This is a genomic window from Pasteurella multocida (genome assembly GCF_900187275.1).
GTDB classification, from domain to species: domain Bacteria; phylum Pseudomonadota; class Gammaproteobacteria; order Enterobacterales; family Pasteurellaceae; genus Pasteurella; species Pasteurella multocida.
Window position 1 is genome coordinate 749,731 of the sequence record NZ_LT906458.1, and the last position, 230,686, is coordinate 980,416.

The window sequence follows — 230,686 nt, forward strand, 5'->3', positions numbered from 1 at the left end:
AAATTTCAGCAAAAACTCACCGCACTTGGTTTCAATATTGAAGAAGCGTCTTGGCTCAATCCTGTACCGAATGTATGGTCAGTACATATTCGTGATAAAGATTGCCCACAATGTTTTACTAATGGTAAAGGTGCGACGAAAAAAGCGGCGCTTGCCTCTGCATTAGGGGAATATTTTGAACGCCTTTCCACCAACTATTTCTTCGCTGATTTTTATTTAGGACAGGATATCGCTAACAGTGATTTCGTGCATTATCCCAATGAAAAATGGTTTCCTATCGAAGATGAGAACTTATTGCCTAATGGGCTTTTAAATCAAGAATTGCTTGATTATTACGATCCACAACAAGAATTAACACCGCAATTATTAGTGGATTTGCAATCCAGTCATTACGATCGCGGCATTGTCGCCATGCCTTATGTACGTCAATCGGATCAAACAACAGTTTACATTCCACAAAGTATCATTGCTAACCTATACGTTTCCAATGGTATGTCTGCTGGAAACAGTAAATTTGAAGCACGAGTCCAAGGCTTATCGGAAGTTTTTGAACGCCATATTAAAAATAAAATTATTGCTGAAGCAATCAGCCTGCCATTAATTCCTGCCGAAGTGATGGCTCGTTTCCCAACGATCCAAGCTGCTATTGCGAAATTAGAACAAGAAGGTTTCCCTATTTTAGCTTATGACGCGTCATTAGGCGGAAAATACCCCGTGATTTGTGTGATTTTACTCAATCCTAATAATGGTACCTGCTTTGCCTCTTTTGGTGCTCATCCTCGTTTTCAAGTAGCACTCGAAAGAACCGTTACCGAATTATTACAAGGGCGTAGCTTAAAAGATCTTGATGTGTTTACGCCACCTTCTTTCAATCATGAGGATGTAGCAGAACACGCCAATCTTGAAACACATTTTATTGATTCCAGTGGTCTTATTTCTTGGGATCTCTTTAAATCTGACGCAGATTATCCATTTGTTGACTGGGATTTTTCGGGGAGCACGGCTCAAGAATATGACAACTTGATGGCGATTTTCCAAGCAGAACAAAAAGAAGTTTATATCATGGATTATAATCATTTAGATGTGTATGCCTGTCGAATTATTGTACCCGGCATGTCCGACATTTACCCTGTGGACGACTTAATTTATGCCAATAACAATATGGGCATGGATTGGCGAGAAATTTTGCTTGATTTACCGCACTTTCACCATGATCAACACACTTATCAAGAATTGTTAAGTGAGTTAGATGAACAAGGCATTGATGATGCGACTCGTGTGCGTGAATTTATTGGGATTGTCGCCCCCCCTAAATCGGGTTGGTCAACGTTGCGGATTGGTGAGTTAAAATCGATGTTGCATTTAGCCCTTGGTGAATTAGACGCTGCACTGGACTGGGCAAATTGGACATTAAATATGAACAGCTCTGTCTTCACTGCTGAGCGCGCTAACTATTATCGTTGCTTGATCAACAGTATTGAGCTATTCCTCGATAAATCTCGCCAACCTGAACAATACCGCATGGTATTTGAAAAAATGTACGGACAACGTGCAGTCGAAATAGCTTGGCAAGCCGTACAAGGCGGGAATCCGTTTTATGATCTCCTTGCTGATGATGAACATTTACACCAATTCCAAGCACACCAGAAACTGCTTCAGGCGTATGAAAAATTACAAAAAGCCAAGCGTGAAAATTGGAAATAAGATGAAAACGAAGGATGTCAGACCTGACATCCTTTTTCATTTGTGATCTAGTGCAAAGAAATCTTTTTCATTTCATGTTATTTTGATAACGATACTTTATCTGATAATAGGAGTTTTCTTATGCAAAATTGGACAACTGAAATGTGGCAAGCAGCGGGTATTGGCTTAGTTATTGGGTTGATCCTAGGTTACTTATTCTTACGTCTTACTAAAGGTTCGGTGAAAAAACAACTTCAAACGGAAACTGAATTACAGAAAGTCAAAAATCAATTAGATAACCAAAAACAACAGCTTGAAAAACACTTTTCAGAAAGTGCCGAACTTTTGAAAAACATTGCCCAAGATTATCAAAAGCTGTATAAGCATTTAGCAACCTCCTCAACGACATTATTGCCAGAATTAACCAATAATCCGTTATTCTCATCACATTTAATTACGACTGAACATGTGGATAAACATGACCAGCAAAATAAAGATGAACAACCTAGAGATTATTCTGAAGGTTCATCTGGTTTACTAAAAAACGATAAATAGTCTATAAAATCTACCAAGTCGCCTACTTGGTAGATTTTTTCTTTTATCAACGCACCATTTCATACATAATAATCCCCCTAACACTTCGTTTTATTAACCATTTATTCATTCTCTAAAAGGCAGTTACGAAAATGAACAATTCACTTCTCAATTAATCTCTTCTTTCTTATAGAGCAAGTGTTCTAACACTTTGCTTAGCATGTTGTACAATAATTTAACGGAGTAAATGATGAAAAATCAGCTTACCAAATTAAAATGGTTTGATATTGCTATCTTAACCCTCATTCTGTTTTCCTATGCCATTTATGCTTCCTTTCTTCATTATGCTATGCCATTGGAAGGGAATAATTATGCCGATATCACGACTTTTTCAGCAGAAGATAATGTAGGAGCCTTTATTCAACAAAGTCTCTTATTATTCTTGGCATTTTTATATTTAAAATGGCGAAATTTTCATTTCGGCGTATGGAATATTGGGTTTTCTTTTCAAGCAATCGGAAAAGGGATTGTATTGTTTATCATTGTCGCCCTGTGTATGGATCTTTATTTCATCCTGTTAAATGCTTTTCTAGATTTTTCCTATGTTGAAGAGACATTAAACACAGAAAGCATAGCGCACTTTGCTTGGATTAATTTCCCGCTGATCCCTTATGCTATGTTGAATGGGGTCTATGAAGAACTCTTTTTCTTAGGTGTCTGCTTAAGCGTTGATCGTAAATATCTCCCTATCGCCTTTATTTATTCGCTGATTATTCGTGTGAGTTTCCATACTTACCAAGGCATGGAAACTGCGATTGGCATCGGTTTAATACTGGGTAGCCTCTTTTTTCTGCTATACCAAAAATCAAAAAAGAAGGATCTCTTTCCTTTCTTTGTTGCCCATGCCATTGCCGATGTTTTTGGCGCTGGCATCATCAGTTATTTTTATTAAGGCAAAAAATAACGCAAGTCAGATGACTTGCGTTATTTGCGATTCGATTAGATAAAAACAATAAAACCTATTAATTGAGTTGCTCTTGAGTCTTAATAGCGTCGCATTCCCAGCCTGCATATTCACCTGAAAATTGATTCGCGATATCTTCAAACTGTTCCACATAGTTAAAAATCTGACTGTTATCTAAGCTCAACTCCTGCTCTAATCTCACCAAATAAACCGGTTCATCCTCTTCGAGCATAACAGGCAACTGACTATATTGCATGGAAACCAGTGTAATAGACTGCGAGTGAAGATAATCCATAAACGCAAACATATTTGCTTCTTCTTCAAAACGAAAGCTATGCTCAATCGTATAAAGCGCTGCAAGATCACGACCATTTTTTGTTAACAGTTCCAGCACTTCTTCGGTGGCATGAATTTTCATTTCCAAAGGTGAAGGTAATAAGAAGTCAAAATAAATGTCCCAATGTGGATCATATTGAATCTCAATAGCAGAAATTTCCTCAAATTGTTTAAGTACTTCTAAAAAGGGCTCCGTGTTATCACAATAAAAATAAAGCTGTGCATGACCTGCCGATAGCACATGTCCTGCATATAACGTGTCAGGTAATGCACTTAATTGTGTCCATAATTTCACAATCTGACGCATTAATGTTTGATAAAAACTCGGATCTGGCAATTCATTCTCATCCAACATCGCATACGGAAATTTAAACTGTATGATGTTATGGCTTTTCGGCGAGGGGAATTGATGTAATACCTCAAGATTCACTGAAAAAATCGCCAGTTTCTCATTCAGTACAGAACGATAATTTTGCCAGCTTTGTCCTTTATCCATGCGAGTACCTTATTTAAATACTGCCCAAACCGGTGCATGATCAGAAGGTTTTTCCATTGCACGGATATCCAACGCAATCCCTGTTTCAACACAGCGTGCTGCTAGAGCATGGTTTGCAATAATATGATCAATACGTAAACCACGATTATCATCAAACCCTTTTGAGCGATAATCAAACCATGAAAATTGATCGTTCACATCCGGATTTAAATGACGGAAAGTGTCCACTAAACCGTAGCCATATAAACGGTTCATCCATTCTCTTTCTTCCGGTAAAAACGAACATTTGCCCGTGCGTAACCAACGTTTACGATTTTCATCACCAATCCCAATATCCAGATCTGTCGGACTAATATTCATATCGCCCATAATAATAATCGGATTATTGGCATTGTGATCCTGTTCTAAATACTGTTGTAAATCCGCATAAAATTTCTCTTTAGCGGGGAATTTAGTTTCATGAGCGCGACTTTCGCCTTGTGGAAAATAACCATTAATCACTGTTAATAAGCCAAAATCTGTTTCTAAATCCGCCATAATAATGCGTTTTTGAGCTTCTTCACTGTCTGTTGGAAACCCTTTACGTACCGCTTTAGGCGCTTGCTTGGTTAACAACGCAACACCGTAGTGTCCCTTTTGACCATGATGAAAAACATGGTAGCCCAAATGTTCAACCAGTTCATAAGGGAACATTTCATCTGCCACCTTAATCTCTTGCAATCCCAACACATCGGGTTGGTATTTCTCAATCACCGCCTCTAGTTGATGCGGTCTTGCTCTCAATCCATTAATATTAAAAGAAATGACTTTCATGCCTAAATTTCCTAATTCATCATTAGATAAAGTCAGCATTATACTGTGATCTCGTGTATTGCCAAAGCAATAAAAACATTCTGTCATTACCCCTTAGCTTTTCACTGTCCCCCCTATCAGCATTTTTTGCAAAAATGTGATCTGTGTCTAGTAACATCTCATTAACAATGATTGATCATTTTTAAAACATCTTTTACAGTGAAAAATGTGCCAAAAGAATCCTTTACTCACCCAAACGGAGGAACTATGCCGCATAATTCAATGTTAAAAGAAAATCGTCTTTTCAAACCAACAGATGAATTTCGTCGCCAAGCCAATATTTCGGGCTTAGAAACCTATCAAGCGCTTTGGGAATTTGCTGACAAAGATTATCTCACCTATTGGAGTGATCTGGCGCGTGAATTAATCACTTGGAAAAAGCCTTTTATGCACATCTTCGATGATTCAGAAGCACCTTTCTATAAATGGTTTTCTGATGGCACTTTAAATGTGTCCTATAACTGTTTAGATCGCCACTTACCAGATAAAGCAGATAAAACCGCGCTAATTTTTGAATCAGATTTTGGTCAAGTCCAACTCTATACTTACGTCAAATTACATAATCGCGTTTGCCGTTTTGCTAATGCATTGCGTGAATTAGGGATCAAAAAAGGGGATCGGGTCATTATTTATTTACCCATGCTAGTGGAAGCCGTGATTGCGATGCAAGCTTGTGCCCGTATCGGTGCGGTTCATTCAGTGGTATTTGGTGGTTTTTCTGCCAGCGCACTACGTGATCGGATTGAAGATGCTGAAGCCAAATTAGTGATTACCGCGAATGCTGGATTACGTGGTGGTAAAATTATTCCACTTAAAGAGACCGTGGATGAAGCTTTAGAAATGGGCTGTAAAACAATTGAAAATGTTATCGTCTTTCACCGAGTGAATATTGATACCCCGTGGAAAAAAGGGCGTGATCTCTGGTGGAATGAACTTACTGCAAACCAACCCGCTTTCTGTGAGCCAGAATGGATGAATGCGGAAGACCCGCTATTTATTTTATACACCTCGGGATCAACGGGTAAACCGAAAGGCATTGTACACAGTACTGGTGGTTATTTATTAGGTGCATTAAATTCGTTTCGCAATGTGTTTGATAATAAGCCAAATGATATTTTCTGGTGTACGGCAGATGTTGGCTGGATCACGGGACATTCTTATGTCTGCTATGGTCCGCTCGCCAATGGCGCAACACAGGTAATTTTTGAAGGCGTACCGACTTATCCAGATCCGGGACGGATTTGGCGAATGATACAACGTCACAAAATTAATGTATTTTACACCTCACCGACTTTAATTCGTTCATTGACACGCTTAGGCGACCATATCCCCAATAAGTATGATTTATCTTCACTACGCTTACTTGGCAGCGTGGGCGAACCAATTAACCCATCGGCTTGGATGTGGTTTTATGAAGTGGTTGGTAAAAGTCGCTGTCCAATTGTTGATACTTGGTGGCAGACAGAAACCGGCTCGATTATGCTCGCACCGATACCCGGCGTAACCGCAACCAAACCAGGTTCTTGTACCCTGCCATTACCGGGTATTATGGCAGAGGTGTTAGATGAAAATGGTCAAAAATGTGCGGTAGAACAAGGCGGTGCGCTCGCTATTAAACGTCCATTCCCATCGATGTTACGCACGATTTGGAATGATCCTGAACGTTATAAATCTACCTATTTCCCTGCGGAATATGGCGGCAAATACTACATCGCAGGCGATAATGCCCATCGCGATAAAGACGGGTATTTTTGGATTCTTGGACGCACAGATGATGTGCTTAATGTCTCAGGACATCGACTTGGTACCATGGAAATTGAATCTGCGCTCGTCGCCAGTCCAAAAGTGGCTGAAGCGGCAGTGGTCGGTAAGCCAGATGAGATCAAAGGGGAAGCAATTGTTGCTTTTGTGGTGCTGAATGATTTCCGTCCAGAAGGTGAAGAAGCACGTCAGCTGGCAGAAGAACTCAAAGCCTGGGTATCCAATGAAATTGGTAAAATTGCCCGTCCTGAAGATATCCGCTTTGCCGATAACTTACCAAAAACACGCTCAGGCAAGATTATGCGTCGTTTATTGCGATCTATCGCCAAAAACGAAATGATCACTCAAGATATTTCCACCTTAGAAAATCCACAGATCATCGGTCAATTACAACAACAATGGCTTTAAGCCGAACAAACAAAAAGCACCTTGTTCTGACTCAAGGTGCTTTAGTTATATTGACGCCCAAAGTGCGGTCGGTTTCTAGAAAGTTTTAACGCACTTATTTATTAATTAAGGTTAAAAACTCTTTACGCGTTTCACGGTCATCTAAAAAGACACCACCAAATGCAGATGTCACTGTATAACTGTTGGTATCTTTAATGCCACGGCATTTCACGCAGAAATGAGTAGCCTTCACATACACCGCCACATCGTCCGTTTCTAAAATCGTTTGGAATGCCAACAAAATTTGTTCAGTCAAACGCTCTTGTACTTGTGGACGTTGCGCAAAAAACGCCACGATACGATTAATTTTAGACAACCCAATAACCCATTTTTTCGGGTAATACGCCACCGAAACCATCCCATCAATGGTCACAAAATGGTGTTCACAAGTACTGGTTAACGTCACGTCATTCACCAACACCATTTCACTGACTTTCATACGATTTTCAATGTTAGTAATTTTCGGGAAATTCGCATAGTCTAACCCACTGAAAATTTCATCAACAAACATTTTCGCCAAACGTACGGGGGTTTCTTCTAAACTATCATCACGTAAATCTAACCCAATCAGCTTCATCACTTCACGCATATGTTGTTCAATCCCCGCTCGACGCGTATCTCTGTCTTGTTCTGGGGTAATCATTGGGGTTTCAATCCCCTTACTTAATAATGCGTTGCGGACTTTTTCTGCTTCTGGTGAAATCTTGTTCATGTAAAACTCCCGATAAATAATCCGCACATTCTAGCAAACTCTCGCCAAAGTACAAATGAGAATAATTGGTAGAGAGGATGAAAAGTTTTAGAAATATGGTGCTCTGGGCGAGACTTGAGCCTGAAAAAAGGAATACATTAAACTCACGCTCACATAAAATGTAAACAAAGTATGAGAAAAAGAGATCATCCTGCGTTTTTGGTATAAAATATTGCCCGTTAAACTCAACTAAGGATTCAATTATGTTGCCTCTTGAACAAGTACTGACTCAAATGCTCGCTATGTTGCCAACACCAGATTGTGCGCAAGCCGAACAACTCCCCCTTCAACACGCGGTGAATCGCATTTGTGCTGAGGATATCATTTCCCCGCTTAACGTGCCCTCATTTGATAACTCGGCGATGGACGGCTATGCGGTGCGGCTGGCAGATTTAGCACAAAATTTAACTCTCGCGGTCGCAGGAAAGTCCTTTGCGGGCGCACCTTTTGACGGGGAATGGCAAACACAAAGCATGGTCAGAATTATGACAGGAGCAATGTTGCCGGCGGGTGCGGATGCGGTGGTGATGCAAGAAGACGTGATCGTCAATGAGGATGGTACAGTCACTTTCCCTGAAAAGATTAAAGCCGGTCAAAATATTCGCTACATTGGCGAAGATGTCAAACAAGGTGAAGTGGTATTGAATAAAGGAAGCGTGTTAAATGCAGTTTCCTTACCCTTACTCGCCTCATTAGGCATAGATAACGTCAAGGTCTTTCCACGTTTGAAAGTAGCTGTGCTTTCGACTGGTGACGAACTTGTGCCGGTAGGACAACCGCTGAAAGAAGGTCAAATTTACGACACTAACCGTTTTACGATTCAATTGTTACTGGAAAAGCTCAATTGTGAGATTCTGGATTTCGGTTTATTACCGGATAACGAGCAAGAATTTGAAAAAGCCTTTATTGAGGCTCAACAGCAAGCGGATTTGGTGATCACAAGCGGTGGCGTTTCTGTGGGTGAAGCAGATTTTACCAAAAAAGTGCTTGAAAAAGTCGGTCAAGTGAATTTCTGGAAAATTGCGATGAAGCCGGGTAAGCCTTTTGCCTTTGGTCGATTAAAAAACGCCTGGTTCTGTGGTTTACCGGGTAATCCTGTGTCGGCATTGGCAACTTTTTATCAATTAGTACAACCGGTGATTGCCAAATTAAGTGGTTATAGCCAGTGGAAAGCGCCGCAACACTTGACAGCCATTGCAGTAACCAAGATGAAAAAAGCACCGGGGCGTTTAGATTTCCAACGTGGTTTCTATCAAGTGAATGCCCAAGGGCAAATTGAGGTGCAACCCGTTGGTTTTCAAGGTTCACATCTTTTTAGCTCTTTTGTGAAAAGTAACTGCTTTATTGTGCTAGAGCGTGAACGTGGCAATGTGGAAGCGGGCGAAACGGTCACAATCGAGCCATTTAACCATCTAATGAGTTAATATGACCGAATTAAGTTATCAAGAAGAATTACGTTATAACCGCCAAATTATGCTCAAGGCGATAGATTTTGAGGGGCAAGAAACCCTCAAACAAAGCAAAATGCTGATTGTTGGCTTAGGCGGTTTAGGTTGTGCCGCCAGCCAATATTTAGCGACAGCTGGTGTGGGACATCTCACTTTGTTGGATTTTGATACGGTGTCGCTGTCGAACCTACAACGCCAGGTGTTGCACGATAACAGCCGTTTAGCGATGCCGAAAGTCGATTCGGCAAAACTGTCGTTGCAACGCTTAAATCCACATATTCAGATTGACACTATCAATGCCAAACTCTCAACAGAAAAACTGGCTGAAATCATACCGCACTTTGATGTGATTTTAGATTGCACCGACAATGTAGAAATTCGTAATCAGCTTGATCAGGTCTGCCAACAAGCGAAAGTGCCGTTAGTCTCTGGAGCGGCGATCCGCCTGGAAGGGCAAGTAACGGTATTTACTTATCAAGAAAATACGCCAACCTATCGTACATTAAGTCAATTATTTGGCGAGAATACGCTAAGTTGCGTCGAGGCGGGTGTATTAGCGCCTATTGTGGGCATTGTTGGTTCTATTCAAGCGCTAGAGGCGATTAAAGTGCGGTTAAATATCGGTAAGAATTTATGTGGCAGATTACTGATGATTGATGGTATGACCATGTCTATTCGAGAAATCAAATTGCCTGTTTAACACAGGCATTTTTTATTTACTGCGCTCCCCACCCCAACGCTGAAACAAATCCTGTGCTAATTGAATTTCGAATTGATCGCATAAGCGGTTGACACTTTGATCCACAATGTCTTGCACTGTTTTCGGGTGATGATAAAACGCCGGCATCAATGGCGTGATTTGTGCGCCAATTTCAGCGGCTTGAGTCATTAAACGAAGATGCCCTAAATGTAATGGCGTTTCACGTACACATAACACCAAGGGTTTACGTTCTTTTAAACACACATCAGCGGCACGTGTGATCAAATCATCGGTATAACTATGCGCAATGCCTGATAAGGTTTTGATGGAACAAGGCAGGATAATCATACCTAAGGTGCGGTAAGAGCCAGACGAAATTGCTGCACCAATATCACGCACATCATAATTTACATCCGCCAATGCCTTGACCGCTTGAATGCTGTAATCCGTTTCTGCTGCAATGGTTTGTTTAGCGGCATTGCTGATAATTAAATGGGTTTCAATGTGATCAAGCGGTTTAAGCACTTCCAATAAGCGAATCGCATAAATCGCACCTGATGCACCAGAAATACCAATAATGAGGCGTTTTTTGTCGTTTTTCATAGGCAAATGATAAGAAAATGATGTGTGGCTATTCTAGCACAAATGATACGTTATCCAGAATGTGTTCCTCACAATTTGAGTGAAAGAAAAACAGAAAATGGAAAAATAAAAATGGAGAGTCAAATTAATTCAACTCTCCATTTTTGTTATCAATTGTTATTGTTCGTGCTTATTTTTCATTGTGCATTTCAAGATTGGTAGCATCTTTTTCACGCTTTTTCTTGGCGATATCATTACGCTGTTCTGCAATATTATCCAGATATTCAGGTGTAATATCGCCCGTCACATAAACCCCTGTAAACACCGAACAATCAAAGTCTTGAATACTTGGATTTTCTTGTTGCACAGAACCAGTTAACGCATCCAAATCTTGGAAAATCAATTTATCCACACCAATTAAGTTAGCAATTTCATCTACATCACGACCATAAGCGATCAATTCATTTTTGGTTGGCATATCAATACCATACACATTTGGATAACGAATTTCTGGTGCAGCAGAGGCAAAATAAATTTTCTTCGCACCTGCCGCTCTCGCCATTTCGACAATTTGTTCAGACGTGGTACCACGTACAATCGAGTCGTCAACTAATAACACATTCTTATCTTTAAATTCTGAAGCAATGGTATTGAGTTTACGTCTAACAGAACTGACTCGCAATGCCTGCCCCGGCATAATAAACGTACGTCCTACATAGCGATTTTTCACAAAACCTTGACGATACGGTTTATTTAACACGCGCGCAATACGTAAAGCAATATCGTTAGAGGTTTCAGGCACAGGAATGACCACATCAATATCATCCACATCCGCCCATTCCCGTGCAATTTTTTCACCTAAACGTTGTCCCATATGAACACGGGCAGCATAAACAGAAACCCCATCGATGCAAGAGTCTGGACGTGCAAAATAGACGTATTCAAAAATACAAGGTGTTAATGTTGGTTTGTCTGCGCATTGCTGAGCATACATTTCCCCTTCAAACGTGACATAAATCGCTTCGCCGGGTTGTACATCTCGTACAAACTCAAAACCCACTGTATCTAATGCGATACTTTCGGAGGCAAACATATACTCTGTTTTGCCATTTTCCTCGCGTTTCCCTAACACTAACGGACGGATACCGTTCGGATCACGAAACGCGACCATACCATGACCAATAATCATGGCGATACAAGCATAAGCACCACGAATATCCTGATGCGTTTGTTTGACAGCACTGAATACATCTTGCGGATCTAATTGGTATTTTTCGAAGTGATCAAGGTGATTGGCTAAGATATTGAGTAATAATTCAGAATCTGAATTGGTATTTACATGGCGACGTGCGAGACGAAATAACTTTTCTTTTAATTCACTTGAATTGGTCAAGTTACCATTATGCACTAAGGTTAAGCCATAAGGCGAATTTACATAAAAAGGTTGCGCTTCAGAGACACTTGAGCTCCCAGCCGTAGGATAACGAACATGTCCAATGCCAGCATTGCCTTGTAAACGTAACATATGAACTTGTTCAAATACATCGCTGACTAACCCGTTCGCTTTACGCAAGCGGAATCGGTTTTCATCATCTACGGTTACAATCCCGGCGGCGTCTTGCCCGCGGTGTTGCAATAAGGTTAACGCATCATAAATTGATTGGTTAACGGGGCTTTGGCTAACAATACCAACAATACCACACATTCGTGTTTATCCTCTATTTATTTAATGTTGAATTTATAAAACTGGATGTTGCTTGTAACTGTTGAAAAAACCACTCAACAATAAAGCCGAAATGTGGAATGAGTTTTGATTCTTTCCACCAAACAGTTTGGCTAAAATTCGTAAAGGTATCCATAAAGAATAACAATGCTGCCACAATCAATACGCCTCGAATAAGTCCAAAACAGGCACCTAGTACGCGATCAGTCCCAGTTAACCCTGTCTTATCCACTAACTCACCCAAAATATGATTCACAATCCCACCCACAATTAATGTAGCAACAAACAAGATCGCAATTGCCGTGCCATTGCGCAAGTAAAGGGATTCGATTTGGGTTAAATAATTAGCGAGATAAGGATAAAAATGATTAGCCACAAAAAAAGCAACGACCCAGCTTGCGACTGACATCACTTCTCGAATAAATCCACGTAATAGACTGATAATAATCGAAAATGCAATGATGGCGATGATAATATAATCAATCATTGGAATATCTCTAAAAAAACACTCGAATTTCCGCCCGCGCTATTTTACAAAAAAAGAAAACGTTTGCGTAGTGAAAAATTCAAGAAAAGTTGAATAAATATGAAAAAAGAAAAGTCTTTATCACACAAGCAAGAAAAGCGCCATTCATAGCGGATTTATAATTCTTGCCAAAAAGCTTTATCTAATTTTCGCTGTGCTTTTTTCAGGACATCAGCTAAATTTTGATAATTCGGCTGCTCTGTTAAGATAGGTAAAGTTTCGTTTACTTGCTTTAAGCGCTCACAAATTTCATAAAACCAGACCGCACTTTGTGGGGATAAGGGCGTGATAGAACGTTTACCTAACCAATACAAACCTTGCAACGGAATTAACAGCGCAACAATCGCGCTAAATACAGCAATGGCTAATGCACTGATATCGGATTTGGCGTAAACTTGTTGCCAAGTGATGGCAAAAACAGCTAAAAAAGGCATAAACTTTTGCGCGAAAAGCGTTGCTTTAATCACGCGGTTTTCGGGAAAAATCATACCTAGCTTACTTTCCAATGGCCAACTTTTTAAATAATGCTGACCTTTTTTTAAAAAAATAAAAAAATACATTTTGCTATTGTACACAACCTCTTAAATACGATAACGAAATAAAGATAGCATATTCAGGTTAAATATTCAGCTTATTTTAAACTAGCTCTTTGCCTATTTTTTGTATTTTGTTAAAAATGTTTAAAGTTTAATAATTTTTTTGATAAATGTCGCATTTTTAGTAGGTTGTGAATTTATTTTATTGTACGAAAGGTGTATCCTATGCCTATCAGATTTTCATCTGCCTATTTGTTCAACATTTGAGCAAATAACTTTTTTTAACTTAAAATCAAATAATAGGTCTCTTATGTCTCAAAAATTAGTCCTAATCTTAAACTGTGGTAGTTCTTCATTAAAATTCTCTATTTTGGACCCGCAAACTGGTGAAGAAAAATTGTCTGGTTTAGCCGAAGCATTTCATTTAGATGATGCGCGTATTAAATGGAAACTCCATGGTGAAAAAGGTAACGCTGATTTAGGTGCAGGTGCTGCACATAGTGAAGCACTTAACTTTATTGTAAATAGTATTTTCCCATTAGATCCATCTTTAAAAGAAGACATTGTTGCGATCGGTCACCGTATCGTTCATGGCGGTGAAAAATTCACGTCTTCTGTTGTCATTACGGATGAAGTGGTTCAAGGCATTAAAGACGCTGTTCAATTCGCCCCATTACACAACCCAGCACATTTAATCGGTATTGAAGAAGCCTTCAAAATGTTCCCTCATTTAAAAGATAAAAATGTGGCTGTCTTTGATACCGCTTTCCATCAAACCATGCCTGAGGAAGCTTATTTATATGCGCTACCTTATTCTTTATATAGAGAACATGGTGTACGTCGTTATGGCGCACATGGTACAAGTCATTTCTTTGTTAGCCAGCAAGCCGCTGAACGTTTAAATGTTCCGGCAGAACAAGTAAATGTCATTACCTGTCATTTAGGTAATGGTGCCTCTATCGCAGCAGTACGTCATGGACAATGTATTGACACCTCTATGGGCTTAACGCCATTAGAAGGTTTAGTCATGGGAACACGTTCTGGTGATATTGATCCAGCAATCGTCTTTTATTTACACGACAACCTTGGTTTATCTGTTGAAGAGATCAATACATTATTAACCAAAAAATCAGGCTTACTCGGTTTAACCGAAGTCACAAGCGACTGTCGTTATGCAGAAGATAACTATGACAAAGAAGCGCCAGCAAAACGTGCATTAGACGTATTTAGCTATCGTTTAGCAAAATATATTGGTTCTTACATGGCGGTTATCGGTGAACGTTTAGATGCTATCGTCTTCACGGGTGGTATTGGTGAAAACTCATCTTTAGTACGCGAGTTAACCTTAAACCATTTAAAACTGTTCGGTTATCAAGTGGATTCAGATAAAAACAAAGCGGCTCGCTTTGGTCATGAAGGGGTGATTACAGCAGACAATACGCCTGTTGCCATGGTGATCCCAACGAATGAAGAACTTGTTATTGCACAAGATACCGCGCGCCTTTGCATCGCGTAAAGATCAATTAACTGCCGATTCATCGGCAGTTTCTTTTTGTATAAATTATCAACAAATTAGGGTTTATTATGTCACGTACAATTATCCTTATCCCGATTAGTGCTGGTGTAGGCTTAACCAGTGTCAGCTTAGGTTTAACACATGCACTGGAGCAAAAAGGGGCGAAAGTCGGCTTTATGAAACCAATTTCTCAGCCGAACTCAGGTGAAGATATGATTGATCGCACAACATCAATTATTCGCACCAGTACCACCATTGAAACCAGTGAACCATTTATGTTAAGTGTAGCTGAATCACTCATCGGTCAAAATCAATCTGATGTGGTACTAGAAAAAATTGTTGAAAATCATCAACAACTCGCCAAAAACAATGAAATTGTCGTGGTGGAAGGTTTAATCCCTACGCGTAAGCATTCTTATGCCAATAGCATTAACTATGAAATTGCTCAAGCACTTGATGCGGAAATCATTCTTGTTGCAGCACCGGCGACGGAAACACCGGCAGAACTCAAAGAACGCATCAAAGCCGCAGCCTCATTATTTGGCAGCAAAAATAACCCTAATTTACTTGGTGTTGTGATCAATAAATTTAATGCGCCGATTGATGAATCTGGTCGTACTCGCCCTGACTTGGCAGAAATTTTTGATTCTTTCCAACACACACAAAATCAAGTATCTGAGATTTATCATTTATTTGAGAAAAGCCCAATTAAAATCTTGGCATGTATTCCTTGGAGCGCAGAATTAATTGCGACTCGTGCCATTGATTTAGCCAAACATTTAGGTGCTGCCATTATTCATGAAGGCGCGATCAATGAACGTCGCATTCGTGGCATCACTTTCTGTGCACGTAATTTGACCAATATGGTGGAACATTTCCGCGTTGGAAGTTTACTTGTCACTTCCGCGGATCGTCCTGATGTGATCGTCGCAGCGGCATTATCTGCCATGAATGGCGTTGAAATTGCTGGTGTTTTATTAACCGGTGGTTACAAAATTGATGCACAAATCAAGAAACTCTGTCAACACGCGATCGAAAGTACAGGTTTACCAGTCTTCCGTGTCGAAGGCAACACTTGGCAAACTGCACTGGCACTACAAAGTTTTAACCTCGAAGTGCCTGTTGATGATAAAGAACGTATCGAAAAAATTAAACATTATATTAGCGACCTACTCGACAGCAATTTTATCGATTCATTAGCGGCAGCTTCTTCTCGTTTACGTCGTTTATCGCCGCCTGCTTTCCGTTTCCAATTAACCGAATTAGCACGTCAAGCGCAAAAACGCATTGTATTGCCTGAAGGGGATGAACCACGTACAGTAAAAGCTGCTGCCTTATGTGCAGAGCGTGGTATCGCTGAATGTGTGTTATTAGCTACACCAGAATCCGTCATGCGCGTTGCCGAAGCACAAGGCATACAATTAGGCAAAGGGATTACGATTATTGATCCTGCTACAGTGCGTGAAAACTATGTTGCACGTTTAGTGGAATTGCGTAAAAACAAAGGCATGACCGAAGATTCTGCACGTGAACAATTAGAAGACAATGTGGTACTTGGTACGATGATGTTAGAAGCGAACGAAGTAGATGGTTTAGTCTCTGGTGCCGTACATACGACAGCCAATACTATTCGTCCGCCGATGCAAATCATCAAAACTGCACCGGGTAATTCGATTGTGTCTTCAATCTTCTTCATGTTATTACCTGATCAAGTCTTGGTTTATGGTGACTGCGCAGTCAACCCAGATCCAACAGCAGAACAATTAGCAGAAATCGCGATTCAATCCGCAGACTCAGCCAAAGCCTTTGGTATTGATCCAAAAGTGGCGATGATCTCTTACTCAACTGGTACTTCTGGTAGTGGTGCAGATGTAGAGAAAGTGAAAGAAGCCACTCGTCTGGCACAAGAAAAACGTCCAGATTTAATCATCGACGGTCCATTACAATATGATGCAGCAGTGATGGAAGATGTGGCGCGTTCTAAAGCACCAAATTCACCAGTAGCAGGTAAAGCGACGGTCTTTATTTTCCCTGATTTGAATACCGGTAATACCACTTATAAAGCGGTACAACGCTCTGCTGACCTTGTGTCTATTGGACCGATGTTACAAGGGATGCGTAAACCAGTGAATGATTTATCACGTGGTGCGTTAGTGGACGATATCGTGTACACAATTGCCTTAACTGCAATTCAAGCAACACAATAATCCTCACACAACAATTCACAAAAAAACCGCACTTTATTCACTTAAGTGCGGTTTTATTTTGTCTTCTATCTAGCTATCCATTTGCGAGTGTATTTAACAATACTAAGCCAAATTCACGTCGCCAACCGACCAATAGCTCTGGTAACTGAGTTGGATCTTGATTGTCTAACCAACACCATTTCATTAAGTTTTCTAAACCACGCTTACTGGCAATCACTTCTGCAGCTAAATCAGGAGGCGCAATGCTTTTCAGCTTTTGTTGTAAGCCTTTGAGTGCTTTTTTATAACGTGGATCATCCGCAATACGTACGATCGGCATCGGATAATCCACATCATCAAAGCGTTTAAGTTGTCCTATCAAATGCAATATTTTTTTGCCATGAATGCGCACTTCATGATGACTTAATCCTAACGCGAGCAATTCTGACGTATGTTTTGGATTATGTTTAGCCACTTGCCATAAGTGCTCTGCCCTTACTACAAAATTTAAGGCTAAATCCCGTTTCATCGCTTCCTCTTGACGCCATTTCGCCAACAGTTTTAAACGCATTAATTCACTCGGTGTTAAGCGCCATGCATTAGGAATGCCCAAATACGCAAGCTCCGGATCTTTATGTTGTTCACGCTTTAACAACAACGCTTCACAATCTTGTTGCGCTGCCTCTTGCCATCGTGTTTGTGCTAATGCCTCCTGCATGCGTTGATAAAGCGGTAATAAGTACCACACGTCAGCTGCGGCATAAATTAACTGGTTGTCCGATAAAGGACGGGCTAACCAATCCGTGCGCGAGGCACCTTTATCAATTTCAAGTTGAAAATAATGCTGAACTAACGTCGCTAGACCAGTAGAATTTGGAAAACCTAGAAAGTTTGCCATGACTTGTGTATCTAGCATCGGCGTAGGAAGCTGGTTAAAACTATGTTGGAACACCTCTAAATCTTCACTACACGCATGAAGCACTTTCAACACAGCCGTATTCGCCAGTAACGCAATAAATGGTGAAAAATCTTGAATGGTAGTAGGATCAATTAAACTGACTCGTTCCCCATCATAGAGTTGAATAAGCCCTAATTGTGGATAGAGTGTTTTGATACGAACAAATTCGGTATCGAGTGCAATTACGGCTTTTTGTTGGGCAGAATAACAAATTTCTGCCAGCGCCAAATCAGAAGTAATGACTTGAAAGTGCGGTTTATTTTTTATTTCTTTTTGTTGACTGTTCATCTTAATACGACAAATTAGGGGCAAATGTCGCCCCTAATAAAATGAAATGAATACTTATTCAGCTGGACGTTTTGCCAGCTCCTCATCACGTAAAACACGGCGTAAAATTTTTCCCACATTACTTTTCGGCAATTCCTCACGAAATTCAATTTCTTTTGGAATTTTATAGCCGGTTAAATGGACACGACAGTGTTTACGTAATTCATCACGGGTCAGGCTTTCGTCTTTTTTCACGACAAAAATCTTAATCGTTTCACCTGATACTTCATTTGGCACACCAATGGCGACCACTTCAGCGACTTTGTCATTTAACATGACCACATCTTCGATCTCATTTGGATAGACATTAAACCCTGACACTAAGATCATATCTTTTTTACGATCGACTATCCGTAAATAATGATCTTTATCCATGATAACCACATCACCTGTTGCCATCCAACCATCCATCAGGACCTCTGCCGTAGCCTCTGGACGTTGCCAATAGCCTTGCATGACTTGCTCACCTTTAACCCAAAGCTCGCCCGGTTCACCCAATTCGGCTTCGTGACCATCTTCTTTGATAATACGCACATCGGTATTAGGTACCGGCACACCAATGCTTCCATTATGTTTCACCATATTAATTGGACAAGCTGCAATCAATGGGGAACATTCGGTCATGCCATAACCCTCGATAATATTACAGCCAGTGGTGTCATGCCAGCGTGTTGCTACCGATTGTTGAATCGACATCCCACCGCCTACGGTAAGTTTTAAAGCAGTAAAATCCACCTCTTTAAAATTCTCATTATTTAACAAAGCATTGAATAAAGTATTGACGCCTGTAATAGCAACAAAGCGGTGTTTTTTCAGCTCTTTTACAAAGCCCTCAATGTCACGTGGATTGGTAATTAATACCCCTGTAATCCCCAGTTCAACAAACAGTAAACAGTTTACAGTTAAGGCAAACACATGATAAAGCGGTAAAGCAATGATGGCTTTACGCTCTTTTGTACGATCACCGACAAACGGTTCGGCAATCCAGTTGGCTTGGAATAAATTGACAATGATATTGCCGTGTGACAACATCGCCCCTTTTGCGACACCGGTTGTCCCACCAGTATATTGTAAAAAGGCTAAATCTTTACGCTCCATTTGTGGGCGAACATATTGACGATATTTTCCAATACTCAACACTTCACGAAAAGTCACTGCATTCGGTAATTTATATTTAGGCACCAATTTTTTGATGTATTTCACTACAAAATTGACTAATGTGCGTTTCCCAAAGGAAAGTTGATCGCCCATACGAGTTAAAATCACATGTTTGACATCCGTATTAAACACCACTTTTTCGAGCGTAGATGCGAAATTGGAAACCACAACAATCGCCGTAGCGCCACTGTCTTTTAATTGGTGTTCTAATTCACGTGGGGTATAAAGCGGATTGACATTCACTACCACCATACCTGCGCGTAAAATACCGAAGAGCGCAATCGGATATTGCAATAGATTTGGCATCATCAACGCGACACGATCACCACGTTTAAGCTTTAATTCATTTTGTAAATACGCGGCGAAAGCCCGACTACGTTCTTCTAATTTTCGAAAGGTTAAAATTTGCCCCATATTGACATAAGCTGCACGGTCAGGATGTGTCTGTACAGCATTATCGAACATATCCAACAAGGAATCGTATTTTGATGTATCTAATTCTCGTGGTAAGTGTTCAGGGTAATTTTTAAACCAAGGTTTTTCCATGTGTTATCCTTATTTTTTTAACAAAATTTAGCCAAAATTATAACGTAATCATTACCATTAGGCTAATAACAAATTCATCAATTCCGTTGTCTGTCCAGCAAGAAATGGCTTAACTCATGACTTATTGCAACACATAGCGTAAGCGTGGTTCAGGACGCCAAAATGGTCCCCACCCCATACGGCGACTTTCGCGCCAATCGGCAAGATCCTCTGGCTCATAATAATAGTCTGGCACGAGTTGCCATAATTTATAATGTGTGACCTGAATAACGGGATAATGATAATCGACCTGATCAATTTTGCCAGTTTCTGGTTTTTTCAAAGTTCCTTTCACTGTAATGAACTGCTCTTTTAAGCGTTCTGGATCAATAAATCCCTCTAGATAGGCAATAAAACGTCCATTGGTTTCTGCTGATAAACTCGGTTTAGCCGACAGGGAAATCAGCGGTAAACTCAAAATTTCTAACTTCATTTGCCCCTGTAATGCGGTGGCAGATAAGATTTTCCCACCCAAACGTGCTTGTTTACATTGGCAAGCATAATCTTCTACCACTAATTTATCGAGAGAGAGCAAACTAACGCCCTCACGCTCAAGCCCTTTTGGAGCAGTAATACACCCCGTTAAAAACAATGTGATCAAAAGTGCGGTCAGTTTTCTCATACTTTCCTCCTTAAACAGGTTGGAAAACGGTAGATTTATTCGCGTCCTGGGAGTTTCTTCCACGTGACTTCATTACGTAAATAAACAGGTTCAATCGCTAACGCATTAATAGTTTGCTGTTGTTGCCATTTGAGTAATGCGGGTGCAAGCATATATTGAGCAGAAGGAAGCAGAATGTCTGTTGTTTGCCCTGCGAATAACGTGGCAAGCTGAGGATACGCTGACCAGCCCGTCCCCACCGTCGTCCAATCTCCAGTTAACCCAGCAAGTTCAGTTATCAAACATTCAGGGTTCACCACCTTTTCTTGCCCAATAACTTGCCAATCAATCAACGTGTCTGTCCCCACTTGCTTCGCTTGTGCGATCAATTGTGAAAAATAGACTTCATTCATCCGTGCATCAATGGCAGCTAGCACGTGTTCAGCGCCGACTTGTTCATAAGCTGCTTGTGCCATCATGGTGAGATTCGAGATAGGAATCACCGGTAAATCCGCTCCTAACGCTAAGCCTTGAGCAATGCCGGCACCCACTCGCACGCCAGTAAAACTGCCGGGGCCCCGTCCAAAAGCCAGCGCATCCACTTGCTTTAATGAAAGACCTGACTGGCATAAAATTTCATCGATCATCGGTAAAATACGTTGTGTATGAGTACGTTGTGCCAGTTCATCTAAATAGGTTCTTTCACCTTTATACAGTAACGCTACAGAACAAGCTTCTGTCGAGGTATCTAAAGCTAATAAAGTTAAATTATGCATTCTTGTTATCCATTTTCGCTCTTTGTTAGAAATTGTATCACTTTGTTCATATCTCGGGTACGTTTAGCATTAGGTAAGCTTTTCAGAAAAGTCGCACCATAACTCCGCATGACTAAACGACTATCACAAATAATCACCACACCGCGATCCGTCACATCACGAATTAAACGCCCTACCCCTTGCTTTAAAGTAATCACAGCTTCTGGGATCTGGATATCCTGAAAAGGATCACCACCTTGTAAACGACAATCTTCGATACGGGCTTTGAGGAGAGGTTCGTCTGGTGCAGTAAACGGCAATTTATCAATAATTACTAAAGAAAGTGCGTCGCCTCGCACATCAATCCCTTCCCAGAAGCTTGAAGTAGCAACCAACACCGCTTCTTGTAAAGCAATAAATTGATCTAATAATTTGGTTTTTGAAGTTTCCCCTTGTAATAAAATTCGTAATTCACTCTGTTCACGAAAATACGCTGCTAAGCCACGCATCATGACATACGAGGTACAAAGCACAAAACAACGCCCTTTATTCGCTTCAATTACGGGCAACAGCATCGCACCTAATTGCGTGAGGGTATGTTGTTGATTACTGTTCGGTAAATAGCGGGGGACGCATAACAGCGCTTGTTCAGGATAGTTAAAAGGACTTGGTAGAATTTTCTGCATCGCATTTGTAATACCTAAACGTTGGCAAAAATGGGCAAAATCACCACCGACTTCTAATGTAGCGGAAGTAAAAATCCACGTACTTTCACGCTTTTGCATTTCTTCGCCAAATTTATCTGCCACCGTCAAAGGCGTAATATGTAAACCAAATTGGCGTCCCATGGCTTCATACCAATAACAATAGCCTGTAATGTTGGTCTCTGCTAAGCGGGCAAGCTGAATTTTTATGGCTTCTAAACGCTCAAAAATGCTGTCTAAGGTTTGTGAACGCCCTAGCGCTAACTTCACCACCTGCGACATAAAGGCGATCTTTTCTTGCAAATTTTCAAAGCCTTTTCTCACTGCATTTTGAGCCAACCGTTCACGCCAATTACCTCGTGTATTTCCTTCACCTAGCAATAAACGAAAATCTTGGATCGTTTTCAGTAAATTATCAGACGCGGTGCCAAGTTGTGCCATATCTTTGATTTCGGTGCGATACACAATATGAATATCTTTACACAAATCAAACAGCTGACGTGCTGTTAAGGATTGACCAAAATATTGGCTCGCAATATCTGGTAATTGATGTGCTTCATCAAAAATAATCACATCGGCTTGCGGAATAAGTTCTCCAAACCCGGTTTCTTTCACGGCGATATCGGCAAAGAACAAATGGTGATTAACAACCACTAAATCTGCATTTAACGCCCGTTTACGTGCGGATGCCACATAGCAATCATTATAATGCGGACAATCCGTGCCTAAACAACTGTCGGCTGTACTGGTTAATTGCGCTAAAATCGGGCTGTCTTCTGCCAATTCCACGCATTCACTTAAATCCCCTGTTTTAGTCGCATTATTCCATTTACGTACTTTTGATAAATCCACAAGCACGGAACGATCGCCTAATACCCCCTGCGCAATCACTTGATCCAATCGCTCTAGGCATAAATAATTTGCACGTCCTTTTAATAACGCAATTTTTCCGCTGTAATTAAGGGCTTTTTTTATCGCCGGCAAATCACGTTTAAACAATTGATCCTGTAAATTCTTAGACCCCGTTGACACAATGGTTTTCTTTTTCGCTAATAAAGCAGGCGCTAGATAGGCAAAGGTTTTTCCCGTTCCTGTCCCTGCTTCGACAACCAGTGCTTGTTTATCCTGAATCGCGCTGGCTACCGCTGTCGCCATCTCTCGCTGCTCTGCGCGAGGACGAAAACCTGCAATACTTTGACTTAACGCGCCTTGTTCGGAAAAGACCTTGATTATTTGTTCAATATTCGCCATTATTTTCAGAATCAATTACAAAATTGTGGCATAGTGTACCAGATTTTCCCTTGCCACTAAATAACACACTGAATAAAAAAACAGTATAAAGAGGGCTTATGTATCACGCTATTCAACCGATAATTTTGCAACAGATTTGTCCTGAACTCCGTTTAGTGAAATACAATGCAATTCCAGCCATTAGCTTGCAACATGACATTGGTAGCGCGGTGATTGCCTTACAAGGTGCTCAGCTTCTCAGTTGGCAACCGAAAGGCAGTGCACACGATGTGCTATGGCTAAGCGAAATTGAACCTTTCCAATTAGGCAAGGCCATTCGTGGCGGGATTCCACTTTGCTACCCATGGTTTGGACCAGTGAAAACACCTTCTCATGGCACCGCACGTATCCGTTTATGGCACTTAATCGACTATGCTATTTCAACTGATAAAGTGCGGTTAGTTTTTGGTTTATTTACTGAAGATCATCTCATTGAAGCCAAAGTCAGCATGGATTTTGCTCAAGATTGCCAAGTAAGGTTGACCCATTATGGGCAAGAAGACGCGCAAGTGGCATTACACAGCTATTTTCACATCGGCGATATTGAACAAATAGAAATACAAGGCTTACCGACTGACTGTGTCAGTAATCTGACGAAACAGCATGAAAATGTGCCTTCTCCCCGCCAAATTCAGCAAAATGTGGACTGTACCTATCACATCACAAATGCGAAAACGAGCATCGTTGACCCCGTTTTACAACGCGAGATTTCTCTTGAACATCAACAGGCTAGCGAAGTCGTGCTATGGAATCCATGGCACAAAGAAACCAGTGGCATGAGTGAGTTCGGCTATCAAACTATGGTATGCGTAGAAACAGCACGTATTACACAGCAACTCAAACAGGGCGAAGAAATAGCCGTTCGTATCACGTTAAAATAGCACAGGACAAAAGTGCGGTGCGTTTTTAAGAAATTTGCTAGAGGCGAATCAATCGCCTCTTTATTTATGTTTAGATCCAGCCTAGTTGCGTCAACACTAATAGACCTAAGGAAGAAATCAGGATCGCGCCTAACGTAGTAAGTGCAATAATGTTCGCTGCACTCACACCATTACCGCCCATTCCTCGTACCATCGCATAAGCAATCGTCGCCATTGGTGTCGCCGCCATTAAAAATAAAATCCCCATATTCATGCCAGATAAACCAAACAGTTTGCCCACAAACACCATCACAACAGGCGCAATCAGTACACGCCCTATACTGCCCCAAATCACCACGCGCGAATCTTTTCTCATGCCTTTAAATTGTATGCTCGCGCCGGTACAAATAAGAGCAAGCGGTAACGTCATACTAGCCAGATAATTGCCTGTAGTTTGCAATGTTTTTGGAAAAGTCAATTCAAGATGATTCACTACATAGCCCAATACAATGGCAATGATCAATGGATTTCTCAGTACATTGTTTAACACACGCCACAAACTGACACTGCCTTGTGCAAAAGCGCGACTTAAAGTAATCACTCCGAGGACATTAAATAAAAAAATGGTCGCGGCAGCATAAATCGACGCGGGGGCTAAACCGGCTTCACCATAGGCATTAATACATAACGCCAAGCCTAAGATCCCATTATTACCGCGATAAACAGCTTGCACAAAAGTACCACGCTCTGTCTTTTCCGCAATATATTTGCCGGCGACTAACTCTGCCCCCAGAAATAAAAGCAAGGTACCGACTACACTTGCCATAATGGGCAACATTTGGCTACGAAAATCCACCGGATTACTGGTAATATTCAGAAATAGCAGAATCGGTAAGGTGATATTAAAAATAATTCGGGTTGCTTGTCCGGTGAATTTGTCATCTACCATCCGTTGTCTTTTCAAGATGACCCCAAGTAATAGCATCAAAACAGTGGGTAACGTGACACTCATCGAGAACAAAAAAGAAGACAACAAATTCGTATTCTGCATACTTGTTCTACCTCTATTTCATCAAATAACTTTCGCTAATGCGTATTTACGGTTAAAATTGGGCAATTCATTTTGGTCGTTTTTTAAATTTCAGAAAAACCGACCGCACTTTCTCAAATTAGGATGCATTATGTCGATTACATTATCTACCAAACAAAAACAATTCCTGAAAGGACTTGCACACCATTTAAACCCTGTTGTCATGATTGGCAACAATGGGTTAACAGAAGGCGTATTAGCAGAAATTGACAACGCATTGGCACACCATGAATTAATTAAAGTCAAAATCGCTGGCGCAGATCGTGAAGTAAAACAATTAATTATTGATGCGATTGTGCGTGAAACAAACGCCAGTGCGGTACAAACCATTGGACACATTCTCGTGCTATATCGTCCAAGTCAAGAACCCCAAATCCAACTACCACGTAAATAATACCACTAAATATACTACAACATGCTATGACGTCTATGTTGTGGCAAAAATTAAAGGGGATAAGCTCGCTTCATCCCCTTTTTCAGGTCCTTATCAGATATATTTGAATTTCAGCATAAACGAAAAAGGGTATTGTTTAACCAATACCCTTTGTTTACGATTTAAGGCTCAATTACCATTGATAACCGATACTACCACCGAAGTTCACATCACCACGGCTGTTCATACCACCACCAAGTTTGATTGAGATCTTATTGTTATCTGAGTTTCTTGCATAACCAACTGCAATAGCAGATTCACTACGATAAGAACCTACACCAAGAGAAACGATGCTCTTACCAGCTTCATTTGGACGCTGTAAGAACGCAACCGCTGTGGCACCCGCGATACCGGCACGGAGATCTTTATCCACTTTATTGATATGATCACCTAGCTTATTAATCGCAGTGGCTTGGTTATTCACTTGTTGTTGAACTTTATGTAACTGGCTACCATTCACAGCTTGTTTACTGGTTGCACTCACTTCACCATCAGCCACACCGTCAATCACGTTGTTACCCATGTTGATTTTCGCGCCTTCTTTCACTGTCAAGTTCTCCGTCACATTGATACCTTTCACATCAATATTGTCTTTCAATCTGACACGAATTGTATCCCCTGCAACTTCAGTTTCGATGTTCTTATCGTCACCTTTCACTTTCACAGTGGTACCAAGCTTCGCTTTGTGTTCAGTACCTTTATCCGCACCAAACACTAAACCGTCGTTCATGGTGGCAACTTGCTCTTCAGTGCCATCAGGTTTGGTATAAACGATACGTGTTTTACTATTACCGTCTTTACCATCATTGCCATCTAAGCCTTTCACGCTATCTTTCACGCCAATGATCGCATTTGCATTTTTGCCATCAGCGCCCGCAGGACCTGTTAAGCCAATCGTACCAACACCATCTTTCCCGCTGATAGCCACCGCATCTTTGCCATCTTTGCCGGCGATACTGATACTACCTTTACCGTCAGCGCCTTCTTTACCACTGATAACCACTGCACCCTCTTGAGGTTGGTTTGTGCCATCTTTAGGTCCAATTACAACTTTATTGGCTAAATCAAAGGTGACATTATGCTTATCATTGTCAACCGTTTTGCTGATCACGATATTGCCATCGGTATTGTTCAAATCAACAGTATGTTTTGGTTTCACGTTAGATACATTGTTATTTGCATTTTCATTGACCGAAATATTCCAGCCCGAAGCAGCAAGCTCTGCGGTTTCTTTCACAGCATGAAGCTGACTACCGTTTACAGCATCTTTGCTCGTTGGTGAAATATCACCCTCTGCCACACCTGTAATCTTAACGAATTTATCCGCGGTTGGATTAACAAGACTCAAGGTTGCATTACCGTCTTTATCTTTAGTCGTGGTCATGGATAATGACTCATTACCGTCCTTATCAGTAAACTTAATTGAGGCATCTTGACCATCCTTACCATTCAAGACAATACCTGAAAACTCCGGACGTTCTTTCATTACCACTTCTAAACTACCTGTTGGATTACCTTGGTCATCTTTCACCGCACGGACACCGAGGTTACCACTTGATACTTTGCTATTATCCTTAACAGTGGTCGCATCAATACCGCCTTTGATACCTAATGTTTCATTCAGTTTACGTGTAACAACAGTACCATCATTACCCTCAAACTTCATACCATCGTTTAAGGTAGCGACTTCTTCAGTGATCGGTTGATCATTCGCGTCTTTAATAGGATTACCATCTTTGTCTTTCAAGGTATAAACAATACGTGTTTTACTTGTACCGTTCGCACCGTCTGTACCATCAACACCTGCTGCACCTTCTTTCACACCAATATCAGTTGAAACTGATTTGCCGTCAGCACCACGCGGACCAGTCAGACCAATTGTACCGTCTTTACCATTTAAAACTACGCTTGCGCCGTCTTTACCCGTGACTTTAACAGAACCATCAACGCCTTCTACGCCACCTTCTGTTGGCTTACCTAACGTAATATTATCAGCTAAGCTGACTTCAAGGGCTTTTCCGCCATTCTTACCATCAACGACTTTAGTATTGATGTTGTCATCACCTGTAATTTGTGCGGCTGTACCTAAGTCTTGCTTGAATTCGTTACCTTCCTTGTCTTTCAAGCCAAAACCACCATTTGTAGCAGAAGTAATATTGGTAATCGCATCTTTCAGGTCACCAACATTGACACCGTTATTGAGTACATCACCTGTTGCATCTTTCAATGCTACCGCATCACCGTCTTTATTTTTCAGACCACTCGCTACGTTAACAATTTGGTTACCACCGTTGTCTAATCCTTTTTCGGTTAGGCTTACAACTGTATCCTTAGCATTCGGATCTTGTGCATCAGCTTTTTTCGTAATAGTTAACCCATTACCGTTGAGCACGCTACTGGTATTATTCGTACCACCTACAAAACTCGCGCTAGTTAAATCTTTTAATGCTTTAGCTAAAGCAACAGTAATCGTATTACCTTGAATCTGAGTCATAATATTCTGACCCGCGTCAAAGTCCGCCCAAGTGGTATTATTAGCATGTCCTTTTACATCCACACGGCTATTCAGTTTCGCATTATGAACTGCCCCATCATTCGCACCGAATTTTAAGCCGTCGTTCAGTGTGGCTAACTCTTCAATTGTTGCTGGATCAGTAGGTTGTGCACCAGGTATTTCATAAGTAATACGTGTTTTGTTGTTAGGTGCATTATTCGGATCATCATTCGGTGTACCAACTAAATCCGCTTTCCCTGTTGCAACTTTAATCTTCGCACTTGGTGCATCTGCTGGCGCTGTACCTGGCGCATTTCCTGTTAAAGTGAGGGAACCATCTGTACCATCAAGCTTCGCACGTTCTTTACCTTTATCATCAGTCAATGTCACTTTACCTGCTTCACCAGTAGAACCTTGTACTGTAGGATCAGCTGCTTTGCCAAGAGTCAATTGGTTAGCTAAACTCACTTCAAGCGCTTTACCTGCTTTATTAGTTGTCGGGTCAGTAAAGTCAACAACTTTTGTATTCACATTTGCATCACCAATAACTGCCGCAGTTTCACCCAAGTTTTGTTTAAAGGTATTGCCTTGTTTATCTTTTAAGCCAAAACCACCTAATGGGTTGTTATCACCATTTGGATTATTCCCAGCGGTAATATTATCAATTGCTGTTTTTAAGTCGCCAACATTTACACCATTAGTTTGAACTGCATCTTTTAAAGAAGTTGTTGCTGTACCATCATCTTTTGTTAAACCACTCGCAACATTCTTAATCTGGTTACCACCATTATCTAAAACTTTATCTGTTAACTTAACAGTTTTATCGCCGTCGGTAATAGTTAAGCCATCTTTGTTAATCACTGCACTATCTTTCGGATTACCAGCAGGATCACCAAAGGTTGCACTGGTTAAACCTGATAATGCTTTCGCCAATGCTACAGTAATGGTGTTACCATTGATTTGAGTCATAATATTTTGACCTTCATCAAAGTTACCCCAGATTGTGTTTGTTGCTTTACCTTTTACATCCACTTGCGTATTTAATTTCGCATTGTGGACTGTACCATCATTTGCACCAAATTTTAAACCATCATTGAGTGTAGCTAGCTCTTCAACGGTTGGATTAGTACCTGCACCAGGAATTTCATAGGTAATACGCGTTTTCTTCTTAGGATCATTTGCTGTCGCTGGTGAATTTTCTAAGTCTGGCGCCCCTTCAGCTACTTTAATCTTCGCGCTTGGTGCAGTTACAGAACCTGTTTGAGGTGCATTACCTGTTAAAGTGAGAGAACCATCTGTACCATCAAGCACAGCACGATCTTTACCTGTATTATCAGTTAATGTCACTTTACCTGCTTCGCCAGCTGTTGTGCCTTCAGGTGCTTTACCTAATTTTACGTTATTGGCTAAGCTAATTTCTAAACCTGTTGGATTGTTACCCTCTTTTAGGATCTTAGTGTTAACATTGTTGTCACCAGTAACTTTAATTGCCGTACCTAAAGCTTGTTTAATGGTTTGGCCATCTTCACCAATTAAACCAAAACCTTCTGCTTTAAGATCGTTTAACTGCTTGACGTTCACCGCATCAGTATCATTATCACCAGCTGCAACATTAGTAATTTTATTACCGCCGTTGTTTAAACCACCTTCGGTTAAGCTTACTGTGTTAGCACCATTGGTAATGGTCATACCATCTTTATTGATAGTTGTTTTATCTGTTCCAGTACCAAATGTTGCATCTTTCAAGTTAGAAAGTGTTTTCGCTAATCTTACTTCTAACGTGTCATCTCCGTTAGCAATGACACCGATATTTTTATCTGCGATAGTTGTAAGTTTATTTCCATCATTCTCACCACCAACAATTTTCATACCTTGGTTTGAACTACGTGAAATCACTGTGGTATCAGTATCAGGTTTGCCATTTGGATTACTTAACGTCGAGTTATCACCCGCAAAACGCAATGGACGAGTCAACGCAAATAACTGGCTACCATTGATTGCATCGGTACTCGCTTCTGTCACTAAACCTGCTGCCACATTTTGTACACGACGCTCTTTACCAACGGCACCAACAGTGACCACACCAACTGGCTGCGAACCAGCAAAGGTATAACCTGATTTATTTAACCCATTTGCCATATCAGCATAAGCATTCATACTAGAAGTCGAATTACCCGTTGTATAAGCAGAATCGGCACCTAAATACACAGAATTTTCTAATGTTGCAGTGACATTATTACCTAAAACAAAATAATTTTTCCCTTTTGTATTTAAGGTGTTATTCGCTCCAATAACCGATGAGTCAGTTAATGTAAATTCTTCTGTTGAATCAGGATCTGGTAATTGAGCTACTTTATTGTTATGTCCGTAAACAAACAAACCACTTAAATCTTTCGCTAGCTTTTTATCACTGCTGATTTTGTTGTCATAACCTGTCACATAAATGTCTTTTAGATCATTGGCTGGTGCAGCGGGTGGTGTACCAGGTACATGAGCCTTCTCTTCAATTGCACCAATAGTGTTCTTGTTACCGACAATACGCGCATTTTCCTTAGCTTTGATTTCATTACTATTACCGAAAATACCACTTGCATTAGCAGTTAATGTACTGTTGGTATTACCTAAAGAATATGTTCCCTCGCCACTAATTACTGTAGTTTCTTTGTTACCTAATGCACCAGCGTAACCGATACTACCTGAATTTGCACCAGTGACATTCTGGTGAGTACCAAACGCAATTGAGTTTTCACCAGTGGCATTTGCCTTAGTACCAATCGCATTAGAAGATACCGCGCCTGAGAAAGCTTCACTACCAAACGCATTACCCGTTAACGAGTTAGCAACCGCACGATCACCAATCGCATTGGCTTTTTCTGCGGAAGAAACTGCTCTATAACCAATCGCGATCGCACGATCTACATTGCCATTTTGAATATCTTTATTCGATGTTGCAGCTAAACTACCAATCGCAAGTGAATTATTTCCTTCTGAGTTTGCTCCCGCACCAATTGCTAAACCATATTGATAAGGTTGATTTGAAATTGCTGCATTAGTTGCACTACTTTGTGCTTTGCCATCATCTAACTCTGGACTACCTACATATAAAGTACCAATAGCAATAGAACCTACACCATGCGCACTCGCTTGATTACCTATAGCGACACTACGCTCTTTTCTTGCAATAACACTCTGTCCAATTGCCATAGATAATTTACCAACAGCTCCATCATTATCATAATTAGATGGACGATCTGTAAGGTCCTTATCATTAACGCTGAAGTAATGCGTTTTTTCTGTATTAATTGTATCTCTTAATTGATTCAAATTAACTGCATCAGTACCATTGATCGCTGGCGCTACATTAGAAAGACGCGTATTCTCTTTTAAAGTAATTTTGTGATTTGCACCACTATTTGGATCTGGTGAAACTAAGTCATATTTAACATCTGAAGTAGCAGAACTATGCGCTAAATTATTAAATTGCGCTTGTAATTTCGTCGTGACATCTTCAGAAACACGCTTCAGTTGCGCAACGGTTACTGCATCTTGCTCATCTGCACCATCCGCAACATTAGTTAGGCGACGTAAAATATGTTGATTTGCATTTCCTTCTTGACTACCAACAGACACGACTAAAGAAGAATTTTTACCCGTTAAATAACCTGATTTATTACTTGCTTTAGCAAGAGAGTTTGCCCCTAGTGCCACATTATTTGCATCTGATTTTGCGTTAGCACCAATTGCAACAGCTTGTTCACCTTCAGCATCTGCACTAAAACCAACCGCTGTAGATTTTAATCCTGTTGCTTTTGTATCATAACCTAATGCAGTTGCATCTGATGCACTTAACGATTGTGCTCCAACTGCTGTACCACGCTGAATTGGTGTGGCCGTTTTATAGTTATTTGAGGCATTACCAATCGAAACATTATCTCCAACAGTTTCTTTCGAGTTAGCTAAATTCGTCCCTGCATAAATACCCAATGCAATATTAGCTTTACCAACCACACCTTTACCAGCTTCAGTACCAATACCGATATTATATTGTCCGATGACGTTCTCACCAGCATTCTCACCAATATTGATATGAGAATGTTTTGTTCCTTCTTTATCAGATTCTTGACCTTTACCTGCGTTTAAACCAATCGAAATGGTTTTATTTGGCATTGCTTTTGCTAATTCACCGATTGCAATACTCTGTGAGCTTAAGGCTTCACTATCTTTACCAATGGCTACTGTTGATGCTGTATGTGATTTCGCATTTAAACCTAAAGCAACTGAAGCCACGCCTTTTGCTTGAGCTGTTTTACCAAGTGCTACTGCACTCTCTGCAAAGGTTTCCGCCGCATCACCAATAGCAACTGATGAATCAGAATCTTTATTCACTCGTGAAGTATTACCCAAAGCAATAGAATTATCACTTGCAATTGCTTGAGCAGAGGTTCCTAATGCAATATTATTTTTAGAAATGATCTTTTTGACATCTTTATTTGAGGTGATCGCATTTTTACCAATCGCAATACTTGCTTCACCTCGGCTAACCGCTTTATCACCAATCGCGACAGAACTTTCTCCATCTTTAGGTCCTAGAACATAAGAAGATGCGCCATCATAAACCACATCACCATCTTGTTTAGAACCTACACGAGCATGTTCACCAATCGCGATACCTTTATTTGCGGTTTTTACTGCATAAGCTTTTTTACCAATTGCAATAGATTCTGTTGCATTGGCTGTACTGTCATGACCTAAAGCAACTGAATCAGTGGCTGTTTTGCCTGTTTTCGCTTTTGGACCGATAGCTAAAGAATCTTTTCCTTCTGCAGCCGCATCTTCAAGCTCTGACTTCGCACGGAAATATTTAATCCCTGTATACGTTGTTGTGCCTTCTGGTACACCTAAAGATGTAACAAGGTTGCTGAGTTTAGTTAACTCGGATTTATCTGCTTTAGTGTTTTTTAATGTATTAACTTCTGTAGTTAATCCATCAACTACTGATTTATCTGCTTTACTAGTTTTTAATGTATTAATTTCTGATTTATCTGCTTTATTGGTTTTTAGTGTATTAACTTCTGTACTTAGTCCATCGACTACTGATTTATCTGCCTTATCTGTCTTTAATTCATTAACATCCGTTTGGTTTGCTTTTTGATTCACTGTTTCCGTTAATGTAGTCACTTTTTCATCTGTTGCAACCGTTTTACCACCAACAGTTAAAGTTGTAGTAGCAATACTCTTGAATGTAGCTGTATCGAAAGTGGCTGCACCTTTAAAATTAGAGGTCTGATTTACCGTTAAATTATCTGCAATCACATCTTCCGCAAATACCTGAGCTGGAGAAAGTGTAAGAATAGAAAGTAATGCAATCGCACTTAATTTGAATGTTGCAGGGATACTGCTATTCAATTCTGATTGTGGATTAGAAGAAATAGCGCTAAAAGACTTTACTTTACCTTTCGAGGTTGCAAGCTCTGAGACTGCAATAAAAGTATTAGTGACGTGGCTCCATATAACACGGTAAACTTTATTCATAAAATTGCCCCTTGCATAATATAAAATGAATAACTGATTCGATTTAGTTTAAGTTAAATAAAAGAAAACGAACGCATTAAAAACTGTACATTAATTAAATACATAATCTGTCCATTTACTAACAGTCTGATATTTGAGCATTAATTTTCAGATAAGTAAATTGAGTGGATATTGTACAAAGAAGGGAATTTTAATAATTAATTGATTTATAAAGAAAAAACAAAATGTAAAACTAAGTAATACTTCTTGAAATATCTTTACATAAAAACATACTGGTTTAATCAGTTTTGTTTTTATATTATATTTCAATTAGTTACGTTACTTTACAAAGACTAAGGTTATTTATTGTGGATGTAAAAAAGCCTTATTGTCAACAATAAGGCTTTTATTTTTTTATCATTTTTTACTTATTTATATTCGACGTCGAGAATTTCAAATTCCACTTTGCCGCCTGGCGTTTGAATAACAACAACGTCATCCACCTCTTTGCCAATTAACCCTCGCGCAATCGGTGAGTTAACTGAAATTAGCCCTGCTTTAATATTGGCTTCATCATCGCCTACAATTTGGTACGAGACTTCTTCTTCCGTGTCAATATTCAGTAACAAAATTGTGGCACCAAAAATCACTTTGCCATTATTTGGGATCTTTGTGACATCAATAATTTGACTATTCGCTAATTTCCCTTCAATTTCTTGGATTCGTCCTTCACAAAATCCTTGCTGTTCACGCGCAGCATGGTATTCTGCATTTTCTTTTAGATCGCCATGTTCACGAGCTTCTGCGATAGCATTAATAATTTCTGGGCGACGAGTGTTTTTCAAAAAATCGAGTTCTTGTCTTAATTGTTCCGCACCACGTATAGTCATTGGAATCTGTTTCATAATCGTTTTTTCTTCCTTTTTAGATAAAAACAAAACCACAACATTGTAAAAACAATGCCGTAGTTGAATAAAAAAATAAGTGTTTAACGAGAAAAGGATTTACTCTCGAGGGTTCAAATACTATTATTGTTCGACAATAAAAAAATAGCAACTGCTCGAGCCAATTATGTATAAAATATCTTCTTTTTTTACTGCCACGCTTTTACGCCTTTTCAAACGAACGATACTTATATGTAGTTTACTCGTCAGTCATTTCAGTTATGCTGAGATTGATCTTGCTGAAATCAACGCTCATTTACCCGAAGGGACCAGCCTAGGTTTTGTGGCTAAAAACTTAAATCGTAATGAAAAAATTGTAGCGCACCAAGCCAGTACCTTTATGTTACCCGCCAGTACACAAAAAGTGCTCACCGCCTTAACCGCCAAACTCGTACTAAGTGACCAATTTCAATTTGAAACCAGTCTATTAACCAATGGAAAAATAAAAAACAATGAAATGCATGGCGATCTTATCGTACGTTTTACAGGTGACCCCGATCTCACCAGTGGTCAACTTTATCAACTTTTCGCCCAATTAAAGAAACAGCGTATCCAAAAAATCAGTGGTGATATTATTTTAGATACCTCAGTATTTAGCAGTCATGATCGTGGTTTAGGCTGGATCTGGAATGACTTAACCATGTGTTTCAATGCACCACCTGCTGCAGTGAACATTGATAATAACTGTTTTTATGTTGAGTTAGATGCGAATTATGCACCGGGTGAGCAAGCGAAGATCCATGTTCCTGCGCAATATCCTGTACAGGTTTTTGGTCAAGTCTATATTTCAACGCCTAAAGAGGCTGGGTATTGCCAACTTGATGCCACCGTACTTGATAATAATCGTTACCAGTTAAAAGGATGCTTAGCACGCCAAAACAAACCCTTTGGTCTCAGTTTTGCGATCCAAGATCCGAATGCCTATGCTGCAACTATTATTCAGCGACACCTTAAAAAACTAGGCATTGCTTTTAATGGTAAAATCAAACAGCCTTATCAGACGCAAAAAGGACAATTATTAGCACAGCATCTCTCTAAGCCCTTACCTGATTTAATCAAAAAAATGATGAAAAAATCAGATAATCAAATTGCCGATGCCTTATTCCGTACTATCGCTTATCAATATTATCAGCGCCCCGCTTCATTTCCTTTGGCTAGCCAAGCTATGCGACAAATTTTACAAACCAAAGCAGGAATTAAATTTGGTCATGCCATTATTGCAGATGGCTCCGGCTTATCACGTCATAATTTACTCTCTGCTGACATTTTATTACAAGCATTGGAATACATTGCAAAACATGAAACACAGTTACAGCTCATGGATACCTTTCCAATTGCGGCTGTGGATGGCACATTAACCGGGCGAGGTTCTCTCATTCATGAGCCCTTAGCGAAAAATTTAATTGCCAAAACAGGCGCCCTCAAAGGGGTATATAATCTCGCCGGCTTTATGACCAATAAAAAAGGGGAAAAAGTTGCTTTTGTGCAATTTATTAATGGCTATTCTACTGGCGACTTTGAGCGTAAAACAAAACGGGCGCCTTTAGTTCAATTTGAAAGCCAAATCTACAATCGCCTTTATGAGCACTAAATTAAGGCTAAACCATACTGAGGTACTACGCCAACTCACAGCCTGTGTGTGAATCGAAAAGAGAACACATCGTCTGCGCGCCTTTCTCCTCGTTGTGTATAGTAAGGCGAAGGGGTCTGCGTTTGTGCTGAGCCCGATAAAAAATGACAAAATTTGACCGCACTTTCTGTATGCACTGAAGGCATACATGTAAAATTTGATCTACTGCACAAATTTTAATAATTCAATTTCTGACCTTCGCAAAATTTTACTTATTTATAAATAAGTTATTTTATGTCAACAACGCCAGTAAAAAATTTACTACTTGAATTTTATCTACTGGCACATTATCTTGTATCAAATTTTCAATTCTACACAATATCTTGTGTTTTCATCATCTAACAACGGGTCTATAACATGAACAAAGCATTGATGGTCACAAAACGTGACGGACACCTTGAACCAATTGATCTGGATAAAATTCACCGCGTGATTACATGGGCGGCAGAGGGCTTAGATAACGTTTCTGTTTCTCAAGTGGAATTACGTTCACATATTCAATTCTATGAAGGTATTCGTACATCTGATATCCATGAAACCATCATTAAAGCTGCTGCAGACTTGATCAGTAAAGATAGCCCAGATTATCAATATCTTGCTGCCCGTTTAGCCGTTTTCCATTTGCGTAAAAAAGCCTATGGTCATTTTGATCCACCCCGTTTATACGATCACGTAAAAAAATTAGTACGCATGGGAAAATACGATCCCGCCCTTTTAGTCGATTATACCCGTGAAGAATGGGATGAAATGGATTCTTATTTAGATCATTGGCGTGATATGACCTTTTCATACGCGGCGGTGAAGCAGTTAGAAGGGAAATACTTAGTACAAAACCGTGTCACCGGTGAGATTTATGAATCCGCACAATTTCTTTATTTACTGGTAGCGGCGAGCTTATTTTCGAAATACCCCGCTGAAACCCGTTTAAGTTATATTCGTCGTTTCTATGATGCGACCTCAACTTTTAAAATCTCGCTCCCGACCCCTATTATGGCAGGGGTACGTACACCAACCCGTCAATTTAGCTCTTGTGTTTTAATTGAATGTGGCGACAGCTTAGACTCAATTAATGCAACCGCCTCTGCTATTGTGAAATATGTTTCTCAACGCGCGGGGATTGGAGTCAATGCGGGTGCTATTCGTGCCTTAGGCAGTCCAATTCGGGGTGGCGAGGCCTTCCATACTGGTTGTATCCCGTTCTATAAATATTTCCAAACAGCCGTCAAATCTTGTTCACAAGGTGGGGTGCGTGGTGGTGCTGCCACGGTTTACTACCCGATTTGGCATTTAGAAGTTGAAAGTTTATTGGTATTAAAAAATAACCGAGGTGTTGAAGATAACCGCGTACGCCACATGGATTACGGGGTGCAACTGAATAAATTAATGTATCAACGTTTAATTAAAGGTGGTGATATTACCTTATTTAGCCCGTCTGATGTACCGGGATTGTATGAAGCATTCTTTGCTGATCAAGATAAATTTGAACAACTTTATTTGCAATATGAGCAAGATCCAACTATTCGTCAACGCAGCGTAAAAGCCGTTGAGCTGTTCTCATTATTAATGCAAGAACGCGCATCAACAGGACGAATCTATATTCAAAATGTGGACCACTGTAATACCCACTCCCCGTTTGATCCGAAAGTGGCGCCTGTCCGTCAATCTAACTTATGTTTAGAAATTGCGTTACCGACCAAGCCATTACAACATTTCCATGATGAAAAAGGTGAAATTGCGTTATGTACCCTTTCTGCGTTCAATTTGGGTACCCTTGAAAATCTTGATGAATTAGAAGGCTTAGCTGATTTAGCAGTACGTGCGTTAGATGCCCTATTAGATTACCAAGACTACCCGGTGATCGCGGCGAAGAAAAGTTCACTTGCGCGTCGCTCATTAGGCATTGGCGTAATCAACTATGCGTATTATTTAGCGAAGAATGGCGTGCGTTATTCCGACGGCAGTGCCAACGATTTAACCCACCGCACTTTTGAAGCGATCCAATACTACTTATTGAAAGCATCAATGAACTTAGCCAAAGAAATTGGTCCATGTGAATATTTCAATGAAACCACTTATTCACAAGGAATTTTACCAATCGATACCTATAAAAAAGACATTGATAACTTGACCAAAGAGCCACTGCACTACGATTGGGAGACCTTACGTAAAGAAATCCAAGAATTTGGTTTACGTAACTCTACGTTAACGGCATTAATGCCTTCTGAAACCTCATCACAAATTTCGAATGCAACAAATGGTATTGAACCACCACGTGGCCATGTCAGTGTGAAAGCCTCAAAAGACGGTATCTTAAAACAAGTGGTGCCGGAATATGAAACCTTAGGTGAAAACTATGAGTTGTTATGGGATCTCCCAAATAATGATGGTTATCTGCACTTAGTAGGGATTATGCAAAAATTCGTTGACCAAGCGATTTCGGCAAACACCAACTATGACCCACAGCGTTTTGAAGACGGCAAGGTGCCAATGAAACGCCTACTGGGTGATTTATTAACTGCCTATAAATACGGCTTAAAAACCTTGTACTACCAAAATACCCGCGATGGTGCTGAAGATGTGCAAGAAGACATTGATGATGGCTGTTCAGGCGGTGCATGTAAAATCTAATGTGAGTAATCACAACTAACGAGAATGCGTTTCATGGTAAAAAGTGAAGCGCATTTTTCGTTTTCTGACTCTTTTTTTGGGGAGTATTTTGTACTAGCACCGATTTCAAAAATAACTTGTTAAAATTGTTAAAATCATTTTTCAGATATAAAAATCTAAAAATAAGAATAGACTAAGTGTTTTGCACTATTAAATTCAACTTTAATCGCCAAAATAAAGTATATCGCCCTATTGACTGCTCTCTAAATTTCATTATATTTCTGAACTCTAACATTTTTTTAACCAAAACAAACAAAAACAAAGGTTGCTACTATGACAACATCTTCTCAAAGTCGCGAAACGTTCTCTGGACGTAAAGCGTTTATTTTTGCTGCCATTGGGTCAGCAGTTGGGTTGGGAAATATTTGGCGTTTCCCTTATGTAACTTATGAAAACGGTGGTGGCGCGTTCATCATCCCTTATTTAGTTGCATTATTGACAGCCGGGATTCCACTCTTATTTTTAGATTATGCGATCGGTCATAAATATCGTGCTTCTCCACCACTGGCATTTCGTAAGTTAAACAAAAACTTTGAAACCTTTGGTTGGTGGCAAGTGTTGATCAACGTGATTATCGGGATTTACTATGCGGTCATCATTGGTTGGGCCGCCTCTTATACGTATTTTTCATTGAATAGCGCGTGGGGGGCAGATCCCGCGAGTTTCTTCTTTAAAGAATACTTACAAATGGCAGAAGGCGTGGCAGTTAATTTTGACTTTGTTGCCAGCATAACCGGTCCATTAGTCGGTGTATGGATATTTATTTTGGTTATCTTGGCGTTAGGCGTACAAAAAGGGATCGGTAAATCCGCCACCTTCTTTATGCCACTTTTAACCGTGATGTTTGTGATCTTAGTGATTACCGCGCTTTTCTTACCAGGTTCTGTAAAAGGTTTAAATGCGTTGTTTACGCCAGACTGGTCTAAATTATTAGAACCAACTGTTTGGGTTGCCGCTTATGGACAAATTTTCTTCTCGTTGTCTATCTGTTTCGGTATCATGATCACTTATTCGTCTTACTTGAAAAAACAAAGTGATTTAACGGGTTCAGGTTTAGTCGTTGGATTTGCTAACAGTAGCTTTGAATTATTAGCCGGTATCGGTGTATTCGCGGCATTAGGCTTTATGGCAACTGCGGCGGGGAAAGAAGTGAGTGATGTCGCTACTTCAGGAATTGGCTTAGCCTTTATTGCCTTCCCTGCTATTATCGACCAAGCCCCATTTGGCAGTGTGATTGGCGTATTATTCTTCGGTTCCTTATTATTTGCTGGTATCACCTCATTGATGTCGATCTTAGAAGTGATTATCGCGGCGGTACAAGACAAATTAAGAATGCGTCGCTCTGTTGCCACTGCATTGACTTGTGTACCAATGGCAATTGTTTCCGTCTTACTTTTTGGTACCACCACTGGTTTACCTGTGTTAGACGTATTAGATAAATTTGTAAATAGCTTTGGTATTGTGGCTGTAGGCTTAATGGTGATTTATGCAGTATTAATCAACGAATCACTTTCTGGCTTAGCGGCACACTTAAACGAAACCTCTTCCTTTAAAGTTGGTGTGGTATGGCGTGTACTTATCGGCACTATCACGTCAACGGTGTTAGTGTATATGCTCTTTACTGAAATTAACAAAGTGGCAACTGAAGGTTACGGTGGCTACCCTGCCTGGTTCGTCAATACCTTTGGTTGGGGCATGGCAATTGGCTTAGGGGTGATCGCTTTCATGCTCTCGCGTTTACCTTGGAAACACTTAACCGATTCGACAAAAGGAGATAAATAATGGGTACTAGCGCAATTATTATGATGATCGTGGCATTAGTGATCATTTGGGGAGGATTAATTCTCTCGGTGTCAAGATTACCAAAAGAATAAAATCACATTTCCCTTTAAATCAGCACCTTTTGGGTGCTGATTTTTTTATCAGTAAATCTAACCAATTGATTACTAACCACTTATTTTTACTCTTATTATTCCACTTAATTCCTTCTGATTAAATTCACTGAATAAATGAGAAATATTGTCATTTCTCTAGCTTAAAATCGATGACTTAGGTAAAATGACGACGTTTATTCGTTTATTAAGCGCATCAAAAGTGCGGTGCTTTTCCCGTACTTTTCCTATGGAGAACACAACATGGCCTATACTACATTTTCACAAAACAAAAACGATCAATTAAAAGAGCCAATGTTCTTTGGTCAAAATGTGAACGTTGCTCGTTATGACCAACAAAAATATGAAACTTTTGAGAAATTGATTGAAAAACAACTTTCGTTCTTCTGGCGTCCTGAGGAAGTCGATGTATCACAAGACCGTATCGATTACCAAGCGTTACCAGAACACGAAAAACATATTTTCATCAGTAACTTAAAATACCAAACCTTATTAGATTCTATTCAAGGTCGCAGTCCAAACGTGGCGCTCTTACCACTTGTGTCTATCCCTGAATTAGAAACTTGGATCGAAACTTGGACCTTCTCTGAAACCATTCACTCTCGTTCTTATACCCATATTATCCGTAACATTGTGAACGATCCTTCCGTGATTTTTGATGATATCGTGACCAATGAAGAAATTATCAAACGCGCCAAAGATATTTCTGCTTATTATGATGATTTAATTCGTGATTCACAGCTTTATACTTTATATGGTGAAGGCACTTACAATGTAGATGGTCAAGATTGTGTGGTCACATTACGCAATTTGAAAAGACAACTTTACTTATGCTTAATGAGTGTCAATGCGCTAGAAGCGATCCGTTTCTACGTGTCTTTTGCCTGTTCTTTCGCCTTTGCTGAACGCAAATTGATGGAAGGGAATGCAAAAATCATTAAATTTATCGCACGTGATGAAGCTTTACACTTAACCGGTACACAACATATCCTCAACATTATGGCATCCGGTCAAGATGATCCAGAAATGGCAGAGATCGTGGAAGAATGTAAACAAGAAGCTTACGATTTGTTTGTTGCTGCGGCAGAGCAAGAAAAAGAATGGGCTGATTATTTGTTCAAAGATGGCTCAATGATTGGCTTGAACCGCGATATTTTAGTGCAATATGTGGAATATATTACGAATATCCGGATGCAAGCAGTCGGTCTCCCACTACCTTTCCAGGCACGCTCCAATCCAATCCCTTGGATTAATGCTTGGTTAGTGTCGGATAATGTACAAGTCGCCCCACAAGAAGTCGAAGTCAGCTCTTATTTAGTTGGTCAAATTGACTCAAAAGTCGATACTAAAGACTTTGGCGACTTTGATCTCTAAACGTTGTTAAAAAAAACCGCACTTTTCGCGTTTTCTGAAAAGTGCGGTTATTTTTTCGCTGATATTTGCTAATGAAAATTCATTTAATCCATAGCCAAATTACTCTCGACTACGATAATCAAACTTCTCTTCTTTCTCATTTAGAAAATCACGGGATTCATCACGAGTATCAATGTCGCTCGGGTTATTGTGGTTCCTGTCGTGTCAAAATTAGCAAAGGCAAGGTATCTTATAAAGAACCGCCCCTTGCCTTTGTACAACCTAATGAGATTTTACTTTGTTGCTGTCAGGTTGATGAAGATTTAGACATCGAGATGTAAGCTAAATCACTTTCTGTAATTTCGCGGGAATCCCTTGTCGAACAGCAGAACCACATACCCAATCCACCCAAGGGGAAACAATTTCTTTGGTGTTATCTAATAAACCTAAGTCATTAATGTTTATTCCGCGCTGAATTTGTGGCGCCCCTTGGATCTCTTTTCCATCAATCACATAGCTCTTAGCACCTAATTGCTTATGCCCATAACCATGTTCAATGGCAATCGTCCCCTTGATGACGCCCTCCATGACGATAATTTGTACCAACCCTTTTCCGCCCGGAGTACTGAGTTCGACCAAATCACCATGTCGTAAGCCCTGTGTCTGCGCATCTTGTTGATTCATCGCCACAATACCTTCTGGTTTAATACTCTGTAAACGGAGTAACGGTGCGGTGATACTGCTCATTAAATTAGATTTAAATGAAATCAACTTAAATGGCCATTCTTTGCTTGGATAATGGCTTTCGAGCGTTGAATTATCCGCAAATTGCGGTTCAAAATACTTCGGACAGCCGTGGTAATGTTGACCCGTTTGCGCGTGTTTCGCTTTAGCGACCGTTTCATTCCAAATTTGCAGACATTTTTTCCAACGCGCTTGCATATTATCTTCTTGCCATGCACTTTTATACGGTGCAAAACGTCCTCCCTTGCAATACACATTCGCCACTTTCAGTACTTCTTCGGCTTTTAAAGTTCGCTGTAAAGTTGGCATGAGGCGCTGTACCCCAGTTAACAGTAAATCTTCCTCTGTCGCATCATTCACTGGCGCTTTCCCGTCATACGCAATATTGGCAGCGGCACGTAAAAAATAGTCTTCAGTACAGTTTAAAGGATAGCTATTTTTTTGTTTATCACTAATCGCATTTTCACCAAATCCAGGTAAATCCATCGCTTTGGCGATAGCAATGATAAAACTTTCCATACAAATGGTTTCGCCACTCGCGGTTTTTGCATTGTGAGACTGAATAATTGGCCAACGCGCGGTACTCGTTTTGGTCGGTACGCCTGCCCATGGTGTACTGAATCCCCAACTCTCAAAATTATGGGTATCTGGCACAATATAATCCGCTAAGGCAGTGGTTTCATTCATGAAGGCATCTACGGCAATAAAGAGCGGTAAAATACTCGGATCACGTAGTTTTTCATCCGTAATGTGATGAATCCCTGTCATGCCATAAATCGGATTACTCATATGGCTAATCCAAGCTTTGAGTGGGTAAGGATAGCCTTGTAATGCGGAAGTAATCATTTCTGACATTTGTCCACCGACAAAAGGATACCATGAGGCTTTCGCAGGGTAAGGAGAAAGACCTTGTTCCACTTTACGCTTGAATTCACTTGATTTCTCATAGGCACGTTTACTGCGTGCTAAGTTTGTGCCTTTCGGGTTGACCATATTCGGAAAATTGGCTAAATCATAACGCGGTCCGGCACCAAAATCTTTAAACTTTCCGCCAGACATACTCATGCCGCCCTTTTTGTTCATATTTCCAACCATGGCATTGAGTAAGAGAATTGCCCACGCGGTATAAAACCCTGTACCATGCATGGTGCCCCCATGGGTTACCACTGCGGCACGATGTCCGTGTGAAGTGAATTTTTTTGCCAATTCAATGATCGTCGCCACAGGTACACCACAATGTGTGGAATATTGTTCGATACTGTGTTCAAAACAAGATTCTTTAAATAATTGCAAGGCGGATTTCGCTAAAACAGAGGTCCCCTCTTTGAGTGTCACCATTTCTTCCACAAAAAGGACCGCACTTTGACTGTCTTTTGCGGCAATCATTGCTCCCGTTTGTTGATCCTTCAGCAAAATATCACCATCCTCAGGTTTTTCTGGTGTTGGACTATCCATCACATCCTGCACACGTAAGGCTTGTCCATAGCGTTTATGTTGTGGATCAGCAATAAACAAATGTGTGGCATTACAAAAACTCACCGCGTTCGCGCTTTGCATCGCATTTTCACTCGGTATGGCTAAGTAGTCCGCGTTATAACGTGCATTCTCAATGATCCAACGTAACATGGCTAAAGACAAAGAGAGATCTGTACCCGGGACAATCGGTACCCAACGATGCTGATTAACCGCACGGCTTGAACTGAGCTCTAAACGCGGTGCCACCACAACATAGTCAAAATTGTCTTCTGTGCGTTGTTTTGCGAGTTGACGCGCTTGGCGTTTGAACGGGTTACCCGCTTGCGCAGGTGATGTTCCCATAAATAAAATAAATTCAGCATGATCCCAATCTGGTTTGGCATGCGCGTTGTTCGCGAGGTCATTCATAAATGCCCCCGATCCCGCGCGATAAGACAAACCACAAAATGAGCCATGTGAAGCAAAATTGATGGTACCAAAACTGTTGTTAGCAAAACGTTTCAATAAAGGTTGACGCCCTTCAGGTCCTGCAAAAGTCACCATTAATTGATTGACTTTCGCACCAAATTCAGGATTTTCTTGATCAACAGGCGTTTGTAAATCTCGAATTGTTTTCAATCCTTCTACATGTCCTTCACCAAACAGATCACCGCCATTGACCACTTCATCCACCAATTGCTCAAAACTAATGGTTTGCCATTTTCCTTCGCCTCGTTTCCCAACTCGTTTTAACGGTTGTGTCAACCGATAAGGGCTATTAATCCCTTCTAGGAAAGCAGCACCACGCGCACAAGCAGTGGAACGATTAGCTAAGCCACTTTCTCCCGCCACACTTAGCTCTGCCTGTTGGATAGGTTGGTTAAAATCAAGATATTGATCGGCGGATAATGGGTGATAAGGATTACCGTTAATGCGTAATACTTGATTTTTGGCTAAATCCACACGCGCCCGTAAACCACATAAAGTCCAGCAGCCCATACATTGGGTATTACACACAACTTGATGACTGTTACTGATTAATTTACCTTGTTGTACTTGATATTCCGGCGTTAATGCATTGCCATTGATTTTATCCTGTGTATGTTCGCCCGATGTACCTTCAAGCAAGCCTGTGGCAATTTCTTTCACTTTAGGCGAATACCCCGTGACAAACGCCGTTGCTGTACCGAGCGCTAACCCACCTTTTAATAAATTACGTCGTTGATTATTCATGGTTTCCCCCAGTCAAATGAAGTGGTGCTAATGCAGCAGAAAATACCCACCAAAGTACGATACTAATACATAGCCATAAGCTAAATACCGACAGGATGCCAATCGCACCGTCGATATGCCAAGTTAATTCATATGGGTTGATTAACGCATTGTATTTAGCAAGACGTTGTACTTCGATCAATAAGATCCAACGAACGACCCAAGTCAATAACAAGGCGAGCAATACCATCATGCCCTGTAACCATAATGATGCAGTCAGATAAGTACCTAACAGCAATCCCCCAAGCACAACTAGATCAAGCATCGGCAGATCACTCACTTGCCACAGCTGTGTCAGTTGAAGTGCGGTCTGTTCTGAAGAAAAATACACCCCCAACAATGTTCCAATAAATAACATCAGACTGATGAAGGTCAGCGTTGAAAGATATCCTGCAATTTTCCGTTGGCTAAACACCGCAATCAAAAAGCGACAAAGCAGTAATGTGCTTGGAAAAACACTAAATAAAATCAACGGCATAAGCCAAGATTGATGCCATAAAGGACGGGCCTCCACCACAAACACTTCCATAGTGGTATAAACCAAAATGGATAAAGCAGAGAGAAACGCAAACACTCGGAAGAAAGTTGTCCAACGAAGGAGATTCAACTGTCCCCAATAAAGAAAATGCAAAAACCGAGGTAAATGCTGTTGTGGAATAGCTTGACGCAATAAGCATAAAAAATACCCTACTACAGCAAGCGTAAATAAAGGTAAGAAAATCGCGCCCCATGCCATCCAAGACCAAGGAGTAAGGTGTAAATAGAAATTTACAATCCGACTAGGTTGGTGTAAATCCGCGGTTAAGGCGATCGGTGCCACAATCGCACAACTTAGCGCAACGATGATGGCAATGAATTCATGCTGGACATTTTTCTCCATTTTATGAATGAGTAAGCCAACAAATACACCAGAAAAGGCGAGACCGATAAAAAAGAAATAGCTCACCGCCCAAGGTAACCATGCAATAGCTTGCGGTTCCACCACGATTTCACGAATGATCATAATCTTCCCTCCGCACTTTGCCATAACATAGATTGCCCCTGCACTTGATTAACAAAGGCGTCATCTAATCCTAAATAGAATACATGCGGCACTGTACCCGAATTTGGTTTTAAGACTTTGAGTTCCGCTTTAAATTCTTCTACCATTTTACTGATCGTGCTATTTGGATCGCGTAAATCGCCGATAATCCGCGCGCCACCCACACAGCTTTCCACACAAGCCGGTAATAAACCGACCTCCAGTCGATGTGTGCAAAACGTGCATTTATCTGCTGTTTTTGTTTCTTCGTTAATAAAACGTGCATCATAAGGACAAGCTTGTACACAATACGCACAACCGATACAACGTTCATTATCAACTACCACGATACCATCTTTACGTTGATAGGTAGCTTGCACAGGACAAACCGGTACACAAGGCGGGTTATCACAGTGATTACATAAACGTGGTAATAACACATTATTGACCACTTGTTTTTCATCAGTGACTTCGTATTGACGCACAGTGGTTCTAAATTCGCCAATCGGCGTCGCATTCTCAATCCCACAACTTACAGTACAAGATTGACAACCGATACAACGACGTAAATCCACCAACATGGCATAACGATGTGCTTCACTTCCCTCTCGTCTAGCAGGTTGAAAAGCATTTTCTGCTTGACTCAATGGAATAAAAGCTTGCCCCACACTTAATAATGATAAATTTTTGAGAAAAATACGCTTACTCATTTTCATGGTTAGCTCCTTCTTAGTTATAATTCTTCGCGCAATTGCGTTATAATTTTTTTCTCGTATTGTTCAGGAAGGACGGTGAAAAAACTATTGTGGTTTTCCACATAAACAGTGAGTGAATTTGATTTCAATCAAGAAAAGGAAGAAAAAGTGAAAAAATGCAGTTCATTTTTAAAAATGTTTATTTTATTACTCAGCTTCATGCCAGCGCTTGTTTATGCACAGCAATGGAAAATTGGTGTTCTGGCACAACGAGGTGTGGCACATACGCACGCTACTTGGCAACCTTGGATAGATTGGCTTAACCAACACCTCTCACCTCATCAATTCACCTTAGTTACCTTAGATCTTAACGATCTAATACAAGATCAGGCGCAAGGCGTCGATTTTATTTTATCCAATCAAGCACAGTTTTTTTATTTAAACAATAATGAAGTACGTTGGCTGGTAACTTTACGTTCACCAAGGCAAATTCAATCTTCTACCATGGGCAGAATTGGTAGTGCGATTTTAGTTCGTCAAGACAGCCCATTCCACCAGCTTACTGATTTACGCCACAAAACCGTGAGTGCAGTAGGTGATAATGCCTTCGGCAGCTTTCTACTGGGCTATAACGAATTCTATCAACAAGGTTTAGTCGAAAATAAAGACTTTCAATTAAAATTTACGGGTTTCCCTGTGGATAATACCTTGCTACTGCTGCAAGAAAGAAAAGTTGACGCGGCGATTGTGCCGGTGTGTATTTTAGAAGAATTAGTCAACGAAGGTGTGGTGAAAAAAGAAGATTTTCGACTCTTAGCCGGCAAAGAAAATGTGTTAGGTTGTCTCGCTAGCACGGAATTGCTGCCAAACTGGTCTTTAGCAGCACTTTCACAAGTACCAGATAGTCTTGCATCAAAATTGGTCACACTTTTATTAAGTCAAGTGCCTGCACATTTACCACAATGGACACCGCCTTATTCTACCTCACAAGCCGATACTGTGTTACGAGGATTATACAAACACCCACAACAAAACTTATGGGACAGTACAAAATATTGGCTACAACAATATCAAGGTTGGATTATTTTTGTTCTCTTATTACTTGTCTTAAATTATCTGTGGATTAGCTTTCAAATTCATCGTAAAAGCAAAGCGTTGCAACAAGCTTATCGAGAAATGCGACACTATGAACAGCAATTAGTACAAGCTGATCGGCTAAGCATTTTAGGCGAAATGAGTACAGGCATTGCCCATGAAATTAATCAACCTTTATCCGCCATCCGTATGTATGTCGAAGGGGTGAAATACCATTTAGCACAGCTGCCTGCCGAAAAAAATACAGTTGAAATTTTAGATAAGGTATTACAACAAGTTGATCGCAGTGCAGATATTATCCGTAATTTAATGAATTGGGCAAAAGGCAAAAAAACACCAAGTTCTGAGTGTGTGGCACTCAAGCCCTTACTACAACGTGTAATCAGCTTTATGTCTTTACAAACACATCAGAAATCCCAATTAAACTTGAATTGTCCAGCCTCGTTAAAACTCAAAATTGATACGACTTTACTCGAACAAGTTTTGTGTAACTGCTTGCTTAATGCTTCACAAGCGGGAGCAAGTGAGATCGAGGTGAACGTGAAAGCCGTGGGCGAATACATGACTATTCATATTGTTGATAATGGTTCAGGCTTCAAAGCTGGCGAACTTGCTTTTCCATTTGTCCCTTTTCGCAGTAGTAAAGCGAATGGGCTAGGTTTAGGTCTGGTACTATGTCAACGATTAATGCGTTCGATTAATGGTGACATTTCTTTGCATAACCGCCTTGATCAACAAGGAGCGGAAGTGATTTTAAAATTACCAAATAAAGTGGGGGAAACATGTTAATTCATCTGGTTGATGATGACTTAACCGTTTTGGATGCAGCGCGTTTTTTATTAGAACAAGCTGGCTATCAAGTCCAAACATGGTCAAATAGCCAAGCCTTTGTGAATAAAGCACCGCTGTTTGAACCAGGTGTCGTATTACTGGATATGAAAATGTCATTACTTGACGGTCATCAAGTACATCAATTTTTATGCCAACAACAAAGTACGCTTGCAGTAGTGATTATGACAGCACATGCCGATGTGCCCATGGCGGTGCAAGAACTCAAACAAGGTGCGGTAGATTTTTTACAAAAACCTGTTCAATTTTCGCAATTACAATCTGTATTAAAAACCGCAACACAAACCACGCAATCACATTACGAACGCTATAAGATTCGACATTGTTATGCCCAGTTAAGTCGAAAAGAATTGGATATTTTGGCATTGTTAATTCAAGGCTGTATTAATCGGCAAATTGCTGAAGCCTTAAATATTTCTGTGCGTACTGTGGAAGTGCATCGCTCACATATTATGGAAAAAATGCAAGCGCAAACTATTGCTGAATTGATCTATAAAACCGCTCAACTCTAACAAAACAGCAGAGGTTTACCTCTGCTGAATTCGGTTAAAGCTGATTTAAATCGAGCACATCGGTCATATCAAATAACCCCTTTTCTTTTTGTGCAAGCCACTTCGCTGCACGTACCGCCCCTTTGGCAAAGGTCATGCGACTTGTGGCTTTATGAGCAATCTCAACACGCTCACCAATGTCCGCAAACCACACACTGTGCTCACCGACAACATCACTTGCCCGTATTGTGGCAAAGCCAATCTCATCCCGTTTACGTTCACCCGTAATACCGTCACGGGCAAATACGCCATGTGTTTTCAGATCCCGTCCTAGCGTTTTTGCAATATGTTCTCCCATCGATAACGCGGTCCCTGAAGGCGCATCCACTTTATGACGATGGTGGGCTTCAATAATTTCAATATCACAATAATCGCCCATGACTTTGGCGGCTTTTTCTAACAACTTGAACACCAAATTCACTCCTACGCTAAAATTAGATGCGAACACAATGCCAATACTGTCTGCAGCTTGCTGAATTTTCGCTTTTCCGTCATCATCAAAGCCTGTTGTACCAATTACCATATTTTTATGCTGTGCCACACAAAATGCAAGATGCGCTAAAGTTCCCTCTGGACGAGTAAAATCAATCAAGAGATCAAACTGGTCTTGTTGGCTGGCTAAATCATCGGTAATCTGTACACCAAGATGACCCACATTGGCTAATTCTCCGGCATCTGCCCCTAATAAAGATGAACCTTGACGTTCAAAGGCAGCCCCTAAGACGACCCCCTCCGTTTCACTTACCGCTTGAATCAATTGGCGTCCCATTCTGCCGCCAGCACCGACGATTGCCACACGTAATGTCATATTATTATCCCCTTTTGCTATATCGCGCTATATGAAATGACCACCACAATGGCATCATTTCGAGATAAGTGGGGTCATTTCCCCGATACCACTATACATTAAATACACACCAAACAGCAGAAAAATCACGCCTGAAAGATGATCAATATATCGACTATATTGACTATAAAACTGCTTTGCCTGTTGACGTGAAAAAACAATTGAAATGGCATAAAAATACAAGAAAGTTTCTAATACAATGATCAAAAGTGCGCTCCAGATCTGCCATGTTTGGGTTAAATTAACTAAAACCAAAGACATCACACTAGCAAAGTAAATCACCGCCTTAGCATTAGATAAATTCACTAAAAGCCCTTTGGTGATTTCTTTTTTGATGCTGGTCTGTTTATTTTGTTCTTGTTCAGAAACTGGCTCGAAAACCACATTTTGTTGACTTTTTAACATAAGGTAACCCAAGTAAGCTAAATACCCACCGCCTAAAGTCATGACTAATCCCTGTAAAACAGGAACCGTATTAAATAATATGGCTAAACCTAAAATAGAGGCTAATGCCCAAAACAACACCCCTAACGTAATACCAATCACGGCACAAAGTGCATTACGACGTGAATTACTGGCAGCTAATCGACTGACATAAAAAAAGTCGGGTCCTGGCGTGATTAAACCGAAAAAATGTACAATAATAAGATTTAACATCACTTATCCTAAAACCAGAGACGTAAAATAAAAATCACCAATACTGCATAAATTGCCGCAAGTATATCATCTAACATAATGCCAAACCCGCTTTCTAATTTATGATCAAAATAGCGTATTGGATAAGGTTTGAGAATATCAAAGAAACGAAACAGAACAAACGCAGTCAGACACCAGAAAGGCGATAAGTTGGGAAGTGAGAGCAAGACAACGAAAATCCCCACAATTTCATCCCAAACAATCGCCCCATGATCATGCACTCCCATGTCTTCTGCGGTTTTCTGGCAAAGATAACACCCTAGAGCAAAACAAAGTGCGGTGAAAAGAAAGAAAAAACTGAGGTTCAAGTACTGTAATAATCCCCACCCAAGCATTAAACCAACCATACTCCCCCATGTTCCCGGTGCAGGACGAATCAACCCGGCGCCAAAGCCGAGGGCGAGAAAATGAATGGGATTGCTTAATTTAAGCTGTTGAAGCGGGGTTTTTAGCATAAGCTCATCTTATTTGAAATGATCAAAACCCGATTGAATAGTGATATCAATCGGATTTCCATCGCGTTGAAATTTGATACGTTTTTTATTCTGTGGACTAATCGCGCGAACTTGTCCAACACAAGTATAATCCACGCCGATATAAGCTAACGCACGCTCTAATTTCGCTTTATTACTGTCGGGTACCGTAAAACAAAGCTCATAATCCTCACCACCACTTAACGCAAAGGTCTCTGCTTGTTCGACACCAAAAACATTCACTAAAGAAGAAGAAAGCGGTAATTTATCCAACTCAATCACCGCACCACATTGGCTACGTGTAAGAATATGATCTAAATCGGCCAAAAAACCATCTGAGATATCAATTGCCGCATTGGCTAAAGAAGAGACAGCTAATTCTAAACCGAGTAAAACACGCGGTGTAGGACGAAGATGACGTTGGATAAGAAATTCATGATCGGAGTTAAGTGGTGTCTGCTGACTTAACAATAACGATAAACCGGCTGCACTGTCACCTAAGGTACCAGAAACATAGATCCAATCCCCCACGCTCGCACTATGACGACATAAACCTTTTCCTTTCGGAATAATGCCATGTGCGGTTATCGTCACAGACAAGGGACCTTTCGTGGTATCTCCACCGATTAAATCCACATTATAGTGATCTAACACATCAAAAAAACTTTGACTAAAATCACTTAACCACTGAGCATCGACATCGGGTAAAGTTAACGCCAACGAAACCCAAGCCGGCTCAGCGCCCATGGCAGCAAGATCACTTAAATTCGTGACAGCGGCTTTATAAGCTAAATCTGCTGCATGCATACTCGGTAGAAAATGTGTATTTTCTACCATAGTATCGGTTGTAATGACTAAACGTTGATTTTGACGTAATTCTGTAATGGCACAATCGTCCCCAATAGACAAAATCACATCTTTACGCGCGGTGCGTTTTGACGCGGTGAAATAACGTTGAATTATGTCAAATTCGCCATGACTCATTCTTCACCTATGCTACTTATTTGCGTGATAACACCGGTGCGACTTTATCTAATACGCCATTGACATATTTATGACTGTCTTCTGCACCAAATACTTTTGCCACTTCAATTGCTTCATTAATAACAACCTTATAGGGCACGTCTAATTCAAATTTAAGCTCATAGACCGCAAGGCGTAAAATGGCTTTTTCAATCGGATCAAGTTCACTGACCTCACGATCCAAATACGGCATCATAATATTATCTACTGCATCGACATTTTCTGCGGTTTGGCGGAAAAGGCGACGGAAATAAGCTGTATCGACACCTTTTAAATCCTGTTCTGCCATAAAATTAAGCTCAATTTCCGCAGGGGAATTTTGTGACACATACCAAGAATATAACGCTTGTACTGCACATTCTCTCGCACGACGACGTGGCGAGATTTTTTTCTCATGTTTTTGTTCTGTCATCTGAATTACGCCGCGTCAATTTGCGCTAATAAATTTACCATTTCTAAAGCAACTAACGCAGCTTCCGCCCCTTTATTCCCCGCTTTGGTGCCAGCTCGCTCAATTGCTTGCTCAATGTTCTCTGTGGTTAATACACCAAACGCAACGGGAATATCTGCATTCATTGCTACTTGACCTAATCCACTGCTAGCCTCACCCGCCACATACTCAAAATGCGCGGTGCCACCACGAATAACGGTTCCTAATGCTACAATCCCATCGTATTTTTTACTTTCTGCTAAACGGCGAGCCACTAACGGTAATTCATACGCGCCCGGCACACGAACTAACGTAATATTTTCTTCTTTGACTTGTCCGAGACGTTTTAACGCATCTAATGCACCTTCAAGTAAACTTTCATTAATAAAGCTATTAAAGCGCGCAATCACGACCGCAATTTTGGCATTTGGCGCTGCCACGGCACCTTCTAATACTTTCATATTCTTTCCTAATCTAAAATTAATGGGTAAAATCGGTTGCGAATTTTAGCATAAAATTTTTCTTCGTTCAGTAGTTATCTTTCTATTGAGTGTCATCCTATTTAAACAAGCAGCTGTAAAATAATAATAACACTGTAAAAAAATGGTTACATTCAGTGTTTTTTTCCGTTAGAATGCGGTTTGCTTATTCATTTACGTTTTTTGAGAGTAATTTATGAAAAATAAAACCTTTGGAAGCGCATTATTAGTTGCGGGAACCACCATCGGTGCCGGCATGCTTGCTATGCCATTAACCTCGGCCGAAATGGGCTTTACTTACACGTTAATTCTATTATTTATCCTATGGGGACTGCTCTCTTATAGTGCGTTACTTTTTGTTGAAGTTTACCAAAAAGCAGAAACCAAAAATGCCGGAATCGCTACCCTTGCGGAACAATATTTTGGCTTACCGGGACGTATTTTAGCTACCTTGTCACTTGTCGTTTTTATGTACGCGATTTTATCAGCTTATGTCACAGGGGGCGGTTCACTTTTAGCCGGTGTCCTTCCTTTTTTAGGTGAGCATGCCACACCAATTTCTATCGTTTCTTTCACGATTGTCCTTGGGGTATTTATTGTGATCAGTACAGGCGCAGTAGATATGCTCACACGCTTCCTATTTATGATTAAGTTAGTGGCTTTTGTGTTTGTCTTATTGATGATGTTACCTTTGGTCAATGGCGATAACTTACTGGCAATGCCATTAAAAGATTTTTTAATTATTTCTGCCAGTCCCGTATTTTTTACCTCTTTTGGTTTCCATGTCATCATTCCAAGTATTAACAGCTATTTAGACGGCAATATTCGTCGTTTACGTATTGCAATTATTACGGGGACAGCGATTCCTTTAGTGGCTTACATTATTTGGCAATTAGCCACTCATGGTGTTTTCCCACAAGCCCAGTTCGTACAAATTTTAAATACTGACCCTACTTTAAATGGTTTAATCACGGCAACTTACCAAGCCACAGAAAGCGCTATTATCAGCCATGCGATGCGTTTATTCTTTACCTTAGCACTGATTACTTCTTTCTTAGGTGTCGCGTTATCTTTATTCGATTGTTTATACGATTTACTTAAACGAGTAAAAATCAAAACAAACCGTGTGTCGCTAGGTTTACTTACCTTCTTACCCCCATTAATTTTTGCGTTGTTCTACCCTGAGGGTTTTGTCATGGCATTAGGTTATGCGGGGCAAATGTTTACCTTTTACGGTTTAGTATTACCTGTTGGCATGGCATGGCGTGCTAGAAAACGTTATCCGGATCTACCATATCGTGTCATGGGAGGCAACCTTACCTTATTCGGTGCCTTAATCTTAGGTATCTTGATTATGAATGTGCCTTTCTTAATCAAAGCTGGTTATCTCCCTGCTGTTATTGGTTAATTCACATAAGCAATCACATAAGTGAAAGGCGAACCATTGAGGTTCGCCTTTTACTTTATTTCAACCAAGTTGTTATTTCCGTTAAAGGCTTACGTGATTTTGCTTTGACTTCTTTCGCTCGATAACCAAATGTTACCGCGACAGACACACCATATTCATTCGGATCAAATGCACCGGTTTGACTCAATAATTGATTCACTGCGCAATAATCAAACCCTTCGACAGGACAAGAATCAATACCTATCATTGCTGCCCCTGTCATCATGTTGGCGAGGGCAATATAGGTTTGTTTACACGCCCAATCAAATAAAGTCCGCTCATTGTCTAATACTTGAATATCATCACGCTGAAAACGTTCATAAATGGCAAGGGCTTTTTGCATCTGTGTTTCTGTTAATCCACGTTTAGCGAGAATATCGTGGAAATAAGGCGAATCATAGCGGGCATTCTTTTTCGCTAAAATAAAGACAAGGTAACTGGCGTCGTCTAATTGCGTTTGCATTCCCCAACTGACTGCTTTTAATTGCTCACGTAACTGACGATCTTGTACTACCAGAAAATGCCACGGTTCTGATCCAACGGAACTTGGCGATAAACGGCCTAATTCAAGAATATAGTGAAAATCCTCTTCGCTGACTTTTTTATTTGGATCATAACGGCGTATTGCACTACGGAAATGAAACGCACTCAGGACTTGTTGTTTCGTGTGTTGGCTCATGACATGACTCCTTAATCAATAACCAAGAAAAACGTACTCGGATAGCACGCTAACAAGAAAAATCACAACTATCATAACATGCTTCTCCTTATCCTGCCGCAATCTTGCCTAAGTTAAAATTTTTCAGTTCGTCGAACATTTCCTCATTTTCTTTGTCTTATGTGATACCTAAATCATTCGACTCGGTTTAGTGTGTTTGAAATTTATTGGAGAAAATAACAATGAAAAAAAGACGTTTTCTATTAACAAGTATTGCACTCGGATTAAGCATTTTATCGACGCCGATGATAAGTCAAGCGTCCTTACCAACTCATGTTGACGGTCAGCAAGTACCTAGCCTCGCCCCCATGTTAGAAAAAGTCTTACCTGCGGTGGTTTCCATTTCTGTGGAAGGAAAAGCCAAGAATCATGGTGGTGTACCATTTCAGGGGATTCCTGAAGAATTTCGCTTTTTCTTTGGTCCTGATGTTTTCAATGATCGTGCCCCACGTAATTTCCGTGGTATCGGTTCAGGCGTCATCATTAACGCTGAAAAAGGTTATGTGTTAACGAATAATCACGTCATTGATAGTGCAGATAAAATCACCGTGCAGTTACAAGATGGTCGAGAGTTAAGCGCAAAAGTGATTGGTACTGATGAATTATCTGATGTTGCACTGATTCAAATTGAAAAACCCAAAAATTTGACCGCACTAACGATTGCTGATTCCGATAAACTCCGCGTTGGCGATTTTACTGTAGCTATTGGTAATCCTTTTGGCTTGGGACAAACCGTGACATCTGGTATCGTCTCTGCCTTAGGTCGTTCAACGGGTTCAGATAACGGTACGTATGAAAACTATATCCAAACTGATGCCGCAGTAAACCGCGGAAATTCAGGAGGTCCTTTAATCAACCTACAAGGAGAGCTAATTGGTATTAATACTGCAATTATTTCACCAAGTGGGGGAAATGCCGGCATTGCTTTTGCAATTCCAAGTAATATGGCAAATAACTTAGTACAACAAATTTTAGAATTCGGTGAAGTACGTCGTGGCATGCTAGGCATTAAAGGCGGTGAGCTCAACGCGGATCTGGCGAAAGCTTTTGATATTGAAGCTCAACAAGGGGCATTTGTAAGTGAAGTCTTGCCTAATTCTGCAGCAGAAAAAGCCGGTTTAAAAGCAGGTGATGTCATTGTCGCGATGAATGGTCAGAAAATTTCCAGTTTTGCTGAAATGCGAGCGAAGATCGCGACATCTGGTGCTGGGAAAGAAATTGCTCTCACCTATTTACGCGACGGTAAAACACATCAAACAAAAGTCACATTACAATCAGATGATCAGACTCAAGCCGATGCAAGTCACTTATTACCGGCATTAGCTGGGGCTGAGATGAGCAATCATGATGATAAAGGCGTCAAAGGCGTACTCATCACGAGTGTGACCCCTAAATCGCTTGCAGAACAACGTGGTTTGAAAAAGGGCGATGTCATTATTGGAGTGAACCGTCAAAAAGTAGAAAATTTAGGTCAACTGCGTAAAATTTTAGATGCAAAACCTTCGGCGATTGCTCTAAATATTGTGCGTGGCAATACGAATTTCTATCTTCTTATTCAATAACTCCAGTACAAAATAAATCAGGGGATACACAATGTATCCCCTCTATTTTTAGCGTGCGAAAAAACGAAAAAAGTCACCGCACTTTTACCAATAACTAATATCCCATCCCTAAGAAAAAGAGTACCACCATCATTAAGATTTGTTCTTCTGGAATTGGTTGTCCATTTAATTTAAGTGCATCGTTTTCGAGTAACAACCCTAAATTAATCGTTTTTTCATTCTCCACAAAAACGCCTTGATTAATCGTCTCTGCAAAGGTTTCCTCCATTATTTGTGTCGCGCTTAACATGGCTTCTTCTTTGTTTTTACCTTGCGCTTCTTCTGTCATGGCTAACAGTTTGATCATAGCGTCTTTACTTAAATCGACATTCACCGCCAATTGCTTAAATAGCGATAAGACTTTACCTTGCTCTAACATGTCGACATCGCCATTTGCCATTTCCACCACAAGATTTGCTTTCAGATCGCCCCCATCCGTCGTGAGTTTGAATGGCTCAATCTGTAATAATGGCTGGTTCCTTAAAATGGTTTTGGCTAATGCTTGAATTTGATCATCTGGTAACGCTTCATGTTCTGCTGTTTTTTCCACTATATCGAAAAGGGTATTCATCGTATTCCCTTCAACATGCGCTAATTTCACCCCAGCCTGAAACTCACCCACAGACTTGCCATTGACTAACATTTCTGGGGCTTTAGTGAACACGTTATAGTCAACAAAAGCATCATTCTTTTGTGTATTAATATCTAATGACATGTTTCGGTATTCAACATTAAACTCTCTCATGTCTTGCTCAGAAAGTGAGAGACGGAAACTGTCCACTTCCATGGTTTGTTTACCTAATGGAATATGTTCCCACTCAGAATGTTTTAAATCACTTTTTGCTTTAATATTATTCAATTCAACCAATGTTTTAGCGTTATTATCATCACTCTCAAATAGGAATTTCAATCCATCAATATTCGCGTCAGATTGCCCCACACCTTCGGCAGTCAGCTTATTAAATTTAACATCAACGCCTTTCCAAACGATATCAACATCGCTGAATGCTAATTTTGCAGGTGCCATTTTAGCCTCTCCTGTAAAAGTAGAATCAAAACCGACTTTAATTTTACTTTCAAAAGGATTCTGCCCTTGTGCATAATCAAACCAAGCTTGCGTATCTTCATTTTTGACAATGCGATCATGGGTTGAAAATAAAATAGGCACTAAATCAAAATGCGTAATACGATCTAATGGGAAAGGTCCATGATATACCGTACTTTCAAAAGGAATTTTGAAGCTCATATCAGGAAAGGCTGCAACAAAATCATAAGTAACGTTTGAACTAAAAATGCCGCGTTCAATTTTTAAATTGTCGAATTTCACTTCGCTCCCTGGTTTTGCACCAACAAACTTCGCATTAATTAAATCTAAACGCTGTTGCGCACTTTCTTCCACTGATTTTCCGGTATACCATGCACTCCCCGTCCAAACAGCCCCTAACGCAACAATAACACCTAATGCAACTAATGATTTTTTCATAAATAAATTTCCTAAATTAACGATGTGATGAAAGCACTCAATTTACCACAAATCCAGATTGTATAAAATATCTTCTTTTCTATCTGCTTAGTTTATAGAAATAAATTTATCCACCCATTTCCTCAAATAAATTTTTCATTTCCTCTTGAACTTTCACTTTTTACCCTTATTTACAACACGACAAGCTGATTTAACAATGTTGTTCTTTCTCAAATTGAGTGAATAAACGCCATGATGAAATTCAAAAAATTTTATTTTGTCACTTGAAATATGAAATTTCGTCCTTACTTTGAGAAAGCAAATCGAATGATTCACTATTAACGAATTTACAAGTTTATTTTAGGAGAAACAAAATGGGAAAAATTATTGGTATTGACTTAGGTACAACTAACTCTTGTGTTGCGGTGATGGATGGCGATAAACCACGTGTGATTGAAAACGCGGAAGGTGATCGCACAACTCCATCAATTATTGCTTATACGCAAGATAACGAAACCTTAGTCGGTCAACCGGCAAAACGTCAAGCAGTCACAAACCCGAAAAATACGCTATTTGCGATCAAACGTTTAATTGGTCGTCGTTTCCAAGATGAAGAAGTGCAACGTGATGTAAGCATCATGCCATTTGAAATTGTCGCGGCAGATAACGGCGACGCATGGGTTGGTGTGAAAGGTGAAAAAATGGCACCACCACAAATCTCTGCGGAAGTATTGAAAAAAATGAAGAAAACGGCAGAAGATTTCTTAGGTGAGCCTGTTACTGAAGCGGTTATCACGGTACCTGCTTATTTCAACGATGCACAACGTCAAGCGACCAAAGATGCCGGTCGTATCGCAGGATTAGAAGTTAAACGTATTATTAACGAACCGACTGCGGCTGCCCTTGCTTATGGTTTAGATAAAGGTCAAGGTAACAAAACTATCGCAGTTTATGACTTAGGGGGCGGTACATTCGACTTATCTATCATTGAGATCGATGAAGTTGGTGGTGAAAAAACGTTCGAAGTATTATCTACCAACGGGGATACGCATTTAGGGGGTGAAGACTTCGATAACCGTGTGATCAACTACTTAGTCGATGAGTTCAAAAAAGAACAAGGTGTGGACTTACGTAACGATCCATTAGCAATGCAACGTTTGAAAGAAGCGGGTGAAAAAGCCAAAATTGAACTGTCTTCTGCACAACAAACCGATGTCAATCTTCCATACATCACCGCAGATGCGACTGGACCAAAACACTTAAACATTAAATTAACCCGTGCAAAACTAGAATCATTAGTTGAGGATTTAGTGTCTCGCTCATTAGAGCCAGTGAAAATTGCCTTAGCTGATGCTGGTTTAAGCGTATCGCAAATTGATGATGTCATCCTTGTTGGTGGTCAAACCCGTATGCCACTTGTACAACAAAAAGTGGAAGCCTTCTTTGGTAAAGCACCTCGTAAAGACGTGAACCCAGATGAAGCGGTGGCAATTGGTGCTGCAGTACAAGGCGGTGTGTTAGCCGGTGATGTCAAAGATGTCTTGTTATTAGACGTTACCCCACTTTCATTAGGTATCGAAACCATGGGTGGCGTGATGACAACCTTGATTGAGAAAAACACTACGATTCCAACGAAGAAATCACAAGTGTTCTCAACGGCAGAAGATAACCAAAGTGCGGTAACTATCCACGTACTTCAAGGTGAGCGTAAACGTGCGGCAGACAACAAATCTTTAGGTCAATTCAACCTAGAAGGGATCAACCCAGCACCACGCGGTATGCCACAAATTGAAGTGACTTTCGACATTGATGCGGACGGTATCATCCACGTTTCTGCGAAAGATAAAGGCACAAACAAAGAGCAAAAAATCACGATTAAAGCCTCTTCCGGTTTAACCGATGAAGAAATTCAACAAATGGTACGTGATGCAGAAGCGAACGCCGAAGCAGACCGTAAATTTGAAGAATTAGTGCAAGCCCGTAACCAAGCGGATCATTTAGTTCACGGCACTCGCAAACAATTAAGCGAAGTGGGCGATAAATTATCTGCTGAAGATAAAGCACCAATCGAAAAAGCGGTTGCAGAATTAGAAACTGCAGCGAAAGGTGAAGATAAAGCGGAAATCGAAGCGAAAGTACAAGCATTAATTCAAGTATCTGAAAAATTAATGCAAGCTGCACAACCACAACCAGAAGCGCAAGCACAGCAAGCGCAAAGCGGTAAGTCAAATGATGATGTGGTGGATGCAGAATTTGAAGAAGTGAAAGACAACAAATAATTTCACTCCTCACAAAAAATCGAAGGGCGTAGCGATACGCCCTTTCGGTGTATTGATTAATCCTCATTTTTCCTCACTTTATTTTTCTCAAGTGAAGTGAGGAAAAAACAATCTGGAGGAAAAAATGGCTTTAACACTCTACCCCATTGTGCAACAACGCTTGAATAACAAGATTGCCCATGAGATTATCCCTGCCCTGTGGCAAAACACGCTCAAGCAATTACCACAAGATCAGGATTGTTATGGGGTTTATTTCAATTATGCGGGCGATCACCAAGCGGATTATGATTTTGCGATTGCGAGTAGTGCTGTTTTAAAAACAGATTTTCCCACGATTGACATTGAGGATTTGAATGTTTACGAAGTTTTTCGTTGTAAAACGGATGAAATTTATCAAACGTGGCAACTGATCTGGAAAAAAGAACAACAAGGTTTACTTAAACGGGCTTATTCGGTGGATTTTGAAAAATACTACCCTGATGGTTTGGTAGAAATTTACATCGCTGTTGTACCACATTGTTAAGCCAAAAGTGTGTTCAATATTTTATAAAAAATGACCGCACTTTACTCCCCAAAACAAACTCAAGGAAAACACAATGGAATTTGCAACAAAATGTCTACATGCCGGTTATACACCGAAAAATGGTGAGCCTCGTGTTCAACCGATCGTACAAAGTACCACTTTTACTTACGATTCCGCCGAAGAAATTGGTAAGTTATTTGATTTACAAGCGGCTGGCTATTTTTACACCCGCCTTTCAAATCCTACTACCAATGCGGCAGAAGAAAAAATTACCGCACTTGAAGGCGGTGTAGCAACCATGTGTACCGCATCAGGGCAAGCCGCCGTGTTTTACGCGATGCTCAATATTTTACAAGCCGGTGATCACTTTATTTCTTCATCGTATGTTTACGGTGGTAGCTACAACTTATTTGCACATACCTTCAAAAAAATGGGAATTGAGGTCACTTTTGTGGATCAAGATTTACCTCTTGAGGAATTAAAAAAAGCCATTCGCCCAAATACGAAAGCCATTTTTGCTGAAACTATTGCCAATCCCGCATTACGCGTGTTGGATATTGAAAAGTTTGTTGCACTTGCGAAGGCAGCACAAGCCCCTTTATTAGTTGACAATACTTTTGCAACCCCGTATTTTTGTCGCCCTATCGAATTTGGTGCTAACGTGGTAATTCATAGTACGTCAAAATATTTAGATGGGCATGCGATTGCGTTGGGAGGTTCGATCACAGATGGCGGGAATTTTGATTGGAATAATGGCAAATTCCCACAATTAAGCACACCTGATCAAACTTATCACGGTTTGGTTTATACCGAAACCTTTGGTCCAGCAGCTTATATTGTCAAAGCCCGTGTGCAATTAATGCGTGATTTAGGTGCCACACCGGCACCACAAAATAGTTTCTTGCTCAATGTGGGCATGGAAACCCTTGCACTGCGTATGCAACGTCATTATGAAAATGCACAAGCGGTCGCCGAATTTTTAGAAAATCATCCACAAGTGGCAAAAGTGAGTTATCCGGGCTTGGCAAGTTCACCTGATCATGCACTAAAACAAAAATATTTACCAAACGGCTTATGTGGTGTGATTTCCTTTGAAATTAAAGGGGGAAGAGAAACTGCAGCAAAATGGCTGAATGCGCTACAACTGGCTTCTCGTGAAGTCCATGTAGCGGATATCCGCACTTGTGCTTTACATCCGGCGACGTCAACACACCGTCAATTAAGTGAGGCTGAATTAGAAAAAGTGGGGATTTCTGCGGGTTTAATTCGTCTTTCTTGCGGTATTGAAAGTATCCAAGATATTTTGGCTGATTTAGAACAAGCATTCTACGCGGCAAAATAAATGTCATTAAGGCAGGCAATCTTGCCTGCCTATTTGAATAACACAGGGGATAGCATGGCGATTGTAACAAATACCCCTATTTGGGTTTGGTGCGTTTTGCTTTGTTTACTCTACGTTGGCAGTAAACAAAGCAAAACACGTCAAATAAAACCTTATAAATTAACATTCTTGCCCTTGATATTTCTGCCTATAGTCATCATGTCTATAATGCAAAGTCATCACCCGCTTATCGCAGGTTTCGGATTCATTGTTGGCTTGGCGCTAGGTCTATTTTTAGGGTGGATAATTTGGAAGGATGCCCCTTTGTTACTAAGACAAGGGCAACAGTGGATACAAAGAGGAAGTTATCTTCCGCTTATCCTGTACTTATTCATTTTTATTTTTAGGTATGTTGTTGGCGTGGCACAACATACTCAACAAACAATAACAAAAACAGAATTCTTTAATTTTATTATTGGATTACCTACAGGGATTGGGCTTGGTGCGTTATTTGCGATTCTTTTATTTCGTCAACGACCAACCACCCACTAAAATATAATCATTGTTATTTGATATCTTAAACGGAAAACTGAAACATTATGGCAAAAAAAGATTATTACGACGTTCTTGGTGTTGAACGTGGTGCGGATGAAAAAGAAATTAAACGTGCTTATAAAAAATTGGCGATGAAATATCATCCAGACCGCACCCAAGGCAACAAAGAGCTGGAAGAAAAATTTAAAGAAATCCAAGAAGCCTACGAAGTCTTAAGCGACAAACAAAAACGGGCGAACTATGATCAATACGGTCATGCTGCCTTTGAACAAGGTGGCTTCGGTGGCGGTGGCTTTAGTGGTGCTGATTTCGGGGATATTTTTGGTGATATGTTCGGGGATATTTTTGGTGGTGGTCGTGCTCGCCAACGCGTCGTGCGTGGTGATGACTTGCGCTACGATCTTGAAATCAGCTTAGAAGAAGCGGTACGTGGCACGACGAAAGATATTCAAATCAATACCCTTGCCCATTGTGACAGCTGTGATGGTTCGGGTGCTGAGAAAGGCTCAAAAGTAGAAACTTGCTCAACCTGTCATGGTGCAGGACGTGTACGTCGTCAGCAAGGTTTCTTTGTGACTGAACAAGTCTGTCCTAGCTGTCATGGTTCGGGCAAAAAGATTGAGAAACCGTGTAAATCCTGTCATGGTGATGGACGTGTTCACAAGAAGAAAAATCTTTCAGTGAAAATTCCAGCGGGTGTCGATACAGGTAATCAATTACGCTTATCAGGCGAAGGGGCGGCAGGTGAAAATGGCGCACCAAATGGTGATCTATATGTTGTTATCCATGTACGAGATCATCATATTTTCGAACGTGATGGTAGCAATCTGTATTGTGAAGTGCCTATTAGTTTCACAATGGCAGCTTTAGGTGGTGAAATTGAAGTGCCAACCTTAGATGGTCGTGTCAAACTCAAAATCCCTGCAGAAACACAAACAGGTAAACTGTTCCGTATGCGTGGTAAAGGTGTTACTTCTGCACGTAGTGCTTACGCAGGCGATCTCATCTGCAAAATTATTGTTGAGACACCTGTTAAACTCAATGAGGAACAAAAAGCGTTATTACGTCAATTAGAAGAAAGTTTAGAAGGTTCTAGTAACAAACCGAAATCCTCTAGTTTCTTTGATGGCGTTAAGAAATTCTTTGATAACTTAGGCAAATAAGTTGAATAAAACACACTCCTCTGTTTTTCCTCCAAAAGGAGAAATACAGACAGGATAACCTCTTAAGCCCTGTATCATGCAGGGCTTAAATCATTTATCCAAATTTTCTTTGCTTAATTGTGAAAGCAAAGTATCACTATAAAGTGCCGTTATCGATTCTCTTATGTCGATAAACTCTGGCGATAACACCTAACTATTTCAGCTAGCGACATAAAAACAAAATTACTATTTTAATAAAAATCATTATCATTATTATATAACTCATGTAAACTATGAATGTATTACTTATCTATTGAGGAGTCAGCCATGAAATATCCCTTAAGCTATAAAAATATAGCAAGGTCCATTCCTTTTCTCTCATTCATTGCGTTTCCTCTGTATGCGCAAGAAACGACTGAATTAGAACAAATTACAGTACAAGAAAGCGCAACCGCTGAAGTGAACAAAACCTCACCAACAGTGATCAGCAAAAGCGCCACGACCATTCAAAACGAAATGATTCGAGACACCAGAGATTTAGTCCGCTACACAACGGATGTGGGGATTAGCGATAATGGGCGTTTTTTGAAAGGCTTTGCGATGCGAGGCGTTGAGGATAACCGTGTTGGTATCAGTATTGATGGTGTTTCTTTGCCTGATTCAGAAGAAAACTCACTGTATGCGCGTTATGGTAACTTTAATAATTCCCGCCTAAGCATTGATCCTGAATTAATTCAAACCATTGATATTGTACGCGGCTCAGATTCCTTTAATGCAGGCAGCGGTTCATTAGGTGGCGGTGTGAATTATAACACTTTAGATCCACAACATATTGTTAAAGCAGGTAATTCCGTTGGTGCTTTACTACGAGGCAGTTATGCCAGTAAAAATCGTGAATGGGTTCGTACTTTAGGGATAGGCTATGTTGGCGAAAAATTTGATGCCTTATTGATGTATTCACAACGCACGGGGCACGAGTTTAAAAGTCGTGGTTCAGGTCCTGAATTTCGGTATTCCAGTAGCCAGTATCCCGATCCTGTGACACAACGCTTCCACAATTATCTCGCTAAAATGAATTATCAAATTAATGACAATCAACGTATTGGTTTAACGCTGAATGGGCAAACAGGGGGGCGTTACATTGATGAGCGTTCTTATACGTTAATGGGCTCACAATGGCGTGAAGCCGATGATCAAAACGAACGGTTGAATGCAAACTTATATTATATTTATGCACCAAGCACGGGATGGTTAGCCTACAGTAAATTTGATTTAGATTATCAAAAGACCGATCTGGCAGCAGTTAACTATAAAGGCGGACGCCATTTCACGACAGATGCTAAAGAGCTGAACGAAATTTATGATCGCCGTATGAAAACCGTGTTTACGCGCGGCAGTGTAGAACTCAATGCACAACCTGTACATTTCTATGGTGAACATACTTTAACTATCAAAGGCTATGTTAGCCAGCGCGATTTCAAAAATATCAATCAAGATCGTATCGGTATTGGCACAAACTACGACACACAATACCACTATACGATTCAATATCCTATTAGAACCAAGCAGTACGGACTTTCTTTGAAAGATCATGTGCGCTGGAATGACACCTTCTCAAGCCATTTAGGTTTACGTTATGACCATACAAAACTAAAACCAAAGGAACTCAATGCACCTTGTAGCAAAGCCTGTTTAGAAGAAGGAAAACCTAAACCGACCCGTTTCTCTACCGTTAGCACATTTGCGGGACTTGAGGCACAACTCAGCCCCTCATGGATGTTAGGCTACAATATTAGCACCGGTTATCGTGTACCAACGGCTTCAGAAATGTTCTTCAGCTTTACCAATGCGTATGGCACGTGGAAATCTAACCCGAGCTTGAAACCCGAAAAAAGTATTAACCATACACTCTCTTTGAAAGGCAATAGTGAAAAAGGCTTGCTTGATCTCACCCTCTATCAAACAAACTATCGTCATTTCTTATTTGAACAAGAAAGTTTAATTCAACGTACCGAAATGCGCTATGGACGCCCTTATACTTACCAAAGCCAAGAACAACAAATGGTGAACTTAGATAAAGCAAAAATTTATGGTGTGGAATTGAAAACCCATGTCAATTTAGATCAGATGATCGCTGTGATACCACAAGGCTTTAAGTTCTACGCCGCGCTCGGTTATAGCAAAGGTAAACTCTCTAATAACGCCAGCCTACTTTCCATTCAACCGCTTAAAATTATTCTGGGGTTGGATTATGAAGCAACAAACGGCAAATGGGCTATTTTCAACCGCCTAACCTATTTGGGTGAAAAAAGAGCTAGTGATGCGAAAGTGTATGAAATTAAACGTCGCTGTACTGAATTTGTGACAGAAACAGATCCTTGGTCAGGTGAGCAAATTACTCGCTGTAAAAAACGGGAATTGTATCCAGATTTATCTACTTATAAACACTTAAATAAATCTGCTTTTGTATTTGATACTTTTGGTTATTACAAGATCACGGACGATATCACGTTCCGAGCTGGCATTTATAATCTGTTTAATAAAAAATACCATACTTGGGATGCCTTACGTGGTATTAATGCCAATAGTACGTTAAATTCAGTTGACCGTGAAGGGAAAGGGTTACAACGCTTCTATGCGCCCGGACGTAATTATGCGGCTTCCCTTGAAATCCGTTTCTAACCGTTCATGATAAAAAACCTACCGCACTTTTGCATTGCGCAATGTGCGGTAGGTTTTAAATACGTTTTAAAAAAGCTAAAGCGTCAGTTTAAAGTACCGAAACAGCTTTAATTTGCGCAAAGACTGGTTGCCCAAGCTGTAATGCCAAGTCTTCTAATGCCCATTTACTAATGGTCGCCCAAATTGGCTTTTCATCAATCTCAATCTGCACATCTACACGATTTTCTCGTTCAACAATACGCTTCACTTTACCGTGTAGAATATTACGAATACTGGTTTTTTCTGGTTGTGTTAAACTAAGCGATACATCGGAGCCTTTAATACAAATACGGATGTTTTCCCCTACTTCTGCTTGTTGCGCCTTAATCCAAATCTGTTGTTGCTGTAAACCAAGAGCGGTGACTTGATAGCCAGTATTGTTGTGTAAAATTGGCAAAGAAAGAACCGCACTTTGCTCATCCTCTAATTTCCAAGGTAAGAATAACGGATTTTCCCAAATCGACTCTAAACGATCAAAGGCTCGAACTTTTCCTTCATCTAGCAATACCACATATTCAGCTAAACGCAATAATTCTTCTATGCTATGTGTCACATACAAAATCGGAATATCAATCTTTTTCGATAAGGTTTCTAGATAACTCATCAACTCACGCTTACGCGGTAAGTCTAACGCTGAAAGCGGTTCATCCATCAGTAAAATTTCTGGCTGTGTTAAGAGTGCTCGACCAATCGCCACACGTTGTTTCTCACCACCAGACAAGGTAATAGGATAACGTTTGAGTAAATGCCCAATGCCTAACAACGACACAATATCATCAAATTTTGCTAGATCGATTTTCTTAATGCCGTAACATAAATTACCTTTGACGGTGTAATGCGGAAATAGTCGCGCATCTTGAAAAACATAGCCGATATGTCGTTGATAAGCGGGAATACAAATCGCTTTTGATTGATCCACAAGAACGCGATCATTTAAGGAAATATATCCCTCATCTGGATGAACTAAGCCACTTACTAAATTAATTAACGAGGTTTTACCTGAACCGGATAGTCCAAAAAGGGCGGTCACACCACGCGCAGGGATCTGTAAATTGGCTTCAAGGGCAAGCTGACCGAGTTGTTTCTTGACATTAATCTTTAGCATGACTCTGCCCCAATTTTTTCTGCATGTTTTTTGCTAACCACTCCGACAATAACAAAGATATTAAAGAGAGAATAATCGCTAAGACACATAATCTCGCGGCTTGTTCTTCTGCGCCGGGGGTTTGAATAAAGGTATACATCGCTAAAGGAATGGTTTGCGTTTCACCCGCAATATTGGAAACAAAGGCAATGGTCGCACCAAATTCACCTAAAGAGCGGGCAAATCCAAGCACCACCCCGGCTAAAATACCCGGTAAAGAAAGTGGTAAAGTAATCGTGAAAAACACACGCCAAGCGGATGCACCTAACGTTTGGGCAGCTTGTTCTAATTTCATATCAATACTTTCTAAAGACAAACGTATTGCACGTACCACTAACGGAAAAGCAACTACTGCTGCAGCCAATACAGCCCCATTCCAACTAAAAGCAAAAGAAAATCCAAACCAAGAATAAAGATATTTACCAATAAAACCATTACGCCCCATCGCGACTAATAATAAATATCCAATCACCACAGGAGGTAAAACAAGGGGAAGATGGATTAAGCCACTCACAAGGGATTTACCATAAAAATTTTTACGTGCCAGTAACCATGCCATTAAAATCGCTACGGGTAAACTCCATAAAATGGCATTTAGTGACACACTCAAGCTGAGTTTCACAGCTTGTGTTTCGATCGTGGTTAAACCAAGTGAAGTCAAAAATTCAGTAAACAAAGGTAGTCCTTGATCTGATTAATAAAAATTCTAAAAAAATGTACCGCACTTTTCGGCTGAACTCCGCCTCGTTTACGTACAGATGAACATGCGCATGATCTGAAGAAGCTGTTGCGATAACAAACTTGATACATGAAATAAAACAGTAAGGCCGAATCTTAATCCATTAAAATCACAAAAATAAAAAAGAATAAGGACGCCAAGATGACGTCCTTGCTCGTTTATATCGTGTTATTTCACTGAGAAACCGTAGCTGACAAGTACTTTTTTCGCTTCTGCTGATTCTAAATAGTTTAAGAATTCGCGGGTTTCTGCATTATCGCGATCTTTTAATAAGGCGACTGGATATTCCACCGCTTTGTAAGTATCCGCAGGGAACACACCAACAATTTTCACCCCTTTGCTCACTTTACCATCTGTGCTATACACAATACCTAATGGCGCCTCAGCACGTTCAACTAAAGCTAAAGCGGCACGCACATCTTTACCACGTGCTAATTTTGCTTCCACTTTATCCCACAATTTTAAGTTTGTTAACGCTTCTTTCGCATATTGTCCCGCTGGCACATGATCAGGATCGCCCACAGACAAGAAACTGTCTTTTAATTCGGCTACCCATTCACCTTTCGCTACATCGACTTCTTTTAATTGACTGGCTTCTGGCGCAATTAAAACCAATTCGTTACCAACTAACACTTTTTCGGTGTCTTTAATGGTTAATCCTTTATCTGAAAGGTGTTTCATCCATTTAGTGTTTGCTGAAACAAAAATATCGACGGGAGCCCCCTCTTCAATTTGTTTTGCAAGCGTTGAAGAAGACGCAAAAGAAAACACCAATTCTTGATCTGGTTTCACTTTTTTATAATCTTCTGCAATTTGGTTTAATGCATTAGTCATTGATGCAGCAGCAAATACCGTTACTTTCGCTTGCGCAGAAAGCGAAAATGCTAAACAAGCAGTTGCGAGTGAAACGGTGATCATTTTTAATTTAAGCATAGTCATTTACCTTGTTAACGAGATGGATTGATTAAGATGTAAACTTTATATAAAAAATTATACAATGTTTTAACAGAAAAAGGCTATATAAAAAATACACTTGCGCAAAAATAAACCCATCACAAAAAAGTGCGGTTTTTTGACCGCACTTTTTCATCACAATGATATTAGAATTTTACCCCAAAATTCAGCACATAATTGCGTCCCATTTGTGGCACATAAGGTAAATAAGAGGTGTGAACATAAACACGTTGGTTTAATACATTATTGACACTGAAACCGACAGAATAGTCTAAATGCCCAATTTGACGTTGATAATTTACACCTATATTTAACAAATGATGCCCTTTACTCGGATCTTCTTGAATTTTTTCTATTTTAGCAGGTAACTTTTCATTTTCTTCTCTTAAACGAATCGCTTCCAGCGCACTTTCAAAATCTTCCCTATCAGAAGCACTTAAATCTGCGATAGCTTTATCCGTACGATTATATTTGTCGCGGTCAATACCCTTTAACAATAAATTTTCACCTGTATCATCATCAATAAAATCACTCGCTTCTAACGCTCTCGGCGGTTTAATTGATAAAGAAGAGGCAGTTTTTTGTTGAGAAAAGACATAAGTGTAATCCGCAAAGAAAGATAAATGTTCCGTTACATTGCCACTCAGGCGCATACCTAAACGTGCGGGTGGCACACGAGGCGCATCACGCTCATTACGTTTAATGCCTTCAATACGGTAAGGTTGTTTTTCCCAATTTGCTTGAATCAGTCCTTCCTCATCATAAGCAATATAGCCTTGATAAAAACGTTGTCCGTATTGCTCTGGTAAATCAAACAAACGTCCTCTGACATAATCACCAAATAAGGTCACTTGATAATCTGGTGTTGGTCTAAAATTAAGTTCCGCTTCAATACCATGGAATTTAGCTCGTGCTTGCGTGTAACGACGTAAAAACGCATTACCATAGCGAGCAAGATCTTCGTTATAAATATAATTTCTAAATTTATTTTGATACAGGCTAAGCTTGTAATCCCATTTATCAGTATGATAAGCAAAGCCTAACTCAATATTATTGGAACTTTCTTTACGTAAATTTTTATTACCATGCTCAAAAGAGTTAGTCGCTAAATGTTGCCCGTGATAATACAATTCCATGGGTGTTGGCAAACGTTCATTGCGAGATAGCGTTAAACCAATACGATAATTAGGATGAAATAACCAGTCTACACTTCCCAAGTATGAAACGGCTTTCTCTTTGTGAGTGGACAAATCAGGTGGATGATCACCTTATTTTTTATGCGCATTCAACACATGTTGATCATATTTAATCGGAATGCGTTGTTTATCCACGCGCGCCCCTACTTCAAAAATAAAATCATCTACCACATAATTTTCCACTGCAAAGAAACTGGCTTGTTTCTGGGTATTTGGCACTAAATGATGTTGATGTTTTATCCCTGAGCCTAACGGTGCAAGAATGGCTGTTTTGTATTCGCTATACTGTACACCGAATACCCCACTTAAGCCTACAATCGGGGTATGATAAAACTCCAGTTTGCCATTATAGCCACTGTTTTTATAAATACCGGCGGCTTTCCCGCGGTTTTTCTCTGCTTTCTTACGCTCACGTTCAATAAAGCTATCCCGATCAAATTTATCCGTTCCAGCTTGTCCTGAATGATATTCATAATGAATATAATCGGCATAAGAAAAACTGCCTTTTACTTTATCTAACCATGCTGTTGGTGAATCCCATTGCCCACGTAAATCAAATCGTCTTGAATGTAATCTAACCCAAGGACCACCATGAGAATGGTCATGCTCATGACCAAATGGGTGATCATGGCTATGAGAAGGATCATTATCAATACCACCAATACATCCATCTAAGTGTGCAAACACAATATCTGTATCATCTGCTAAATGTGGATAAGGTGTCAGATATCCTTTACCAAGCTCAGGTCTTGCCGCTTCATCAACCACATGGCTTTTACAGCGATCATATTTATGATTATGACCAGGCAAACCATAGCGATCGCGTCGTTCACTATAAGATACCCCTAGATAAGATTGATCCTTAATCCAAGAAACACCAATGGTTCCCACTTGTGAGCGGTTATGACTGTCTGGCAAATAACGAATCGTTTCACCACCTGATTTGAAAGCTGGTACACGATAATGAGTCGAATAACGTTTTAAGCCTTCCAAACGTAAGGCAAGATGAGGATGTAATCTAAAAGTGATCCCTGCGGTTCCAGTACTTTCCTGACTTGCTGTATCAAAACGGGTGAAAATTTCACCTTCATAGCCCTTTTCAGGTACAGCTGTTGGAATACGTTTGTCCACGACATTCACCACACCGGCGGCAGAAGCACTAGAATATAACAAAGTGGAGGCACCACGTACTAATTCTACTTGTTCGGCTAATAAGCTATCGGCGGCAACAGCATGATCCGGCGAAATCGCTGACATATCCACGACATCTAAGCCATTTTGCAAAATTTTAATACGTACACCTTCTTGTCCTCGGATAATTGGCGCACTTGCCCCACCACCAAAAGGGTTGGAATGCACACCTAATTCACCTGCTAAGGCATTGCCTAAGGTGGCAGATTGTTTTTGCAGCCGTTCTTTTTTAATCACCTGATTGGAAATCGCTTGATAATGCTCTATCGCTGAACCAGCTAAGTGCGGTTGTGCACCACTGACTACAATTTCATCAAGCATTTCCGTTTGAGCATAAATCACATGAGTAAAAGCGACGGCACTCCAAGGTAATAAATAAGTTATTTGTTTAATTAATTTATTTGTAACCACTTTTGTTTCCACATCTTTTTTTACATAAAAAAATAAGGTGCTAAGATTAAGCATGAAAATGTTATTTTGCAACAAAAAAATCCATTTTTTGTATAAAAAATATAAAATACTGACCATATCTTTTTTATTAGAAAATATCTTATCCGCTTATTCCTTCTCCGTTATATCAGCTTGATATCCGCAGCTCTCTTCCTCTCATAACCAATAAACATGCCACCTCTCCCAAGCAAGACATCGCCAATACTGGTGCTTAACATAACTTCTTACTCATGCACATAATTTGGTAAAGAAAGGCTATCTAAAAAATACACTTTCACTTAGAATGTAAGCGTATTGTCAGCATTGAACTCAATATGGGAGGAAACATGACATTAACGAGTGAAATTTTGCTCACAATAAAATTGCAACAGCAATTATTTGTTGATCCAAAAAGAATTCGCTTATTAAAAGAAATTCAGAAATGTGGTTCCATTAACCAAGCTGCTAAAAATGCCAAAGTCAGCTACAAAAGTGCATGGGATCATTTAGCCGCTATGAATGAAATCAGCCCCAAACCTTTACTTGAACGTAATGTGGGGGGAAAAAATGGCGGTGGTACCGAATTAACGGTGTATGCACAACGTTTATTACAGCTGTATGATTTGCTCGAACATACTCAACAAAAAGCCTTTCATATCTTACAAGATGAAAACTTACCTTTAGATAGCGTACTGCATGCGACTGCCCGCTTTTCCTTACAAAGTAGTGCGAGAAACCAATTCTTTGGAGATATTGTTGCACTACGCCATGAAAATATCCATTGCTTTGTGGCGATTCAAATTAAAGGATTAGCACAGCCATTAACCGTTTCGATCACAGAAAAAAGTGCGCAGCGTCTGAAACTCACGTTAGGCAAAGAAGTGATGATGATGATCAAAGCACCGTGGGTCAAAGTACATCGTGAAAAACCAGAGGGAGTCAACACCTTCTTGGTCAATGTAAAAGAAATCACGGATAAAGGAGATGTGGAAGAAGTCATTTTAACCTCTATCAACAAACACGCTGATGAAGATGTGGAATTTTGTGCCACACTCAATAAAGCAGAAAATTTGAAACCAGATGAACAAATTTGGATCAGTATTGATCCCGAACAAGTGATCTTAGCAACATTGTATTAAATACAAAAATAAGGGGATATATATCCCCTTAACTGTACAAATTAAAGTGTAATTTCATCAATAGGTTTACCAAAACTGGGAATAAATACCTCAATAAAATAGCGCATTTCATCACTATGCCAGGTTTTCATTAATGTCTCTAGACGTGCCTTGGCCGCTTTAAATTCTTGATTGCCATTTTCTAATTCAAATTGCGCTTTGACATAAGCACAAATAAGATCTGCTTGCTTGACGACATGCTTTTCTTGCGCAGAAAACTGGGTTGAATCAAGGTAAGGGGCAAAATCAGCTTGTAACTCTTTGGGTAATAACGCCAATAAATGAGCTTCTGCGGCATTTTCAATTTCTTTATATGCTTGTGTAATTTTGGGGTTGAAATATTTAATGGGGGTAGGTAAATCACCAGTAAAAATTTCTGAGGTATCATGATACATCGCCATCACAGCAATACGATCAGGATTTAAATGACCTTGATAAAATTTATTTTTAATGACAGCCAAGGCATGTGCTACAAAAGCAACTTGTAGGCTATGTTCTGCCAAATTTTCCTTTTCAATATTACGCATTAAAGACCAACGTTGGATCAAACGTAAGCGATCTAAACAAGCAAAAAAATGACTTATTTTAATAACGGCTTGCACAATAACTCTCTTCTTGTTTTTAATTTAACGGATATTCTTCGATGATCACAGGAAGTTCAATAATTTTTCCTAAACGAGAAATGACCACATTCAATTGAGTATTAGGTCGCGTATTGCTGATCACTTGCATCATTTGCGCGGGTGAAATGGCATCAACATCACCCACTTTTAAAATAATATCGCCGGCTTTCACGCCTGCCTTACCTGCTGGTCCCTCTGGATTAACATTGGTAATCAAAATCCCTTTTTCCAAATGGGCGCCTTGACCATTATTAAATAAAATATCACTTTGTACACCAAAGTAACCACGAATGACTCGTCCATCACGAATAATTTTTTTCATCACATCATTCGCCAATTCAATCGGGATTGCAAAATTTAGCCCTTCGGCAATTTCACCGGCGGTTTTACCAATACTTAGGGTATTGATACCTATTAATTCTCCTACGCTATTAATTAACGCGCCACCTGAATTGCCACGGTTAATCGAAGCATCCGTTTGAATAAAGTTTTGTCGCCCAACAGAATCCCCCACCGCATTACGTCCAATTGCACTAATAATTCCTTGCGAAACGCTTTGCCCCAAGTTATAGGGATTCCCAATCGCCAACGCCACATCACCAACATGCATTTGTCGTTGCGGATTTTGTGGAATCGTCGATAAATTATCCGCACGAATTTTAAGAACAGCAAGATCCGTCAAAGTATCAGAACCAATTAAACTGGCATCGAAAAGTTGCCCATTTTGTAATGCGACCACAATTTGATCGGCGTTTTGAATAACGTGTTTATTTGTCAAAATATAACCATCTTTTGACATAATCACGCCTGATCCTAAATTGCCCACTTCTAATTGCTCGGCACTATTCGCCGAAAAAGAACGATTATAGACATTCACTACAGCTGGGGAGGCAACTCGCACAGCGTCTTTAAAGCTCATCGGTTCTGGTGCTTTGAGTAAGCTAAATTGGTTAACGTGTGAAAATACCAGAATCACTGCGGCACACACTAACCCAATCATCACTGAATGAAAAAGTTTTTTGATCATGTTGGCTCCGTAATTCGTGGGTGGTAAATCGTTTTCAGATCATCGCCGAGTTTCTCAATGGAATGCAATTGCCATAAACTTGCCTCAGCCAAGGTGCTTAAATGAGGTAATTTACATAATCCTCGTGCGGCATCACCTAATAATTTCGGTGCAATGTAAATGATCAATTCATCCACTAATTTTGCCTCAATTAATGCACCAGCCAATGTCGCACCGGCTTCAATCCAAAGCGTATTGATTTGACGTTGTCCTAATTCTGCCATTAAATCAGCTAAAGCGTTGGTAGAAGCGGAAAGCTGTATTTGTTCGCAATGTGCAGGAAACTCAAGTAACGAACGCGCAGTTTGACTCACTAACCACACTGGCGAAGACAGACTGAAAAGTCGGTGTGAGGGTTGAACTCGATGTTGAGAATCTAAAATCACTCGCACAGGTTGACGTAGCTGCGCTTGTGTATAATCGGCTTTCACCTTGTCAGGTAATTGTTGCCAGCGTACATTTAATAAGGGATCATCAGCTAACACCGTTGCACTGGTGGATAAAATCGCTGAGGCTTTGGCTCGTTCTGCTTGCACATCTGCACGAGCAAGCTCACCGGTAATCCACTTACTTTCCCCGTTTGCCATCGCGGTTCTTCCATCTAAACTCATAGCCATTTTTAGCTGTACGTAAGGTCTGCCAGTACGCATACGTTTAAGAAAACCACGATTAAGCCACTCCGCCTTTTCAGCTAATAAACCGACCGCACTTTCGATCCCCGCATCAGATAACATGCGTAATCCTCGACCTGCCACTTGCGGATTGGGATCGCACATCGCACTCACGACTTTCACTACACCAGCATCGATCAAACCTTGGGCACAAGGGGGAGTACGTCCAACATGTGAGCACGGTTCTAACGTCACATAAGCGGTTGCACCTCGTGCATTTTCTCCCGCCTCTCGCAATGCCATAACTTCAGCATGCGCCTCGCCTGCTTTAACATGAAAGCCACGTCCAACAATAATACCGTCTTTCACTAATACGCAACCCACTGAGGGGTTCGGTGTAGTAGTAAATTGCCCTTTCTCCGCTAACTCTAATGCCATTTGCATGTACACTACATCTTGTGCCGTAAATGTCATCATTAATCCCTTAATTTTTCAATTTCTTTACTAAATTGGTTAATATCATCGAAACTTAAATACACTGACGCAAAACGAATATAAGCCACTTTATCCAATTTTTTCAGCTCTTCCATGACTAACGTCCCAACTAATTTGCTTGGTACTTCACGTTCACCCGTACTGCGTAAACGATGAATAATATAGCTAATCGCCTTTTCCACATCGTTCTCACTTACCGGGCGTTTTTCTAACGCATGCTGAATGCCACGACGTAATTTTTCCTCATTAAAGGGTTCACGTGTGCCATCATTTTTAATCACTTTGGGAATAATTAACTCTGCCGTTTCAAAGGTGGTAAAGCGCTCATGGCAATTTCCACATTCACGACGACGTCTTACTTGATAGCCTTCTGACACCAAACGGCTATCGATCACTTTCGTTTCTTCCGTAGAGCAAAAAGGGCAATGCATAACGTTTCCTTATCCTTCGTAAAGTCACTCATCATAATGCATCTCATCTTAACAAAGATTCTGAATATTGACGACGAATTATTTTGTTATTTACGGCAAGATCCCGGCTAATTTAAAGAAAGTGCGGTAAAATTCCGCTTTATTTTGCAAAGACATTGGATAGGCTCGAGAGGTCGAAGGTAGCCGATATAAACTCAGCTTTCTTCCTGCATAATCAAATTGCACAAATTGATTCGTTAGCGGTGTGTTCACTTTCTCCTTTAACAAACTCAAAATGATCTCTGTTGCTTTACCGCCTGTTGTAAATAACCAACAACAATTAGGTACTTGCTGCAATGCTGCAGCCAAATCCACAGGTTCAACAACTGTCAAAAACTTATCGGAAGCATTCTCTTTTTCACGAACGGCACGTTGTACCGTAGAACATAGTGCAATACCACGTTCACGTAAAAACATCTCAATTTTTGCCGGGTCAAAACGCTTTTCATCTGGGATTTGAAAATAAGTGGCATCATCAAAAAACACTAACCCATAAATGCGCCACATATCGTTTTGAAAGTTAGGATAATGAAAATGCATACAGCGTTTATCTTCTTTCGGTGGGAATGTCCCCATCATCATGACTTTAGCATGGGCAGGAAAAATGGCTGGAAAGGGGTGTGTTTCAATCAGTAATTCAGGCATAAAGTAACTCAAAACAAGCATAAAAGCGCACACTCCACTTTTATTCAGGAAAGTGCGGTCGATTTCTAGAACGTTTTACAAACTCACATAAAGAAAGGGAATGCCGATCCATTCCCTTTTTTATGCAATTAAAGCGCTTTCAAAATATCATCAACGCGATCTTTCGCATCACCAAATAGCATTTGTGTGTTGTCTTTAAAGAACAATGGATTTTGTACCCCAGCATAACCGGTATTCATTGAGCGTTTAAACACAATCACATTTTGTGCTTTCCACACTTCTAATACTGGCATACCTGCGATCGGGCTGTTTGGATCATCCATTGCCGCTGGGTTAACGGTATCATTGGCGCCAATAACGAGAACCGTATCAGTATCCGCGAAATCATCATTAATTTCGTCCATTTCTAATACGATATCATAAGGCACTTTCGCCTCTGCCAATAACACGTTCATGTGCCCCGGTAAACGCCCTGCCACAGGGTGAATACCAAAACGAACATTGATACCGCGTTCACGTAATTTTTGCGTAATTTCCGCTACAGGGTATTGCGCTTGCGCCACCGCCATACCATATCCCGGTGTAATAATCACCGAGCTTGAGTTTTTGAGTAATTCTGCCACTTCCTCTGCCGTGGTTTCACGGTGTTCGCCTTGTTCTTCATCGCTACTTGCCACCGGATCGTTACCAAATCCACCTGCAATCACACTAATAAATGAGCGATTCATGGCTTTACACATAATGTAAGACAGAATAGCACCCGATGATCCCACTAATGCACCAGTGACGATCAACAAGTCATTGCTTAACATAAAACCTGCGGCTGCCGCTGCCCAACCTGAATAAGAGTTCAGCATCGACACTACCACTGGCATATCCGCGCCACCAATTGATGCGACGAGATGCCAACCAAAAGCAAGCGCAATGGCTGTCATCAATAGCACAGGAAAAATATTTTCTGGGCTATTTAAGAAAGACACCATTAACAAGGCTGAAACCACGATGGCGGCTAAATTTAATTTATGACGATGTGGCAAAGTGAGTGCTTTGGAATCGATAATACCACGTAATTTACCGAAGGCGACTACTGAGCCGGTAAATGTCACGGCACCAATAAAGATCCCCAAGAACACTTCTACATTATGGATATTACTCAGTACCTGTTGCTCAGCTATAAATGCCGCTTGTGCTGCTGCATCAAGATTGGCTGGCATCACGGCTTCATGGTGTAAACCGTAACTATTAAAGCCGACTAATACCGCAGCTAAACCGACAAAGCTGTGCAAAATTGCTACTAGCTCAGGCATTTCGGTCATTTCCACTTTTAAGGCACGTTTAATCCCAATCACCGCACCTACCGCCATCGCGATCAGAATCCAAAATGTACCTGCTGATTGCGGACCAAAAATGGTTGCCACCAAAGCGATCGCCATACCGACAATCCCATACCAACATCCCGCTTTTGCAGTTTCATGTTTAGACAGACCTGCTAAGCTCATAATGAAAAGTAATGCTGCGACAATATAAGCCGCTTGTACTAAACCTTCAGACATGGCTTACTCCTTAATCTTTTCTAAACATAGCAAGCATCCGTTGGGTCACTTTAAAGCCCCCAAAGATATTGATACTTGCGACTAAAATTGCAATAAATGCAAGAATACTAATAAAGAAATTGCCTTGCGCAATTTGTAACAACGCGCCGACAATAATAATGCCTGAAATAGCATTTGTGACTGACATTAACGGTGTATGCAACGCATGGCTAACGTTCCACACCACATAATAGCCGACTACACAGGCTAATACAAACACAGTGAAGTGCGATAAGAATGCAGCAGGTGCCACAGATGCCAACGCCATAAACAACAACGCTGCCACTGCCATCGCACCGTATTTTTTACGCGGATCGACCGCTTTTACTTCTTTTTTCTCTACCGGTGTGGCTTTCACTTTTTGTGGCTGGGCAGACACTTGGATAGGTGGTGCAGGCCAAGTCACCTCACCGTCACGAATCACCGTTACACCGCGTAATACTACATCATCGAAATCAATACTGATCTTGCCGTCTTTTTCTTTACATAACAATTTAAGCAAGTTCACAAGGTTGGTGCCATACAATTGAGAGGACTGTGTTGGTAAGCGGCTTGGTAAATCGGTGTAACCAATGATTTTCACTTGATTATCGGTCACTACGACTTCGCCTGCTTTTGACAACTCACAGTTACCGCCTGTCGCTGCGGCTAAATCCACAATCACCGAACCCGGTTTCATGGATGCTACCATTTCTTTGCTAATCAAACGTGGCGCGGGTTTACCCGGAATTAAAGCGGTAGTGATAATAATATCAACTTCCTTGGCTTGTTCCGCATAAAGTGCTAGCGCACGGCGATTAAATTCTTCTGACATGACTTTCGCATAGCCATCGCCACTGCCACCTTCTTCTTGGAAATCAATTTCAAGGAAACTTGCGCCCATACTTTCCACTTGTTCTTTCACTTCGGGACGCGAGTCAAAGGCACGTACGATCGCACCTAAACTGTTTGCTGCACCAATCGCTGCTAAGCCAGCTACCCCAGCACCAATCACAAGCACTTTCGCCGGTGGCACTTTACCTGCTGCGGTAATCTGCCCCGTGAAAAAACTGCCAAATTCATGCGCTGCTTCCACTACTGCACGATACCCTGCAATATTTGCCATCGAACTTAACGCATCTAACGATTGTGCTCGTGAAATACGTGGTACCGCATCCATGGCTAATACAGTAATTTTTTTCGCTGACAATTTTTCCATTAAGTCTGGATTTTGTGCCGGCCAAATAAAGCTCACCAAAGTCGCCCCTTCTTTTATCAGTGCGATTTCGCTATCCGTTGGCGCATTCACTTTAAAAATGATATCTGACTGCCAAACTTCCTGCGCTGAGCCAATTTTGGCGCCTGCTTCTGCAAATGCTTGATCTTCAAAACTCGCTTTAAAACCGGCATGATGTTCAACAATGACCTCAAAGCCCAGCTTTAAGATTTGTTGTACCGTTTTTGGCGTTGCCGCCACACGACTTTCATTATCAAGCAGTTCTCTAGGTACACCAATTAACATAATGTTTCCTTCAAATTGATTGATGATAATCTTGAGTAACCCTGTTACTCCCCTAAAAGATGACAATAAGTCAAAACCATTTCAATGTACCATTTATTGTTTTAAAGTTGCAAAAGATTTTAGTCTTTTACAGTAAGATTTAACGATCTTTATTTAAATCCTCATTAAACTAAATATTATCTAAACTTAGTCCACAATAACCTCTTAATTTATATGGCAATTTTACACGCCTCAAATGTAAGATGACCTGCTACACTGCAATAGGACGTTTTCAGCTCCAAGTGCGGTATTTTTAACAAGATTTTACTTGCCAGCGCTAACAATATTCCGCAATATAACGCCACTTTTTTTTAACCGATTTATAGGACAGACTATGCAACTTCCTCCCCTTCAATCCGCGACACTGATTCGTCGCTACAAACGTTTTCTCGCAGATGTACAACTTGATAATGGTGAGATGCTAACCATTCATTGTGCAAATACCGGTGCCATGACAGGTTGTGGTGAAGCAGGAGATATTGTTTGGTATTCACATTCCGATAGTCAAACACGTAAATACCCACATTCTTGGGAATTAACCGAGCTAAAAAATGGCAATATGGTCTGTATTAATACTCATCGCTCTAATCAACTCACTTTAGAAGCACTGCAAAATAAACAAATTAAAGCATTGGCGATGTATGAACAGATCCTACCAGAAGTGAAATATGGTGAGGAAAATAGCCGAATTGATTTTTTACTCAAAGGCGATGGATTACCCGATTGTTATGTAGAAGTGAAATCTGTCACCTTAGTAAAAAACACGATTGGCATGTTCCCTGATGCCGTCACTACACGAGGACAAAAACATTTACGCGAATTAATAGCAATGAAAAAACGAGGACATCGTGCCGTAGTCTTTTTTGCGGGCTTACACAATGGTTTTGATTGTTTTAAAGTGGCAGAATATATTGACCCAGAATACGACAAGTTGCTACAAGAGGCGATACAAGAAGGCGTAGAGGTGTATGCCTATGCAGGTAAATTTGATTTTTCTGATAAAAAACCAACCGCACTTTCTCTCACCCATTGTGTGCCTTATATCGGTAAAAAGTAACCGATTCATTTATTGAGAATTATTTTCATTAAATCTATTGACAACAATTTTGATAACGATTATCATTCATTTCATTCGAACAACAATAGATAATCACTCCAACATTTGAACGCCTCCTCCCCCACAAAGAGGCGTTTTTTTTATGCGAAATTTTTGTAAACATCTTTAATTCATTTTTCCCTCTTGCGTCAAAATAACTACTTATCAAAAACAGCTTAATCTAACAAAGCACGATGATTCTCATCAGGCTCCATGTTATGTAGTTGAAGAATCAATTTTCCTTTATATATGAGTTGTTCATAATGAGCACCACCATGCCCTTTGGCTGCGCCTAAGTTTTTGGTATACCAGTCTGTACTTACCTGTACATCACGAACAGTGATTAGTGTTTGGTTATGCATATATTTTCCTTTCTTGCTGCTCGCTTTATCACTTTCTTGTTCAAATTATAATTTATCCGTTTCATTTCCCCAAAACACCAGATAACACAAGATTCGCTTTTTCCTGCCATAATCATAAATAAAGCCATATCGAGCCTTTTCATTTAACGAATAATCACTATAATGTAGAATTTTAGCCAAAATGAAACAGGAAATTAGAATGACGGAGATAAATACGGTTCTTGCTGAACTTAAACGTGGTGTAGATGAAATTCTTTCAGAAGCGGACTTAATTGAAAAACTAAAAGAAAACCGCCCTTTACGCGTAAAATTAGGTGCTGATCCAACAGCCCCTGATATCCATTTAGGACACACCGTCGTATTAAATAAATTACGTCAATTTCAACAATTTGGTCATGAAGTCATTTTCTTAATTGGTGACTTTACCGGTATGGTTGGTGACCCATCTGGCAAGAATACTACTCGCCCACCACTCAGTCGTGACGATGTCTTACGCAATGCCGAAACCTACAAGCAACAAATCTATAAGATTTTAGATCCACAAAAAACCCGTATTGTGTTTAACTCAAGCTGGTTAGGCGAATTAGGGACAGAAGGCATGATTCGTTTAACCTCAAATTACACCGTTGCACGTATGTTAGAACGTGATGATTTCAAAAAACGTTTTAGCAACAACCAGCCTATCGCGATTCATGAATTTATCTATCCTTTATTGCAAGGTTATGACTCTGTGGCATTAGATGCCGATATCGAATTAGGTGGAACAGACCAAAAATTCAATCTTTTAGTCGGACGTGAATTACAAAAATCGGCGGGTCAAAAACCGCAAGTTGCCATCACGTTACCACTACTTGTAGGCTTAGACGGTGAGAAAAAAATGTCGAAGTCACTGGGTAATTACATTGGTGTTGCAGAAAGCCCGACAGAAATGTTTGGTAAAGTGATGTCAATTTCTGATGAGCTCATGTGGGATTGGTATGACTTACTGTCTTTCCGCCCATTAACCGAAATCGCCCAATTAAAACAAGAGGTTGAAAACGGACGTAACCCACGTGATATCAAAGTGTTACTTGCCAAAGAAATCATTGCTCGTTTCCATAGTGAAGCTGACGCAGAAGCTGCAGAACAAGAATTTATTAATCGTTTCCAAAAAGGCGCAATGCCTGAAGATATGCCTGAATTGACCTTTGAAGGAGAAATGGGCTTAGCAAACTTGTTAAAAGAAGCGGGATTAGTCGCCTCAACCTCTGAAGCAAACCGGATGGTGCAACAAGGTGGCGTGAAAATTGACGGTGAAAAAGTCGAAGATGCCAAATTAGTTATCAAAGCAAGTACCGCCGTTTATCAAGTAGGTAAACGTAAGTTTGCGCGTGTGACAGTGAAGTAAGCAAAACTGTTGCAAAATAGACCGCACTTTGTCTCAATATATTGAATGGGCAGTCAATACACTGCCCATTTTTTATTTCTCCTGCTCACAAAAAAAGCCCTATTTACACAATCGGGCTTTTAAATAAAATGACAAAACATGCTAGAATTTTGCGGTTAAACCAAATTTTACCGTACGACCTGGCGCAGGCATGGAAGACCTTGTCATCGGATCAAGATAATAACGATCTGTTAAGTTTGTTCCAGATAAGGTGAGCAACAAATGCTCATTGACTTGATAATTAATATACGCATCTACTAAGAATACTGGGGTCCAACGAGGTACATTGCTATACCCAGGGAAGCCAGCCTCAAATAAAGATTTATTGCGTGTATCTTTAACATTGGTGTGATAAACCAAGCGAGTACCTAGCTCCAATTTTTCATCCAATAAACGCATACCTAAATTTGAAGTGATGCTGTATTTCGGCAAAATGGTATTTTTTAAGTAACCATTGGCATTACCGCCATTCACACAAACAGGGTGGATATTATTTCCCCGAATAGAGAAGTCGTTATTAATAATAGCCGACTCTTTATCACAGAATTTATTGCGGATATTGTAGCTAATGCCTAAATCCGCAAAGAAGTTGCCTTGGTCATAACGCCCTTGTAATTCTAGCCCCTCTAAAATACGTTTTTCAAATTGGCGCATTTCGTAATTTGCATCACGGTCAAAAATATTTTGGTGGTATTTTTGTACCAATTTAAGCGAATATCAGCCCGTCTTAACCGTGGGAAGAAACCTCGTAAATCGTGTACATAACCAATCTCAATATTTTTACTGTGCTCAGGTTTACGCTTATACAATGGTGTCAACACTGCCACCGAATAACCAATAGTATCTTCAAATAAACTTGGCATCCGCTTGGTTTCGTCATAACGTGCATAAATACGTACATTTGGGCTTAAAAAAACGGTCGCACTAAACGAAGGCGCCCAAGCATGATCTTTACGTTCAGCTTTTTTCATGGCTTCCCATTGAGCATCCGTAAGAGGAATATGTTCGCCTTTTGCGCTTCCTTCAAGTCGATAGCGATAGATTTTATCTCCTGCTAACAAGTTACCCGCCCCCTCAAAATTGCGTGGAATAACTTCCTCATTTTTTCCCGTAATCGGATTTTCAACTAATTCTTTCAAGCTAGCGGGATCAACCTCCCCATTAAACGTTGGAAACGCCTCTCCAGAATAATTGCCATATTCATTTTTATACCAGAAAAATTCTTTAACAAGATCATACTTCATTCCTGAACCTTGCCCATTAAAATATTTTTCTTCAAATTCTTTTTCCTCTGCAGATAACTCTGGAAAATTATTCGCAAGTTTAAATTCCTCAAATCTCGCGTCCCTCTCATCACGAAAATAAGGATAACATGTACTATCTGCAAAACCTGCTTGCTGACAAATTTCCTCCGCTGTCATACCTTGACTTAATAAAGTATCATACTTGGGATCTTTTTCTGCAAATTGTTTTGTGAGTTCAATTTGGCGGTTATAGGTTTTTTTATAACGTTCGGCAATTGCTTGATCAACCTCCTCCAGTTCTCTAACTTTCAATAAACTCAATTTAATCACAGAAGGATTTTGAATTGCCTCTTTATTCATATCCTTAATTTTTTCTTGTAATCCCTTATCTTTTGATTTGTAGTGGGTATATTTCATCCCTGCCGTGAGCATTAACCAATCCGTTGGCATATATTCAAAACGGAAACCGGCATTAAACTCATTACGCGTGCCCTTTCTGGGTGCGGCTTTAGCATCGCTACTAATGCCTACTTTACAAGCATTCGGATTGGTTGGGCTACATGTTCCCGACATAGCACCTGGCAATTGATATTTTTCCCACAGTCCAAATACAGTTTCCGTTTCGAGGGTTTCACGACGATAGTTCGCCATCACATCAAGATTTAATCTCGGATGAAGCTCAAAGCGGTTACTTATTGTTAATCCCCAATGGTTATCACGCGCAAATTGGGCGTGTGCTTTTTGCGTATTAAAAATGCCGTCTGTGTTTGGAGTTGCAGTGCCTGAATTTAAATAAGCCTCTGTTTTTTCTTTCATGAGTTTAACTAACTCTTTTTCCACTTCTTTACGGAAATTAGGATCATCAAAATCGAAATTCCAATCTGGATGCATTTGCATATATTGTGGTCCTACAATGCTATAGGCTTCGTTAATTGCTTCCATACGCATATTGGTATATTGCTGATCAGAGAACAATACATCCATTGGTGAGCCACCCGCCGTATTGGTTAAGGTCTTATTCCACAATGCCCAAGCTCCTATCTTTAAATCAATCCACTTATTATCTGGTGGACTAAGTTCATAGTTAAAACTGATGGATTTTTGTTTTACATTAGCAAGAGGCCATTCTAGAACTGTACCTAATCCCCCCCAAACTTGACCTAAACGCGATGGCATAATATCGCCATATTGAATATCACTTTGTCTAAAATTCATATTTACATTGGAATAATCATTAATATAATATTTTCCTTTCAACAATAAAGATTTAGATTCATACGAGGTATTCGGTGTTTCATATTTCGGATAATAAATTTTCGCAATATAAGGCACATAAGGATCATCACTGTAAAGATTAACATTTCGCTCCATAGGTTTTCCCTCACCATAACGATGTCCCCCTTTCGAACCTGCATAATAATTTCCTTTATTGCGATAAGCATACGCAGCTAAACCCTCAAACTTATCTTGCTTAGTTGCAACGGCAAGACGAATCGCATTATCATTAAAGAACTTATTACGCCCACCGCTACGTGGTTCTTGACGATCATCTCCTTTGAAGAAAGCTGCCCATTCGCCTAATTCAGCCCCACCAAGTTGGCTGACCTTACGGTAGTCTTCACCAAAGATATACGGACCAGGTCGTTTTTTAATGGAATTATTGGCAGTCTCAACCTTTAACTCAATCCCCCATTTTTCTCCGGGTTTGACAATATCATCAACAGACAATGTGTTCATTCTCACCGTCCCTGCTGAACCTGTTCGTAAAGAGCGGTTTAAATTTGGTCCTTTTTCAACAGAAATAGAACTAATCAAAAATGGATCAAGATAGTTACGGTTTGATACTCCCGCATAACCACGCCAAATCGTAATAGATTGTTCTGTATCATCAACAAGAACTGGTATCCGACCTTGTCCCCATGCGCTACGAATAATGGGGTCAACGGCTCCACCATTGCGCGCATCACCACTATAAACCCCCGTGATCCCACTAAACAGATCAGAAACTGATTGACCATGGAAGGTTTCAATTTCTTTTTTACTTTTATATTCTGTTACCTGATCTTTGGTAAATATTTCATCTTTTCCAGCTTGTCCTTTATCGCCACTTTTTCCACCCACAACAATGGTTTCTAAGGTTGTTGCTTGAGCAACAGAAAGATTTAACAACATTAAAAGTAACCCCATCGCTAAACTGTGATGTTTTAGCTGATTTGATTTTTTCATCGCAAACATAATTACCCCATTTAAAAATAATAATCATTATTACTATCATTTAATTACAGGGAGATTTTAAGAAATGTACATTTATTATTCAATTTTTAAAATGCGATTTTGTGATCTCTCACACATTTATTTAACAAAATAATAACATTCTAAAAAATAGAAAAGACCGCACAATACGGTCTTTCGTCAAGGATGAACAAACAATAATTCAAGATGTGTATTATGTGATTAAACGTTGCGGACGAATGACATTATGTTCATCGACTAAGGCAACACCTAAAAATTGTTGTGTGTCAGAAAATAAACGCACTTGTCCAGTAAGCTGAGTTGGATTGTCAAACTTGACACGTTGACCAAAACTAATGGCTTTACTTTGTTCCTGATTTAAATGCAATGCAGGTAATGCGGAGACCGCACTGTCTGTCGGTAATAAGTGCTGATCTAATAATGCGAGGTCTTGTTGTGCAGCTAAAACTTGTAAAGTGTCCCAGTCCATCATCGCCTCCACAGGATAATTGGCAACAGCGGTTCGACGTAACACCGTTACATGTGCACCACAGCCCAAATATTCGCCTAAATCATCCACTAAAGTGCGTATATAAGTGCCTTTTGAACAATGTACTTCTAGCGTTAAATAAGGGGCATCGTACGCAATAAATTGCAAGTCAAAAATCGTGATCGGGCGAGCTTCTCGTTCCACTGTTATGCCGGCACGTGCATACTCATATAAAGGCTTACCTTGATGTTTTAACGCAGAAAACATCGTGGGAACTTGCATTAAATCGCCACGAAAATGTGGTAGTGCAGCCAAAATGTCCTGCACATCTACCTGCACATCTCGTGTTTCAACGACTTGCCCTTCCGCATCGGACGTATCGGTTCTTTCCCCAAGTTTCGCGGTCACTTGATAACGTTTATCCGCATCCAACAAAAATTGTGAAAACTTCGTGGCTTCACCTAAGCAAACTGGCAACATCCCCGTTGCCAAAGGATCTAATGCACCTGTGTGTCCTGCTTTGTTAGCTTGAAACACACGTTTGACCTTTTGCATAATATCATTGGAGCTCATCCCTTGAGGCTTATCTAGCAAAAAAACGCCGTCAATATCACGTCCACGTTTGCGCGGCTTCGCCATTACTTTTCCTCTGAAACATCGTCATCAATATGACGCGCATTATCTTCGCGAATCACATTGCTGACTAAATTAGACATTCGCATCCCTTCAATCAAAGAGCGGTCATAAATAAAGCGAATTTCAGGCACAATACGCAAACGCATTGCTTTCCCTAACAAACTACGAATATAAGGAGAGGCTTTTTCTAGACCTTTCATCCCCGCATCAATTGCAGATTCGTCGTTATCAAACAAGAATGTCACAAAGACTTTGGCATAAGCAAGATCACTCGATACTTCAACATCGGAGACCGTTACCATACCAATACGAGGATCTTTGACTTCACGTTGTAAAATCACCGCAATTTCTTTTTGAATTTCTTGTGCTACGCGATCACTACGTTTAAATTCTCTTGCCATTTGCTTTTCCTTTCCTTTTTCATTAAGGCGTGTATTTTGGCATAAATACTCGGTTTTTAACACAGATAACTGAATAATCCACACAATTTTATTCAATTTTTTGCTCTACTCTTTTAGAGTTTTCTTGTCTAGCTGATCTCATCCTATGTGATATTGCCTATGCAGATAAAAATCGGTATGGTATGGGTGATTTTACCAACACATCAGGAGGTATTATGCATTTCATCAATCGTTATTGCGTGGTTTTCTTATCAAGTTTACTGTTGATAGGTTGTCAAGACAGTTTAACTGGTGCGTTATATGATAGAGGAGAATCACCAGAAATCGTCCGCTATCATGTCGAGAAAGATCAAATTTACTTTTTTGGTTTAACACCCGATAAAAAAATTGCAGTATTAGGTGAAAAATACCATTATCTGCTGAAAGAGAAAAAGCCTAACGATCAATATCTGATTGAGAAAATCGTGAAATTACCTTTCAAGCAACATCTTTATTCTCAAATGGCAATCATCAATAGCAGTAAACAAAAACCAGATGAAATCAGCACTTCACTTTATTTAGCTTTAGATCTTCGTCAGCTAAGCCAAAAACAACGACAGACCGCCAGTATGTTAGGGTTTAAAAATCTTTCCTATAAGTCGGGTTTCTATGACATGATTAAGCAATATCAACCTAAAATTGATTTAGAAAAATTAAATCGAGAAAAGCAAATTTGGTATCGTGAAATTGATCTAGTTGGTCATCGTTATTTGCCAAAAGCGGGAGCAAACTATGTCGTGAAAAATCAGTATCCATTTTCTGAAATGGTAGAAATACATACGGATATTGAATATCTCCCCGCTCGCCAAAATGCAAACGCGGGTACCCTATTGCTCACCCCTTTTGCTGCGATTGCCGATGTCGCAACAGGTATTTTAGCCGTGCCTGCTTATATCGGTTTACAAGCAGTTTGTCTTGGTCAAAGCGATGGCTTTATTTGTAAATAGAGTGAAACATCTTACTTTCCCACGGGCTTCTATGCTTTGCACAAAAGTGCGGTGGTATTTAAAAAAGTTTTGCGAGCAATATTTGCTATTCCACCATACAAAAAAGCGGAGAACTTAACGCTCTCCGCTTGTGACATTCGTAATCAATAATTAGATCGTACGTTTAATCTCAACCACTTCGAACACCTCGATTTGGTCGCCGACTTTCACATCATTGTAGTTCTTCACACCAATACCACATTCCATACCGTTACGTACTTCTGCTACGTCATCTTTAAAGCGACGTAATGACTCAAGTTCGCCCTCAAAAATGACCACGTTATCACGTAAGACACGGATTGGGTTGTTACGTTTGACAATACCTTCTGTCACCATACAACCTGCGATTGCGCCAAATTTCGGATGACGGAAAACATCACGCACTTCAGCCAAACCGATAATTTCTTGTTTAAATTCAGGTTGTAGCATACCGCTCATCGCTGCTTTGATTTCGTTTAATAGCTCATAAATAATTGAGTAGTAACGTAAGTCAATGCTTTCTGATTCGATAATACGGCGCGCTGAGGCATCGGCACGTACGTTAAAGCCAAGTACGATCGCATTCGAGGCTGCCGCTAAAGTCGCATCCGTTTCCGTGATACCACCGACACCGGAACCCACCACTTTTACCTTCACTTCGGCAGTAGAAAGTTCGTTCAATGACTGACAGATCGCTTCCACCGATCCTTGTACGTCTGCTTTCACAATCACGTTCAACTCAGCCACATCCCCTTCTGCCATATTAGTAAACATATTTTCCAATTTGGCTTTTTGTTGACGTGCTAATTTCACTTCACGGAATTTACCTTGACGATATAACGCCACTTCACGTGCTTTTTTCTCATCACGTACAACCGTTGCTTCATCACCTGCAGCAGGTACTCCTGAAAGCCCCAATACCTCAACAGGAATTGAAGGACCTGCACTTGCTACATCTTTCCCGTTTTCGTTACGCATTGCACGCACACGACCATATTCAAAACCACAAAGTACGATATCACCACGGTGTAAAGTACCGGTTTGCACAAGAATTGTTGCAACTGGACCACGACCTTTATCAAGATAAGATTCAATCACCACACCTGTCGCCATACCGTCTTTCACGGCAGTTAATTCAAGAACTTCCGATTGTAATAAGATCGCTTCAAGCAACTCATCAACACCAGTCCCTTTCTTCGCCGAAACATATACAAACTGAGTGTCACCACCGAATTTTTCTGCGACGACTTCATGTTGTAACAATTCGGTCTCAACACGCTCTGGGTTCGCTTCTGGTTTATCAATTTTATTGACTGCAACCACAATCGGTACACCTGCAGCTTTCGCATGTTGGATCGCCTCAATGGTTTGTGGCATCACACCATCATCTGCCGCGACCACAAGTACCACGATATCCGTTGCTTTCGCACCACGCGCACGCATCGAAGTAAATGCTGCGTGTCCTGGTGTATCTAAGAAAGTGATCATTTTGCCATCAGTTTCTACATGGTATGCACCGATGTGCTGGGTGATCCCACCCGCTTCACCAGAGGCAACCTTAGCTTTACGAATGTAGTCAAGTAGTGAGGTTTTACCGTGGTCAACGTGACCCATGATGGTCACCACTGGTGCGCGCGTGACTAATTCCGCATCCACATCGCGATCGCTCATCACCGATTCTTCCAACTCATTCTCTTTACGAATGATCACTTTATGCCCCATTTCTTCTGCCACAAGCTGTGCGGTTTCTTGGTCAATCACTTGGTTAATAGTGGCCATTGCGCCCATTTTCATCATCGTTTTGATGACTTCTGTTGCTTTTACTGCCATTTTATTGGCAAGTTCAGCCACGGTAATCGTTTCACCGATGACGACATCGCGGTTCACGGCTTGAGCAGGTTTAGTAAAGGCTTGTTGTAAGGCACTGCCTTTTTTCGCATGCTTACCTTTACCCATTTTGCCATCTTTCTGATTACGACGATTAGATTCACGTTCTGTTTTTGAGCTTTCGTCTTCACGACCACCTTTTTTCGCTTTGGCAACTTTATTTTTTCCTCCACGATTACGGTTTTCTTTACGGCGCGCTTCTTCATCTTCCGCTTCACGTGCATAAGTAGACGTTAAATGATAATCCGCATAGTCTTCACTGTTCTCGTTCTCTGCGTCTTCTTCACTTAATTCTGCATAACGTTTCGCTTCTTCCGCCGCTTTACGTGCCAGCTCTTCTGCTTTTTGGCGTGCAAGTTCATCTGCTTTACGACGTAATTCGGCTTCTTCTGCACGGCGCTTTTCTTTTTCCACGTCAACCGCTTTGGTCGGTGCGCTCACAGCTTGTGCTTTCTTCGCTTCTTCGACTTTCGCTTGTTTTGCTTTTTCAGCCTCTAAACGCGCTTTTTCTTCCGCGTCTTTTTTCGCTTTTTCTGCTGCCAATCTGTCTGCTTCTTGTTTTGCTTTCAATCTTGCTTCTTCCGCTTTTTGTGCCGCATCTGTTGGCACCGTACGTTTTTTACGGACTTCGACTTGCACTTCTTTTGCCTTACCGCCCGCAGTTGTACTGACGGTGGTTTTGGTTCGACGCTGTAAACTCAGTTTTTTTGGGGCAGCCCCATCGGCTTTTTTTACATCTTCTGTCATTTTTCACTCCTCCAATTACTCACTGAACCAACAGATATTACGTGCCGCCATAATAAAATCGGCGGCTTGTTCTGCTGTCAAATCTTCAATATCCGCTAAATCATCAACACCTTGTTCTGCAAGTTCTTCCAGAGTAGTAATTTGTTTTTCTGCTAATTTCAACGCAATATGGCGATTCATTCCCTCTAATGCGAGTAAACGATCTTCAATATGCGCTTGTTTTAAGGCTTCTTCTGCTAATGCCGCAGCCGTAATCGCATTTTTGGCACGCTCTTGCAATTCTTCGACCAAATCTTCATCTTCTAAGCCATCAATTGCGGTTAATTCACTGACTGAAACATAAGCCAGTTCTTCTAATGTAGAGAAACCTTCCTCAATTAAGATATGCGCAAAATCTTCATCAATTTCTAGCGCATTCATGAATAATTTCAATACTTTATTATCTTCTGCTTGATGTTTTTGGTTCAGCTCATCAGTGGTCATCACGTTTAATGTCCAACCTGTTAGTTGGGTTGCTAAACGCACATTTTGACCATTTCGACCAATCGCTTGTGCAAGATTGGCTGGTTCGACTGCGATATCCATTGCATGTGAATCTTCATCCACCACGATAGAAGTGACATCTGCTGGCGCCATCGCATTGATCACAAATTGCGCAGGGTTATCATCCCAAAGTACGATATCCACACGTTCGCCACCTAATTCATTGGTAATGGCTTGTACACGCGCACCACGCATACCAACACAAGCACCCACTGGGTCAATACGTTTATCATTGCTTTTCACTGCAATTTTCGCTCGAGAGCCCGGATCACGCGCTGCATTTTTAATTTCGATCAGTTCTTCACCAATTTCAGGAACCTCAATACGGAATAACTCAATTAACATTTCCGGTTTAGCACGGGTAACAAATAATTGAGCACCTTTGCTTTCTGGGCTCACTTTATATAACACACCACGGACACGATCTCCCGGACGGAAATTTTCACGCGGTAACATATCTTCACGTAATATCACGGCTTCGGCTTGTTGACCTAAATCTAATACAATATTGTCGCGATTCACTTTTTTCACTGTGCCGGTCACAATCTCACCTTCTTGAGAACGGAATTGCTCAACAATTTTGTTACGCTCTGCTTCACGGATCTTCGTGCTAATCACCTGACGTGCGGTTTGCATCGTGATGCGGTCAAAGGCCACAGATTCAATTTGATCTTCTACATAATCACCTAGTTGCACATTAGGATCATCAAATTGTGCCGCTTCTAAGGTGATTTCTTTTGTCGGATTGGTTACTTCGTCCACAACCAACCAACGACGGAAGGTATCAAACTCCCCCGTTTTTGTGTTAATCACCACACGCACATCAATTTCTTGCTCATACTTCTTTTTGGTTGAAAGGGCAAGCGCACTTTCTAACGCTTCAAAAATCTTTTCACGTGGTAATAATTTTTCATTTGATACCGCTTCTGCAGCCAATAAAAGTTCTTTACTCATTGCTCTGTTTGCTCCTTTTAGAATTTAGGAATAATATTGGCCTTTTGAATATTGCCAAATACCAAAATTTGTTCTTGCCCATCGACAATCAGGGTCAACATATCATTCTCAATTTTTTCTAATTTACCTTGCCATTTACGACGATCCAAAACAGGAATACGCAAATGCACCACAATTTCTTGTCCAATATAGCGCTGATATTGATCTAATGTGAATAATGCACGATCTAAACCAGGTGAAGACACTTCAAGGTTATATTTATCCGCAATCGGATCTTCCACATCTAAAATCGCGCTCACTTGACGGCTCACATCGGCACAATCTTCCACTGTGACGCCACCTTCTTTATCTATATATAAACGTACTGTTAAATAGCGACCAGCACGCTGACATTCAATGCCCCAAAGCTCACACCCTAAATCTTCGACTGAGCTCTGTAGCAGTTCTTGTAACTTTTGTTCTAAGGTTGCCAAAATTACCTCTCTAATATGTAGGATACTTAAACACATCTGTCTTAGGATAACGTTATTGATAGGCAATATCGCCAACATCCAATAAGTCAACCGTAAATTTTAGACGTAAAAAAAGGACTCGCATGTTCAGTCCTTACATAAAAATTCCTCATTCAGATACGAAAAAACCCCATAATTTAGGGGCTTCTTTACTGAACTGTCTGTAAAGTGGTTGCGGGGGCCGGATTTGAACCGACGGCCTTCGGGTTATGAGCCCGACGAGCTACCAAGCTGCTCCACCCCGCGTCCGAAATATTGGCGTATTATAGCCTTTTAATGAAAAATATCAAGTTTTAATTCCAATCTTTTTTCTTTTCCACCCAATTTGCTTACGCCACTTATTTAAATTACCCCCATGAAGGCTTATCAAGGTATCATATTGATTGTTAGCTATTACACTTTCAACTACTCAATAACAATCATTCCTTTACGATAAACGCGTTGAGAGTGAATACAACGAACGACTGCTATAGATACCGCGTTTCTTGTTGTCATCTCGCACCTTTAAATTTATGCTAAAAGCACATTTAGCCCTTGACGTTTTAATTCTGCAATAATCTCAGCGTCCGCTTCTTTCCCTGTGATTAACAAATGAATATTGTGCAGTTCCGCAAATAACATACCGGCTTGTTTTCCAAGCTTTGAACTATCTAATAGAACAACTAATTTACCGACACGTGGCAACATTCTTTGTTCAGAGTTCGCAATTAACATATCGGTTTTATATAGCCCATCTACGGTTAATCCTTTACCACTGGTAAACATGATATTCGCTGCATAAATAGCCTCTGCATTGGTATTTAAAGACAACATAATAGCCTGATTTTTATTGTATTGCCCCCCCATAATCACTACATCATTATGATCATGCTCAATGAGATAATTCGCTAATGGCAAGAAATTTGTCATAATTTGTACATTCTTACCACAAAGACGGCTACCTAACATCAGCATTGTAGAGCCACAGGTCAGAATCACACTATCGCCATCCTGACAGAGTTTGGCTGCTAATTCAGCAATCCGTTTTTTCTCACCTGAATTATTGATGGCGAGCGGTTGAGAACGGTATGCTTTTTTCTCAATGACTTCCGCACCATTACGCACTTTTTTTAAGCGCCCTTGTTCATTTAATTTAGTAATATCCCGTCTTGCTGTTGCAGGTGAAACATCCAATAAGCGAATAATATCTTGCGTTGATAGCGCTTTCCTTTCTTCTAACAAATTCAGTAATTGTCTATGTCGATAATTTTCGTTCATTATTTTTACGTCCTTAGTTACTTAGAAACTATTCTATCAATAATGAACAAATAAGCCACGTAAAATTACGTGGCTTACATAGTTAGAATACAACTTAAAGCATTGACTTAAACTGAATATTAGGCTCATGTTCAAAACAATCATCAAATCCACGAGGATGATGATATTCAAGCAAGTCTTTATCCTGTGGATAAACATACTTCCCACCCACTTCCCAAATAAAAGGATGGAATTGATATTGCAAACGCTCCTTACGTAAACGCCAAAGATGTAAAATTTCATCGGTACTTGCCATGAAATTTGTCCAAATGTCGTAATGAACAGGAATGATCACTTTACAACGTAAACATTCTGCCATGCGTAACAAATCAATCGATGTCATTTTATCCGCAATACCGACCGGATTTTCCCCATAATTATTTAATGCTACATCAATATCAAATTCTTTTCCATGCTTGGCAAATTGAATAGAATAGTGAGAATCAGCACCATGATAAATATTTCCACCTGGAGTTTTAAAGACATAGTTTACTGTTTTACGCCCCATTTCCTCATCGGAAGGACATAACCCGAGTAACTCCCCTCCTTGCTCTTCAGCCCCTTCAACAGGTAATGTCACTAAACAAGTCCGATCAAACGAATCTAATGCGTGAATCTCGACATCTTTTAATTTTACAACATCACCAGGTTTAACAATAATGATCCGCTCCTCTGGAACCCCCCATTGTTTCCATAATTCCGCACAATGCCATGGACCCACAAATTTTACATGCGTTAGGGCTGGATTATTGACGATGGCAGCCGCAACATTCACATCAATATGATCGCTGTGATAATGTGAAGCAAGAATGAAATCTACTTCATTAATTGAAAAAGGGTCTAATACCATAGGTTGGGCGCGTAAGTTTGGCTGTAATTTACGTACTCCAGCCATATTTGCCATTTGGTGTCCACGAACCATATCTTTTACTTTTTTAGTTGATTTACCTCTTCCACACCATAAATCCATACAAATATTAGCGCCTGCTGGGGTCTTGATCCATACGCCGACACAACCTAACCACCACATAGCGACATTCCCTTCTGGCACAACTTCATTCTCAATTTCTTCATTTAGCCATGTTCCCCATTCAGGAAAAGTAGAAAGGATCCAACTTTCACGTGTGATTTCATTAATTTTACTCATTGTATTCTCCTATAAAACAACGCAAAACAAATCAAAAACAATCATATTAAATCAAAATAAAAAATACAATAAGTGTAATTAGAATTTGTGATCTAGATCTTACTATCAACTCACATCGATAAAATAAATCTAAAAGCAATTATTTTTCATATTGTTATATTAAAAATAAATTAATTAATTTAAATATTACACGCTTTGTATAAAAATGTGAAACTGCTCACAAATTATCAAATATAATCTTTTATAATCTTTTTTTGCTGTTATGCTTATACCCAGATTTCTTAGATCAGGCCTTATCCAGAAATCTTTCATGCAAATATACACAATGAAAAAATCCAGAGGTGTCACTATGGAAACACTCTATAACCTATTCTTAAGCTTTAATAATCAAGTCCTTTCTAAAGCCCCCTTTCTACTTGGTATTGTTGCTTGTATTGGGTACATTCTATTGAAAAAAGACACAACAACAGTTATCAAAGGAACAATAAAAACAATTGTTGGTTTTATGATTGTGCAGGCGGGATCTGGCTTTCTTGTCGCAAACTTCAAGCCAATAATTGAGGGGTTATCAAAATATCATAATTTGACGGGGGCAGTGATTGACCCTTACACCAGCATGCAAGCCACCATCCAAACGATGGCAGATAACTATGCGTGGGTTGGCTACGCGGTTATCCTGGCATTGTTTTTAAATATCTTATTAGTCGTATGCCGTAGAATTACAGGGATTCGAACTATCATGCTGACGGGACATATTATGTTCCAACAAGCAGGTTTAGTCGCTGTATTCTATATGATTATTGGCGCCTCAATGTGGGAAACGGTCATTTATACTGCCGTATTAATGGCGCTATATTGGGGAATCTCATCAAATATCATGTATAAACCTACCCAGGCAGTTACTGGTGGTGCAGGTTTTTCTATTGGACATCAACAACAAATCGCTTCTTGGATCGCAGTCAAACTCGCGCCAAAACTTGGCGACAAAAATGATACCGTAGATAAAATGAAATTACCGAAATGGCTACATATTTTTCATGACAGTATTTCCGCAACCGCACTTGTTATGACTGTATTTTTCGGCATCATTTTACTCTCTTTTGGCTTAGATAACTTGCAACAAATGGCAGGCAAAACCCACTGGTTTATGTACATTTTTGAAATGGGCTTAAAATTTGCTGTTGCTATCCAAATCATCGTCACTGGTGTACGGATGTTTGTTGCTGAGCTTTCAGAAGCATTCAAAGGAATATCTGAGCGCGTTATTCCAAACTCTGTACTCGCTATTGACTGTGCGGCCATTTATGCTTTTTCGCCAAATGCAATGGTCTTTGGCTTTATGTGGGGGGCGATTGGACAATTTGTAGCTGTCGGTCTGCTCCTCGGTTTTAGTTCACCTATTCTGATTATTCCAGGCTTCATTCCGATGTTTTTCTCAAATGCAACGATCGGTGTCTTTGCGAACCAATTTGGTGGCTGGAAATCCGTCATGAAAATTTGTTTCATTATGGGGATCATAGAAGTACTTGGTTCAGCTTGGGTTATTCACTTACTTGCCACCCAAGGTACAACGTTTAATGGTTGGATGGGAATGGCGGACTGGGCATTATTTTTCCCACCAATATTGCAAGGCATTGTTAGCATACCGGGTTTCTTTTTTGTTTTACTGACATTAGCCATTGTTTATATGGTGTTTGCGTCAAAGCAATTACGTTCAGAAGAGGCCGCTGCCGCTGCACTTGGTAAAACCTTGGAACAAATGGATGGTTATGACAAGACAGAACATAGCCCAATCACACCGGATGACAGCGTCCAACATGATGTTCTAAAAACAGCCGTTAACCCTATTCGAATCCTGGCAGTTTGTGGTAGCGGGCAGGGTTCATCAATGATGATGAAAATGAAGATTAAAAGTTATCTGGACAAGCATAACATACCAAATACCTTGGATTCCTGTGCAGTGACCGATTATAAAGGCAAATTAAATGAAATCGATATTATCGTTGCTTCTCGTCATCTTGCCGATGAAATTGAAGTGGGTGAAGATAAATTTGTCTTGGGTGTACAAAACATGCTAAATCCAAATTCCTTTGGTCCAGAATTAATTGCCTTAATCAAAAAATATCAGCAAACCACTTAAAGGAGACGAATCCTTATTCAATCATCAACTAAATAGGACATACCATGAATTTAAAACAGTCGCTCATAGAAAATAATTCAATCAAACTTCATCAAACTGCCAAAAATTGGGAGGAGGCAATTAAACTAGGGACCGATATGTTAATCGCTTCGGGAGCCGTCGAACCACGTTATCACGATACGATTATCAAATGTGTTAAAGAACTAGGACCATATATCATTATTGCTCCCCATTTAGCGATGCCACACGCTCGCCCAGAGGATGGTGTCAATCGCACAGCCTTTGCCCTCGTCACGCTAGATACACCCATTTATTTTGATGGTGAAGATGAACCTGTCGATGTACTCCTCACACTTGCGGGCAGTGATGCAAATCAACATATGCAAGGTCTCATGGAGATCACTCAGGTACTTGATGATCCAGACAGTGATACGGGCATTAATTTAGATAAAATTCGTCGTTGTCAAACTGCTGAAGATGTTTATGCGGTTATTGATGCAGTCTTAAACTAAATAAAAAAGGAATAATTATGCCAAAACCATTACTCCAAATTGCACTTGATTCTCTCAGTCTTGAGAAAGCACTTTCTGACGCTAAACATGCCGAATCAATGGTTGATATTATTGAAGTTGGCACCATTCTCGCCTGCGCAGAGGGTATGAAAGCAGTGAGTACATTACGTGCATTACACCCGCATCACATTTTAGTTTGCGATCTCAAAACAACAGATGGTGGTGCGATTTTAGCAAAAATGGCTTTTGAAGCGGGTGCTGATTGGTTAACCGTGTCTGCCGCGGCACATCCTGCAACCAAAGCAGCATGCAAAAAAGTCGCCGATGAGTTCAACCAGTCTCATCCCGACTTAAAAGTGAAAAAAGAAATTCAAATTGAAATCTATGGAAATTGGACATTTGAAGATGCACAGGAATGGGTAAAACTTGGTATTACACAAGCGATTTATCACCGCTCCCGTGATGCTGAATTATCAGGAGAAAGTTGGGCAAAAGAGGATATCGAAAACATGAAGCGATTAGAAGAACTCGGTTTAGCACTTTCTATTACAGGCGGGATCATTCCAGAAGATATCCATTTATTTAAAGACATTCGCAAAGCCAAAGCATTCATTGCTGGTCGCGCGTTGATAGGGGAAAAGGGAAGAACAACGGCTGATGCGATTCATACTGAAATTGCTAAATATTGGACTTAGCTTTTTTATTCGTTCAATCTTCAACTTGCACCTTTGTGATTCGAAAAGATGCAGTAATATTTAGCCCTGTACATTGGTATAGGGCTAAATACTTCAATCACCTTTACACAATAAAAATGAGAAATGTTAAAACTGAGTATATTGTTTATCAAAAGAATCATCAATTCATGCATTGAACGCTATATGTAATAACCCACTCACTATAGTTATAATGTAGCATACTAGATGTTCACTATCTTGTAGTATTCATTCACATTGACTACCTCAAAACTCCATCAAACTGTCTCCAGATATATTTTTTACTTTTTATGGTTTTAAATAATCTAAAATACCTGACGTAATTTTCTTCCATAAAAAGCCCAACATTTTCTGATGTTTTTCACTAATATGTTGTTTACTCAGATTATTTCCAGTTTTTTACTACATTAATTGCCACATTAACAATAAAACCACCTAAAAGACCTAAGGCGATGACTCCCCACCAAGATAAATTAATATCAAAATAAATAAAAGAACTCGTTAAGAGACCAAGTGGGATTAACACAATTAGAAAAATAATCAGAAAATAGCCAACACTTTTCACTACAAAATCAAATAAAAATTTAATTTCTCTCATGTATTCTCCCTCTTTTTTGTCTCCGAATACAACACAAAAAAGTCATTTTTTTCAACACAACTATTTAATTATAATCCCCTAAAATAGAAGGTTTTTTGAAGTTCATATACCTAACTTGTCTTTTTCTTGAACTTTTAGCATTTCTGCCAGTTGTTCTGGTGTATCAGACTTTATTAATGAATAAATCAAACTAATATTACTTTCGATATTCGATAACTGTATTATAACTTCATCTAGGGTCAATACTAAATTCATTTCATCATTTATATTTACAATCCCTTCAGGGTATTTTTCCAATAATAATCGCTTATAATACTCCATTATAAAATCTAAGTTATTTGTACTAAAAAAATTCCCTGTAATACGGGTAAGCCCTAATTCAGAATTTATATCCACAAAATAACTTTCAATTAAATCATTTTTAATTGGGGCAAATCTTCCCTCTATAACATATAAGTCTGTTCCGAAATTACGACTTAAATGAGTATAACTTACCCCCATATCTTCGATATGTCGTAGCGACAAACCAAATTTAAATCCCGATAAGCACGGTAAATCATTTCTGATTCTGGCGTTTTCCACTATTTTCCTAAGCTCCTGATTTTTCTTCATCATTTGTAGTTCATTTTCCTCCTTCTTACTTTTTTTTGTAAAAGAATAAGCCACAAAAACTAAAAATAATAAAATTAAGATAGGCAAAATTAATTCATCCATTGATATTCCTCAATTTGTAAAAGTATGTAAATTATAAAAAACTAGAGAATGTTTTTCTGTGATAAACTTCAAATTATCGATTTTCCAGAAATTCTACATTCTGTCATCTTGATTGATCAGTAAATTTTTGCTACTAAATTTTACTCAAATCTTTCGAATACACGTTGCCGCTTTAGGTCTAGCTTTCACTAAAGAAAGTTCGGAGTAGTTGCCAATCGTAATTTTTACACGCGTTTTTAGAGATGGTTTTAACTAGTTAAAAAACCAATTTTTGCTGTGTAGATAAATAATTAGGTTCAATCCATTTCGTTCTGAAAGATAAAATTTTTACTTTTAGGTCTAATATTATTGATTTGAGCAACTATGAATGGTCTAATTATTTTACTGTTTAGAAGTCAATTAATAAGCTTATGTGGGGATTTTTATATTCATTTTTGAAGACTCTACATCAGCATCTGACCCTGATGATACTTTTATGACACAATAAAAAAGCCAAAACCCTCTTAAATCAAGGATTTTGACCTCTTATTATACTTTTTGATATTTTTGATTGGTGGAGCTGGCGGGAGTTGAACCCGCGTCCGAAATTACTCTACCTTCAGTACTACACGTTTAGTCTCGTCTTTAATTTCATTTACCCACTGCGGACAGACACGCGATAGATAAACTAGCTTGATTCAATTTAACGCTTCGATCCTCAAGCGGAGGCGTCCACGCGATCTCGTTTGAATTTGACTCCTCTTGATCCCCGTCTTACGAGCGGAAGCTGGGGAGAGAAGGCTATGAGCAGGTTATTAAGCTGCTAAAGCGTATTGTTCGTCGTTTGCGACTATTTTTTTGCGGTTTATTTACGAGGCCTACCGCACCTCGACGTGCACCTTGGGCTTCACTAATCCCGTCGAATCCAGAATCAGCCCCAAAAAGTCATGCTAGTCTAACAAAAATCCCTTATAAATAAAAGTGTTTTCCCAGTCTTCAAAATCGAGGTCCCTATTTTTCATAGCATAATTCCTCATATACCTCTTTTATTACTGCGTTTTTTACTAACATCAGATTAACTGATCGCAGCAATCACATTCAAAATCCGTTTGTCTGAAATTGGGTATTTGGTGCCGAGTTGTTGCGCGAATAAACTGACGCGTAATTCCTCAATCATATAAGGGATTTCTTTCACCTCATCAGAGTGCGGTTTGGATTTTGGCAGTTTTGCCAGTAGCTGTTGATAGGCTTGGCTAACTTGCTCTACCCTTAACATCGCAGCACGATCACGATTCACATCTTGCAATAATTTATCAATCCGTTTATCAATGGCCTGCAAATAGCGTTGTAAATCATTTAGGCGTGTATAACCCGTTTTCTGCACAAAGCCTTGGTAAATCAAGCCATTGAGCTGTGCTTTAATATCGGATAAGGCAAATGCCATGGTGAAATCCATTTTGCCCTTTAAGCGTTTGTTTAGTTCATAAGTCAGTATGAGGATTTGTTCTACTTGTTTGGCAATTTCTACGGTAGCTTCATTTAAATTTTCACGAATAAAATCCCGTAGCTTGTCGAAATCCGCCTCGTTCCAAACCAATCCACCAAACTCCACAATCAACTTATCCACCGCACAGGCGATACAGTCATCAATAAGATCTAACACTCGCCCAAATGGCGTGAAATACAAGCCGAGTTTCGATTTATTTGGTAGCTTTTCGTGCAAATACTTGATTGGTGAAGGCACGTTGAGTAACAATAAACGGCGTAAGCCTTGTTGCATTGCGACCTGCTGTTCAAATTCTGTTTCAAAGAGCTTAATACCCACCGCTTCTTTTTCATCTACAATCGCTGGGAAAGCTTTCACAGTAAACCCGCGTTTTTTCTGCTCATAGCATTGTGGCAAGCTGTCAAAATTCCAAACGTGAATACCACTTTGCTCAATGCCATCATCCGCTACCGCAGAAATGCTTTCCTGTACTTGATCTTTTAATTGGAATTTAAGGCTGTCTAAATCCATGGATTCCGCAATTTTTTTGCCTTTATCATCAATCACTCTAAAGGTCATTTTTAAATGACTTGGTAACTGATCCAATTGCCAGTTTTCTGCTTCCACCGTCACCCCTGTCATACGACGAAGCTCGTAAATCAAACTCTCTAAAAGCGGTTTTTCAAGGGGTTTAGCTCGTCCTAAAAAGGCATCGGCATAATTCGGTGCGGGCACAAAATTACGACGTAAGGCTTTCGGTAAAGATTTAATTAAGGCAATAATTAATTCCTTACGCAATCCCGGAATTTGCCAATCAAACCCCGTCATTTCCACTTGGTTTAATAAAGGCAATGGAATATGTACTGTCACACCATCGGCATCCGTACCGGGTTCAAATTGATAAGTAAGCTTAAATTTCAAATTGCCTTGGTGCCAGAAATTTGGGAAATCCAATTCACTGACTTGTTTCGCATTTTCTTTGGTTAAAAAGGCTTTTTCAAAATTGAGTAATTCAGGATCTTGTTGGCTTATCTTTTTCCACCAACTATCAAAATGGCGCTGCGACACCACTTCCGTGCCAATGCGTTGATCATAAAAGTCAAACAATGTCCGTTCATCCACTAAAATATCGCGACGACGGCTTTTATGTTCTAGATCTTCGATCTCTTTGATCAGTTGACGATTTTGGTGGAAAAACTTATGTTTCGTGAACCAATCTCCTTCCACCAGCGCAGATTGAATAAAAATTTCACGACTAAGCAGTGGATCAATCGATCCATAATTCACTGGACGACTTGCCACAATAGGTACACCATAAAGGCTCACTTTTTCATCCGCCAGCACCGCCCCTTTAGACTTTGACCAGCGAGGCTCCGCGTAGGATTTTTTCACTAAATGCAAGGCTAGAGGCTCGATCCATTCTGGTTCAATATCCGCCACCATTCGTCCCCAAAGCCTTGAGGTTTCCACCAATTCCGCAGCCATGACCCATTTGGGCTGTTTTTTAAACAGCACAGAATTAGGAAAAATCGCAAAATGGGCATTACGCGCACCTAAATATTGGCTTTTTTCACTTTCTTTCATGCCAATATGGGAAAGTAAACCACTCAAAAGTGCGGTATGAATTTGGGCATATTCTGCAGGTTGTGAATTAATCGGCAAGCCCATTTCACGCACCGTCAAACGAATTTGATGATAAATATCCTGCCATTCTCGGATTCTTAAATAGTTTAAATAATCCTTTTGGCACAAACGGCGGAATTGATTTTTCGATAATGCTTTTTGTTGTGTTTGGATAAATTGCCATAAATTCAAAAAGGCGAGAAAATCGGATTTTTTATCGGCAAAACGGCGATGTTTATCGTCAGCAGATTGTTGTTTTTCCTGCGGACGTTCACGGGGATCTTGAATAGAAAGCGCAGACACGATAATCATCACTTCATGTAAACAATTAAATTTCACCGCAGTCAACAACATTTTGGCTAAACGTGGATCCACGGGTAGCTGCGCTAATTGTTTACCCTGTTGTGTTAATTGACGCTTTTCGCCAAATTTGGTTTTCACAAAATGAAACACTTCCAGCTCTTCGAGGAGTTTAATGCCGTCTTGGATATTGCGTTTATCCGGCGCATCCACAAAGGGAAAGGCATCAATATCATCTAAGCCCAATGCGGTCATTTGTAAAATCACCGAGGCTAAATTGGTGCGTAAAATTTCAGGATCGGTAAATTCAGGACGGCTGTTAAAATCCTCTTCTGAATATAAACGAATACAAATCCCTTCACTGACCCGTCCGCAACGTCCTTTACGTTGATTAGCGGACGCTTGTGAAATCGGCTCAATCGGTAAACGCTGCACTTTAGTGCGGTAACTATAACGGGAGATTCTGGCAGTACCCGGATCGATCACATATTTGATCCCCGGTACCGTTAAGGAGGTTTCTGCCACGTTGGTGGCAAGCACAATGCGGTTTAAGCCTGATGGATGAAAAATTTTATTCTGTTCTTGTGCTGACAAGCGAGCAAAGAGCGGTAGGATTTCTGTGTGTTTTAAATCTTGTTTTTGCAATGCTTCTGCGGTATCACGAATTTCTCGCTCGCCATTCATAAAAATCAAGATATCGCCACGCCCTTCTGCTTGCAGTTCATCCACCGCATCTAAAATGGCTTGCAATTGATCTTGCTCTTCATTTTCGACCACGGGACGATAACGCACTTCCACTGGATAAGTTCTACCTGATACTTCAATAATTGGAGCATTGTTAAAATGTTTAGAAAAACGTTCCACATCAATGGTAGCAGAAGTAATGATCACTTTCAGATCGGGACGTTTTGGCAGAAGTTGTTTTAAATAACCTAGAATAAAATCATTATTCAGGCTACGTTCGTGTGCTTCGTCAATAATCAGCGTATCATATTGATTCAAAAAACGATCGTTTTGAATTTCAGCTAACAAAATTCCATCGGTCATCAATTTGACCATAGTATTATCACTGATTTGATCGTTAAAACGTACCTTATAACCCACAAGATCGCCCAGCTCGCTTTTTAATTCTTCGGCAATACGGCTTGCCACAGAACGTGCGGCGATTCGACGAGGTTGTGTGTGCCCAATTAAACCTTTTGTTCCGCGCCCTAATTCCAAACACATCTTGGGTAATTGCGTAGTTTTACCCGAGCCCGTCTCTCCCGCAATCACCACAACTTGATGTTGTGAAATCAATTTTTGAATTTCTGCTTTGCGTTGGCTAACCGGTAAATTTTCTGGAAATTCAATTGTTTTGACCGCACTTTTACGTTGCATTAAACGTACTTGTGCGAGTTGAATCTGCTCTTCAATTTCAGTGGCAACCGTTTGTTGCGTTTGTACATTTTTAATGCTGGATAGCCCCTTAATACGTGCCAACAACTGGCGATAATCCACATTCATCACATCTTTTAATTGTGTGAAAAGTGCCTGTTGCAAGGTATTAAATGGGCTGTTCTTAGTGCTTTTTTTCATCATGACTTATTTTTATAACTTCTATAAGCTAACATCGCCCAACCAATTAGAAATAACGTGCCACCAATTGGCGTTAACCAAGCAACGGATTTTGTTGCCCCTAACGCTAAGGCGTACAAACTACCACTTAAAGAGGACAATACCTAAACTCCAGGTTGAACCAATCCAGTTTATCACTCGATCTATGTCTGCTTTTAAATATAGCTGCAAGGTACCCAATACCATCAACGCGACGGTATGAAAGAATTGATATTTTAAGCCGGTTTCAATCCAGGCAAGGGCTTTTGGCGTCAAGGTTTTTTCTAAGCCATGCGCCGCAAATGCACCGAATGCAATACAGAAAAAGCCGCTCAATGCGGCAATAAATAACCATTTATTTTTCATCTTGTCCTCTTAACAATAATTTTAAGATTTTCCTAAGAATAAAGATAAGATCCCCGCAGCGATTAACGGTCCAACTGGAATACCGCCAACAAAAGCAACACCAAGAATGGTCCCTACCAATAATCCAGTTAATAATACAGGTTGTGCGCCCATTAATCCAACACCACGCCCGCCTAACCAAGCCACTAATAATCCAACGGCAACAGCAAGCCACATTTTCCAATTTAGAAAAACCGCCAAATGCGGTAGCTGAATTTTACCTGACACAATCGGACTTAGCACGCCAATCGTCAAAATAATAATACCCAATGTGATGCCGTGTTTTTCCATAAAAGGAATATATTTGGCTAAAAAAGTTTGCTGCATCAATAACAAAATTGCAGCAGAGATGGTGACGGAACTATTATTACTGAGTACGCCCAGTAAAATTAAAACCACCAGTAATAAGGCGACGGTATTAAATTGTAAAGACATAATTTTCTCTAGTTTGAACTTAAAGGTTAAAATAGTTATTGATTATAAGGATAGCGTAAAATGACTTTGCTATAGAAACTCCCATTAATCTGTGTTTTAGATAAGTGATACTTTCGATATGCTTCAAACACTTTCGCCTCTGGCAATCCCTTATTATGCCAGAAACTGTGCAAATTACCTTGATAAGTTAATCCTTCAAAGTTGTAACTTGCTCTGCCTAAGGTCAAAACTGGCATACGGTGTAACAAGGCAGAAATTCCACTTGTACTATTTAAGGTAATCATTCCCTTCCCTTTTCTCAATAAAATGGGTGTCGGAACGTCATGAACATAAAAGATTCGCTTTTTAAACGCGGGATATTGTGTTTTATATTGTTTAATTACATGCCCATAATCGACAAATCCCCTATCCATTGGGTGATGCTTGATAATCAAATTAAGTGCGCTCGGAGCATGATAAATAAATGACTCCAAGATTTCCTTTAAAAAAGCGTCAACACTTTCATAGTCACAATGTATTCTCACTTGACTATCATCATACACTTGCAAAGGCACGAGGAAAAAATCCCCTAATTTACCTGCTGCTACTTTCTTCCCAAAAGAACGATCTTGCCAATAATAGTAAGCTCTTTTTATTCCTGAAGTTAGCCATAACTTAATATAATATTTCAAATCTAAAATACGATGATGTTGATAATCAGGATATTTATCTTGATTAAAGTAGGCTTTGGTATAGTATTTTATCGCAATAGTTGCCAATGGAATAAAGCCTTTTGCTAACTTTAACGGTTCAGGAGGAAGTGGACAATGAAGTGCCTGTTTCAAAAAAAAATTAGCATCTCTCGGGAGCGTTGAAAAATTATTAACGCCATTTTTCTCCAACGTCACATAATCCGGTCTAAAATAGCCTTCTTCAAAAACCCAAAACGAAATTTTCTGTTTATCTGCAACGATTTTAGCAATGCGATGATAAGCCCGTGTATCACCAAAACAAATGATCGCATCAATCGAATGTTGGTGACAAAAAAAACGAAGATACTGGTCAAACTGATCTAACTGTCCCTGGTAGGCAAAAGTCTGAGGAATAGAATTAGGATAAAAAGCCTCATCACCAGAATTAAAATTTATTTTAAATACTTGTTTGTGAAACGTTTTTAGCCATGCTGACAGTTCTGTAAAAAAAGGACCAATTGGACCTTGTAATAATAAATAGTTCGTTGATGATTCAAGTAATTCATCTAAATTATGCTTAAGCACATCCATATTAAGACACTACCTCAAAACAGAATAAACATTTTTTAATTTCATAAAAATATTCATAAAATAATTTGTATGTAATTTATTATTTTTTATTTTTCGACGTTTCTCGATCAGAATATCAACCGCTCGCTGCACATCGATCATTGTTTTTGTTTTTGGGTCAATATATTGTGGGTAATAAATCAGCACGCCAGCAATTAATTCTAAAAGACTTAACTTCCGACTTCTTCGGTTTAGAGAAAGATGATCCACTGTTAGCCCCCAGTTAGAATAAAAAGGCAAGCCATAACAATGTACTTTTTTCTCGCGCAGTAACGCTTCAAACCCCGCTAAAGAGGTCATCGTATGCACTTCATCCACTTGGTTAATGCAATCCAATATATTGGCTTTCTCAACCACGAAATCAGCATACTGTCGATAATCATCTAGACGATCTGTGTTTTTACGATTGCCTGCAACCACATCAGGATGAGGTTTATAAATAATATAGGCTTGGGGATTATTTTTTCTGACCGTACATAATAACTCTGCATTCGTACGAATATGCGGTGAACCATATTGAATTGAAGCATCATTTTCCACTTGTCCCACAACTAAAAGTTTATTTTGTCTGATGTGTGTTAGGCATAAGTGTGTATGTCCCACATTATATTTACCAATATGTTGCTCAATCAGTGTTTTCTTTAACGTTTCTGCGCGCTGTAAATCCTTTAGAGTAAAGGATTGATGCTGTAGAATATCCTCTAATCGGGAACGAGATTGGGCGTCAAAATAAATGCCAACGTCATCTAAAACTAATGATATCGGTGGCGTTAAATTAGACCCTAACCCAACTGAACGTAAAAAACCATCTTCCATTCTCAAAAGAGGAAGTTGCTGTTGCTTGGCATATTCAACTACTTCAATGTGTGAATGTCCCCACACCACTATTTTAGCCTGAGATTTCTCGTGAATACATCGCTTTAGCTCATGCACATTCAGCACAAAATGTAAACGACAGCGTGGAAATTGAAAAAAGGGTTGAACCACTTTACGTTTCCAAAAGCGCATACCCACACAATAAATATCACCAGCTAACTGATTGGTTACTTTTTTTGCTTGAATCAGATAATCAATGACATCAAACAATGTGCCTGATTTACCCGTATTAGGATTAATATAACGACAATATTGAAAATAAGCAGCATAGAATAACTGCAACAATGAACGCTTCGCTCTTCTCTTACTCTGTTTTAGCTGACGAATATACGCATTCCGATCATCCGTCAATCCCCAACCAGAAAACCAGGCAGCCCCAAAAGTCACGACAGTTTTTCCTAACAAAAGGGCCTCAAACCCAGTGTGAGATGTCACGCAATAAACTTTATCAACATGCTTTAGTAGTGAGATAGAATTAAAATCTTCTGATAATACTTTTACTCTTGGAAATTGCTGATATTCCGTTAAATAGCCTTGTTTTTTACCACACATTACATCAGGATGGGTTTTTAACCAGATTTCTGCTGTTGGATTTTCAATAATCGCACGTTCTAACATATGTAGAAAATCACTCTGCTCGGCATTCCCGAAAGTAACTGCCATATCGCCATATGTTTGATCAACGACTAAGACAATCGGCCTCTTCGTATTCTGTAAAGGTGTATCAATAGCGTGGTTATATTTGGAAAGGTTATGTGTACAAATTAATTCAATTGCATATTCAACTTGATCGACTTTTTCCTGAAGTAATACATCTTGAGAAAGAATTAAGTTTTCTAAACGAGAAGGCTGATTGATATCATAATAAATACCAATATCATCGTACACTAATGAGAAAGGTGGATACCCATCCACACCCAGTCCAATAGAACGTAAAAAACCATCTTCTATCGTCGCATAAGGTAAATCATGTTGTTGTGCAAAATACCTCGCTTTCTTTGATGATGCTTTATATCCCCATTCTAAAATACATGTTCTCTCCTTTTTCCATGTGACAAATGGAGAGAACATTTTCAAGCGTTGGGTAAAAAAACCGCTTAAATAAGGAATTTTTAACATCCCTTTAGAAAAAATAAGAAACTCTTGATACATATTTAATCTAATATAGTCATATAAAATTGACATATTATAAATCAAACATGACTAGTTAATCATTAAATATTAAACAACCTCAACTTAATAAAACAAATAATAAACAAACAAGGTAAAAAACAAACTAATACTGAGCAAATAAAAAACGGATTAATATAATAACGATATATCAACCTCTAAAATAGACCAAAAATAAATCACACGAGACAAAAGAACAATTATAATCCAAATATCGATTAACAAATAAACACATAGCGCAACGAATAATCAAACAAAATCACATTTAGATTTATTTAAATTAAAAATATAGATTATATTTTAAATATAATGCTAGAATTCGGCACCAAAATTTTTCTCCAGCTGTAAATTAGAGATAAAGATATGAAAAAGGTTATTATCATTGGACATAAACAGTCTAACTATCAAGATGTTGAAAAGGTTTTTCAATGTTATGGGATGAATCCCCCGCTTCCATCAAAACGTGAAAAAATGTCCCCCATCGAAATTGGCCATGTGCTTAATAAAGTATTACCAAGTCTTGAGCACACACCTAAAAATGTATCTTTACTTTCTAATAAGAAAAGCAAAATAAAAAAAGGGAATTCAGCCAAAAATAAATCTCATAAGCACGCTAAAACGAACACAATACAAACGACTTCGAGCATCTGGGATAACTTATCTCTCGATTTGATGCTCGCGAATATCGAGCAAAATTTTTGGGGATGGTCTGATCCTAATGCAATTCAAATATTAGATTATTGGGCTAACCTTGACCCAAACATTCATTTCGTCTTTGTTTATGATAAGCCAGAAAATTTATTCCAATATCATAGCTTAGAAGAGGCTCTCAAATTAGATAAACACACCGTACAAGAAAAATTTGAAGAGTGGCAAACCTACAATGAAAAAATCCTAACTTACTTTAATAAATATAAAGATCGTAGTGTATTACTGAATACACAACAACTCCAAAATACGAAAAAAACATCACTGTCTGAAATTTATAAACATATTTCTGCACCTGATGCATTAGTCAAAAAACTGAATGAACCTTCTCTAAATAAAGAGATGGAAATTATTGAAGTAAACCAAGATTTATCTCACCAAGAAGAATGTCCACTGTCTAACTTTATTGTTAGCCAAATTATAAAAAATTCTCCTACTGTTACGCAGGTATATGAAGAATTACAGTCGCATGCTGATCTGCCTTATATTTCAGAACAAAAATTAGTAAATGATGCCGATTTTGCTCTCCTTGCATGGAAAGATATGATTCAAAAACAAGTCGATGCAAATCAATATCAACATGAAAAAGAATTAGAACTTAGCACAATAAAAGAACGTCAATTAGAGGTTACAGAGAAATATCAATTGACGGAACAAAAACTGTCAGAAACACAAAAAGAAATCGAACAAATTAAAGATGAAAATAGAAAAGTCAAATCTGAAAAAGTAAAACTCACTGCATCTGTTCAATCAACGAGCAAAATACTTTCTGAGAAAGAAAAAGAGATTTCTTGCATAAAAAGTGAAAATACAAAGATTAAAGAAGAAAAAATTAAAATTGATGAAGCATACCACTTAACCAAGAAAACCTTGTCGGATAAAGAAAAAGCCCTCAAAACGCATCAAGATGAAATTGAAGCGCTCAAGATAATTTTTAATGAAAATATTTCCGTACAAGAAGATATGCAAGAAAAATTTCAGGAAACCAATAAAAGAAAACAAGAACTTGAACAAGAGCTAAAAGCCATATCGGATAAGAAAGCATTATTAGAAACAGAAAACAGCCAAAAAACCCAAGTATCTGAGTCTTTAGAAAATGAAAATAAAGTGTTATTAGCTCAACTCCAACTCATTCAAGAAGAATTAGAAAAACTTTATATTGACAATCAAGTATTAAAAGCTAAACCACGCCTTTACGGTGCAGCTGATCGCATAAAAAACCAATTAACTTATCGACTAGGTTACAAAATACAAAGACATGGAAGAAGTCTATTTGGTCTCATTTTTCTTCCCCTTATCTTATTTTGCACTTATTTGCGTTTTAAAAAAGAGATGAAAAAGTACGAATGGAATACCCTCCCACCAATTCACGAGTATGAAGACGCGCATAAAGCAAACCGCATTAAAAGCCATTTATCTTATAAATTGGGTGTCATCTTTTTACAAGAAATCAAAAATCCGTTTAAGTGGCTTACTCTCCCTTACAAACTGATTAAAGAAGGTAAACAATTCAAGCAAAGTTAATTTTTTAAGGACAGAAAATGAATACATTATCACAAGCAATAAAAGCATATAACAGCAATGACTATCAATTAGCACTCAAATTATTTGAAAAGTCGGCGGAAATCTATGGACGGAAAATTGTTGAATTTCAAATTACCAAATGCAAAGAAAAACTCTCAGCACATCCTTCTGTTAATTCAGCACATCTTTCTGTAAATAAAGAAGAAAAAGTCAATGTTTGCGATAGTCCGTTAGATATTGCAACACAACTGTTACTTTCCAACGTAAAAAAATTAGTACTTTCTGACTCGGAAAAAAACACGTTAAAAAATAAATGGAAATTGCTCACTGAGAAGAAATCTGAAAATGCGGAGGTAAGAGCGGTCGCCCTTGTACCAAAAGATTTTCCCAAAGATCTGGTTTTAGCGCCTTTACCTGATCATGTTAATGATTTTACATGGTACAAAAAGCGAAAGAAAAGACTTGGCATAAAACCTGAACATCAACATGTTGGTCTTTCTATTATCGTTACAACATTCAATCGACCAGCAATTTTATCGATTACATTAGCCTGTTTAGTAAACCAAAAAACACATTACCCGTTTGAAGTTATCGTGACAGATGATGGTAGTCAGGAAGATCTATCACCGATCATTCGCCAATATGAAAATAAATTGGATATTCGCTACGTCAGACAAAAAGATAACGGTTTTCAAGCCAGTGCCGCTCGGAATATGGGATTACGCTTAGCAAAATATGACTTTATTGGCTTACTCGACTGTGATATGGCGCCAAATCCATTATGGGTTCATTCTTATGTTGCAGAGCTATTAGAAGATGATGATTTAACAATCATTGGTCCAAGAAAATACATCGATACACAACATATTGACCCAAAAGACTTCTTAAATAACGCGAGTTTGCTTGAATCATTACCAGAAGTGAAAACCAATAATAGTGTTGCCGCAAAAGGGGAAGGAACAGTTTCTCTGGATTGGCGCTTAGAACAATTCGAAAAAACAGAAAATCTCCGCTTATCCGATTCGCCTTTCCGTTTTTTTGCGGCGGGTAATGTTGCTTTCGCTAAAAAATGGCTAAATAAATCCGGTTTCTTTGATGAGGAATTTAATCACTGGGGTGGAGAAGATGTGGAATTTGGATATCGCTTATTCCGTTACGGTAGTTTCTTTAAAACTATTGATGGCATTATGGCCTACCATCAAGAGCCACCAGGTAAAGAAAATGAAACCGATCGTGAAGCGGGAAAAAATATTACGCTCGATATTATGAGAGAAAAGGTCCCTTATATCTATAGAAAACTTTTACCAATAGAAGATTCGCATATCAATAGAGTACCTTTAGTTTCAATTTATATCCCAGCTTATAACTGTGCAAACTATATTCAACGTTGCGTAGATAGTGCACTGAATCAGACTGTTGTTGATCTCGAGGTTTGTATTTGTAACGATGGTTCAACAGATAATACCTTAGAAGTGATCAATAAGCTTTATGGTAATAATCCTAGGGTACGCATCATGTCTAAACCAAATGGCGGAATAGCCTCAGCATCAAATGCAGCCGTTTCTTTTGCTAAAGGTTATTACATTGGGCAGTTAGATTCAGATGATTATCTTGAGCCTGATGCAGTTGAACTGTGTTTAAAAGAATTTTTAAAAGATAAAACGCTAGCTTGTGTTTATACCACTAATAGAAACGTCAATCCGGATGGTAGCTTAATCGCTAATGGTTACAATTGGCCAGAATTTTCACGAGAAAAACTCACAACGGCTATGATTGCTCACCACTTTAGAATGTTCACGATTAGAGCTTGGCATTTAACTGATGGATTCAATGAAAAAATTGAAAATGCCGTAGACTATGACATGTTCCTCAAACTCAGTGAAGTTGGAAAATTTAAACATCTTAATAAAATCTGCTATAACCGTGTATTACATGGTGATAACACATCAATTAAGAAACTTGGCATTCAAAAGAAAAACCATTTTGTTGTAGTCAATCAGTCATTAAATAGACAAGGCATAACTTATTATAATTATGACGAATTTGATGATTTAGATGAAAGTAGAAAGTATATTTTCAATAAAACCGCTGAATATCAAGAAGAGATTGATATCTTAAAAGATATTAAAATCATCCAGAATAAAGATGCCAAAATCGCAGTCAGTATTTTTTATCCCAATACATTAAACGGCTTAGTGAAAAAACTAAACAATATTATTGAATATAATAAAAATATATTCGTTATTGTTCTACATGTTGATAAGAATCATCTTACACCAGATATCAAAAAAGAAATACTAGCCTTCTATCATAAACATCAAGTGAATATTTTACTAAATAATGATATCTCATATTACACGAGTAATAGATTAATAAAAACTGAGGCGCATTTAAGTAATATTAATAAATTAAGTCAGTTAAATCTAAATTGTGAATACATCATTTTTGATAATCATGACAGCCTATTCGTTAAAAATGACAGCTATGCTTATATGAAAAAATATGATGTCGGCATGAATTTCTCAGCATTAACACATGATTGGATCGAGAAAATCAATGCGCATCCACCATTTAAAAAGCTCATTAAAACTTATTTTAATGACAATGACTTAAAAAGTATGAATGTGAAAGGGGCATCACAAGGTATGTTTATGACGTATGCGCTAGCGCATGAGCTTCTGACGATTATTAAAGAAGTCATCACATCTTGCCAGTCAATTGATAGTGTGCCAGAATATAACACTGAGGATATTTGGTTCCAATTTGCACTTTTAATCTTAGAAAAGAAAACCGGCCATGTATTTAATAAAACATCGACCCTGACTTATATGCCTTGGGAACGAAAATTACAATGGACAAATGAACAAATTGAAAGTGCAAAAAGAGGAGAAAATATACCTGTTAACAAGTTCATTATTAATAGTATAACTCTATAAAACACTTGCATTTTATTAAAAATAAAATCCTATAATATTTGCAGTTTAAATAAAGGATAAAAAATGAAGAAAATTACAATTGCTGGGGCTGGCTATGTTGGTTTATCCAATGCAGTATTATTAGCTCAACACCACAATGTGATCTTATTAGATATTGATCAAAATAAAGTTGATTTAATTAATAATAAAAAATCGCCCATCACAGATAAAGAAATCGAAGATTTCTTACAAAATAAATCACTGACAATGATGGCAACAACAGATAAAGAAGTGGCATTAAAAAACGCAGACTTTGTCATCATCGCAACGCCAACAGACTATAATACCGAAACAGGTTATTTTAATACATCCACTGTTGAAGCTGTCATTGAACAAACCCTTTCAATCAATCCACAAGCAACGATTATTATAAAATCAACGATTCCCGTTGGTTTTACCGAAAAAATGCGTGAGAAATTTAATACCCCAAATCTTATCTTTTCACCTGAATTTCTAAGAGAGGGAAAAGCCCTTTACGATAATTTGTATCCAAGCAGAATTATTGTTGGCAGTACTTCTTATCAAGCAAAAGTATTTGCCGATATGTTAACACAGTGTGCCAGAAAAAAAGATGTAACTGTTTTATTTACACACAATACTGAGGCCGAAGCTGTTAAATTATTTGCAAATACGTATCTCGCAATGCGAGTTGCCTTTTTTAATGAATTAGATACTTATGCGAGTCTTCACCATTTAAATACAAAAGACATTATCAATGGTATTTCTACTGATCCTCGCATTGGTACACACTACAATAACCCAAGTTTCGGCTATGGCGGTTATTGTTTACCCAAAGACACTAAACAGTTACTGGCTAACTATGCTGACGTACCTCAAAATCTCATTGAAGCCATTGTCAAATCTAATGAAACCAGAAAACGTTTCATTACTCATGATGTATTAAATAAGAAACCTAAAACTGTTGGTATTTATCGTTTAATCATGAAGTCAGGTTCTGATAACTTCAGAGCTTCTGCTATTCTCGATATTATGCCGCATCTCAAAGAAAACGGTGTTGAGATTGTGATTTATGAGCCAACCTTAAATCAACAGGCATTTGAGGACTACCCCGTTATTAATCAACTCTCTGAATTTATTAATCGCTCTGATGTCATTCTCGCTAATCGTTCTGAGCCAGATTTAAATCAATGTTCCCATAAAATCTATACAAGAGATATTTTTGGCGGTGATGCTTAACCTGTTTAAAATCATAAAAAAGTATGTGCATATTCAATCTTTATTACACAAAAAAGAATATGCCTTACTTTATGCTAAATACATAAACCAGCTTTCTATCAACCAGCAGGCTTATGTTATTTGTCAACTCAAACTCTATGATCTCTTTCTGATTGATCCTAAATGGAGCCACTCTGTTTTTTTCCAGTTAGGATTAATTGCTCGTGGACACGATCATGATAGCGATGAAGTGGTACGTCGTTTGATCACTTGCACTGATTTTAGCAAAAATAAGCAGTTAATCCTTTCTCAATTACTTGCTTATTCACCTCAAATTGCAACAACATTATGTCCACAGACATATCGTTATCGTGCGCTATATCTCTCATTACTAGCGAATTTAAAAGACTTTGTTCGTTTAAAAGAAGAACTCAATAAGTTGCCGTCATGTGTGTTAAAGAATACACCTCATTACTGTTTGTTACAGAATTTTGTCGAAAAAGAAAACAGCAAGAAATTAGAGAACATTAATCAATTTCTTTACTTTTATAAACTTGGAGAAATAACTACGATAAAGACAGAAGATCCACCTAATACTAATAATATAGTCAGTCATTCGATAGTTAATGACACAAACACCTACTTAAATGCCCCTTTAATTACCATATTAGTGACGACATTTAACAGTCAAAAAAGTATAAAAAACACATTAAATTCATTGTTCAATCAAAGCTATCCAAATATTGAAATTATCGTTATTGATGATCATAGCCAAGATAATACGATGAGTATTCTCCAGGCTTATACTAAGCAATATAAAAATATCAAAATCATTAGCTTAAAAGAAAATGTCGGGACTTATGTCGCAAAAAATATTGGGCTTAAATACGCCTCTGGCGAATTCATCACTTGTCAAGATTCCGATGATTGGGCACACCCACAAAAATTAGCACTTCAGGTGGCTCCTTTATTACAACATAAAGAGTTAATTGTAACTTTTTCTAAGTGGGTAAGGCTCGATCCAATAGGGAATCCTTATGCCCGTACTATTTATCCATTAATGCGTTTAAACCCTTCTTCCGCATTATTCCGTAAAAAAGAAGTGTGTGAAAAAACTGCATTATGGGATTGGGTAAGAATCGGTGCAGATAGCGAATTTAATGCACGCTTAAAATTAATTTTTGGACACAAAGGCTATTACACCGTGAATAAACCTTTGACATTCGGTGCACATCGAGAAAATTCATTAATGACAGCTCAAAGTACTGGCTATGTCAATGGCGTCTCCCTACCTCGTGAAGCATATTGGAAAGCATGGAATATCTGGCATATTTCACAATTACAGCGAGGACACGCCCCTCTTTTATCTTCCTCTCCTAAACGAGAATTTTTTCAATATGACCAACATCCGATCATGGATGTTATTTCTTATGCAATCATTAATTAAATCTTAAGAGAGATTATTATGAAACCAATAAAAACATTATCTATTTCTTTTATCACAACGCTCATCCTCGCTGGCTGTCATAGCATGCCAACTTCGGGACCCGCTCAAAATCATATTATTGGGTTAAAAAAACCACAAAATAAGAGCTTGCCAAGTGTTGATGTGATTGAAATGAATGATAAAGTAGCACACACTTTGTTTAAACAAAAGCAATCGCAATCCTTTACTCAATTCAAACAGCAAAATAGCAACTATGCAGATATCATTAATGTTGGCGATACATTAGATGTGTTGATTTGGGAAGCCGCACCCGCTATTTTATTCGGCAGTGTTCTGTCACAAACTGGTAGTGGCGGTGCAAATCTCACGACATTACCCGAACAAATTGTTGCACGCAATGGAAAAATCACAATCCCATTTTTAGGCCCTATCTTAGTAAAAGGCAAAACACCAGAGCAAATTCAAAGAGATATTGCTCATGCGTTATCCTCCTTAGCGAATAAACCTCAGGTGATTGTTCGTTTAAATAAAAATAACTCAAAAAATGTCACCATTCTCCGCCAAGGCAATAGTGTCAGAATGCCATTAACATCACAAGGTGAACGTGTACTTGATGCTATTGCCGCAGTGGGCGGTGCCACAGAAAATCTACAAGATATTTCCGTTCAACTTACACGTGGTAAAGAAGTAAAAATGCTTTCCTTAGAAAAATTAGCCACTCATCCTGAAGAAAACATTCTGCTACGTTCAAATGATGTCGTTACATTACTGAATAAACCTCTTAGTTTCACAGGATTAGGTGCCCTCGGGACAAATAAACAGGTGAAATTCTCTGCGAATGGCTTAACACTCGCAGAAGGCATCGGAGAAATGGGTGGACTATTAGATAACCGTGCTGATCCTAAAGGGGTTTTTGTCTTCCGTTATATTCCATTTAATAAATTATCTCTCGCAGAACAAACTAAATGGAAAGCTCGTGGCTATGATAACGACATGGAGATTCCAACAGTTTATAGTGTCAATCTACTTAATCCAAACGCGTTGTTTTGGTTACAACGTTTCCCTATTCAAGATAAAGATTTAGTTTATGTATCAAATGCACCAATGGCAGAATTCCAAAAATTCTTAAAATTAGTGTTTTCTATCACCTCTCCTGTTACGGGTACACTTCATAATATTAATGTAATTAAAAATTTATAAGGATAGAGAATGATCGAAACAAAAATACAAAAAAATCAATTTAAAAAATGGTCCCGAAAATTTCGAAAAATAAGTACACTCTTTAAATACATGGTAATACTTCCAACATGTTGCTCACTCTTTTATTTTAGTTTATGGGCCTCTGATATTTATATTTCTCAATCGAGTTTTGTTGTGCGCACGCCAAAAAATCAAGCCGCATTAAGTGGTGTCGGTGCCCTCTTACAAAGCTCTGGCTTTGCTCGCGCACAAGATGATACTTATACTGTACAAGAATTCATGCGTTCACGTTCTACGCTAGAATTATTAGAAAAAAGTATCCCTATCCGCCAGTTTTATGAGGATAAAGGTGATTTATTTAGCCGCTTTAATCCTCTAAACATTTTCTCGGAACAAGAAGCGTTTTATCAATACTTTAGTAAAAAGCTTTCTGTTAATTTTGATTCAGTATCAGGCATTGCTACGCTCAATATCCGGGCATTCGATCCGAAAGAAGCACAACAAATTAACCAAGAATTGTTAAAACAAGGTGAATATCTTATCAATCGCCTCAATGAGCGTGCGCGAAAAGATACGGTTATGTTTGCTGAACTTGCAGTCAGTGAAGCAGAAAAAAAAGTGACAGAAACTTCTTCTGCATTAAGTAAATACCGTATTAAAAATGGGGTATTCGATTTACAGTCTCAATCAGAAGTGCAATTGTCTTTAATTTCGACATTGCAAAATGAGCTCATTACGATTCAAACACAATTAGACCAAGTACGTTCTATTTCACCAAATAACCCTCAAGTGCAAACATTACTTGCGCGAGCAAACAGTATCCGTAAAGAAATGCAACAACAAGTACAGCAAGTGTTAGGTGGAGGAAATTCAATTGTGACACAAACTGCAGAATATCAACGTTTAGTACTGAATAATACGCTCGCTCAGCAGCAGCTAGGTACTGCAATAACGTCATTACAGAATGCCAGATCAGAGGCAGATCGCCAACAATTGTATTTAGAAATCATTAGTTATCCTAATGAACCCGATTTGGCCTTAGAACCTTACCGTTTATACAATATTCTTGCTACGTTATTTATTTCTTTAATTTTATATGGCATTACTCTTCTCTTATTAGCCAGCATTCGAGAGCATAAAAATTAATGTTATACGATGACCAAACTACACTAAAACACGCTTTTATCATTCAAAATAGAGTGATTGGCGCTCTCCTAATGCGAGAGATCATCACACGCTATGGCAGAAAGAACCTCGGTTTTTTATGGCTATTTGTTGAACCGCTCTTAATGACAGGGCTAATTGTGATCTTGTGGAGTACCTTCCGCGCAGATCAATTTTCTAACCTGAATATCATGGCATTCATGATCACAGGCTACCCGTTGATGATGATGTGGCGCAATGCATCAAATAGGGCGATTGGTGCGGTTTCTGCCAATAGTACCCTACTCTATCATCGTAATGTCAGAGTGCTTGACACGTTAATTGCTAGGATGATCTTGGAAATATCCGGTGCAACCATTGCTCAAGTCGTTTTAATGAGTTTTTGTATTGCACTGGATTGGATACCTATGCCACAGGATATTTTCTATATGCTACTTGCATGGTTTTTGATGGCGATATTTGCAATCGGATTTGGCTTTATTATTTGTTCTATATCGCATCATATTGAAGTATTCGGTAAATTGTGGGGAATACTAAGCTTTGCGATGATGCCATTATCTGGCACCTTCTTTTTTGTTTACAATCTCCCCCCACAAGCGAGAGAATATTTACTCTGGATGCCAATGATTCATGGTTCAGAAATGTTCAGACACGGGTACTTTGGTGATTCTGTTATTACACTAGAAAATCCTTATTTCCTCATTTTATGTGACTTAATTTTTCTACTAATTGGGTTATTAATGGTTGCACACTTCAGTAAAGGGATAGAACCTCGATGATTTATGTAGAAAACGTCTGTAAAAAATACCTTAATCGTACGGGGTGGCATACCGTATTAGACGATGTGAGTTTCTCACTTAGAAAAGGGCAAAAAGTCGGTATCCTCGGAAAAAATGGGGCAGGGAAATCAACCCTTATCCGTTTACTCAGTGGTGTGGAACCACCTACATCAGGAAAAATTACACGTAAAATGAGCATATCTTGGCCATTAGGCTTCAGTGGTGCATTCCAAGGTAGCTTAACGGGTATGGATAATTTACGTTTTATTGCGAGGATCTATAATGCAGATATCGATTATGTAAAGCGTTTTACTGAAGAGTTCTCTGAGCTAGGTAAATACTTATATGAGCCAGTACGAACCTATTCATCAGGGATGAAAGCTCGCTTAGCTTTCGCTTTATCACTTTCTATCGAATTTGATTGTTATCTGATTGATGAAATTATTGCAGTTGGTGATGCACGCTTTGCTGATAAGTGTAAATATGAGTTATTTGAGAAAAGAAAAGATCGTTCATTGATCTTAGTTTCTCATAGCCCGAATGCAATTCGAGAATATTGTGATAATGCGATGGTTCTCCATAATGGCATTATGCATCATTTCAATTCCATTGATATTGCATATCAATTTCATAATAATGCATTACAAACCAAATAACAAAAACCCGCTTATCGCGGGTTTTATTTTGACTTTTATTCCTGAGGATATTTTGCTGCAACATCAGCTAATAGCGTTTGTAACTCACCTTGTTGGAACATTTCTAAAATAATGTCACAACCACCGACTAATTCTCCATCAACCCATAATTGTGGGAAAGTTGGCCAATTTGCATAAGCTGGTAACTCAGCACGAATATCTGGATGTTGTAAGATATCCACATAACCAAAAGGCACTTTGCAATGCATAAGGGCTTCTACGGCACGTGCAGAGAAACCGCATGATGGGAATTTTGGTGAGCCTTTCATGTAAATAAGAATAGGGTTTTCACTGATTTGTTTTTTGATTTTATCTAAGGTTTCCATAATTTTCCTCAAAAGTAATGAAACGGTGTTATTGTAGCATACAGAAAAAGCGCAACCAATAACCCGACTAAAATAATCAACTACTCACCAACTTCCACCGGCACCGCCACCGCCAAAACTTCCTCCGCCGAATCCTCCACCAGATCCACCGCCACCAAAGCCACCAAAACCACCGTTACCACCCGAGCGGCGTCGGTAACGTGGTAAAGAAGATGTACGTGATGTCGACTGATGACGACTTGGACTCACATAATCACCGGGTAAGAATTCATTGAACAAGATAAACGCGACAAAAATAGCAATCATCAAGAAAGGAATATACTCTTCCCATGTTTCTTCCACTACTTGACTCGCATCAAACTCCCCTTTACTTGCGGCAATGAGATAATCTAATCCTTGATGAATTCCCATCGCGTATTGTTCTTCTTTAAAGTGCGGTGTAATTTGGTTGCGAATTAATTGGGATAAGAAAGCATCGGGTAATACCCCCTCCAGACCTTGTCCTACGGCAATAAACATTTTGCGGTCTTGCTTAGCTACGAGCATTAATACGCCATTATCTAATTGCTTACGTCCAATGCCCCACTTATCCCCTAATTCAAACGCATATTGTGAAATATCATACTCTTGTGTAGAAGGAATGATCACCACTGCAATCTGTGAACTAGTTTCTTGCCCATAATGATGCAGTTTACGCTCCAATACCGCCTTATCATTGTCTGATAATGTATGGGTATAATCATTCACATATTGAAATGGATTTGGTACGGGGGGAAAGTGTGCTGAAAATACCGGCATAGCACACAAAATTGTGACAAAAAACACCGCACTTTTTAGCCATTTACCCATTGATAATTACCTCATTATCCAGTTCATTTTTATCATCTGGTTGAATAGGAAAATAGTTTGCTAATTCTTTAGCGATATTGTCAATGGCGACAATAATTCCTTGCGTATACGCATTTTGGCGGAAATGGCTTATCATCAGATCACATTGTTGTTGCCAAAATGCATCACCAACGTATTGATGAATCCCTTGATCACCAATAATCGCACACTGATGCGCGCGAAAGGCCACGTAAATTAACACGCCATTATGGGCTTCTGTTGCTTGCATGCCGAGTTCATCAAAAATCTGTAATGCTCGTTCAAACCCCGTGTTCACTTGTGCCTTGCGAGGTATTTTACGTTCTACATATACCCTTAATTCAGCCGAAGTTTGCTTTTCAAGTTGAAAAATTGCTTTTTCAACTTGTTGTTTATCAATAGGAATCTTTGAAAATAACGGCATGTTTTGTCTTCTTTCGTAGAAATAAATTACTTAAAATTGACAACAGGCGCAGTTTCAGCACTTTCAGCTGATTTAAAATACGGTTTTTCCTTGAAACCAAATAATATTGCAACTAATTTAGTTGGGAATTGGCGTACTTTTTGATTATACACGCGCGCTGCTTCGTTAAATTTATTACGTGCAACATTGATACGATTTTCTGTCCCTTCTAATTGCGCTTGTAAATTCATAAAACCTTCATTGGCTTTTAGCGTTGGATATTGCTCAACTGTCACTAATAAACGTGATAGTGCTGAACTCACTTCATTTTGATTTTGTTGGAATTTCGCAAGTTGTTCTTCGGAAAGATTCGCCGGGTCAATTTTCGTTTGTGTCGCTTTGGCTCGCGCTTCTATCACTTGCGTTAAAGTATTTTTTTCAAAATCAGCCTGCCCTTTCACCGTATTGACTAAGTTGGGGATTAGATCCGCTCGACGTTGATAAGATGATTCGACATTAGCCCAAACTGATTCGATTTCTTCCTCTGCTTTGACTAAACCATTGTAACTCCCTGTTAACGTAAAGCCCGCTACAATAGCCACGATGATGAGAACAATCCACTTTTTCATTTTCCGTTCCTCAAATAAAATATCAATTTATAAAACAAAAGACCTAAACATAGGTTTAGGTCTTTTTATATTCTTGCTATAAGTTTAACAAATTAATTATTTGTTACCTTTAACAGCGATTTCAACGCGACGATCGTCAGCTAAACATGCGATAAGTGCTTTACGACCTTTAACTGAATCACATTTGTTACCAGTTACAGGGTTCGCTTCACCATGACCTGTTGCGCTGATAGCGTTTTGTGCAACACCTTTCGCTACTAAGTAGTTAGCCACAGTGTCAGCACGACGTTGTGATAATTTTAAGTTGTATGCATCAGAACCTAAACGGTCTGTGTAACCTGCAACTGCTACAGAAGCAGATTTTAACTGAGCGATTTCACCATAGATACCATCTAACACGTTTTGTGCAGCTGGTTTTAAGTCAGCTTTATCGAAACCGAATGTCACATCAGAGTTTAATGTGAATGTTTTGCTCACAACTTCTGGTACATAAACAGATTGACCGAAACGGTAAGATAAACCAGCTGTTACAGAACCGATATCTGGTCTGTAATCTACGCGCTCACCTTTAGCATCTTTTAATTTACCAACATTATTTAACCATTGATATTCAACACGTAAAGCAAGCTCAGGCATAAACGCATATTCTAAACCACCCGCAAATACTGGAGATACTTGCGTGCTATGAGTTCTCTTCAAGAACGATAAATCTGCAGGTTCTTTGTCATAAACTTTATAATCAGAACGTACTAATGCTGCACCAACACGCGCATAAACGTCCAAACCATCAAGTACCGGGTAGCTTGCTTTTAAGCTTAAATGTGCACCATGGTTAGTGTGTTTTGCTGCATCTACTGTTTCCTTAGTTTTTGGATCAGTAGCACGTACCTTCGCACGACCAAAATCATCATAGCCTAACTCTACTGCGAAATTATCCGTGATTTGATACCCACCAAATACACCGTAAGTAACACTATTACGTTTGAAACCGAAAGAAATTGGTTCTTCGATTTTTTCAATTTGATTTAAACCATCGTGGAAAGATGCCCAACCTGCTTTAGCACCTACATAGAATGTGTTAGGTTGTGGTGCAGCTTGTGCAACTGAAGCTGCGGCTAGTGCAGCGATAGTCAATGCGATTGCAGTTTTTTTCATTTGGATGATCCTCTTAATTTAGTCATCTTTAAAATTAAAACCAAGTTTTAGCTAAAGCAATTTTAATTAAAACTTGGAACACAACAATTTGTGTTCATTTTCATCTTAAACTTTTTCGACTTAAAAGTGAACTCTTTTTAATCTACTCAGTCTAATTCCTTACATCGATATGGGGGAATTTGCCCTAATTGCTTTTGACAAATTCTTTCCTTTAATTAAATACTTAAGCTAAAGGAATATTCAAAAGTACCTATATTATCCTACCTTAATATTGTCAGGTCAAACTGTTTTTAGTAACACTGTATAAAGTTTAATCAAAAAAGAGGCAAAATAGTTCAAAAAACAATCAAACGATATTATTTTTTATACGCTTACCTGATTTTCTCCCACCTCAAAAGCCCCTTTTTCGTGAAAAATTTCCATCTAAATTCTACGATTCTATGTTAAACTCTGAACACGATATATACCTAATGACCCCCTTATAACAATTAATCGAATATTAACTTTTATTTTGAATTAACAGAGTGATTAATATGCTACCTCGTTTGACAAATATCCCACAGCTTACACCACTTGTTTCTGCTTATTTAAATGATTTACAAGCACAACACTTTGAAGGGGATATTTCCACACATTATGCGGAACGTTTAAGTTTAGCCACTGATAACAGTGTTTATCAGCAACTGCCACAAGCAATTTTATTTCCTAAAAGTATCGCAGATGTGGTCAGATTAACCAAGCTAGCTCAACAACATGCCTATAAAAGCTTGACGTTTACTCCTCGTGGTGGTGGAACTGGTACTAACGGACAATCCTTAAACAATAATATTATTGTTGATCTCTCTCGCCATATGACAGCGATTTTAGAACTGAATGTAGAACAACGTTGGGTAAAAGTACAAGCGGGTGTGGTCAAGGATCAACTTAATCAATTTTTAAAACCTTATGGTTTATTCTTCTCGCCAGAACTTTCTACCAGTAACCGTGCTACTTTAGGCGGTATGATCAATACCGATGCTTCAGGACAAGGTTCCTTACAATACGGTAAAACCTCTGATCACGTTTTGGGATTACGTGCGGTGTTAATGAATGGCGAGATTTTAGAAACCAGTGCGATCAAAACAGAAGAATTTGCTGACAATTTGGTTCAATCCCATCTGTCCAAAAGTCATCAATATTTACACCAAGAAATTTTCCAACGTTGCCAGCAAAAACGAGCACAAATCCTGCATGATTTGCCTCAATTAAACCGTTTTATTACTGGCTATGATCTGAAAAACGTCTTTAATCATGACGAAAGTGAATTCAACTTAACTCGAATTTTAACTGGCTCAGAAGGCTCTTTGGCTTTTATTTGTGAAGCAACACTCGATCTGACAGCGATTCCACAATATCGTACTTTAATTAATGTGAAATACAGTTCCTTTGATGCGGCATTACGCAATGCCCCTTTTATGGTAAAAGCGAATGCACTTTCAGTGGAAACCGTTGATTCAAAAGTCTTAAACTTAGCTAAGCAGGATATTATTTGGCATTCCGTCAGCGAATTGTTGACTGAACAAGAAGAAAACCCGATTCTAGGGCTCAATATCGTGGAGTACGCTAGCAACGATAAAGGGCAAATTCATCGACAAGTACAGGCACTTTGTGCGGAACTCGATAAAAAAATCACTCATCAGCAAGATGCGATTATCGGCTATCAAGTCTGCTCAGATTTAGCGTCGATTGAACGCATTTATGCGATGCGCAAAAAAGCTGTGGGATTATTAGGCAACGCGAAAGGGATGGCAAAGCCGATTCCTTTTGTGGAAGACAGCTGTGTGCCACCTGAGCATCTGGCGGACTATATTGCAGAATTTCGTGCCCTATTGGATGCCCACAAATTAGATTACGGCATGTTTGGTCATGTGGACGCCGGTGTGTTACATGTTCGTCCTGCCTTAAATTTATGTGATAAAGCACAAGTAAAACTGTTTAAAGAAATTTCTGACCAAGTGGTCGCTCTGACCCATAAATATGGTGGTTTAATTTGGGGGGAACACGGTAAAGGTATGCGTTCACAGTATGGCGAAACCTTTTTCACTCCTGAGTTATGGCAAGAATTGCGCTATATTAAGTTTTTATTTGACCCAGATAACCGCTTAAATCCGGGTAAAATCTGCACACCTTTAAACAGCAACGCAGAACTCTACTCTATTATTTCACCAATGCGTGCTGATCATGATCGACAAATCCCCATTCAAATGCGTGAAACATTTAATGGTGCGATGAACTGTAATGGAAATGGGTTATGCTTTAACTTTGATGTCCACAGTGCAATGTGTCCATCGATGAAGATCAGTAAAAATCGCCTCTTTTCACCGAAAGGGCGTGCCAGCATGATCCGTGAATGGCTCCGTTTACTGGCGAATGAAAATGTGACGCCAGAGCAATTAAACTTCCGCCACCACGATGTCAAAATGACCGACTTTGTCGCCAAAATACGCAATACTGTGCAAAAATGGCGTGGTGAATATGATTTTTCCCATGAAGTCAAAGCCGCAATGGATACCTGCTTAGCCTGTAAAGCCTGTGCAAGTCAATGTCCAATTAAAATTGATGTACCGAATTTCCGTGCTAAATTTTTCCATTTTTACTATGGTCGTTATTTACGTTCTGCTAAAGATCACGTTATCGCCAATGTCGAATATATGGCACCGCTAATGGCAAAAAAACCCGCATTTTTTAATTTCTTCACGACCTCTAAATTTGCTCAAATGGCGGCAGAGAAAGTCTTAGGGATTGTAGATTTACCCACACTTTCAGAACCGTCACTGGCACAACAATTAATCGAAATTGATTACCAAGCCTACAGTCTGGAACAATTAGAACGCTTATCTGAACAAGAAAAACAGCGTACCGTACTGATTGTGCAAGACCCTTTTACTTCTTATTATGACGCTAAGGTTGTCGCTGATTTTGTTTCACTACTCCAGAAACTGACTTATAAACCTGTGCTGTTGCCATTTAAACCTAACGGTAAAGCGCTACACGTCAAAGGCTTCTTGAGCCGATTTGCGAAAACCGCCCAAAATCAAGCGGACGTTTTATCACGTTTAGCGAAATTAGGGATACCAATGGTTGGAGTTGACCCTGCTATTGTATTGACTTATCGCGATGAATATAAAGAAGTCTTAGGTCAGGCTCGAGGTGACTTTGAAGTCCTAACGTCACAAGAGTGGCTGACAAGCCAGCAAACACAATTACAAACGCTGATTCAAAATTTTGCCAAAACCGACCGCACTTATCCAACGCAACAATGGTATTTATTTTCGCATTGTACCGAGTCCACCGCATTGCCCAACAGTGGCAAAGGATGGCAACAACTGTTTGCCTTATTTGGACAAGAATTGAAAATTGAAAATGTCGGTTGTTGCGGTATGGCGGGGACCTTTGGGCATGAAACAGCACACTTAACCATGTCAAAAGATATTTATGCTTTATCATGGGCAAAAAAATTAGCCGGAAAAGATCCGCACTTTTGTTTAGCAACGGGTTATTCTTGCCGTAGTCAAGTGAAGCGCTTAGAAAAATGGCAACCTCAACATCCCGTACAAGCCTTACTCAGTTTATTAAAATAAGATGATTTGGAAAAAAAAATATACGCTTGAGCAAATGAACTTGCTTAGCCAAAACACCGCTATTTCGCACCTTGCCATTCAGTTTAGTGCACAAGGGGAAAACTGGTTGGAAGCCACTATGCCAGTGGATCAACGTACCATTCAACCCATGGGATTTTTGCATGGTGGCCTTTCAGTTGCATTGGCAGAAACAATTGGATCAATGGCGGGTTTTTGTTGTATAAATGAAAACCAGTTTGTATTGGGCTTAGAAATCAATGCCAATCACTTACGTCCAGTCAAACAAGGGATCGTGACAGCCAGAGCGACACCCATTCATTTAGGCACACGAACACAGGTTTGGCAAATTGAAATCAAAGATCAGCAAGATCAACTTTGTTGTCTTTCTCGTTTAACGCTTTCAGTGGGGAATCATGAATAAAGCAAAAACTGGGGTTTTATTGGTGAATTTAGGTACACCAGAAAGCCCTACACCAAAGGCTATCTCTCGTTATTTATGGCAATTTTTAACTGATCCTCGTGTCGTCGATTTACCGCGTTATAAATGGTTTCCTTTGTTAAAAGGGATTATTTTGCCGTTACGCGCTAAACGTGTCGCCAAAAATTACGCTTCAATTTGGACCGAGCAAGGTTCTCCGCTTTTAACCATTACCCGAGAACAACAACACGCCTTACAAACCTATTTTAAACAACAAGAAAAAAATATTGTCGTTGAAGTCGCGATGACTTACGGAGAACCCTCCATAAAATCAGCAATGCAACGCTTATCCACACAGCAGGTAGATAACTTCATCGTGTTTCCACTCTATCCACAATATAGTAGCTCAACTACAGGCGCGGTCTTTGATGCCTTTGCTCAAGTGCTAAAAACACAACGTGGTGTTTTACCCTTTGATTTTATTCATTCTTATCATACCAATGAAGACTATATTGCGGCTTTAGTTACTACGATTCAGGAGCACTTCCAACCGGATGAGTTTTTGTTATTCTCTTTCCATGGCATTCCTGTGCGTTATGAAAATATGGGGGATTATTACCGCGAGCATTGTAAACAAACAGTGTTGGCTGTCATTGACCGTTTAGGACTCACCGAGAATCAATGGGGGCTTTCCTTTCAATCTCGCTTTGGTAAAGAAGAATGGTTACAACCTTATACAGATCAATTCCTAGCCCAAGCACCGAGCCAGAATATTCAGAAAATGGCGGTTATCTGTCCTGGCTTTGCAGCAGATTGTTTGGAAACACTAGAGGAAATTGAGGAAGAAAATAAAGAGATCTTCCTTGCTAATGGTGGAATCTCATATCGTTACATTCCTGCGCTCAATGCACGCCCAGAACACATTCAAATGATGGCGAATTTGATTCTGAATAAACTCAATCAAACAAGTAAATAACAAAAAAATCCCAAGTCTTTCACTTGGGATTTTCACTTTGATAGTCAGTTTAAAGCACCGTGATTAAAATTGGGCTGTCATGTTCTTTGGCAAATAATCGCCCCACTTCAAATAATTCAATGCCGTCATCAGCAGCGATTTCCAACACTTGTTGTTCACTGTCTGCGTCCACCGCGATCAATAACCCACCCGATGTTTGAGGATCACATAAAATGGCTTTTTGTAAATCGCTCATTGCTCCAATTTTGTGTCCGTAACTTTCAAAATTACGTTCAGTACCGCCCGGAATACAGCCTTTTTCAATATAACGTTGTACACCATCGAGTGTTTTTATCTTATCAAAATACACTTCGGCACGTACTCCAGAGCCTTCACAAAGCTCACTTAAATGCCCTAATAAACCAAATCCCGTCACATCTGTCATGGCGCTAATGCCTGCTATCTCAGCAAATTTTGCACCAATAGTATTCATTTGACACATCACTTCCGTTGCTAACCCTTGATGTTCTGCTTTCAATTTGCCTTTTTTTTCCGCTGTGGTTAATACACCGATTCCTAACGGTTTTGTTAAAAACAATTTACAACCTGCCGTCGCTGATGCATTTTTCTTTACTTTATCTGTGTTAATTATCCCCGTCACAGCTAAACCAAAAATCGGCTCTGGCGCATCAATCGAGTGTCCACCCGCTAGCGTAATCCCTGCCTGACGACAAGCAAAACGCCCCCCGTCAACAATACGTTGTGCCACTTCAGGAGGCAATAATTTAATAGGGAAACCTAAAATTGCAATCGCCATTATCGGTTTCCCTCCCATTGCAAAAATATCACTGATCGCATTTGTTGCGGCAATACGTCCAAAATCAAATGGGTCATCGACAATAGGCATAAAAAAATCCGTGGTACTAATGATACCAATCCCATTACCAATATCATAAACCGCAGCATCATCTTTAGTTTCATTACCCACCAAAAGATGCGGATCTACCCATTTTTCCATGTCAGAGTGTAAAATCTTTTCGAGGACTTTCGGCGAAATTTTACAACCGCATCCTGCGCCATGACTGTATTGGGTTAAACGCACTGTACTAGCAATTGTGTCATTCATTTCCTGCTCAAGTGCGGTAAGATTTTGCTCAATTTTGGCTTGCATTTTCAGATCTCCTAACCAATAATCTAGTTTGATTATACGTCAGTTAAAGAAAAAAGACATTGAGAAAACATGATCAAGCGTAAACGTCCTACTTTGCAAGATATTGCAATAACTGCTTGTATTGTTAGAATACTAATTAACTAAAAGATGAAAAAACAATCTCATTTTTCATATATTCATAACTTTTGAATTAAAGGAATCACTGCTTTAACACAACGTTCAACTATTTGTTCAAACGTCCCATCAATACTGATATGAATGACGTCTGGCTCATCTGCTTGGGGAATTTCCAATGTGTCAAATTGGCTTTTTAGCATTTCTGGTTTCATGTAATGCCCTTTACGTTGCTTCATTCGTTCTAAAACTAATTCAAAAGGCCCATGTAAAAAAATAAACTTCACATCATTGCCATCACGAATCAAATCACGATATTGTTTTTTTAACGCTGAACAGATAATAATTCCAACTTCACTTTTCTGCTCCAAACTAAATGCCGCATCACGAATACGTTCTAACCAAGGGGCTCTATCTTCATCGTTTAATGGTATTCCTTGCCCCATCTTAATGATATTAGCTCGTGGATGAAGATCATCACCGTCAATGAGTTTAATCCCTAAGCGTTGTGCGACAACTGTGCCAACCGAAGTTTTTCCTGTACTGGAAACACCCATCAAAATGAATCCTTTTCCTAATTTTTTTTCCATTATTCAACTCCTTAGCAAAACTGATATTTACGGGTCAAAGAGACAGTATCTTATCTATGCACTTTGTCTTCTCATGAATTTAAAAGGTAGCTCTATAATATTCTGTTGTGGCTTTTTACCTGCTAAGAATTGAATTAATATTTCAGCTCCTAATTTCCCCATATCAAAACGTGGGGTAAAAATTGTCGTTAAGCTTGGATTTATTACTTTGGCAAAGTCCAAATCATTAAAACCAACAATATCAAGTTCTTTACCAACTTTTATTCCTCTACGATTACATTCCATAATTGCCCCAGCAGCTACATCATCATTAATGAAAAAAATCGCATCTGTATCTGGCCATTGATATAAAATTTCAAGAACAGATTCAGCACCACTAGCAAAAGACGTTTTTCCTTGTATCCTAAAATAACGTTCTGTAGATAACTGACACTCAGTTAATACATCTTCCCATGCTGTCTTTCTTAAACATGCACGACTATCTAACCAAGAAGAACACAATGCAATATTCTTACGTTTTTTCTCTTCAACTAAAAACTTAATTAAATATCGTGCTGCCGCATATTGATCGATACCGATGTTAGCAAGAAAGTTAGGTGAAGAATCAATATGCATAATTTCAACTGTTGGAATATTTGATATTTTCAATAAATCCATTGTTTTTTGAGTATGGAATGTCTCTGTTAAAATGAATCCATCCACATTTTGTTGCAGGTATTTCTCAATAATCCTTTGTTCTTCTAGAGGAGTATATGAAAAGTCACTAATCAATAAATTATAATTCCATTGATCACATACTCTCTTTACCCCTTCAATCACTTCATTAAATACGTCATTACTAAACGAAGGTATCAATAACACTATAGAGTTTGTGGATGACGAAGCTAAAGACTTAGCAATATTATTAGGAATATAGTTCATCCGTTCACACATTTTTTGTATTTTTTCTCTCATCTCATTTGAAACTAAAGAAGGGTTATTTATCGCACGTGATACTGTAGATTTATTAACTCCTAATGCCTTAGCAATATCATCGATTGTGGTTCGTTTTGTCATATGAATAAATAAAAAAATATTAGGTAAGAGGTCAATATTCTATCTGAAATAACTTATTTTTTGAAATAGATCACATTCTAAATAAAATCTAATTGAAACTTAGATCTTAGGATATTACATTTATGCAAGCGGTTGCAATAGTGGGAGAAATATGATGAAACATTCAAAAGTACCTTGTATCAAAGTCTCGGGTTCACATCAAATACAGATAACAACGACAGAACTAGATCAAATATCAGCTAATGAAAAGCTTGTTAAGATAACACGTGGTGGTATTTGTGGCTCAGATATCCATTACTATCAAGAAGGTGGAATTGGAAACTTCAGTTTAAAACACCCTATGATTTTAGGTCATGAAGTAGTAGGTTATTTAGACAAAGAAAAGCAAGCGGTTGCATTAAATCCAAGTAAACCATGTTTACAATGTAAATATTGCCTTGAAGGTAAATCAAATCAATGTTTAAACATGCGTTTTTTCGGTAGTGCAATGCTCACTCCACATGTAGACGGAGGTTTTGCTAAATATATTGTTGTTAGAGATGATCAAGTTATTCCTTATGACCCTCAAATATCTTCTAAAGTCATGGTTTTTGCAGAACCACTTGCAGTAGCAATCCATGCAATCAATCAGGCAGGTTCTCTCATCGGAAAAAAAGTTCTCATTACAGGAGTTGGACCTATTGGGTCATTAGTCGTTGCGGCTTGTAAACAGGCAGGTGCTGTTGAAATCATCGCATCTGATATACAAGAGTCCTGTAGACAAAGTGCAGTAAAAATGGGAGCAACTTCGACTATCAAGCCATTAGAAGACAATACGCACTATTTTCAAAATAAAGGCTACTTTGATGTTACATTCGAGGCATCTGGATCTAATGAAGCAATCAATTTTGCCATTGATGCTACAAAAGCAACAGGCACCATTATTCAAATAGGCATGTCAAAAAATAATGTTTCAATACCTTTAACTAAATTTTTAGCTAAAGAAATTACTTATAAAGGTGCGTTTCGTTTTACTGAAGAATTCAATATTGCTGTGCGTTGGTTAGAACTTGGATTGATTGATCCTCTACCATTATTATCTCATGAGTTCCCATACCAAGAAGCAGAAAAAGCTCTACAAATAGCAAGTGATAAAAATGTAGCAATTAAAGTTCAACTTAATTTTGAGGAATAATTATGCAAAACAATTTATTTGACTTACACGGCAAACGAGCACTGATTACAGGGGCTGCACAAGGAATTGGTTTTTTGCTTGCTAATGGTTTAGCTGAATATGGTGCAGAAATTATTGTAAATGATATCACATCAGAAAAAACACTCTCTGCAGTAGAAAAATTACGTAACAAAGGATTCACGGCTTATTCTGTACCTTTTGATGTGACAAAAAAAAGTGAGATTGAAAAAAACATATCCTTCATTGAAGAAGAAATCGGTCCAATTGATATTTTAATTAATAATGCTGGAATACAACGCCGGTATCCTATTTTAGATTTCCCTGAAAAAGATTGGGATGATGTTATCAACATCAATCAAAAAGCTGTTTTTTTGATGATTCAAGAAGTTGGTAAACATATGGTTAAACGTCGAACAGGAAAAATCATTAATATTTGTTCAATGCAAAGTGAATTAGGAAGAGACACAATAACACCTTATGCGGCATCAAAGGGAGCAGTAAAAATGTTAACAAGAGGGGCTTGCGTTGAACTAGCTCGCTATAACATCCAAGTTAATGGAATTGCTCCAGGTTATTTCAAAACTGAAATGACTAAAGCATTAGTAGAAAATACACAATTTACTGAATGGTTATGTCAACGAACTCCAGCTAATCGTTGGGGAGAGCCTAGCGAATTAATTGGTTCAGCCATTTTTTTATCTTCAAAAGCTTCTGATTTTATAAACGGTCATCTTCTCTTTGTTGATGGCGGAATGTTAGTCTCTGTATAGTTAACTACTAAGGAGTTATGTATGAATATTAGAAAATCATTACTATTAATATCCCTAGCAAGCTTCATGTCACTTTCAGTTTCAGCTGCAGAAATTAATTTGAAATTTGAAAGTTCGAATTTTGCAGGAGAAAAAGTTTATGAAATCCAAAAAGAATGGACTGACAATATTGAAAAAGCTTCCAATGGGAGAATAAGTATAGAGTTATTACCTCTCGACTCAGTCTTAAAATCTAGTGACATGCTTTCTGGTGTTCGAAATAAAATTATTGATGGAGCGGTTGCAACAGCGGCAATGTATGCAGGCACTGACCCTGGATTCGGATTAATTGGTGATACTATTTCTGCTTGGAACCATGACGAAGATATTTTAAATTTTTACTATAATGGAGGTGGTTTTGAAGTTGTTGATAATATTTTCCAACAATATGGTGCCAAACTCATTGGTGTATCAGTTACGGGAGCAGAATCATTACCATCGAAAGTAAAAATAGCTAATACTGAAGATTTTAAAGGTATAAAAATTCGGGCTCCCTCTGGTCCTATCCAAAAATTGTTTGCAAGATTAGGAGCCGCTCCTGTTGGTCTTCCTGGTTCAGAAATCTATACTAGTTTAGAAAAAGGTATTATTGATGCTGCCGATTTCTCAACGTTTGCAAATAATCAAGCACAAGGAGTCCATGATATTGCAAAATATCCAATCTATCCGGGAATTCATTCTTCACCAGCCGTTCATATGATTATGAATCATAAAACTTGGAGTAGCTTAACTCCATCGGATCAAGCATTCTTAATTGCTTACTTTAAAGGGATGGCTCTCGATACTCTGACTCGTGCTCATTATGAAGATAAACTAGCATATAAAGAAGCAATTGAGAAAGGAGTACAACCAGTTTCTTGGAATCAACAAGAAATTACAAAAGTTCGTTCTATCGCTAAAGAAATTTGGCAAGAGATAGCTCAACAATCTGAAATAGGTAATCAGTATTATCAAGTATTAATGAAATTCCTAGAATCTCAAGGAATGCTGCAATAATCGTCAAGATGGATAAGACGATATCGTCTTATCCATTAAGGAGTAAAACATGCTTATTTCTAAATATTTATTATGGCTCTGTAATAAGCTAGATCAAATATTCATTAAAGTAGGTTATTACGTTTCTTATATTTTTCTATTAGTTGTTATCATTGGTTTTTACGAGGTTGTTGCTCGGTATTTATTCTCTAGCCCAACACTTTGGGTTCATGAAGTAACAACATTTTTAATAAGTCTATCATTACTTTATGGTGGAGTAGCTTGTTACGCCAGTAATAAACATATTGCCATGACATTTATTAGACAAAAATTACCTAATAAGATCAAATGGTTACTAGAACTCTTAGTTGAAATACTTATTTTTATCTTCTTTATTTTGCTTAGTTACGGAGCATACTTATCAGCTAGAGAAGCATTATTTACTCCATCAGGAAAATTCAAAATGCAAACTTCTGGAAGTGTATTAGACATGCCATTTCCAGCAATTGAAAAAAGTTTCTTCTTTATTTCATGCCTCATCATTGTTGTTCTTTCAGTACTACATATATTCCGTCACATCTATACAAAATATCAGGAGGAATTATCATGATAAGTGCATTTGGGATAGGTATTGGAACTCTTATTATCTTTTTAATGATGATTTCCCTTTTATTTATTGGAATGCCATTAGGTTTTCTCACTGGGTTAATCGCTTTAGTTATTTCATATCTTTGGTTTGATACTACCGCAATAATGCAAATGATAGCTTCACGTGTCACTGATTTCACATCATCTTACACTTTTGTAGCTGTGCCTATGTTTGTTCTTATGGCAACATTACTTGATAAGACTGGAATTGCTAGAGATCTCTACAACGCAATGCGAGTCATTGGCGGTCGATTACGAGGTGGAATTGCAATTCAATCGATGTTTGTTGCAGTTCTACTTGCTACGATGTCAGGTATTATCGGTGGAGAAACTGTTTTATTAGGCATGTTGGCATTACCACAAATGTTACGCTTAGGCTATAATAAAAACTTAGCTATAGGAACTGTTGTAGCAGGAGGAGCATTGGGTACAATGGTTCCTCCAAGTATCGTGTTGATTATTTACGGAATGACCGCAAATGTTTCTATTGGAGAACTATTTCTTGCAGCAATTCCAGCCTCCTTACTACTTTCTACATTCTATATTTTATATATTCTAGTACTTTGCTACTTCAAACCTAGCTATGGCCCTGCAATGCCTAGCTCAGAAAATCATACATTAACGAAAGAAGATATTAAAAAAATTATTCATGATATTGCAATTCCAGTAGCTATCGCCACATGGATTTTAGGAAGTATTTATGGCGGGATAGCATCAATCACTGAATCTGCCTGTGTTGGTGTAGTTGGGGTAATATTAGCAGCATTCTATCGAAAAGAATTAAATTTCAAAATAGTACAAGAATCACTAAAACATACAATCAATACTGTTGGTATGATAATCTGGGTCGGCATTGGCGCAACAATGATTATAGGTATTTATAATCTAATGGGTGGGGACCGATTTATAGCTAACTTATTCGCTAGCTTAGATGCCTCTCCAATTTATACTATCATTATTATGATGGTTATTTTATTAATACTTGGTATGTTCTTAGATTGGATTGGTGTTGCCATGTTAACAATGCCAATTTTTGTGCCTATTATTACCTCCTTGGGATTTGATCCAATTTGGTTTGGTGTACTATTCTGTGTAAATATGCAAGTATCCTTCCTCAGCCCACCTTTTGGACCAGCAGCTTTCTATTTAAAAAGTGTTGCTCCAGATGGAATAGAATTAACTGATATATTTAAATCTGTATGGCCCTTTATTACATTACAGGTCCTAGTTTTAATTTTGTTACTCATTTTTCCAGAAATCACTTCTTTATTTTTGAGAAAATAAATTCAACTTATAAAACAAAAAGACCGCACTTTCTCGCCTATGCTATCAAGTGCGGTCTGTTTTTTTCATTTTTCTACTGGCACACAGTGCACTCACATCGCGTTTAAGCGCGCAAACCCGGCTTCTAGATCAGCGATTAAGTCAACCGGATCTTCTAAGCCAATATGAACACGAATCAATGTCCCGTTCAGCTGACGTGTGATATTCGGACGCATCGCCATGATCTCTTCCGGTTGATAATGTAAAATCAACGATTCAAATCCTCCCCAAGAATATGCCATGCTAAATAACGTAAAATGATCCATAAACCTCGCTAATTGTTGCGGGTTTAGTCTTTGATTCAACTCAAATGAGAACAAGCCTGTTGCCCCACTAAAATCACGCTTAAAAAATTGATGTCCGGGACAGCTTTCTAATGCGGGATGATAAACGGCTTTTACTTCAGGTTGTGCCGCTAACCAGTGTGCCACCTTCAACGCATTTTCTTCATGTTGTTTCAAGCGAATCCCCAATGTTCGAATACCTCGCGCAGTCATATAAGCACTTTCCGCATCTACCATTTGTCCCATTAAATAAGAATGCTCTCGTAATTGTGCCCAACAACGTTTATTCGCTACCGCAGTACCAATCATCACATCGGAATGTCCCACTAAATATTTGGTTCCAGCTTGAATCGAGATATCAATACCTTGTTCAAGTGCCTTAAAGAACACACCCGCTGACCATGTATTATCGATCATGATCACGATATCAGGATTAACACGACGTGCGGCTTTAACAATCGCCGGTATATCTGAAACCTCCATCGTCAGTGAACTTGGTGCCTCCAAAAAAAGTACTTTAGTATTTTCTTGTACAAGCTCAGTAATGCCTTCACCTATCATGGGATCGTAATAAGTCGTGTCTATTTGCATTTTCTTCAAAACACAATTACAAAACGCTTGCGTCGGCTCATAAGCCGCACCCGTCATTAAAATATGATCACCGCTTTGGACAAAAGATAAAATACTTTGTGTGACCGCTGCGGCACCACAAGGATACAAATAACAACCTTCTCCGCCTTCTAATTCCGCCATCGCTTCTTGCAAGGCAAAATGGGTTAAAGTTCCTCGACGCCCGTAAAATAATTCTCCCTGTGCACGCCCAATGGTCGCTTGTTTTTTATGGGCTAAACTGTCAAAAACCAATGATGAAGCGCGTTGAATCACAGGATTCACGCCCCCCTGTAAAAAGGGTTTTCTACGTCCTGTATGAACAAATTGTGTTAATAATGTTTGTTTTTCTGACATTGTGTTGCATCCTTGATCTGAAGTAAGAAATAAAGATAAGTTAATAAAAAGTTAAAAATAAATAAGGAGATAGGCAAAAACTCCTGTCAAAATGCCTCAACATTCTTTAGAATAGAAAGACAATTTTGCTTATTCTCCCAAAGCAAAATTTTTCGTTTAATTTTTAACAGGAGATTAATACTATGGTATTAGTAACTCGTCAAGCCCCTGATTTTACAGCGGCTGCCGTTTTAGGTAATGGTGAAATCGTTGATAATTTCAATTTTAAACAACATATCGCAGGTAAAGCGGCTGTTGTTTTCTTCTATCCACTCGACTTTACTTTCGTATGCCCATCTGAACTTATCGCGTTTGATCATCGCTATGAAGAGTTCCAAAAACGTGGTGTTGAAGTAGTGGGTATTTCCATTGACTCAGAATTCAGCCACAACGCTTGGCGTAAAACCCCAGTCGAAAATGGCGGTATCGGTGAAGTGAAATATGCTTTAGTTGCCGATATCAAACATGAAATCGCACAAGCCTTTGGTATTGAACATCCAGAAGCTGGCGTGGCGTTACGTGCCTCTTTCTTAATTGATAAAGATGGCGTAGTACGTCACCAAGTTGTGAATGATTTACCATTAGGTCGTAATATTGATGAAATGTTACGTATGGTTGACGCGCTACAGTTCCATGAAGAACATGGTGATGTCTGCCCTGCTCAATGGGAAAAAGGAAAAGAAGGCATGACCGGTAGCCCTGAAGGTGTGGCAAAATACTTAAAACAGCATGCTGATCAACTGTAATTTTTTCAGTTAAGTATTTCTAAAAGGATTAGCCTCTTGCTAATCCTTTTTCATCTATATCAATGTGATATTGGCAAAATAAAAAAGATCAACGCATAACAATACATTGATCTTCTGTGAGGCATGAAAAGGTTATTAACCACCGGCTAATTTAACACGATAGCCTTTCTGTTCTAGTAAATCTTTTAAAAGATCGCGTTTTTCACCTTGAATTTCAATCGTGCCATCTTTTACTGCCCCCCCACAACCACAACGTTTTTTCAGTTCAGTCGCGAGTTTTTTCAATTCATCATCGGATAAATCCAAACCAGTAATGACACAAACACCATTCCCTTTACGACCACTCACCTGACGCTGGATACGCACAATCCCATCACCTTTAGGACGTGTTGGTTGAGGTTTTTCTGTTTTAATTCGACCGGTTTCTGTCGAATAGACTAATGTATCTGTCATTGTTATCTATTCACGGGTAAAGAAGCATTAATTGATTTGAGCACTTCTGCTGGGTTATCTGCTTGTGTAATTGGACGACCAATCACTAAATAGTCAGAACCTGCTTGAATTGCCCCCGCTGGTGTCATTACGCGACGTTGATCACCAAAATCACTGCCAATTGGGCGAATTCCCGGCGTAATCAGTTTAAAATCTTTACCACAGTTAGCGCGTAAAATTTCCACTTCTTGCGGAGAACAAACCACGCCATCTAATCCGGCACGCTGTGTTAGATTGGCTAAACGGATTACTTGTTCCATCGGAGAAGCATTAATGCCAATTTGCAATAAATCTAGATCTTCCATACTGGTTAATACCGTCACACTAATTAAAAGAGGCGCGTCTTTACCATAAGGTTCAAGAATTTTCTTTGCCTCCTCCATCATACGCAAACCACCGCTGGCATGTAAATCAACCATCCACACCCCCAAATCTGCCGCGGAACGCACCGCTCTTGCTACAGTATTTGGAATATCATGAAATTTTAAATCTAAAAACACATCAAAGTTGCGATCATGTAATGCTTTGACAAATTTCGTCCCTAATGTAGTAAACATTTCTTTACCGACTTTCAAACGACATAAGCTCGGATCAATTTGATCAACTAAACGCAATGCTTCTTCTTCTTTTTCATAATCTAGTGCAACAATGATTTTACTCGTCATAATTTTCCCTCTCTGTGTTCAATTAATTATGTTTGCTTAATCTTCTATCGGTTTGATTGTTTCCCAATGTCGGCAAGATGGACAACACCAGGTTAGTTTGTGTGTTTGATAACCACAATTTGTGCAACGGTAGTCAAAATTCTGCTTAATGCGTTCCCCCACCATTTTATGCAACAACACAAGACTTTCTTTTCCTCTCCCTTCTTCAGCATCATTAATTTGATATTGAATAAAGCGGTGAAATAAAAAGGTTGTCGGATGTTGGTTTAATTGCTGATACAACTTCGCTTGTGCGGCTGTTTTACCGTCGATTTCTTCAATTAAATCAGAAAGTGCTAATTCTACAGCACTATTTTTGGTGACACGGCTGGCTTTAATCAAAAATAATTCAAAGCTCTCTAATTGGTTGAGCTTGTGATAACAGGCTTTCAGTAAATCTAAGACTTCTCCCACATAATCAGCGTTTTGTTCAAGGACATTTTCTAACGTCATTACAGCCTGCTGGTAACGTTTTTCTTGGATTAAAAGTTGACCAAGTAAAATTGAGGCTCTCACACAATTTGGTGCCACTTTTAATGCTGACACTAATAATCCTTTCTGACGCTCTTGTTGTGTCTTCTCTTCTAACGATAAACTTTGAGCCAATTCACAGTAATATTGTGCAAGCTCAATATTATTTTCTTGTGGTGAAATTTTCGCTAATTTTTCTGCAACATTAATCGCTTTTTCCCATTCTTTCGTTTTTTGATACAACACTGCCAGTTGTTGTAATGCATTTTCAGCAAACTCTGGCTCATCAACTAACAAAATATAAAGCATTTCAGCACGGTCATAAAATCCTACTGCCATGAAATCTTTTGCTAATTGTTGCTTAGCTAGCAGTTTTTGTTCAAAGGTATAATCAGGGCTACGATCTAACGCTTGATGAATACGTAAAGCGCGATCAACTTCACCTCGAGAGCGATAAAGATTGCCTAGTGTCAGTTCAGCTTCAAACTGTGAAGTGCTATCGATTTCATTTTCTGTTTCTTGCTTTTGCAGAATATCGAGAAACAAATCAACTGCTTTTTCTGGTTGATTTGATAAAAGGAAATTCACGCCAGTGACATAATCACGGGAGAGTTTGTTTGTCATGTCTTCCTGATCTTTTTTCGCACTACGGTGCCCCATATACCAACCATAAGCTGCAGCAATAGGTAAAAGCAGGAAGAGTAACTCGAGCATTATTTAGCGACCTTATCTCGAGTCGTTGTTAATTCATTAATTTGTAACGTTTGGCGTTTAAGCTGACGTGTTAAGGACATGTTTTTCAGCTTTAATTTGATATAAAAGATAGCGCTAATTAACCAACCTAAAATCAAACCTAAACCGAATAAAATCGCCACTAAAGTCGAGAGACGAAATTCGCTTTGTGCGACCATATAATTAAAGCTGATTATCTGATCATTATTCGCACCAATCGTGATCGCCACTAAGACTATGGCGAGTACCAGTACTAAACCTAAAATATATTTGATCATCTACTCACTCCTTAACAAAAAAATATGTTCCATTATGCCAAAAATAAATACAAAAAACGACACTTAAACGTGTCGTTATATAAAGTTAGTTGAAATTATGCGTAAATATCAACACGCTCTCTCAGCTCTTTGCCTGCTTTAAAGTGCGGGACAGATTTTGTGTCTAATTTCACTTGTTCACCTGTTTTAGGATTACGCCCTAAACGAGGTTGGCGATAATGCAATGAGAAACTACCAAATCCTCTTACTTCAATACGCTTACCACTTTCTAATGCGAATGACATTTGATCCAAAATCTCTTTTACTGCATTTTCAACATCTTTTGCCGCAACTGCATGACATTTTTGGACTAAACGCTCAATAAGCTCTGATTTAGTCATAATTTTCTCCTAACTTGATAGTGAGCTAACATGTTCTCACATGTTAGCTCTATGCGATAAGGGGAAGTTAATTATTCGCCTTTAGCTGCTTTGAATGCTTCTGCCATTGCGTTTGGAATAGCAACATCTTCTTGTTTGTTATTCACATTTGCAACTGCAGCTGCTTCTTCTGCTTGGTCTTTCGCGCGTACAGATAAGTGAACGATACGTGCTTTACGATCAACGCCTGTGTATTTTGCTTCAACAACATCACCTGCGTTCACTTCGTTTGTTAAATCCGCTGCACAGATATAACCTTCAACACCGCCATCTAATTCAACTTTTGCACCTTTCGCATCCGCTTCAACAACTTTAGCGCTTAATACTGCACCTTTTTTGTTAACTGCAACGAAATTATTGAATGGATCTTCTTCAAGTTGTTTAATACCTAAAGAGATACGCTCTTTCACTGCATCAACTTGTAACACGACTGCAGCAACTTCGTCACCTTTTTTGTATTGACGAACTGCTTCTTCACCAGACACATTCCAAGAAATGTCAGATAAGTGAACTAAACCGTCGATACCGCCATCAAGACCGATGAAGATACCAAAGTCAGTGATTGACTTAATTTTACCTTCAACTTTGTCGCCTTTGTTGTGTGTTTCAGCGAATTGTAACCATGGGTTCGGTTTGCATTGTTTTAAACCTAAAGAAATACGACGACGTTCTTCATCGATTTCTAATACCATCACTTCAACAACATCACCTAAGCTAACCACTTTAGAAGGGTGGATGTTTTTGTTTGTCCAATCCATTTCAGAAACGTGAACTAAACCTTCAACGCCATCTAAAATTTCAACGAAACAACCATAATCAGTTAAGTTAGTCACTTTACCGCTTAATTTGCTGTTTACTGGGTGATTTTCTGCGATAGCAACCCAAGGATCTTGACCTAATTGTTTTAAGCCTAAAGATACACGAGTACGATCTTTGTCGAATTTCAATACTTTAACAGTAATTTCATCGCCAACATTCACGATTTCGCTTGGGTGTTTAACACGTTTCCATGCCATATCCGTGATGTGTAGTAAACCGTCAACGCCACCTAAATCAACGAATGCACCGTAGTCAGTTAAGTTCTTAACGATACCTTTAACTTCAGAGCCTTCTTGTAAGTTTTCAAGAATTTGTTCACGTTCTTGGCTATTTTCTGATTCGATAACAGCACGACGAGAAACAACTACGTTGTTACGTTTTTGATCAAGTTTGATTACTTTGAACTCTAATTCTTTACCTTCTAAGTGTAAAGTTTCGCGAACTGGGCGAGTATCAACTAATGAACCTGGTAAGAATGCACGAACACCGTTTAACTCAACTGTGAAACCACCTTTCACTTTACCGTTGATTAAACCGATAACAGTTGCCTGTTCTTCGTATGCTTTTTCTAATTCAATCCAAGATTCGTGACGTACTGCTTTTTCACGAGAAAGTTTTGTTTCACCAAAACCATCTTCCACAGCGTCTAACGCAACATTAACAACATCACCAACTTGAACGTCTAATTCACCTTGTGCGTTTAAGAATTCTTCAACAGGGATTGCTGATTCAGATTTTAAACCAGCGTCAACAAGCACAAAGCCTTTTTGAATAGCAACAACAGTACCGCTAACGATAGAACCTTGACGGGTTTCAAGTTCTTTTAATGATTCTTCAAATAGTTGAGCAAAAGATTCAGTCATAATTAATCTTCAATTTTAAATTTAATAACGTCCACTTCAAAATCCATTGAATGTGGGGCTGAGAACAAATGTTTATTCCATCCTTGAATAAACGGTTAAGATGATTTAAGCCTTAATATCAAGGTGTTGCTGAATATAACTTAACGCCTGCGCAATGACCTCTTCAATACTTAATGACGTACTGTCTAATATTAAAGCATCTTCAGCAGGTTTAAGTGGCGCAACAGCTCGATTTCTATCGCGAAAATCACGCGCTTTTATCTCGGCTAAAATCTGGTCAAAGTTACCACTAATCCCTTTATTTTGCAACTGTTTATAGCGTCTTTTTGCTCTTTCTTCCGCACTTGCGTCTAAAAAGAGTTTTACTTGTGCGTTGGGGAAAACCACCGTTCCCATATCACGTCCATCCGCAATCAAGCCATTTTCCGTTGAAAAATCTTGTTGACGCTGCAAAAGCGCTTTCCTTACTTCAGGAAAAACTGCCACTTTTGATGCTGCCTCCGCCACTTCTTGCGTTCTGATCTGACCACTGACATTTTCACCATTTAAGAGAATTTTCACCTCGCCATCTGCGGGTAAAAATTGCACATCTAGTGCGCTTGCAAGCGCTGCTAAGGCTATTTCATCGTCTAATTCGACCGCACTTTTTAATGCAGCAAGCGCAGTGACACGATAAATAGCCCCACTATCTAATAAAGTAAAACCTAATTTTTCAGCGAGCGCATAACAGAGTGTTCCTTTGCCAGCACCGCTTGGTCCATCCACCGTAATCACAATTTTATTTGACATTTTTCATCTTCTCTTCCATCACTTAATCAATCGCTAAAGGATATCATAATCAATAAAATAGGCAGAAATTCTTTTCATGATGTTATCAAACATAGCACACTTTTTATTCTCCCTCGCCTTTTATTCCCCCTCATTTTGTGGACTTTGTCACATTTTTAATCACTCTTTTCTCTTGCAACTTGTTTATTTTATAAATAGAATTAATAATAGTTATCATTGTTAAATTTAAATGGAGAAAATTGACATGGAATCCGCAAAAAATCCACTCAAAAAGACAACACTTGCACTCCTCTGTTGTTCTACCGCCTTCTCGCTTTCCGCAAAAACCGATACGAACGCCGATAAAAATCACTTTTTGACGGAAATTGTCGTGTATGCGGATCAAAATAAATCAATGAGTTCAACACAGAGTGTCACTCAAGATGACATGAAAAAAAGCCCTGTCACAAATGGTAATATTACTGACTATTTACGTTCAAATCCGCATGTGCGTTATGAGAATAGCGATCAAAATGGATTGCAACGAGGTGAAATTAAACCCGAAAACATTTCAATTAATGGTGCAGATTATCAGCAGACTACTTTTTTTGTCGATAATGTAAATATCAATAATGATATGGGATTTGGTAGTGATCTTTTTGACGGCACCATGGCAACTGTCCCCTTTGCCAATCATTCTCAAGGCTACTTTTTTGATGCCAATCTGCTCTCTTCAATTGTCGTGCATGACAGTAATGTTTCTGCCAGCTTAGGAGGATTTGCGGGGGGGGCCGTCGTGGCGAAAACCAAACAATATGATGGGAAAGATCAGTTAAAATTTAGTTATCGTACAACTGATGCCTCATGGGCGAAATTTAAAGTAGAAGACAAAGATCTTGAACGTTTTAAAAATGCGATTCCTGAAGGATCGGTCGCCGAATTTCAACCTAAGTATTCTAAACACTTTTTCAATATCACGGCAGAAAAAGGGTTAAGTGAAAATTTAGGTATGGTGATCGGATTAAGTCGTAGAACATCAAGTATCCAGCAATCACGTCAAATTAATCCACAAGGTGATCGTGATAAACAAACACATACAAGACGTTCAGACAATGCGTTACTGAATTTTAATCTGACACCAAACGACAAACACCGTTTCGAACTCGGTTTCAGATACTCAAATTATCGTGAGCGTAAATTCTTTAATACTAATATAGACAGTAATGTTTTTGACTATCACCGTGCTTATGGAGTGACTTTCTCTTGGATAAATGCCCTTCAGTCTGGTATTCTCACGACGACACTCGCCTATGATAACTTTGATGACACGAGAAAATCAGCTTCGACTTCTATGAAAACTATTATCGAAGATGAAAATGACTACACTCTTGGAGGGATGGGCAATAGCCAATTAAATCAAAAAAACAGTCATTTTTCCCTTGAATATGCCATGAATTCTTTTGATTTAAGCCACATTAATCACTCTATATCACTAGGAAGTGTGTTCCAACACACACAATACCGTTTTCATCGAGAATCTGATGCTGAGGCAGAGATTATTAATAGAATAGACCTTGAAAACAGAAAGATAGAAATTAAATCAAGCAATTTAGCCAAAAAAGGAACCGTAAAAACACGTTATCAAAATATCGCACTTTACGTGGAAGATTTAATGACGTGGAAAAATCTCGAATTTCGGGCGGGACTTCGTCTTGAACGTGATGATTATTTAAAAAACACGAATTTGGCGCCAAGAACCGTTTTTCGTTATAAACCATTTGAAGACACTGCATTCAGTGTGGGTTGGAACCGTTACTACGGACGTTCCTTTGCCTCAATGAAATTATCTGAAGGTATCTTCAAATTAGATGGTCATGATACCTTCCGTTACAAAGACCTTAGCCAATTTAAAACCCCTTATTCAGACGAACTGAGCTTTGGTGTAGAACAATATGTTGCTAATCTCGCCTTTCACTTGAAATACATTTTACGTGATAACAAACAACGTATTGTTTTACAAGAAGACGTCATGTTAAATGAAGAAGAGAAAAAACTCCGCTATTACCAACGAGGAAAAGACTACAAAACGAATGTGTTAACCTTCCAAATTAACACACAAGCGCCTTGGGAGCTTGGTCCAACACGCTGGACAAGTGCAGTGGCATTTGATTGGTTAGATAGCAAAGCTATCGATCATGGCAGGGGCTATAACGGTTCGACACCTGTGATTTTAGACGGGAAATTAATGACTTATGAGCAAATGTTGAAAAAAGTCAATGCTTACAAAGAAACATGGGGTCTACGTTTAAATCTTGACATGTTTGTTCCAAGATTTGATCTTTCTTGGGCTAATACAATCTATGTCAAGCCACCAACAACCTTAACTGAACGCGTTAGCAGTAATACACCTGAAGTATATCGTAGCTATGATTATGGTACTTATACACAATGGGATACCAGTCTTCGCTGGCAGCCAACTTTCGCAGAAAAACACCGTCCTTATATTAAATTAGATGTACTTAATGTGTTAAATAAAACACGTAAAGGCGCAGGTCCAAATGGACAAGATCTCGGCATCTACACCCCCGGTCGTGAGTTCTGGCTTGAAGTTGGTTACGAATTCTAACTTCTCCACGCCTGTCAAAAAACACGACGTGTTATTCACATAACGCGTCGCGTTTATTTATACACAGATGAGATTAAAAATAATGAAAAAATTGACCGCACTTTTCCTTATCATTTGCACGTTGATTGCTTGCCAAAGTATGCCTTCCTCTCCTCAGGCATCACTCCCGTTTGATCCAGCTATTCAACATGGTAAATTAGCGAATGGGCTAACTTATTATGTCGTACGAAATCCTGAGCCGGCGCATCGTGTCTATATTCGTTTAGTTGTGAATGCCGGATCACTGCACGAAGATGAGGATCAAAAAGGGGTGGCACATTTAGTCGAACACATGGCATTTAATGGCTCTCATCGATTCCCTGAAAATCAAATCATTAATGCACTTGAAAAATTAGGAATGAAATTTGCACGGGACATTAATGCATTTACCGATTTTGAAAATACGGTTTATACCCTTAATTTAGACAAAAATGATCCTCAAAGCCTGACTTTAGCTTTTGAGGTGTTAAATGAGTGGATGCACCACTTAACGATTCTGGAAAAAGACTTAGATAATGAACGTGGTATTGTACAGGAAGAATGGCGACGACGTTTAAGCCCAATGTTACGTTTAGGTGACAAAAAAAGTGCGGTAGAAATGGCGGGGTCACGCTATGCTGTACGCGATCCAATTGGCGATATGAATATTATTCGCACGATTTCAAGACAGCGTGTGGCTGATTTTTATCACAAATGGTACCGACCTGATAATATGGCGGTGATCATTGTGGGTGATATTGATGCTCAACAAGTCACCTCTCAGTTAAAAGCGCAGATAGGGAGTATAAACTCACACTCAACTTCCCCCTTACCACCAATTGATTTTTCTATTCCATTCGTTAACCAATGGCGCGTTGCAGGTATTTCTGAAAAAGGTACCTATATTCCCACACTTGAATTAAGCTTTTTTGAAAAATTTACAGAGCAAAATACCCTCGCTGCATATAAACAAGACTTGATTCAACAAATCCTGATTCGTCTGATAAATTTACGTTTACAAGATTGGGAACAAGTCAAACAGCAAAAAGTTGAATCAGCAAATTTTTACCGCACCCATTTAGGAAAAGAAACGCTACAAAATATTTTCTTGCTACAACTTTTTGATACTGACTACCAAAAAGCCACACAATCCTTATTCCAATTTATCGCAGAAATTCAGCAACACGGCTTTTCTGCGCAAGAATTTCAACAAGAAAAAGCGCGGTTAGTCCAATTAAATGAAAAACAACGCAGTCTCAAAGCTGGGAGTTTAAAAATCGCAGATGATCTCGTTATTTCTGCGGCAAATCAGCAAGTCGTGATAAGTCAACAAGATCGATATCGACTCAATCAACGCTTTTTGCAAGAAATCCGTTTAGAAGAACTGAATCAGGCATTTCAACATCTCATTACTATTCAAGCCAAACTCCTGTTAGTTACTCAACCTTATCCCGCGACACCATTGACGTTAACGGTAAATAAAGTGGCACAGTTGTGGCAAGAAACACAGCATACTGCGCAACATACTTGGCATACACCTAGAACCTCTGGAAAAATGCCTGCATTGTCCTTCCCTAAAGGGCAAATCAAACAAAGCAAACATTGGAAAAAAGGCGATATTACGGAATATCAATTAAGCAATGGAAGCAAATTGATTTACCATTATAGCGATAAAACACCCAATCAAGTGTATTTTAAAGCTGTTACAGCGGGAGGATTACGTTCTGTAGCCCCTAGTGATTACCATCGCTTTAAAAGTGCGGTGACATTAACTGATGATTCTGGTATTGGTCCATTAAGCTTGTCGGAAATCAATGATTTATTTCGCCAGCATCCTATCGCATTGGCGACTGTAGTTGATGACTATAAACAAGGTTTTACCGCAGTAGGAAAACCCGAACAAATGGCTGATTTACTCAAATTATTTCGCTTGAAATTACAAGGAACAGCAATTAGCGAACCCGTTTTTGAACGTTACCAAAAAGAAACTCAAGATTATTTCCGTCAAGTAGATAAAGAAACGGAATTTATGCAAAAATTATCACGTTTACGTTATCCCAACATGGCCACAGTGTATAGCCAAAATAAAAAAGAAGCCTTATCGTTTTCTCGTCAGGAACTCACCCAATTCTATGACTCGGTGATGTTAGATAAAACGGATTTCACATATTTTCTTATTGGCGATCTCCCTCAACAAGAGGCAGAAAAGCTGGCACAAACGTATTTAGCCTCAGTAGAGATCAAACACTCACCTCGTCATTATTACGATAGTTCGCCTATCACACCCGCCAATCATTTTGTCATGCATGGCTTAGATGAACCACGTGCTGATGTCGAGATTTATTTCAGTACACCGAATCAATGGACACCTGAACTACAATATCAGTTAGATCTCTTAGCAGATGTACTGCAAGAAGTGCTTCGCTTAACACTGCGAGAACAATCATCAGGTATCTATGCTGTGAATAGTTGGTTTAATCAAGAAAAATCACATGCGCGCCTAGAGGGGAAAATTGAATTCAGTTGCGCCCCTGATCGCGTGGCAGAACTGACCGCACAAACGTACCATATTTTAGATGAAATCATGCAAAAAGGCGTTTCCGCCAGCTTATTAGAAAAGAAACGAAGTGAGAAACAAACACAAATCAAATTCCAATTTGATTCATTAGTGTCTATTGCCATGCTAATTGAACAAAGCTTTTGGCATACTCAAAGTCCAGATGAAATTTATCTGTATCAAAGACTCGAAGACATTGGACAAAAAAAATACATAGATAATCTCGCAAGAAAAATATTTCAGCCAAATGCACGTTTTCAAGCCATCTTGCAGCCTTAATAATATTTAAACGCTATTTTAATATGTTTATTTATGTTAAGATCATCCTGACTTATTTTCTTGTATAACAAAATTTTTAATTAAATATATTTAATTAAAAATAAAATTAATAAAATGTTAATAAATTTAAAATATGGTTAAATTATAAACAAAAACTGTGATGGATATCACAAATAAAAAAATTTATCTTGAAAAGATAAGGGAAATTAGCGAGACTAATGACTAAATGAAAGTAAGGCAATCTAATGTTAAATAAATAATACACTTGGAGAGTTTTATGTTAATACACGACTACTACAAAGAATATCATCCTGATAAAGGACGTTCCATTATGGCACATATTCGTAGAACAAGACATATTATGATGCCTTCGTATCGCTCTTGTTTTTCTTATTCAATCTTCAATTCCCAAATATCCTCATCTCATTACGCTCGCTGAGTGTAGCATCTAGAACTATCCTGCACCCTTTCGTACAGGCGAGTTGCTATTTTTTAAATATAACTTGGCGTTTAAGAATTTATTATTATTTTCTTATGCTTTTCTGTTGTATTTAAAATCACACATTATCATTAAAAAATAATTAATATATTTTTTAGTCCAACTCTTATTATCTAAATATAAATAATAAGAACTGAATTAATCAAAATATTAATTAAAATCCTGATCCGCCATTTAATAATAGCGGAGGGAATTTTATTACTTAAATAAACAAGGAGTCATCTATGCTAAATTTAAAAATTGCATATAGCCCATTAATTCGACCTTATTTTCATACAAATAGAGAACTCGTTTCTGTTCAAGAAACAGATTTCACCGACATTGGTGCAATTATCCTGAGTTCTGAAGATATTGAAGATTATATTGATAGTATACAAGCAACTGAATTTAATATTCCGGTCTTTGTTGCTGTCATTGAAGGTCAATTTTTAGATCCTCAATTCTTTGACAAAGTCTATCACGTTCAAGATCTCAACAACTACGACATCAACCTATACAGTCGCCAAATTGAAACTGCGGCGCGGTTTTACGAAGAAAAAATCCTCCCACCTTTCTTTAAAATGCTAAGTGAATATGTGGAAATGGGGAATTCTGCTTTTGATTGTCCAGGACACCAAGGTGGACAATATTTCCGTAAACATCCTGCAGGACGTTATCTCTATGATTTCTACGGTGAAAATATTTTCCGCTCAGATATCTGTAATGCCGATGTAAAATTAGGCGATTTGCTAATCCATGAAGGAGCCGCTTGTGATGCTCAAAAACACGCTGCTCAAGTCTTTAATGCTGATAAAACCTACTTCGTCTTAAATGGGACATCTTCTGCAAATAAAGTCGTCACCAATGCGTTACTCACACCGGGTGATCTTGTGCTCTTTGATCGTAACAATCACAAATCTATCCATCATGGTGCATTAATTCAAGCTGGTGCTACGCCTGTTTATTTGGAAACTGCGCGTAATCCATTTGGTTTTATCGGCGGGATCGATAGCCATTGTTTTGATGAAGATTATTTGAAATCTTTAATTAAAGATGTTGCGCCTGAAAAATTAACACAAGCACGTCCTTTCCGTTTAGCCGTCATTCAGCTCGGCACTTATGACGGAACCATCTATAATGCGCGCCAAGTCGTAGATAAAATTGGTCATTTATGTGACTACATCTTGTTTGATTCTGCGTGGGTAGGTTATGAACAATTCATTCCAATGATGAAAGATTGCTCACCGCTCTTGCTTGAATTAAATGAAAATGATCCCGGCATCATCGTGACACAATCAGTACACAAACAACAAGCCGGCTTCTCACAAGCTTCACAAATTCATAAAAAAGACAAGCACATTAAAGGTCAACAGCGCTACTGTAATCATAAACGCTTTAATAATGCATTCATGTTACACGCCTCCACCAGCCCATTCTACCCTCTTTTTGCCACACTTGATGTCAATGCAAAAATTCAAGGTACCCCTGCGGGTATTCGTTTATGGCATGACTGTGTCAAAATCGGGATAGAAGCACGTAAAATGGTGCTGAATAGTTGTGATCTGATCAAACCGTTTATTCCGCCTTATGTCAATGGCAAAAAATGGCAAGACTACGATACAGAAGAAATGGCAAATGATTTAACATTCTTCAAATTCCATGCTGATGATAAATGGCATCAATTTGAAGGTTATGTAGATAACCAATATTTTGTTGATCCATGTAAATTCATGCTAACGACGCCGGGTATTGATATTGAAACAGGTGAATACGAAGACTTCGGTGTCCCTGCTACGATTCTTGCTAATTATTTACGTGAAAACGGCATTATTCCGGAAAAATGTGACTTAAACTCAATTCTCTTCTTATTAACGCCAGCAGAAACCCTCACCAAAATGCAAAGTTTGGTTGCACAAATTGCGGCATTTGAACAACACATCAAAAAAGATTCCTTGTTAAAAGAAGTCTTACCAAGTGTTTATTACAACAATGAAAAACGCTATGAAGGTTATACCATCCGTCGTCTTTGCCAAGAAATGCATGATTTGTATGTCAGCCGTAACGTGAAAACTTTACAACGCAACTTATTCAGAAAAGCAACCTTGCCTGAATATGTGATGAATCCACATCAAGCTAATCTTGAATTTGTTCGTAATCGTGTAGAACTGGTTCCACTAACCGAAATCGTTAATCGCATTGCGGCAGAAGGAGCACTTCCTTATCCACCGGGTGTGCTTTGTGTCGTACCGGGTGAAAAATGGAGTCAGACTGCACAGGAATATTTCTTAGCACTCGAAGAAGGCATCAATTTATTACCAGGTTTCGCACCAGAAATTCAAGGGGTATATCTACAACAAGATGCAGATGGACGTATTCGTGCTTATGGCTACGTATTAACTGAAAACTAAATCATTAACTAAAAAAGTACAGTATGCATTTACTGTACTTTTATGAGGATACAATTATGAGTGCAAGAAATAATAAAATTGGTGTTGTTCAACTCACTATTCTTACTATGGTTAACATGATGGGCTCAGGCATCATTATGTTACCCACAAAATTGGCAGAAATTGGTACCATTTCAATCTTATCGTGGTTAGTAACTGCCGTTGGTTCTACTGCACTGGCTTATGCCTTCGCACAATGTGGTATGTTTAGCAAAAAATCCGGTGGTATGGGTGGCTATGCCGAATATGCTTTCGGTAAAGCAGGGAATTTCATGGCGAACTATACTTATGGTGTTTCATTGGTCATTGCTAACACAGCCATTGCGATTTCCGCAGTAGGTTATGGTTCCGAATTACTTGAGGTAAGCCTCTCCCCTGTTGCGATCGCTGGCTGGACAATTATCACTTTATGGCTTGCGACGTCCCTTAACTTTGGGGGAGCTCGTATTACAGGTAATATTAGTTCATTTACCATTTGGGGTGTCATTATTCCGGTGGTTGGTTTATGCATTATTGGCTGGAAATGGTTTGATGCCGACATGTATATCAATGCTTGGAACCCACATCATGTGCCGACGTTTGAAGCAATTGGGGTGTCTATTTCCATGACATTATGGGCATTCCTTGGCTTAGAATCTGCCTGTGCAAATACCGATGTGGTCGAAAATCCAGAACGTAACGTACCCATTGCGGTACTCGGCGGCACCTTAGGCGCAGCCGCGATCTATATCGTGTCAACCAATGTGATTGCCGGTATTGTACCGAATATGGATTTGGCTAATTCAACCGCGCCTTTCGGATTAGCTTTTGCTCATATGTTTAATGAAACAACGGGTAAAATTGTGATGGGCTTGATGGTACTCTCTTGCTTTGGTTCACTCCTCGGCTGGCAGTTCACCATTGCTCAAGTCTTCAGAAGCTCTGCTGAAGAAGGCTATTTCCCTGCCTTTTTCAAGAAAGTAACAAGCAAAGATGCACCAATCATCGGCATGGTGACAATTACAGTGATTCAAAGCTTGTTATCCTTAATGACGATCAGTCCATCCTTAAACAAACAATTTAATGTATTAGTGGATCTTGCCGTCGTCACGAACGTTATCCCTTATATTCTTTCGATGGCTGCATTAATGGTGTTACAAAAAGTGGAAAAAGTCCCGGCACAGAAAGCAAAAATCACGACATTTGTCGCCTTTATTGGCTCCGTGTACAGTATTTATGCACTCTATGCGGCAGGACAAGAACCGATGTTATATGGTTCAATTGCCACCTTTATTGGTTGGACACTATATGGTTTTGTGTCAGATAAATTTGATATAAAAGCCAAAGTCTAGTTCCGCAGATAAGCTATTCTCTCAAAGTGCGATTTATTTCTTAAATCGCACTTTTTTATAGCAATTCAATCTATCAAAGCAATTTCTCCTAGCCTTTTAATATAATTAAGGTATAATTTTCGATCGCGTAAACGTTTGCTCAAAATCCTACTATAAATTATCAATTCAAATGAGGAGAATATATGCCACTCAATTTACGTCATCGTCATTTCTTGCGTTTAATGGATTTCACGCCAACCGAAATTCAATTCCTACTCGACCTCTCTGCCAACTTAAAAAAAGCAAAATATACCGGAACAGAACAACCTCGTTTGAAAGGGAAAAATATTGCCTTAATTTTTGAGAAAACGTCAACACGCACGCGCTGTTCATTTGAAGTGGCAGCGTATGATCAAGGGGCAAATGTCACTTATATCGGTCCAAGTGGTTCACAAATTGGTCATAAAGAATCAATGAAAGACACGGCTCGAGTTTTAGGCCGTATGTATGACGGAATTCAATATCGTGGTTATGGACAGGAATTAGTCGAGATTCTCGCACAGTACTCAGGCGTTCCTGTTTGGAATGGGTTAACTGATGATTTTCATCCAACACAAATTCTTGCTGATTTTCTGACAATGTTAGAACACGGTGAAGGCAAACGTCTTAATCAAATGAAAATGGCCTATTTGGGTGATGCCAGAAATAACATGGGAAATTCTTTTGTTGAAGGTGCGGCATTAATGGGCATGGATCTCCGTTTAGTCGCGCCTAAAGCCTATTGGCCAGAACAAAAACTGCTTGATGAGGTCGCAGAAATGGCGAAGAAAACTGGCGCAAAAATTACCTGTACAGAAAACGTAGAGGAAGGGGTGAAAGGTGTTGATTTCCTTTACACCGATATTTGGGTCTCCATGGGCGAGCCTGAAGAAGCCTGGGAACAGCGCATTAACTTAATGAAACCATACCAAGTCAACAAGGCGTTACTTGAAAAAACAGGTAATCCAAAAGTGAAATTTATGCACTGTTTGCCTGCTTTCCACGATGAAAATACAACGGTCGGTAAAGAAATGGCGCAAAAATATGGTATGAACGGTCTTGAAGTCACCGATGAGGTATTTGAATCAGATGCCTCCATCGTGTTTGATGAAGCAGAAAACCGTATGCATACAATTAAAGCAGTGATGGTGGCAACGTTAGGTCAGTAAGACGTTGTTCTTCTCATAAAAAATCCCCAAAAATGCACCGCACTTTTGGGGTTTTATTTTTAGTATCGGCTATGAAAGCTGTGTTGTGATTTGTTCCAACGCGTTATCAAACATCTCATAGCGTTTTCGATACATAGAACGTTTTTTACTTTGAATGTCTTCTAGCGGTTTTCGTTCAACATCAGCAGGAAGACACCAATATTCACCTTGTTTTACCGCATCATTTTCTTGCCAAAACTCATCGTAATTAAATAATAACCGCTCCGAATCATTCCAACGGTATTTTGCTTGCTGACGATGCGGAATCCCTAGTAATTGACAATCGAGTTGTTGAGCAAGAAAACGAAATCCATTCACGAGCATAAACATTGGGCGAACACCGTGTAGTTGCTTGGTTCCTACACGCACAATCTCTTGTGCATGTTCCCCTTTTGGTCCCTGAATAGAAGCGATTAATAGCTGCTTCTCTGACAAAAACGTAAACGAGGCATCATAAACACTTTGCTTTGTTTCTGTATTTTGGATATTTAAAGAGAAAAAGCCTTCAAAGGGATCAATCGTATTAATATTCAAATTTAAGCTGAGTGAATCAGTGAGCGTAGCGAGTGTAAGCGTGCCTTTTGCCAATAAATGCTGACAACGTTCAACACCGAACTTCGCTGTCGCAACCATTAAATTTGTTGTGATCGCCTGAAGTCGCTGTGAGCCTCCCCAGCGGCGATTACAATAGGTTGATAGTAAACCATTGACACGATAAGGATGCTGTTGAAATAGCGGTATCCAAAGGGGATGTTGATTTAAAAACTGATCAAACTGCCCACATTGTTTATGATAAAGTCGATACGCATATTGATAACGTAAATATTCTCTAAAACGCTTTAATTTACGTTTTTCATGAGGGTACATTTGACTAAAATTGGGAAAAGAAAAAGCAGGTTGCATAACAATATCGCTACGTGAGATGAATTTATGGCGGGCGATCTTAACAAAAAGCCCTTATCCTTTCAATAAATAAGGTCATATTCCCCATTTGAAAAGAAAACAGCGAGACTATTCTCGCTGTTTTCAGCATAATAAACTCACTTATCCCACGACAGCAGGTAAATAACCTGCTTTAATCGCAAATGGGATCGAGGTAATGATCACACCTAATACCGCCGAAATGACCAGTAATGCTGAACCACCCGATACACGATAAGGGAGATTTGGATGCAATTTTCTCACTTTCCACACTAATGCTGCAGGTAATACTACCGCATAAAAAGCAAACATTTGTCCTGCATACCCTAAGGCTAGAATAAACCCTTTTGGATAAAATAAAGCAAATAATAATGGTGGAATAAAAGTCAGTAGCCCAAGTGTAATACGACCTGCTTTAAATTTAAAGACGCGGCTTAACAAGTCTTCAATACACTCAAAAAGCCCTAAAGCAACCCCTAAGAAGGAAGTAATTAAAGCCAAAGCTGAGAATAATTTCACAGCACCAGAAATGACACTGCTTCCCGTCACTTGTTTGGTAGCGGCTACCAGCCCGTTCAAAGTAGGTTCATCTTGTAAAATCTGTAAGAAAACAGATTGTGTTAACACCCCATGCGTACCAAATTGCCATAAAATATAGCCACACAGTGTAATGAATGAACCGACTAAAATCGAAATACGTAATGCCTTAATATTCCCACCCAGGTATTTATTCAAGCTAGGTATTGAGCCATGAAAACCAAAGGAAGTAAAAAAGACCGGACTGGCAGAAATCAGCAGGGCTTTATCAATTGGCATCGCCATTAAATTATCCATTTTTACTTCAGGCACTAACAAAAATAATACAGCACCCAATGCAACTAACATGGTAAAAAATAAAAGACGATTTAGTCCATCAACTGTTTGCGTACCAATGATAATGAAAGCACCAAAAACAGTCGTGAAAATGACAATAGAAATGTGAGAGGTTGTTTCGGCTGATTGAATTGTTGGTAGAATAGAAGACAATAAACCACCACCGCCCGTCACATACGCGGCTAACAAGGCATATAAAAAGATCAATAATGCTGCTGTAGAAATAAATCGACCAAAACCACCAAAATAGACCGCACTCAGAGAACCAATCCCCGCATCACTTTCTACGGTTTGATACGCTTCAACAAATAACAATGCACTGTATGTCAATAAGAACCAAAGGACAAGTAACAGAACTACGGTAAAGGTGAAACCAATTCCCGCAGACGTTAAGGGCATCGCTAACATCCCTGCGCCGATCATGGTACCTGAAACAAGCAAAGTACTTCCCAATGTTTTATTCATAATATATCTCCTTTTTGTCTATCCCATAATAATGAAAACAGCAGACATATTGAATAAGTAGGACATTGCTTTTCAGCAATGCCCTAATGAGAAATTACGCTTTCGGTTCAAAACGCGCCGTAAAGAAACGTAATAATTTAGGCTCATACACCATATCAAGACCTTTAATGTCATCTCTGTGTTTAAAGAGTTTAATAATGGTGTCAGCAACATGATCTAAATGCGCATAAGTATAAACACGACGTGGGATAGTTAAACGCACTAATTCTAATTTAGGCGTATGGTTTGCACCGGTTTTCTTATCACGACCCGCCGATACAATACCACGTTCCATTGAACGTACGCCACCCTCAATATAAATTTGCGCAGCAAGCATCTGTGCTGGGAATTGTTCTTGTGGAATATGTGGAAGGAATTTCTTCGCATCTAAGAATACCGCATGACCTCCCACTGGTTTCACAATCGGCACACCCGCCGCTTCTAATTTATCCGCGAGGTAGTAACATTGTGCAACACGGTGCTGGATATAGTGGAAATCGACAGATTCCGTAATACCAATTGCCATTGCTTCCATATCACGACCAGCTAGTCCACCATAAGATGGCATCCCTTCAAAGAGCACCACGAGTTCACAAGCTTGTTGATAAAGATCATCATCATTAATACATAAGAAACCACCAATATTCACAAGACAGTCTTTTTTACCACTCATGGTACAACCATCTGCATAACTCATCATTTCTTTTAGAATATCTTTGATGGTTGCATCTTTATACTCTGCTTCACGCTCTTTAATGAAGTACGCATTTTCTACACAACGTGTGGCATCAAACATCACTTTAATACCATGTTTGCTACATAATGCTTTTACTTCACGCATGTTTGCCATACTCACAGGTTGTCCACCCGCTAAGTTTACGGTAACCGCTAAACAGATGTAAGGAATTTTATCCGCACCCACTTCATCAATCAGTTTTTGTAATTTCTTCACATCGACATTGCCTTTGAAAGGTAAATCAATTTGTGAATCATGGGCTTCATCAATAATAATATCAACGAAAGTCGCCCCATTACGCTCTTGGTGCGCGCGTGTTGTAGTAAAATACATATTACCCGGTACATAATCGCCCGGTTTGATCATAATGGTTGAAAGTAAGTTTTCTGCACCACGACCTTGGTGAGTTGGTACGACATATTTGAAACCATAATATTCTCTGACCACGTCTTGTAAATGCATGAAGTTACGGCTACCTGCATAAGCTTCATCACCGATCATAAGACCCGCCCATTGCTTATCACTCATGGCTGAGGTACCACTATCGGTTAATAAATCAATATACACTTCTTCTGAATTGAGTAAAAACGTATTGTAGCCTGCTTTTTTCATGTAGGCTTCACGTTGCTCACGAGTCGTCATTGCAATCGGTTCAACAGCTTTGACTTTATAAGGTTCTGCAGGATAGTTTCTCATAATCTTTCTCCTAAAATGATCATCAATAATATTAATAACATTTACCGAAAAGAAAACTAAGATCTTGTTATTAAACAACTTTTACCACTAACAACCCTTACTTCTTCAAATGGATTGTAAATTATTATTTACACTTTTCTCAATATAAAATTGTTCATTTTTTGAACGCGATCTCAAAAATAAAAAAATTTTTTTCATCATCTTGAAAGCGGTGGACAAACTTGCTATTTTGGTGCGTCTTAATATAGGGTAAATAAAAACAAGAACAATTCTTAACAAAGAAAAAATCATCACATCATCTAACTAGAGAGCCTAAATATAACAATGAAATAGCTATTTTTTATGCCGTTATTTCAGGTCGTCGTGGAGAAGGGAAAACAGGAAGCATGAAGGAGCAAGGATTAACTCCTTTTGATATGTTAGTTGGGAATTTAACGCATAGAGGCGGCTAACCCGCCCCTTTTCTTTCCAGCCTAGTAATTAGGCATGCTTGACTTGTGCACTTACTGTTGCTTCTGTATGCAGTGCGGCTTTCTGTTCTGAACGATCAAACACCACTAATGCAGCAAGAAACGCAACAATCACACCGACTTTGATAATATTTATCATCATTTACCTCTTAAATCATCAGTCCGAAAAAAGCGCGAATTATAACCAATGAAAAATAAGATGTCTATATTTTGTGCTGTAGAAAAATAAAAAAGGTAGTTCAGAAAGTCTGTAAAAAAATACCGCACTTTTCAGCGCCAATTGGGCAAAGTGCGGTCTATTTTTTAAAACTTTCTCAGCACAAAAAAGGCATTAACCTTTCTTATTTAGTTGTGGCAAGAAAGAATCTTTTGAAATACTGAGTAAGCCTGTTTGCGTGTAAATACCTAACTTATCCCGCGTATCTACGATATCTAAGTTGCGCATCGTTAATTGACCAATACGATCAACAGGATCAAATGGCGCATTTTCCACTTTTTCCATACTTAAACGCTCTGGCATATACGTTAAATTTGGTGATTCCGTATTCAAAATGGAATAATCATTACCACGGCGTAATTCGAAAGTCACCTCACCGGTAATCGCACGCGCAACCCAGCGTTGTGCCGTTTCACGTAACATTAAGGCTTGTGGATCGAACCAACGACCTTGGTAGAGTAAACGACCTAAACGTAAGCCATTAATACGGTATTGTTCAATCGTATCTTCATTATGGATACCACTCACTAAGCGCTCATAGGCAATATGTAACAACGCCATCCCCGGTGCCTCATAAATACCACGCGATTTGGCTTCAATAATTCGATTTTCAATTTGGTCTGACATACCTAAACCATGGCGCCCACCAATACGGTTTGCTTCGAGGAATAATTCAACATGATCGCTGAATGTTTTACCATTTAACGCCACAGGAATCCCCTCTTCAAAGCGCACAGTGACTTCTTCAGCTTTCACTTCAACATCATCACGCCAGAATGCCACACCCATAATCGGTTTTACAATACGAATACCCGTATTTAAAAATTCAAGATCTTTGGCTTCATGGGTGGCACCTAGCATATTTGAATCTGTTGAATAGGCTTTTTCCACTGACATTTTGTATTCAAAGCCATTCGCAATCAAGAACTCTGACATTTCATGACGACCGCCTAATTCTTCGATAAATTGATTATCTAACCATGGCTTATAAATTTTAAGATTGGGATTAGTTAATAAACCATAACGATAGAAACGCTCAATATCATTACCTTTGAAGGTACTGCCATCACCCCAGATATTCACATCATCTTCACGCATCGCAGACACTAACATCGTTCCCGTTACTGCACGACCCAATGGGGTAGTATTAAAATACGTTACGCCACCTGTTGAAATATGGAAAGCACCGCTTTGAATAGCCGCAATCCCTTCGTGAGCAAGCTGTGCACGGCAATCAATTAATCGGGCATTTTCCGCGCCATATTCCATCGCCTTACGCGGAATTGCATTGTAATCCTCTTCATCTGGTTGACCTAAGTTCGCGGTATAGGCATAAGGAACAGCCCCTTTTTGACGCATCCATAACAATGCTGCACTGGTATCTAAACCACCTGAAAACGCGATACCGACTTTTTGACCTTTTGGAAGCTGCTGTAAAATTGTGTTTGACATACTTGACCTTTATTTAAAATAATTACGCAAAAAAAGTGATTAAATAATCACTTTATTATTTCAAAAACCCATCGGAAAGTCCACCGCTCTTTTCCTCATTTGGTAACATCAAATAAGGATCGGGATATTGGTAAACAAAATCAATCTCCTGACAAATCTTATCAGACACAATAATTCTGACAGGATCTTGTTCCGAACAGATGAAGTGCGGTGTGGCTACACCGAGTTTTTCCGCCATCGCAGAATAATATTCTGCTTTAGTTGGATGCTTAGGCGCCACCACATGATATAAGCGCTGATGGCTAGGCGTGTCAAGTAATAATTGAATTGCTCTAGCACAATCATCAAAATGCACTAAATTCACCGGTGAATTACCAGCTTTGACGTCTTTACCTGCCAATGAATAAACGGGATGACGATCATCACCAATCAAACCACCAAAACGAATAATATCGCAATCAATATTTTTCAATTGGAACAGCCACTCCTCGACTTCCACTAAGGCTTTTGCTATTTCAGATTGAGGCTGAGGTGAGCAAGATTCGTCGAAGTACCCAGAATGTTCCGGAAAAACAGAAGTGGAACTAATAAAAATGAGATGACTCACACCATGTAGCAACGCTTCGTTGACTAAGTGTTGAATGCCTTGTACATAATGTTGCGGATCGAAAAAATATTGGCTTGGTGGAATGTTGATTACCAATGAATCCACTGACAACAACAACGTTAAATCATCAGGATCGGCATTAATTTCAGGGGTAAGCTCTAAAGGGTATGCTTCCAAACGAACCAAGCGCATTTGCTCCGCCCCTTCGTGCGTGCGTTTACTGCCTTTGACTTCCCAACCTAAATTTTTCAAATGACGAGCTAAAGGTAAGCCAAGCCAACCTAATCCCACAATTGAAACCGATTTCATAATTCTCCTCATGAATGTTGCTGTTGAAAAAAAGCTTTCTCCCCGCCAAGGGAAGAAAGCCCATTTTCACTTTATTTTGTTAATAAATCCAAAGCCTCTTGGTATTTATTAACGGTTTTTTCAATCACCTCCGCAGGCACTTTCGGTGCGGGAGGTTGTTTATTCCAACCGCTCGTTTCTAACCAATCACGAATAAATTGTTTATCAAACGACGGTGGATTAATGCCTTCTCGATACGTCTCAACAGACCAAAAACGGCTTGAATCTGGCGTCAACACTTCATCCATTAAAGTGAGTGTACCATTTTCATCTAAACCAAACTCAAATTTCGTATCACAAATAATAATGCCCTTGCTTAGTGCATATTCTGCAGCGGCTTGATAAAGCGCGATCGCTTTTTCTTTGACTTGTGCCGCTAGTTCTGCACCAATTAATTGCTCACATTCGGCATAACTAATATTCACATCATGATCGCCGACCTCAGCTTTACTGGAAGGCGTAAAAATAGGTTCTGGTAATTTGCTGGCTTCGACTAGCCCTTCTGGTAATGCTAAACCACAAATTGTGCCTGTTTTTTGATAATCTTTTAAACCACTACCAGTTAAATAACCGCGTACAATAGATTCAATTTTAATTGGGGTCAAACGTTTGCAGACAACAGCCCGATCTTTTACCTTATCCGCCTCTTCTTTTGGTAACACACCATACACGGTGTCACCAGTAAAATGATTCGGCATAATATGGGCGAGTTGATTAAACCAAAAATTCGAAATTTGCGTCAAAATTTCCCCTTTACGAGGAATCGGATCGTCCAAAATCACATCAAAGGCTGATAAACGATCAGTCGCCACCATGAGCATACGTTTATCATCAATTTCATAAAGATCACGCACTTTACCTGAGTAGATTTTTTTAAGACTAAGCTGTGTCATCTGTTTGCACCTTTATATTTTGTATTATAAAAATCGGTTCATATTGTACCGCACTTTATGTAGAAAGATAAGCAAACGTTTGCATTTTTTGTTGACTATGTCATTTTTTAGCCGAGTCTTTTGGTAAAGAATCAAAAATAATATAGTTTTCCCAATCAAAAACTATAGTTGGTTTTTTATCTACATCATTGGAAAAGAAAAGATAAGGTAATTTTAATGACTCCTCATCAATTCCCAACCATTCCGAGAAAGCATTAAGAAAAAACATACCACTTCTTCTAGCATCTATCTTAATTTGTTTCAAATCATCACTTGATATTTTAACTAAAGGAACTGAAAAACTTTCTTGATACTCATTGCCTACATGAAGAGATAATTTATCTTTCCTTGTATTATAATGCTGTAGCCCGTGATCTGAAAAATAAATAACCGAATAGCTTCCTAATTTTTCTAATCTAGCAATTAATCTCTCAAGGAATAAATCTGTTTGCTTAAATGTTTCTAAATAACATGTCATATCTTGATTAATGAAGTATATCTCAGGTAAAGAGTTCAAACGCATACAAAAACTAGGATGAGATCCCATTAAATGAAAAACAAATAAATTTTTTTTACTATTGTCTATTTCTAATAGATATTCATCAAAATATTCTAATAACTTAAGATCTCGAGTTTCAGAGTCATCATATCCCCCTTTTTTAGTAAATATATGATGTTTTGCAAGGAAACCTATTCTAGATGCAACAGTATCATGATTACCTAATACTCCTTGATTAGATATCCAATATGTATCAAATCCTGCACTATTAGCCAAATTAATAATATTATTATTTGGTTTAATTTCATAATTATTCTTATCATAAAATGAATGAAGTAAAGATGGTTGAGTATTAGGTGCTGAAGAAATATAATTAGTAAAAACAATCCCTCTTGTTCTTTTCAAAAATGGCGTTGTTTCAATAGGATATCCGTATAATGACATATAGTCAGCCCTCATACTCTCTCCAATAACTAAAACATAATTATCATATTTTGAATTAACAGATTGGATTTTCCAATCCGGCTCAATATTTATACCATACTCTAACATTTCTTTCTGATTAAAATAAGAAAATGTAAGATAATATATATTACTAACAAGTTGTATAGGGTAAACTCTAATATTTAAGACAGAGAAACCACTCCCTTTTACATATTCCTTCACTGGTTTATAAAAAGTAACTAATAATAAAAATAACAACAATAGTAAAATATTTTTAAATTCTTTATTCTTATTTCCTAATTTACTATATAAAACCAATCTATATAAAATAAAAAAACCAAAAGAAAAATAAACAAATATAGAGATAAATTGATAATAAGAAATCGTAGAAATATACTCTATACTTTCACTTAAATTACTTTCAAAAATCGAAGCAATAATACTTAAGTTAATCCCTTTATATAAGTATAAGGGAATCATCATCCCGACAAGTAATGTATAAAAACAAAACAATAATATAAATAATCTTAATGATAAGTGATATATAAAAATCCAAAAAATAAAACTTCCGAGCAGACTTAAGAAAGTTAAGGAAAGACATAAAATAAAGTGAGAAACAAAAACATACACTCCAAGTAAGCAAAACAAAAAATATTCTTCTTTGCTTATCCTTGAGAAGATGAAATCCAATTTCATCATGATAGCTCCTATGCGCATTTCTAAATGTTTTTAGATGAGTGGTATATCGTTACATTTTATGCGAAAATAATAAACTTTCAACATTAATCGTATAAATAATACTTAAAATGAGTTATCCACAACAAGTAAACAAACGTCGCACCTTTGCGATTATTTCTCACCCCGATGCGGGTAAAACCACCATCACTGAAAAAGTCTTACTGTACGGACAAGCGATTCAAACCGCGGGATCGGTGAAAGGAAAAGGGTCTAGTACTCATGCCAAATCCGACTGGATGGAAATGGAAAAACAACGGGGTATTTCGATTACCACATCAGTAATGCAATTCCCTTATAACGATTGTCTCGTGAATCTTCTGGATACTCCAGGACACGAAGACTTCTCAGAAGATACCTACCGCACGTTAACCGCTGTTGATAGCTGTTTAATGGTGATCGACAGTGCCAAAGGGGTGGAAGAACGCACGATTAAATTAATGGAAGTTACTCGCTTGCGTGATACCCCTATTTTGACTTTTATGAACAAATTGGACCGTGATATTCGTGATCCAATGGAATTGTTAGATGAAGTAGAAAACGTATTAAATATCCACTGTGCACCGATCACATGGCCAATTGGGTGTGGCAAATTATTCAAAGGGGTTTACCACTTATATAAAGACGAAACCTATTTATACCAAACGGGTCAAGGACATACGATCCAAGAAAAACGTGTGATTAAAGGGTTAGATAACCCAGAACTTGATGCTGCTGTTGGTGATGATTTAGCTCAACAGTTACGTGATGAATTAGAACTTGTACAAGGCGCATCTAACGAATTCGATTTAGACGCATTTTTACAAGGTGAATTAACCCCTGTGTTCTTTGGAACAGCATTAGGTAACTTTGGTGTGGATCATTTCTTAGATGGCTTAACCCAATGGGCACCCTCGCCACAATCACGTCAAGCAGATAGCCGTGCAGTAGAAAGTAGCGAACAAAAACTCACCGGTTTCGTGTTTAAAATCCAAGCCAATATGGACCCAAAACACCGTGATCGTGTGGCATTTATGCGCGTTGTATCTGGCAAATATGAAAAAGGCATGAAACTACGCCATGTAAGACTAGGGAAAGATGTGGTCATTTCCGATGCCTTAACTTTTATGGCGGGAGATCGTTCTCATGCTGAAGAGGCTTATGCGGGCGATATTATTGGTTTACACAATCACGGTACGATCCAAATTGGTGATACCTTCACGCAAGGCGAAGAATTAAAATTCACTGGGATCCCAAACTTTGCGCCTGAATTGTTCCGTCGCATTCGTTTAAAAGATCCACTCAAACAAAAACAATTATTAAAAGGCTTAGTGCAACTTTCAGAAGAAGGTGCGGTGCAAGTTTTCCGACCTCTCATGAATAACGATCTCATCGTAGGTGCGGTGGGTGTACTTCAGTTTGATGTGGTGGTTTCACGTTTAAAATCAGAATATAACGTAGAAGCGATTTATGAAAACATCAATGTGGCGACGGCACGCTGGGTTGAATGTAGCGATGCGAAGAAATTCGACGAATTTAAGCGTAAAAATGAGCAAAACCTAGCGTTAGATGGTGGCGATAATCTGACTTATATTGCGCCAACCATGGTGAACTTAAATCTGGCACAAGAACGTTATCCTGACGTCAAATTCTTTAAAACCAGAGAACATTAATAAATAAATAAAAGTGCGGTCGAATGTTGAGACCGCACTTTTTGCACATAATAACCTTTCAAAAATCAGGTATTCATTTATATTACCTATCAAATTTATTATCACGAACAATTTCCTTTCTTTGCTGATTAAGCGTATGATATACCCATACACGCCATTCATAAGTTTTATTTGAATGACATCTGAGATTACCTAAAATAACTAACTATTGGAGGAATAACGATGGCAACAGCAATCGGTTTATGTGCAGCTTCATCAGAAAAACTGGCAAAAGAACTTAATAACTTACTCGCAAACTATCAAGTATTTTATACTAACGTACGCGGCTATCACTGGAATATTAAAGGGGTCAATTTCTTTGAATTACACGCAAAATTTGAAGAAATTTATGACGATTTAGTGGTGAAAGTTGATGAAATCGCAGAACGTATTTTAACCTTAGGTCACACGCCAAATAACGCATACAGCCAATACCTCAGCGTTTCAACAATCAAAGAAGATATTGGTGTGAGCACCGCAAAAGAATGCTTAAAAGGCACTTTAGAAGGTTTCAAAGTGTTATTAAAACAACAACGTGAAATTTTATCGCTTGCAGGCGATGCAGACGACGAAGGTACTGCTTCACAAATGAGCGACTACATCAAAGAACAAGAAAAATTAATTTGGATGTTTACTGCAGCTTGCGAAAGTTGTAACGCATAATCCAATTAATGCTTAATAAAAAATGCGATGAATGTCATGTTCATCGCATTTTTTATGGCCATTTCAGGAGTACTCGCTAAGGAGCAAAATAAAGGGCAAATAAATTTGCCCTTATTTATGATTAACGCTACAACGCCTCAATCGCCAAATACTGCTGTTTGAGTTTATTTAACCCTTCTGCGTATTCCGCCATTTTGGCTCGTTCTTTTTCAATCACTGCCGGTGGGGCTTTCGCCACGAAAGCCTCGTTTGCGAGTTTGTTTTCAATACGTTGGATTTCGCCTTGGTATTTTTCAATCTCTTTATTCAACCGCGCAAGTTCTGCTTCTTTATTGACAAAGCCTGCCATTGGTACAAGTAATTCTGCGTTGTTGACCAATTTTGCCACTGAAAGTGGGGCATCTTCCCCAGCCTCAAGCACACGGATAGCATCTAATTTTGCCATCGCTTGGATTAAAGTGCGGTTGTTTTCCAGTGCGTTTTGATCCGCTTCTGACAGATTACGCAATAATAAATCTAAGCCTTTACTTGGTGGAATGTTGCTTTCTGCGCGGATATTACGCACCGCAACAATTACTTCTTTCATCCAGTTGATTTCCGCTTCGGCTTGATAATCCAAGGCACTTTGCTCAAATTGAGGGAAAGCTTGGAGCATAATGGTATCGCCACTTACTCCCGCAAACGCTTTCACTTTATGCCAAATTTCTTCCGTGATAAATGGCATCACTGGGTGTGTTAAACGCAATAATTTTTCTAGCACGTTGATCAAAGTTTGGCTCGCCCCACGTTTTTGCGCTACGCTACCATTAGCAAAAACAGGTTTCGTCAATTCCAAATACCAGTCACAGAATTGGTTCCAGGTGAACTCATACAAGGCGGTTGCACATAAATCAAAACGGAACTGCGCTAAGGCATTGCGGAAGGCTTCTACCGTACGATTAAATTCGGACTGAATCCAACGATCTGCTACAGAATATTCCACGCTGCCTTCGCTGAGATCTAATTTATCATTGGTTAACACAAAACGGCTTGCATTCCATAATTTGTTACAGAAATTGCGATAGCCTTCTAAACGTTTCATGTCCCAGTTAATGTCACGCCCGTTTGTCGCTAACGCCGTCAAAGTGAAACGCAAGGCGTCTGTACCGTGTTCCGCGATACCTTCTGGGAAGGCTTTGATAGTTGCTTTGGCAATTTTTTCCGCCAATTGCGGCTGCATCATGTTGCCAGTGCGTTTTTCTAGCAAGCTTTCCAGATCAATACCGTCAATCATATCTAATGGATCAATGACGTTGCCTTTTGATTTGGACATTTTTTGTCCTTGCTCATCACGAATCAAGCCAGTGACATACACGGTTTTGAATGGTACTTGTGGTTTGCCGTTTTCATCTTTCACAAAATGCATGGTGAACATGATCATACGTGCCACCCAGAAGAAAATGATATCAAAGCCAGTGATCAACACATCTGTTGAGTGGAACATTTTCAGATCTGGGGTTTGTTTTGGCCAACCGAGGGTAGAGAACGTCCATAAACCGGATGAGAACCACGTATCTAACACATCTTCATCTTGTTTTAATGGCAAATCCGCAGGCAAGTTGTGTTTTGCTCGCACTTCCGCTTCATCTCGTGCCACATACACATTACCCTGCTCGTCATACCACGCAGGGATACGGTGTCCCCACCAAAGTTGGCGAGAAATACACCAGTCTTGAATATCACGCATCCAAGAGAAATACAGATTTTCATATTGTTTTGGTACGAATTGGATTTCGCCGTCTTCCACCGCTTTCACTGCCACTTCGGCAAGCGGTTTCACGCTCACATACCATTGGTCAGTGAGCATTGGCTCAATTGGCACGCCACCACGATCGCCGTAAGGCACTTTCAAATCGTGCGGTTTAATTTCGTCTAGTAAACCCAATTCCTCAAAATCCGCCACGATTTGTTTACGTGCGGCAAAACGCTCCATTCCTTGATATTTGGTTGGAATAAGTGCGGTGTAATTTTCAAGAATTTTGCTGTCTGACCCGATGATTTCCGCTTCGGCACGAATATCCGCATTTAGGGTCATCACGTTCACCATTGGTAATTGGTGACGTTTACCTACTTCGTAGTCGTTGAAATCATGTGCTGGAGTAATTTTTACCACGCCTGTACCAAATTCACGATCAACATAATCATCAGCAATAATTGGAATCTCACGATTGGCTAAAGGTAAAACAACCGTTTTGCCGATAAGCGATTGATAGCGTTCATCTTCAGGGTGCACCGCTACCGCTGTATCACCTAACATGGTTTCTGGACGGGTGGTTGCTACCACTAAATAATCCTTCCCATCTGCCGTTTTCGCCCCATTGGCTAATGGATACCGGAAATGCCAAAGTGAGCCTTTGCTTTCTTTGTTTTCTACTTCGAGATCAGAAATCGCGGTGTGTAATTTTGGATCCCAGTTCACCAAACGTTTACCGCGATAGATCAAACCTTCTTCGTGTAAACGCACAAACACTTCTTTTACCGCATCAGACAAGCCCTCATCCATGGTGAAACGCTCACGATCCCAGTCGATTGAGTTACCTAAACGGCGCATTTGTTGGCTAATTGTGCCACCTGAATAGGCTTTCCAATCCCAAATTTTATCAATGAAGGCTTCACGCCCGTAATCATGGCGAGTTTTGCCTTCTTCTGCCGCGATTTTACGCTCCACCACCATTTGGGTCGCAATCCCCGCGTGGTCAGTACCTGTTTGCCATAAGGTGTTGTGCTCTTCCATACGATTGAAACGGATTAAAATATCCATCAAGGTTTGTTGGAAAGCGTGTCCCATGTGCAAGCTCCCCGTGACGTTCGGCGGAGGAATGGCAATCGAATAACTTGGTTTTGAAGTATCTTCTGACGGTTTAAAATAACCGCTTTCTTCCCAGTGTTTATACAGGGCTTGTTCCACTGCAGATGGCGTAAAACGATCTGCCATTTCGAAGTTTTGTGTCATTGTTTTTTCTCTTTTATCTCTCAATTTTATTGAATCGCTTGGCATACAATGCCTTAATACTTATTTATTCTCTTCAACGATGTTCTTTTTTATCTCATCGACGTGATATCTTACCCAAGTGTTTTCAGGGATCTGGTGTGTTTCTCGAATAATCCGGTTCGGCAAAGTAAATCGAATGCTTTGCTGATTTTTATCCTGCCAATACCACAATAAATAAACTGGCGAGGTACGTTCTTTTAGCCATTTATCCAAAATCCCTGCGTAATCCTCCACCTGTTGTGATCTTTTGTGTGCTAGCTGCTTTTCTTTATCATGCAAACGACGTTGAATAGCAGGTTCACTTAATCCTTTACGACGCCATTTTTTAATAGTTTGTGCGAGCAAATTTTGATCGGCTTCTACATGATCTGTATTTTGAATTATGCCACAAGCGCACATCCCATTGCTGATGTCATAACAAATCAGATTTTGTTGACTCTCATCAAAAACAATATCTGTTGCAATCTTGAGATGAAATTGCCGTAAACTACCTAATATTGCGGCTGTTTTTTCAGTAACACATAATAAACGCCAACACATATCCCATGCCCAGCAAAATAATATATTAAATTAAAATTACTAAATGGTGTCAGACGATTACGAAAAACATCAAAAGCGACAATCAATGTCGCTTTGATTTATCCTTTGATTTCAAAAGGAAAAATAAAATTAAAGCACCGCTAAGGCTGCGTCGTAATTTGGTTCTTGTTTGATTTCTGGTACTAACTCACTGTGTAATACACGGTTATTTTCATCTAATACGATTACTGCACGGGCGGTTAAACCAGCTAATGGACCTTCAACAATATCCACACCTAATTGTTTGTGGACATCTTTATTGCGGAAAGTGGATACCGTGAAGACATTTTCTAGACCTTCTGCGCCACAGAAACGTGCTTGTGCAAAAGGTAAATCCGCTGAAAGACATAATACTGCGGTATTCGCTAATTTTGCTGCTTGTTCATTGAATTTGCGTACAGATGTCGCACAAATCCCCGTATCAATACTTGGGAAAATATTTAAAATTTTACGCTTACCCGCGAAATTGGCTAAAGTCGTATCTTCTAATTTTGCACTCACCGTAGTGAAATCTGTAACTACATCGCCAACTTGCGGAAATACACCTGAAACTTCAATTTCTGTGCCTGCTAATGTAATTTTACTCATAATCATGTCCTCTTTTATTCATCAGATTAAATCCCCTATCCCACCCATTTTTACTCAGATCAACACGGGGTTGTTACAGTACACTGTTTTTGTACGATTTCACTTGTACGGAGCAGAAGTTGTTCAGAAAAATGAACGGCTCTTCGTTCCCATAAGTGTGTTTTTGTGTTCGCCTCTGACTAAAAATACCTAAAAATTGACCGCACTTTCTACAAATCGTATTGCCAATTTGCTTGTTGAATAAACACATCAAGCTCACGATGCGCTTTGGCGACTTGATCTGCTTGTTGACGAATCGCTTTAATATCTACCGCAGAAAGCATTTTAATTTCACTACGACTATAACGATCTTGCTCCGGTAACGCAGCATCCGCCAATTTCATTAAAGTAGCATGTTCCTCTTTTAAACGATCACGCTTCGCCAACGCTTCAACCATGTTCATGCCATTGGCTAAGCAAATTTGATGATTGGCTTGATTAATCTCTACCACTAATTTCTCTAATTGATCCGCCACGCTTTGATATTCAAGCAATAAATCCGCGGGATGCTCTGCTGGCTTTTCGCCTTCTTGATATTTTGCATTTTGCTGTAAACGCTGATTCAGTTGCGCCAAACGGCGTTGGGCATCTGCACGTTGCATGAGGGCTTCAGCTAATTTCATCATCTCCCCTTACTTGATTTGCTCTGTTGATAATTGCCAGCCAAGTTGTCGTAATTGTTTATAACGCTCTCTGGCTAGCACTTTTAAATGCTCTTCCACTGGCACAAAATCAATCACCTGTGTAAAACTGCTGACATAATCTGGTACCTCTGCCTGTAAATTAATCAAGAGATCTCGGCGTTGCGCATTACGCTTACCTTTCCAGCTCACCTCAATCGGTGTAGCATACGTCGTCACTTCACCTGATAAATTATGTGGCACAAACTCATCTGCCTCTCTTGCCCATAAGGCTTCATCAATATCCAACGCTTGTTGTTCAGTTTCGCAAGCAATTAACACGCGCTTACCAAGACGCCACGCGGATGCGGCAAAATCACAAGCCATTTTTTCCATTTGTGCTTGCTCGCTTAACAAATAAAATTGCGCGTGTTTAGACATCGATCACTTAGCTCCTGAGTCAAAGGTATAACTTGATGATTTTATCGAAAAAGTCACAGAAGATAAAATACTAATTCGCAGATTTAGGATTTTCTTTTGTGTTTCAGATTACACGTCAGAAAATAGACCGCACTTTATGATCTAAATCACAAAACTCAGTTTTGCCGCTTGGGATTGATTCCACATCTAACCCGCAAGTGTTAGAATCTTCCCATTCATTTTCTTCATATTTAAACAAAGAGGTAACACTATGACATTTCGTATCGAAAAAGACACTATGGGTGAAGTACAAGTTCCTGCCGATAAATATTGGGCAGCGCAGACTGAACGCTCACGCAATAATTTCAAAATTGGACCTGAAGCCTCTATGCCAAAAGAGATTATTGAAGCCTTTGGTTATTTAAAAAAAGCAGCCGCTTATGCTAACCATGATTTAGGTGTATTACCAGTGGAAAAACGGGATTTAATTGCACAGGCTTGTGATGAGATCCTCGCCAATAAATTAGATGATCAATTTCCTCTCGTCATTTGGCAAACCGGTTCCGGTACACAATCCAATATGAACCTTAACGAAGTCATTTCAAACCGTGCCCATGTTTTAAATGGTGGTAAATTAGGTGAAAAATCCATTATCCATCCAAATGACGATGTGAACAAATCTCAATCTTCAAACGATACTTACCCAACAGCAATGCACATCGCGGCGTATAAAAAAGTCGTTGAAGTCACTATTCCTTGTGTAGAACGTTTACAAAAAACCTTAGCGCAAAAAGCAGACGCCTTTAAAGATGTGGTGAAAATTGGGCGTACTCACTTAATGGACGCGACACCATTAACCTTAGGTCAAGAATTCTCTGCTTATGCTGCCCAATTAGATTTTGGCTTACGCGCATTGAAAAACACGCTGCCACATTTAGCACAATTAGCGCTAGGCGGTACTGCAGTGGGTACAGGTTTAAATACACCGAAAGGTTATGATGTGAAAGTGGCAGACTACATTGCAAAATTTACAGGCTTGCCATTTATCACCGCTGAAAATAAATTTGAAGCGTTAGCCACCCATGATGCCGTTGTGGAAACGCACGGCGCATTAAAACAATTAGCGGTATCCTTATACAAAATCGCAAATGATATCCGTTTATTAGCCTCTGGACCACGTTCTGGTATTGGTGAAATTTTAATTCCTGAAAATGAGCCGGGCTCTTCTATCATGCCAGGTAAAGTTAACCCAACCCAATGTGAAGCCATGACGATGGTATGCGCGCAAGTACTCGGTAATGACACCACCATTTCCTTTGCAGGTACACAAGGTCATTTCCAATTGAACGTATTTAAACCAGTGATGGCGGCTAACTTCTTACAATCTGCTCAATTATTGGCGGATGCTTGTGTGTCCTTCGATGAACATTGTGCAGTCGGTATTGAACCAAACTTCCCTCGCATCAAAAAACAACTTGATGATTCATTAATGTTAGTGACCGCCTTAAATACACATATCGGTTACGAAAATGCGGCGAAAATCGCGAAAACCGCACACAAAAATGGGACAACATTAAAAGAAGAAGCAATCAACTTAGGCTTAGTTACAGCTGAACAATTTGATGAATGGGTACGTCCAGAAGATATGGTTGGTAGCTTAAAGTAATTTAAGTAAAACACAGCAAGGCGAACGTAAAGTTCGCCTTTTTTTTCTTTGTTTTGTTATAATCAGCACCATCAACTTTTTGTAATAGGTTTATGATGAAAATTAACACATTTCTATTTTCACTATTCTGTTTATTTTCTAGCACACTTTCTGCCCAATGGTTAAACGTCGGTAAAGCAGATTATAACTGGGGGCCTTTCCATGTTTATACAATCAGTCTTTATACTGAAACAGGGAAGTATGAAGAAAATATTCGCCCTTTAATGCTGACTTTTACTTATGCTAAGCCTATTGAAGGTAAAAATTTTGCCATCAGCTTAATTAAAGAAATTGAAAATCTGAAACTGAAAGAGATTGATACTAAACATTATCTCAACGCCTTAAAAGCGCTTTTCCCAGATATTTCACCGAATGATGTACTGAATTATATTGCGCTCGAAGAACGAGGCTACTTTGTATTAAATGATACGATTTTAGATCAAGAGTTTGATGCCACTTTTACACAAGCATTAATTAGCATCTGGCTCTCGCCTAATACGAATTTTCCCAAATTACAACCTAAATTATTAGGTGATGAAAAACCAGAAAAAGAAGAGAAATTCCAAAATACTACGCCGAAAATCGCGCCTTTGACGGAAGATTCAACAAATCCAGAATTGCCCCCCAATTACCCATTAGATAATCGGGAAAATGAGGTGTCATAAACGCAAAAGACGACATTTTCTGTCGTCTTTTTTCTTTTAACTTTGTTTAAAGGCTTTAATACGTTGTAAATGGTGGGAAATTTTTTTGAATTTATGAGTTTCAACATCATCCCAAACTATCTCATAAAATGGCGACAAGAGCGCTGCACTCCGTTGAGAATCGAGTATCCCATCTTCTTTAGAAAGAAAAACTAAGCATTTTCCCTTATTTTTTTCTCGGAAATTTTCTACACATTTTGTTTCAATATCTTTATATTCTTCAGGACGATCAATTTTCCCTGCCATATTTTCATAAGGGAAAAGATTCGGATTAAAAATTGCCTGTTTGATACCACACAAGAAACCAATCCGTTCAGACCAATAGCCACCTAGTCCCACACCACAAATTAAAGGCGCAGGATCCTTACTTTCCGAAACCAATTTATGTACTTCGTTCAAAAGAAATTGCATGTCATGACGTGGATGCAACGTACTGTAATTAACAAAACGGACATCCTCATCAATAAATTTCAGTTGCATCACTTTTTCATGATTGCCTGGGCTACTTGAATCAAACCCATGTAAATAAATAATCATTTATGACTCCTCAATTTAAACGATTGTCTTTGTGACATTTTGCAATGCCTGATATTTTTTCTCAAGGTGTACGATCATTTGCAATGCAATATCAATACCGCTGGTTTTTTCAATCATCTCTAAACCCGGACTGGCGTTTACTTCAAGGACTAACGTCCCCCGTTTAGCACGAATGAGATCCACTCCCGCGACATCTAATCCTAAGGCTTTTGTTGCCTTGACCGCCATCGTTTTTTCCGCTTCAGATAAACTCACTTTTTCCGCCAAACCACCACGATGAAAATTAGCGCGAAATTCGCCATTCTGACTTATCCGTTGCATACTGGCGACAACTCGCTCACCAATTACAAAACAACGTAGATCTGCCCCATTCGCTTCTTCAATGAATTCTTGTGCAAGCACTGACACGTCTGCCTGCTTTAATGTTTCTAAAATACTGACCGCACTTTGCCTCTTCTCAGCCAAAATCACACCAATACCTTGCGCCCCAGACAACGTTTTTAAAATAGTCGGCGATTGCACATATTGCATAGTACTCGGTGCCTGAAATTCGGGTCCGGCTAACAGCGAATGAGGTATCGCGATGCCTTGTGCCATCAACATTTGTAAGCTTTGCCATTTATCGCGAGCTTGTAAAAATGCTGTGGCAGAATTCAAACAAGGGACATTTTGTGCTTCAAAATGGCGTAAAACTGCACAGCCCATTTTGGTGCTTTGAGAACCAAAACGCGGAATAACAGCATCGTAATTTGACAAGCGGCTAGGCTCGTGCTCCATTGTAGCTTGATAGATAAGCTCAAAGTGCGGTGAATTTTCAGAAAGTTTCAACAAGCAACGATTGGGATCAAGAATATCCATTTGGTGTCCACTATTTTCGGCAGCTTCTTTTAAACGTTGACAGCTATATAATCGTGGCTCACGACATAACATTAATAATTTCATAACTATTCACGAGGAAACAAAAACAGATAATAAGTGATTATATTACACTAAGCGAAGTCAGGCTGAAAAATACTTTATTCTTTTTCTTTGTATGAGGTAAAATGTGTTCCGTTTTGATCGCTATCAGATCATTTTTTTCATTCAAACAAGGAAATATGTATGTTCGTCGTCATCTTTGGGCGCGCAGGTTGCCCGTATTGTGTACGTGCTAAAAACTTAGCCGACAAATTAAAACAAAGCTTACCAGATTTCGATTATCGCTATGTCGATATCGTTGCAGAAGGCATTTCTAAAGCGGATTTATCCAAATCAGTTGGGAAACCCGTTGAAACTGTACCACAAATTTTTATTGATGAAAAACCGATTGGTGGCTGTACAGATTTTGAAGCCTTAATGAAGGCACAATTCAATATTGTTGCGTAATGCAACGCCAAAAATGCGATGAACACCTCATCGCATTTTTTATTGCACCAAAATTCTGCTTGCATAAGATAATAAATGAATATAAATTCAGTGAAAACGAATAAGTATTAAAGGAGTTACCGATGCGCAGTACAGAATTAGTTCATTGGTTTAGACAATCAACCCCTTATGTCAATATGCATAGAGGCAAAACTTTTGTCATTATGCTTGATGGGGACACTATTGCTTGTCCAAATTTTGTTAATATTATCAATGATATCAGCCTGCTACATAGTTTAGGCATTAAGTTAGTTTTAGTGTTTGGTGCACGTTATCAAATCAATGAGCTGTTACAGCAACATCAGATTGAATCGGTCTATCATAAAAATATTCGTATTACTGACTTAACCAGTTTAGAACTGGTGAAACAAGCTGTGGGTAAGCTCAATTACGATATTGCTTCACGCTTATCACTACGTCTCCCTCATTCTCCTTTAATTGATGTGGTCAGCGGCAACTTCGTATTAGCACAACCTATTGGCGTAGATGACGGCATCGATTATCAATTAAGTGGCAAAATTCGCCGTATTAATACAGAAAGTATCCAGCAACAATTAGATCGTGATGCGATTGTCTTAATTGGACCAATTGCACCTTCTGTTACTGGAGAAAGCTTTAATTTGCCTTTCGAAGAAATTGCTTCACAGCTTGCTATTAAGTTAAAAGCTGAAAAATTGATAGGCTTTTCCGCAACACAAGGCATCTTAGATGAAAACAACCAAACAATCAGTGATCTGTTGCCGCAAGATGCCGAGCTTTACTTAGCTAAACTGATACAACAAAACCAATATCACAGCTCTCAAGCTCGCTTTTTACAAGCAGCTATTGAGGCTTGCCGATTTGGCATAAAGCGTTCACATTTGATCAGTTATGAAGAAGATGGCTCACTGTTGCAGGAATTATTTACGCGTGACGGGGTTGGTACTCAGCTATCCATGGAACATTCCGAAACCATTCGCTTAGCGACGGTCAGTGATATTCCCGCGTTACTCGAATTGATTCGTCCACTTGAACAGCAAGGAATTTTAGTCAAACGCTCGCGCGAACAATTAGAAATGGAAATTAGCCAATATACGATTATCGATCGCGATGGTGTGATTATTGCTTGTGCTGCCTTAAATTGCTATGCCGATGAGAAAATGGCAGAAATGGCTTGTGTGGCGGTTCACCCAGATTACCGTAATTCTTCGCGTGGCGATATTTTATTAGAAGCTATCCAAAAACGGGCTAAACAACTGGGAATTGAAAAGCTGTTTGTTCTCACAACGCGTACAGTACATTGGTTCCAAGAAAGAGGTTTTCAACTCGCAGAGATCGCAGATTTACCAGACAAAAAACGTCAACATTATAATTATCAACGTCGTTCCAAAATCTTGATTCAAGCGCTACAAAATAAAAAAGGCTAACTACGTTAGCCTTTTTCTCTTTTCGCTTCTTTACTTAAGGCAGTGCAGAAATGACACAGTAGCCCTCTTCCAAACCTGTGATTTGATAGCCAGTTTCACTCTCAATAAAAGCTGATTCACCCTGTTTTAATTCAAGTACCTGCGTGCCTTGAGAAAGGGTAAGCTTTCCTTTCATCACTAACAAAATTTGTGCACTTTGCGCCTGGCAGGACTGTGTTTGTCCTTGACAATAGTTAAATCGAGTAAGCGCAAAATCTTTAGCAGGAGTATGGTAAGTAAAATAAGCCTGTTGTGCTGGTGCCACTGGAATAATCTCAGGTACCACTTCACGACAATCAATAATCGCTAGCAAGGCTTGGATATCCACATGTTTTGGGGTTAACCCACCACGAATCACATTATCTGAACACGCCATTAATTCAATATTTTGTCCACGTAAATACGCATGAGGAATACCCGCATCTTGGAAAATGCCCTCGCCTTCGCGTAAGTGCACAATATTAAATAAATAAAAGCAAACAAGACCTGCATCCAATTTTGACGGTGCAATCGCCATCGCCTCCATCGTATAAAGAACCCAATAATCTGGATTGCTCAGCTCAAGTTGATTCGCGGCATATTTCGCTTTATTTTCTTCTATAATCGGCAATAACCATTGAGATAACTGTTCTTGATCTGCTTGCATAATGTCAGCATAAAAAGCATGCATATCTTGTTGTACAAGCTTCGTTGCCAGTCCTTGTAAAGAAGGACGTGCATTTAAGGTTGCAAGCATAGCCTGTTTCGTTTTAAACCCATGTAATAACCAAAAATCGGATAATGCAATCATCATTTCTGGCTTGTGATTATTGTCTTTATAAGTACGAATAGGACTTGTTAAGGCAATGCCTTGCGCATTCTCTTGCGCAAATCCAATCTCTGCCTGTTTTTTTGTCGGATGTAATTGAATAGACAAGGGTTTTGCCACATCTAAAATCTTTAATAAATAAGGCAATTCTGAACCAAACTGGGACAGGCTCTTGTCGCCAAGTGCGGTTGGTTTTTGAGCTAAAAATGTAGCTAACGACGTTTCTTTGCCCTCAACATCAAGCATAGACGGTGCTGACACATGTGCACCTAACCACCACTCTGCATAATACTGTTCTGTTTCTTTTTTCATCCCAAGTAAGGCAGGTAAATAGTCTTTCCCGCCCCAAACGTAATGCTGTAAACGACCTGTTAATTGATAAATTCCCATATATTCCCCTGTTATTTATAACCACCAAAAAATTGAATAACCTGTTCACGATCTTGATCTGTCAACAAATGCACTAACAAACGTTTCCCATTTTTCATGTCAATCACAAGAATATTATTCTCTGCCAAATTCACCTGATGAATATCAGCATATTGAAAATAAATATTACCGAAGAAAAACCCTTTCTCTTTTAAGAGTAACATGGGGGCGCGAATAAACGCCGCATACACACTCAGTAAAATTAAAGCAGTTAATAAGTACAGAGTGGCCGACGAAAGATTGGTATAGGTTTGGTAAATGATAATGCCTATTAATAGACTAAAAATTAACGCATCCTTTTGTCCCTGCTTTTTCAGATGTACCTTAAGTAAGGTTTTTCCTTTCCAACAGTCCATGAAAAACTGATCGTAAAAAGCATAAAGTAAAAAGCAGAAAATACCCAAACACAGTAAGACGTTTATTATCATCAATTATATTACTCACAAATAACTTACTTAGCTTTATTTTACAAAAAAGAGATGAACGCATTCAGCCTTTTTTATTTCCCTATCTGATTAGAGATTAGAAGAAACCAACACGAAAGTCGTTAAAGTCCGCACGGAAGTATCAATAAATTTGCTAAAAAAGATAGACATGATGTCTATCTTTTTATACGTCACTTTCCCAATAGAAAACTAGAAAAATACGCGTAACCCTACCCCTAATTTATTATTTTTTACCTGATTGTTTGTACTGAATACTTTTACAGTTGGATTAACTTGATAATCATAAATATCAGAGGTGGCTTTCGCTTTCTCATACGCATATTCAACGTAAGCTAATACATTCTTATGCAATTTATAATCTGCACCCACAATCAACGTATCTACGCTTTTTTTCCAATTATGCACCACTAGGTAGTCAACTTCAGTACCAAATGCTAGATGATTTTTGACTTTTAAATTATTCCACTGAACATACACTTTTGACGGTTCAGTCACTTGATAAGAAACGGATACGAGTAAATTCTGTATCGTTTTTTCTTTTGTATCATGTTCTTTACTGATCATTTTACCATATTCCGCGCCAAAACTCATAGAACCATACACAACTTGTGCAGCCATTCTCCAAGTAATATTAGTATATGCAGTTCGCGTACTCTCATAATCATATTTATTCACGCCATAACCCGCTGCCAAATTTAGCATTAAATCCTGCGCTAACCCACGGCGATAGAATAACGACGTTTGATAAGCATATTTATCTTCATAATTACCTAGCGGATTATCTTTAACTGAAGTTTTTTTGTTCGCATTACCAAATACATAATCCAAACCTAAACTAAAACCGTGCCATTCTACTGAACGGAATTTAATAGATTTCTCAGCAGAAATTAATAAATTATTGTCAGCACCCCAAGCATAAGCATTATCATTAAGCTGGACATCATCCCCATTGGTAGCTTGTTTACCCAAAGTTAAAGTACCTATCCCTTCATAAGCTAAACCCGCGAATAACTTATTGGTGGTCGGATTACCAAATTTGCCTGAGGAAAATACATTATCCTCACTATCAAATCGGATTTCTAAACCACTTACTGCACTTAAACCACTCCCTAATTGATGAGTCACTTTCATGTCTAAACGAGAATCATCATTTTTTAAATCCACCCTTTTATTTTTTTCTTTAGCGAGTAATACTCGAACAGATCCCCCAAGCTCGACAGTCGTGCCATCGTTATGATAAATAATGCTGGCATGTGCTGAAGTAGCAAATACGACTATTGTTGCTAGTGCGATGATTGTTTTTTTCATTAATGTTGATCCTCTTAAAACTTAGGTTATGTATAAAGCAGGATAATTTTTATAATAAAATCAGTTACTTTATATCACGTTCAATTCTCACCCTCTCAAACCTATATGTCAATTTAATCCACTAAAGTAGATTAAACTTCTTGTTGCTAGCGCACATTCATTAAATAACATTCAGAAATATCAAGAATAATTAAAATATAAATTATTTATATAAAAATAATGTATTCAATAAATAAAAAAAGCCCTATATTTTCAGTATAGGGCTTAAAAATTAATCGACTATAAAGACTAAGCTAAAATGCCAGTCCATGCACCAAAAATACCGATGGCAAAGAAACCAATAATAATCCACAAGGCATTGACCCGGTTACGTAATAACCACATACAAGCAAAGGTCAACAATAATGGTAATAAGCCCGGCATTAAGCTATCTAAAATGGTTTGAATCGTTTCCACTTTGGTGCTGCCATCTTGCATTTGAATATTGGCAACAACAAAAGGAACGTTGATACTGGTCCATTTCTGAACAAGCGCTCCCATGATAAATAAACCAAGAATTGACGCGCCTTCAGTCAGTTTTTGCAGTAAACCACCGCTCATATCACCGACTACATCGAGACCTTTTTTATAACCATAGGTCACGCCAAAATAACGGGTAGCTAAACGCACAAGATTAAACAATACAAAGAACAAAATTGGACCTAAGATATTACCGTTAATCGCTAATCCGGCACCTAATGCCGCGAATACTGGACGCGCGGTTCCCCAATAAATCGGATCACCCACACCAGCTAACGGTCCCATTAAACCGACTTTAATCCCGTTGATTGCTGCATCGTCAATTTCTTTACCATTTGCACGTTCTTCTTCCATTGCAATGGTGACGCCTAATACTGGCGCGGCAACGAAAGGTTGTGTATTGAAGAATTCTAAATGGCGTTTGATGGCATCTTTACGTTCTTGTGAGTTTGGATCAGGATATAAACGTTTGATAACCGGTACCATTGAATAGGCAAATCCAAGCGCTTGCATCCGCTCAAAGTTCCAAGACCCTTGGAAAAGATTAGAACGACGTACTACTGCATTTAAATCGCTTTGCGTTACTTTTTTCATTTCAGTTGTCATTGTTGTAATTCCTATTAATCTAATCTGTTATCAAGATCGTTGTTACCATTGCTCACCACTTGTACCACTTGCTTACTTTGGTTGTATTTCGGGTGAAGCTGAATATAAAGCACTGCCATGATCGCGCCTAATACCCCTAATGCCACTAAGTTAAACTCAGTGAAAGCTGCAATCACAAACCCTGCATAGAAGAATGGCATTAAATGCCCTGCACGCATCATATTGATCACCATTGCGTAACCCACGACAGCAATGAATCCACCCGCTATTTTAAGCCCGGTCGTCACCACATCAGGAATCGCACTTAACATAGTTTGAACCGTATCTGTTCCCGCCGTCATGGCAACAATTAATGCAGGGATTGCAATACGCATAGCTTGTAATAACAAAGCGGAACGGTGAATCCAATCTAATTTATTCAAATCACCGCTCTCAACAACATTATCCGCGGCATGTTGGAAACCAACCGTAATCGCACGGACAACATAAGTTAAGACTTGACCGGCTGCCGCCAATGGAATCGCAATCGCAATACCAGTTGAAATATCTTGACCACCGACAATAACCAGAATAGTCGATACAACAGAAGCCAACGCCGCATCCGGCGCTAATGCTGCCCCGATATTCATCCAGCCTAAGGCTAACAATTCAAGCGTACCACCAACAATGATACCCGTCTTAATGTCACCTAAGACAAGACCAATTAACGTACAAGCAATCAACGGACGGTGTGTTTGCCATTCATCCAAAATCGATCCCATTCCTGATACACAAGCAACGAGAAAGACAAGTACAATTTGTAAAGTTGAAATTTCCATTCTAATTTCCTTTTCTTAATATCATTAGATGAGATTATTTTTCTTTAATAAATCCATCATATACTGACGGCTATCATTTGAGACTTTACGCACATCAAGCTCAATGTTTTGTGCATCCAGTTTCTTAAATGCCTCAATATCTTTATCATCGACAGCAACCGCACTGGTGATCATTTTTTTGCCATCTTTATACGCCATACCACCAACATTAATTGATTTAAACGCCACACCTGCTTCCATTAAACGGACAACATCGGTCGGATTAGTAAACAATAACATCATACGCTCGCCCGCATATTCTGGGTTGTTATATACACGGATCATTTTTTCTACATCCACGACATGTGCAGTTACGCCCGGCGGTGCAACACTTTTCAACATGGTTGAACGTACACTGTCCTTAGCCACATCATCATTGACTACAACAATACGGCTCACTTTACTTTCTTTCGTCCAACGGGTTGCGACTTGACCATGAATTAAACGGTCATCAATACGTGCCAAACCAATTTCTAAATGCCCAACACCATTTGCGGTAACAATTGTCGGTTCAACGGTTTTTTCTTCCACATTTTGGACTGGTGTTGCGACTTCCTCTTCCTCATAGCGTAATGCACGCACACCGGTGCGACCCGTTTCAAGCGCAATCGCTACCAGTTCAGGTAATGTTGGTCCATCATCACGTGCCATAAAGGTTTCCACTAACATCGGGACATTTACCCCAGTCACAATATCCATATTTGGCTTGCCATCAGCAACGCGATTTGCCGCATTAAATGGACTGCCACCCCAAGTATCCACTAAAAACAACACCTCATCACAATGGGATAAAGTGGTTGATAGTTTTTCTTGGTATTTGGTCATGATAGTTTCAGCATTTTCTCCTGGAACAAAATCGATAGTAGCAACATTGTCTTGCTCACCAATCAACATTTCCGTAGTTTTCAGCAATTGCTCTGCTGCTACCCCATGAGTCGCTATCATAATAGCAATTGTCATTGTTTGACTCCTTATAAAAATTAAAAATCAAATAGAGTTATCTGAGCGCGAATTATAGAGTAAAGGATGAAATAACGATGTGATTTAGATCACAATTTAATGGTATAGTTACGTTAAAAATGTTGTACATGTCACATTTTTGACCAATTTTATGGCGTATTACACCATTCTCAGCGCAGTTAAAAGTACTTCATTTGCTGATTTAAAAAATTATTCAAAATTTTTAACATTTCAATAACATAATCATTTAAGAAAAATAATATAATATTTTCATTCGCTTTATTCTTGCAAAGCCGTCAAAAATCCGTAAACTACGCGGCAATTTCTCATTCTGAGAAACCCCTCCTCCAACTTTAATGGGCTACCAGAGAGTAGCAAAAGGATCAAAAAATGAATGACAATGTCAATAAAGACGGCTGGAAAGCTTTATTAGGATCTGCTGTCGGCTATGCAATGGATGGTTTCGATCTTCTTATCTTAGGTTTTATGTTATCGGCGATTTCTGCCGATCTCGCCTTAACCCCCGCCCAATCGGGCTCACTTGTCACTTGGACACTGATTGGCGCTGTCGCCGGTGGCATTATTTTTGGCGCACTCAGTGATAAATACGGTCGTGTACGTGTTTTAACGTGGACAATTGTGCTATTCGCTGTCTTTACCGGACTGTGTGCTTTTGCACAAGGTTACTGGGATCTCTTGATTTACCGTACCATTGCTGGCATCGGTCTTGGTGGCGAATTTGGTATCGGTATGGCATTAGCCGCCGAAGCCTGGCCGGCACGTCATCGTGCTAAAGCCTCTTCTTATGTTGCCCTAGGTTGGCAAGTGGGCGTACTGGGTGCCGCACTTCTCACACCATTATTATTACCGCACATTGGCTGGCGCGGCATGTTCTTGGTGGGCATTTTCCCTGCATTTGTCGCATGGTATTTACGTGCCAAATTGCATGAACCAGAAATTTTTGTCAAAAAACAGACCGCACTTGAGCGTCAGAAAACTTCTCGTTTAGAGCCTTTCCGCTTACTGATTAAAGATAAAGCGACAGCAAAAATTAGTGCCGGGATCGTGGTATTAACCTCAGTACAAAACTTCGGTTATTACGGGATCATGATTTGGATGCCAAATTTCTTATCAAAACAACTGGGATTTAGCTTGACCAAATCAGGTGTCTGGACCGCTGTCACTATTTGCGGGATGATGTTTGGTATTTGGTTATTCGGTCAACTTGCTGACCGCATTGGGCGTAAACCAAGTTTCTTACTCTTCCAATTCGGTGCGGTGATCAGTATTTTTACCTACTCTCAAATGTCAGATCCAACCTATATGTTGTTTGCTGGGGCAGTTTTAGGGATGTTCGTCAACGGGATGATGGGGGGCTATGGTGCATTGATGTCAGAGGCATACCCAACACAGGCTCGTGCTACAGCACAAAATGTATTATTTAACTTAGGACGTGCTGTTGGAGGATTTGGACCAATTGTAGTCGGCGCATTAGTTTCAACTTACTCTTTCCAATTGGCAATCGCTTTCTTAGCCAGTATTTACATTATCGATATGATTGCGACAATCTTCTTGATTCCAGAATTAAAAGGTAAACAATTGGATTAATCATACAAAAAAAGCGCGGTTCAATTTGACTTGAACCGCTTTTGATCATTCTTTCTTCAACAAGACTTCGTGCGCTTGTTTTTGTTCTTTCATCTTTTCGCGAATTTCTCTACGCTGTTGCGAAATCTCCGCATTTCTGATCATGTAATCATCTACGCGTTTTTCATAATCTTCACGCATACTTTCAATAATCGTACGCACATCCTGAATCGACATGTCATCACGAATATATTGATTTAAGTTATCTAGTAGTAATACACGTTTCTGATTATCACGAATTTTACGGTTATTATCTTCGCGATCGCGCGCGAGTTTGTTTTTTAAACGATACATACGCACATACTCTAATACTTCTTGAAATGACTGTTTATTGACATTTTCCATCATACGACTCTCTTAAAATAAATAAAAAATAAACCGTACTTAATTTAGCTATTTTTCACCTCCCCGTCAAAGCGTTCGTGAACTTTTTAAAAAATTAAACAAAAAAATCCGCTTATTTCAGCCTTCCCCCATTGCCTAGAATGGGTTGAGGTGATAAAACTAGTCAATTATTTTGAGTAAAAAAAGGAAGTGACTATGTCAAAGGTTTTTAATTTTAGCGCCGGCCCTGCCATGATGCCTGAAGCAGTCTTAGCGCAAGCACAAGCGGAGCTTTTAAACTGGCAAGAACAACAGACTTCTGTCATGGAAGTCAGCCATCGTGGTAAATTATTTATGGCATTAGCAAGCCAATCTGAGTTAGATTTACGCCAGCTTTATCAGATCCCAGACAATTACCGCATCCTTTTCTTACAAGGTGGTGCTCGCGGGCAATTTGCTGCGATTCCAATGAATTTATTAAAAGAAAAAGGCAAAGCCTTATATTTGACCAGTGGGCATTGGTCTGCCACCGCAGCCAAAGAAGCGCGCTTATTTGGTGACATTGATGAAGTCAATATTCTGGAAGAAGGCAACGAACTCAAGATCGGTCAGTTAGATTTTAGTCATATTGCCGACCAATATGATTATGTTCACTACTGCCCAAATGAAACGATCAGTGGCGTAGAAATCTTTGATCTGCCAAAAGTGGGGAACGCTGTCTTAGTGGCAGATATGTCTTCCAATATTCTCTCACGCAAAATTGATATCAGCCAATTCGGCTTAATTTATGCGGGCGCACAAAAAAATCTTGGTCCAGCAGGAATTACTCTAGTCATTGTACGCGAAGATTTAATTGGTCATGCACGCCGAACTACACCAACAATTTGGAATTACGAAATACAAAGTAAAGCTGACTCAATGATTAATACGCCACCCACCTTTGCTTGGTATTTATGTGCTTTAGTCTTCAAGCATCTTCTATCCCTTGGTGGGATCGAGGAAATCGAAAAACGTAATCAGGCAAAAGCACAACTGCTTTACGATTATTTAGAGAGTACACCGTTTTACCGTAATCCAGTTGCCAAAGTAAACCGCTCACGCATGAATGTGACCTTTACTACCGATAATGATGAACTGAATGCAAAATTCGTTGCTGAAGCAACGGCTGCGGGATTGCATGCCTTAAAAGGACATAAAGTGTTAGGTGGCATGCGCGCGTCAATCTATAACGCAATGCCGATGGAAGGAGTGCAAGCTTTAATTGCCTTCATGAAACAATTTGAAGCTGAAAACCGTTAAAAGTGCGGTTTGTTTTCGCCAAATTTTACAACACAGTAAATATAAAAATAATAAAGGAACACTATGCAATACATCAACATCGTTAACGAAGGGGTGAAACAGCTTCACCCTTATCAAGCTGGAAAACCGATTGAAGAGTTAGAACGAGAGCTAGGAATTACCAATATCATTAAGTTAGCATCCAATGAAAATCCATTTGGTCTGCCTGACAGTGCTAAACAAGCGATTTTAGCGGAATTGGATAATCTGACGCGCTACCCTGACAGTAATGGCTTTTACTTTAAACAAACGGTCGCAAAAAAATTTGGCTTATCTCCTGAACAAATTACCTTAGGCAATGGTTCAAATGATTTATTAGAGTTAGTCGCGCATACCTTTGCTAACGAACAAGATGAAATTCTCTTTTCACAATATGCCTTTATTGTGTATCCCCTTGTTACACAAGCTATCAATGCCAAAAAAGTGGAAATTCCAGCGAAAAATTATGGGGCTGATTTAGACGGTTTTTTACAGGCAATAAGTGATAAAACCAAATTAATTTATCTCGCGAATCCCAATAATCCGACAGGCACTTTTTTAAGTGCGGGTGAGATTTCCCAATTTTTAAATCAAGTGCCCGCGCATGTCATCGTGGTATTAGATGAGGCTTATACTGAATTTACCTTGCCGGAAGAACGAGTAGATTCCTTTACGTTACTCAAAAAACACCCTAATCTTGTGATTTGTCGTACCCTTTCTAAAGCCTATGGTTTAGCGGGTTTGCGCATTGGTTACGCGGTTTCTTCTGCCGAGATTGCTGACCTCTTTAATCGCGTTCGCCAACCGTTTAACTGTAATAGTCTGGCATTAGCCGCTGCTACCGCGGTGCTGAATGATGATGCATTTATTGCGAAAGTGGCTGAAAACAACCGACAAGGGTTGAAGTTATTAGAAGACTTCTTTACAGCCAAAGGTTTGAACTATATTCCTTCAAAAGGCAATTTTGTCATGTTAGATGTCAATCAACCAGCCTTACCAATTTATCAGGCATTATTACAAAAAGGCGTGATTGTGCGTCCGATTGCAGGTTATGGCCTACCAAATCATTTACGGATTAGCATCGGTTTACCAGAAGAAAACCAACGTTTCTTACTCGCATTAAGCGAAGTATTAGGGCTTTAACCCAAACTTATCCAGTGTATAGGAAATATAAATCGTGATAAAAGATGCGACCGCTATTACTCTCAATCCCATCAGCTATATTGAAGGTGAAGTGCGTTTACCGGGCTCCAAAAGCTTATCCAATCGCGCACTCTTACTTTCCGCATTAGCTAAAGGAAAAACAACATTAACCAATCTGTTAGACAGTGATGATGTGCGCCATATGTTAAATGCGTTAAAAGAACTTGGTGTGACTTATCAACTGTCAGAAGACAAATCCGTCTGTGAAATTGAAGGTTTAGGACGTGCTTTTGAATGGCAAAGTGGCTTAGCTTTATTTTTGGGCAATGCAGGGACTGCGATGCGTCCCTTGACTGCCGCGCTTTGTTTATCAACACCGAACAAGGAAGGCAAAAATGAAATAGTCTTGACTGGTGAACCTCGTATGAAAGAACGCCCAATACAACATTTAGTTGATGCATTATGTCAAGCTGGCGCAGAAATTCAGTATTTAGAACAAGAAGGTTACCCACCTATCGCCATTCGAAATACCGGACTCAAAGGCGGACGAGTACAAATTGATGGGTCAGTTTCTTCTCAATTTTTGACCGCACTTTTAATGGCTGCCCCGATGGCAGAGGCGGATACGGAAATTGAAATCATCGGTGAGCTGGTTTCCAAACCTTACATTGATATCACCCTTAAGATGATGCAAACCTTTGGCGTTGAAGTTGAAAACCAAGCCTATCAACGCTTTTTGGTGAAAGGTCATCAGCAATACCAATCACCACACAGGTTTCTAGTAGAAGGCGATGCCTCTTCTGCTTCTTATTTTCTTGCCGCGGCAGCAATCAAGGGAAAAGTAAAAGTCACAGGCGTCGGTAAAAATAGCATTCAAGGGGATCGTCTGTTTGCGGATGTGCTAGAAAAAATGGGGGCGCATATCACTTGGGGCGACGATTTTATTCAAGTGGAAAAAGGCAACCTCAAAGGCATCGATATGGATATGAACCATATTCCCGATGCGGCAATGACCATTGCCACCACAGCGCTTTTTGCAGAAGGTGAAACGGTCATTCGTAATATTTATAACTGGCGCGTAAAAGAAACTGATCGCTTGACCGCGATGGCGACCGAACTGCGTAAGGTGGGGGCGGAAGTGGAAGAAGGCGAAGATTTTATTCGTATCCAGCCATTGAATCTGGCGCAATTTCAACATGCTGAAATTGAAACATACAATGATCACCGCATGGCGATGTGCTTTGCTTTAATCGCATTGTCCCAAACGTCGGTCACGATTTTAGACCCGAGCTGTACCGCAAAAACGTTTCCTACATTTTTTGATACTTTTTTGAGATTAACACACGCAGAAAGTTAGCCTACAGATAGATACTAAGCAAAAAGCGAAGTATTTTGTAATACTTCGCTTTTTAAGTGACGAATCGGGTCTGAGATAATGCAAGAAAACACCTTAAGACTGAATCCGAAAACTCGCCATATAATTTGCGCTGACATCTTTATTGAGCCAGAATTTACCCGCCAATGGATTGTAATGATAGCCTACCATATCTAAACAGGTTAATTGTGCTTCATCACACCAATGAAGCAATTCCGCTGGCTTAATAAATTTGTCGTAATCGTGCGTCCCTTTCGGCAACATTTTCAACACATATTCCGCCCCAATAATCACCAATGCCCAGGCTTTAAGGGTTCGATTAATGGTGGAGAAAAAAATCACCCCGTTTGGTTTTAATAATTGCTTACAACAGGCAATAATCGAACTCGGGTCAGGCACATGCTCAAGCATTTCCATGCAAGTAATCACATCAAACTTTTCGTCCTCCCCTCTTTCAGCAAAAAGTGCGGTCTGATTTTGCAAAAATTCCTCAATCGTAATTTGTTGATAATCAATGTGTAGCCCGCTTTCTAAAGCATGTTTTCTTGCCACTTGTAATGGGGCAGAAGACATATCAATCCCCGTCACAATTGCGCCTTGCTTTGCCATGCTTTCTGACAAAATGCCACCGCCACAGCCCACATCCAGCACTTTTTTCCCCGTTAGCCCGTTGGCTTGCTGTGCAATATAGCTTAAACGTAACGGATTAAGTTGATGAATCGGTTTGAAATCCCCTTGCGGATCCCACCAGCTTTTTGCCATTTTCTCAAACTTATCAAGTTCTTGTTGATCAATATTTTGCATGAAATTTCTTCTTATGATTTTGAATAGAAACAATACGTTATTATTCCCCAAATCAGGCAAAATTTCACTATAAAATTAGGGTAACACTAGATTTTATGCTATAATTCCGTCAATTTTTTGATTAATCAAACTCAATGATTAGGAAGTTTTCAATGACCGATTTAGTCCAAGATACTATGCATCAAGATATTAGCCCAATCAGTATTGAAGAAGAGCTGAAATCCTCATATCTCGATTATGCCATGTCCGTCATCGTAGGGCGTGCATTACCCGATGTACGCGATGGTTTGAAACCCGTCCATCGCCGCGTATTATTTGCGATGCACGAAGGCGGGAATGCCTATAACAAACCTTATCGTAAATCCGCTCGTATCGTAGGGGATGTAATCGGTAAGTATCACCCTCATGGTGATAGCGCGGTCTATGACACACTCGTGCGCATGGCTCAGCCGTTTTCATTACGTTATATGTTAGTAGATGGGCAAGGTAACTTCGGTTCAATTGATGGCGATGCTGCCGCGGCAATGCGTTATACTGAAGCCCGTATGACTAAAATCGCCCATGAATTATTAGCGGATCTTGATAAAGAAACTGTCAATTTTGTGCCTAACTACGATGGCTCTGAACAAATTCCTGAAGTCCTCCCAACTAAAGTCCCTGCGCTTTTAGTCAACGGTTCTTCCGGTATTGCAGTCGGTATGGCAACTAATATTCCCCCTCATAACTTAGGCGAAGTGTTAGACGGTTGCTTAGCGTATATCGAAAACAACGAGATCAGCATTGATGAGTTAATGACTTATATTCCAGGTCCAGACTTCCCAACCGCCGCATTAATCAATGGTCGCAAAGGGATTGAAGAAGCCTATAAAACAGGACGTGGTAAAATTTATGTACGTGCCAAAGCTGAAGTGGAAACCGATGAAAAAGGCGGTGAAACCATTGTGGTGCATGAAATTCCTTATCAAGTCAACAAAGCCAAATTAATTGAAAAAATTGCTGATCTCGTAAAAGAGAAAAAAGTCGAAGGCATTAGCGCAATCACGGATTTATCTGACAAAGACGGGATGCGTATTGAAATTAAAATCAAACGTGATGCCGTGGGCGAAGTGGTTCTCAACAACTTGTATGCCTTGACCCAATTGCAAGTCACTTTTGGCATTAACATCGTTGCCCTCGATAAAGGTCAACCCAAACTGCTCAATTTAAAACAATTAATTGAAGCTTTCGTGTTACACCGTCGTGAAGTAGTCACACGCCGTACCGTTTATGAATTGCGCAAAGCACGTGAGCGTGCCCATATTTTAGAAGGCTTAGCCATTGCTCTCGCCAATGTAGATCCGATTATTGAATTAATCCGCAATGCGCCAAATCCTGAAAGTGCCAAACGTGCATTATTAGCGCAAGCATGGGAGCTTGGTCATGTATCACAAATGCTTGCTGCCACAGGGGTTGATGCGGCACGTCCTGAAGATCTAGAAGAACAATACGGTATTCGTGATGGCATGTATTATCTGACCGAAGTTCAAGCGCAAGCGATTTTAGATTTACGTTTACAAAAACTGACTAACTTAGGTCATGATGAAATTCTTGATGAGTACAAAAAACTCCTCGATGTGATCGGCGAATTATTACATATCTTACGTAGCCCTGAGCGCTTAATGGAAGTGATTCGTGAAGAATTAGAACAAATTCGCGAACAGTTTAATGATCCACGTCGTACAGAAATTACTGCGAGCTCTGCTGATATCAATCTTGAAGACCTCATTGCCCAAGAAGATGTGGTGGTTACCCTTTCACATGAAGGTTACGTCAAATATCAACCCCTTACTGACTACGAAGCACAACGTCGTGGTGGTAAAGGGAAATCCGCAGCCAAAACCAAAGAAGAAGATTTCATTGAGCGTCTTTTAGTGGCAAACACCCATGACACCATTCTCTGTTTCTCGAGTCGTGGACGCTTATATTGGTTAAAAGTGTATCAACTCCCACAAGCTAGCCGTGGTGCACGTGGCAGACCGATCGTCAATATTCTTCCATTAGATGAAAATGAACGTATTACCGCGATTCTACCTGTCACTGCTTATGAAGAGGACAAATTTGTCGTGATGGCAACTGCCGGCGGTATCGTGAAAAAGATTGCCTTAACTGAATTCAGTCGTCCTCGTTCAACAGGCATTATTGCACTCAACTTGCGTGATGAAGACGAACTTATCGGTGTGGATATCACCGATGGTCAAAATGAAATCATGCTCTTCTCCGCACAAGGACGTGTAGTTCGCTTTAGTGAAAATGCTGTGCGTGCCATGGGGCGTGCAGCAACAGGTGTACGCGGTATTAAACTGGCGTTAACGAATGATTTGTCGGATGATGAAAGTGCGGTCGATATGGAAGAGATCTCTGATGAGAATACTAATGATGCCTTGGATCTCAATATTGATAAAGTCGTGTCACTTGTTATTCCAAAAAATGAAGGCGCCATTTTAACCGCCACACAAAACGGTTATGGTAAACGTACTGAATTAGCGGAATACCCAACTAAATCACGTAACACCAAAGGCGTGATCTCGATTAAAGTGAGTGAGCGTAACGGTAAAGTCGTTGCAGCAACACAAGTTGAGGAAAGCGATCAAATTATGCTCATTACTGATGCCGGTACGCTAGTACGTACTCGCGTAAACGAAATCAATATTATCGGTCGAAATACACAAGGAGTACGTCTCATCCGAACAAGTGAAAGTGAAACACTGGTTGGATTACAACGCGTTTGTGATGTCGATGAAGAAGACATTGAGAGTGATGCGAGCGAAAGTGCGGTCGAAAGCGCAGAAAGTTAAATTCATTCACTAAATACGATATTATTTTAAAGCAGTAGCCTCGCTACTGCTTTCTTTATCTTAGGAAAAAAATCGATGGCATATTATCTTATTTATCTACACATTGCCTGTGCCTTTCTCAGCCTCAGTCTATTTATTATCCGTGGCATGATGCAATTAACAGGCAAAAATTGGCGAGACAGAAAAGTATTAAAAATCTTACCGCACTTAAGTGATACGCTGTTGTTCTGTTCGGGAATTGGGCTATTTCTTCTTTTTCAGCAAAATGTAACAACATGGTTCATTTACAAAATGCTCTTTATCGCCCTTTATATTGCCGTTGCTACTATTTTCTTTAGCCGAAAAAGGCTAACACCACCTTTCAGCCAAAAGAAAAATCGCTTCTACTTTATTACGGCACTCATCTTCTTTCTCAGTACCATGGTTATTGCTTATTTGAAATAACATCTATATCCCAATCAATCGCGCAAAATAGCTTAGTTTGTTCGACTAAGCCTCTATGCCTTGAGCGTTTTAATTCTTATTGTTGTCTATTCTGTATTATTCACGAAAAAGTTATGTTATGTAATGAATTAAAATCACCAGTAGATAAAATTTGAAAAACACATAAAAAAATCTCTTAGCCTGTGCTAAGAGATTTTTTAGCGTTATCCTTGGACAATCTTAAAATTTCGGTTTATGAGATGAAGAACGCCCCACCTCTTCTTCAAATCCAATAATTTGTTTGAAACTATCTAACAACTCTTCTTTCGAATAAGCCGTATAATATTGATCACCTACACATTTTTTCCAAGCGGCAACTTGGTTTGCTGGTGGACTATAGCCAAACGCAACAAACGCAATTCTTCCTGGTAGCTCTCGTAAATTTGGATCTTGTAACTTGCCCAATTGTTCTCGAATTTTGTCACACATACCATTGTTTAAAAGAGTCGTTAATGTACTATAAGTTGGCCAGTTATCTTCACCATCAGATAATACTAAGATAACACGTTGAATATTTGTCCCGAGTTTCGAAGGTTGCGCATCAGGATTCTTATTCTCGTCCATCATGATATTAGCTCCAACAAGAAGCCCCGAAGATGCAGAAGTCCAACCAGAAGGACGAACAATATTCAACTCTCTTGTAATATCTTTATTTTTTTGATCAAACCAAGCTCGAGTTGTTCTTCTACCAATATTTCCGCCAAGACACCGTTCTTCATCAGTAAACACCATATCATAACGTCTGTTTGAACCATCAAACTGGGAAATTTGGTCAATCGTCCCACTTACATCTATATAAGTATTAAATAATTCTCTAATTGTCGTCCAGTCATTAATTTTTAGTGCATAATCCATAATTTTCTTAGGATTTGCATCAATTTGACAAGTTCTAGAGCTCCCTGAGCCTCTACAAGTTGAAGAATGGAATTTGTCATAATAGCCTTTATAATGCTCCTGGAAAGACACTGTACTTCTCTCCCATCTCCCAGCATTAAATTTCCAAGGTGTATTATTACCCGTAATCCAATAACGAATAGTTAATTTTCGAGAAGTTTGTGATATTTTTCCTTCATATGGAAGCACACAGCCTTCAGTGACATCCCGTTGTCTAACACCGCCAGAAAAAGTCGTAAAGCCAATACGGTTGAAAGGGCTCACACCTTCGCTAACATCTTCTGGCAATAAAATTTTCGAAATTTCACTAACCACTTCTCTTAAAATAGTAATTTTAGCTTTTCCTAGAGATCTACCGTTTTTATCCTGTAAATGACTATTCATCGAACCAGAATAATCCGAAACAAGCATTAGCTCCACAGGAATCACGATGCCTTTTTCTTTAATCGCATAACTGGTATCGGATTCCAGTCTAACTCGATCTTTTTTCAGTTTATCTTCACTAACTAACGATTCACTGACAGGAAGCCAAAATTTACGATTGACGCCACCTTGCACTTCACAAACAATAGGTTTACGACGTGCATACTCATTAGCTGTAGGTAAATCTAACTCCTCACATGAATAATGAAAAGGTTTATCAATAGTGATTGGTGCATCAGATGAAGCATTCGCATTTTCTGAACGTAAATAAAGTTTGGCAATACCCTGGATAAGCTCTTGATTACGCTTTTCTTGTTTCGCCATAAATTCATTACCACCAAATTTTGCTTTGTCTTGAGGCGATACTACTTGCCGATTAACATCACCATGTTTTTTATTTTCTCGGTAGTCATTGTTTTCAGCAACCAAAGCTAAAGCAGCTTGATCCATTCCTTGAGCTAAACGTGCTTTATCAAGCACAACCCCAGTTCCATCAACCGTAAATCCAATCAAAACTAATAATGGAAATGCTAGTAATGCAGTCATTACTGTATAAACACCTAGCTCATTCTCATAAAATTTTCTGACTGAATCATAGCAAGAACGAATTAAATAAAGTTTTTTCATAAAGTTCCCTAACGATAATTTATCGTGATACTGACATTGACGATGATCTAATCAGCCCCGTTGAACGCTCAGACTTATCCAGTAATATTGTTTCAAACAAGCCCTGAGTTTCAACACAAAGAGTAATTTGATAAAGCGGTATTTTTCTTTCATTATTGAGTTCTGAGCGAGGAGATAAATAGGATAAATCAGAAAGTTTTTTGTAAGGCGTACAATCGCCAATGATATTTGGAATCCTCCGTCCAGAACCGTCTTGTGCCCAATATTCTAAAACAACATCGATCCTTTTATTACTATTCTGATCACCATAAATCAGTTTCTTAGCAAGCTTTTCAAATTGCTTATGATCATCAATATTAATTTGTGCAACTCTATCGTACAACTGTGTACGTTCACGGAGAATACTAACTAATGTATATGAGGCATTATCTAACTTGCCTAATGTAGAACGTAACATTACTAAATCGAAGAGAAATGCAAATAGCACAATCAGAAACATTGACATAAAAAGGAACTCTATCGTCACTGCGCCCTTTTTATTTTTCCAAAAATGCTTGAATTTAACTAAACCTGACTCTTTCATATATAGCTCGAAATAATGAGTAAATTTTCTATGGATTCGTCCCAAGAGAACTTGGTTTTGCTCCTAACATAAATTGAGAACGCTCAAATTCCTGTACAACAACAAATTCACGGTTCAGCACTACTTGAGACCAAGACTCAGGAATAAATACTAACGGCACCATAAACTTATATTTATAAGTTAAAGAATATTGTGCTAAAGTCGCGCGACTCCCCGTAGGAGAGATTAACTCTCCTTTATGATTTTTTTGTGGTTGGCGAAATTTATTAAGCAGAAGATTTTTAATACATTCCGTTTCTTTATCACAATCCACATATTGGACTTTTACATCAAATTTATTATCTTCTAACAACGCCAAATATCCAATTGTCGATTCATCATGGAATTTTTTTTGCTTTGTAAGAGCTTTCCTAAATGCTTCTTCATAATTTCCAGAAATTGCTTGTTCATTCTTCGCAATTCTGACACTTTCCGTTATAGCTAAATCCCAATAAGCTGTCGCAACCGCTAATCGACAAAATTCAAAAATAAACATCACAACAAATAAATAGAACGCTATCGTCAAAGCAAATTCAATTGACGAGGTTCCTTTTATATTTGATAGAAACTTTTTCATATCAAATCCTTAGTGTTACCGAGTTACACCTTTTGATACATGTGTAGTTTTTTTCAATGCATTAATTAAATCATCTGGTGAAGTATTTAAACGCTCTTTAACAATGATATCTTTTGCATAATCAAGATCACCATTTTTAACTAAAGCAAAAACAAGATTATGAATCAATCGAGAATTCTTAACGCCATTTAAATATTGTGGCAACAGTAAAGAAACAGCATTATTAAAATCGCCATTAATAATATTTAGCATGGCTAAATTATTAATAGCAACATTATCATTAATAAAGAACTCTCTTGCTTTATTGATATCATTTCGGGCATTCACCAAATTCCCATTTTGCGCATAAGCGATACCTCTTAAATTATATACTTCTCCTTCATTAGGTGATTTTAATAAGAGTTCATTTGCGACAGAAATTGCTTCTTGGAAATTATTTAATTGAATTAGATTTTTTATCTGTAATATTTTCGCTTGTGTAGCAAGCTTCGTATTATCATTCAGTAATGGCGTTAAATAAAGTAAAGAAGATTTGCTGTCACCTCGCTGATAGTATGTCTTCGCTAATTTATAGCGTATTGAAGGATCTTCTTTGGCTTTCAACACATCGCGATACAGTGAAATGAGTGCCGAATAATTTTGCGTACTTTCATATAAAGTCTCTTTTGCCGTTATTGTTTCAGATGACATACTTTTCTGTGTCATGCCTTGCTGAGAATGGGTAGAACAACCAACGACAGATAAAGCTAAACTAACAAAAACGATTTTCTTGGTAAATTTAAAAAACATTTGGAAATACCCTCATTATACCTGGTGCTAGAATTAAAATGATTATTGGGAACATAATAAACAAAATCAATGGGATACTCATTTTAGCTGATAATGTACCTAACTTTTCCTCAATGATTAATAATTGTATCTCCCTGATATCTGCAGACAACTGAATTAAGTGAGAATAAATTGAAGAACCAAAATTTAAACTCTGTTGTAAAACAGTACAAAACATTCTTATTTCTGTTGTTGGCAATGAGATCGAAAGATCCTGTAACGCTTGTGATAATCCCGTAAGTTCAGATTTTCTAATAATCCTTAACATCACATAAGTAAGATCTGGATTAAGTTTCTTAAAATCGATTGCCACTTGTTTTAAAGCCGCATCAATACTAATCCCTGTTTGAACATTTACTGCAACTAAGTCAATAAAACCTGGTAAATCTACCATGATTTTTTTCACCTTAGCTTTCAAAATAGCATTTGTCAAAATCCCTGGAATGACAATAATAAAAACTAAAATAATAGATAAACCTATGACAAAATTTGAATCGTTTTTTACTGCATATAAATAATATAGGCCTGATAATAATAATGTGACCAAAAGCTTCACACGTATATTTTTATCTAAAACAGCTAGAATCTTTAAAAAAGGATTATTGTTAATAAGTAGTAATTCTAATTCTATTTGCTGTTTCGTTTTATTCTTGTCAACATTTTCTTCCCCTTTTTCTTTTGGCCGCTCTCCCGCCAAAATTTCCCTACTTCTTTCTAATTTTTTCTTATGGGATAACGCAATCAGCAAAACTGCAATCCCAAAAATAATCAAGAGAAAATAAAACAAAATAATCTTCATTGTCATGTTGATTTCCTCATTAGCCACCAAATAATCAACATACCAAAGGCTTCACTGCCAAACACATAATACAATACATACCGACCACTAGGATCATTAAGTAAAAAGTCAAAGTTCTCAGGCATAGCGAATTGCATAAAGAGAAAAAAAGCAATTGGAAAACTTGCCACAATAAAAGCAGACATTCTTGCTTCAGATGTCATTGCTTTTTTCTTTTGCTCCATTTTTTTACTGTCTGCAATAACTCTCCCTAAGCGCGTAATCACTTCTCTAATCTGTCCACCTTTAGAAAGATTCGTTCTAATTATGGTAATAAAAAAGTAAAATTCTTTATAAGGATATCTGCTATAACTATCTTCAAATACTGACATTGGGTCTTCTCCCAGCGCCAAACGTTTATGTATAGCTTTAAATTCTTCGCCTAATTGTCCCGTTAAATCTTTGCCACAACGTTCTAAAGATTGTAATAAACCCGCACCGCCTGTTGCTGCCGCATTCATAATTTGAATAACTTCAGGAAACATTGCATTAAACATTTTCTGATTACGGTATTGCCCTAACTTCCAAACTAAAATAATAAACAAGCAAACAAAAATAAGCACAAATAGCCATCTTTCTAGACGAACATACGCCACATTAATAAAAAATAGAATCAAAAAGATAGCACAGCTAATAAAAATATTTCTTGCTAATTTTTTTCTATCACCACCAACAAAATAATATTGCCACAATTGAATTTTTTTCTTTATTTCCGCAATACGGTTTTTGGTTTTATCAAGAGAAACATCATGTGGATGAATCTTTCTTCTTGTTTTTCTCCACCCTTGAGCTGTATATAAAAACAAAATAGCACCAAAAGCGAGAATAAAATAATACATTAAAGTCATTTACCCACCTTCAAAAATACTTTGTAATTCTGCACTTAAATTGAAGACCTGTGCATTTTGATATACAACAGAACGAGTTAATAAACCATGAGAAATAAATTCACCCGTAATCTTTCCATTTTCATCGCGATATTTACTTGGTTGATAGGAAAAAATATCTTGCATAACAATTTGCCCATTTTCCATTCCCATCAATTCCGTAATATTCATGATTTTCCGAGAACCGTCATTCAAACGCGAAGCTTGTACAATAATATTTACTGCAGAAGCAATATTACGGCGAATTGCTTCAAGTGGTAAAGACGCATTAGACATCATGACCATACTTTCTAAACGTGCGGTCGCATCACGAGGACTATTCGCATGCAGTGTAGACATTGAACCATCGTGTCCCGTATTCATCGCCTGCAACATCTGGAACGCTTCTCCACCACGACATTCCCCCACAATAATACGCTCAGGACGCATACGTAAGGCATTAATCACAAGATCTTGCATCGTAATTTCGCCTGTACGCTCGACCCCCGCTAGACGTGTTTCTAAACGCACTACATGAGGTTGTTCTAATCTTAGTTCTGCGGTATCTTCTAACGTAATAACTCGTTCTTGCGGAGAAATATAATTTGATAACGCATTTAATAATGTAGTTTTCCCTGAACCTGTACCACCAGAGACAATGATATTCACGCGAGAACGTGCCGCGATAATCAAAAAATTCGCCATTTCACGCGTCATAGAACCAAAATTGACTAATTCTTGTAATGATTTCTTAGATTTACTAAATTTACGAATAGATATTGAGGTTCCATCTAATGCAATTGGGGCTATCACAACATTCAGACGGCTTCCATCAGGTAAGCGTGAATCGACTAATGGACTCCCATCATCAATGCGTCTCCCCACTCTTGCCACTAATCTTTTAGCAATATCTGTTAGTTGCTCATTACTAATGAATCTTTTATCAGTCTTTTCTAGAATACCTGCTCGCTCAACCCAAACATCATCAGGACCATTCACTAGAATATCATTGACCGTCTCATCTTCCATCAATTCTCTAATTGGACCATATCCATCTATTTCATCAGCTATGCATTCTGCCATAAACAATGCGTCCGCTGATGTAATATAGATATTTCCTTTACCAGCAACTTTATAAACGACTTGCACTAACTCGTCTACAAGCTTATCGCGTTCACTTTGAATCTCATCAATCTTTTCAATATCAAGATTACTTAACAATTCATTTCTAAAAAAAACTTGCTGTTCTTTGGTTAACATATTAGATGTTCTTCTTCAATTAATTACCCATTATCGCTTTTCTTAACGATGAGAATAAACTTTGTCTCTCTTTCTTTTGCTTATGACGGGATACAGCACCAACGACTTTCATCATGAGTGTATTAATTTCTTTTTTACCTACACGACCTAAATCAATATCTAAAACGGTTTTAGCGTCCGTTTTTTTCAAAAACGGAATGACAACATCAACCTGACATTTTAATAATGTTTCGATATCACTAATCGCCATTAATTTAGACGTTTCTAATCTAGAATCAGATATACATATAAAAGTACGAATTGGTTTACCAGTGGTACTTCTCATTCTTTCACATTCATCTAAAAATTGTTTGGCTACACGTAATGCAACAATACTCCGTTCGACAACTAAGACAAAACTGTTGCTATATTCTAAAAATTTAACAAAATCGTCTTTAACGACATTAAAAATTGGCTGATCATAAATAATAAAATTATATTTATCCGTCGTCGAAACAGACAAACGAGAAGGAATACCATTAAATAAATCTAGATTGTTAGAATACTCAACGATATCGCCTTGCAATTTTTTATCAAAGGCAAGATCCAAATCTTGAGAACCATTAGGGCCTTGTGCTAACAACACCGGTACTTTCTTATTTGTGACGATTTCATTAGCTAAATGAGAACTAATTAAGCTTGCACCAGAACCACCTTTACAACTTAGTACAGAAATTCTCACTGTATGACGAACTAAAGGAATATTCACACCAGATACAATTTTTTCAGCCATTTGGCTCAATTGTGTATCTGAGTGAAAATAAAGCACTCCCTCTTCTAATAATTTTTGAGCTAAAGAAATAGAATCGCTTTCACCAATAACACAACACCACACACTTTGAGGAACAATGCTATAAATATTTTCCGCGATAATTTTGATATCCGTTTCATGTCCTATATCGACAATAACACCTAATGTTTCCTCTGCTAAAAATGCTAAATCTGAAGACAAAAAGAAATCAGCCTCAACAATTTCTAGATTTTCTAATCCTCGCGTCCTTAATATTTGTGCAACATCATTTTGAATATGCCCACGGCTAGAGACGACAATAATCTTTCTAGCACTGTCTACTGTAATATTTTCCTTATCAAGTAATAACATAAAGCGAACCTTCTTATTAATATTTTAATTGAATGCGCTGATTACTTTTCGTTGCACAAGGGTTGAGTCCATCCCAACTCATCATATCTTCAGCTGTATCAATTCGACAGTTAGCACGCTTTGTGCCAATTCTTGATACTTCAACATAAAGCGGATAAAGCGCTTTTTTATATTCGCTACGCACAAGTTTAATCGATGCAGCTTCAACGCCTTTGTTTATCAAAAATTTACGCATACCAGTGGCTTTTTTTTCTGATTCTTTATTCGACCAAATAATATGAACACGCTTATTCCTATCACTGCCTACATCTCTAAGCACTGAATAAAGCACATTATGGTAAACTACATCGGAATATTCCGACACCACATAACGATTCACTAACTGTGTACGACTAAATCCATTTAATTGCACCGGCTGTGCTACGTTAGTGTTAGTTACTAATTCATTTTTAGAAAATGCTACACCTTGTGCAGAATACATCAACGTAACAAAGACAATACTTGTGACTAATTTTCTCATTGGATGAACCCTCCATTTCTTAAGAAATTAGTGCTTAATGTTTTATGATACACATTTTTAATCGGTGTCAGATTAAAAAAGCGTTCCATAGTCCCTGTTTGTTCAAAAGTAGGATACACAATATCACTTTCATGTACTGGTTTCACTACATTTACTGTTGCAACAATCACGAGCTCTTTATCTTCTCGATCTGTTCTTGCATTACGGAAAAATGAGCCTAATATTGGGATATCACCTAGCAGTGGTACTTTATTTATTCCTTCCGCATCCTGAGAACTAAATAGTCCTCCAATAATAAAACTTTCCCCATCTGCGACTTCAAAAATAGATTTCGCACGACGTGTATTGAAATAAGGCACAGTACCTACATTATCATAAGCATAGCTTCCTGCAATCGTACTTACACTTTGATCTAGTGCTAAGCGAATACGTTTATTTTTTTGTACCTTTGCCCCCACAATCAACTTGACTCCAAATTCTTTATAAATGATTGTTGCACTACCCTCTTTATCTTTTTGAGCAAAAGGTAATTCCCCCCCAACCAAAATATCTGCTGTTTCTCCTGATAAGAGAGAAATACTTGGTTCAGCCAAAATTTTGCCGTTATCCTGATTATTTAAAGCATTAATAAAAGCTGAAACACCGGTTGCATTTATATTAAGCGTTGAACCACTGCTTCCACCGAAACCACCGCTTAAAGAGACACTTCCACCAAGTAACGGTCCACTATGGACACCAACCACTCTTCCCCAGTTAATACCTAAAGCTTCAGTGAGTTTCTTATTAACTTCGACAACGGAGAGTTTCACATTAATTTGTGTTGTATCTGCTACATTTGCATTATTAATCACACCATCAAATTGATATTTATCCAAAAACGGAATATATTCCTTTGCACCTTCAGAACGATTAAACATTGTTTCTGTGACTTTTTTGCCATTTCCTAACGCCTCACCTACAATACGATGAGCTTCTTCACTTTCCTCTAGCGTACGTGCTTTCCCTTCTATCACATATGCTTTCCCGACTTTCTTAACTGAGAGGTTTGAATTAGGAAAGCGTGCTTTAATTTGACGATTCGTATCAGATATATCGTTGATATTACTAATTAGTGGATTCACATTAATAAAATCCGTGGTTAAAGGCTTACCGTCTTGACCGAAAGCAGTGACCTCTGCTCTTCCTTCTTCTTTGGCATAAATAATAAAACTATTATCATCTAAGATTTCATAATCGGCTACGGAAGGCGAAGAGACAAAAATAGTATCAATTTTCTCGTCAGTACGAACAAGTTTTGTTCCACCTTGCTCTAAATTAAAGGTCTTAGAGTACACTAAAGATGACCAAATCAATCCGCTTCCAATTAATAACACAGAAAGCCATTTTTTTGTTATACATTTATTATTCATGATTTGTTACCTCTTAATTTTCTAATAAACACACCACGGTTATTTGAACTTTCCGCTTCATCAACTGAAGGCAATACAATTAATTTAGAGTCTTTCTCAAGTTCATAAAACATTTTAGCTTGATTTGCATTGACTTTAAGACTGATATAGCCAATATATTCACCTGCTAATTCATCTTCTTTTTTCGCAGAATCATTATTTTCATCTAGTACCTGAAATACATAGACTTGCAATACTAAAAGCTTATTAATGATTTTTATTAAACTATTTTTATCAATACTTTCTTCTCTTGCACGATAGGCAATTTTTTGGTTATACACCGACACATAATCACCACTGCGTAAAGTATCCAAAATATAACGTTCTGTTGGTTTTAAATAAATTCTAAACGCAATCTCTTGTTTGGTATCTAAACTAGACATCAAAAAACGAGAATCATTAGGTGAAATAACAACGGATGGAGAAAGTAAAGAACCTGATTTTAAATTTTCAGAAATCAAATGACCTTGAAGTGTTTTGAATTTGGAAAGTGCTAACACATCAGTTAAATCATTATTTATAAGTGGATTATCTTCCGTCACTTTAATTTCAGTTAACGAATAATCTTCAACTTGTAATAAGTTACCAGCCTGAATATCTCGCTTAAGCTCGGCAAGAGTGATTAATTTTTCTGGTTTTTTTTCAGTCTCAGATAAGGCAACACCACCTTCCCCAACACTTGAGCTATCCCCAGTTGGCATAAATAAGATCCCCCCGACACCAACAACCAGCGTAAGAAGAGAAATGATAAATAGCATTCTATAATTCATTATAGCCCCTTAAATTTTATATAGTTTATCTTGTAAATAATTTAGCTAAATAAGAATAAATTGGTCAAAAAACCACAACTAATTGCGACACCATAGGGTAAACCATGTTGTCTAATGGAATGTCTAAAAAAAAGAAATCCAATGATGATTAAAAATAAACCCGAAAATGCTGTAAAAAGAAAAAAGTATATTATTTGAGAATGAGGTATAGTTAACATTAACACCGACATCAGCTTGATATCGCCAGCCCCCATAACCCCAAATGTAAATAGCAAAAAACCAATAACTAATGTTAATAATGCAGGCAGAAAAAAAATCTGTTTATATTGAATCCATGCCAGTGGCACAATGACTAAAAGTAACAAAAACACAATTTTATTACTAATAATTCTTGACCGTATATCCGTCCAAGAAAGAATTATTAATAATATCACTGTTATACAATGAAGAGAAAAGATAACTATATCACTCACGGCATCCAAACCTAAAAACAATCACTTATTTCAGTGCATTCACTACTGTAGATTTTAACAAGTCAAATTTCGCTTGGAGAGCAATAACAAGTCCATTATCATTGTAAAGCATCGATACAATAAAAACGGCAATCACTGCGGAAATAAGTCCATATTCAATTGACGTAATTCCTCTCTGACATTTAAGAAAATTGGAAAAACCCATCGTTATATTTGTTCACTATACTAAATAACAGCTAACTTACTACAAATAATGTAGACTGCAAGTAAGCTAGCTATTATATAAAATAAAAAAACTAACTGGTTATTAAATAGTATTTAGTACTATGGCTGACTACCACCCACTTGTGCACTAGTTACTGACGTAGTTAAGTCTGTAAATTTCTTCTGAAGTGATTTCACTAAGCCAGTGTCACCATAGAACGCAGCAACGATTAATACCGCTACAGCTACAGCGATTAAACCGTACTCGATTGCAGTTACACCACGCTCGTCTTTCTTAAAGTTACGAATCGATTCAGTTACAGCGATATAAGCTTGAGTTGTTAATTTACTAAACATTTTTATGCTCCTAATTTTTAATAAAAAATAATGATATTCTCATCAGAGATGTGACTGTTATCTAGTGATTAGTGATAATTGCATAAGAAAACATTTTTAATCACTAAATAATCTGAGGGAATTTTAATCATATTTTTGAGCGAACTGAAATAAAAAAATATACAAAAACAACTGGTCCGACGAGTTAGTGAATAAAATAATACGTTTCTATAACACTTTTACATCTGTCGCAGCTCTTTCAAATGAATTTACCCTGGTTAAATAATAGTACATTTATTACTCTTAGAATAAGTTAACTTTTAATAAGGCATACTCCAAATCATTGCCCCACTTATCCTACAAACATATCTCACATGTTATGTAGACGCGCAATAGACAACAACTGTTACAATTCTCATTATTCAAGGTTTCTTGTGCTATCGGACTCGGAATATCCAGCAATCACTCCTGTTTTCTGATTATATCAACTAGGAAAAAATCACTACCCCATGTGATAAGAACGCCCCATAACAACACCATTCAAAAGGAGTGAGACAGAAAGATAAATTGAAATAAAGTATACATGTTTACGTTTATCTCTCTACTTCATTTATTAGTAAAGTCATAAAATCTTATTAGGGTAAGTTGATTTATTTCTGTACTATACATTTTCTCTTTTATATTCACAAAATAAGAAAACTTACATAACATTTTTTTAATATAATATGTTTAATATATTTTATAAAATAAATAACAGAAACTGTAATGTTTAAATATCAAGCAAATAAAAATCATTCGTAAATAAACCAGAATGTTCAAGCAGACAAGAAGCAATCTTAAAAAAGAGAATGTTATTACTAATAAGGAAATGAGGAAAACAAAAGTAGGAAGTCTTAGATACAAAAAAAGCCGCATTAAGCTACTGGATTGTAGATCTTATTGCCATTTTAATGGTGCCCGAGGGCGGACTTGAACCGCCACGCTTCGAAAAGCGAGGGATTTTAAATCCCTTGTGTCTACCGATTTCACCACTCGGGCATTATCACTAATGCAATATGAGATATTGGAGCGGGAAACGAGGCTCGAACTCGCGACCCCAACCTTGGCAAGGTTGTGCTCTACCAACTGAGCTATTCCCGCGTTGCATAAGAAACTGTGTTCTCAAACAATGATGTGCATTTTACTTATTTCTCTGAATGAGTCAAATAAAAAATGTAAAAGAATAATTTAATCGCTTAAAAACAAATCACAATATAAAAAAATGCTTATTCTCCAACCTAAAATAGAGGCAAAAGAAAAGGCACTGGAGAAAGTGCCTTTAAACGTATTTAAAGTGTAATATCCGAAAGTAAGCTGCCTTTAGCCGCTTTTAAATATTGTAACATCGACCAAACGGTTAAAATCGCCGCAACATACAGTAAAACAATCGCAGCAATTTCCATCACCACATTATAGCGCCACAACAATCCACCTAACGCTAACATTTGTGCTGTGGTTTTCACTTTTCCGAGCCAAGATACCGCCACTTTATTCCTGTCGCCAATTTCAGCCATCCATTCTCTTAATGCGGAAATGATGATTTCTCTAGAAATCATGATCACGGCTGGCAAAGTAATCCAAAAAGAATGGTGATATTCAACAACCAGAGCGAGGGCGACTGTGACCATCACTTTATCCGCAACAGGATCTAAAAATGCGCCAAAACGTGTCGTTTGTTTCCATTTTCGTGCAAGATAACCATCAAACCAATCTGTGACGCCAGCAATAAAAAAAATCAATACGGTTAAAAAAGGCGACCACGAGAAAGGCAAATAAAATGCAATGACAAAAAAAGGAATTAAAATGACACGGAAAAGCGTAAGGAATATAGGAATATTTGGTTTCATAGAAAGAGTCAGGTCCGTTTTTATAGTCTAATTATTCTAAAACATATCTGTTTTATTTGAAAATGGAATTTTCATATCCTAATAAGATTCATGTATTAATCTCGCAAAGCATCATAAATTCGTTCGGCAAGGGCTTTAGAAATGCCTGGGACAGAGGCGATTTCATCTAGCGTAGCCTTTTTGACCCCCTGCATCCCACCTAAATATTTCAACAATGTTTGACGGCGTTTTGCACCAACACCTTCTACCGATTCTAAGCCACTCTGTAAAAAGGCTTGTTGGCGTTTTTTACGATGTCCACTAATCGCATGCTGATGGCTTTCATCACGAATATGTTGAATCAGATGTAAGGCTAAATGATCAGAAGGTAAATGAAGTATTTTTCCCTGTTTGCTTAGAATTAAGGTTTCTAACCCTGCTTTCCGATCAATGCCTTTCGCCACACCAATTAAGTGCGGTTGATTTTTATCCCATTTCACGTTTAGCTTAGCAAACGTCTGTAACGCGCGATTAAGTTGTCCCTTACCACCATCAATAAAAATCACGTCTGGGATTTTTTCTTGCTCAAGTGGCTTATCATAACGTTTTAGCAAGGCTTGCTCCATGGCTGCATAATCATCCCCAGCGGTAATTCCGGTAATATTAAATCGACGATAGTCCGACTTTAATGGTCCATCTTGATTAAAAACCACACAAGATGCAATGGTTTGTTCACCCATTGTATGACTAATATCAAAACATTCCATACGTCGAATTTCACCTAACTGTAAAATGGCTTGCAGCGCTTGATAGCGTTCTTTGAGTAACGTACTTTGTTTAAGCTGAGTGACTAATGCTGATTGAGCATTCATTTTGGCTAGTTGCAAGTATTTACTCTTCTCACCTTTTGTATTGTCTTGAATATGAACTTTTCGCCCCGCTTGCTGAGTCAGTAATTCTTCTAACTCGGTCTTTTCCGATAACTTATGATCAACAATAATACGGTGTGGAATACTGCGTCCTTGGTGTGCCTGTAAATAAAATTGCCCCACAAAGGTTGCCGTTAACTCAGACAACGTTGTATTTGCCGGTACTTTAGGGAAATAGCTCCGATTCCCTAACATTTTACCTTGTCGGATAAACAAGACCTGAACACAAGCAATACCTAATTGGTAAGCAATCGAGAGAATATCCATATCATCCAGACGTTCAGTGGACACAAATTGTTTTTCCATGACGGCACGGACAGCTTGAATTTGATCACGGATGCGAGCAGCCTCTTCAAAATCCAGTGCTCGGCTGGCTTGTTCCATTTTATGTATCAAATGTTCAAGCACTTGCTGGTCTTTGCCTTGTAAAAAAAGACGAGCTAACTCAACTTGTTGTAAATAAGCCTCATCCGTCACATAACCTGCAACACAAGGGGCTACACATCGTCCAATCTGATATTGTAAACAAGGGCGAGAACGGTTGTTATAAACGGCATTTTCACACTGGCGGATTGGGAAGAGTTTTTGCAGTAAAGAAAGGGTTTCTCTGACCGCACTAGCATGCGGATAAGGTCCAAAATATTCGCCTTTAATTTTTTTACTTCCTCGATATGCACTAATACGAGGATGGCGATCTGCGGTTAATAAAATATAGGGATAGGATTTATCATCGCGTAATAAAACATTATAACGCGGCTGATAGGTCTTAATGTAGTTATGCTCAAGCAATAAGGCTTCTGTTTCCGACGATGTAATCGTGGTGTCAATTCGTGCAATCGCACTAACCAGCGCCTCTGTTTTTTTACTGCTAAGATGAGTGCGAAAATAACTTGAGAGGCGCTTTTTCAGATCCTTCGCTTTTCCCACATAAATGACGGTGTCTTTCTCGTCATACATACGATAAACACCCGCATCGTGGGAAACATTGGCTAAAAAGGATTTGGCATCAAACATAAACAGCATCAGGCGTCGCTAAACGCCTGCCCTTTATTTTTCTAAAATTGACCGCACTTTTTCTAAATCTTCAGCGGTATCCACGCCAACCGGCGGCACTTCTCGCGCTAATTCTACATGGATTTTTTCACCATACCATAACACCCGTAATTGCTCTAAGCTTTCAATCTGCTCTAATGCACTCGGTTGCCATTGAATATACTGTTTAATAAAACCTGCACGATAGGCATAAATACCTATATGACGTAAATAGTGATCAGACAAGACCAATTGTCCTCTTGTGCTTTTTTCTTTTGGTAAAGAGGCAAATTGATCACGATGCCATGGAATCGGTGCACGGGAAAAATACAACACATAGCCGGCATGATCAGTCAATACTTTGACCGCATTAGGATTGAACAATTCTTCGGGGTCCGTTATGTTGACCGCCAAACTTGCCATTTTTACTTGGTATTTTGCTAAATTCTCAGCAACTTGACGTACAATTGCCGGTGGGATCAAGGGTTCGTCTCCTTGAATATTGACAATGATTTCATCTTCCGCAATACCTAACTTCTCAACCACTTCAGCTAATCGCTCAGTTCCTGACTGATGTGTTTCAGATGTCATGCAAACTTCTGCGCCAAATCCTCGTGCAACTGTCGCAACTTGTTCATGATCTGTCGCAACAATGACGCGTTTTGCACCTGACTGCATCGCCTTTTCAAAGACATGTGCAATCATCGGTTTTCCCGCAATCTCCGCTAAAGGTTTCCCAGGTAAACGTGTTGACGCATAACGTGCAGGGATAATGACCGTAAAATTTGTCATACTACGGCTCCTCTTGTCTTGCGGATAAAGGCATGGCTTGTTCCGCTAACAATACCGGGATACCTTGATTGATGTCATAAGCAACTTTATCAAAATGACAGACTAATTTCTGGCTGGTTTGATCAAGCGCTAAACGCCCATGACAAATAGGACAAGCGACAATCTCTAATAATGTTGAATCCATGTTTCCTCACTTCATACTGTTTTGCGAATTTCATCAAATTTTTCCAAAAATGACCGCACTTTTTCACCTTTAATCTCTGCCTCTACGGGGACATACCACCAATTCTTTTGCGCAAAAGACAGACATTTGACCGCATCTTTTTCCGTCATTAACAAAGGCTGAGTTTGATCAAAATCGACAAATTGTGCTGCCTCAAACGTTTGATGATCTTGAAACGCTTTGGTTTGAATTAATTGCATTGATAAGTTTTCTAACATCGAGAAAAAACGTTGTGGATGCCCAATACCCGCAATAGCAGAAACACGATGGAAATCACTCAATAAGCGTGATTCACCTGTCACAAGATTAATGGCATGATGAGGTACAAGTGTCATTTCTACATCACTATACTTGCTCGCCTGACCATGACAAATAATCAGATCTACTGTATTTAAACGGCTTGGTAACTCACGTAATGGTCCAGCAGGTAGTAAAAAGCCATTACCGAATCCACGTTGTACATCGAGCACCACAATTTCAAAATCACGTTGTAATCTATAATGCTGTAATCCATCATCACTGATGATCAAATCACAATCAGGTCGATGCTGTAATAACAATTCAATGGCATGTTGACGATTAGCAGAAATACAAACAGGGACTTGTGTACGTTTTGCAATAAGGACTGGTTCATCGCCCCCCTGAATAGGATCCGTGTCTGGCGTCACAAGTAAAGGATACACAGATGATTGGCTTCCGTAGCCACGAGAAATCACACCAACCTTGAGACCTTTTTGTTGTAACTGTTTGACCAGCCAAATAACGACAGGGGTTTTACCGTTTCCCCCCACAGAAAGATTTCCTACGACAATCACGGGCACAGGGGCGCGATAAGAGGCGAATATCCCTTTTCTAAAGAGGAACTGGCGGCAAGTGCTGATGAGCCAAAATAAAAAAGAAAGTGGCAGCATCAACCAAGTGATCCACGTGCGTGAATACCAAAATTGCATAGATACCCCTTTCTGTGATAGTTAAAAAGAATTAATGATTAACTTGAATATGATGTAACTGTTTGTATGCACCATTTAATGCAAGCAGTTCGCTATGTGAACCACGTTCTTTAATTTCACCATGCTCAATTACCAAAATTTCATCAGCATTTTCAATTGTAGATAAGCGATGTGCAATCACAATGACGGTACGTTCTTTCTGTAATTTCTCCAATGCTAATTGAATTGAGCGTTCAGATTCTGTATCCAATGCGGAAGTTGCCTCATCTAAAATTAACACTGGGGAATTTCGCAATAATGCGCGAGCAATCGCCAAACGCTGACGTTGACCTCCAGATAAATTCACCCCATTCTCTCCGATTACCGTATCTAAGCCATGCTCAAGCTTTTCAATGAACTCCATAGCATAGGCATCTTTTGCGGCTTTAATAATTTCCTCACGGCTATATTTGTCTTTTGCCGCATAGGCGATGTTATTTGCAATAGTGTCATTAAATAAATGAACTTGTTGTGAAACAACCGCACAGTTCTTACGTAAACTGGATAAACGATAATCTTGAATATTAATGCCATCTAACGTAATTTCACCTTGATCAACATCGTAAAAACGCGTCACCAAATTCGCGATCGTTGACTTACCAGAACCAGAACGCCCAACAAGTGCTACGGTTTTCCCTTTTTCAACATCAAAAGATAAATTACGTAATGCTGGCTCATCTCGACTTGGGTAAGTAAAAGTAACATTTTTAAAGCTCAAATAGCCTTGAACATTTTCCCCTTTATGTGTTCCTAGATCTTTCTCCGTTTCTAAATCTAATAACGCAAACAAGGTTTGACAAGCAGCCATCCCTTTTTGAAACTGTGCATTCACGTTCGTCAAGGATTTTAGCGGTCTCATCATCGCTAGCATCGATGAAAAGACGACAGTAAAGGAACCCGCTGTTAGATTTTGATCCATAATGGTTGGGACTGTCGCTAAATACAACACCGCAGCCAAGGCAAAAGAAGCAATAATTTGCACAACCGGATTGGAAATCGCATCTGCAACCGCCATTTTCATTCCTTTCCGACGCATATCGTTACTGACATGGTTGAAACGCTCTTCTTCCACTATTTGTCCACCAAAAGAGAGTACTACTTTATGTCCTTTTAACATTTGTTCTGCGGTAGAGGTCAATTCTCCCATTGAGTTTTGCATATTTTTACTTAATTCTCGAAAACGCTTTGAAACAAAACGAATTAGTACAGCAATAATCGGACCAATTAAAAACAGAACAATAGATAACTGCCAACTGGTATAAAGCATCACTGCTAACAAAGAAATAATATAGGCACCTTCTCTGACAATTGTAATTAACGCCCCCGAAGAGGAATTCGCCACTAACTCAGAATCATAAGTGATGCGAGACAACAGTCGTCCACTGGAGTTTTGATCAAAAAAAGGTACGGGCATAAACATCAGGTGTTTAAAAATGCGACGACGCATAATCATCACCACTTTACCGGAAACCCAAGATAAGCAATAAGATGAAATAAAATTACTGATACCACGCAGGAAGATAACAAGGACCACAACGTATGACATTGTACGTAAAAAAGAAACATCCGCCTTGCCAAAGCCTTCATCTAAAAGAGGTTTTAATAAAGAAATTAATCCTGCATCGGCTAATGCATTAATCACTAAAGCAATACCCGATACTACTAATCCAAGTTTAAAAGGGCTAATAATTGGCCATAACCGTTTAAATGTCTGTACTGTTGAAAGATCTTTATCTTGCATAAATTTTTTTCGCTTTCAAATTAAATTGGGCGACATTGTACCTTTATTTTGTTTACAAGCCAATTAATCTACGATACCAAGGCGAAAAATCCGTTCTTGCGGTTTGAATTTCGATGTGTTTAGCATGAAAAAGTAAGCTAATTTGTCCTAACTCACCAGTGTTATATACAGCCGTTTGATAACGTTTAAGTCGTTGTACAACCTGAACATGTGGAAATTGCCATGGATTCCAACGACCACTTGAAATCAGTGCGATTTTTGGTCGTGTTTGATAAAGAAGTTCATACCCTGTTGACGTTTTACTGCCATGATGTCCAACTTGTAACACATCAAGTTGGCTTAACTGATTCACAAACTGCTTTTCCGCAGCAATATCTGCATCACCAGTTAAGAGGAGATGATGAGAACCATCTGAGATCAGTAACACACAAGAGTCCGTATTTTTCGCTCGCTTCACTATTTTAGTCGGTGAAAGGGCCTTGAATGTTAAGTGTTGCCAAGTCCAGGTTTTACCGGCTTCACAAAAAGTGCGGTCAGTTTTTCCGTAATTTTGAGCAGATGCCGTCATCAGCTTCGCTTGAGGGTAATGTTTTAGAATTGTTTCTGCGCCCCCGACATGATCATTATCATCATGGCTTAAAATCACCTGTTCTAACTCAATCCCCTCTCTTTGTAAATAGGGTATAATTTCCAGTTCCGCCATACTTCCTCCCGCCCAAGACGCCCCCGTATCATACAAAACCCCTTTCCCATTCACGACAATCAAGTTAGCTAACCCTTGTCCAACATCGAGCGTATCTAAACGCCAAAGCGGTTGAGATATCTCCTTATAAAGTATCTGTAAGAAACAGTAAAGACTGATGCCAACAGCGAGTAAATAAGTTTTCCATTTTAAAGACGGATTTAACAGCCGCATTTGATTAAGATGAAAAAAACGTGGTACTTTAGCGTAGCACTTCAGTGATTCTTTTTTTAAATCATAGAGATACCAAATCAATATAATAAAAGTTAAAGCTAAAATCGCGATCAGGCAGAGTATTTCCTGCTGTGAGAATACAACCCAATGAGATTGTAATGGAGTTAAAAGCATCGTGACATATTTCGCAATAGTATTTGCAATAGACCAAAAGGAAAATGCCCCTTGAGTGATCACCGCCAATAAAATCAATGGTATTAAAATCACACTATAGATAGGCACCACAAGCACATTCGCCATAAAGCTCGTTAAAGCTATTCCCTGAAAAAGCAATAATTGAACGGGAGTAAAAAGCCACAATAAACCAAGTTGCAAATGAAGAAGACTAAAGAGCCAACGACAGTTGCGCCAAGGACTCTCTGTGATCTTTTTTCCTCGCCAATGTAATAAAGACAGCGGAAAAATTTGATACCAAAGCATTAATACACTCACAGCACCAACCGACAGCCAGAAACTGCTCGATAAAATCATACATGGTTCACCTAGCAATAACAAAGCAACAACTAATAAAAAAAATTGCCAAACAGAATAAGAACGCCGCCAAAGTTTTACCCACGACACGACAGTTAAAGCAAAAAACGCGCGTGATGTTGGAATACTAAAGCCCGCCAACTCAGCATAAAACCATGCAAAAAGAAGCCCAACAATGATTGGCAAGGTCGGTGTCACCCACTTTAATGGCAATAGGAACTGAATTAAACGGATAAAGAAATAACCTATTCCCATCGCAAGCCCAATATGTAAACCCGATATCGCAATCACATGTGCTGTGTTAGTTTTTTGATAAGTTTGCCAAATGTCTGTGGGTAACCATGCCCGTTCACCAAAAGCCAGCGCAAGTAACAGACCTTGATATTCCAGCTGCATGGTCTGTTTCACTCCCTCTCGCAACCATTTTTCTCGCCAAGATAACTGTTCACTTATTTTAACCGCACTTTTTACCGTTGCATAAGCGGTAATGCCTTTAGCAAAATACCATTGCTGTTTATCAAAACCGCCCATATTGAGCCTTGATGAAATCGGTCTGAGCCGTAGTTCTCCTTTCCAAATCTCCCCTATCTGTGCCTTTTCTTGCGCGTGCCATTGAAGAATCATTTTTTGTTTTGCTTGTTGCGGAGACAATTGTGCAGAAACCACAAAAGTTTGATAGTTTTTTTGTTGTAATACTTCAATGATTTTAAATTCTGTCTCTATCTTTCGAGGCAGTTGAGCAACCAAGTCCGCTTGCAATAATGTCTGACGAGCTTGATCGTGAATATAGCCTAAAATGCCTACTGAACTCATTACAAAGATCAGAGGAGAAATCCAGTGATTTTTGCCACAAAGAACACAAATGATTATGCTGACTAGCAATAATGCGAAGACTAACAATGTTATGTGCCAATGAAGCAAGAAATGTTCAGGTAGCCAAAGTAACGAACAGGCGCTGAATACGGTCACGACAGACATTGACAAAAGAGCGTTTTTCATACTTTCCACGCTGGTTTGTGAAAAAACGAAATCATTATCTACAAGGCGGAAAGCGAGTAAATTTTGACTCTCATTTTGTAATCTAGATCTCAAAAATCAGATTTATTTCAAGAAAAATTGTAATATCAGGTAAATTCATTTGATAATTGAGTTAAGTTCTGCTATTTATAACGCTTTTTAAAATACTAGATACCTGAATAGGTCATTTTAAACTTAACTAAATCAACGCCAATGCGTATGAATATGTAATTTCAACCATTGATACGATGGATGAATTTCTAATTAGGAGAAACCCAATGTCTAAATCCTCTTTAAGTATATTAGCCTTAGCTGGTGTTGAACCATATAAAGAAAAGGTAGGCGAAGAATACATGAATGAAGCGCAACTGCTTCATTTCAAAAAAATCTTACAAGCATGGCGTGATCAAATTGTAGAGGAAGCAACCCGTACCGTTGCCCATATGCAAGATGAAGCGTCTAATTTCCCAGACCCTGCGGATCGTGCAACACAAGAAGAAGAGTTTAGTTTAGAGTTGCGTACACGTGATCGTGAGCGTAAACTGCTCAAAAAAATTGAGAACACATTGAAAAAATTAGAAACCGGTGATTTTGGTTACTGTGATTCTTGTGGGATTGAAATTGGTATTCGTCGCTTAGAAGCACGCCCAACTGCTGATCTTTGTATTGATTGTAAAACACTTGCCGAAATTCGTGAAAAACAAATGGTTGGCTAACCTATTTTCCCCCGTTATTATCATTAAAACATTTCGAAAGTGCGGTTTGTTTCACCGCACTTTTTTACGAATATGCTAAACACACTTGATGAGGTCTACTATTTTAAAATACATCAAAAATCTGTTTAATAAAAAAACAAAAGCCTATTTAGTCGAAAGAGAAAAAACAGATTCTACCCCGTTATTATCCAAAAACGCGCATTCTGAGCCCATAACCACACGCGAGATTCGGAATGTGTCAAATAGCAAACAAGCCAAACTTTCGCACCATTACAATAAATCGATTTTTAAAGCATCGCAGTACGGTATTACTCCCCGCATGATCAATCGCAATGCCTTAGGGATTGTAGAAAAACTGCATCGCCATGGTTTTGAAGCCTATATTGTCGGTGGCTGTTTAAGAGATTTATTACTTGGGAAACACCCAAAAGATTTCGATGTGGCGACGAATGCATTACCAGAACAAATTCAAACGATCTTTCAACGTCAATGTCGTTTAGTCGGTCGTCGTTTCCGATTGGCACATATCATGTTTGGTCGAGATGTCATTGAAGTTGCGACCTTTCGTGCAAGTCATAATGAAAATAATCATGAAAGCCTCGCTAAACAAAGCAAAGAAGGCATGCTGTTACGGGATAATGTGTATGGCACATTAGAACAAGATGCGGAACGCCGCGATTTTACCGTTAATGCACTGTACTATAACCCACAAGATAATACCCTGCGTGATTATTTTCATGGTATTGAGGATCTCAAAGCTGGCAAATTACGCTTAATTGGCGATCCTGTAAAACGTTATCAAGAAGATCCTGTGCGGATGTTACGCTCAGTGCGTTTTATGGCAAAATTGGATATGTTCCTTGAAAAACCAAGCGAACAGCCAATTCGTGAGCTAGCGCCGTTACTTAAAAATATTCCACCAGCAAGGCTATTTGATGAATGTTTAAAATTACTCCAAGCTGGGTACGGTGTAAAAACCTATAAACTGTTACGTCAATATAGACTATTTGAGCAACTCTTCCCTTCACTGATGCCTTATTTCACTGAGAAAGGTGACAGTCTTGCAGAACGGATGATTCTCAAAGCACTGACTTCCACAGATGAACGTGTAGCTGACAAATTACGCATCAATCCTGCATTCTTATTTGCTGCTTTCTTCTGGTATCCATTACGTGAAAAAGTGGAGATGCTGAAAAATGAAGGTGGATTAAATAATCATGATGCTTATGCCTTGGCTAGCTCTGAAATCTTAGATTTGTTCTGTGCCGCCCTTGCCGCGCCTCGTCGTCACACCGCTGTGATCCGAGATATCTGGTTTTTGCAATTGCAATTACTCAAACGTTCAGGACAGCAACCTATTCGTACGATGGAACACCCTAAGTTCCGTGCGGCGTTTGATCTATTAGCGATGCGCTCAGAGGTTGAAGGTGGAGAAACCATTGAGCTCGCAACCTGGTGGCATGAATATCAATTTAGTAATTCAGAACAACGTGATCACTTGGTCAAAGAGCAACAACGTTTACACCCTAAGCCGAAGAAAAAATATTATCGTGCGAGAAAGCGTCGTAAACCTAAAGCGATCTCGTCCTCATAGGGTAACTTAATATGAAGTCTGTCTATATTGCATTAGGAAGCAATTTACAAACACCAATTGCGCAGTTAGAGGCGGCTCTGGCAGCATTAGCTAACTTACCTACAACTCAGCTAATCCATGTCAGTTCTTTTTACCAAAGTAAGCCACTTGGTCCACAAGATCAGCCAGATTACGTAAATGCGGTAGCGCATTTACGAACTACGCTACCGCCCTTAACGCTCCTTGATCATTTACAGCAGATTGAAAATACACAAGGTAGAGTGCGCCTTCGCCGTTGGGGTGAACGCACTTTAGATCTAGATATTTTGCTTTACGATCATGTCGTATGTCAGACTGAACGCTTGACCCTTCCCCATTACGATATGACCAATCGTGAATTTGTGATCGTCCCCCTGTTCGAAATTGCCCCTGATTTATGTTTACCGAGTGGACAATCTCTGCTGGAATTAATGAAAAAATTCGAAGATCACCAAATGCAGAAAATACGTACAGCGTCTAGTCTTGATTAGCAAGCGCTAATCGAATTTTCTTCTCAAAAAAAGCATAATCAACTAAAAACGCATCATGCCCATAATCGGAAGAAAATTGATAATAAACTAAATTGACGCCACTTTCCTCGAGGAGCTTTTTACTCTTTTGTAGCTCCGTCAACTTAAATAATTGATCATTTTCGACAGCTACTAACGTGTAACGAGCTTTGATTCTGGCTAATGCCGCGGACAAGCTCTCATATTGAAAGCCTGGATCATATAAATCTAACGCTCTGAGTAAATGAAGATAGCTATTGGCATCAAAGCGCGCTAAAAATTTTTTTCCTTGATAACTTAAATAGGATTCTACCTGAAAGTAATCGCCCCAAAATTCCGTTTCTGCTTTTGTGGCACGCCCAAAAGCTTTGGTCAATTGTAAATCGGTTCGGTAAGTCAACATTCCCAACATACGCGCAATCGCTAACCCTTTTTCCGGAGGTTGACTATCATAGTAATCTCCGCCATTAAAATTGGGATCATTAATCACGGCTTGTCGCATCACATGATTAAAACCAATTGCTTCTGCACCAAATAGTAGAGAAGAACATAAATTAATGACATTACTCACATCATCTGGATAATCAATTGCCCATTGTGTGGCTTGCATACCGCCAAAAGATCCCCCAATCACCGCATGTAAACGAGGAATATTGAGATATGTCAATAACGCCCTTTGTAGCGCAACAATGTCTTGCACAATAATGTTCGGGAATTGACTGCCGTAAGGTTTATTCGTTTTCGGATTAATAGAGGAAGGACCCGTTGTACCTTTACATCCTCCCAACACATTAGAACAAATAAAGAAATATTGAGACGTGTCCAAAGCAAGCCCCTCGCCCATAAATGTCTGCCACCAACCACGCTGTGAATGATCAGCAAAATAAGGCTCTGCATCCCCCGTTAGGGCGTGACAAATAAGAATCGCATTCGTTTTCTCTTTATTCAACTCACCATAAGTTTGATATGCGATCTCAATATCTTGGAGCGTCCCGCCTAAACTTAGGGTAAAAGGAGCTTCCGTAAACAATTTCACTTTCTGTACAGCCATGCTACCGCCTGCTTATTCTTGTTGTTATGTTCACTTTACTTTTATTGGATTTATAGACGTCTAAACATCTTTACGTACAAATCTACTAAAATTCAGCTTGCACTTCAACTCTTTTTTCATTATGGTGAACATCAGTTTCCGAATCGTGATGATAGTTTGAAAATGACATCTATTTTGACTTTTTTAACTTCCCAATATTATAAACGCGCGATACGTTATATATTGGTTGCCTTGTCATCTTTTATTGTGCTATTAGTCCTTATTGATCAAGCCATTGGCTTTTATGTTCGGAAAAATATCTATACAGACATCAATAAACTGCCTTATCGTCCTTACGGTGTAGTATTAGGGACATCTAAATATTTTGAGAAAAATACACTCAATCTGTTTTATCACAATCGCCTTTTAGCAGCACATGAGGTTTTTTCCGCACGTAAGATCGATTATCTTTTACTGAGTGGTGATAACCGTACGAATCAATATAATGAACCGCGTAATATGTTCAAAGACTTACGAAAAATGGGCATCGCTGCTGAATTTATGTATATGGATTTTGCAGGTTTTCGCACCTTGGATTCCGTGATCCGTGCACAACAAGTTTTCAAAGCACATTCATTCACCATTATCACGCAAAAATTCCACTGTGAACGTGCATTGTTCATTGCTAAATATCACAATATTGATGCCATTTGTTTTGCCGCTGACTATCCACAAGGACATTATTTTGTACGATTTAGAGAGTTCTTTGCACGTATTTTAGTGATACTCGATATTTTAATGGAAAAGGAACCTTATTTTTTAGGTGAGCCAGAACCGTTGCCACCACCGACAACGGTCCCTATCGTAGAACTTGAAGACGTACCATCACATTAAATGCGTGATTCGATAATTTCTCGAATAATTACTTCATCAGACACTTTAACGTTCTTTGATTTCATTCGACTTAATACAAGATGCAGTAAGGTCTGTGCAATTTTTTGGTGGTTTTGTACACAACAAATCACTTTATTTTCCAACAGATCTAACATATCGTGATGACCAAAAGTTGCAATGATAAGCGAACGTGGAATACGATGATAGCGTTTAATCAAAATCTGAAAAACACCATGTAACAATGTTAATGATGTAGCAAAAATAGCTTCTGGCATCTCATGTTTCTCTAACCAATGATGAAACGCCTTTGCACTTGCTAATTTATGAAACTGTGAGGCATAAAGATAATCCACTTGATTCGCCTTATCAGAGAGCGCTTGACGAAAACCAAGTTCTCGTTTTCGACTGAGCCCTAGCTTAGGTAGCGCGCCTAAAAAAAGCATCCGCTTTCCCTCACAATGTCTCCCTAGATGTGTTGCTAATCGATATGCGTCCCCCTCATCGTCTGTCAAAACACGTATCTTATTGAGAGCAAGATAGCGATCGAAGCAAATAATCGGAATATTGGCATGGCGTTGATAAAAATCAGTATCGGCAGGTAATGTCGTGGAGACAATCAGGGCGTCAATTTGACGTTGGATAAGATGCTTAGCACATTGCATTTCTGTTTCTGGGTTATCATTAGAACAAGCGATGACTAATTGATAACCTTTCTGGCGAAATCCAGCTTCTAGATGTGTTGCAATTCTGGCAAAACTCGCGTTTTCAAAATCAGGGACAATTAAACCAATAGTGCGACTTTTCCCCGCTCGTAGCCCAGCTGCCATCGCATTAGGCTTGAAATCATATTGTTTAATCAGTTTTTCGACTTTTTCAATGGTTTTATCACTAACGCGATATGCCTTTGCTTTCCCATTAACCACATAACTGGCTGTTGTTCGTGAGACTCCTGCAAGTTTTGCGAGCTCAACTAACTTTAATTTCATATTTTCCCCTTAAAATATATAAAGCTATTGAGGTGGTGATGATTTAGTTGTGTAAGCATTTATTAAAAATAAATAAATATATGTAAATAAATGTAATGGTTATTTTAACATCTCATATTTATGATATCAAAAAATACTAATACATTAATAAAGAGGAGTTACACATAAAAAAGTGCGGTTAAATTTTAAAAAAATCTAACCGCACTTTTAAACTAAGTTAATTCAATGAGTTAAGTACTTATAAACAATTTTTTTCTCCACGCGATAAACTGATTAGACCAGAACGTACAATCTCAATAATCGTCGTTTCCTCTTTCACCGCTGAAATAAACGCATCTAGTTTATCTTTCGTCCCCGTCAACTGAATGGTATAGGATTTGGTTGTCACATCCACAATCTGACCTCGGTAAATATCTGTTAAACGTTTTAGTTCATCACGTGATGCGCCTTGCGCTCTCACTTTAATCAGTAAGACTTCACGCTCAACGTGGTCACAGTCGCTTAAACTGATCACTTTAAAAATATCAACTAATTTATGTAGCTGCTTCTCGATTTGTTCGAGTACTTGCTCATCTCCATAGGCTTCGATTGTCATACGAGATAATGTAGGATCATCAGTGGGCGCAACAGTTAAGCTTTCTATATTGAATGCACGTTGTGAAAATAAGCCTACCACACGAGATAATGCTCCCGATTCATTTTCTAATAATACTGATAAAATTCTACGCATTCGCCTTCTCCGGTTTCGTTAAAATCATTTCATTCATTGCACCACCACGTACTTGCATCGGATAAACATGTTCTGTCGCATCAACATTAATATCGACAAATACTAATTTATCTTTCATCGAAAATGCTTGAGTGAGTTTTTCCTCTAATTCATCTGGCGTATTAATTTGGATCCCCACATGTCCATAAGCCTCAGCAAGCTTCACAAAATCAGGTAAAGAATTCATATAAGACTGTGAATGGCGTCCAGAATAAATCAGATCTTGCCACTGTTTCACCATGCCTAAAAAGCGGTTATTCAAACTGATAATCACAATTGGAATATCATATTGCTGTGCAGTAGAAAGCTCTTGAATATTCATTTGAATACTGCCATCCCCCGTCACACACACCACTGTTGAATCAGGATAAGCGAGCTTTACCCCAAGTGCGGCTGGTAGTCCAAAGCCCATGGTCCCTAAGCCACCAGAGTTAATCCAACGCCGAGGTTGGTTAAACGGATAATGTAATGCCGCAAACATTTGATGTTGTCCAACATCTGAGGCGACATAAGCCTCACCTTGTGTTAATCGATAAACCACTTCCATCACTTGCTGTGGTTTAATGACGGAATCATCTCGTGTAAAAGAGAGACATTTTACTGCTTTCCATTCATCAATTTGCTGCCACCATTCATCCAAGGCAGTTTGCGATTTTAATAAATTGTCATCCTCTAATAAGGCTAAAAATTCATTAATAACTTTTTCTGCACTGCCTACAATCGGAATAGATGCCAACACATTTTTAGAAATAGACGTTGGATCAATATCAATATGAATCACTTTTGCATGTGGACAATATTTTGCCAAGTTATTAGTCGTTCTATCATCAAAACGCACACCAATACCAAGAATGAGATCACTATGATGCATTGCATTATTCGCTTCGTAAGTACCATGCATGCCTAACATCCCTAAGAATTGCTTATCTGAGCTTGGATAGGCACCTAATCCCATTAAGGAGGAAGTGACCGGCAAATTTAAGGTTTGTGCAAATTGCGTTAATTTGTCGCTACAATTCGCAGTGATGACACCACCACCAACAAATAACACCGGCTTTTTCGCGACTAATAAGGCTTTTAATGCTTTTTTAATTTGCCCTTTATGCCCTTGTATTGTTGGATTATAAGAACGTAATTCAACTTTTTCTGGATAATGATAAGTAAATTTATGTGCAGGATTAACCACATCCTTTGGCAAATCGATCACCACAGGTCCCGGTCTGCCTGTTGACGCAATATAAAAAGCTTTTTTAATGGTTTCAGGAATTTCAGCCGCAGATTTTACTAAAAAACTGTGTTTGACGACTGGACGAGAGATACCTACCATATCGCATTCTTGGAAAGCATCACTGCCAATTAGTCCTGACATCACCTGTCCAGATAAAATAATCAAAGGCACAGAATCCATATACGCTGTTGCAATACCAGTGATAGTATTGGTTGCACCGGGTCCAGATGTCACAAGAACACAACCCACTTTACCGGTTGCTCTGGCATAACCATCTGCCATGTGCACCGCGGCTTGTTCATGTCGGACAAGAATATGTTCAATACCCCCCAAGGTATGAATCGCATCATAAATATCTAAAACCGATCCGCCAGGATAACCAAATAAAAACTCAACGCCTTCATCTCGCAAAGACTGCACAACCATTTCTGCGCCAGATAACTTTTTCATTTTCACCTCTAAATGTCTTACACTTTACGTGCTTATTGCTTTAATTGATGTTGTTATAATGTCATGCATTAACACGTTCTCATTTTTACTGGAAACCGCCTTTATTGTCTATCTATTTTTATTGGCAGAATGCGCAATAAAAGAACACATTCCAAAATATAAAACTAAAAATAAACAAAAAATCAGAATAAAATAAAAAATACATTCTTTAAATCACAAAAAAAGCGGCATTGCGCCGCATTTTATAAAATAACCTAAAATAAAAATTTTTTATTTTATTTGTGAACTATCTCACAATTTATTTTTTTCTAAATATAAAAACAAGTACCGATAAAACCACACCCGTTGTCACAAAACCCAGTATGCCTGACTGGCTGAACCCTAGTACTAAATAGCCAGCAATAGACGCCGTCGCAATTAACATCGCATAAGGTAACTGTGTTGTTACATGGTCGATATGATTACATTTTGCCCCGGTAGAAGATAAAATCGTGGTATCCGAAATCGGTGAGCAATGATCACCACAAACTGCACCGGCCATGACTGCGGATAAACAAGGTAACATCAATTCTGGTGCAGTATTCGCTGCAATCGCTGCCGCGATCGGTAACATAATCCCAAAAGTTCCCCAGCTTGTTCCTGTCGAGAATGCCATGATTCCAGTTAAAATAAATAATAACGCAGGCAACAAGGCAATCGGTAAACTATCCGATACTAATGAAGATAAATAAATCCCTGTTTTGACATCTCCAACGATGGTATTAATGGTCCAAGCAAATAATAAAATCAATACCGCACCGAGCATTGACTTCACGCCTAAAATCCAGGATTTACCGTATTCCGCCAAACTCACTTGACGATCAATAAGAATGCATAGTGTCGAAATCAAGACCGCACTTAATCCCCCCACAACCAATGAAATCCCTACTGTAGTATTCTCAAACGCGCCTAACACATCAAAAGGTTTTCCATCCGCCGCTAATGCTTCATAGCCCGTGTACATCATCATACCAACGGTTGCTAAAATCAGGACAGTGATCGGTAAAATTAAATAGAGAACATGCCCTTTATTACTACTTTCCAGTTTTTCTTCTTCTGTTACACGCGCTAGGGCCATTCTTTCGTGACGCGCCATTGAACCAATATCAAACGAATAATAAGATACAAAGAACACCATTAAAATAGAAAAAATAGCATAAAAGTTCATTGCACTCATTGTCATAAATGCACCGATAGGTGAATACTCGGTGATCGAATAAGTCGCAAGAAGTCCTGCAATAAGTGTAATAATATAGGCGCCCCAACTTGATACAGGCATCAACACACACATTGGCGCAGCGGTTGAATCAAGAATATAGGCAAGTTTTGGGCGTGAAACTTTAAATTTATCTGTAACTGGGCTGGCAATCGCTCCCACCGCTAAGCTATGAAAATAATCGTCAATGAAAGTCACAAACACGAGCGATGCGGCTAATAATTTAGCCCCTTTTCTATCTTTAATCCGTTTTTGTGCCCATTCTGCAAAGGCTCGATTACTACCAGAGACAGTAAGAAGTGCGGTTAAAATACCTAACAAGAAGAGAAATAACACAATATTAATGTTATTTGAATTAAGTGCGTTATCACTGTATGCCAATGAAATAATATTATTTTTGAGATACATTAGCGTATGCGAAATATTAAAATCTGCAAGCATTAAAGCACCTACAATAATACCAACACTCAATGATAAAATAACACGGCGTGTCCCAATGGCTAATAATAATGCTAAAATAGGGGGTACGACAGACCAAATAGACGTCGAATAATCAATAAGTTCCATAAGTTTTTTACCTTATAATGAAGGAATAACCACTGAGTAAGAATATAGAAATGATCTAAAAAGGTAGGCAAAAATTAATTAAGACCTGACCCAACCAGTAGCGCTCCATAGTTTAAAAAAGACTATGACAATGACGTTCCTTTCGAATACGCCACCAACCAATCAAAATGACTTTCAATTGATTTCGGCGGTCACTCCTTTCCTTTTTCCTCTTCGTTATCCACTCAGAAAAAATACTTATAGTGATCGCTCCTCTACACAAGTAGGATGGCAACAAGACTACAATAAAAAGTGATCCTTGCCAATAGAGAGAAGGGAATATTTTTAACTTAATTTACAATTCCATAACTAAAAAATATAAACTTTGAAGTATTCTACAAAAATAGCATTTACCAATAATAATATTTACTATATCATTACTTACGTTTGATTATGTTTAATTATATTTTATGTAATCCCTGTGTGACATTATATAGAGGAACAAGTATGAGTGATTTATTAAAGATGTTAACCAATGTTCGAAGTTTACGTGTGCTGGCTCGTGAAACCTCATTAGAACAACTTGAAATTGCTTTAGAAAAGTTCTCTCTCGTCGTTGAAGAAAAACGTGAAGCTGAAGCCAAAGCAGAACGTGAAATAGCAGAACGTCAGGCAAGAATTGCGAAGTTGAAAGAATCATTAATCCAAGAAGGAATTACAGCCCAGGAATTAGCAATTTTGTTAGGCCAAGAATCTCAATCTCAACGTAAAAAGAGAGAACCTCGCCCAGCAAAATACAAATATATCTATGAAAATGGTGAAGAAAGAACTTGGACTGGTCAAGGTAGAACACCAAAAGTCATTCAAAAAGCCTTGGATGCGGGTAAATCCCTGAGTTCATTCGAAATTTAATCTATTTTACTTTGTCGTAAAGCCCATTTCTTGATGGGTTTTCTTTTTTATTTTTTCGACTAAAACAACACACTTATGATTGAAAATAAAATATTATTAACCGATTGCCCAGATGATAAAGGTTTAATCGCAAAAATTACCAACATTTGTTACAAACATCAGCTCAATATCATTCATAACAATGAATTTGTGGATTTTGACACAAAGCATTTCTTTATGCGCACTGAACTACAGGGCATTTTTAATGAAGATACCTTATTAGCTGACTTAAAATTTAGTCTTCCAGAGGGAACAAATTGTCGCTTAATTAGTGCGAAAAGAAAACGCATTGTCATTTTAGTCACCAAAGAAGCGCATTGCCTTGGCGATATTTTAATGAAAAATTACTATGGTGGTTTAGACGTAGAAATCGCTGCGGTGATTGGTAATCATGATACGTTAAGAACATTAGTAGAACGCTTTGACATCCCATTCCACTACATTAGCCATCATGATCTCACACGAGTAGAACATGATAAGTTACTTGCAGATAAAATCGATGAATATGCACCAGATTATATTGTGTTAGCAAAATACATGCGGGTACTCAACCCTCAGTTTGTTGAAAAATATCCAAATCGAGTGATCAATATTCATCATTCTTTTTTACCTGCATTTATTGGTGCAAAACCTTATCACCAAGCTTATGAACGTGGTGTCAAAATTATTGGCGCAACTGCACACTTTATTAATAACGAATTAGATCAAGGTCCTATTATTATGCAAAATGTGATCAACGTGGATCACACTTATAATGCAGAAGCCATGATGCGTGCAGGACGAGATGTTGAAAAAACAGTATTAAGCCGTGCATTAGATCTGGCTTTGCACGATCGTATTTTTGTTTACAAAAATAAGACGGTTGTTCTCTAAAAAGCACATAAAAACAATGTAATATAAAACCACTTTTATCGGCATGGTTTTGATTTAGCGATAAAAAAATAGCGTGTTAAATTAACACGCTATTTTTAATAAAATGAGAAAGTGTTAATTCGCTTTCCATTCACCATTCACGGCTGTACCCAACACGTTAAAATCATTTGTGAATGCTGTTAAATTCGCGATTTTACCCACTTCAATTGAGCCAAGTTTATGGTCCACACCAATTGCTTTAGCAGGATAGTAATTACACATACGCAATGTCTCATCCAATGGAATGCCAACTTCCTGTACCGCATTTTTCACTGACTCAATCATCGTGATTGCAGCGCCACCTAATGTACCATTGCTATCATAGCATTTACCATCACGCACATAGACGGTTTTACCGACGAAAACAAAGGAGTCAATGTCTGCACCGGCTGCAGCAGTTGCATCTGTCACA

At 38.9% G+C, this 230,686-nt stretch carries 195 protein-coding genes, 3 tRNA genes, 1 other RNA gene and 1 riboswitch (2 of these 200 running past the window's edge); of the genes, 74 read left to right on the forward strand and 125 right to left on the reverse strand.

Annotated features, from left to right (window positions below; genetic code table 11):
* From ycaO to CKV69_RS03545, 3 genes are all read left to right on the forward strand, one after another.
* Positions 1-1,704, forward strand: partial view of a 30S ribosomal protein S12 methylthiotransferase accessory factor YcaO gene (gene ycaO / locus CKV69_RS03535; RefSeq protein ID WP_014326049.1) — the 3' portion only. The gene continues 57 nt to the left of window position 1, outside the view; 1,704 of the gene's 1,761 nt are visible here — the last part of the coding sequence; its start codon lies off the left edge, out of view; the stop codon is at positions 1,702-1,704.
* A 120-nt stretch (positions 1,705-1,824) separates the two neighbouring features.
* The gene (locus CKV69_RS03540) at positions 1,825-2,238 is read left to right on the forward strand and encodes a Z-ring associated ZapG family protein (protein ID WP_014326050.1); all 414 of its coding nucleotides are present in this window, start codon (positions 1,825-1,827) and stop codon (positions 2,236-2,238) included.
* Between the two features lie 229 nt (positions 2,239-2,467).
* Positions 2,468-3,169 (forward strand): CPBP family intramembrane glutamic endopeptidase, encoded by a 702-nt coding sequence (locus CKV69_RS03545; protein ID WP_005754104.1) that lies wholly within the window; start codon positions 2,468-2,470, stop codon positions 3,167-3,169.
* A 70-nt stretch (positions 3,170-3,239) separates the two neighbouring features.
* Here the strand turns inward: CKV69_RS03545 and CKV69_RS03550 are convergent, their stop codons facing one another.
* Both CKV69_RS03550 and xthA read right to left on the reverse strand, forming a co-directional pair.
* Positions 3,240-4,013, reverse strand: coding sequence for a TIGR01619 family protein (locus CKV69_RS03550; protein ID WP_005716150.1), 774 nt, complete (start codon positions 4,011-4,013; stop codon positions 3,240-3,242).
* Between the two features lie 9 nt (positions 4,014-4,022).
* Complete coding sequence (gene xthA, locus CKV69_RS03555) at positions 4,023-4,826, reverse strand: exodeoxyribonuclease III (protein WP_014326051.1); 804 nt, start codon at positions 4,824-4,826, stop codon at positions 4,023-4,025.
* 246 nt (positions 4,827-5,072) lie between these two features.
* On the opposite strand from xthA, the gene acs reads away from it, so the two are divergent.
* Positions 5,073-7,034, forward strand: coding sequence for an acetate--CoA ligase (gene acs / locus CKV69_RS03560; protein ID WP_014326052.1), 1,962 nt, complete (start codon positions 5,073-5,075; stop codon positions 7,032-7,034).
* Between the two features lie 94 nt (positions 7,035-7,128).
* Here acs and folE read toward each other — a convergent pair whose 3' ends face one another.
* Entirely contained in the window at positions 7,129-7,785 is a 657-nt protein-coding gene (folE, locus tag CKV69_RS03565) for a GTP cyclohydrolase I FolE (RefSeq protein ID WP_005726594.1), read from the reverse strand.
* A 242-nt stretch (positions 7,786-8,027) separates the two neighbouring features.
* On the opposite strand from folE, the gene moeA reads away from it, so the two are divergent.
* A complete protein-coding gene (gene moeA / locus CKV69_RS03570; RefSeq protein ID WP_038641853.1) occupies positions 8,028-9,248 on the forward strand; it encodes a molybdopterin molybdotransferase MoeA in 1,221 nt (406 codons plus the stop codon).
* Between the two features lies 1 nt (position 9,249).
* Positions 9,250-9,972, forward strand: a complete 723-nt coding sequence (moeB, locus tag CKV69_RS03575; RefSeq protein WP_014326054.1) for a molybdopterin-synthase adenylyltransferase MoeB — start codon at positions 9,250-9,252, stop codon at positions 9,970-9,972.
* 12 nt (positions 9,973-9,984) lie between these two features.
* Here moeB and CKV69_RS03580 read toward each other — a convergent pair whose 3' ends face one another.
* The 4 genes from CKV69_RS03580 to yfbV all read right to left on the reverse strand — a co-directional run bounded on the left by CKV69_RS03580 (position 9,985) and on the right by yfbV (position 13,363).
* Positions 9,985-10,575 (reverse strand): UbiX family flavin prenyltransferase, encoded by a 591-nt coding sequence (locus CKV69_RS03580; RefSeq protein ID WP_014326055.1) that lies wholly within the window; start codon positions 10,573-10,575, stop codon positions 9,985-9,987.
* A gap of 169 nt (positions 10,576-10,744) precedes the next feature.
* Complete coding sequence (gene purF, locus CKV69_RS03585) at positions 10,745-12,259, reverse strand: amidophosphoribosyltransferase (protein WP_005726625.1); 1,515 nt, start codon at positions 12,257-12,259, stop codon at positions 10,745-10,747.
* 13 nt (positions 12,260-12,272) lie between these two features.
* Positions 12,273-12,764 (reverse strand): CvpA family protein, encoded by a 492-nt coding sequence (locus tag CKV69_RS03590; RefSeq protein ID WP_005716269.1) that lies wholly within the window; start codon positions 12,762-12,764, stop codon positions 12,273-12,275.
* A gap of 155 nt (positions 12,765-12,919) precedes the next feature.
* Complete coding sequence (gene yfbV / locus CKV69_RS03595; protein ID WP_005754120.1) at positions 12,920-13,363, reverse strand: terminus macrodomain insulation protein YfbV; 444 nt, start codon at positions 13,361-13,363, stop codon at positions 12,920-12,922.
* A 286-nt stretch (positions 13,364-13,649) separates the two neighbouring features.
* On the opposite strand from yfbV, the gene CKV69_RS03600 reads away from it, so the two are divergent.
* The gene (locus tag CKV69_RS03600; RefSeq protein WP_005726626.1) at positions 13,650-14,855 is read left to right on the forward strand and encodes an acetate kinase; all 1,206 of its coding nucleotides are present in this window, start codon (positions 13,650-13,652) and stop codon (positions 14,853-14,855) included.
* Between the two features lie 68 nt (positions 14,856-14,923).
* Positions 14,924-17,062, forward strand: coding sequence for a phosphate acetyltransferase (pta, locus tag CKV69_RS03605; RefSeq protein WP_005726628.1), 2,139 nt, complete (start codon positions 14,924-14,926; stop codon positions 17,060-17,062).
* 73 nt (positions 17,063-17,135) lie between these two features.
* Here pta and rnd read toward each other — a convergent pair whose 3' ends face one another.
* From rnd to CKV69_RS03630, 5 genes are all read right to left on the reverse strand, one after another.
* Positions 17,136-18,287, reverse strand: coding sequence for a ribonuclease D (rnd, locus tag CKV69_RS03610; RefSeq protein WP_014326056.1), 1,152 nt, complete (start codon positions 18,285-18,287; stop codon positions 17,136-17,138).
* A 54-nt stretch (positions 18,288-18,341) separates the two neighbouring features.
* On the reverse strand, positions 18,342-20,030 hold the full coding sequence (gene fadD, locus CKV69_RS03615) for a long-chain-fatty-acid--CoA ligase FadD (RefSeq protein ID WP_005726632.1): 1,689 nt from the start codon (positions 20,028-20,030) through the stop codon (positions 18,342-18,344).
* 121 nt (positions 20,031-20,151) lie between these two features.
* Positions 20,152-20,691 carry a Slp family lipoprotein gene (locus CKV69_RS03620; RefSeq protein WP_014326058.1) on the reverse strand — a complete coding sequence of 180 codons (540 nt, stop codon included), beginning with the start codon at positions 20,689-20,691 and terminating at the stop codon, positions 20,152-20,154.
* A gap of 35 nt (positions 20,692-20,726) precedes the next feature.
* Entirely contained in the window at positions 20,727-21,446 is a 720-nt protein-coding gene (tsaB, locus tag CKV69_RS03625; RefSeq protein ID WP_014326059.1) for a tRNA (adenosine(37)-N6)-threonylcarbamoyltransferase complex dimerization subunit type 1 TsaB, read from the reverse strand.
* 5 nt (positions 21,447-21,451) lie between these two features.
* Positions 21,452-23,380: an ATP-dependent DNA helicase gene (locus tag CKV69_RS03630; RefSeq protein WP_025248469.1), complete on the reverse strand. Its 1,929-nt coding sequence runs from the start codon at positions 23,378-23,380 to the stop codon at positions 21,452-21,454.
* 98 nt (positions 23,381-23,478) lie between these two features.
* Here CKV69_RS03630 and CKV69_RS03635 point away from each other — a divergent pair, with 98 nt between their 5' ends.
* Complete coding sequence (locus CKV69_RS03635; RefSeq protein WP_016504239.1) at positions 23,479-24,300, forward strand: D-hexose-6-phosphate mutarotase; 822 nt, start codon at positions 23,479-23,481, stop codon at positions 24,298-24,300.
* Positions 24,301-24,370: 70 nt separating this feature from the next.
* Here CKV69_RS03635 and CKV69_RS03640 read toward each other — a convergent pair whose 3' ends face one another.
* Entirely contained in the window at positions 24,371-25,330 is a 960-nt protein-coding gene (locus tag CKV69_RS03640; protein ID WP_014326062.1) for an AEC family transporter, read from the reverse strand.
* Positions 25,331-25,460: 130 nt separating this feature from the next.
* On the opposite strand from CKV69_RS03640, the gene yhbY reads away from it, so the two are divergent.
* On the forward strand, positions 25,461-25,763 hold the full coding sequence (gene yhbY, locus CKV69_RS03645; protein WP_005716283.1) for a ribosome assembly RNA-binding protein YhbY: 303 nt from the start codon (positions 25,461-25,463) through the stop codon (positions 25,761-25,763).
* A 172-nt stretch (positions 25,764-25,935) separates the two neighbouring features.
* Here the strand turns inward: yhbY and CKV69_RS03650 are convergent, their stop codons facing one another.
* Together CKV69_RS03650 and greA are read right to left on the reverse strand one after the other, a co-directional pair.
* Positions 25,936-33,828: a YadA-like family protein gene (locus CKV69_RS03650; RefSeq protein ID WP_016570146.1), complete on the reverse strand. Its 7,893-nt coding sequence runs from the start codon at positions 33,826-33,828 to the stop codon at positions 25,936-25,938.
* A gap of 407 nt (positions 33,829-34,235) precedes the next feature.
* Complete coding sequence (gene greA / locus CKV69_RS03655; protein WP_005716336.1) at positions 34,236-34,712, reverse strand: transcription elongation factor GreA; 477 nt, start codon at positions 34,710-34,712, stop codon at positions 34,236-34,238.
* A gap of 166 nt (positions 34,713-34,878) precedes the next feature.
* Here greA and dacB point away from each other — a divergent pair, with 166 nt between their 5' ends.
* The 6 genes from dacB (at position 34,879) to yfaE (ending at position 42,634) form a co-directional block, all read left to right on the forward strand.
* Positions 34,879-36,342, forward strand: a complete 1,464-nt coding sequence (dacB, locus tag CKV69_RS03660) for a serine-type D-Ala-D-Ala carboxypeptidase (protein WP_014326063.1) — start codon at positions 34,879-34,881, stop codon at positions 36,340-36,342.
* Positions 36,343-36,738: 396 nt separating this feature from the next.
* The gene (nrdA, locus tag CKV69_RS03665; RefSeq protein WP_005726674.1) at positions 36,739-39,009 is read left to right on the forward strand and encodes a class 1a ribonucleoside-diphosphate reductase subunit alpha; all 2,271 of its coding nucleotides are present in this window, start codon (positions 36,739-36,741) and stop codon (positions 39,007-39,009) included.
* Between the two features lie 312 nt (positions 39,010-39,321).
* Positions 39,322-40,830, forward strand: a complete 1,509-nt coding sequence (locus CKV69_RS03670) for a sodium-dependent transporter (RefSeq protein ID WP_014326064.1) — start codon at positions 39,322-39,324, stop codon at positions 40,828-40,830.
* Positions 40,830-40,922: a methionine/alanine import family NSS transporter small subunit gene (locus CKV69_RS03675; protein ID WP_005716345.1), complete on the forward strand. Its 93-nt coding sequence runs from the start codon at positions 40,830-40,832 to the stop codon at positions 40,920-40,922. The genes CKV69_RS03670 and CKV69_RS03675 overlap by 1 nt, the downstream gene beginning before the upstream one ends.
* Before the next feature lie 261 nt (positions 40,923-41,183).
* Positions 41,184-42,314, forward strand: a complete 1,131-nt coding sequence (nrdB, locus tag CKV69_RS03680; RefSeq protein WP_005726684.1) for a class Ia ribonucleoside-diphosphate reductase subunit beta — start codon at positions 41,184-41,186, stop codon at positions 42,312-42,314.
* Between the two features lie 71 nt (positions 42,315-42,385).
* Entirely contained in the window at positions 42,386-42,634 is a 249-nt protein-coding gene (yfaE, locus tag CKV69_RS03685) for a class I ribonucleotide reductase maintenance protein YfaE (RefSeq protein ID WP_005716349.1), read from the forward strand.
* A gap of 1 nt (position 42,635) precedes the next feature.
* Here the strand turns inward: yfaE and CKV69_RS03690 are convergent, their stop codons facing one another.
* From CKV69_RS03690 to ttrB, 3 genes are read right to left on the reverse strand one after another with little or no spacing between them, the layout of a single operon-like run.
* Positions 42,636-45,725 (reverse strand): tetrathionate reductase subunit A, encoded by a 3,090-nt coding sequence (locus CKV69_RS03690; RefSeq protein WP_016504451.1) that lies wholly within the window; start codon positions 45,723-45,725, stop codon positions 42,636-42,638.
* Positions 45,718-46,767, reverse strand: coding sequence for an NrfD/PsrC family molybdoenzyme membrane anchor subunit (gene nrfD / locus CKV69_RS03695; protein WP_016504450.1), 1,050 nt, complete (start codon positions 46,765-46,767; stop codon positions 45,718-45,720). Before nrfD ends, CKV69_RS03690 begins: the two co-directional genes overlap by 8 nt.
* Entirely contained in the window at positions 46,764-47,501 is a 738-nt protein-coding gene (gene ttrB, locus CKV69_RS03700; protein ID WP_005726687.1) for a tetrathionate reductase subunit TtrB, read from the reverse strand. Before ttrB ends, nrfD begins: the two co-directional genes overlap by 4 nt.
* 147 nt (positions 47,502-47,648) lie before the next feature.
* Here ttrB and CKV69_RS03705 point away from each other — a divergent pair, with 147 nt between their 5' ends.
* Together CKV69_RS03705 and CKV69_RS03710 are read left to right on the forward strand one after the other, a co-directional pair.
* Positions 47,649-49,364, forward strand: coding sequence for a sensor histidine kinase (locus CKV69_RS03705; RefSeq protein WP_025248472.1), 1,716 nt, complete (start codon positions 47,649-47,651; stop codon positions 49,362-49,364).
* Entirely contained in the window at positions 49,358-49,936 is a 579-nt protein-coding gene (locus tag CKV69_RS03710) for a response regulator transcription factor (protein ID WP_016504525.1), read from the forward strand. The genes CKV69_RS03705 and CKV69_RS03710 overlap by 7 nt, the downstream gene beginning before the upstream one ends.
* Positions 49,937-49,970: 34 nt before the next feature.
* On the opposite strand, the gene dapB is transcribed toward CKV69_RS03710, so the two are convergent.
* The 6 genes from dapB to ribH are packed head-to-tail and all read right to left on the reverse strand — an operon-like array spanning position 49,971 to position 53,905.
* A complete protein-coding gene (gene dapB, locus CKV69_RS03715; protein WP_005716403.1) occupies positions 49,971-50,783 on the reverse strand; it encodes a 4-hydroxy-tetrahydrodipicolinate reductase in 813 nt (270 codons plus the stop codon).
* Between the two features lie 54 nt (positions 50,784-50,837).
* Positions 50,838-51,479 carry a homoserine/threonine efflux transporter gene (locus CKV69_RS03720; protein WP_005716404.1) on the reverse strand — a complete coding sequence of 214 codons (642 nt, stop codon included), beginning with the start codon at positions 51,477-51,479 and terminating at the stop codon, positions 50,838-50,840.
* 8 nt (positions 51,480-51,487) lie between these two features.
* Positions 51,488-51,973, reverse strand: a complete 486-nt coding sequence (locus CKV69_RS03725; RefSeq protein ID WP_014326070.1) for a phosphatidylglycerophosphatase A family protein — start codon at positions 51,971-51,973, stop codon at positions 51,488-51,490.
* Positions 51,974-51,982: 9 nt separating this feature from the next.
* The gene (gene thiL / locus CKV69_RS03730; protein ID WP_005716408.1) at positions 51,983-52,975 is read right to left on the reverse strand and encodes a thiamine-phosphate kinase; all 993 of its coding nucleotides are present in this window, start codon (positions 52,973-52,975) and stop codon (positions 51,983-51,985) included.
* A gap of 16 nt (positions 52,976-52,991) precedes the next feature.
* Positions 52,992-53,426 (reverse strand): transcription antitermination factor NusB, encoded by a 435-nt coding sequence (gene nusB / locus CKV69_RS03735; RefSeq protein ID WP_005726695.1) that lies wholly within the window; start codon positions 53,424-53,426, stop codon positions 52,992-52,994.
* 5 nt (positions 53,427-53,431) lie between these two features.
* Entirely contained in the window at positions 53,432-53,905 is a 474-nt protein-coding gene (gene ribH / locus CKV69_RS03740) for a 6,7-dimethyl-8-ribityllumazine synthase (protein WP_005716415.1), read from the reverse strand.
* Positions 53,906-54,119: 214 nt separating this feature from the next.
* Between ribH and CKV69_RS03745 the strand changes: the two genes are divergently transcribed.
* Positions 54,120-55,331 (forward strand): aromatic amino acid transport family protein, encoded by a 1,212-nt coding sequence (locus tag CKV69_RS03745; protein ID WP_005726696.1) that lies wholly within the window; start codon positions 54,120-54,122, stop codon positions 55,329-55,331.
* Between the two features lie 55 nt (positions 55,332-55,386).
* On the opposite strand, the gene CKV69_RS03750 is transcribed toward CKV69_RS03745, so the two are convergent.
* Positions 55,387-56,049 (reverse strand): NAD(P)H-dependent oxidoreductase, encoded by a 663-nt coding sequence (locus CKV69_RS03750; protein WP_014326072.1) that lies wholly within the window; start codon positions 56,047-56,049, stop codon positions 55,387-55,389.
* 221 nt (positions 56,050-56,270) lie between these two features.
* Here CKV69_RS03750 and CKV69_RS03755 point away from each other — a divergent pair, with 221 nt between their 5' ends.
* Positions 56,271-57,650 (forward strand): Do family serine endopeptidase, encoded by a 1,380-nt coding sequence (locus tag CKV69_RS03755; RefSeq protein ID WP_014326073.1) that lies wholly within the window; start codon positions 56,271-56,273, stop codon positions 57,648-57,650.
* Positions 57,651-57,744: 94 nt separating this feature from the next.
* On the opposite strand, the gene CKV69_RS03760 is transcribed toward CKV69_RS03755, so the two are convergent.
* Positions 57,745-59,172, reverse strand: a complete 1,428-nt coding sequence (locus CKV69_RS03760; RefSeq protein ID WP_014326074.1) for a YdgA family protein — start codon at positions 59,170-59,172, stop codon at positions 57,745-57,747.
* Positions 59,173-59,525: 353 nt separating this feature from the next.
* On the opposite strand from CKV69_RS03760, the gene dnaK reads away from it, so the two are divergent.
* The 6 genes from dnaK (at position 59,526) to CKV69_RS03790 (ending at position 67,653) form a co-directional block, all read left to right on the forward strand.
* Positions 59,526-61,430, forward strand: a complete 1,905-nt coding sequence (gene dnaK / locus CKV69_RS03765; protein ID WP_014326075.1) for a molecular chaperone DnaK — start codon at positions 59,526-59,528, stop codon at positions 61,428-61,430.
* Positions 61,431-61,554: 124 nt separating this feature from the next.
* Positions 61,555-61,953 (forward strand): GyrI-like domain-containing protein, encoded by a 399-nt coding sequence (locus CKV69_RS03770; RefSeq protein WP_005751553.1) that lies wholly within the window; start codon positions 61,555-61,557, stop codon positions 61,951-61,953.
* A 73-nt stretch (positions 61,954-62,026) separates the two neighbouring features.
* Positions 62,027-63,295, forward strand: coding sequence for an O-acetylhomoserine aminocarboxypropyltransferase/cysteine synthase family protein (locus tag CKV69_RS03775; protein ID WP_014326076.1), 1,269 nt, complete (start codon positions 62,027-62,029; stop codon positions 63,293-63,295).
* Positions 63,296-63,349: 54 nt separating this feature from the next.
* Complete coding sequence (locus CKV69_RS03780) at positions 63,350-63,826, forward strand: DUF6622 family protein (RefSeq protein ID WP_016533155.1); 477 nt, start codon at positions 63,350-63,352, stop codon at positions 63,824-63,826.
* A gap of 47 nt (positions 63,827-63,873) precedes the next feature.
* Positions 63,874-64,992: a molecular chaperone DnaJ gene (dnaJ, locus tag CKV69_RS03785; protein WP_005751556.1), complete on the forward strand. Its 1,119-nt coding sequence runs from the start codon at positions 63,874-63,876 to the stop codon at positions 64,990-64,992.
* A 306-nt stretch (positions 64,993-65,298) separates the two neighbouring features.
* Positions 65,299-67,653, forward strand: a complete 2,355-nt coding sequence (locus tag CKV69_RS03790; RefSeq protein WP_014326078.1) for a TonB-dependent hemoglobin/transferrin/lactoferrin family receptor — start codon at positions 65,299-65,301, stop codon at positions 67,651-67,653.
* An 88-nt stretch (positions 67,654-67,741) separates the two neighbouring features.
* On the opposite strand, the gene modC is transcribed toward CKV69_RS03790, so the two are convergent.
* The 5 genes from modC to CKV69_RS10825 all read right to left on the reverse strand — a co-directional run bounded on the left by modC (position 67,742) and on the right by CKV69_RS10825 (position 73,327).
* Entirely contained in the window at positions 67,742-68,797 is a 1,056-nt protein-coding gene (gene modC, locus CKV69_RS03795; RefSeq protein ID WP_005754157.1) for a molybdenum ABC transporter ATP-binding protein ModC, read from the reverse strand.
* Positions 68,784-69,512, reverse strand: coding sequence for a molybdate ABC transporter permease subunit (gene modB / locus CKV69_RS03800; protein ID WP_005716454.1), 729 nt, complete (start codon positions 69,510-69,512; stop codon positions 68,784-68,786). The genes modC and modB overlap by 14 nt, the downstream gene beginning before the upstream one ends.
* Positions 69,513-69,743: 231 nt before the next feature.
* Complete coding sequence (gene modA / locus CKV69_RS03805) at positions 69,744-70,508, reverse strand: molybdate ABC transporter substrate-binding protein (protein WP_005754159.1); 765 nt, start codon at positions 70,506-70,508, stop codon at positions 69,744-69,746.
* A 167-nt stretch (positions 70,509-70,675) separates the two neighbouring features.
* Positions 70,676-71,779, reverse strand: coding sequence for a TonB-dependent receptor domain-containing protein (locus tag CKV69_RS10820; protein ID WP_230491934.1), 1,104 nt, complete (start codon positions 71,777-71,779; stop codon positions 70,676-70,678).
* 18 nt (positions 71,780-71,797) lie between these two features.
* Positions 71,798-73,327 carry a TonB-dependent receptor plug domain-containing protein gene (locus tag CKV69_RS10825; RefSeq protein WP_306610798.1) on the reverse strand — a complete coding sequence of 510 codons (1,530 nt, stop codon included), beginning with the start codon at positions 73,325-73,327 and terminating at the stop codon, positions 71,798-71,800.
* A 365-nt stretch (positions 73,328-73,692) separates the two neighbouring features.
* Here CKV69_RS10825 and CKV69_RS03815 point away from each other — a divergent pair, with 365 nt between their 5' ends.
* Positions 73,693-74,484 (forward strand): TOBE domain-containing protein, encoded by a 792-nt coding sequence (locus tag CKV69_RS03815; protein ID WP_005751562.1) that lies wholly within the window; start codon positions 73,693-73,695, stop codon positions 74,482-74,484.
* A gap of 41 nt (positions 74,485-74,525) precedes the next feature.
* On the opposite strand, the gene yfbR is transcribed toward CKV69_RS03815, so the two are convergent.
* From yfbR to pntA, 7 genes are all read right to left on the reverse strand, one after another.
* Entirely contained in the window at positions 74,526-75,125 is a 600-nt protein-coding gene (yfbR, locus tag CKV69_RS03820) for a 5'-deoxynucleotidase (protein WP_005751563.1), read from the reverse strand.
* A gap of 19 nt (positions 75,126-75,144) precedes the next feature.
* Positions 75,145-76,173: an outer membrane-stress sensor serine endopeptidase DegS gene (gene degS, locus CKV69_RS03825; protein ID WP_014326079.1), complete on the reverse strand. Its 1,029-nt coding sequence runs from the start codon at positions 76,171-76,173 to the stop codon at positions 75,145-75,147.
* Complete coding sequence (gene ribD, locus CKV69_RS03830; RefSeq protein ID WP_014326080.1) at positions 76,170-77,300, reverse strand: bifunctional diaminohydroxyphosphoribosylaminopyrimidine deaminase/5-amino-6-(5-phosphoribosylamino)uracil reductase RibD; 1,131 nt, start codon at positions 77,298-77,300, stop codon at positions 76,170-76,172. Before ribD ends, degS begins: the two co-directional genes overlap by 4 nt.
* The gene (gene nrdR, locus CKV69_RS03835; RefSeq protein ID WP_005716494.1) at positions 77,300-77,749 is read right to left on the reverse strand and encodes a transcriptional regulator NrdR; all 450 of its coding nucleotides are present in this window, start codon (positions 77,747-77,749) and stop codon (positions 77,300-77,302) included. Before nrdR ends, ribD begins: the two co-directional genes overlap by 1 nt.
* 90 nt (positions 77,750-77,839) lie before the next feature.
* A complete protein-coding gene (locus CKV69_RS03840) occupies positions 77,840-78,454 on the reverse strand; it encodes a uracil-DNA glycosylase-like protein (RefSeq protein WP_016504332.1) in 615 nt (204 codons plus the stop codon).
* Positions 78,455-78,561: 107 nt separating this feature from the next.
* Positions 78,562-79,986, reverse strand: coding sequence for a Re/Si-specific NAD(P)(+) transhydrogenase subunit beta (gene pntB, locus CKV69_RS03845; protein ID WP_005726734.1), 1,425 nt, complete (start codon positions 79,984-79,986; stop codon positions 78,562-78,564).
* Positions 79,987-79,996: 10 nt separating this feature from the next.
* Entirely contained in the window at positions 79,997-81,526 is a 1,530-nt protein-coding gene (pntA, locus tag CKV69_RS03850; RefSeq protein WP_005726735.1) for a Re/Si-specific NAD(P)(+) transhydrogenase subunit alpha, read from the reverse strand.
* Between the two features lie 373 nt (positions 81,527-81,899).
* Between pntA and sfsA the strand changes: the two genes are divergently transcribed.
* Positions 81,900-82,622: a DNA/RNA nuclease SfsA gene (gene sfsA / locus CKV69_RS03855; RefSeq protein ID WP_014326082.1), complete on the forward strand. Its 723-nt coding sequence runs from the start codon at positions 81,900-81,902 to the stop codon at positions 82,620-82,622.
* A 215-nt stretch (positions 82,623-82,837) separates the two neighbouring features.
* Here the strand turns inward: sfsA and CKV69_RS03860 are convergent, their stop codons facing one another.
* Complete coding sequence (locus CKV69_RS03860) at positions 82,838-83,023, reverse strand: hypothetical protein (RefSeq protein WP_014326083.1); 186 nt, start codon at positions 83,021-83,023, stop codon at positions 82,838-82,840.
* Between the two features lie 199 nt (positions 83,024-83,222).
* On the opposite strand from CKV69_RS03860, the gene tyrS reads away from it, so the two are divergent.
* On the forward strand, positions 83,223-84,410 hold the full coding sequence (tyrS, locus tag CKV69_RS03865; RefSeq protein WP_005726740.1) for a tyrosine--tRNA ligase: 1,188 nt from the start codon (positions 83,223-83,225) through the stop codon (positions 84,408-84,410).
* 141 nt (positions 84,411-84,551) lie between these two features.
* On the opposite strand, the gene CKV69_RS10830 is transcribed toward tyrS, so the two are convergent.
* The 4 genes from CKV69_RS10830 to rbfA form a co-directional block, all read right to left on the reverse strand.
* Entirely contained in the window at positions 84,552-85,103 is a 552-nt protein-coding gene (locus tag CKV69_RS10830) for a TonB-dependent receptor (RefSeq protein ID WP_305953352.1), read from the reverse strand.
* On the reverse strand, positions 85,076-87,919 hold the full coding sequence (locus CKV69_RS03870; RefSeq protein ID WP_305953355.1) for a TonB-dependent receptor domain-containing protein: 2,844 nt from the start codon (positions 87,917-87,919) through the stop codon (positions 85,076-85,078). The genes CKV69_RS10830 and CKV69_RS03870 overlap by 28 nt, the downstream gene beginning before the upstream one ends.
* 220 nt (positions 87,920-88,139) lie before the next feature.
* Positions 88,140-89,054: a tRNA pseudouridine(55) synthase TruB gene (truB, locus tag CKV69_RS03875; RefSeq protein WP_014326084.1), complete on the reverse strand. Its 915-nt coding sequence runs from the start codon at positions 89,052-89,054 to the stop codon at positions 88,140-88,142.
* Positions 89,054-89,452, reverse strand: a complete 399-nt coding sequence (gene rbfA, locus CKV69_RS03880; protein WP_005716528.1) for a 30S ribosome-binding factor RbfA — start codon at positions 89,450-89,452, stop codon at positions 89,054-89,056. The genes truB and rbfA overlap by 1 nt, the downstream gene beginning before the upstream one ends.
* A gap of 215 nt (positions 89,453-89,667) precedes the next feature.
* Here rbfA and CKV69_RS03885 point away from each other — a divergent pair, with 215 nt between their 5' ends.
* Positions 89,668-90,438, forward strand: a complete 771-nt coding sequence (locus CKV69_RS03885; RefSeq protein ID WP_014667978.1) for a hypothetical protein — start codon at positions 89,668-89,670, stop codon at positions 90,436-90,438.
* Between the two features lie 150 nt (positions 90,439-90,588).
* Here the strand turns inward: CKV69_RS03885 and infB are convergent, their stop codons facing one another.
* From infB to ulaG, 6 genes are all read right to left on the reverse strand, one after another.
* Entirely contained in the window at positions 90,589-93,090 is a 2,502-nt protein-coding gene (gene infB / locus CKV69_RS03890; RefSeq protein WP_014326087.1) for a translation initiation factor IF-2, read from the reverse strand.
* Between the two features lie 15 nt (positions 93,091-93,105).
* Positions 93,106-94,587 carry a transcription termination factor NusA gene (nusA, locus tag CKV69_RS03895; protein WP_038641857.1) on the reverse strand — a complete coding sequence of 494 codons (1,482 nt, stop codon included), beginning with the start codon at positions 94,585-94,587 and terminating at the stop codon, positions 93,106-93,108.
* 17 nt (positions 94,588-94,604) lie between these two features.
* Positions 94,605-95,060: a ribosome maturation factor RimP gene (gene rimP, locus CKV69_RS03900; RefSeq protein WP_005726752.1), complete on the reverse strand. Its 456-nt coding sequence runs from the start codon at positions 95,058-95,060 to the stop codon at positions 94,605-94,607.
* Positions 95,061-95,268: 208 nt separating this feature from the next.
* A tRNA-Met gene (locus CKV69_RS03905) sits at positions 95,269-95,345 on the reverse strand.
* A 264-nt stretch (positions 95,346-95,609) separates the two neighbouring features.
* Positions 95,610-96,356, reverse strand: a complete 747-nt coding sequence (gene ulaR / locus CKV69_RS03910) for an HTH-type transcriptional regulator UlaR (protein ID WP_014326089.1) — start codon at positions 96,354-96,356, stop codon at positions 95,610-95,612.
* Positions 96,357-96,450: 94 nt separating this feature from the next.
* A complete protein-coding gene (ulaG, locus tag CKV69_RS03915) occupies positions 96,451-97,542 on the reverse strand; it encodes an L-ascorbate 6-phosphate lactonase (protein ID WP_014326090.1) in 1,092 nt (363 codons plus the stop codon).
* A 349-nt stretch (positions 97,543-97,891) separates the two neighbouring features.
* Here ulaG and CKV69_RS03920 point away from each other — a divergent pair, with 349 nt between their 5' ends.
* Genes CKV69_RS03920 through CKV69_RS03930 form a run of 3 tightly spaced genes read left to right on the forward strand, consistent with a single transcriptional unit; the run spans position 97,892 to position 100,889 of the window.
* Positions 97,892-99,682 carry a PTS ascorbate-specific subunit IIBC gene (locus tag CKV69_RS03920; RefSeq protein ID WP_005726754.1) on the forward strand — a complete coding sequence of 597 codons (1,791 nt, stop codon included), beginning with the start codon at positions 97,892-97,894 and terminating at the stop codon, positions 99,680-99,682.
* Positions 99,683-99,726: 44 nt separating this feature from the next.
* A complete protein-coding gene (locus tag CKV69_RS03925; RefSeq protein WP_005726755.1) occupies positions 99,727-100,194 on the forward strand; it encodes a PTS sugar transporter subunit IIA in 468 nt (155 codons plus the stop codon).
* A gap of 17 nt (positions 100,195-100,211) precedes the next feature.
* Positions 100,212-100,889 (forward strand): 3-keto-L-gulonate-6-phosphate decarboxylase UlaD, encoded by a 678-nt coding sequence (locus tag CKV69_RS03930; RefSeq protein WP_014326092.1) that lies wholly within the window; start codon positions 100,212-100,214, stop codon positions 100,887-100,889.
* A 403-nt stretch (positions 100,890-101,292) separates the two neighbouring features.
* On the opposite strand, the gene CKV69_RS03935 is transcribed toward CKV69_RS03930, so the two are convergent.
* The 8 genes from CKV69_RS03935 to CKV69_RS03970 all read right to left on the reverse strand — a co-directional run bounded on the left by CKV69_RS03935 (position 101,293) and on the right by CKV69_RS03970 (position 111,372).
* Entirely contained in the window at positions 101,293-101,505 is a 213-nt protein-coding gene (locus CKV69_RS03935; RefSeq protein ID WP_005754187.1) for a hypothetical protein, read from the reverse strand.
* Between the two features lie 102 nt (positions 101,506-101,607).
* Positions 101,608-102,219 carry a hypothetical protein gene (locus tag CKV69_RS03940; RefSeq protein WP_016504500.1) on the reverse strand — a complete coding sequence of 204 codons (612 nt, stop codon included), beginning with the start codon at positions 102,217-102,219 and terminating at the stop codon, positions 101,608-101,610.
* A 551-nt stretch (positions 102,220-102,770) separates the two neighbouring features.
* Positions 102,771-103,137, reverse strand: a transfer-messenger RNA (tmRNA) gene (gene ssrA, locus CKV69_RS03945).
* Positions 103,138-103,273: 136 nt separating this feature from the next.
* Positions 103,274-107,185, reverse strand: a complete 3,912-nt coding sequence (gene hrpA / locus CKV69_RS03950) for an ATP-dependent RNA helicase HrpA (protein WP_016504499.1) — start codon at positions 107,183-107,185, stop codon at positions 103,274-103,276.
* A 120-nt stretch (positions 107,186-107,305) separates the two neighbouring features.
* Positions 107,306-107,569: a DUF423 domain-containing protein gene (locus CKV69_RS03955; RefSeq protein WP_392387136.1), complete on the reverse strand. Its 264-nt coding sequence runs from the start codon at positions 107,567-107,569 to the stop codon at positions 107,306-107,308.
* Positions 107,570-107,590: 21 nt separating this feature from the next.
* Positions 107,591-108,043, reverse strand: coding sequence for a DUF441 domain-containing protein (locus CKV69_RS03960; protein ID WP_005716569.1), 453 nt, complete (start codon positions 108,041-108,043; stop codon positions 107,591-107,593).
* A gap of 35 nt (positions 108,044-108,078) precedes the next feature.
* Positions 108,079-109,305, reverse strand: a complete 1,227-nt coding sequence (locus tag CKV69_RS03965) for a capsule biosynthesis protein (RefSeq protein ID WP_038641858.1) — start codon at positions 109,303-109,305, stop codon at positions 108,079-108,081.
* A 9-nt stretch (positions 109,306-109,314) separates the two neighbouring features.
* Positions 109,315-111,372: a capsular polysaccharide biosynthesis protein gene (locus tag CKV69_RS03970; protein ID WP_014326096.1), complete on the reverse strand. Its 2,058-nt coding sequence runs from the start codon at positions 111,370-111,372 to the stop codon at positions 109,315-109,317.
* Positions 111,373-111,753: 381 nt separating this feature from the next.
* On the opposite strand from CKV69_RS03970, the gene CKV69_RS03975 reads away from it, so the two are divergent.
* From CKV69_RS03975 to CKV69_RS04010, 8 genes are all read left to right on the forward strand, one after another.
* A complete protein-coding gene (locus CKV69_RS03975) occupies positions 111,754-113,622 on the forward strand; it encodes a coiled-coil domain-containing protein (protein ID WP_014326097.1) in 1,869 nt (622 codons plus the stop codon).
* 17 nt (positions 113,623-113,639) lie between these two features.
* The gene (locus CKV69_RS03980; RefSeq protein ID WP_016504510.1) at positions 113,640-116,558 is read left to right on the forward strand and encodes a glycosyltransferase family 2 protein; all 2,919 of its coding nucleotides are present in this window, start codon (positions 113,640-113,642) and stop codon (positions 116,556-116,558) included.
* 63 nt (positions 116,559-116,621) lie between these two features.
* Positions 116,622-117,794, forward strand: coding sequence for a nucleotide sugar dehydrogenase (locus CKV69_RS03985; RefSeq protein WP_014326099.1), 1,173 nt, complete (start codon positions 116,622-116,624; stop codon positions 117,792-117,794).
* Positions 117,787-119,220, forward strand: coding sequence for a glycosyltransferase family 2 protein (locus CKV69_RS03990; protein WP_005756857.1), 1,434 nt, complete (start codon positions 117,787-117,789; stop codon positions 119,218-119,220). Before CKV69_RS03985 ends, CKV69_RS03990 begins: the two co-directional genes overlap by 8 nt.
* Positions 119,221-119,238: 18 nt before the next feature.
* On the forward strand, positions 119,239-120,420 hold the full coding sequence (locus CKV69_RS03995) for a polysaccharide biosynthesis/export family protein (protein ID WP_014326100.1): 1,182 nt from the start codon (positions 119,239-119,241) through the stop codon (positions 120,418-120,420).
* A gap of 9 nt (positions 120,421-120,429) precedes the next feature.
* On the forward strand, positions 120,430-121,566 hold the full coding sequence (locus CKV69_RS04000) for a capsule biosynthesis protein (RefSeq protein ID WP_025248476.1): 1,137 nt from the start codon (positions 120,430-120,432) through the stop codon (positions 121,564-121,566).
* Entirely contained in the window at positions 121,566-122,363 is a 798-nt protein-coding gene (locus CKV69_RS04005) for an ABC transporter permease (RefSeq protein ID WP_005754209.1), read from the forward strand. Before CKV69_RS04000 ends, CKV69_RS04005 begins: the two co-directional genes overlap by 1 nt.
* A complete protein-coding gene (locus CKV69_RS04010) occupies positions 122,360-123,019 on the forward strand; it encodes an ABC transporter ATP-binding protein (RefSeq protein WP_005716581.1) in 660 nt (219 codons plus the stop codon). Before CKV69_RS04005 ends, CKV69_RS04010 begins: the two co-directional genes overlap by 4 nt.
* A 35-nt stretch (positions 123,020-123,054) precedes the next feature.
* On the opposite strand, the gene grxD is transcribed toward CKV69_RS04010, so the two are convergent.
* The 5 genes from grxD to ompA form a co-directional block, all read right to left on the reverse strand.
* Positions 123,055-123,384, reverse strand: a complete 330-nt coding sequence (grxD, locus tag CKV69_RS04015) for a Grx4 family monothiol glutaredoxin (protein ID WP_005722395.1) — start codon at positions 123,382-123,384, stop codon at positions 123,055-123,057.
* An 84-nt stretch (positions 123,385-123,468) separates the two neighbouring features.
* On the reverse strand, positions 123,469-124,233 hold the full coding sequence (locus tag CKV69_RS04020) for a TPM domain-containing protein (protein WP_014326103.1): 765 nt from the start codon (positions 124,231-124,233) through the stop codon (positions 123,469-123,471).
* Positions 124,226-124,675, reverse strand: a complete 450-nt coding sequence (locus tag CKV69_RS04025) for a TPM domain-containing protein (protein WP_005716587.1) — start codon at positions 124,673-124,675, stop codon at positions 124,226-124,228. The genes CKV69_RS04020 and CKV69_RS04025 overlap by 8 nt, the downstream gene beginning before the upstream one ends.
* Positions 124,676-124,701: 26 nt before the next feature.
* Complete coding sequence (locus CKV69_RS04030) at positions 124,702-125,283, reverse strand: LemA family protein (protein WP_014326104.1); 582 nt, start codon at positions 125,281-125,283, stop codon at positions 124,702-124,704.
* Positions 125,284-125,379: 96 nt separating this feature from the next.
* The gene (ompA, locus tag CKV69_RS04035) at positions 125,380-126,438 is read right to left on the reverse strand and encodes a porin OmpA (RefSeq protein ID WP_025248477.1); all 1,059 of its coding nucleotides are present in this window, start codon (positions 126,436-126,438) and stop codon (positions 125,380-125,382) included.
* A gap of 533 nt (positions 126,439-126,971) precedes the next feature.
* Here ompA and ydiJ point away from each other — a divergent pair.
* Genes ydiJ through hemH form a run of 3 tightly spaced genes read left to right on the forward strand, consistent with a single transcriptional unit; the run spans position 126,972 to position 131,452 of the window.
* On the forward strand, positions 126,972-130,058 hold the full coding sequence (gene ydiJ / locus CKV69_RS04040; RefSeq protein ID WP_025248478.1) for a D-2-hydroxyglutarate dehydrogenase YdiJ: 3,087 nt from the start codon (positions 126,972-126,974) through the stop codon (positions 130,056-130,058).
* Between the two features lies 1 nt (position 130,059).
* The gene (locus tag CKV69_RS04045; RefSeq protein WP_014391198.1) at positions 130,060-130,479 is read left to right on the forward strand and encodes a hotdog fold thioesterase; all 420 of its coding nucleotides are present in this window, start codon (positions 130,060-130,062) and stop codon (positions 130,477-130,479) included.
* Positions 130,472-131,452, forward strand: a complete 981-nt coding sequence (gene hemH, locus CKV69_RS04050; RefSeq protein ID WP_014326108.1) for a ferrochelatase — start codon at positions 130,472-130,474, stop codon at positions 131,450-131,452. The genes CKV69_RS04045 and hemH overlap by 8 nt, the downstream gene beginning before the upstream one ends.
* 49 nt (positions 131,453-131,501) lie before the next feature.
* Here hemH and selD read toward each other — a convergent pair whose 3' ends face one another.
* The 3 genes from selD to CKV69_RS04065 form a co-directional block, all read right to left on the reverse strand.
* Positions 131,502-132,557: a selenide, water dikinase SelD gene (selD, locus tag CKV69_RS04055; protein ID WP_030017779.1), complete on the reverse strand. Its 1,056-nt coding sequence runs from the start codon at positions 132,555-132,557 to the stop codon at positions 131,502-131,504.
* Positions 132,558-132,778: 221 nt separating this feature from the next.
* Positions 132,779-133,306 (reverse strand): gluconokinase, encoded by a 528-nt coding sequence (locus tag CKV69_RS04060; protein WP_005754220.1) that lies wholly within the window; start codon positions 133,304-133,306, stop codon positions 132,779-132,781.
* Between the two features lie 54 nt (positions 133,307-133,360).
* Positions 133,361-134,362 carry a LacI family DNA-binding transcriptional regulator gene (locus tag CKV69_RS04065; RefSeq protein WP_005754222.1) on the reverse strand — a complete coding sequence of 334 codons (1,002 nt, stop codon included), beginning with the start codon at positions 134,360-134,362 and terminating at the stop codon, positions 133,361-133,363.
* A 154-nt stretch (positions 134,363-134,516) separates the two neighbouring features.
* Between CKV69_RS04065 and idnD the strand changes: the two genes are divergently transcribed.
* From idnD to CKV69_RS04090, 5 genes are read left to right on the forward strand one after another with little or no spacing between them, the layout of a single operon-like run.
* Positions 134,517-135,536, forward strand: a complete 1,020-nt coding sequence (gene idnD, locus CKV69_RS04070) for an L-idonate 5-dehydrogenase (protein WP_016504325.1) — start codon at positions 134,517-134,519, stop codon at positions 135,534-135,536.
* Positions 135,537-135,538: 2 nt separating this feature from the next.
* Positions 135,539-136,306, forward strand: a complete 768-nt coding sequence (gene idnO, locus CKV69_RS04075; RefSeq protein WP_005725539.1) for a gluconate 5-dehydrogenase — start codon at positions 135,539-135,541, stop codon at positions 136,304-136,306.
* 21 nt (positions 136,307-136,327) lie between these two features.
* Positions 136,328-137,341, forward strand: a complete 1,014-nt coding sequence (locus CKV69_RS04080; RefSeq protein ID WP_005754226.1) for a TRAP transporter substrate-binding protein — start codon at positions 136,328-136,330, stop codon at positions 137,339-137,341.
* Positions 137,342-137,390: 49 nt separating this feature from the next.
* A complete protein-coding gene (locus tag CKV69_RS04085) occupies positions 137,391-137,930 on the forward strand; it encodes a TRAP transporter small permease subunit (protein WP_016504442.1) in 540 nt (179 codons plus the stop codon).
* Complete coding sequence (locus CKV69_RS04090; protein ID WP_005754227.1) at positions 137,927-139,252, forward strand: TRAP transporter large permease; 1,326 nt, start codon at positions 137,927-137,929, stop codon at positions 139,250-139,252. Before CKV69_RS04085 ends, CKV69_RS04090 begins: the two co-directional genes overlap by 4 nt.
* Before the next feature lie 92 nt (positions 139,253-139,344).
* Here the strand turns inward: CKV69_RS04090 and metC are convergent, their stop codons facing one another.
* On the reverse strand, positions 139,345-140,541 hold the full coding sequence (metC, locus tag CKV69_RS04095) for a cystathionine beta-lyase (protein WP_014326113.1): 1,197 nt from the start codon (positions 140,539-140,541) through the stop codon (positions 139,345-139,347).
* Between the two features lie 182 nt (positions 140,542-140,723).
* Between metC and CKV69_RS04100 the strand changes: the two genes are divergently transcribed.
* Positions 140,724-141,326, forward strand: a complete 603-nt coding sequence (locus tag CKV69_RS04100; protein ID WP_005716614.1) for a peroxiredoxin C — start codon at positions 140,724-140,726, stop codon at positions 141,324-141,326.
* Between the two features lie 135 nt (positions 141,327-141,461).
* Here the strand turns inward: CKV69_RS04100 and yciH are convergent, their stop codons facing one another.
* The 7 genes from yciH to cmk form a co-directional block, all read right to left on the reverse strand.
* The gene (gene yciH / locus CKV69_RS04105) at positions 141,462-141,779 is read right to left on the reverse strand and encodes a stress response translation initiation inhibitor YciH (protein ID WP_005751592.1); all 318 of its coding nucleotides are present in this window, start codon (positions 141,777-141,779) and stop codon (positions 141,462-141,464) included.
* A 2-nt stretch (positions 141,780-141,781) separates the two neighbouring features.
* Positions 141,782-142,483: an orotidine-5'-phosphate decarboxylase gene (gene pyrF / locus CKV69_RS04110; RefSeq protein WP_005716617.1), complete on the reverse strand. Its 702-nt coding sequence runs from the start codon at positions 142,481-142,483 to the stop codon at positions 141,782-141,784.
* Between the two features lie 36 nt (positions 142,484-142,519).
* Positions 142,520-143,707: a lipopolysaccharide assembly protein LapB gene (gene lapB, locus CKV69_RS04115; protein ID WP_005754236.1), complete on the reverse strand. Its 1,188-nt coding sequence runs from the start codon at positions 143,705-143,707 to the stop codon at positions 142,520-142,522.
* Positions 143,707-144,003: a LapA family protein gene (locus CKV69_RS04120; protein ID WP_005722462.1), complete on the reverse strand. Its 297-nt coding sequence runs from the start codon at positions 144,001-144,003 to the stop codon at positions 143,707-143,709. Before CKV69_RS04120 ends, lapB begins: the two co-directional genes overlap by 1 nt.
* 95 nt (positions 144,004-144,098) lie before the next feature.
* Positions 144,099-144,383, reverse strand: a complete 285-nt coding sequence (locus tag CKV69_RS04125; RefSeq protein ID WP_038641861.1) for an integration host factor subunit beta — start codon at positions 144,381-144,383, stop codon at positions 144,099-144,101.
* A gap of 71 nt (positions 144,384-144,454) precedes the next feature.
* Complete coding sequence (gene rpsA, locus CKV69_RS04130) at positions 144,455-146,104, reverse strand: 30S ribosomal protein S1 (RefSeq protein WP_038641864.1); 1,650 nt, start codon at positions 146,102-146,104, stop codon at positions 144,455-144,457.
* Between the two features lie 105 nt (positions 146,105-146,209).
* Positions 146,210-146,893: a (d)CMP kinase gene (gene cmk, locus CKV69_RS04135; RefSeq protein ID WP_005722464.1), complete on the reverse strand. Its 684-nt coding sequence runs from the start codon at positions 146,891-146,893 to the stop codon at positions 146,210-146,212.
* Positions 146,894-147,137: 244 nt separating this feature from the next.
* Between cmk and CKV69_RS04140 the strand changes: the two genes are divergently transcribed.
* From CKV69_RS04140 to argF, 6 genes are all read left to right on the forward strand, one after another.
* Positions 147,138-149,498, forward strand: coding sequence for a TonB-dependent receptor plug domain-containing protein (locus tag CKV69_RS04140; RefSeq protein ID WP_038641867.1), 2,361 nt, complete (start codon positions 147,138-147,140; stop codon positions 149,496-149,498).
* 82 nt (positions 149,499-149,580) lie between these two features.
* On the forward strand, positions 149,581-152,352 hold the full coding sequence (locus tag CKV69_RS04145) for a M16 family metallopeptidase (protein ID WP_016504629.1): 2,772 nt from the start codon (positions 149,581-149,583) through the stop codon (positions 152,350-152,352).
* A gap of 277 nt (positions 152,353-152,629) precedes the next feature.
* Positions 152,630-152,791, forward strand: coding sequence for a leader peptide SpeFL (speFL, locus tag CKV69_RS10795; protein ID WP_005716642.1), 162 nt, complete (start codon positions 152,630-152,632; stop codon positions 152,789-152,791).
* A gap of 284 nt (positions 152,792-153,075) precedes the next feature.
* Positions 153,076-155,238 (forward strand): ornithine decarboxylase SpeF, encoded by a 2,163-nt coding sequence (speF, locus tag CKV69_RS04155; RefSeq protein ID WP_014326116.1) that lies wholly within the window; start codon positions 153,076-153,078, stop codon positions 155,236-155,238.
* Between the two features lie 56 nt (positions 155,239-155,294).
* Complete coding sequence (potE, locus tag CKV69_RS04160; protein ID WP_010906860.1) at positions 155,295-156,608, forward strand: putrescine-ornithine antiporter; 1,314 nt, start codon at positions 155,295-155,297, stop codon at positions 156,606-156,608.
* 182 nt (positions 156,609-156,790) lie between these two features.
* A complete protein-coding gene (gene argF / locus CKV69_RS04165) occupies positions 156,791-157,795 on the forward strand; it encodes an ornithine carbamoyltransferase (RefSeq protein ID WP_005722475.1) in 1,005 nt (334 codons plus the stop codon).
* A gap of 69 nt (positions 157,796-157,864) precedes the next feature.
* Here the strand turns inward: argF and CKV69_RS04170 are convergent, their stop codons facing one another.
* The 8 genes from CKV69_RS04170 to CKV69_RS04205 form a co-directional block, all read right to left on the reverse strand.
* Entirely contained in the window at positions 157,865-158,737 is an 873-nt protein-coding gene (locus tag CKV69_RS04170; protein ID WP_014326118.1) for a VirK/YbjX family protein, read from the reverse strand.
* Between the two features lie 141 nt (positions 158,738-158,878).
* The gene (locus CKV69_RS04175; RefSeq protein WP_005716657.1) at positions 158,879-160,093 is read right to left on the reverse strand and encodes an aromatic amino acid transporter; all 1,215 of its coding nucleotides are present in this window, start codon (positions 160,091-160,093) and stop codon (positions 158,879-158,881) included.
* A gap of 94 nt (positions 160,094-160,187) precedes the next feature.
* Complete coding sequence (locus CKV69_RS04180; RefSeq protein WP_005722479.1) at positions 160,188-161,564, reverse strand: tyrosine phenol-lyase; 1,377 nt, start codon at positions 161,562-161,564, stop codon at positions 160,188-160,190.
* A gap of 480 nt (positions 161,565-162,044) precedes the next feature.
* Entirely contained in the window at positions 162,045-162,176 is a 132-nt protein-coding gene (locus CKV69_RS10800) for a hypothetical protein (RefSeq protein WP_256365445.1), read from the reverse strand.
* Between the two features lie 189 nt (positions 162,177-162,365).
* Positions 162,366-163,703 (reverse strand): argininosuccinate synthase, encoded by a 1,338-nt coding sequence (argG, locus tag CKV69_RS04190; RefSeq protein ID WP_005722481.1) that lies wholly within the window; start codon positions 163,701-163,703, stop codon positions 162,366-162,368.
* A 55-nt stretch (positions 163,704-163,758) separates the two neighbouring features.
* A complete protein-coding gene (locus CKV69_RS04195) occupies positions 163,759-164,619 on the reverse strand; it encodes an SDR family oxidoreductase (protein WP_038641870.1) in 861 nt (286 codons plus the stop codon).
* A 71-nt stretch (positions 164,620-164,690) separates the two neighbouring features.
* A complete protein-coding gene (locus tag CKV69_RS04200; protein ID WP_014326122.1) occupies positions 164,691-165,551 on the reverse strand; it encodes a phosphoribosylaminoimidazolesuccinocarboxamide synthase in 861 nt (286 codons plus the stop codon).
* 100 nt (positions 165,552-165,651) lie between these two features.
* Complete coding sequence (locus CKV69_RS04205; RefSeq protein ID WP_025248483.1) at positions 165,652-167,232, reverse strand: phosphoethanolamine transferase; 1,581 nt, start codon at positions 167,230-167,232, stop codon at positions 165,652-165,654.
* A 107-nt stretch (positions 167,233-167,339) separates the two neighbouring features.
* Here CKV69_RS04205 and prfC point away from each other — a divergent pair, with 107 nt between their 5' ends.
* Both prfC and CKV69_RS04215 read left to right on the forward strand, forming a co-directional pair.
* The gene (gene prfC, locus CKV69_RS04210; protein WP_014326123.1) at positions 167,340-168,920 is read left to right on the forward strand and encodes a peptide chain release factor 3; all 1,581 of its coding nucleotides are present in this window, start codon (positions 167,340-167,342) and stop codon (positions 168,918-168,920) included.
* A 222-nt stretch (positions 168,921-169,142) separates the two neighbouring features.
* Entirely contained in the window at positions 169,143-169,622 is a 480-nt protein-coding gene (locus tag CKV69_RS04215) for a Dps family protein (protein ID WP_005716668.1), read from the forward strand.
* A 127-nt stretch (positions 169,623-169,749) separates the two neighbouring features.
* Here CKV69_RS04215 and CKV69_RS04220 read toward each other — a convergent pair whose 3' ends face one another.
* The 5 genes from CKV69_RS04220 to CKV69_RS04245 all read right to left on the reverse strand — a co-directional run bounded on the left by CKV69_RS04220 (position 169,750) and on the right by CKV69_RS04245 (position 174,920).
* Positions 169,750-172,614 (reverse strand): valine--tRNA ligase, encoded by a 2,865-nt coding sequence (locus CKV69_RS04220; RefSeq protein ID WP_014326124.1) that lies wholly within the window; start codon positions 172,612-172,614, stop codon positions 169,750-169,752.
* Positions 172,615-172,674: 60 nt separating this feature from the next.
* Complete coding sequence (locus CKV69_RS04225) at positions 172,675-173,193, reverse strand: hypothetical protein (protein ID WP_005751608.1); 519 nt, start codon at positions 173,191-173,193, stop codon at positions 172,675-172,677.
* 129 nt (positions 173,194-173,322) lie between these two features.
* A complete protein-coding gene (gene tpx, locus CKV69_RS04230) occupies positions 173,323-173,820 on the reverse strand; it encodes a thiol peroxidase (RefSeq protein WP_005716672.1) in 498 nt (165 codons plus the stop codon).
* Between the two features lie 209 nt (positions 173,821-174,029).
* Entirely contained in the window at positions 174,030-174,482 is a 453-nt protein-coding gene (locus CKV69_RS04240; RefSeq protein ID WP_005716673.1) for a DIP1984 family protein, read from the reverse strand.
* Positions 174,483-174,491: 9 nt separating this feature from the next.
* Entirely contained in the window at positions 174,492-174,920 is a 429-nt protein-coding gene (locus tag CKV69_RS04245; RefSeq protein ID WP_005716675.1) for a DNA polymerase III subunit chi, read from the reverse strand.
* A gap of 250 nt (positions 174,921-175,170) precedes the next feature.
* On the opposite strand from CKV69_RS04245, the gene fumC reads away from it, so the two are divergent.
* Positions 175,171-176,565, forward strand: a complete 1,395-nt coding sequence (fumC, locus tag CKV69_RS04250) for a class II fumarate hydratase (protein WP_005722516.1) — start codon at positions 175,171-175,173, stop codon at positions 176,563-176,565.
* Between the two features lie 95 nt (positions 176,566-176,660).
* Positions 176,661-177,269 (forward strand): chalcone isomerase family protein, encoded by a 609-nt coding sequence (locus tag CKV69_RS04255; RefSeq protein WP_005716679.1) that lies wholly within the window; start codon positions 176,661-176,663, stop codon positions 177,267-177,269.
* Between the two features lie 36 nt (positions 177,270-177,305).
* Here the strand turns inward: CKV69_RS04255 and ycfP are convergent, their stop codons facing one another.
* Positions 177,306-177,845, reverse strand: coding sequence for an alpha/beta hydrolase YcfP (gene ycfP / locus CKV69_RS04260; RefSeq protein ID WP_014326126.1), 540 nt, complete (start codon positions 177,843-177,845; stop codon positions 177,306-177,308).
* A gap of 15 nt (positions 177,846-177,860) precedes the next feature.
* Positions 177,861-178,787: a RimK family alpha-L-glutamate ligase gene (locus tag CKV69_RS04265; RefSeq protein WP_014326127.1), complete on the reverse strand. Its 927-nt coding sequence runs from the start codon at positions 178,785-178,787 to the stop codon at positions 177,861-177,863.
* 159 nt (positions 178,788-178,946) lie between these two features.
* On the opposite strand from CKV69_RS04265, the gene CKV69_RS04270 reads away from it, so the two are divergent.
* Positions 178,947-179,210 (forward strand): GrxA family glutaredoxin, encoded by a 264-nt coding sequence (locus tag CKV69_RS04270; protein ID WP_005716684.1) that lies wholly within the window; start codon positions 178,947-178,949, stop codon positions 179,208-179,210.
* 122 nt (positions 179,211-179,332) lie between these two features.
* The gene (gene argA / locus CKV69_RS04275) at positions 179,333-180,655 is read left to right on the forward strand and encodes an amino-acid N-acetyltransferase (RefSeq protein WP_005722522.1); all 1,323 of its coding nucleotides are present in this window, start codon (positions 179,333-179,335) and stop codon (positions 180,653-180,655) included.
* Between the two features lie 34 nt (positions 180,656-180,689).
* On the opposite strand, the gene manA is transcribed toward argA, so the two are convergent.
* The 6 genes from manA to manX form a co-directional block, all read right to left on the reverse strand.
* Positions 180,690-181,892 (reverse strand): mannose-6-phosphate isomerase, class I, encoded by a 1,203-nt coding sequence (gene manA, locus CKV69_RS04280; protein WP_005751612.1) that lies wholly within the window; start codon positions 181,890-181,892, stop codon positions 180,690-180,692.
* 11 nt (positions 181,893-181,903) lie between these two features.
* Positions 181,904-182,359 (reverse strand): DUF986 family protein, encoded by a 456-nt coding sequence (locus tag CKV69_RS04285; RefSeq protein ID WP_014326128.1) that lies wholly within the window; start codon positions 182,357-182,359, stop codon positions 181,904-181,906.
* Between the two features lie 207 nt (positions 182,360-182,566).
* Positions 182,567-183,685 carry a porin gene (locus tag CKV69_RS04290; RefSeq protein ID WP_014326129.1) on the reverse strand — a complete coding sequence of 373 codons (1,119 nt, stop codon included), beginning with the start codon at positions 183,683-183,685 and terminating at the stop codon, positions 182,567-182,569.
* 288 nt (positions 183,686-183,973) lie between these two features.
* The gene (locus CKV69_RS04295) at positions 183,974-184,810 is read right to left on the reverse strand and encodes a PTS mannose transporter subunit IID (RefSeq protein WP_005716706.1); all 837 of its coding nucleotides are present in this window, start codon (positions 184,808-184,810) and stop codon (positions 183,974-183,976) included.
* A gap of 14 nt (positions 184,811-184,824) precedes the next feature.
* Entirely contained in the window at positions 184,825-185,628 is an 804-nt protein-coding gene (locus tag CKV69_RS04300; RefSeq protein WP_005716709.1) for a PTS mannose/fructose/sorbose transporter subunit IIC, read from the reverse strand.
* Between the two features lie 24 nt (positions 185,629-185,652).
* The gene (manX, locus tag CKV69_RS04305) at positions 185,653-186,627 is read right to left on the reverse strand and encodes a PTS mannose transporter subunit IIAB (protein ID WP_014326130.1); all 975 of its coding nucleotides are present in this window, start codon (positions 186,625-186,627) and stop codon (positions 185,653-185,655) included.
* 390 nt (positions 186,628-187,017) lie between these two features.
* Between manX and CKV69_RS04310 the strand changes: the two genes are divergently transcribed.
* A complete protein-coding gene (locus CKV69_RS04310) occupies positions 187,018-188,235 on the forward strand; it encodes an MFS transporter (protein WP_005751616.1) in 1,218 nt (405 codons plus the stop codon).
* Positions 188,236-188,280: 45 nt separating this feature from the next.
* On the opposite strand, the gene CKV69_RS04315 is transcribed toward CKV69_RS04310, so the two are convergent.
* Positions 188,281-188,619, reverse strand: coding sequence for a DUF496 family protein (locus CKV69_RS04315; RefSeq protein ID WP_005722603.1), 339 nt, complete (start codon positions 188,617-188,619; stop codon positions 188,281-188,283).
* Between the two features lie 195 nt (positions 188,620-188,814).
* On the opposite strand from CKV69_RS04315, the gene serC reads away from it, so the two are divergent.
* The 3 genes from serC (at position 188,815) to aroA (ending at position 192,415) form a co-directional block, all read left to right on the forward strand.
* Positions 188,815-189,897, forward strand: coding sequence for a phosphoserine transaminase (serC, locus tag CKV69_RS04320; RefSeq protein WP_014326131.1), 1,083 nt, complete (start codon positions 188,815-188,817; stop codon positions 189,895-189,897).
* Between the two features lie 63 nt (positions 189,898-189,960).
* Positions 189,961-191,058, forward strand: a complete 1,098-nt coding sequence (hisC, locus tag CKV69_RS04325; RefSeq protein WP_005751619.1) for a histidinol-phosphate transaminase — start codon at positions 189,961-189,963, stop codon at positions 191,056-191,058.
* A gap of 34 nt (positions 191,059-191,092) precedes the next feature.
* Complete coding sequence (aroA, locus tag CKV69_RS04330; protein WP_014326132.1) at positions 191,093-192,415, forward strand: 3-phosphoshikimate 1-carboxyvinyltransferase; 1,323 nt, start codon at positions 191,093-191,095, stop codon at positions 192,413-192,415.
* Positions 192,416-192,508: 93 nt separating this feature from the next.
* Here aroA and ubiG read toward each other — a convergent pair whose 3' ends face one another.
* Positions 192,509-193,237, reverse strand: coding sequence for a bifunctional 2-polyprenyl-6-hydroxyphenol methylase/3-demethylubiquinol 3-O-methyltransferase UbiG (ubiG, locus tag CKV69_RS04335; protein WP_014326133.1), 729 nt, complete (start codon positions 193,235-193,237; stop codon positions 192,509-192,511).
* A 152-nt stretch (positions 193,238-193,389) separates the two neighbouring features.
* Here ubiG and gyrA point away from each other — a divergent pair, with 152 nt between their 5' ends.
* Positions 193,390-196,071, forward strand: coding sequence for a DNA topoisomerase (ATP-hydrolyzing) subunit A (gene gyrA / locus CKV69_RS04340; protein WP_016533008.1), 2,682 nt, complete (start codon positions 193,390-193,392; stop codon positions 196,069-196,071).
* A 75-nt stretch (positions 196,072-196,146) separates the two neighbouring features.
* Positions 196,147-196,515, forward strand: coding sequence for a SirB2 family protein (locus CKV69_RS04345; protein ID WP_014326135.1), 369 nt, complete (start codon positions 196,147-196,149; stop codon positions 196,513-196,515).
* Between the two features lie 219 nt (positions 196,516-196,734).
* On the opposite strand, the gene CKV69_RS04350 is transcribed toward CKV69_RS04345, so the two are convergent.
* The 23 genes from CKV69_RS04350 to CKV69_RS04460 all read right to left on the reverse strand — a co-directional run bounded on the left by CKV69_RS04350 (position 196,735) and on the right by CKV69_RS04460 (position 218,398).
* Complete coding sequence (locus tag CKV69_RS04350; RefSeq protein WP_014326136.1) at positions 196,735-198,498, reverse strand: TadE/TadG family type IV pilus assembly protein; 1,764 nt, start codon at positions 198,496-198,498, stop codon at positions 196,735-196,737.
* Between the two features lie 19 nt (positions 198,499-198,517).
* Entirely contained in the window at positions 198,518-199,081 is a 564-nt protein-coding gene (tadF, locus tag CKV69_RS04355; RefSeq protein WP_014326137.1) for a tight adherence pilus pseudopilin TadF, read from the reverse strand.
* A 28-nt stretch (positions 199,082-199,109) separates the two neighbouring features.
* On the reverse strand, positions 199,110-199,697 hold the full coding sequence (locus CKV69_RS04360; protein WP_014326138.1) for a TadE/TadG family type IV pilus assembly protein: 588 nt from the start codon (positions 199,695-199,697) through the stop codon (positions 199,110-199,112).
* A gap of 15 nt (positions 199,698-199,712) precedes the next feature.
* The gene (locus CKV69_RS04365; protein ID WP_005754290.1) at positions 199,713-200,486 is read right to left on the reverse strand and encodes a tetratricopeptide repeat protein; all 774 of its coding nucleotides are present in this window, start codon (positions 200,484-200,486) and stop codon (positions 199,713-199,715) included.
* Positions 200,476-201,330, reverse strand: coding sequence for a type II secretion system F family protein (locus tag CKV69_RS04370; RefSeq protein ID WP_005754292.1), 855 nt, complete (start codon positions 201,328-201,330; stop codon positions 200,476-200,478). The genes CKV69_RS04365 and CKV69_RS04370 overlap by 11 nt, the downstream gene beginning before the upstream one ends.
* Positions 201,327-202,211, reverse strand: a complete 885-nt coding sequence (locus tag CKV69_RS04375) for a type II secretion system F family protein (RefSeq protein WP_016504230.1) — start codon at positions 202,209-202,211, stop codon at positions 201,327-201,329. Before CKV69_RS04375 ends, CKV69_RS04370 begins: the two co-directional genes overlap by 4 nt.
* Complete coding sequence (locus tag CKV69_RS04380) at positions 202,212-203,489, reverse strand: CpaF family protein (RefSeq protein ID WP_014326140.1); 1,278 nt, start codon at positions 203,487-203,489, stop codon at positions 202,212-202,214.
* 19 nt (positions 203,490-203,508) lie between these two features.
* Complete coding sequence (locus tag CKV69_RS04385) at positions 203,509-204,630, reverse strand: AAA family ATPase (protein ID WP_016533010.1); 1,122 nt, start codon at positions 204,628-204,630, stop codon at positions 203,509-203,511.
* A 16-nt stretch (positions 204,631-204,646) separates the two neighbouring features.
* Positions 204,647-205,150 (reverse strand): tight adherance operon protein, encoded by a 504-nt coding sequence (locus tag CKV69_RS04390; RefSeq protein WP_014326142.1) that lies wholly within the window; start codon positions 205,148-205,150, stop codon positions 204,647-204,649.
* Entirely contained in the window at positions 205,147-206,559 is a 1,413-nt protein-coding gene (locus CKV69_RS04395; protein WP_014326143.1) for a type II and III secretion system protein family protein, read from the reverse strand. Before CKV69_RS04395 ends, CKV69_RS04390 begins: the two co-directional genes overlap by 4 nt.
* Positions 206,556-207,368: an SAF domain-containing protein gene (locus tag CKV69_RS04400; RefSeq protein WP_014326144.1), complete on the reverse strand. Its 813-nt coding sequence runs from the start codon at positions 207,366-207,368 to the stop codon at positions 206,556-206,558. Before CKV69_RS04400 ends, CKV69_RS04395 begins: the two co-directional genes overlap by 4 nt.
* A gap of 41 nt (positions 207,369-207,409) precedes the next feature.
* Positions 207,410-207,841 carry an A24 family peptidase gene (locus tag CKV69_RS04405; RefSeq protein ID WP_023430147.1) on the reverse strand — a complete coding sequence of 144 codons (432 nt, stop codon included), beginning with the start codon at positions 207,839-207,841 and terminating at the stop codon, positions 207,410-207,412.
* A 25-nt stretch (positions 207,842-207,866) separates the two neighbouring features.
* Positions 207,867-208,046: a Flp family type IVb pilin gene (locus CKV69_RS04410; protein ID WP_016504228.1), complete on the reverse strand. Its 180-nt coding sequence runs from the start codon at positions 208,044-208,046 to the stop codon at positions 207,867-207,869.
* 119 nt (positions 208,047-208,165) lie between these two features.
* A complete protein-coding gene (locus CKV69_RS04415; RefSeq protein WP_014326145.1) occupies positions 208,166-208,402 on the reverse strand; it encodes a Flp family type IVb pilin in 237 nt (78 codons plus the stop codon).
* A 930-nt stretch (positions 208,403-209,332) separates the two neighbouring features.
* Positions 209,333-209,419: transfer RNA gene (locus CKV69_RS04420), tRNA-Leu, on the reverse strand.
* Positions 209,420-209,445: 26 nt separating this feature from the next.
* A tRNA-Gly gene (locus CKV69_RS04425) sits at positions 209,446-209,521 on the reverse strand.
* A 188-nt stretch (positions 209,522-209,709) separates the two neighbouring features.
* Positions 209,710-210,267 carry a CDP-diacylglycerol--glycerol-3-phosphate 3-phosphatidyltransferase gene (gene pgsA / locus CKV69_RS04430; RefSeq protein ID WP_005751628.1) on the reverse strand — a complete coding sequence of 186 codons (558 nt, stop codon included), beginning with the start codon at positions 210,265-210,267 and terminating at the stop codon, positions 209,710-209,712.
* Between the two features lie 95 nt (positions 210,268-210,362).
* A complete protein-coding gene (gene uvrC, locus CKV69_RS04435; RefSeq protein WP_016504410.1) occupies positions 210,363-212,198 on the reverse strand; it encodes an excinuclease ABC subunit UvrC in 1,836 nt (611 codons plus the stop codon).
* A gap of 24 nt (positions 212,199-212,222) precedes the next feature.
* Positions 212,223-212,999 carry a 3-deoxy-manno-octulosonate cytidylyltransferase gene (kdsB, locus tag CKV69_RS04440; RefSeq protein ID WP_005756949.1) on the reverse strand — a complete coding sequence of 259 codons (777 nt, stop codon included), beginning with the start codon at positions 212,997-212,999 and terminating at the stop codon, positions 212,223-212,225.
* A 1-nt stretch (position 213,000) separates the two neighbouring features.
* Positions 213,001-213,183, reverse strand: coding sequence for a Trm112 family protein (locus CKV69_RS04445; RefSeq protein WP_005716837.1), 183 nt, complete (start codon positions 213,181-213,183; stop codon positions 213,001-213,003).
* 11 nt (positions 213,184-213,194) lie between these two features.
* Positions 213,195-214,172 (reverse strand): tetraacyldisaccharide 4'-kinase, encoded by a 978-nt coding sequence (gene lpxK, locus CKV69_RS04450; protein WP_014326147.1) that lies wholly within the window; start codon positions 214,170-214,172, stop codon positions 213,195-213,197.
* 31 nt (positions 214,173-214,203) lie between these two features.
* The gene (gene msbA / locus CKV69_RS04455) at positions 214,204-215,952 is read right to left on the reverse strand and encodes a lipid A ABC transporter ATP-binding protein/permease MsbA (protein ID WP_005754315.1); all 1,749 of its coding nucleotides are present in this window, start codon (positions 215,950-215,952) and stop codon (positions 214,204-214,206) included.
* A 52-nt stretch (positions 215,953-216,004) separates the two neighbouring features.
* Positions 216,005-218,398, reverse strand: coding sequence for a DNA internalization-related competence protein ComEC/Rec2 (locus CKV69_RS04460; protein WP_162869652.1), 2,394 nt, complete (start codon positions 218,396-218,398; stop codon positions 216,005-216,007).
* A gap of 296 nt (positions 218,399-218,694) precedes the next feature.
* Between CKV69_RS04460 and dksA the strand changes: the two genes are divergently transcribed.
* From dksA to folK, 3 genes are all read left to right on the forward strand, one after another.
* Entirely contained in the window at positions 218,695-219,132 is a 438-nt protein-coding gene (gene dksA / locus CKV69_RS04465) for an RNA polymerase-binding protein DksA (protein WP_005716860.1), read from the forward strand.
* An 88-nt stretch (positions 219,133-219,220) separates the two neighbouring features.
* The gene (gene pcnB, locus CKV69_RS04470) at positions 219,221-220,726 is read left to right on the forward strand and encodes a polynucleotide adenylyltransferase PcnB (RefSeq protein WP_014326149.1); all 1,506 of its coding nucleotides are present in this window, start codon (positions 219,221-219,223) and stop codon (positions 220,724-220,726) included.
* An 11-nt stretch (positions 220,727-220,737) separates the two neighbouring features.
* Positions 220,738-221,235 carry a 2-amino-4-hydroxy-6-hydroxymethyldihydropteridine diphosphokinase gene (gene folK, locus CKV69_RS04475; protein WP_005716864.1) on the forward strand — a complete coding sequence of 166 codons (498 nt, stop codon included), beginning with the start codon at positions 220,738-220,740 and terminating at the stop codon, positions 221,233-221,235.
* Here the strand turns inward: folK and metX are convergent.
* Positions 221,222-222,304, reverse strand: a complete 1,083-nt coding sequence (gene metX / locus CKV69_RS04480) for a homoserine O-acetyltransferase MetX (protein WP_005756957.1) — start codon at positions 222,302-222,304, stop codon at positions 221,222-221,224. The two genes, folK and metX, sit on opposite strands and share 14 nt — an antisense overlap.
* Positions 222,305-222,466: 162 nt before the next feature.
* Between metX and CKV69_RS04485 the strand changes: the two genes are divergently transcribed.
* Entirely contained in the window at positions 222,467-223,177 is a 711-nt protein-coding gene (locus CKV69_RS04485; RefSeq protein ID WP_005722678.1) for a SanA/YdcF family protein, read from the forward strand.
* On the opposite strand, the gene cra is transcribed toward CKV69_RS04485, so the two are convergent.
* From cra to CKV69_RS04505, 4 genes are all read right to left on the reverse strand, one after another.
* Positions 223,174-224,163: a catabolite repressor/activator gene (gene cra / locus CKV69_RS04490; protein WP_014326151.1), complete on the reverse strand. Its 990-nt coding sequence runs from the start codon at positions 224,161-224,163 to the stop codon at positions 223,174-223,176. The genes CKV69_RS04485 and cra overlap by 4 nt on opposite strands.
* A gap of 238 nt (positions 224,164-224,401) precedes the next feature.
* Positions 224,402-224,893 (reverse strand): acetolactate synthase small subunit, encoded by a 492-nt coding sequence (gene ilvN / locus CKV69_RS04495; protein ID WP_005716871.1) that lies wholly within the window; start codon positions 224,891-224,893, stop codon positions 224,402-224,404.
* The gene (locus CKV69_RS04500) at positions 224,886-226,610 is read right to left on the reverse strand and encodes an acetolactate synthase 3 large subunit (protein ID WP_005722680.1); all 1,725 of its coding nucleotides are present in this window, start codon (positions 226,608-226,610) and stop codon (positions 224,886-224,888) included. The genes ilvN and CKV69_RS04500 overlap by 8 nt, the downstream gene beginning before the upstream one ends.
* A gap of 298 nt (positions 226,611-226,908) precedes the next feature.
* Positions 226,909-228,432, reverse strand: coding sequence for a Na+/H+ antiporter NhaC family protein (locus CKV69_RS04505; protein WP_005754323.1), 1,524 nt, complete (start codon positions 228,430-228,432; stop codon positions 226,909-226,911).
* Positions 228,433-228,522: 90 nt separating this feature from the next.
* Positions 228,523-228,697: riboswitch (Lysine riboswitch) on the reverse strand.
* A 221-nt stretch (positions 228,698-228,918) separates the two neighbouring features.
* Here CKV69_RS04505 and CKV69_RS04510 point away from each other — a divergent pair.
* Both CKV69_RS04510 and purU read left to right on the forward strand, forming a co-directional pair.
* On the forward strand, positions 228,919-229,323 hold the full coding sequence (locus CKV69_RS04510; RefSeq protein ID WP_038641873.1) for an H-NS histone family protein: 405 nt from the start codon (positions 228,919-228,921) through the stop codon (positions 229,321-229,323).
* Between the two features lie 75 nt (positions 229,324-229,398).
* The gene (gene purU / locus CKV69_RS04515) at positions 229,399-230,235 is read left to right on the forward strand and encodes a formyltetrahydrofolate deformylase (RefSeq protein WP_005716894.1); all 837 of its coding nucleotides are present in this window, start codon (positions 229,399-229,401) and stop codon (positions 230,233-230,235) included.
* 114 nt (positions 230,236-230,349) lie between these two features.
* On the opposite strand, the gene nagA is transcribed toward purU, so the two are convergent.
* Positions 230,350-230,686: the 3' end of an N-acetylglucosamine-6-phosphate deacetylase gene (nagA, locus tag CKV69_RS04520; protein WP_014326154.1), read on the reverse strand. Its footprint extends 800 nt past the window's final position; only the last 337 of its 1,137 coding nucleotides appear in the window; its start codon lies off the right edge, out of view; it ends in the stop codon at positions 230,350-230,352.

Coding starts and splice junctions, on each gene's coding strand:
- CKV69_RS03540 (WP_014326050.1), top strand. CDS start 1,825: ATGCAAAATTGGACAACTGAAATGTGGCAAGCAGCGGGTATTGGCTTA.
- CKV69_RS03545 (WP_005754104.1), top strand. CDS start 2,468: ATGAAAAATCAGCTTACCAAATTAAAATGGTTTGATATTGCTATCTTA.
- CKV69_RS03550 (WP_005716150.1), bottom strand. CDS start 4,013: ATGGATAAAGGACAAAGCTGGCAAAATTATCGTTCTGTACTGAATGAG.
- xthA (WP_014326051.1), bottom strand. CDS start 4,826: ATGAAAGTCATTTCTTTTAATATTAATGGATTGAGAGCAAGACCGCAT.
- acs (WP_014326052.1), top strand. CDS start 5,073: ATGCCGCATAATTCAATGTTAAAAGAAAATCGTCTTTTCAAACCAACA.
- folE (WP_005726594.1), bottom strand. CDS start 7,785: ATGAACAAGATTTCACCAGAAGCAGAAAAAGTCCGCAACGCATTATTA.
- moeA (WP_038641853.1), top strand. CDS start 8,028: ATGTTGCCTCTTGAACAAGTACTGACTCAAATGCTCGCTATGTTGCCA.
- moeB (WP_014326054.1), top strand. CDS start 9,250: ATGACCGAATTAAGTTATCAAGAAGAATTACGTTATAACCGCCAAATT.
- CKV69_RS03580 (WP_014326055.1), bottom strand. CDS start 10,575: ATGAAAAACGACAAAAAACGCCTCATTATTGGTATTTCTGGTGCATCA.
- purF (WP_005726625.1), bottom strand. CDS start 12,259: ATGTGTGGTATTGTTGGTATTGTTAGCCAAAGCCCCGTTAACCAATCA.
- CKV69_RS03590 (WP_005716269.1), bottom strand. CDS start 12,764: ATGATTGATTATATTATCATCGCCATCATTGCATTTTCGATTATTATC.
- yfbV (WP_005754120.1), bottom strand. CDS start 13,363: ATGTATTTTTTTATTTTTTTAAAAAAAGGTCAGCATTATTTAAAAAGT.
- CKV69_RS03600 (WP_005726626.1), top strand. CDS start 13,650: ATGTCTCAAAAATTAGTCCTAATCTTAAACTGTGGTAGTTCTTCATTA.
- pta (WP_005726628.1), top strand. CDS start 14,924: ATGTCACGTACAATTATCCTTATCCCGATTAGTGCTGGTGTAGGCTTA.
- rnd (WP_014326056.1), bottom strand. CDS start 18,287: ATGAACAGTCAACAAAAAGAAATAAAAAATAAACCGCACTTTCAAGTC.
- fadD (WP_005726632.1), bottom strand. CDS start 20,030: ATGGAAAAACCTTGGTTTAAAAATTACCCTGAACACTTACCACGAGAA.
- CKV69_RS03620 (WP_014326058.1), bottom strand. CDS start 20,691: ATGAGAAAACTGACCGCACTTTTGATCACATTGTTTTTAACGGGGTGT.
- tsaB (WP_014326059.1), bottom strand. CDS start 21,446: ATGCATAATTTAACTTTATTAGCTTTAGATACCTCGACAGAAGCTTGT.
- CKV69_RS03630 (WP_025248469.1), bottom strand. CDS start 23,380: ATGGCGAATATTGAACAAATAATCAAGGTCTTTTCCGAACAAGGCGCG.
- CKV69_RS03635 (WP_016504239.1), top strand. CDS start 23,479: ATGTATCACGCTATTCAACCGATAATTTTGCAACAGATTTGTCCTGAA.
- CKV69_RS03640 (WP_014326062.1), bottom strand. CDS start 25,330: ATGCAGAATACGAATTTGTTGTCTTCTTTTTTGTTCTCGATGAGTGTC.
- yhbY (WP_005716283.1), top strand. CDS start 25,461: ATGTCGATTACATTATCTACCAAACAAAAACAATTCCTGAAAGGACTT.
- CKV69_RS03650 (WP_016570146.1), bottom strand. CDS start 33,828: ATGAATAAAGTTTACCGTGTTATATGGAGCCACGTCACTAATACTTTT.
- greA (WP_005716336.1), bottom strand. CDS start 34,712: ATGAAACAGATTCCAATGACTATACGTGGTGCGGAACAATTAAGACAA.
- dacB (WP_014326063.1), top strand. CDS start 34,879: ATGTATAAAATATCTTCTTTTTTTACTGCCACGCTTTTACGCCTTTTC.
- nrdA (WP_005726674.1), top strand. CDS start 36,739: ATGAACAAAGCATTGATGGTCACAAAACGTGACGGACACCTTGAACCA.
- CKV69_RS03670 (WP_014326064.1), top strand. CDS start 39,322: ATGACAACATCTTCTCAAAGTCGCGAAACGTTCTCTGGACGTAAAGCG.
- CKV69_RS03675 (WP_005716345.1), top strand. CDS start 40,830: ATGGGTACTAGCGCAATTATTATGATGATCGTGGCATTAGTGATCATT.
- nrdB (WP_005726684.1), top strand. CDS start 41,184: ATGGCCTATACTACATTTTCACAAAACAAAAACGATCAATTAAAAGAG.
- yfaE (WP_005716349.1), top strand. CDS start 42,386: ATGAAAATTCATTTAATCCATAGCCAAATTACTCTCGACTACGATAAT.
- CKV69_RS03690 (WP_016504451.1), bottom strand. CDS start 45,725: ATGAATAATCAACGACGTAATTTATTAAAAGGTGGGTTAGCGCTCGGT.
- nrfD (WP_016504450.1), bottom strand. CDS start 46,767: ATGATCATTCGTGAAATCGTGGTGGAACCGCAAGCTATTGCATGGTTA.
- ttrB (WP_005726687.1), bottom strand. CDS start 47,501: ATGAAAATGAGTAAGCGTATTTTTCTCAAAAATTTATCATTATTAAGT.
- CKV69_RS03710 (WP_016504525.1), top strand. CDS start 49,358: ATGTTAATTCATCTGGTTGATGATGACTTAACCGTTTTGGATGCAGCG.
- dapB (WP_005716403.1), bottom strand. CDS start 50,783: ATGACATTACGTGTGGCAATCGTCGGTGCTGGCGGCAGAATGGGACGC.
- CKV69_RS03720 (WP_005716404.1), bottom strand. CDS start 51,479: ATGTTAAATCTTATTATTGTACATTTTTTCGGTTTAATCACGCCAGGA.
- CKV69_RS03725 (WP_014326070.1), bottom strand. CDS start 51,973: ATGCTAAAAACCCCGCTTCAACAGCTTAAATTAAGCAATCCCATTCAT.
- thiL (WP_005716408.1), bottom strand. CDS start 52,975: ATGAGTCATGGCGAATTTGACATAATTCAACGTTATTTCACCGCGTCA.
- nusB (WP_005726695.1), bottom strand. CDS start 53,426: ATGACAGAACAAAAACATGAGAAAAAAATCTCGCCACGTCGTCGTGCG.
- ribH (WP_005716415.1), bottom strand. CDS start 53,905: ATGAAAGTATTAGAAGGTGCCGTGGCAGCGCCAAATGCCAAAATTGCG.
- CKV69_RS03745 (WP_005726696.1), top strand. CDS start 54,120: ATGAAAAATAAAACCTTTGGAAGCGCATTATTAGTTGCGGGAACCACC.
- CKV69_RS03750 (WP_014326072.1), bottom strand. CDS start 56,049: ATGAGCCAACACACGAAACAACAAGTCCTGAGTGCGTTTCATTTCCGT.
- CKV69_RS03755 (WP_014326073.1), top strand. CDS start 56,271: ATGAAAAAAAGACGTTTTCTATTAACAAGTATTGCACTCGGATTAAGC.
- CKV69_RS03760 (WP_014326074.1), bottom strand. CDS start 59,172: ATGAAAAAATCATTAGTTGCATTAGGTGTTATTGTTGCGTTAGGGGCT.
- dnaK (WP_014326075.1), top strand. CDS start 59,526: ATGGGAAAAATTATTGGTATTGACTTAGGTACAACTAACTCTTGTGTT.
- CKV69_RS03770 (WP_005751553.1), top strand. CDS start 61,555: ATGGCTTTAACACTCTACCCCATTGTGCAACAACGCTTGAATAACAAG.
- CKV69_RS03775 (WP_014326076.1), top strand. CDS start 62,027: ATGGAATTTGCAACAAAATGTCTACATGCCGGTTATACACCGAAAAAT.
- CKV69_RS03780 (WP_016533155.1), top strand. CDS start 63,350: ATGGCGATTGTAACAAATACCCCTATTTGGGTTTGGTGCGTTTTGCTT.
- dnaJ (WP_005751556.1), top strand. CDS start 63,874: ATGGCAAAAAAAGATTATTACGACGTTCTTGGTGTTGAACGTGGTGCG.
- CKV69_RS03790 (WP_014326078.1), top strand. CDS start 65,299: ATGAAATATCCCTTAAGCTATAAAAATATAGCAAGGTCCATTCCTTTT.
- modC (WP_005754157.1), bottom strand. CDS start 68,797: ATGCTAAAGATTAATGTCAAGAAACAACTCGGTCAGCTTGCCCTTGAA.
- modA (WP_005754159.1), bottom strand. CDS start 70,508: ATGCTTAAATTAAAAATGATCACCGTTTCACTCGCAACTGCTTGTTTA.
- CKV69_RS03815 (WP_005751562.1), top strand. CDS start 73,693: ATGACATTAACGAGTGAAATTTTGCTCACAATAAAATTGCAACAGCAA.
- degS (WP_014326079.1), bottom strand. CDS start 76,173: ATGATCAAAAAACTTTTTCATTCAGTGATGATTGGGTTAGTGTGTGCC.
- ribD (WP_014326080.1), bottom strand. CDS start 77,300: ATGATGACATTTACGGCACAAGATGTAGTGTACATGCAAATGGCATTA.
- nrdR (WP_005716494.1), bottom strand. CDS start 77,749: ATGCATTGCCCTTTTTGCTCTACGGAAGAAACGAAAGTGATCGATAGC.
- CKV69_RS03840 (WP_016504332.1), bottom strand. CDS start 78,454: ATGCTTGTTTTGAGTTACTTTATGCCTGAATTACTGATTGAAACACAC.
- pntB (WP_005726734.1), bottom strand. CDS start 79,986: ATGTCTGAAGGTTTAGTACAAGCGGCTTATATTGTCGCAGCATTACTT.
- pntA (WP_005726735.1), bottom strand. CDS start 81,526: ATGTTAATTGGTGTACCTAGAGAACTGCTTGATAATGAAAGTCGTGTG.
- sfsA (WP_014326082.1), top strand. CDS start 81,900: ATGCAACTTCCTCCCCTTCAATCCGCGACACTGATTCGTCGCTACAAA.
- CKV69_RS03860 (WP_014326083.1), bottom strand. CDS start 83,023: ATGCATAACCAAACACTAATCACTGTTCGTGATGTACAGGTAAGTACA.
- tyrS (WP_005726740.1), top strand. CDS start 83,223: ATGACGGAGATAAATACGGTTCTTGCTGAACTTAAACGTGGTGTAGAT.
- CKV69_RS10830 (WP_305953352.1), bottom strand. CDS start 85,103: ATGCGCCAATTTGAAAAACGTATTTTAGAGGGGCTAGAATTACAAGGG.
- CKV69_RS03870 (WP_305953355.1), bottom strand. CDS start 87,919: ATGAAAAAATCAAATCAGCTAAAACATCACAGTTTAGCGATGGGGTTA.
- truB (WP_014326084.1), bottom strand. CDS start 89,054: ATGGCGAAGCCGCGCAAACGTGGACGTGATATTGACGGCGTTTTTTTG.
- rbfA (WP_005716528.1), bottom strand. CDS start 89,452: ATGGCAAGAGAATTTAAACGTAGTGATCGCGTAGCACAAGAAATTCAA.
- CKV69_RS03885 (WP_014667978.1), top strand. CDS start 89,668: ATGCATTTCATCAATCGTTATTGCGTGGTTTTCTTATCAAGTTTACTG.
- infB (WP_014326087.1), bottom strand. CDS start 93,090: ATGACAGAAGATGTAAAAAAAGCCGATGGGGCTGCCCCAAAAAAACTG.
- nusA (WP_038641857.1), bottom strand. CDS start 94,587: ATGAGTAAAGAACTTTTATTGGCTGCAGAAGCGGTATCAAATGAAAAA.
- ulaR (WP_014326089.1), bottom strand. CDS start 96,356: ATGAACGAAAATTATCGACATAGACAATTACTGAATTTGTTAGAAGAA.
- ulaG (WP_014326090.1), bottom strand. CDS start 97,542: ATGAGTAAAATTAATGAAATCACACGTGAAAGTTGGATCCTTTCTACT.
- CKV69_RS03920 (WP_005726754.1), top strand. CDS start 97,892: ATGGAAACACTCTATAACCTATTCTTAAGCTTTAATAATCAAGTCCTT.
- CKV69_RS03925 (WP_005726755.1), top strand. CDS start 99,727: ATGAATTTAAAACAGTCGCTCATAGAAAATAATTCAATCAAACTTCAT.
- CKV69_RS03930 (WP_014326092.1), top strand. CDS start 100,212: ATGCCAAAACCATTACTCCAAATTGCACTTGATTCTCTCAGTCTTGAG.
- CKV69_RS03935 (WP_005754187.1), bottom strand. CDS start 101,505: ATGAGAGAAATTAAATTTTTATTTGATTTTGTAGTGAAAAGTGTTGGC.
- CKV69_RS03940 (WP_016504500.1), bottom strand. CDS start 102,219: ATGGATGAATTAATTTTGCCTATCTTAATTTTATTATTTTTAGTTTTT.
- hrpA (WP_016504499.1), bottom strand. CDS start 107,185: ATGAAAAAAAGCACTAAGAACAGCCCATTTAATACCTTGCAACAGGCA.
- CKV69_RS03955 (WP_392387136.1), bottom strand. CDS start 107,569: ATGAAAAATAAATGGTTATTTATTGCCGCATTGAGCGGCTTTTTCTGT.
- CKV69_RS03960 (WP_005716569.1), bottom strand. CDS start 108,043: ATGTCTTTACAATTTAATACCGTCGCCTTATTACTGGTGGTTTTAATT.
- CKV69_RS03965 (WP_038641858.1), bottom strand. CDS start 109,305: ATGGATGTGCTTAAGCATAATTTAGATGAATTACTTGAATCATCAACG.
- CKV69_RS03970 (WP_014326096.1), bottom strand. CDS start 111,372: ATGTATCAAGAGTTTCTTATTTTTTCTAAAGGGATGTTAAAAATTCCT.
- CKV69_RS03975 (WP_014326097.1), top strand. CDS start 111,754: ATGAAAAAGGTTATTATCATTGGACATAAACAGTCTAACTATCAAGAT.
- CKV69_RS03980 (WP_016504510.1), top strand. CDS start 113,640: ATGAATACATTATCACAAGCAATAAAAGCATATAACAGCAATGACTAT.
- CKV69_RS03985 (WP_014326099.1), top strand. CDS start 116,622: ATGAAGAAAATTACAATTGCTGGGGCTGGCTATGTTGGTTTATCCAAT.
- CKV69_RS03990 (WP_005756857.1), top strand. CDS start 117,787: ATGCTTAACCTGTTTAAAATCATAAAAAAGTATGTGCATATTCAATCT.
- CKV69_RS03995 (WP_014326100.1), top strand. CDS start 119,239: ATGAAACCAATAAAAACATTATCTATTTCTTTTATCACAACGCTCATC.
- CKV69_RS04000 (WP_025248476.1), top strand. CDS start 120,430: ATGATCGAAACAAAAATACAAAAAAATCAATTTAAAAAATGGTCCCGA.
- CKV69_RS04005 (WP_005754209.1), top strand. CDS start 121,566: ATGTTATACGATGACCAAACTACACTAAAACACGCTTTTATCATTCAA.
- CKV69_RS04010 (WP_005716581.1), top strand. CDS start 122,360: ATGATTTATGTAGAAAACGTCTGTAAAAAATACCTTAATCGTACGGGG.
- grxD (WP_005722395.1), bottom strand. CDS start 123,384: ATGGAAACCTTAGATAAAATCAAAAAACAAATCAGTGAAAACCCTATT.
- CKV69_RS04020 (WP_014326103.1), bottom strand. CDS start 124,233: ATGGGTAAATGGCTAAAAAGTGCGGTGTTTTTTGTCACAATTTTGTGT.
- CKV69_RS04025 (WP_005716587.1), bottom strand. CDS start 124,675: ATGCCGTTATTTTCAAAGATTCCTATTGATAAACAACAAGTTGAAAAA.
- CKV69_RS04030 (WP_014326104.1), bottom strand. CDS start 125,283: ATGAAAAAGTGGATTGTTCTCATCATCGTGGCTATTGTAGCGGGCTTT.
- ompA (WP_025248477.1), bottom strand. CDS start 126,438: ATGAAAAAAACTGCAATCGCATTGACTATCGCTGCACTAGCCGCAGCT.
- ydiJ (WP_025248478.1), top strand. CDS start 126,972: ATGCTACCTCGTTTGACAAATATCCCACAGCTTACACCACTTGTTTCT.
- CKV69_RS04045 (WP_014391198.1), top strand. CDS start 130,060: ATGATTTGGAAAAAAAAATATACGCTTGAGCAAATGAACTTGCTTAGC.
- hemH (WP_014326108.1), top strand. CDS start 130,472: ATGAATAAAGCAAAAACTGGGGTTTTATTGGTGAATTTAGGTACACCA.
- selD (WP_030017779.1), bottom strand. CDS start 132,557: ATGAATGACACAATTGCTAGTACAGTGCGTTTAACCCAATACAGTCAT.
- CKV69_RS04060 (WP_005754220.1), bottom strand. CDS start 133,306: ATGGAAAAAAAATTAGGAAAAGGATTCATTTTGATGGGTGTTTCCAGT.
- CKV69_RS04065 (WP_005754222.1), bottom strand. CDS start 134,362: ATGACAAAACGAACCACAATCGATGATATTGCTAAGGCATTAGGAGTT.
- idnD (WP_016504325.1), top strand. CDS start 134,517: ATGAAACATTCAAAAGTACCTTGTATCAAAGTCTCGGGTTCACATCAA.
- idnO (WP_005725539.1), top strand. CDS start 135,539: ATGCAAAACAATTTATTTGACTTACACGGCAAACGAGCACTGATTACA.
- CKV69_RS04080 (WP_005754226.1), top strand. CDS start 136,328: ATGAATATTAGAAAATCATTACTATTAATATCCCTAGCAAGCTTCATG.
- CKV69_RS04085 (WP_016504442.1), top strand. CDS start 137,391: ATGCTTATTTCTAAATATTTATTATGGCTCTGTAATAAGCTAGATCAA.
- CKV69_RS04090 (WP_005754227.1), top strand. CDS start 137,927: ATGATAAGTGCATTTGGGATAGGTATTGGAACTCTTATTATCTTTTTA.
- metC (WP_014326113.1), bottom strand. CDS start 140,541: ATGTCAGAAAAACAAACATTATTAACACAATTTGTTCATACAGGACGT.
- CKV69_RS04100 (WP_005716614.1), top strand. CDS start 140,724: ATGGTATTAGTAACTCGTCAAGCCCCTGATTTTACAGCGGCTGCCGTT.
- yciH (WP_005751592.1), bottom strand. CDS start 141,779: ATGACAGATACATTAGTCTATTCGACAGAAACCGGTCGAATTAAAACA.
- pyrF (WP_005716617.1), bottom strand. CDS start 142,483: ATGACGAGTAAAATCATTGTTGCACTAGATTATGAAAAAGAAGAAGAA.
- lapB (WP_005754236.1), bottom strand. CDS start 143,707: ATGCTCGAGTTACTCTTCCTGCTTTTACCTATTGCTGCAGCTTATGGT.
- CKV69_RS04120 (WP_005722462.1), bottom strand. CDS start 144,003: ATGATCAAATATATTTTAGGTTTAGTACTGGTACTCGCCATAGTCTTA.
- CKV69_RS04125 (WP_038641861.1), bottom strand. CDS start 144,383: ATGACTAAATCAGAGCTTATTGAGCGTTTAGTCCAAAAATGTCATGCA.
- rpsA (WP_038641864.1), bottom strand. CDS start 146,104: ATGACTGAATCTTTTGCTCAACTATTTGAAGAATCATTAAAAGAACTT.
- cmk (WP_005722464.1), bottom strand. CDS start 146,893: ATGTCAAATAAAATTGTGATTACGGTGGATGGACCAAGCGGTGCTGGC.
- CKV69_RS04140 (WP_038641867.1), top strand. CDS start 147,138: ATGGAATCCGCAAAAAATCCACTCAAAAAGACAACACTTGCACTCCTC.
- CKV69_RS04145 (WP_016504629.1), top strand. CDS start 149,581: ATGAAAAAATTGACCGCACTTTTCCTTATCATTTGCACGTTGATTGCT.
- speFL (WP_005716642.1), top strand. CDS start 152,630: ATGTTAATACACGACTACTACAAAGAATATCATCCTGATAAAGGACGT.
- speF (WP_014326116.1), top strand. CDS start 153,076: ATGCTAAATTTAAAAATTGCATATAGCCCATTAATTCGACCTTATTTT.
- potE (WP_010906860.1), top strand. CDS start 155,295: ATGAGTGCAAGAAATAATAAAATTGGTGTTGTTCAACTCACTATTCTT.
- argF (WP_005722475.1), top strand. CDS start 156,791: ATGCCACTCAATTTACGTCATCGTCATTTCTTGCGTTTAATGGATTTC.
- CKV69_RS04170 (WP_014326118.1), bottom strand. CDS start 158,737: ATGCAACCTGCTTTTTCTTTTCCCAATTTTAGTCAAATGTACCCTCAT.
- CKV69_RS04175 (WP_005716657.1), bottom strand. CDS start 160,093: ATGAATAAAACATTGGGAAGTACTTTGCTTGTTTCAGGTACCATGATC.
- CKV69_RS04180 (WP_005722479.1), bottom strand. CDS start 161,564: ATGAGAAACTATCCTGCAGAACCTTATAAAGTCAAAGCTGTTGAACCG.
- CKV69_RS10800 (WP_256365445.1), bottom strand. CDS start 162,176: ATGATGATAAATATTATCAAAGTCGGTGTGATTGTTGCGTTTCTTGCT.
- argG (WP_005722481.1), bottom strand. CDS start 163,703: ATGTCAAACACAATTTTACAGCAGCTTCCAAAAGGTCAAAAAGTCGGT.
- CKV69_RS04195 (WP_038641870.1), bottom strand. CDS start 164,619: ATGAAATCGGTTTCAATTGTGGGATTAGGTTGGCTTGGCTTACCTTTA.
- CKV69_RS04200 (WP_014326122.1), bottom strand. CDS start 165,551: ATGACACAGCTTAGTCTTAAAAAAATCTACTCAGGTAAAGTGCGTGAT.
- CKV69_RS04205 (WP_025248483.1), bottom strand. CDS start 167,232: ATGATGAAATTGGATTTCATCTTCTCAAGGATAAGCAAAGAAGAATAT.
- prfC (WP_014326123.1), top strand. CDS start 167,340: ATGAGTTATCCACAACAAGTAAACAAACGTCGCACCTTTGCGATTATT.
- CKV69_RS04215 (WP_005716668.1), top strand. CDS start 169,143: ATGGCAACAGCAATCGGTTTATGTGCAGCTTCATCAGAAAAACTGGCA.
- CKV69_RS04220 (WP_014326124.1), bottom strand. CDS start 172,614: ATGACACAAAACTTCGAAATGGCAGATCGTTTTACGCCATCTGCAGTG.
- CKV69_RS04225 (WP_005751608.1), bottom strand. CDS start 173,193: ATGTGTTGGCGTTTATTATGTGTTACTGAAAAAACAGCCGCAATATTA.
- tpx (WP_005716672.1), bottom strand. CDS start 173,820: ATGAGTAAAATTACATTAGCAGGCACAGAAATTGAAGTTTCAGGTGTA.
- CKV69_RS04240 (WP_005716673.1), bottom strand. CDS start 174,482: ATGAAATTAGCTGAAGCCCTCATGCAACGTGCAGATGCCCAACGCCGT.
- CKV69_RS04245 (WP_005716675.1), bottom strand. CDS start 174,920: ATGTCTAAACACGCGCAATTTTATTTGTTAAGCGAGCAAGCACAAATG.
- fumC (WP_005722516.1), top strand. CDS start 175,171: ATGACATTTCGTATCGAAAAAGACACTATGGGTGAAGTACAAGTTCCT.
- CKV69_RS04255 (WP_005716679.1), top strand. CDS start 176,661: ATGAAAATTAACACATTTCTATTTTCACTATTCTGTTTATTTTCTAGC.
- ycfP (WP_014326126.1), bottom strand. CDS start 177,845: ATGATTATTTATTTACATGGGTTTGATTCAAGTAGCCCAGGCAATCAT.
- CKV69_RS04265 (WP_014326127.1), bottom strand. CDS start 178,787: ATGAAATTATTAATGTTATGTCGTGAGCCACGATTATATAGCTGTCAA.
- CKV69_RS04270 (WP_005716684.1), top strand. CDS start 178,947: ATGTTCGTCGTCATCTTTGGGCGCGCAGGTTGCCCGTATTGTGTACGT.
- argA (WP_005722522.1), top strand. CDS start 179,333: ATGCGCAGTACAGAATTAGTTCATTGGTTTAGACAATCAACCCCTTAT.
- manA (WP_005751612.1), bottom strand. CDS start 181,892: ATGGGAATTTATCAATTAACAGGTCGTTTACAGCATTACGTTTGGGGC.
- CKV69_RS04285 (WP_014326128.1), bottom strand. CDS start 182,359: ATGATAATAAACGTCTTACTGTGTTTGGGTATTTTCTGCTTTTTACTT.
- CKV69_RS04290 (WP_014326129.1), bottom strand. CDS start 183,685: ATGAAAAAAACAATCATCGCACTAGCAACAATAGTCGTATTTGCTACT.
- CKV69_RS04295 (WP_005716706.1), bottom strand. CDS start 184,810: ATGACAACTGAAATGAAAAAAGTAACGCAAAGCGATTTAAATGCAGTA.
- CKV69_RS04300 (WP_005716709.1), bottom strand. CDS start 185,628: ATGGAAATTTCAACTTTACAAATTGTACTTGTCTTTCTCGTTGCTTGT.
- manX (WP_014326130.1), bottom strand. CDS start 186,627: ATGACAATTGCTATTATGATAGCGACTCATGGGGTAGCAGCAGAGCAA.
- CKV69_RS04310 (WP_005751616.1), top strand. CDS start 187,018: ATGAATGACAATGTCAATAAAGACGGCTGGAAAGCTTTATTAGGATCT.
- CKV69_RS04315 (WP_005722603.1), bottom strand. CDS start 188,619: ATGGAAAATGTCAATAAACAGTCATTTCAAGAAGTATTAGAGTATGTG.
- serC (WP_014326131.1), top strand. CDS start 188,815: ATGTCAAAGGTTTTTAATTTTAGCGCCGGCCCTGCCATGATGCCTGAA.
- hisC (WP_005751619.1), top strand. CDS start 189,961: ATGCAATACATCAACATCGTTAACGAAGGGGTGAAACAGCTTCACCCT.
- ubiG (WP_014326133.1), bottom strand. CDS start 193,237: ATGCAAAATATTGATCAACAAGAACTTGATAAGTTTGAGAAAATGGCA.
- gyrA (WP_016533008.1), top strand. CDS start 193,390: ATGACCGATTTAGTCCAAGATACTATGCATCAAGATATTAGCCCAATC.
- CKV69_RS04345 (WP_014326135.1), top strand. CDS start 196,147: ATGGCATATTATCTTATTTATCTACACATTGCCTGTGCCTTTCTCAGC.
- CKV69_RS04350 (WP_014326136.1), bottom strand. CDS start 198,498: ATGAAAAAACTTTATTTAATTCGTTCTTGCTATGATTCAGTCAGAAAA.
- tadF (WP_014326137.1), bottom strand. CDS start 199,081: ATGAAAGAGTCAGGTTTAGTTAAATTCAAGCATTTTTGGAAAAATAAA.
- CKV69_RS04360 (WP_014326138.1), bottom strand. CDS start 199,697: ATGAAAAAGTTTCTATCAAATATAAAAGGAACCTCGTCAATTGAATTT.
- CKV69_RS04365 (WP_005754290.1), bottom strand. CDS start 200,486: ATGTTTTTTAAATTTACCAAGAAAATCGTTTTTGTTAGTTTAGCTTTA.
- CKV69_RS04370 (WP_005754292.1), bottom strand. CDS start 201,330: ATGACAATGAAGATTATTTTGTTTTATTTTCTCTTGATTATTTTTGGG.
- CKV69_RS04375 (WP_016504230.1), bottom strand. CDS start 202,211: ATGACTTTAATGTATTATTTTATTCTCGCTTTTGGTGCTATTTTGTTT.
- CKV69_RS04380 (WP_014326140.1), bottom strand. CDS start 203,489: ATGTTAACCAAAGAACAGCAAGTTTTTTTTAGAAATGAATTGTTAAGT.
- CKV69_RS04385 (WP_016533010.1), bottom strand. CDS start 204,630: ATGTTATTACTTGATAAGGAAAATATTACAGTAGACAGTGCTAGAAAG.
- CKV69_RS04390 (WP_014326142.1), bottom strand. CDS start 205,150: ATGAGAAAATTAGTCACAAGTATTGTCTTTGTTACGTTGATGTATTCT.
- CKV69_RS04395 (WP_014326143.1), bottom strand. CDS start 206,559: ATGAATAATAAATGTATAACAAAAAAATGGCTTTCTGTGTTATTAATT.
- CKV69_RS04400 (WP_014326144.1), bottom strand. CDS start 207,368: ATGAATTATAGAATGCTATTTATCATTTCTCTTCTTACGCTGGTTGTT.
- CKV69_RS04410 (WP_016504228.1), bottom strand. CDS start 208,046: ATGGGTTTTTCCAATTTTCTTAAATGTCAGAGAGGAATTACGTCAATT.
- CKV69_RS04415 (WP_014326145.1), bottom strand. CDS start 208,402: ATGTTTAGTAAATTAACAACTCAAGCTTATATCGCTGTAACTGAATCG.
- pgsA (WP_005751628.1), bottom strand. CDS start 210,267: ATGAAACCAAATATTCCTATATTCCTTACGCTTTTCCGTGTCATTTTA.
- uvrC (WP_016504410.1), bottom strand. CDS start 212,198: ATGCTGTTTATGTTTGATGCCAAATCCTTTTTAGCCAATGTTTCCCAC.
- kdsB (WP_005756949.1), bottom strand. CDS start 212,999: ATGACAAATTTTACGGTCATTATCCCTGCACGTTATGCGTCAACACGT.
- CKV69_RS04445 (WP_005716837.1), bottom strand. CDS start 213,183: ATGGATTCAACATTATTAGAGATTGTCGCTTGTCCTATTTGTCATGGG.
- lpxK (WP_014326147.1), bottom strand. CDS start 214,172: ATGCAATTTTGGTATTCACGCACGTGGATCACTTGGTTGATGCTGCCA.
- msbA (WP_005754315.1), bottom strand. CDS start 215,952: ATGCAAGATAAAGATCTTTCAACAGTACAGACATTTAAACGGTTATGG.
- CKV69_RS04460 (WP_162869652.1), bottom strand. CDS start 218,398: ATGAAAAACGCTCTTTTGTCAATGTCTGTCGTGACCGTATTCAGCGCC.
- dksA (WP_005716860.1), top strand. CDS start 218,695: ATGTCTAAATCCTCTTTAAGTATATTAGCCTTAGCTGGTGTTGAACCA.
- pcnB (WP_014326149.1), top strand. CDS start 219,221: ATGAGGTCTACTATTTTAAAATACATCAAAAATCTGTTTAATAAAAAA.
- folK (WP_005716864.1), top strand. CDS start 220,738: ATGAAGTCTGTCTATATTGCATTAGGAAGCAATTTACAAACACCAATT.
- metX (WP_005756957.1), bottom strand. CDS start 222,304: ATGGCTGTACAGAAAGTGAAATTGTTTACGGAAGCTCCTTTTACCCTA.
- CKV69_RS04485 (WP_005722678.1), top strand. CDS start 222,467: ATGACATCTATTTTGACTTTTTTAACTTCCCAATATTATAAACGCGCG.
- cra (WP_014326151.1), bottom strand. CDS start 224,163: ATGAAATTAAAGTTAGTTGAGCTCGCAAAACTTGCAGGAGTCTCACGA.
- ilvN (WP_005716871.1), bottom strand. CDS start 224,893: ATGCGTAGAATTTTATCAGTATTATTAGAAAATGAATCGGGAGCATTA.
- CKV69_RS04500 (WP_005722680.1), bottom strand. CDS start 226,610: ATGAAAAAGTTATCTGGCGCAGAAATGGTTGTGCAGTCTTTGCGAGAT.
- CKV69_RS04505 (WP_005754323.1), bottom strand. CDS start 228,432: ATGGAACTTATTGATTATTCGACGTCTATTTGGTCTGTCGTACCCCCT.
- CKV69_RS04510 (WP_038641873.1), top strand. CDS start 228,919: ATGAGTGATTTATTAAAGATGTTAACCAATGTTCGAAGTTTACGTGTG.
- purU (WP_005716894.1), top strand. CDS start 229,399: ATGATTGAAAATAAAATATTATTAACCGATTGCCCAGATGATAAAGGT.